This window comes from Natronorubrum halalkaliphilum (genome assembly GCF_009834785.1).
Taxonomy (GTDB): domain Archaea; phylum Halobacteriota; class Halobacteria; order Halobacteriales; family Natrialbaceae; genus Natronorubrum; species Natronorubrum halalkaliphilum.
On record NZ_WUYX01000038.1, the window covers coordinates 2,947 to 225,512 of the forward strand.

General features: G+C 63.5%; 211 protein-coding genes, 2 tRNA genes and 3 pseudogenes. 111 read left to right on the forward strand and 105 right to left on the reverse strand.

Translation table 11 applies throughout. The features are described 5' to 3' along the window. The 5 genes from GS429_RS12140 to GS429_RS12160 form a co-directional block, all read right to left on the reverse strand. Positions 1–270: PD-(D/E)XK family putative nuclease (locus tag GS429_RS12140; protein ID WP_235920798.1), on the reverse strand; the 270-nt coding region annotated here is incomplete at its 3' end. Continuing rightward, a complete protein-coding gene (locus tag GS429_RS12145; protein WP_160065624.1) occupies positions 257–589 on the reverse strand; it encodes a hypothetical protein in 333 nt (110 codons plus the stop codon). The genes GS429_RS12140 and GS429_RS12145, both read right to left, overlap by 14 nt. Continuing rightward, on the reverse strand, positions 586–1,023 hold the full coding sequence (locus GS429_RS22195; protein WP_235920799.1) for a hypothetical protein: 438 nt from the start codon (positions 1,021–1,023) through the stop codon (positions 586–588). The genes GS429_RS12145 and GS429_RS22195 overlap by 4 nt, the downstream gene beginning before the upstream one ends. Further along, a complete protein-coding gene (locus tag GS429_RS12155) occupies positions 1,023–1,583 on the reverse strand; it encodes a hypothetical protein (protein ID WP_160065625.1) in 561 nt (186 codons plus the stop codon). Before GS429_RS12155 ends, GS429_RS22195 begins: the two co-directional genes overlap by 1 nt. Before the next feature lie 18 nt (positions 1,584–1,601). After that, positions 1,602–2,033 carry a DUF8023 family protein gene (locus tag GS429_RS12160; RefSeq protein ID WP_160065626.1) on the reverse strand — a complete coding sequence of 144 codons (432 nt, stop codon included), beginning with the start codon at positions 2,031–2,033 and terminating at the stop codon, positions 1,602–1,604. 89 nt (positions 2,034–2,122) lie between these two features. Here GS429_RS12160 and GS429_RS12165 point away from each other — a divergent pair, with 89 nt between their 5' ends. Further along, positions 2,123–2,308 carry a DUF8053 family protein gene (locus GS429_RS12165; RefSeq protein ID WP_160065627.1) on the forward strand — a complete coding sequence of 62 codons (186 nt, stop codon included), beginning with the start codon at positions 2,123–2,125 and terminating at the stop codon, positions 2,306–2,308. Between the two features lie 107 nt (positions 2,309–2,415). Here the strand turns inward: GS429_RS12165 and GS429_RS12170 are convergent, their stop codons facing one another. After that, positions 2,416–3,060, reverse strand: a complete 645-nt coding sequence (locus GS429_RS12170) for a type IV pilin domain-containing protein (protein WP_160065628.1) — start codon at positions 3,058–3,060, stop codon at positions 2,416–2,418. Between the two features lie 330 nt (positions 3,061–3,390). Here GS429_RS12170 and GS429_RS12175 point away from each other — a divergent pair, with 330 nt between their 5' ends. After that, complete coding sequence (locus GS429_RS12175; RefSeq protein WP_160065629.1) at positions 3,391–4,224, forward strand: hypothetical protein; 834 nt, start codon at positions 3,391–3,393, stop codon at positions 4,222–4,224. 15 nt (positions 4,225–4,239) lie between these two features. Here GS429_RS12175 and GS429_RS12180 read toward each other — a convergent pair whose 3' ends face one another. Beyond that, complete coding sequence (locus GS429_RS12180) at positions 4,240–4,479, reverse strand: helix-turn-helix domain-containing protein (RefSeq protein ID WP_160065630.1); 240 nt, start codon at positions 4,477–4,479, stop codon at positions 4,240–4,242. Positions 4,480–5,056: 577 nt separating this feature from the next. Here GS429_RS12180 and GS429_RS12185 point away from each other — a divergent pair. From GS429_RS12185 to GS429_RS12195, 3 genes are read left to right on the forward strand one after another with little or no spacing between them, the layout of a single operon-like run. Further along, on the forward strand, positions 5,057–5,365 hold the full coding sequence (locus tag GS429_RS12185; protein WP_160065631.1) for a hypothetical protein: 309 nt from the start codon (positions 5,057–5,059) through the stop codon (positions 5,363–5,365). After that, positions 5,362–5,568 (forward strand): hypothetical protein, encoded by a 207-nt coding sequence (locus GS429_RS12190; protein ID WP_160065632.1) that lies wholly within the window; start codon positions 5,362–5,364, stop codon positions 5,566–5,568. The genes GS429_RS12185 and GS429_RS12190 overlap by 4 nt, the downstream gene beginning before the upstream one ends. Beyond that, a complete protein-coding gene (locus tag GS429_RS12195) occupies positions 5,565–6,590 on the forward strand; it encodes a tyrosine-type recombinase/integrase (protein WP_160065633.1) in 1,026 nt (341 codons plus the stop codon). The genes GS429_RS12190 and GS429_RS12195 overlap by 4 nt, the downstream gene beginning before the upstream one ends. A 369-nt stretch (positions 6,591–6,959) precedes the next feature. On the opposite strand, the gene GS429_RS12200 is transcribed toward GS429_RS12195, so the two are convergent. Continuing rightward, entirely contained in the window at positions 6,960–7,142 is a 183-nt protein-coding gene (locus GS429_RS12200) for a hypothetical protein (protein ID WP_160065634.1), read from the reverse strand. A 406-nt stretch (positions 7,143–7,548) separates the two neighbouring features. Between GS429_RS12200 and GS429_RS12205 the strand changes: the two genes are divergently transcribed. The 5 genes from GS429_RS12205 (at position 7,549) to GS429_RS12225 (ending at position 15,241) form a co-directional block, all read left to right on the forward strand. Then, a complete protein-coding gene (locus GS429_RS12205) occupies positions 7,549–8,223 on the forward strand; it encodes a DUF502 domain-containing protein (RefSeq protein ID WP_160065635.1) in 675 nt (224 codons plus the stop codon). Between the two features lie 483 nt (positions 8,224–8,706). Continuing rightward, on the forward strand, positions 8,707–11,613 hold the full coding sequence (locus GS429_RS12210) for a helix-turn-helix domain-containing protein (protein WP_160065636.1): 2,907 nt from the start codon (positions 8,707–8,709) through the stop codon (positions 11,611–11,613). 710 nt (positions 11,614–12,323) lie between these two features. Further along, positions 12,324–13,583 (forward strand): threonine synthase, encoded by a 1,260-nt coding sequence (gene thrC / locus GS429_RS12215; protein ID WP_160065637.1) that lies wholly within the window; start codon positions 12,324–12,326, stop codon positions 13,581–13,583. Positions 13,584–13,680: 97 nt separating this feature from the next. Beyond that, a complete protein-coding gene (locus tag GS429_RS22200; protein ID WP_235920800.1) occupies positions 13,681–14,094 on the forward strand; it encodes a hypothetical protein in 414 nt (137 codons plus the stop codon). Between the two features lie 244 nt (positions 14,095–14,338). Next, the gene (locus GS429_RS12225; RefSeq protein ID WP_160065638.1) at positions 14,339–15,241 is read left to right on the forward strand and encodes a transcription initiation factor IIB; all 903 of its coding nucleotides are present in this window, start codon (positions 14,339–14,341) and stop codon (positions 15,239–15,241) included. 259 nt (positions 15,242–15,500) lie between these two features. On the opposite strand, the gene argF is transcribed toward GS429_RS12225, so the two are convergent. The 10 genes from argF to GS429_RS12275 form a co-directional block, all read right to left on the reverse strand. Then, positions 15,501–16,436: an ornithine carbamoyltransferase gene (gene argF / locus GS429_RS12230; protein WP_160065639.1), complete on the reverse strand. Its 936-nt coding sequence runs from the start codon at positions 16,434–16,436 to the stop codon at positions 15,501–15,503. Further along, positions 16,433–17,593 carry a [LysW]-lysine hydrolase gene (locus GS429_RS12235; RefSeq protein WP_160065640.1) on the reverse strand — a complete coding sequence of 387 codons (1,161 nt, stop codon included), beginning with the start codon at positions 17,591–17,593 and terminating at the stop codon, positions 16,433–16,435. The genes argF and GS429_RS12235 overlap by 4 nt, the downstream gene beginning before the upstream one ends. Continuing rightward, on the reverse strand, positions 17,590–18,744 hold the full coding sequence (locus GS429_RS12240; RefSeq protein WP_160065641.1) for an aspartate aminotransferase family protein: 1,155 nt from the start codon (positions 18,742–18,744) through the stop codon (positions 17,590–17,592). Before GS429_RS12240 ends, GS429_RS12235 begins: the two co-directional genes overlap by 4 nt. After that, complete coding sequence (locus GS429_RS12245) at positions 18,741–19,607, reverse strand: acetylglutamate/acetylaminoadipate kinase (RefSeq protein WP_160065642.1); 867 nt, start codon at positions 19,605–19,607, stop codon at positions 18,741–18,743. Before GS429_RS12245 ends, GS429_RS12240 begins: the two co-directional genes overlap by 4 nt. Continuing rightward, positions 19,608–20,684, reverse strand: a complete 1,077-nt coding sequence (argC, locus tag GS429_RS12250; protein ID WP_160065643.1) for an N-acetyl-gamma-glutamyl-phosphate reductase — start codon at positions 20,682–20,684, stop codon at positions 19,608–19,610. Further along, on the reverse strand, positions 20,684–21,568 hold the full coding sequence (gene lysX / locus GS429_RS12255; RefSeq protein WP_328821372.1) for a lysine biosynthesis protein LysX: 885 nt from the start codon (positions 21,566–21,568) through the stop codon (positions 20,684–20,686). Before lysX ends, argC begins: the two co-directional genes overlap by 1 nt. Further along, positions 21,565–21,729 (reverse strand): lysine biosynthesis protein LysW, encoded by a 165-nt coding sequence (gene lysW, locus GS429_RS12260; protein ID WP_005554620.1) that lies wholly within the window; start codon positions 21,727–21,729, stop codon positions 21,565–21,567. Before lysW ends, lysX begins: the two co-directional genes overlap by 4 nt. A 246-nt stretch (positions 21,730–21,975) precedes the next feature. Beyond that, a complete protein-coding gene (gene argH / locus GS429_RS12265) occupies positions 21,976–23,484 on the reverse strand; it encodes an argininosuccinate lyase (protein ID WP_160065645.1) in 1,509 nt (502 codons plus the stop codon). A 2-nt stretch (positions 23,485–23,486) separates the two neighbouring features. Further along, positions 23,487–24,725 (reverse strand): argininosuccinate synthase, encoded by a 1,239-nt coding sequence (locus GS429_RS12270; protein WP_160065646.1) that lies wholly within the window; start codon positions 24,723–24,725, stop codon positions 23,487–23,489. A gap of 363 nt (positions 24,726–25,088) precedes the next feature. After that, complete coding sequence (locus tag GS429_RS12275) at positions 25,089–26,234, reverse strand: DUF7343 domain-containing protein (RefSeq protein ID WP_160065647.1); 1,146 nt, start codon at positions 26,232–26,234, stop codon at positions 25,089–25,091. A gap of 85 nt (positions 26,235–26,319) precedes the next feature. On the opposite strand from GS429_RS12275, the gene GS429_RS12280 reads away from it, so the two are divergent. Genes GS429_RS12280 through GS429_RS12290 form a run of 3 tightly spaced genes read left to right on the forward strand, consistent with a single transcriptional unit; the run spans position 26,320 to position 27,448 of the window. Next, positions 26,320–26,505: a DUF7554 family protein gene (locus GS429_RS12280; protein WP_160065648.1), complete on the forward strand. Its 186-nt coding sequence runs from the start codon at positions 26,320–26,322 to the stop codon at positions 26,503–26,505. 51 nt (positions 26,506–26,556) lie between these two features. Beyond that, positions 26,557–27,057 carry a 2'-5' RNA ligase family protein gene (locus GS429_RS12285; protein WP_328821373.1) on the forward strand — a complete coding sequence of 167 codons (501 nt, stop codon included), beginning with the start codon at positions 26,557–26,559 and terminating at the stop codon, positions 27,055–27,057. Positions 27,058–27,103: 46 nt separating this feature from the next. Beyond that, positions 27,104–27,448 carry a hypothetical protein gene (locus GS429_RS12290; RefSeq protein ID WP_160065649.1) on the forward strand — a complete coding sequence of 115 codons (345 nt, stop codon included), beginning with the start codon at positions 27,104–27,106 and terminating at the stop codon, positions 27,446–27,448. A 142-nt stretch (positions 27,449–27,590) separates the two neighbouring features. On the opposite strand, the gene GS429_RS12295 is transcribed toward GS429_RS12290, so the two are convergent. Beyond that, positions 27,591–29,741 (reverse strand): ATP-dependent DNA helicase, encoded by a 2,151-nt coding sequence (locus GS429_RS12295; RefSeq protein WP_160065829.1) that lies wholly within the window; start codon positions 29,739–29,741, stop codon positions 27,591–27,593. Positions 29,742–30,016: 275 nt separating this feature from the next. Here GS429_RS12295 and GS429_RS12300 point away from each other — a divergent pair, with 275 nt between their 5' ends. The 3 genes from GS429_RS12300 (at position 30,017) to GS429_RS22400 (ending at position 31,604) form a co-directional block, all read left to right on the forward strand. Next, positions 30,017–30,436, forward strand: coding sequence for a hypothetical protein (locus GS429_RS12300; protein WP_160065650.1), 420 nt, complete (start codon positions 30,017–30,019; stop codon positions 30,434–30,436). A 126-nt stretch (positions 30,437–30,562) separates the two neighbouring features. After that, the gene (locus GS429_RS12305) at positions 30,563–31,132 is read left to right on the forward strand and encodes a metallophosphoesterase (protein ID WP_160065651.1); all 570 of its coding nucleotides are present in this window, start codon (positions 30,563–30,565) and stop codon (positions 31,130–31,132) included. A gap of 346 nt (positions 31,133–31,478) precedes the next feature. Further along, positions 31,479–31,604, forward strand: coding sequence for a DUF7859 family protein (locus GS429_RS22400; RefSeq protein WP_268892287.1), 126 nt, complete (start codon positions 31,479–31,481; stop codon positions 31,602–31,604). A gap of 157 nt (positions 31,605–31,761) precedes the next feature. Here GS429_RS22400 and GS429_RS12310 read toward each other — a convergent pair whose 3' ends face one another. Further along, the gene (locus tag GS429_RS12310) at positions 31,762–32,784 is read right to left on the reverse strand and encodes a threonine aldolase family protein (protein ID WP_160065652.1); all 1,023 of its coding nucleotides are present in this window, start codon (positions 32,782–32,784) and stop codon (positions 31,762–31,764) included. A 166-nt stretch (positions 32,785–32,950) separates the two neighbouring features. Here GS429_RS12310 and GS429_RS12315 point away from each other — a divergent pair, with 166 nt between their 5' ends. The 4 genes from GS429_RS12315 (at position 32,951) to GS429_RS12330 (ending at position 36,145) form a co-directional block, all read left to right on the forward strand. Next, on the forward strand, positions 32,951–33,958 hold the full coding sequence (locus tag GS429_RS12315) for a hypothetical protein (RefSeq protein ID WP_160065653.1): 1,008 nt from the start codon (positions 32,951–32,953) through the stop codon (positions 33,956–33,958). Between the two features lie 139 nt (positions 33,959–34,097). After that, positions 34,098–34,328, forward strand: a complete 231-nt coding sequence (locus tag GS429_RS12320) for a hypothetical protein (RefSeq protein WP_160065654.1) — start codon at positions 34,098–34,100, stop codon at positions 34,326–34,328. Between the two features lie 96 nt (positions 34,329–34,424). Then, the gene (locus GS429_RS12325; protein ID WP_160065655.1) at positions 34,425–35,567 is read left to right on the forward strand and encodes an aminopeptidase; all 1,143 of its coding nucleotides are present in this window, start codon (positions 34,425–34,427) and stop codon (positions 35,565–35,567) included. Between the two features lie 161 nt (positions 35,568–35,728). After that, positions 35,729–36,145 (forward strand): universal stress protein, encoded by a 417-nt coding sequence (locus GS429_RS12330; protein WP_160065656.1) that lies wholly within the window; start codon positions 35,729–35,731, stop codon positions 36,143–36,145. A 99-nt stretch (positions 36,146–36,244) separates the two neighbouring features. Here GS429_RS12330 and GS429_RS12335 read toward each other — a convergent pair whose 3' ends face one another. From GS429_RS12335 to GS429_RS12350, 4 genes are all read right to left on the reverse strand, one after another. Further along, positions 36,245–36,751 carry a hypothetical protein gene (locus GS429_RS12335; RefSeq protein ID WP_160065657.1) on the reverse strand — a complete coding sequence of 169 codons (507 nt, stop codon included), beginning with the start codon at positions 36,749–36,751 and terminating at the stop codon, positions 36,245–36,247. A gap of 108 nt (positions 36,752–36,859) precedes the next feature. Next, complete coding sequence (locus GS429_RS12340) at positions 36,860–37,513, reverse strand: alpha/beta hydrolase (RefSeq protein WP_160065658.1); 654 nt, start codon at positions 37,511–37,513, stop codon at positions 36,860–36,862. A gap of 58 nt (positions 37,514–37,571) precedes the next feature. Continuing rightward, on the reverse strand, positions 37,572–38,195 hold the full coding sequence (locus GS429_RS12345; RefSeq protein WP_160065659.1) for a VOC family protein: 624 nt from the start codon (positions 38,193–38,195) through the stop codon (positions 37,572–37,574). Positions 38,196–38,204: 9 nt separating this feature from the next. Continuing rightward, positions 38,205–38,822, reverse strand: a complete 618-nt coding sequence (locus GS429_RS12350) for an NAD(P)/FAD-dependent oxidoreductase (RefSeq protein ID WP_160065660.1) — start codon at positions 38,820–38,822, stop codon at positions 38,205–38,207. A gap of 389 nt (positions 38,823–39,211) precedes the next feature. Here GS429_RS12350 and GS429_RS12355 point away from each other — a divergent pair, with 389 nt between their 5' ends. Further along, positions 39,212–40,300, forward strand: a complete 1,089-nt coding sequence (locus tag GS429_RS12355; protein WP_160065661.1) for a glutamate-cysteine ligase family protein — start codon at positions 39,212–39,214, stop codon at positions 40,298–40,300. A 105-nt stretch (positions 40,301–40,405) separates the two neighbouring features. Here the strand turns inward: GS429_RS12355 and GS429_RS12360 are convergent, their stop codons facing one another. The 4 genes from GS429_RS12360 to GS429_RS12375 form a co-directional block, all read right to left on the reverse strand. Beyond that, the gene (locus GS429_RS12360; protein ID WP_160065662.1) at positions 40,406–41,617 is read right to left on the reverse strand and encodes a C45 family autoproteolytic acyltransferase/hydrolase; all 1,212 of its coding nucleotides are present in this window, start codon (positions 41,615–41,617) and stop codon (positions 40,406–40,408) included. A gap of 251 nt (positions 41,618–41,868) precedes the next feature. Continuing rightward, positions 41,869–41,943: transfer RNA gene (locus tag GS429_RS12365), tRNA-Arg, on the reverse strand. Positions 41,944–41,996: 53 nt separating this feature from the next. Beyond that, positions 41,997–42,374 carry a YccF domain-containing protein gene (locus GS429_RS12370; RefSeq protein ID WP_160065663.1) on the reverse strand — a complete coding sequence of 126 codons (378 nt, stop codon included), beginning with the start codon at positions 42,372–42,374 and terminating at the stop codon, positions 41,997–41,999. A gap of 137 nt (positions 42,375–42,511) precedes the next feature. After that, positions 42,512–42,832 carry a hypothetical protein gene (locus tag GS429_RS12375; RefSeq protein WP_160065664.1) on the reverse strand — a complete coding sequence of 107 codons (321 nt, stop codon included), beginning with the start codon at positions 42,830–42,832 and terminating at the stop codon, positions 42,512–42,514. A gap of 382 nt (positions 42,833–43,214) precedes the next feature. Here GS429_RS12375 and GS429_RS12380 point away from each other — a divergent pair, with 382 nt between their 5' ends. The 3 genes from GS429_RS12380 to GS429_RS12390 all read left to right on the forward strand — a co-directional run bounded on the left by GS429_RS12380 (position 43,215) and on the right by GS429_RS12390 (position 45,505). Beyond that, positions 43,215–43,826: an AAA family ATPase gene (locus GS429_RS12380; protein ID WP_160065665.1), complete on the forward strand. Its 612-nt coding sequence runs from the start codon at positions 43,215–43,217 to the stop codon at positions 43,824–43,826. After that, positions 43,823–44,236 (forward strand): RNA-binding domain-containing protein, encoded by a 414-nt coding sequence (locus tag GS429_RS12385; RefSeq protein ID WP_160065666.1) that lies wholly within the window; start codon positions 43,823–43,825, stop codon positions 44,234–44,236. Before GS429_RS12380 ends, GS429_RS12385 begins: the two co-directional genes overlap by 4 nt. Positions 44,237–44,560: 324 nt before the next feature. Beyond that, on the forward strand, positions 44,561–45,505 hold the full coding sequence (locus GS429_RS12390) for a CBS domain-containing protein (RefSeq protein WP_160065667.1): 945 nt from the start codon (positions 44,561–44,563) through the stop codon (positions 45,503–45,505). Here the strand turns inward: GS429_RS12390 and GS429_RS12395 are convergent, their stop codons facing one another. The 4 genes from GS429_RS12395 to GS429_RS12410 all read right to left on the reverse strand — a co-directional run bounded on the left by GS429_RS12395 (position 45,506) and on the right by GS429_RS12410 (position 49,052). Beyond that, positions 45,506–46,432, reverse strand: a complete 927-nt coding sequence (locus GS429_RS12395) for a hypothetical protein (RefSeq protein WP_160065668.1) — start codon at positions 46,430–46,432, stop codon at positions 45,506–45,508. A 176-nt stretch (positions 46,433–46,608) separates the two neighbouring features. Further along, positions 46,609–48,003 (reverse strand): signal recognition particle protein Srp54, encoded by a 1,395-nt coding sequence (locus GS429_RS12400; RefSeq protein ID WP_160065669.1) that lies wholly within the window; start codon positions 48,001–48,003, stop codon positions 46,609–46,611. Positions 48,004–48,056: 53 nt separating this feature from the next. Then, entirely contained in the window at positions 48,057–48,509 is a 453-nt protein-coding gene (locus GS429_RS12405) for a toxin-antitoxin system TumE family protein (RefSeq protein ID WP_160065670.1), read from the reverse strand. After that, positions 48,510–49,052 carry an ArsR family transcriptional regulator gene (locus tag GS429_RS12410; protein WP_160065671.1) on the reverse strand — a complete coding sequence of 181 codons (543 nt, stop codon included), beginning with the start codon at positions 49,050–49,052 and terminating at the stop codon, positions 48,510–48,512. Positions 49,053–49,188: 136 nt separating this feature from the next. Between GS429_RS12410 and GS429_RS12415 the strand changes: the two genes are divergently transcribed. From GS429_RS12415 to GS429_RS12425, 3 genes are all read left to right on the forward strand, one after another. Then, complete coding sequence (locus tag GS429_RS12415; protein ID WP_160065672.1) at positions 49,189–49,419, forward strand: type II toxin-antitoxin system HicB family antitoxin; 231 nt, start codon at positions 49,189–49,191, stop codon at positions 49,417–49,419. A 140-nt stretch (positions 49,420–49,559) separates the two neighbouring features. Further along, positions 49,560–51,008, forward strand: a complete 1,449-nt coding sequence (locus tag GS429_RS12420; RefSeq protein ID WP_160065673.1) for a dihydrolipoyl dehydrogenase — start codon at positions 49,560–49,562, stop codon at positions 51,006–51,008. A 31-nt stretch (positions 51,009–51,039) separates the two neighbouring features. Then, positions 51,040–52,623, forward strand: coding sequence for a sensor histidine kinase (locus GS429_RS12425; protein WP_160065674.1), 1,584 nt, complete (start codon positions 51,040–51,042; stop codon positions 52,621–52,623). A gap of 40 nt (positions 52,624–52,663) precedes the next feature. Here the strand turns inward: GS429_RS12425 and GS429_RS12430 are convergent, their stop codons facing one another. Further along, positions 52,664–53,509 (reverse strand): sulfurtransferase, encoded by an 846-nt coding sequence (locus tag GS429_RS12430; protein WP_160065675.1) that lies wholly within the window; start codon positions 53,507–53,509, stop codon positions 52,664–52,666. A 283-nt stretch (positions 53,510–53,792) separates the two neighbouring features. Here GS429_RS12430 and GS429_RS12435 point away from each other — a divergent pair, with 283 nt between their 5' ends. Beyond that, the gene (locus GS429_RS12435; protein ID WP_160065676.1) at positions 53,793–54,656 is read left to right on the forward strand and encodes a sulfurtransferase; all 864 of its coding nucleotides are present in this window, start codon (positions 53,793–53,795) and stop codon (positions 54,654–54,656) included. A gap of 351 nt (positions 54,657–55,007) precedes the next feature. On the opposite strand, the gene GS429_RS12440 is transcribed toward GS429_RS12435, so the two are convergent. Continuing rightward, positions 55,008–56,222, reverse strand: coding sequence for a polysaccharide deacetylase family protein (locus GS429_RS12440; RefSeq protein ID WP_160065677.1), 1,215 nt, complete (start codon positions 56,220–56,222; stop codon positions 55,008–55,010). Positions 56,223–56,456: 234 nt separating this feature from the next. On the opposite strand from GS429_RS12440, the gene GS429_RS12445 reads away from it, so the two are divergent. Further along, positions 56,457–57,116 carry a rubrerythrin family protein gene (locus GS429_RS12445; protein ID WP_160065678.1) on the forward strand — a complete coding sequence of 220 codons (660 nt, stop codon included), beginning with the start codon at positions 56,457–56,459 and terminating at the stop codon, positions 57,114–57,116. Between the two features lie 3 nt (positions 57,117–57,119). Here the strand turns inward: GS429_RS12445 and GS429_RS12450 are convergent, their stop codons facing one another. From GS429_RS12450 to GS429_RS12470, 5 genes and pseudogenes are all read right to left on the reverse strand, one after another. Continuing rightward, a complete protein-coding gene (locus tag GS429_RS12450) occupies positions 57,120–57,389 on the reverse strand; it encodes a DUF7553 family protein (RefSeq protein ID WP_160065679.1) in 270 nt (89 codons plus the stop codon). Positions 57,390–57,478: 89 nt separating this feature from the next. Next, entirely contained in the window at positions 57,479–58,318 is an 840-nt protein-coding gene (gene thiM, locus GS429_RS12455) for a hydroxyethylthiazole kinase (protein ID WP_160065680.1), read from the reverse strand. Further along, positions 58,311–58,979 carry a thiamine phosphate synthase gene (thiE, locus tag GS429_RS12460; protein WP_160065681.1) on the reverse strand — a complete coding sequence of 223 codons (669 nt, stop codon included), beginning with the start codon at positions 58,977–58,979 and terminating at the stop codon, positions 58,311–58,313. Before thiE ends, thiM begins: the two co-directional genes overlap by 8 nt. A gap of 80 nt (positions 58,980–59,059) precedes the next feature. Next, positions 59,060–59,660 (reverse strand): annotated as a pseudogene (locus tag GS429_RS12465) (N-acetyltransferase family protein). 370 nt (positions 59,661–60,030) lie between these two features. Continuing rightward, entirely contained in the window at positions 60,031–61,083 is a 1,053-nt protein-coding gene (locus GS429_RS12470; protein WP_160065682.1) for a phosphatase PAP2 family protein, read from the reverse strand. Between the two features lie 169 nt (positions 61,084–61,252). Between GS429_RS12470 and GS429_RS12475 the strand changes: the two genes are divergently transcribed. Together GS429_RS12475 and GS429_RS12480 are read left to right on the forward strand one after the other, a co-directional pair. Continuing rightward, positions 61,253–62,623, forward strand: coding sequence for a cytochrome P450 (locus tag GS429_RS12475; RefSeq protein WP_160065683.1), 1,371 nt, complete (start codon positions 61,253–61,255; stop codon positions 62,621–62,623). A 275-nt stretch (positions 62,624–62,898) separates the two neighbouring features. Then, positions 62,899–63,342 (forward strand): hypothetical protein, encoded by a 444-nt coding sequence (locus GS429_RS12480; protein WP_160065684.1) that lies wholly within the window; start codon positions 62,899–62,901, stop codon positions 63,340–63,342. 69 nt (positions 63,343–63,411) lie between these two features. On the opposite strand, the gene GS429_RS12485 is transcribed toward GS429_RS12480, so the two are convergent. Next, on the reverse strand, positions 63,412–65,145 hold the full coding sequence (locus tag GS429_RS12485; RefSeq protein ID WP_160065685.1) for a Coenzyme F420 hydrogenase/dehydrogenase, beta subunit C-terminal domain: 1,734 nt from the start codon (positions 65,143–65,145) through the stop codon (positions 63,412–63,414). Further along, complete coding sequence (locus GS429_RS12490; RefSeq protein WP_160065686.1) at positions 65,135–66,862, reverse strand: nitrite/sulfite reductase; 1,728 nt, start codon at positions 66,860–66,862, stop codon at positions 65,135–65,137. The genes GS429_RS12485 and GS429_RS12490 overlap by 11 nt, the downstream gene beginning before the upstream one ends. Positions 66,863–67,475: 613 nt before the next feature. Here GS429_RS12490 and GS429_RS12495 point away from each other — a divergent pair. Continuing rightward, positions 67,476–67,973: an Lrp/AsnC family transcriptional regulator gene (locus tag GS429_RS12495; protein WP_160065687.1), complete on the forward strand. Its 498-nt coding sequence runs from the start codon at positions 67,476–67,478 to the stop codon at positions 67,971–67,973. A 35-nt stretch (positions 67,974–68,008) separates the two neighbouring features. Here the strand turns inward: GS429_RS12495 and GS429_RS12500 are convergent, their stop codons facing one another. The 5 genes from GS429_RS12500 to GS429_RS12520 form a co-directional block, all read right to left on the reverse strand. Then, the gene (locus GS429_RS12500) at positions 68,009–68,638 is read right to left on the reverse strand and encodes a hypothetical protein (RefSeq protein WP_160065688.1); all 630 of its coding nucleotides are present in this window, start codon (positions 68,636–68,638) and stop codon (positions 68,009–68,011) included. A gap of 142 nt (positions 68,639–68,780) precedes the next feature. Next, a complete protein-coding gene (ftsY, locus tag GS429_RS12505; RefSeq protein ID WP_160065689.1) occupies positions 68,781–70,157 on the reverse strand; it encodes a signal recognition particle-docking protein FtsY in 1,377 nt (458 codons plus the stop codon). Positions 70,158–70,178: 21 nt separating this feature from the next. Then, complete coding sequence (gene pfdA, locus GS429_RS12510; protein WP_160065690.1) at positions 70,179–70,634, reverse strand: prefoldin subunit alpha; 456 nt, start codon at positions 70,632–70,634, stop codon at positions 70,179–70,181. Beyond that, positions 70,631–70,807 carry a 50S ribosomal protein L18Ae gene (rpl18a, locus tag GS429_RS12515; RefSeq protein WP_160065691.1) on the reverse strand — a complete coding sequence of 59 codons (177 nt, stop codon included), beginning with the start codon at positions 70,805–70,807 and terminating at the stop codon, positions 70,631–70,633. Before rpl18a ends, pfdA begins: the two co-directional genes overlap by 4 nt. 116 nt (positions 70,808–70,923) lie before the next feature. Then, positions 70,924–71,877, reverse strand: coding sequence for a DUF6159 family protein (locus GS429_RS12520; protein WP_160065692.1), 954 nt, complete (start codon positions 71,875–71,877; stop codon positions 70,924–70,926). A gap of 127 nt (positions 71,878–72,004) precedes the next feature. Here GS429_RS12520 and GS429_RS12525 point away from each other — a divergent pair, with 127 nt between their 5' ends. Next, the gene (locus GS429_RS12525) at positions 72,005–72,322 is read left to right on the forward strand and encodes an ASCH domain-containing protein (RefSeq protein WP_160065693.1); all 318 of its coding nucleotides are present in this window, start codon (positions 72,005–72,007) and stop codon (positions 72,320–72,322) included. 168 nt (positions 72,323–72,490) lie between these two features. Here the strand turns inward: GS429_RS12525 and GS429_RS12530 are convergent, their stop codons facing one another. The 5 genes from GS429_RS12530 to thpR all read right to left on the reverse strand — a co-directional run bounded on the left by GS429_RS12530 (position 72,491) and on the right by thpR (position 75,644). Beyond that, positions 72,491–73,156: a translation initiation factor IF-6 gene (locus GS429_RS12530; RefSeq protein WP_160065694.1), complete on the reverse strand. Its 666-nt coding sequence runs from the start codon at positions 73,154–73,156 to the stop codon at positions 72,491–72,493. A 2-nt stretch (positions 73,157–73,158) separates the two neighbouring features. After that, positions 73,159–73,437 (reverse strand): 50S ribosomal protein L31e, encoded by a 279-nt coding sequence (locus GS429_RS12535; RefSeq protein ID WP_160065695.1) that lies wholly within the window; start codon positions 73,435–73,437, stop codon positions 73,159–73,161. Positions 73,438–73,439: 2 nt separating this feature from the next. Further along, a complete protein-coding gene (locus GS429_RS12540; protein ID WP_006092547.1) occupies positions 73,440–73,592 on the reverse strand; it encodes a 50S ribosomal protein L39e in 153 nt (50 codons plus the stop codon). Positions 73,593–73,912: 320 nt separating this feature from the next. Then, positions 73,913–74,890, reverse strand: a complete 978-nt coding sequence (locus tag GS429_RS12545; protein WP_328821374.1) for a hypothetical protein — start codon at positions 74,888–74,890, stop codon at positions 73,913–73,915. 196 nt (positions 74,891–75,086) lie between these two features. Next, positions 75,087–75,644, reverse strand: coding sequence for an RNA 2',3'-cyclic phosphodiesterase (gene thpR, locus GS429_RS12550; protein ID WP_160065696.1), 558 nt, complete (start codon positions 75,642–75,644; stop codon positions 75,087–75,089). 130 nt (positions 75,645–75,774) lie between these two features. On the opposite strand from thpR, the gene GS429_RS12555 reads away from it, so the two are divergent. The 3 genes from GS429_RS12555 (at position 75,775) to GS429_RS12565 (ending at position 78,785) form a co-directional block, all read left to right on the forward strand. Beyond that, on the forward strand, positions 75,775–77,493 hold the full coding sequence (locus GS429_RS12555; RefSeq protein ID WP_160065697.1) for a hydroxysqualene dehydroxylase: 1,719 nt from the start codon (positions 75,775–75,777) through the stop codon (positions 77,491–77,493). Positions 77,494–77,574: 81 nt separating this feature from the next. Further along, complete coding sequence (locus GS429_RS12560) at positions 77,575–78,474, forward strand: tetratricopeptide repeat protein (RefSeq protein WP_160065698.1); 900 nt, start codon at positions 77,575–77,577, stop codon at positions 78,472–78,474. 17 nt (positions 78,475–78,491) lie between these two features. Then, on the forward strand, positions 78,492–78,785 hold the full coding sequence (locus GS429_RS12565) for a DUF424 domain-containing protein (protein WP_160065831.1): 294 nt from the start codon (positions 78,492–78,494) through the stop codon (positions 78,783–78,785). A 111-nt stretch (positions 78,786–78,896) separates the two neighbouring features. Here GS429_RS12565 and GS429_RS12570 read toward each other — a convergent pair whose 3' ends face one another. Then, positions 78,897–79,772, reverse strand: coding sequence for an ABC transporter permease (locus GS429_RS12570; RefSeq protein WP_160065699.1), 876 nt, complete (start codon positions 79,770–79,772; stop codon positions 78,897–78,899). Then, positions 79,769–80,755 (reverse strand): ABC transporter ATP-binding protein, encoded by a 987-nt coding sequence (locus tag GS429_RS12575; RefSeq protein WP_160065700.1) that lies wholly within the window; start codon positions 80,753–80,755, stop codon positions 79,769–79,771. The genes GS429_RS12570 and GS429_RS12575 overlap by 4 nt, the downstream gene beginning before the upstream one ends. Positions 80,756–81,192: 437 nt before the next feature. Here GS429_RS12575 and GS429_RS12580 point away from each other — a divergent pair, with 437 nt between their 5' ends. Then, positions 81,193–82,437 (forward strand): aminotransferase class V-fold PLP-dependent enzyme, encoded by a 1,245-nt coding sequence (locus GS429_RS12580; RefSeq protein ID WP_160065701.1) that lies wholly within the window; start codon positions 81,193–81,195, stop codon positions 82,435–82,437. Between the two features lie 156 nt (positions 82,438–82,593). Here the strand turns inward: GS429_RS12580 and GS429_RS12585 are convergent, their stop codons facing one another. Beyond that, complete coding sequence (locus GS429_RS12585; RefSeq protein ID WP_160065702.1) at positions 82,594–83,811, reverse strand: metal-dependent hydrolase family protein; 1,218 nt, start codon at positions 83,809–83,811, stop codon at positions 82,594–82,596. Positions 83,812–83,938: 127 nt separating this feature from the next. On the opposite strand from GS429_RS12585, the gene GS429_RS12590 reads away from it, so the two are divergent. The 4 genes from GS429_RS12590 to ddfA all read left to right on the forward strand — a co-directional run bounded on the left by GS429_RS12590 (position 83,939) and on the right by ddfA (position 86,134). After that, positions 83,939–84,607: an HD domain-containing protein gene (locus GS429_RS12590; protein WP_160065703.1), complete on the forward strand. Its 669-nt coding sequence runs from the start codon at positions 83,939–83,941 to the stop codon at positions 84,605–84,607. Positions 84,608–84,722: 115 nt separating this feature from the next. Beyond that, the gene (locus GS429_RS12595) at positions 84,723–84,971 is read left to right on the forward strand and encodes a DUF8015 family protein (RefSeq protein ID WP_160065704.1); all 249 of its coding nucleotides are present in this window, start codon (positions 84,723–84,725) and stop codon (positions 84,969–84,971) included. Between the two features lie 216 nt (positions 84,972–85,187). After that, positions 85,188–85,607 (forward strand): Fe-S cluster assembly sulfur transfer protein SufU, encoded by a 420-nt coding sequence (gene sufU / locus GS429_RS12600; RefSeq protein ID WP_160065706.1) that lies wholly within the window; start codon positions 85,188–85,190, stop codon positions 85,605–85,607. A 260-nt stretch (positions 85,608–85,867) separates the two neighbouring features. After that, positions 85,868–86,134 carry a DdfA family disk-determining factor gene (gene ddfA / locus GS429_RS12605; RefSeq protein WP_160065707.1) on the forward strand — a complete coding sequence of 89 codons (267 nt, stop codon included), beginning with the start codon at positions 85,868–85,870 and terminating at the stop codon, positions 86,132–86,134. Positions 86,135–86,197: 63 nt separating this feature from the next. Here the strand turns inward: ddfA and radA are convergent, their stop codons facing one another. From radA to htpX, 5 genes are all read right to left on the reverse strand, one after another. Continuing rightward, positions 86,198–87,229 carry a DNA repair and recombination protein RadA gene (gene radA, locus GS429_RS12610; protein WP_160065708.1) on the reverse strand — a complete coding sequence of 344 codons (1,032 nt, stop codon included), beginning with the start codon at positions 87,227–87,229 and terminating at the stop codon, positions 86,198–86,200. 255 nt (positions 87,230–87,484) lie between these two features. Beyond that, on the reverse strand, positions 87,485–88,690 hold the full coding sequence (locus tag GS429_RS12615; protein ID WP_328821375.1) for an outer membrane protein assembly factor BamB family protein: 1,206 nt from the start codon (positions 88,688–88,690) through the stop codon (positions 87,485–87,487). Positions 88,691–88,991: 301 nt separating this feature from the next. Next, entirely contained in the window at positions 88,992–89,600 is a 609-nt protein-coding gene (gene pspAB, locus GS429_RS12620) for a PspA-associated protein PspAB (RefSeq protein ID WP_160065709.1), read from the reverse strand. Between the two features lie 113 nt (positions 89,601–89,713). Next, positions 89,714–90,118 (reverse strand): response regulator, encoded by a 405-nt coding sequence (locus GS429_RS12625; RefSeq protein WP_160065710.1) that lies wholly within the window; start codon positions 90,116–90,118, stop codon positions 89,714–89,716. A 253-nt stretch (positions 90,119–90,371) separates the two neighbouring features. After that, entirely contained in the window at positions 90,372–91,256 is an 885-nt protein-coding gene (gene htpX, locus GS429_RS12630; protein WP_160065711.1) for a zinc metalloprotease HtpX, read from the reverse strand. Between the two features lie 384 nt (positions 91,257–91,640). Between htpX and GS429_RS12635 the strand changes: the two genes are divergently transcribed. Both GS429_RS12635 and GS429_RS12640 read left to right on the forward strand, forming a co-directional pair. Beyond that, positions 91,641–92,783: a 60S ribosomal export protein NMD3 gene (locus tag GS429_RS12635; protein ID WP_160065712.1), complete on the forward strand. Its 1,143-nt coding sequence runs from the start codon at positions 91,641–91,643 to the stop codon at positions 92,781–92,783. Next, positions 92,776–94,071 (forward strand): class I SAM-dependent methyltransferase, encoded by a 1,296-nt coding sequence (locus GS429_RS12640; protein WP_160065713.1) that lies wholly within the window; start codon positions 92,776–92,778, stop codon positions 94,069–94,071. Before GS429_RS12635 ends, GS429_RS12640 begins: the two co-directional genes overlap by 8 nt. Before the next feature lie 303 nt (positions 94,072–94,374). Here GS429_RS12640 and GS429_RS12645 read toward each other — a convergent pair whose 3' ends face one another. Next, positions 94,375–96,261 (reverse strand): ATP-dependent DNA helicase, encoded by a 1,887-nt coding sequence (locus tag GS429_RS12645; RefSeq protein ID WP_328821381.1) that lies wholly within the window; start codon positions 96,259–96,261, stop codon positions 94,375–94,377. Between the two features lie 138 nt (positions 96,262–96,399). Here GS429_RS12645 and GS429_RS12650 point away from each other — a divergent pair, with 138 nt between their 5' ends. Further along, the gene (locus GS429_RS12650; RefSeq protein WP_160065715.1) at positions 96,400–97,122 is read left to right on the forward strand and encodes a hypothetical protein; all 723 of its coding nucleotides are present in this window, start codon (positions 96,400–96,402) and stop codon (positions 97,120–97,122) included. Between the two features lie 146 nt (positions 97,123–97,268). Beyond that, positions 97,269–97,356, forward strand: a tRNA-Gly gene (locus tag GS429_RS12655). A gap of 249 nt (positions 97,357–97,605) precedes the next feature. On the opposite strand, the gene GS429_RS12660 is transcribed toward GS429_RS12655, so the two are convergent. After that, positions 97,606–97,845, reverse strand: coding sequence for a DUF7561 family protein (locus GS429_RS12660; RefSeq protein WP_160065716.1), 240 nt, complete (start codon positions 97,843–97,845; stop codon positions 97,606–97,608). Between the two features lie 80 nt (positions 97,846–97,925). Here GS429_RS12660 and GS429_RS12665 point away from each other — a divergent pair, with 80 nt between their 5' ends. Continuing rightward, the gene (locus GS429_RS12665; RefSeq protein ID WP_160065717.1) at positions 97,926–98,942 is read left to right on the forward strand and encodes a YkgJ family cysteine cluster protein; all 1,017 of its coding nucleotides are present in this window, start codon (positions 97,926–97,928) and stop codon (positions 98,940–98,942) included. Between the two features lie 190 nt (positions 98,943–99,132). Here the strand turns inward: GS429_RS12665 and GS429_RS21860 are convergent, their stop codons facing one another. Continuing rightward, positions 99,133–99,306 carry a DUF5786 family protein gene (locus GS429_RS21860; RefSeq protein WP_235920801.1) on the reverse strand — a complete coding sequence of 58 codons (174 nt, stop codon included), beginning with the start codon at positions 99,304–99,306 and terminating at the stop codon, positions 99,133–99,135. Between the two features lie 107 nt (positions 99,307–99,413). On the opposite strand from GS429_RS21860, the gene GS429_RS12670 reads away from it, so the two are divergent. The 3 genes from GS429_RS12670 to GS429_RS12680 all read left to right on the forward strand — a co-directional run bounded on the left by GS429_RS12670 (position 99,414) and on the right by GS429_RS12680 (position 102,793). Continuing rightward, entirely contained in the window at positions 99,414–100,421 is a 1,008-nt protein-coding gene (locus GS429_RS12670) for a DUF5784 family protein (RefSeq protein WP_328821376.1), read from the forward strand. 237 nt (positions 100,422–100,658) lie between these two features. Continuing rightward, the gene (locus tag GS429_RS12675; RefSeq protein ID WP_160065718.1) at positions 100,659–101,720 is read left to right on the forward strand and encodes a zinc-dependent alcohol dehydrogenase family protein; all 1,062 of its coding nucleotides are present in this window, start codon (positions 100,659–100,661) and stop codon (positions 101,718–101,720) included. A 161-nt stretch (positions 101,721–101,881) separates the two neighbouring features. Continuing rightward, positions 101,882–102,793 carry a cupredoxin domain-containing protein gene (locus GS429_RS12680; RefSeq protein ID WP_160065719.1) on the forward strand — a complete coding sequence of 304 codons (912 nt, stop codon included), beginning with the start codon at positions 101,882–101,884 and terminating at the stop codon, positions 102,791–102,793. Positions 102,794–102,973: 180 nt separating this feature from the next. Here the strand turns inward: GS429_RS12680 and GS429_RS12685 are convergent, their stop codons facing one another. Beyond that, positions 102,974–103,261: a DUF5789 family protein gene (locus GS429_RS12685; protein WP_160065721.1), complete on the reverse strand. Its 288-nt coding sequence runs from the start codon at positions 103,259–103,261 to the stop codon at positions 102,974–102,976. Positions 103,262–103,422: 161 nt separating this feature from the next. On the opposite strand from GS429_RS12685, the gene GS429_RS12690 reads away from it, so the two are divergent. Further along, the gene (locus GS429_RS12690; protein ID WP_160065722.1) at positions 103,423–104,211 is read left to right on the forward strand and encodes a PHP domain-containing protein; all 789 of its coding nucleotides are present in this window, start codon (positions 103,423–103,425) and stop codon (positions 104,209–104,211) included. 67 nt (positions 104,212–104,278) lie between these two features. Then, on the forward strand, positions 104,279–104,443 hold the full coding sequence (locus GS429_RS21865; protein WP_006066091.1) for a DUF6757 family protein: 165 nt from the start codon (positions 104,279–104,281) through the stop codon (positions 104,441–104,443). A gap of 64 nt (positions 104,444–104,507) precedes the next feature. On the opposite strand, the gene GS429_RS12695 is transcribed toward GS429_RS21865, so the two are convergent. The 5 genes from GS429_RS12695 to GS429_RS12710 all read right to left on the reverse strand — a co-directional run bounded on the left by GS429_RS12695 (position 104,508) and on the right by GS429_RS12710 (position 108,573). Next, the gene (locus tag GS429_RS12695; RefSeq protein ID WP_160065723.1) at positions 104,508–104,831 is read right to left on the reverse strand and encodes a 4Fe-4S dicluster domain-containing protein; all 324 of its coding nucleotides are present in this window, start codon (positions 104,829–104,831) and stop codon (positions 104,508–104,510) included. A gap of 323 nt (positions 104,832–105,154) precedes the next feature. Next, positions 105,155–105,976 carry an MBL fold metallo-hydrolase gene (locus tag GS429_RS12700; RefSeq protein ID WP_160065724.1) on the reverse strand — a complete coding sequence of 274 codons (822 nt, stop codon included), beginning with the start codon at positions 105,974–105,976 and terminating at the stop codon, positions 105,155–105,157. Between the two features lie 218 nt (positions 105,977–106,194). Continuing rightward, the gene (locus tag GS429_RS12705; RefSeq protein WP_328821377.1) at positions 106,195–106,995 is read right to left on the reverse strand and encodes a TrmB family transcriptional regulator; all 801 of its coding nucleotides are present in this window, start codon (positions 106,993–106,995) and stop codon (positions 106,195–106,197) included. A 56-nt stretch (positions 106,996–107,051) separates the two neighbouring features. Then, positions 107,052–107,201: a hypothetical protein gene (locus tag GS429_RS21870; protein ID WP_201294007.1), complete on the reverse strand. Its 150-nt coding sequence runs from the start codon at positions 107,199–107,201 to the stop codon at positions 107,052–107,054. Between the two features lie 196 nt (positions 107,202–107,397). Next, positions 107,398–108,573 (reverse strand): MFS transporter, encoded by a 1,176-nt coding sequence (locus tag GS429_RS12710; RefSeq protein WP_160065725.1) that lies wholly within the window; start codon positions 108,571–108,573, stop codon positions 107,398–107,400. A 159-nt stretch (positions 108,574–108,732) separates the two neighbouring features. On the opposite strand from GS429_RS12710, the gene GS429_RS12715 reads away from it, so the two are divergent. The 7 genes from GS429_RS12715 (at position 108,733) to GS429_RS12745 (ending at position 118,471) form a co-directional block, all read left to right on the forward strand. Beyond that, positions 108,733–109,791 carry an asparaginase gene (locus tag GS429_RS12715; protein ID WP_160065727.1) on the forward strand — a complete coding sequence of 353 codons (1,059 nt, stop codon included), beginning with the start codon at positions 108,733–108,735 and terminating at the stop codon, positions 109,789–109,791. A 118-nt stretch (positions 109,792–109,909) separates the two neighbouring features. Then, on the forward strand, positions 109,910–111,553 hold the full coding sequence (locus GS429_RS12720; protein WP_160065728.1) for a succinic semialdehyde dehydrogenase: 1,644 nt from the start codon (positions 109,910–109,912) through the stop codon (positions 111,551–111,553). Beyond that, positions 111,550–112,662 carry an SDR family oxidoreductase gene (locus GS429_RS12725; RefSeq protein WP_160065729.1) on the forward strand — a complete coding sequence of 371 codons (1,113 nt, stop codon included), beginning with the start codon at positions 111,550–111,552 and terminating at the stop codon, positions 112,660–112,662. Before GS429_RS12720 ends, GS429_RS12725 begins: the two co-directional genes overlap by 4 nt. 255 nt (positions 112,663–112,917) lie before the next feature. After that, complete coding sequence (gene hemB, locus GS429_RS12730) at positions 112,918–113,952, forward strand: porphobilinogen synthase (protein WP_160065731.1); 1,035 nt, start codon at positions 112,918–112,920, stop codon at positions 113,950–113,952. A 539-nt stretch (positions 113,953–114,491) separates the two neighbouring features. Further along, entirely contained in the window at positions 114,492–116,222 is a 1,731-nt protein-coding gene (locus GS429_RS12735; protein WP_160065732.1) for an ammonium transporter, read from the forward strand. A 99-nt stretch (positions 116,223–116,321) separates the two neighbouring features. After that, entirely contained in the window at positions 116,322–117,668 is a 1,347-nt protein-coding gene (gene hemL, locus GS429_RS12740; protein ID WP_160065733.1) for a glutamate-1-semialdehyde 2,1-aminomutase, read from the forward strand. 131 nt (positions 117,669–117,799) lie between these two features. Next, positions 117,800–118,471, forward strand: a complete 672-nt coding sequence (locus tag GS429_RS12745) for a hypothetical protein (protein WP_160065834.1) — start codon at positions 117,800–117,802, stop codon at positions 118,469–118,471. An 85-nt stretch (positions 118,472–118,556) separates the two neighbouring features. Here GS429_RS12745 and GS429_RS12750 read toward each other — a convergent pair whose 3' ends face one another. Further along, on the reverse strand, positions 118,557–119,741 hold the full coding sequence (locus GS429_RS12750; RefSeq protein WP_160065734.1) for a sensor histidine kinase: 1,185 nt from the start codon (positions 119,739–119,741) through the stop codon (positions 118,557–118,559). A gap of 131 nt (positions 119,742–119,872) precedes the next feature. On the opposite strand from GS429_RS12750, the gene GS429_RS12755 reads away from it, so the two are divergent. The 4 genes from GS429_RS12755 (at position 119,873) to GS429_RS12770 (ending at position 123,211) form a co-directional block, all read left to right on the forward strand. Then, the gene (locus tag GS429_RS12755) at positions 119,873–120,202 is read left to right on the forward strand and encodes a DUF5789 family protein (protein WP_160065735.1); all 330 of its coding nucleotides are present in this window, start codon (positions 119,873–119,875) and stop codon (positions 120,200–120,202) included. Between the two features lie 28 nt (positions 120,203–120,230). After that, positions 120,231–120,833 carry a YciE/YciF ferroxidase family protein gene (locus GS429_RS12760; protein ID WP_160065736.1) on the forward strand — a complete coding sequence of 201 codons (603 nt, stop codon included), beginning with the start codon at positions 120,231–120,233 and terminating at the stop codon, positions 120,831–120,833. Between the two features lie 232 nt (positions 120,834–121,065). Continuing rightward, a complete protein-coding gene (locus GS429_RS12765; RefSeq protein WP_160065737.1) occupies positions 121,066–121,566 on the forward strand; it encodes a YciE/YciF ferroxidase family protein in 501 nt (166 codons plus the stop codon). Positions 121,567–122,113: 547 nt separating this feature from the next. Beyond that, a complete protein-coding gene (locus GS429_RS12770; RefSeq protein WP_160065738.1) occupies positions 122,114–123,211 on the forward strand; it encodes a glutamate-cysteine ligase family protein in 1,098 nt (365 codons plus the stop codon). A gap of 75 nt (positions 123,212–123,286) precedes the next feature. On the opposite strand, the gene GS429_RS12775 is transcribed toward GS429_RS12770, so the two are convergent. Both GS429_RS12775 and GS429_RS12780 read right to left on the reverse strand, forming a co-directional pair. Beyond that, on the reverse strand, positions 123,287–124,150 hold the full coding sequence (locus GS429_RS12775) for an ABC transporter permease (RefSeq protein ID WP_160065739.1): 864 nt from the start codon (positions 124,148–124,150) through the stop codon (positions 123,287–123,289). A gap of 136 nt (positions 124,151–124,286) precedes the next feature. Then, positions 124,287–124,856 (reverse strand): DUF6789 family protein, encoded by a 570-nt coding sequence (locus GS429_RS12780; RefSeq protein WP_160065740.1) that lies wholly within the window; start codon positions 124,854–124,856, stop codon positions 124,287–124,289. Positions 124,857–125,275: 419 nt separating this feature from the next. On the opposite strand from GS429_RS12780, the gene GS429_RS12785 reads away from it, so the two are divergent. The 4 genes from GS429_RS12785 to GS429_RS21875 all read left to right on the forward strand — a co-directional run bounded on the left by GS429_RS12785 (position 125,276) and on the right by GS429_RS21875 (position 128,620). Continuing rightward, on the forward strand, positions 125,276–126,766 hold the full coding sequence (locus tag GS429_RS12785) for an ATP-binding response regulator (protein WP_160065742.1): 1,491 nt from the start codon (positions 125,276–125,278) through the stop codon (positions 126,764–126,766). 73 nt (positions 126,767–126,839) lie between these two features. Then, positions 126,840–127,718 (forward strand): ATP-dependent sacrificial sulfur transferase LarE, encoded by an 879-nt coding sequence (larE, locus tag GS429_RS12790; RefSeq protein WP_160065744.1) that lies wholly within the window; start codon positions 126,840–126,842, stop codon positions 127,716–127,718. Positions 127,719–127,968: 250 nt separating this feature from the next. Continuing rightward, positions 127,969–128,325, forward strand: a complete 357-nt coding sequence (locus tag GS429_RS12795) for a hypothetical protein (protein WP_160065746.1) — start codon at positions 127,969–127,971, stop codon at positions 128,323–128,325. A gap of 157 nt (positions 128,326–128,482) precedes the next feature. Then, positions 128,483–128,620 (forward strand): hypothetical protein, encoded by a 138-nt coding sequence (locus tag GS429_RS21875; protein ID WP_201294008.1) that lies wholly within the window; start codon positions 128,483–128,485, stop codon positions 128,618–128,620. A 222-nt stretch (positions 128,621–128,842) separates the two neighbouring features. Here the strand turns inward: GS429_RS21875 and tatC are convergent, their stop codons facing one another. Then, positions 128,843–129,799, reverse strand: a complete 957-nt coding sequence (gene tatC / locus GS429_RS12800; RefSeq protein ID WP_160065747.1) for a twin-arginine translocase subunit TatC — start codon at positions 129,797–129,799, stop codon at positions 128,843–128,845. A 143-nt stretch (positions 129,800–129,942) separates the two neighbouring features. Here tatC and GS429_RS12805 point away from each other — a divergent pair, with 143 nt between their 5' ends. From GS429_RS12805 to GS429_RS12815, 3 genes are all read left to right on the forward strand, one after another. After that, positions 129,943–132,294, forward strand: coding sequence for a twin-arginine translocase subunit TatC (locus tag GS429_RS12805; RefSeq protein WP_160065749.1), 2,352 nt, complete (start codon positions 129,943–129,945; stop codon positions 132,292–132,294). 340 nt (positions 132,295–132,634) lie between these two features. Next, positions 132,635–132,811 carry a ribbon-helix-helix domain-containing protein gene (locus GS429_RS12810; protein ID WP_160065750.1) on the forward strand — a complete coding sequence of 59 codons (177 nt, stop codon included), beginning with the start codon at positions 132,635–132,637 and terminating at the stop codon, positions 132,809–132,811. 70 nt (positions 132,812–132,881) lie between these two features. Next, positions 132,882–133,148 (forward strand): hypothetical protein, encoded by a 267-nt coding sequence (locus GS429_RS12815; RefSeq protein WP_160065752.1) that lies wholly within the window; start codon positions 132,882–132,884, stop codon positions 133,146–133,148. Positions 133,149–133,192: 44 nt separating this feature from the next. On the opposite strand, the gene GS429_RS12820 is transcribed toward GS429_RS12815, so the two are convergent. Continuing rightward, entirely contained in the window at positions 133,193–133,975 is a 783-nt protein-coding gene (locus GS429_RS12820; RefSeq protein ID WP_160065753.1) for a 23S rRNA (uridine(2552)-2'-O)-methyltransferase, read from the reverse strand. A gap of 522 nt (positions 133,976–134,497) precedes the next feature. Between GS429_RS12820 and GS429_RS12825 the strand changes: the two genes are divergently transcribed. From GS429_RS12825 to GS429_RS12855, 7 genes are all read left to right on the forward strand, one after another. Then, positions 134,498–134,767 (forward strand): hypothetical protein, encoded by a 270-nt coding sequence (locus GS429_RS12825; protein ID WP_160065755.1) that lies wholly within the window; start codon positions 134,498–134,500, stop codon positions 134,765–134,767. Positions 134,768–134,977: 210 nt separating this feature from the next. Then, complete coding sequence (locus GS429_RS12830; protein ID WP_160065756.1) at positions 134,978–135,121, forward strand: hypothetical protein; 144 nt, start codon at positions 134,978–134,980, stop codon at positions 135,119–135,121. A 138-nt stretch (positions 135,122–135,259) separates the two neighbouring features. After that, positions 135,260–136,003, forward strand: coding sequence for a DNA polymerase sliding clamp (locus GS429_RS12835; protein ID WP_160065758.1), 744 nt, complete (start codon positions 135,260–135,262; stop codon positions 136,001–136,003). A gap of 387 nt (positions 136,004–136,390) precedes the next feature. Beyond that, positions 136,391–140,317 carry a S8 family serine peptidase gene (locus GS429_RS12840; RefSeq protein WP_160065759.1) on the forward strand — a complete coding sequence of 1,309 codons (3,927 nt, stop codon included), beginning with the start codon at positions 136,391–136,393 and terminating at the stop codon, positions 140,315–140,317. A 69-nt stretch (positions 140,318–140,386) separates the two neighbouring features. Continuing rightward, positions 140,387–141,769, forward strand: coding sequence for a CARDB domain-containing protein (locus GS429_RS12845; RefSeq protein WP_160065761.1), 1,383 nt, complete (start codon positions 140,387–140,389; stop codon positions 141,767–141,769). A 340-nt stretch (positions 141,770–142,109) separates the two neighbouring features. Continuing rightward, on the forward strand, positions 142,110–142,790 hold the full coding sequence (locus GS429_RS12850) for a helix-turn-helix domain-containing protein (protein WP_160065763.1): 681 nt from the start codon (positions 142,110–142,112) through the stop codon (positions 142,788–142,790). A 330-nt stretch (positions 142,791–143,120) separates the two neighbouring features. Then, positions 143,121–143,444 carry a HalOD1 output domain-containing protein gene (locus GS429_RS12855; protein WP_160065765.1) on the forward strand — a complete coding sequence of 108 codons (324 nt, stop codon included), beginning with the start codon at positions 143,121–143,123 and terminating at the stop codon, positions 143,442–143,444. A 178-nt stretch (positions 143,445–143,622) separates the two neighbouring features. On the opposite strand, the gene GS429_RS12860 is transcribed toward GS429_RS12855, so the two are convergent. Continuing rightward, on the reverse strand, positions 143,623–144,486 hold the full coding sequence (locus tag GS429_RS12860; protein WP_160065767.1) for an alpha/beta fold hydrolase: 864 nt from the start codon (positions 144,484–144,486) through the stop codon (positions 143,623–143,625). Between the two features lie 174 nt (positions 144,487–144,660). Between GS429_RS12860 and priL the strand changes: the two genes are divergently transcribed. Then, the gene (gene priL / locus GS429_RS12865; protein ID WP_160065769.1) at positions 144,661–145,749 is read left to right on the forward strand and encodes a DNA primase regulatory subunit PriL; all 1,089 of its coding nucleotides are present in this window, start codon (positions 144,661–144,663) and stop codon (positions 145,747–145,749) included. A 78-nt stretch (positions 145,750–145,827) separates the two neighbouring features. On the opposite strand, the gene GS429_RS12870 is transcribed toward priL, so the two are convergent. Beyond that, the gene (locus tag GS429_RS12870; protein ID WP_160065771.1) at positions 145,828–146,229 is read right to left on the reverse strand and encodes a hypothetical protein; all 402 of its coding nucleotides are present in this window, start codon (positions 146,227–146,229) and stop codon (positions 145,828–145,830) included. Positions 146,230–146,275: 46 nt separating this feature from the next. Beyond that, complete coding sequence (locus tag GS429_RS12875; RefSeq protein ID WP_160065773.1) at positions 146,276–146,539, reverse strand: DUF7472 family protein; 264 nt, start codon at positions 146,537–146,539, stop codon at positions 146,276–146,278. 405 nt (positions 146,540–146,944) lie between these two features. Between GS429_RS12875 and GS429_RS12880 the strand changes: the two genes are divergently transcribed. Continuing rightward, positions 146,945–147,568, forward strand: a complete 624-nt coding sequence (locus GS429_RS12880) for an SWIM zinc finger family protein (protein ID WP_160065775.1) — start codon at positions 146,945–146,947, stop codon at positions 147,566–147,568. A gap of 44 nt (positions 147,569–147,612) precedes the next feature. Here GS429_RS12880 and GS429_RS12885 read toward each other — a convergent pair whose 3' ends face one another. Next, positions 147,613–148,941 carry an RNA-guided endonuclease InsQ/TnpB family protein gene (locus GS429_RS12885; protein ID WP_328821382.1) on the reverse strand — a complete coding sequence of 443 codons (1,329 nt, stop codon included), beginning with the start codon at positions 148,939–148,941 and terminating at the stop codon, positions 147,613–147,615. A gap of 248 nt (positions 148,942–149,189) precedes the next feature. Between GS429_RS12885 and GS429_RS12890 the strand changes: the two genes are divergently transcribed. Beyond that, the gene (locus tag GS429_RS12890) at positions 149,190–151,064 is read left to right on the forward strand and encodes an acyl-CoA dehydrogenase family protein (RefSeq protein WP_160065776.1); all 1,875 of its coding nucleotides are present in this window, start codon (positions 149,190–149,192) and stop codon (positions 151,062–151,064) included. A 247-nt stretch (positions 151,065–151,311) separates the two neighbouring features. Here the strand turns inward: GS429_RS12890 and hjc are convergent, their stop codons facing one another. From hjc to GS429_RS12905, 3 genes are all read right to left on the reverse strand, one after another. After that, entirely contained in the window at positions 151,312–151,833 is a 522-nt protein-coding gene (gene hjc / locus GS429_RS12895) for a Holliday junction resolvase Hjc (protein WP_160065778.1), read from the reverse strand. A 60-nt stretch (positions 151,834–151,893) separates the two neighbouring features. Then, complete coding sequence (locus tag GS429_RS12900; RefSeq protein ID WP_160065836.1) at positions 151,894–152,733, reverse strand: CPBP family intramembrane glutamic endopeptidase; 840 nt, start codon at positions 152,731–152,733, stop codon at positions 151,894–151,896. 81 nt (positions 152,734–152,814) lie between these two features. Beyond that, on the reverse strand, positions 152,815–158,007 hold the full coding sequence (locus GS429_RS12905) for a PAS domain S-box protein (protein ID WP_160065779.1): 5,193 nt from the start codon (positions 158,005–158,007) through the stop codon (positions 152,815–152,817). A 249-nt stretch (positions 158,008–158,256) separates the two neighbouring features. Between GS429_RS12905 and GS429_RS12910 the strand changes: the two genes are divergently transcribed. Both GS429_RS12910 and GS429_RS12915 read left to right on the forward strand, forming a co-directional pair. Further along, entirely contained in the window at positions 158,257–158,514 is a 258-nt protein-coding gene (locus GS429_RS12910) for a HalOD1 output domain-containing protein (protein WP_160065780.1), read from the forward strand. A 93-nt stretch (positions 158,515–158,607) separates the two neighbouring features. Next, positions 158,608–159,405, forward strand: a complete 798-nt coding sequence (locus GS429_RS12915; RefSeq protein ID WP_160065781.1) for a PAS domain-containing protein — start codon at positions 158,608–158,610, stop codon at positions 159,403–159,405. A 47-nt stretch (positions 159,406–159,452) separates the two neighbouring features. On the opposite strand, the gene GS429_RS12920 is transcribed toward GS429_RS12915, so the two are convergent. From GS429_RS12920 to GS429_RS12930, 3 genes are all read right to left on the reverse strand, one after another. Beyond that, positions 159,453–160,736, reverse strand: a complete 1,284-nt coding sequence (locus GS429_RS12920) for an adenosylhomocysteinase (RefSeq protein ID WP_160065782.1) — start codon at positions 160,734–160,736, stop codon at positions 159,453–159,455. 248 nt (positions 160,737–160,984) lie between these two features. After that, a complete protein-coding gene (locus tag GS429_RS12925) occupies positions 160,985–161,491 on the reverse strand; it encodes a hypothetical protein (RefSeq protein ID WP_160065783.1) in 507 nt (168 codons plus the stop codon). Between the two features lie 54 nt (positions 161,492–161,545). Next, entirely contained in the window at positions 161,546–162,064 is a 519-nt protein-coding gene (locus tag GS429_RS12930; RefSeq protein WP_160065784.1) for a DUF7974 family protein, read from the reverse strand. A gap of 192 nt (positions 162,065–162,256) precedes the next feature. Between GS429_RS12930 and GS429_RS12935 the strand changes: the two genes are divergently transcribed. Continuing rightward, on the forward strand, positions 162,257–162,526 hold the full coding sequence (locus tag GS429_RS12935; RefSeq protein WP_160065785.1) for a hypothetical protein: 270 nt from the start codon (positions 162,257–162,259) through the stop codon (positions 162,524–162,526). Positions 162,527–162,640: 114 nt separating this feature from the next. Here GS429_RS12935 and GS429_RS21880 read toward each other — a convergent pair whose 3' ends face one another. Next, entirely contained in the window at positions 162,641–162,802 is a 162-nt protein-coding gene (locus GS429_RS21880; RefSeq protein WP_201294009.1) for a DUF7556 family protein, read from the reverse strand. Between the two features lie 132 nt (positions 162,803–162,934). Between GS429_RS21880 and GS429_RS12940 the strand changes: the two genes are divergently transcribed. Beyond that, a complete protein-coding gene (locus tag GS429_RS12940; RefSeq protein ID WP_160065786.1) occupies positions 162,935–163,786 on the forward strand; it encodes a CBS domain-containing protein in 852 nt (283 codons plus the stop codon). Beyond that, entirely contained in the window at positions 163,779–165,557 is a 1,779-nt protein-coding gene (glyS, locus tag GS429_RS12945; RefSeq protein ID WP_160065787.1) for a glycine--tRNA ligase, read from the forward strand. The genes GS429_RS12940 and glyS overlap by 8 nt, the downstream gene beginning before the upstream one ends. Positions 165,558–165,878: 321 nt before the next feature. Here the strand turns inward: glyS and GS429_RS12950 are convergent, their stop codons facing one another. Continuing rightward, positions 165,879–166,469 carry a conditioned medium-induced protein 4 gene (locus GS429_RS12950; protein WP_160065788.1) on the reverse strand — a complete coding sequence of 197 codons (591 nt, stop codon included), beginning with the start codon at positions 166,467–166,469 and terminating at the stop codon, positions 165,879–165,881. Positions 166,470–166,672: 203 nt separating this feature from the next. Between GS429_RS12950 and GS429_RS12955 the strand changes: the two genes are divergently transcribed. Next, entirely contained in the window at positions 166,673–168,877 is a 2,205-nt protein-coding gene (locus GS429_RS12955; RefSeq protein ID WP_328821383.1) for a (Fe-S)-binding protein, read from the forward strand. Between the two features lie 334 nt (positions 168,878–169,211). On the opposite strand, the gene GS429_RS12960 is transcribed toward GS429_RS12955, so the two are convergent. From GS429_RS12960 to GS429_RS12980, 5 genes and pseudogenes are all read right to left on the reverse strand, one after another. Beyond that, positions 169,212–169,949, reverse strand: a complete 738-nt coding sequence (locus GS429_RS12960; protein ID WP_160065789.1) for a type 1 glutamine amidotransferase — start codon at positions 169,947–169,949, stop codon at positions 169,212–169,214. Positions 169,950–170,079: 130 nt separating this feature from the next. After that, positions 170,080–171,348 (reverse strand): class I adenylate-forming enzyme family protein, encoded by a 1,269-nt coding sequence (locus GS429_RS12965; protein WP_328821378.1) that lies wholly within the window; start codon positions 171,346–171,348, stop codon positions 170,080–170,082. Positions 171,349–171,470: 122 nt separating this feature from the next. Next, the gene (locus GS429_RS12970; RefSeq protein ID WP_160065790.1) at positions 171,471–172,295 is read right to left on the reverse strand and encodes an alpha/beta fold hydrolase; all 825 of its coding nucleotides are present in this window, start codon (positions 172,293–172,295) and stop codon (positions 171,471–171,473) included. Positions 172,296–172,374: 79 nt separating this feature from the next. Continuing rightward, positions 172,375–173,724 (reverse strand): M20/M25/M40 family metallo-hydrolase, encoded by a 1,350-nt coding sequence (locus GS429_RS12975; RefSeq protein WP_160065791.1) that lies wholly within the window; start codon positions 173,722–173,724, stop codon positions 172,375–172,377. A 142-nt stretch (positions 173,725–173,866) separates the two neighbouring features. Then, positions 173,867–174,358 (reverse strand): annotated as a pseudogene (locus GS429_RS12980) (tripartite tricarboxylate transporter permease); the annotation flags it as partial. A gap of 4 nt (positions 174,359–174,362) precedes the next feature. On the opposite strand from GS429_RS12980, the gene GS429_RS12985 reads away from it, so the two are divergent. Beyond that, positions 174,363–174,848 carry a peptidase dimerization domain-containing protein gene (locus GS429_RS12985; RefSeq protein ID WP_328821379.1) on the forward strand — a complete coding sequence of 162 codons (486 nt, stop codon included), beginning with the start codon at positions 174,363–174,365 and terminating at the stop codon, positions 174,846–174,848. A 146-nt stretch (positions 174,849–174,994) separates the two neighbouring features. Here the strand turns inward: GS429_RS12985 and alaS are convergent, their stop codons facing one another. Next, entirely contained in the window at positions 174,995–177,769 is a 2,775-nt protein-coding gene (gene alaS, locus GS429_RS12990) for an alanine--tRNA ligase (RefSeq protein WP_160065792.1), read from the reverse strand. A 290-nt stretch (positions 177,770–178,059) separates the two neighbouring features. Between alaS and GS429_RS12995 the strand changes: the two genes are divergently transcribed. Beyond that, positions 178,060–178,746 carry a hypothetical protein gene (locus GS429_RS12995; RefSeq protein WP_160065793.1) on the forward strand — a complete coding sequence of 229 codons (687 nt, stop codon included), beginning with the start codon at positions 178,060–178,062 and terminating at the stop codon, positions 178,744–178,746. Beyond that, on the forward strand, positions 178,743–179,432 hold the full coding sequence (locus GS429_RS13000) for a hypothetical protein (RefSeq protein WP_160065794.1): 690 nt from the start codon (positions 178,743–178,745) through the stop codon (positions 179,430–179,432). The genes GS429_RS12995 and GS429_RS13000 overlap by 4 nt, the downstream gene beginning before the upstream one ends. A 163-nt stretch (positions 179,433–179,595) precedes the next feature. Here the strand turns inward: GS429_RS13000 and GS429_RS13005 are convergent, their stop codons facing one another. Next, complete coding sequence (locus GS429_RS13005) at positions 179,596–182,679, reverse strand: replication factor C small subunit (protein ID WP_160065795.1); 3,084 nt, start codon at positions 182,677–182,679, stop codon at positions 179,596–179,598. Between the two features lie 104 nt (positions 182,680–182,783). Continuing rightward, the gene (locus GS429_RS13010; protein ID WP_160065796.1) at positions 182,784–183,206 is read right to left on the reverse strand and encodes a universal stress protein; all 423 of its coding nucleotides are present in this window, start codon (positions 183,204–183,206) and stop codon (positions 182,784–182,786) included. Positions 183,207–183,440: 234 nt separating this feature from the next. Between GS429_RS13010 and GS429_RS13015 the strand changes: the two genes are divergently transcribed. Continuing rightward, positions 183,441–184,529 carry a bactofilin family protein gene (locus tag GS429_RS13015; RefSeq protein ID WP_160065797.1) on the forward strand — a complete coding sequence of 363 codons (1,089 nt, stop codon included), beginning with the start codon at positions 183,441–183,443 and terminating at the stop codon, positions 184,527–184,529. 96 nt (positions 184,530–184,625) lie between these two features. Then, on the forward strand, positions 184,626–184,850 hold the full coding sequence (samp2, locus tag GS429_RS13020) for a ubiquitin-like small modifier protein SAMP2 (protein ID WP_160065798.1): 225 nt from the start codon (positions 184,626–184,628) through the stop codon (positions 184,848–184,850). A 50-nt stretch (positions 184,851–184,900) separates the two neighbouring features. Here the strand turns inward: samp2 and ilvA are convergent, their stop codons facing one another. Beyond that, positions 184,901–186,136 carry a threonine ammonia-lyase gene (ilvA, locus tag GS429_RS13025; RefSeq protein WP_160065799.1) on the reverse strand — a complete coding sequence of 412 codons (1,236 nt, stop codon included), beginning with the start codon at positions 186,134–186,136 and terminating at the stop codon, positions 184,901–184,903. Positions 186,137–186,491: 355 nt separating this feature from the next. On the opposite strand from ilvA, the gene GS429_RS13030 reads away from it, so the two are divergent. From GS429_RS13030 to GS429_RS13040, 3 genes are all read left to right on the forward strand, one after another. After that, complete coding sequence (locus GS429_RS13030; RefSeq protein ID WP_160065800.1) at positions 186,492–187,028, forward strand: peroxiredoxin family protein; 537 nt, start codon at positions 186,492–186,494, stop codon at positions 187,026–187,028. Positions 187,029–187,031: 3 nt separating this feature from the next. Beyond that, the gene (locus tag GS429_RS13035) at positions 187,032–187,457 is read left to right on the forward strand and encodes a GNAT family N-acetyltransferase (RefSeq protein WP_160065801.1); all 426 of its coding nucleotides are present in this window, start codon (positions 187,032–187,034) and stop codon (positions 187,455–187,457) included. A 135-nt stretch (positions 187,458–187,592) separates the two neighbouring features. Further along, a complete protein-coding gene (locus tag GS429_RS13040) occupies positions 187,593–187,961 on the forward strand; it encodes a hypothetical protein (protein WP_160065802.1) in 369 nt (122 codons plus the stop codon). 141 nt (positions 187,962–188,102) lie between these two features. Here GS429_RS13040 and GS429_RS13045 read toward each other — a convergent pair whose 3' ends face one another. The 3 genes from GS429_RS13045 to GS429_RS13055 form a co-directional block, all read right to left on the reverse strand. After that, on the reverse strand, positions 188,103–189,449 hold the full coding sequence (locus GS429_RS13045; protein WP_160065803.1) for a tryptophanase: 1,347 nt from the start codon (positions 189,447–189,449) through the stop codon (positions 188,103–188,105). A gap of 251 nt (positions 189,450–189,700) precedes the next feature. Further along, positions 189,701–190,375 (reverse strand): hypothetical protein, encoded by a 675-nt coding sequence (locus GS429_RS13050; RefSeq protein WP_160065804.1) that lies wholly within the window; start codon positions 190,373–190,375, stop codon positions 189,701–189,703. A 123-nt stretch (positions 190,376–190,498) separates the two neighbouring features. Then, positions 190,499–191,677, reverse strand: a complete 1,179-nt coding sequence (locus GS429_RS13055) for an aspartate kinase (protein ID WP_160065805.1) — start codon at positions 191,675–191,677, stop codon at positions 190,499–190,501. A gap of 321 nt (positions 191,678–191,998) precedes the next feature. Between GS429_RS13055 and GS429_RS13060 the strand changes: the two genes are divergently transcribed. The 8 genes from GS429_RS13060 (at position 191,999) to GS429_RS13095 (ending at position 201,974) form a co-directional block, all read left to right on the forward strand. Then, complete coding sequence (locus GS429_RS13060; protein ID WP_160065806.1) at positions 191,999–192,436, forward strand: hypothetical protein; 438 nt, start codon at positions 191,999–192,001, stop codon at positions 192,434–192,436. 163 nt (positions 192,437–192,599) lie between these two features. Continuing rightward, positions 192,600–193,094 carry a ubiD operon protein gene (locus GS429_RS13065; protein WP_160065807.1) on the forward strand — a complete coding sequence of 165 codons (495 nt, stop codon included), beginning with the start codon at positions 192,600–192,602 and terminating at the stop codon, positions 193,092–193,094. Continuing rightward, on the forward strand, positions 193,095–194,609 hold the full coding sequence (locus tag GS429_RS13070) for a UbiD family decarboxylase (RefSeq protein WP_160065808.1): 1,515 nt from the start codon (positions 193,095–193,097) through the stop codon (positions 194,607–194,609). Then, entirely contained in the window at positions 194,606–196,006 is a 1,401-nt protein-coding gene (locus tag GS429_RS13075; protein ID WP_160065809.1) for a UbiD family decarboxylase, read from the forward strand. Before GS429_RS13070 ends, GS429_RS13075 begins: the two co-directional genes overlap by 4 nt. A 652-nt stretch (positions 196,007–196,658) precedes the next feature. Beyond that, positions 196,659–197,825: an acyl-CoA dehydrogenase family protein gene (locus GS429_RS13080; RefSeq protein WP_160065839.1), complete on the forward strand. Its 1,167-nt coding sequence runs from the start codon at positions 196,659–196,661 to the stop codon at positions 197,823–197,825. Between the two features lie 2 nt (positions 197,826–197,827). Then, complete coding sequence (locus GS429_RS13085) at positions 197,828–199,657, forward strand: acetyl/propionyl/methylcrotonyl-CoA carboxylase subunit alpha (RefSeq protein ID WP_160065810.1); 1,830 nt, start codon at positions 197,828–197,830, stop codon at positions 199,655–199,657. Position 199,658: 1 nt separating this feature from the next. Then, on the forward strand, positions 199,659–201,470 hold the full coding sequence (locus tag GS429_RS13090; protein WP_160065811.1) for an acyl-CoA carboxylase subunit beta: 1,812 nt from the start codon (positions 199,659–199,661) through the stop codon (positions 201,468–201,470). A 36-nt stretch (positions 201,471–201,506) separates the two neighbouring features. After that, a complete protein-coding gene (locus GS429_RS13095) occupies positions 201,507–201,974 on the forward strand; it encodes a MaoC family dehydratase (RefSeq protein ID WP_160065812.1) in 468 nt (155 codons plus the stop codon). A 106-nt stretch (positions 201,975–202,080) separates the two neighbouring features. Here the strand turns inward: GS429_RS13095 and GS429_RS13100 are convergent, their stop codons facing one another. Next, positions 202,081–203,649 (reverse strand): DNA-directed DNA polymerase II small subunit, encoded by a 1,569-nt coding sequence (locus GS429_RS13100; protein WP_328821380.1) that lies wholly within the window; start codon positions 203,647–203,649, stop codon positions 202,081–202,083. A 133-nt stretch (positions 203,650–203,782) separates the two neighbouring features. Here GS429_RS13100 and GS429_RS13105 point away from each other — a divergent pair, with 133 nt between their 5' ends. Then, a complete protein-coding gene (locus GS429_RS13105) occupies positions 203,783–204,778 on the forward strand; it encodes a S24/S26 family peptidase (RefSeq protein WP_160065813.1) in 996 nt (331 codons plus the stop codon). A gap of 171 nt (positions 204,779–204,949) precedes the next feature. On the opposite strand, the gene GS429_RS13110 is transcribed toward GS429_RS13105, so the two are convergent. Together GS429_RS13110 and GS429_RS13115 are read right to left on the reverse strand one after the other, a co-directional pair. Further along, positions 204,950–205,393: a hypothetical protein gene (locus tag GS429_RS13110; protein ID WP_160065814.1), complete on the reverse strand. Its 444-nt coding sequence runs from the start codon at positions 205,391–205,393 to the stop codon at positions 204,950–204,952. 129 nt (positions 205,394–205,522) lie between these two features. After that, entirely contained in the window at positions 205,523–207,358 is a 1,836-nt protein-coding gene (locus tag GS429_RS13115) for a Cdc6/Cdc18 family protein (RefSeq protein ID WP_160065815.1), read from the reverse strand. Positions 207,359–208,718: 1,360 nt separating this feature from the next. On the opposite strand from GS429_RS13115, the gene GS429_RS13120 reads away from it, so the two are divergent. The 4 genes from GS429_RS13120 (at position 208,719) to GS429_RS13135 (ending at position 212,159) form a co-directional block, all read left to right on the forward strand. After that, positions 208,719–209,357 (forward strand): Era-like GTP-binding protein, encoded by a 639-nt coding sequence (locus GS429_RS13120; RefSeq protein WP_160065816.1) that lies wholly within the window; start codon positions 208,719–208,721, stop codon positions 209,355–209,357. 6 nt (positions 209,358–209,363) lie between these two features. Further along, the gene (locus GS429_RS13125) at positions 209,364–209,765 is read left to right on the forward strand and encodes a DUF2073 domain-containing protein (protein WP_160065817.1); all 402 of its coding nucleotides are present in this window, start codon (positions 209,364–209,366) and stop codon (positions 209,763–209,765) included. Beyond that, positions 209,765–210,886: an OapC/ArvC family zinc-ribbon domain-containing protein gene (locus GS429_RS13130; protein WP_160065818.1), complete on the forward strand. Its 1,122-nt coding sequence runs from the start codon at positions 209,765–209,767 to the stop codon at positions 210,884–210,886. The genes GS429_RS13125 and GS429_RS13130 overlap by 1 nt, the downstream gene beginning before the upstream one ends. A gap of 490 nt (positions 210,887–211,376) precedes the next feature. Next, positions 211,377–212,159: a DUF7089 family protein gene (locus GS429_RS13135; protein ID WP_160065819.1), complete on the forward strand. Its 783-nt coding sequence runs from the start codon at positions 211,377–211,379 to the stop codon at positions 212,157–212,159. Between the two features lie 447 nt (positions 212,160–212,606). Here GS429_RS13135 and GS429_RS13140 read toward each other — a convergent pair whose 3' ends face one another. From GS429_RS13140 to GS429_RS13150, 3 genes are all read right to left on the reverse strand, one after another. Continuing rightward, the gene (locus GS429_RS13140; protein ID WP_160065820.1) at positions 212,607–213,185 is read right to left on the reverse strand and encodes a DUF7090 family protein; all 579 of its coding nucleotides are present in this window, start codon (positions 213,183–213,185) and stop codon (positions 212,607–212,609) included. Between the two features lie 280 nt (positions 213,186–213,465). Further along, positions 213,466–215,025 (reverse strand): ABC transporter permease, encoded by a 1,560-nt coding sequence (locus GS429_RS13145; RefSeq protein ID WP_160065821.1) that lies wholly within the window; start codon positions 215,023–215,025, stop codon positions 213,466–213,468. A 270-nt stretch (positions 215,026–215,295) separates the two neighbouring features. Next, complete coding sequence (locus tag GS429_RS13150) at positions 215,296–216,429, reverse strand: ABC transporter substrate-binding protein (protein WP_160065822.1); 1,134 nt, start codon at positions 216,427–216,429, stop codon at positions 215,296–215,298. A gap of 413 nt (positions 216,430–216,842) precedes the next feature. On the opposite strand from GS429_RS13150, the gene GS429_RS13155 reads away from it, so the two are divergent. After that, complete coding sequence (locus tag GS429_RS13155; protein WP_160065823.1) at positions 216,843–217,523, forward strand: class I SAM-dependent methyltransferase; 681 nt, start codon at positions 216,843–216,845, stop codon at positions 217,521–217,523. Positions 217,524–217,713: 190 nt separating this feature from the next. On the opposite strand, the gene GS429_RS13160 is transcribed toward GS429_RS13155, so the two are convergent. Beyond that, positions 217,714–218,322: a DUF1684 domain-containing protein gene (locus GS429_RS13160; RefSeq protein ID WP_160065824.1), complete on the reverse strand. Its 609-nt coding sequence runs from the start codon at positions 218,320–218,322 to the stop codon at positions 217,714–217,716. A gap of 99 nt (positions 218,323–218,421) precedes the next feature. Then, positions 218,422–218,661: a DUF7127 family protein gene (locus GS429_RS13165; protein WP_160065825.1), complete on the reverse strand. Its 240-nt coding sequence runs from the start codon at positions 218,659–218,661 to the stop codon at positions 218,422–218,424. A gap of 222 nt (positions 218,662–218,883) precedes the next feature. On the opposite strand from GS429_RS13165, the gene GS429_RS13170 reads away from it, so the two are divergent. The 4 genes and pseudogenes from GS429_RS13170 (at position 218,884) to GS429_RS13185 (ending at position 222,526) form a co-directional block, all read left to right on the forward strand. Further along, positions 218,884–219,897, forward strand: a complete 1,014-nt coding sequence (locus GS429_RS13170) for a CPBP family intramembrane glutamic endopeptidase (RefSeq protein ID WP_160065826.1) — start codon at positions 218,884–218,886, stop codon at positions 219,895–219,897. A gap of 247 nt (positions 219,898–220,144) precedes the next feature. Then, positions 220,145–220,963 (forward strand): annotated as a pseudogene (locus GS429_RS13175) (ATP-dependent DNA helicase); the annotation flags it as partial. Between the two features lie 45 nt (positions 220,964–221,008). After that, positions 221,009–222,076, forward strand: a complete 1,068-nt coding sequence (locus tag GS429_RS13180; protein WP_160065827.1) for a DUF7961 domain-containing protein — start codon at positions 221,009–221,011, stop codon at positions 222,074–222,076. A gap of 90 nt (positions 222,077–222,166) precedes the next feature. Further along, positions 222,167–222,526: a hypothetical protein gene (locus GS429_RS13185; protein ID WP_160065828.1), complete on the forward strand. Its 360-nt coding sequence runs from the start codon at positions 222,167–222,169 to the stop codon at positions 222,524–222,526. Positions 222,527–222,566: the final 40 nt, after the last annotated feature.

A 222,566-nucleotide genomic window follows, 5' to 3' on the forward strand; every position in this document is an offset into this window, starting at 1 on the left:
AGTACAGCCAGAGCGTCCGTGTGGCCGGTAGACGACGAAACAGTACCAGCCGTCCGCTCGCCGGAGCTTTTCGTGATACTCGCGATAGACCTTGAAATTCCCCGGCTGGCCATCACTGTGCTCGAGCATCGTGCTCTTGATTTCGACCGGCGTTCCGTTCTGAAACCGAGCATCGTGCCAGCTGGCCCGCTCGAGCGTGAACCGGCGTTTCTTGGCCATTCGTTTCTCACACGCCGTGCCGAAGTGGTTCGCTCGCTTACTCCGGTTCATGAGTCTCCGTTTCGATGGGCTGGGCCTGCGTCCCGATCGGGACGGTCGGTCGGTCCCACTCGCGAAGGCGGTTGATCGTTTCGGGAATGTCGGTTCCTGTGTAGTACAGCAGTTGAGACGCCCACATGAGAGAATTTACGTACCACGTCCACAGCGGAAAGTCGAAGACTCCGGCCAGCGCCAGCGGTATCGCGAACACGTTCAGTTTGATCGCGAGCAGGACCGCCGGTAGTTCCCACAGCCCGCCCGCGACGGTCGCGAGCAGGACGGCGATAACAACGTCTGCTGAGTGCCGAGAGAGCCGACGACGGAGCCTCACGGGTCCACCCTCCGTTCGTCTCGCCAGCGCCGATCAGCTTGCGCCGGCTGGTAGATGAACAACGCCGCGGTCAACAGACCGATCACGCCGAACGAGTACGCACCCTTCGCGATCGCGGCGACGGCGACCGTGCTCGAGCCGCCGATGATCGCGAGCATCTGTCGATCGAAGACCCCACGTTCGTAGTCTCGCCGCAGTTCGTGAGCAACACCGGCAACGTAGCCAATTCCGATAGCTCCAGCAGCAACACAGGGAACACACGCAGCTTGTGCACGTCCAACCGGCGAGAACTGAGGCCCGACTTGCGACCCGCCCGCACCGATCACGGCGAGCCCGCCGACCATCGCCCCGCCCCGCTCGAGGAACCCGCGACGAGTCGGCCCCGTATTTTCGTGGGCCGTGGGCTGTGGCCCGCCGTCATCTGCAGCCGACATCATGCACCTCCCGCTCGAGTGCGAGCGACCAGGCCGGCCGTCGCGATCGCCGCCGCGGCGACGGCGACACCGGCACCGAAGCCGGGCACGCTGTCAGCGTCCTCGCCGAACATCACGCCGCCAACGGACTCGTCGTCGGCCGCGATGTACCCGCCCGCGATGTGGTCCTCGTTCTCGACTTCGATGATCGCGCGATACTCGGTTTCCGGTTCAAGGTCGTCCTCGGCTTCCGTGCCGACAGTGTACTCGTTCCTCACCGTCTCGTTCGGCGAGCCGGTTACGCTGTCCTCGAGCACGGCCGTCGCGTTCTCGCCAGACTCGTTGTACTCGGTCTCGTCATAGACCGTCAGCGCGAGGGCTTCCGAATCGGTGTTCGTAAACTCTTCGGCGAACTCGAGATCGAGCTCAACGTAGCTAGTATTCTCGGTGGTTTCGACTGTCGTGTTCTCGAGCTCAGTCAGCTCCGTGTCTTCGGCCGCGCCGACCGCCGCGAAACCGGCGATCGCGATAGTGATGAGTGAAAGTGCGACGACTGCCGTGGTGAAGTTGGAAAATTGCATTGTGACCCTCTGAAGCGATTACTTGTAGGCGATAACGTAGAACGCGCCGGCGTTCAGAATGACCGTGAACCAGCCGATGTACCACATCGATCCCATTGCGACGGAGACGGCCGGCACGAGTCCGGTCAGGATGTTCAGAATCACGGCCAGGAGGACAACGACGGTCTCGATGTCGGTCCACTCTTCCGGCGTGTTCTCGTTCGTAAGCCAGGCCGTGACGAGAATCCCCATCCCGAGGATGAACGCGTACGTGATCTCGGTGCCGTGAGCCGCGTACAGCGCGTCCGTGAGTGAGCGGTTGAACGGAGCGAAGAACTCGAACGTTCCGACCGCCCCCATCGCGAACGACGCCATCACGAACAACGGCGCGAGAATGCTATCTGTGAGGTCGATGCCGTCTTCCCGGCGAACCGAGCCGGGAACCATATTCTGCGGTAGGCTAAGTGCCATACGAACGCCCCGTTTCCCCGCCCCGACGAAAAGGTCAGGAAAACCAAGGTTCAACAAACTTTATACCAAGGCGGGTTGCTGCCAGTCCCATGGCGTTGAATAAACTCAGACAGTTAGACCAGAACTCAGCCGGGATTACGTTACCGAAGGACGATCTTCGTATTGAGGGACTGCTCGACGAGAACGGTGATGTTGATGGGGAGCACCAAATTCACGTTCGGCATATTGGAGACGGTGAATGGATGCTTGAACTTGTTGAGGGAATTCACAGGTGAGCAAAATTGATCAAATAGATCCTATAGGATACATACACGTAGAGTATACATTGGTAAAATAATTATCGTAATTGGATACAGATCCAATTAATGGATGTGTATCGTTGTTAGTAGTCGAAGTCGGTATCGTCCAAATTATCTGGCAATTCGTGAGTATGATCTCCGACAGTAGTATCACTTGAACTGTGGATAATTTGAACGGTTATGTCTTCATGTGCAGGTTCTGGATCGCTATCGTCAGCAAGTTCTGTATCACCTGCATTATCAGCGGATGTACTCATACTGATTTCAACTGTAGAGCCGCCATCAAACTCTTCCTCGTCTATTGCATCCCCGCTTTCTCCGTTCACTAAGATTGAGACAGTATCATCACCTGAAAGGTGTCCATCAGAAACATCAGCCCAGTCACTATCCGAGTCGAATGAAGCTAATTCTTCATTGTTTTCACCTCTAACTACAACCCGCATATTTTCTGCGCTAAAGCTATCCCCTGTTTGGTGGGAAAGATAGAATAGGCTTTCTTCATTTTCGTCTTCATCAGGGTGCCAGTCGGAATTGGCATTCATGTCCGTCCCAACGTTCGCAGGAATTCCATCATCTTGGAGATCATCGCCCATGCCCATCACGAACGCAGCAATAACCGCTGCCAGAATGACGGTGACTGCAACCATCAGCACGACACCGATAACCGGGCTCACTGCCCGTTCTTCTTTACTACCGATCAGCTTCGGTTTGACTTCTTTCAAATCCATGTTTATCACGCACCCGTGAACGGTGAGAAAGCTTATCCCCGGTACTGTGGTAGGCACCCGGTGACGCTCGAGGGGGATTGGAAACCACAACACCTCGGCGTCGCCTTCTCGTTGTTTCCGGTGCTGATAGCATCCAGTGGATTCACCGTATATATAATTAGTTGTTAGTGAGAATGTTTGTGTCAAAAGATATGTAATAGTCACTTTCAATCCTGATAATCAAGTGGGTACAGAAACCCTACAGCGCGGTCTTGAAGCCGCGTCGTCTTGCGATATCACATGTGAGACCGTAGACGATACCGTTTTGCCAGTTCGAGGCAATCGCCAACTATGGAGTGGGATGAACCGTTGATCGACGAACGCGACCTGGCGCGCACCTACGATCCGCGGTCCTACGAGGACCCGTGGACTGCGGTGCTCGATTACGAGGCAGTCATGCGATACGCGAGCGAACATCCGAACAAGGGCTCGCACGCGATCTCGACGGCGCTCGAAATTCCTCGCTCTCGAATCCGCCCGTGGCTCGACGAGGGGAGCAAACCGGACCCAGCCCACGCTATCGAGACGGCCCGCGACTACGGCTGGCTCGATGCGACATATCAGGACCCCGAATTCGTCGCCCTGAACACGCTCGTCGCGAACGTTTTCTCCGGTGGCTCGATCGACAAGGAACGGTTCCAGCCGTCGTTCGCACTGAACCACCGCGACCACCGCTCTCACGTGATCGACGCCCTCGAGGGTGCCGGGCTCGAGTACGAGTTCTTCAACGAGGATGACGACGGCCGGGCAACGGAAGTCCGGCCGACCGACGACGCATCCGTACTCGGCCGAACGCTGGCCGTCCTTGGCGCGCCGATCGGACCGAAAGCTGACCTCGAGGATCTCTCGCTCCCGTGGTATCTCGACGACGCGCCGTTCGAGACTCGCGAAGTATTCGTACTCGCGTATCTGGCGAATCGGGCGATCCATCACCGAGACAAGAATACGGTACACATTCAGGAAGAACGATCGACACGCTATCGCGATGAGCTGGCCGCGCTGGTCGAAGACATCGCGAAGGAACCTGTGACCGCCAGCGATCGAGCGGTGACGATCTCGGCGGCTGCTGCTCAATCGCTTGGACTGCAGCCGCGGTATCGCACCCCGAACGAGCCCACCGAGTGAATCAGTTATCGGAACCTACTCCTCTTTTTCCAGATCCGAAGCCAGGAGGTCACCTTCGAGATACGCGTGACCGTGATCGGTGATCCGGTACAGTCCCTCGTCGACGCGATCGACGAGTCCGGCGTCGGCCAGCTTTCCGAGACGTGTACTCAGGTAGTGTCGTGAGTAATCCGTATTCACCGAGAGAACGCGCGGAGACAGCGTCAGCCCACTATCTGTGAGAGTCTCGAGGATTCTGTCATCCGCCTGTGTCATCCACGACACCCTCGGTCTTCGCATATGGAAACGTTCTGTACCGGCATTTTATCAATACTGATTAGATTCGTCTGGCGAACCATTTGTTACTCTGTAGATTAACGTACGGTCGGTTGATTATAAGTAGACGGGATGTTTCAGTGCGGGTGACGGAGGCCAGACGGACCCGCCGGTACCCGGTCGGGTTCTCGTCAGAAATGCGGACCCGATGCTTGGGACATCGGCCCGCCTGGCTTCCGTAAACCAGCTACGGAAGCATGTATTCGCGCAACCGCACGGGGCAAAAACCCCCCGATAGACCGCAGTACTCGAGCCTTAGCCGACAGCCCACGCTCGAGTCGAACCGCCCGCAGACGCTTTTCGGAAATTACGGAAACGACCCGGATAGGACTAAGAGTGCAGCATACAGTCGTTACAACGCACCGACGGACAGCAGCCGCGCACGCCCCCGTATCCAAAGCAGTGGCGTGCACGGCTCGTCCGCGGTCCCACAGAGTGAGACCATGAGCAAAATTGCACGCAACCACGGTAAGCGTACCGGATACTGTAACCAGAGTAACGCTCTCGAGGTGACTCGATGAGCGACGAGTTTCTCGCCCTGGAGCGCCAGGCCGACGCGATGGAACGCCAGGCGGAGGCCCTCGAGGCGATCGCGACCGAGATCCGCTATCAGAACGCGGCGCTCGTCGAGACGATCGACGCGATCGACCAGCTGGCCGCGCACGTCGACGACCACCACGTTTCCGAAACGGAGCCGCGGAACCGGTCGGGAACCGCGCTGCAGACGGCGATCGCCGATCGACTGTTCGAACGCGACGACTGCGAAGATGGGCCGATGAGCGCGCTGCGGTTCGCCGAGAACTGGCAGGGGCGTGATGACCGATGAGCCTGTACGGCGTCTGCGACGACTGCGGCGACCAGGCAACGCTTCGGTACAAGCCGGATCTGGCACTCGATGACCAGCCGCGGCCGTCAGTCTGTAACTGCTGCCGAATGCGCCGGGAGGAACGAATGGTTGACCAGTTCCGCGAGGAACGTCCCGTCCCGCCACACGTTCCACCCACTCCAGACGAGGGTGAGTGCAAATGATTACGCCTGAAGAGATGACGCCACGCGAAGCGTGGCACCGGTATCTCGATGGCCGGCGAACGGAACTAACGGAGGAAACCGCGTCGACGTACCACTACCGGTTGAAATTGTTCGCTGAATGGTGCGAAGACAATGCGATTGAGACGGTCTCCGAGTTGGATGGCTGGACACTCGATCAGTACGAATCTCATCGCTCTGGTCAGGATGTGGCTTCGACGACGCTCCACAACGAGATGGAGACGATTAAAACGTTCATCGAATATCTCGAGCGGATCGAGGCCGTTGAAGAGGGTCTTACTGAGCGGGTGAACGTTCCGCACGTCCCTCGAGATGAGCGGTCACGTGAGACGAAGTTATCGACAGAGCAAGCGCTCGAGTTGATTCGACACTATCGTTCGGACGACACCTTACGCGGTTGCAGGCGACACGCGTTGTTGGAGACAGCGTGGCACACTGGAGCGAGACTCGGCGGACTCCGAGCGCTTGATCTCCGCGACGACGATCGCGACGAGCAGACGATCGAATTCGTTCATCGGCCAGAATCGGAGACGGGGCTGAAGAACAAGCACGAAGGCGAACGAGTGGTTGCGCTGAACGAACACGTTTGTAAAACGATCTCGACGTACATCCAGAGACACCGGTACGATAAGCACGACGAACATGGTCGGCAGCCACTGCTTTCGTCGATGCAGGGTCGTCCACAACCCGACACGGTTCGGATTTGGATGTATCTCGCGACCTTCCCCTGTGTCAGCGCCGCGTGTCCTCATGGGTACGACCCGGAAGCGTGTGAGTTCAGCAGTTATTCGACGTCGAGTCAGTGTCCGTCGTCACGCGCACCGCACCATGTTCGAACTGGTTCGATCACTTGGCACTGCGACCGGGGCGTTCCTCGAGAGGTAACCTCTGAGAGAGTGAACGCATCACAGGACGTGATAGACGAGTATTATGACAAGTCTCAGAAACGAGAGCGGATGGAAAAGCGGCGGCGAGCACATATCGACAAGCTCGGAATTAATTAAACAATGGAGAGTAAGAATATTGGTTTGTTAGGCCCCAAGAACCACGCGAACAGCAATAGAGCAACGCCGGGCGATCCCACTAATTTTGCGCCGGACAAATCCGTGAGACGCGGATTCGTTATATCAACCGATTCGATCCCGGTGTCTATACTCCGCACAGCGGTGCGTGGCGACGCGAAGACGTTACCAACATACGCTGGTCGGTGCGGGGGTCAGGTCGACGCAGAGCGGTATTCAAATCTGGCGCGTCGGCAGTACGTCGTCTCTACTCGGACGTCGATCGTTTTGAGAACCTCGAGCGCCGTGAGGCGTTCGAGAACACGCAACTCGAACGAACATGCGATACCCCGCAAGCGATAGTGACCGTCGTCACTCGTTCGGGTGGATGATGTAACCGCTCGTTTCGAGTTCCTCGATAACGTCGTCAGGGACGACGGCGTCGGAACCGCTCGAGGCCACAAACTTCAGCACATTATCGCCGACTACTTCGAACGCGTAGTCCGTACCATCGTAGTCGACGACCACTTGCGCCTGCTCGACCGTGATATCCATGAGTGATCCGATCGGCCCTACATCGATGACTGAGGTAAAAGTGAGCCGTGCAGTGGCCACTCGAGGTCACGGAGAGAGCGGAACGGGGATCGATAGCGGGGAACTTCCGCTCCACGTTCACCGAGCACGCCCTCGTGACGTCATCGCGTGACCTCGTGACAGTTTCCGGTATCGACCGCCTCCACAGAAATCGATCTACGTTCCGAATGTGTGGAGTTACCCCGACAGGAGTGTCTTTGCGGCGTGAACCCACCCCAGGGTCAAGCCCCGGGGCAGTCGCCTTGTACCGCCTGTACACTGATCCGGCACGCTGGACAGGCTCGGAACGAAACCCGGATTCATCACCTGAAACGACGGTCCCTGCAAGCCGAACGGTTTCCGGGAATCGTCACATCACTCGAGACTCATGGCGGAGTCTCGAGACCGTGACCGTCGCCGCGGCCGGAGACGTATTCGAGGTCGGTTCAAACGCTGGCTGATTAACGGCGTCGCGATCACGATTCCGTTGGTGATTACGCTGCTCGTGTTCATCATCGTCATCGATTTCGTTCTGGGTGTGCTCTCACCGATCGTCCAGGGAATTATCTACGTCCTGCCGAACGATCCGCCGACCATCGTCGTCGAGTTTGTCACCCTCGTGTCGCTGGTCACATTCTTTCTCGTGGTCGGTATCGCCGCCGACTACACGCCCGGCCGGGCCATCTCCAAGCGCGTCCACGCCGCGATGGAGACGATTCCGGGGATCAGCACGGTTTACGAGAGCGTACGTCGGGCGAGTCGAATGTTGGTCGACGACGACACCGAGCAGTTCCAGGACGTCAAACTCGTCGAGTTCCCCCACCGGGACGCCTACATGCTCGGCTTTCTCACCGCGAAGACGCCACCCGAAGTCGAGGACCGGGTCGATAACGGAGCAATGGTGACGCTCATGGTTCCGCTCGGCCCGAATCCGACGACCAACGGGTTCATCATGCACATGCCCGCCGAGCACGTCTACGACGTCGACATCACCGTCGAAGAGGCGATCCGCTCGATCGCAACACTCGGCGTGGCCTCGAACGAACTCGGCGAAGACGCGTAATCTCGAGGGACAGTCTCGATACCGATTCATTCGTCGCGAAGTACCAAAACAGATTGGCCGCACATACATAACCAAAGAAAACAAATACATAGTGAGGCCACGCATCGAAGGTATACGGGAACGCGGCGTGTGTGTCTCCAGCGTAGGGCCCTGGAGACGGTTTTCGAACGGGCGATTCGACTGTGGCCCAGAATCAATCCGTTCGGGTTCTCGAGTGGAGAGCAGCGATAGCGTTGGGATAAGCGACGGCCGGGCTACTGGCCCGGCGCTGAGACGGGCTGCTGTCAGTCGGTTCCGGCGCGGTCACGGCCGGTGTGCGGTCACGCGGGTACGTGTAACAGTCTTCGAAATACCTGTCCGTCCCCGTTTCGAACCGCCATCGTCCCGACCGGTTTTGGACGGAGCGCACCGCCGACTCGAGCGCGACCAGTTTCGGTCCGCTTTGCCACCATTTATACCCGATGGCATCCCTATCACAGTGCAATGGCGCAAGCGGGAAATACCGAACTCGTCGACTCGTTCGAGCAGTTCTTCCGCAACTACTACGATAACGAGATCAAACAGCTTGCGCAGCAGTATCCCAACGAGCAGCGCTCGCTTCACGTCGAGTGGGAGGATCTCTATCGGTTCGATCCCGACCTCGCAGACGACTATCTCAACCAGCCCGAACAGCTCCAGCGCTACGCCGAAGAGGCGCTGCGACTGTACGATCTTCCGATCGACGTGAGCCTCGGCCAGGCCCACGTCCGAATTCGGAACCTCCCCGAGACCGAATCGCCCGAAATTCGGGACATTCGCGCTCGGGACATGAACTCCCTCGTTCAGGTCCACGGCATCGTCCGGAAAGCGACCGACGTCCGGCCGAAAATCGAGGAAGCCGCCTTCGAATGCCAACTCTGTGGGACCCTCACTCGCATTCCACAGTCCAGCGGCGACTTCCAGGAACCACACGAGTGCCAGGGCTGTGAGCGACAGGGACCGTTCAAGGTGAACTTCGACCAGTCGGAGTTCGTCGACTCCCAGAAGCTCCGCATGCAGGAGAGTCCCGAAGGGCTTCGGGGCGGGGAAACGCCGCAGTCGCTCGACGTCCACATCGAAGACGACATCACCGGCGAAGTCACCCCCGGCGACCACGTCTCCGCAACCGGCGTGCTCCGCCTCGAACAACAGGGCAACGAGCAGGAGAAGTCGCCGGTGTTCGACTTCTACATGGAGGGCATGTCCGTCGACATCGACGAAGAGCAGTTCGAGGACATGGACATCACCGACGAAGACAAAGAAGAGATCGTCCGCCTCTCCTCGAGCGACGACATCTACGAGCAGATGATCGCCTCCATCGCACCCTCCATCTACGGCTACGATCAGGAGAAACTCGCGATGATCCTGCAGCTGTTCTCGGGCGTGACGAAGCAGTTGCCCGACGGTTCGCGGATCCGCGGCGACTTGCACATGCTCCTTATCGGTGATCCGGGTACCGGGAAATGTGTTCGGGGAGAGACGAACGTTACTCTCGCGGATGGGCGCGACATTCCGATTCGTGAACTCGTCGAGTCGAACCTCGAGGATCCAAAACCGATCGACGACGGCTGGTACGACGAGATCGATCTCGAAGTGCCGTCGCTGCAGGACGACGGAACGATCGCTCCACAGCGGGCGACCAAGGTCTGGAAACGAGACGCGCCCGAACAGATGTATCGGGTTCAGACCTCGAGCGGCCGGGAACTCGAGGTGACACCGTCACATCCCCTATTCGTACAGGATAGCGGCCAATGTAAACCGATTGTTGCAGACGAACTCACTGAAGGGCAGTTTGTTGCAGCACCTCGACGTCTCCCGACGGAAGAAGACGACACACTCGATATTGATTACCGCCAATCTAAATCACGAAACGCAGTTCAGCTTGATAGTATCCCTAACATTGGTTCAGAGCTCCGGCAGATTCGAGAGTCACTATCGCTTACACAGGCGGATTGTGGACTCCCTCGGTCGACGTATCAGCAGTACGAACGAGGGTCGAGAAACCCGAGCCGAGAGAGCCTTCGGAAAGTCGTTGCAGCGTTCAACGACGCTCTACCGCCGGAAGGTAGCCAAACCGGGGATACTGCTGTAGCTGACGGTGGATCCATAAAAACGAGTATCTCTGGCCTCGAGCAGTTCGTTGACGGAGCGGTCTGCTGGGACCGCATCGAGAGTATCGATACGGTTGAACCCGACTACGACTGGGTGTATGACCTCGAGATTGAGGGCACTCACAATTACATCTCGAACGGGGTCGTTTCTCACAACTCCCAGATGCTCGGCTATATCAAAAATATCGCCCCTCGAGCCGTCTACACGTCCGGTAAGGGTTCCTCTTCGGCAGGTCTGACCGCCGCCGCTGTGAGAGACGATTTCGGCGACGGACAGCAATGGACGCTGGAAGCTGGTGCGTTGGTTCTCGCTGATCAAGGCATCGCAGCGGTCGACGAACTCGATAAGATGCGCTCGGAAGATCGCAGCGCCATGCACGAGGCCTTAGAGCAACAGAAAATCTCAGTCTCTAAAGCGGGGATCAATGCCACCCTCAAGTCCCGCTGTTCGCTACTGGGCGCGGCAAACCCCAAATACGGCCGCTTCGATCACTACGAACCGATCAGCGAGCAGATCGACCTCGAGCCGGCGTTGATCTCCCGGTTCGATCTGATCTTCACCGTCACGGACGAGCCCGACGAGGAAAAAGACCGGAACCTCGCCGAGCACATCATCACCACCAACTACGCGGGCGAGTTGACGACTCAACAAGAGCAGATGACGTCGATGGACGTCTCGAGCGACGAAATCGCGGAGATGACCGAACAGGTCGACCCCGAGATCGACGCCGAACTCCTGCGGAAGTACATCGCCTACTCGAAGCAAAACTGCCACCCGCGGATGACCGAGGCTGCCCGCGAGGCGATCCGTGATTTCTACGTCGATCTGCGCTCGAAGGGGACCGATGAGGACGCTGCGGTGCCGGTTACCGCACGGAAACTCGAGGCACTGGTTCGGTTGTCGGAAGCCAGCGCTCGCGTTCGCCTCTCCGATACGGTCGAACAATCCGACGCGGAACGGGTGATCGAGATCGTCCACTCCTGTCTGCAGGATATCGGCGTCGATCCCGAGACGGGCGAGTTCGACGCGGACATCGTCGAGGCGGGCACGTCCAAGTCACAGCGCGATCGGATCAAGAACATCAAACAGCTGATCAGCGATATCGAAGAGGAGTACGACGACGGGGCACCCGTCGATATCGTCCTCGAGCGGGCCGACGAGATCGGGATGGATCAGTCCAAGGCCGAACACGAGATCGAGAAGCTCAAACAGAAAGGCGAGGTGTACGAGCCGAGTACGGATAACCTGCGGACGACTTGACATCCTCCTCGCCGTGAACGACGAGGATTCCTTACGCGTGGCCTCGGACCCGCTGGTTCGAGCCACCGAAGGCAACTTCCCAACCGCGGTGGTCGGTCCCGGTTTGTGCGTGATACGTCGGGCCTCGAAGAGGCGTGGTGTACTTGGGTATCCGCTTGCACCGCACAGGCCGTGCCATCGACCCGACTCGAATTCGCGTTCGAGTCTCGCGTCGGGTAGGCTCGCGTTTTTGATGACGGGGGAACGCCAAACCACCCCCACTTTTCCCGAGCGAGTTACTTCAGAAAACGACGCCAGTGGGCCTAACTCTTGCCGTTTGTGTAGTCGAGTGACGCGATTCACGCCCGTCCCCAGAACGCGGCGCGTTCCGGTGTGCGAACGAGCCGCGAAGCGTCTCGTCAACGCCGTGAACGGCGGGCCTCTCTCGCTGATTAAAGGTAGCGCGGGCAGGCCGCTGTCGAGTACGGGTTCCCGTGTGACTACTCTCACGGCTGAACTCCGGGATGTGGCCTCGAATCTCTGTAGCCGGTATCGATTCGAGAGGAGCCGCCGATCGTCAATCCATCCCTACTCGCACGACGGCCGTGCGATCGGCGTGTCAACCGTTTCGGTTAGAACTAGGGCGTCCGATTCGCTGCACCGACCCTGTCATCGGGAGCGTGGCCAGCGAACCCACGCGCTTTTCTCCCTCCCCACCCTCTCGCCTGACAATGAGTCTCAGCCTCTCCGGTGATCAGCCCGAGGCCCCCGCCGACGCCGACGACGGCGTCTGGCTCGAGTGCATCGAGTGTGGCGAAACGTTCGCGCCGTTCGACGACGTCCGCTACACCTGCGACGAATGCGACGGGCTGCTCGAGGCCCGCTACGAAGAGCTACCGACGTTCGACGAGTTCGAGGGCGAGGGCGTCTGGCGCTACAGCGCCGTCCTGCCGTTCGACGAGGGCGTTTCGATCCGGGAAGGAGCGACGCCGCTGTACGAGGTGCCCGGCCTCGAGAACGATATCGGCGTCGAAACGCTGCGAATCAAACACGAGGGGATGAACCCGACCGGGTCGTTCAAGGACCGCGGGATGACCGTCGGCGTCAGAGTCGCGAAGGAACTCGCGGTCGACCGACTCGCCTGCGCCTCCACCGGAAACACCAGCGCCGCGCTGGCCGCCTACGGTTCCCGCGGTGGGATGGAGACGCTCGTTCTCCTGCCCGCGGGAAAGGTCGCCGCTGGCAAGGTCGCCCAGGCCAGCCTCCACGGCGCGCGCATCCTCGAGGTCGACGGCAACTTCGACGCCTGTCTGGACATCGTCCAAGACCTGGCCGAAGGCGGGGAAGCCTACCTCCTGAACTCGCTGAACCCGTTCCGACTCGAGGGCCAGAAGACGATCGGGCTCGAGATTCTCGAGGGCTTCCTCGCGGATTACGACACTGTCCCGGATCGGATCGTGCTGCCGGTCGGCAACGCCGGCAACACGTCGGCGCTGTACAAGGCCTTCCGCGAACTCGTCCAGGCGGGCGAACTCGCGGAAAGCGACGTTCCCAAGCTAACCGGCGTTCAGGCCGAGGGCGCGGCGCCGATGGTCGAGGCGATCGAGAACGGTGCCGACGAAGTGCGACGCTGGGAGGACGTCGAGACGCGCGCGACGGCGATCCGGATCGGTAACCCGGTCAACGCGCCGAAGGCGCTGCCCGGAATCCGCGAGACCGGCGGGACGGCGGTCGCCGTTTCCGACGCGGAAATCACCGATGCCCAGCGCGATCTAGCCGGCGAAGGAATCGGCGTCGAACCCGCCTCCGCGGCCTCCGTCGCCGGACTGCGGAAACTCCGCCGCGAGGGAATCGTCGGCGACGACGAACGCGTCGCCTGCCTGACGACCGGCCACCTGCTCAAGGACCCCGACGCGGCGGCGGCCGCCGGTGCCGATCCGGAGCCGGTGCCGGCGGATACCGACGGCGTGCTCGAGCACCTGCAGAACTGAACCCCTGGCCGGCGTCTTTCGAACGTCGGTCCTCCGTCAGACGCGTCTGACGGCTGACTGACTGCGTTTTTTGGCTTCGGACCCCGAACTCGAATTCATGGCCGCCGAACACCGTTACACCGATGGACGCCCCGCTACTGACGACCGTCCGCGGAGTCACCGACCGTCTCGTTCGGGTTCGCGTTCCCATTCCCGTTCCCGTTCCCGTTCAGATTCCGGTATCGCATTCGAGTTCCACTCACCCACCTCGTCGAGCGACGGCTCCGCTGGTGGCTCGAGCGAGACGAGTCCGCTCGAGCCGGCACTTCACTCCCGGATCGAACGAACGCGGCTGCGGATGCAGGTCGCCGCGCTCGAACGCGCACTCGAGACGAGCGAACGGCAACGGCAGTCCGTCATCGACCGATACGAACGACTGCTCGCCGAACGCGACGATTCTCACCGTGACCTATCGACTGGCGAACGTCGGACGGGAAGCTCGCTCCGACGGCTGCTCACGGGCTGGTACTGAGAACGGAGTCTCGTCGACGGCGCACTCGACCCTGGGCAGTCGATTAGCTGTCGAATCGCCGGTCGGCAGTCGATCCGGCCGCCGAGCCGATTCTCACAGCCCGGGGCTCCAACTTACTGCGAACTATATTCGACCGGTATCTCCGTTACCGATTGTTACTCGCTAACCACGCTTAATTTTCAATAGAATCATGTAGTTTAAATGCAACCAATGGCATCGATCATATGTCAACGGAAGCAATCTAATGGAAGGAATTGACTCAGCGTCAGACTGTCCTGAATGTGGTGGCAGGTTACGATCCGATAGTACCGAAACGGTCTGTGAAGAATGCGGTCTCGTCTCCGCCGAAGACGCGATCGATCGCGGCCCGGAATGGCGATCGTTCGACGACGGTAAAACGGATCAACGCCGAACCGGCGCGCCGCTTACGCGCTCGAGGCACGATCGCGGTCTCTCGACGGAAATCGGCTACGGCACCGGCTCCAACTCGGGGTACAGCACTCGACTAACCGGCCGAAAGCGCCGGCAAATCTCCCGGCTGCGTCGAGAACACAATCGCGCACGGATCTCGACCAAAGCGAAGCGCAATCAGGTCTATGGCTTCACCGAAATCCGGCGGCTCAACACGTCGCTCTCGCTTCCGGACTCGAACAGAGACCAGGCCTGTACGCTGTTCAAGTCGGCCCAGTCCGAAGGGCTCTTTCAGGGCCGATCGCTCGAGGGGTTCGCCGCGGCTGCGGTCTACGCGACCTGCCGGACGTGTTCGAACCCGCGGACGATCGACGAGATCACCGTTGTTGCCCGTGCAGATAGCGACGAGCTCACCGCCGCATACGGTGCGCTCAACCGCGAACTCGGAATCCCGACGGGACCGATCGATCCGACGCAGTACCTGCCGCGATACGCCTCGAAACTCGACCTCGAGACGGAAATCGAGCGTCGGGCCCGGGAACACGCCACCGCCTTGCTCGACGAAGGCCTGGTCAGCGGTCGCAACCCGAGCGGTATCGCAGCGGCCTGTCTCTACAAAGCGACCGGTGAGCGCGCGGGCTGGCCGACGATTACACAGGCCACTGCGGCTGACGTTGCCAACGTCGCACCGGCGACGATCCGCTCGACCGTAACGAACCTCAAGGAACTCTCCTGATACTGTCGGACAGCAGTCAATACGAAGCCGATCGTGAATACGGGGTCGTCGCCGGCGGTGACGACTCCAGCAGAACGATCGGCTTCACGTAGTTCCATCCGTTCGTTGCCGGGACTCGAGCGACAGCGCCGTGTGGATGCTGATTCGATCGCCGGGGGCTACAGTAGCAAATCGTCGCGGCGGATCGACGATCTCGAACGCCGAATCGCTGCACTCGAAACCGAACGGGATCGGCGACTGCCACGCGTCGCGTTCGGTACTACTCGAGTACCCAACTCAACAGCGCCTTCTGCGCGTGAAGGCGATTCTCCGCCTGGTCGAAGACGACCGAGCGGTCGCTCTCGATGACCTCGTCGGTGATCTCCTCGCCGCGGTGGGCGGGCAGACAGTGCATGACCGACGCCTCGGGGGCGTACTCGAGCAGCTCCGAACTGACCTGAAAGCCCTCGAAGGCGTTCATGCGGACGTCGCGTTCGTCCTCCTGACCCATGCTGATCCAGACGTCGGTGTAGATGATGTCGGCCTCGGAAACGGCTTCGATCGGGTCGGTCGTGACGGTCGGGTCGCCGCCGAGGTCTCGAGCGCGTTCGAAGACGGTTTCGTCGATGCCGTACCCCTCGGGCGTGGCGACGGTCAGATCGATCCCGGCGATCGCACAGCCAAGCGCGAACGACTGGGCGACGTTGTTACCATCGCCGACCCAGGCGGCCGACACGCCCTCAAGCCCGCCCTCCTGCTCGCGGATCGTCAGCAGATCGGCGAGCGTCTGGCAGGGGTGGGCGTCGTCGGTCAATCCGTTGACGACCGGTACCGAGGAGTACTCCGCGAGCACCTCGATGTTCTCGTGTTTGAACACGCGGGCCATCACCGCGTCGACGTACCGCGAGAGCGTTCTCGAGGTATCTTTCAGCGGTTCGCCACGCCCCAGTTGGATGTCGTCTTCGCCGAGGAAGACGGCGTGGCCGCCGAGTTGGGTCATCCCCGTTTCGAAGGAGACGCGGGTCCGCGTACTCGGCTTCTGGAAGATCATTCCCAGTGTCTGGTCCTCGAGGTCGGCGTGGTCGTCGCCCTGCTGTTGGGCCCGCTTGTACTCGAGGGCCAGATCGAGGACCTCGTCGAGTTCGCTCGGCGAAACGTCGTCGATGTCGAGGAAGTGACGGGGATCGCTGTCGTCCTCGGTGTCGGCTCCGTTCATTTGCCGTCACCTCCGCGCAACGTCGTCGAAACGCGCTCGAGGATTTCGACGGATCGGTCGAACTCCGCCAGCGAGAGGCGTTCGTCCGGCGCGTGATCGAGTTCCGAGTTCCCGGGTCCGTAGGTGACCATCGGACAGTCCCACGTCCCGGCGTAGAGGTTCATGTCGCTGGTCCCGGTCTTGCGCAGGAGTCGGGGATCGCCACCCTCCTTGCGGATCGCCGCCCGGAACGCGCGCGCGACCTCGGTTCGCGGACTCTCCATCACCGGGGGAATCGGCTCGTCCCAGGAGACGGTCCCGATCTCGAGGCCGGCTTCGGCCGTTTCGCGGACCGAATCGGCGTCCAATCTCGGTGGAACGCGCAACTGAACGTCGAGCGTCGCCTCGACGGAGAGCCCGTCCTCGCTGATCCCGCCGTCGATATCGACGGGTTTGGCGGTCACGCGCTCGAAGACGGGTACTTCGGCGGCTTCGCCGCCTCCGTCTCGTCGGTCCGGTGGACCGACGCCGTACTCGTCGTTCTCGAAGGCGGCTTCGACGCCGTTCCACCAGTTGGTCGCGTGCTGGATCGCGTTGGGTTCCGGTCGCGAGGTGTGGCCGGACTCGCTGGTGGCGACGTAGGTCCCCGCCAGGAAGCCGCGGTAACCGAGCGTGATGCCCGTCGCACCGCTTGGCTCGCCGTTGACGACCGCGTCGGGTTCCTCGCGATCCTCGACGAGGTGCCGTGCGCCTCGGGAACTGGTCTCTTCGCCGACGACGCCGACGAAGGAGACGCCCGTGCGGACGGCTGCGGCGGCCATCGCGGCCAGCGGGCCGGTCGCGTCGACGCTTCCGCGGCCCCAGAGGACGTCCTCGCCTTCCGCGTCGGCGATGTCCGCCTCGACGTCGTCCTCGTCCGCCGGCTGTACCTCCACCGGAATTTCGCCTGGAACGGTGTCGATGTGTGACGTCAACAGGACGGCGTCGTCCGCGGGTGCGCGAACGTTGCCGATCTCGTCGATCCACGCTTCGCGCCCGTAGCCGTCGAAGAAGTCGACGAGTTCCTCGGCGGCCGCCGCCTCCTCGCCCGAGGGCGACGGAATCGAGACGAGGTCGATCAGCAGTTGACGTGCGTCCTCGAGCGACACGTCGTTCGTCTCTTCCATCGTCGCGCTCATGAGTCCGCGCTCACCTCGGGAGCGACGATCTCGGTCAGTGCGTCCACGAGTTGGTCGGCTCCCGATTCGTCGATCACGAGCGGCGGCAGCAGGCGCAACACGGTCCGACCCGCGGGCAGCGCCAGGATCTGGTGGTTCATCGCCAGGTCGCGAGCGACGCGGTTCGCACCGCGTTTCAACTCGATCCCGACGAGCAGGCCGTTGCCGCGAACGTCGCGCACTTCGTCGCCGACTGCGGCCTCGAGTTCGCCGGTGAGATAGTCGCCCATCTCGGCGGCGTGGGCGGGCCACTCTTCTTCGACCAGCGTCGAAACGGTCGCGTGGACCGCCGCGGAGACGACGGGACCGCCGCTGAACGTGGCGTTGTGGGAGGCCGCGCCGTCGGCGATCCAGTCGCGAACTGCGACCGCACCGACGGGCAGGCCGTTGCCGAGCCCCTTCGCCGTCGTGAGTACGTCGGGCGTGACGCCCGCGCGCTGGCAGGCCCACATCTCGCCCGTCCGTCCCATGCCGGTCTGGACCTCGTCGAAGACGAGCGCCGCGCCGGTCTCCTCGGTACGTTCGCGGGCCGTCTCGAGGTAGCCCGCGGGCGGGACGTTGATCCCGCCTTCACCCTGAATCGGCTCGAGAATGACGGCTGCGGTTTCGTCGTCCACGGCGGCTGCGAGCTCCTCGCCGTCGCCGTAGGGGACGAACTCTACGTCCCCAGCGAGGGGTTCGAACGGCTCCTTGTACTTGTCCTTCCAGGTCGCCGCGAGCGAGCCCATCGTTCGGCCGTGGAACGAGCGGGTCGCCGCGATGATCTTCGACTCGCCGGTCGCCGAGCGGGCGAACTTCAAGGCGGCCTCGTTGGCCTCGGTCCCGGAGTTACAGAACCAGGCGGACTCGAGTCCGTCGGGCGTCGCCGCGACGAGCGCGGCGTAGGCGTCCTCCCGGGACTGTACGGGATAGGAGGAGTCGACGAACGTCAGCTTGCCGACCTGCTCCTGGACGGCCTCGACGACCGCGGGGTGGCTGTGACCCAGCGGCGTGCACGCGAAACTCGCGCCGGCGTCGAGATACGCCGTGTCGTCTGCGGTGTAGAGGTACGGGCCCTCGCCGCGTTCGATACCGATCGGCTTGCTGCCGGAGATAAAGTCGTGATCGCTCATTTTGCGGCCTCCTGTGTCGCTTCGTTCTCCGCCTCGAGCACGCCGGGTTCGAGGGTCGTCCCCTCGCCCGCGAGGGCGCTCGTGATCGGCCCCTCGGCGTTGGCAGTCGCGACAATAACGGACGATGCGCCGCCCTCGAGCGCTTCCTCGGCGGCCATCACTTTCTTCGTCATGAAGCCTTCGGCGGCAGCCTTGACGCCCTCGAACTCGGCGGGCGTCGCGGCCGAATCGATCTTGGTCGACTCGTCGTCGGGGTCCTCGTAGATGCCCGAAACGTCCGTGAGGACGACCAGGTCGGCCTCGAGCGCGCCCGCGATCGCAGCCGCCGCGCGGTCGGCATCGGCGTTGACGGCGGTGTACCCGCCAGATTTCTCCGTCCCCAACATGGGAACGGAGACGACGGGCGTGTACCCCCCCGCCAGGACGGTCTCGAGCAGGTCGGCGTTGACCGACTCGATCTTGCCCGAGTGGTCGCCGCGTTTGATCTTCTTCTTGCCGTCTTCCTTGACGCGAACGGCGGACTTGCGCTTGCCGGAGAGCAGTTTTCCGTCGGTACCCGAGAGGCCCACGGCGTCGACGCCCTCGTTCTGTAGGCTCTCCACCAGATCGGTGTTGAGCTTACCCGGCATCACCATCTTGAAGACGTCCATCGCGTCCTCGTCGGTGAACCGGCCGACGACGCCGCCGGGCGTCTCGACGTAGGTCGGTTCCTGGCCGAGTTCCTCGAGCGTTTCGTCGACGGCGGTCGAGCCGCCGTGCGTGAGGACGACGTCCTCGCCGTCTTCGACGAGGCTCGCGACGTCCGCGAGCGCGCCCTCTGGATCGACGGCGCGGGCGCCGCCGATTTTGACGACTACTGTCATCTATGGCGCCCCCACGGGGTGGAGCCCCGTAAACTCGAGCCCGGCCGTCTCCTCTAAGCCCAGCGCGATGTTGGCGGCGTGGACCGCCTGTCCCGCCGACCCCTTCATCATGTTGTCGATGGCCGAGAAGACGACGATGCGCTTGTTCGACGGGTCGAGTTCGAAGCCGACTTCGGCGAGGTTCGTCCCCGCGACCGATTTGGGTTCCGGATACCGATAGACCCCGGAGCCGCCGGCGGCCATCCGGACGAACGGTTCGTCCTCGTAGCACCCTCTGTACGCTTTCCAGAGGTCGCCCTTCGAGACGGGCCCCGACGGGAAGACGTGGTTCGTCGCGCTCGCGCCGCGGATCATATCCACGGCGTGGCAGGTGAACGCGACCGACGTATCGAGGAACTGCTCAATTTCGGCCTCGTGGCGGTGGCCCGTCGGCGCGTACGGGCGGACGACGCCCGAGCGCTCGGGGTGACTTGAGGCCTCGCCGCCGCCCGCTCCCCCTTCGGAGGAGCCGACTTTGACGTCGACGACGATTTGTTCTCCACCGTCGAGAATGCCGTGCTCGAACAGCGGGTAGAGACCCAGAATCGTCGCGGTTGCGTTACAGCCGCCGCCCGCGATGAGTTCGGCACCCGCGAGGTTCTCCCGATTGATCTCGGGCAGTGCGTATTCGGCCTTCTCGAGGTACTCCGGCGCGCTGTGGCCGTCGTACCACTCGTCGTACTGTGCTTCGCTCTCGAGGCGGAAGTCCGCCGAGAGATCGACGACGGTGTCCGCGATGTGGAAGAAGTCGTCGATCCGCCCCATCGAGACGCCGTGTGGCGTCGCCGCGAACAGGACGTCGACGCTCTCGAGGTCCTCGGGTTCGGTAAACCGCAGGTCCGTCCCCCGCAAGGGCGGGTGTACGGAACCGACGCTTTTCCCGGCCTTCGAGCGGCTGGTAACCTCCGCGATTTCGACGTTCGGGTGACTGGCGAGGAGTCTGAGGAGTTCGCCGCCCGTAAACCCGCTCCCGCCGATGACCGTCGCGGTGACGGTCTCGGCGTGTTCGTCCGCACCGGTTTCGGTGCCGACCGCCATCAGGCGCTCACCTCGAGGGGCTCGTCGGCCGCGCTGGCTGCCTTCGTCTCGAGCCAGTCGACGACGGTGCCGGCGATGTCGGTGTCGACGGCGCCGTCGAGCGCCTTGAACTCGACCGTGTGGTTGACCTCGTGGACCGTGTACCCCTCGTCGGTCTCCATGAGGTCGATACCCAGCAGGCCGCCGCCGACGGCGTCGCTGGCCTTCTTGACCAACTCTTTCGCTTCCGCGTCGGGCTCGAAGACGTTCGTCTCTGCGCCCTTGGCGGCGTTGGTGATCCAGTGGTCGGAGGAACGGACCATGCCGGCGATCGGCTCGCCGTCGGTCGCGAGCACGCGGATGTCCCGTCCGGGTTTGTCGACGAACTCCTGGACGTAGAACACCTTGTGCTCGTAGTGGCCGAGCGTGGCCTTGTGCTCCAGAATCGCTTCTGCAGCATCTGGCGAGTCGATCTTGGCCATCAGGCGGCCCCACGAACCCACGACGGGTTTGAGGACGCAGGGGTAGCCAAACTGCTCGATAGCCTCCATGGCAGTCTCCTTGGTGAAGGCGACTTTCGTCGCCGGAGTCGGGACGCCGGCTTTCTCGAGCGCGAGGCTGTTCTTGACCTTATCGGCGCAGATGTCCGCGGTCTCGTGGCTGTTGACCACGGGGATGCCGTAGGCCTCGAAGAACTGCGTGGCGTACAGGCTCCGGCTCGTGGCGAGACAGCGGTCGACGACGATGTCGAGGTCCTGGAACGCTTCGGCGGCCTCGCTGATGTCGAACGTCTGCTTGCGGACGTCAATCTTCTCGATCTCGTGGTCGCGTTCGCGAAGCTCGTTCAGTAGCAGCTTCTCGTCCTTGCGAATCCGGGAATAGAGTATTCCTATTTGCAAGGTCACTCACCCCAGTCCTCTTCGAGCTCCGGGGCTCGCTCGAGGACTGGCGGCTCGGTGTCGACGACTTCTAGCTCTGCTCCACAGGTCGTACAGTCAACGATCTCTCCCACTTCCAGATCGTCGTGCAGGGACACTTCCGCCCCACACTCGACGCATTCGGTCATTGTACTCGCAACTGAGAGCCGATCACCCTTAAACCCTTCGAACATATCAGAAAGCTTATCAAGCCTATACTACGCACTAACGGTGTGAAAAGACTATTTTCCGGCAGTTTTTGTTCGCCATATCATGAATTTGGTAGTTTGTCCCCCGGCGGGGACGGCCGCGGCGGAAGCGGGGTCCGCACTCGCTCACAGGCGAGAGACGGGCCTACAAGCGGGAACCGCCGAACGATCGACCGAACGAGCAACTTACACATACCCGTTCACCTCCTCGCGGAGCGCTCCGTGTGCGTCCTCGAGCGCAGCCTCCATTTCCGAGCGAACCGCGCTGTCGGCCGCGAGCGCCTCGCGAGCGGCCTCGAGTTGCTCGGCGACGGCCTCGGGGGCTGGGCCGCCCCGTGAATCGCGGCTCGCAACGCTTTCGGCGGGGTCGAGTGCGTCCTCGACGGCACCGGGGTCGACGTACGACTCGAGCGGTTCGCCGAGGACGTCCTCGGCGGCCGCCTCGAGGGCGTCGTAGTTCGACCCGTTCTCGGCTGCGATTGCGACGACCTCGTGAGCCGTCCGGAACGGAAGCCCGTTCGCGGCCAGCAGGTCCGCGACGCCGGTTGCCGTCGAAAAGCCCTCCCCCGCTTCGGCGGCGAGGGCCGCCTCGTTCCAGTCGGCGGTCGCCACCGCTCCGGCGGCGACCTCGCCCGCTTCCGTCACGGCGTCGACGGTCTCCCAGGCGTGAGTCGTCGCCCGCTGCAGGTCCCGGTTGTACGCGCGGGGCAATCCTTTGAGCGTCGTCGTCAGTCCCTGGACGCTGCCGGCCGCGTCGCCCGCGACCGCGCGGACGAGTTCGAGCGTGTCCGGATTCTTCTTCTGGGGCATGATCGACGACGTCGAGGCGTAGTCGTCCGCGAGGTCGACGAAGCTGCGGTTGGCGAAGATAATGACGTCCTCCGCCAGCCCCGACAGTGTCGTCGCGTGCGTCGACAGCGCCTGCGTGGTCTCGAGCAGGAAGTCCCGGCTCGAGGAGGCGTCCATCGAGTTCTCGACAACGCCCTCGAATCCCAGTAGTTCGGCCGCGCGCTCGCGGTCGATGTCGAACGTCGTGCCCGCGAAGGCGGCGCCACCCAGCGGCGACTGGTTGATCCGCTGGTAGGCCTCGAGCAGCCGTTCCGTATCGCGGGCCACGGCGCCCTCGTAGGAGCACGCCCAGTGGGCCACGGTGGTCGGCTGGGCGGGCTGGAGGTGGGTGTAGCCGGGCATGATCGTCTCGGTGTGCTCGGCCGCCACGTCGAGCAGCGCCTCGCGCAGTGCGAGGGTCGTCTCGATGGCCTCGAGAACGTCCTCGCGCAGGCGGTAGCGGATGCAGGTCGCGACCTCGTCGTTGCGCGAGCGCGCGGTGTGCATCTTGCCGCCGTCCGCGCCGACCTGCTCGATGACGGCCGTCTCGATGGCCTCGTGGACGTCCTCGCCGTCGGGCAAGGAGTCGTGGCCGTCGACCTCGATAGCGTCGAGGGCGGTCAGCACGTCGCCCGCGACGTCGTCCTCGACGATCCCCTGCTCGGCCAGCATGAGGACGTGTGCGCGGTCGACCTCGAGGTCGGCCTCGAAGATCCGCCGGTCGGCCTCGAGCGAGGAGAGGAAGCTCCGGGCGGGGCCGCCGCTAAATCGGTCCCGCCGGACGACGCCCTCACCGTCGCCGTTTCCGTCGGCTGCGACGGCGGACTCGACCTCGACTGCGTCGTCGTGAGCGCTCTCCTCGGTCATCGTTACTCGTCCTCGTTCTCGCCGCTCCCGTCGGTGGCGAGTTCGACTTCGGTATCTTCGTCTTCGTTCTCGGTCACCGAGTTCGCGAGACGACGCTGGAAGCCGTGGTACTTCGCGACGCCCGTGGCGTCTTCCTGCTCGATCTTCCCGACCGTCTCCGTGTCGAAGGAGGCGTGTTCGGCCGAGTACGCCGCGTACTCGCTGTCGCGTGCGACGGCGCGAGCCTGGCCGCCCTCGAAGCGGATCGTGACGGTGCCGGTGACGCGCTGTTGGGTCTCGTCGACGAAGCCCTCGAGGGCGTCGACGAGCGGCGCATCGATCAGGCCCTCGTAGCCCTTCTTCGACCAGCGCTGGTCGATCAGCTGTTTGAACTCGCGTTCTTCCTGCGTGAGGACGAGCCCCTCGAGCGCTTCGTGGGCGTTAAGCAGCGTCGTCGCAGCCGGGTGCTCGTAGTTCTCACGAACTTTCAGACCGAGCATGCGGTCTTCCATCGAATCGGTGCGACCGACGCCGTAGGCCCCGGCTACGCCGTTTAAGTGCTCGATGAGGTCGACCGGATCGTACTCGACGCCGTCGACGGCGATGGGGTACCCCTTCTCGAAGGCGATCTCGATCTCCTGGGTCTCCGCGGACGGATCGTTCGTCCACTCGTAGATCTCCTTGGGCGGGACGTAGCTGGGGTCCTCGAGTTCGTCGCCCTCGACCGAGCGACTCCAGAGGTTGGTGTCGACCGACCAGTCGCCGCCGCTGCCGCCCTCCACGGGCAGCCCCTTCTCGTCGGCGTACTCCTGTTCCCACTCGCGGGTGAGGCCGAGTTCGCGGACGGGCGCGATGACCTCGAGGTCCGAATCGCGCCAGACGGCTTCGAACCGCAGCTGGTCGTTCCCCTTGCCCGTACAGCCGTGGGCGATGCCGGTACAGCCCTGCTCCTCCGCGACCTCGAGGATCGCGTTCGCGATCACGGGGCGGGCGAGTGCGGTGCCGAGCGGGTAGCCCTGATACGTCGCGTTCGCGCGAACGCTGTCGAGACAGAGTTGTGCAAATTCCTCCTTTGCGTCGACGACGTAGTGGTCCAGACCGAGCGCTTCCGCAGTTTCTTCAGCTTCCTCGAACTCGGAAGCCGGCTGACCGACGTCGACCGTGACGCCGATAACGTCGTCGTATCCGTATTCTTCCTCGAGTAGCGGGACACAGACGGTCGTGTCCAGGCCGCCCGAGAACGCGAGTGCAACGCGTGTCATATCGTACTCGAGGAAAGCAGCAGGACGGACTTAAATTCGTTGGTTTGAATTTTGGAAAATAAAGGTAGAGATGCAGCTACCCAGAAAAATTAGCCATTCTGGAACGATGGAGCGGTCCGGGGACAAGGGGGGAGAGGGATAGGTCGGGCTCAAAGGCCCGGCCGTCGCCGTCGCGGTCGCCGCTGAGAAACAATCCCGTCGGTGCCGAGACCGGCAACCGTGGTACCGACGGAGTGGCGCATTACTGGGTCAATGGCTCTCGTCGGTATTAAATCCTGCTGAAGCGCAAATATTGCGGCGTCTGGGCCACGGGCGTGTCGTCTGCGGGTATCGGACGAACAGCACAGTAACCGATTGTCGACATTACTCTTCGGCTTCGTCACCGTCGGGTAACGCAAGCACGTTTTCCCGACCGATCCGGAACACTTCGATTTCGTCGGCTTCCCGTAAGTCGCCGACCACCTGGCTCGTCTTCGCTTCGGTCCAGTCCAGTTCCGAGACGACCGCCTGCTGTTTGATCCGCCCGCCGCGCTCCTCGAGCAGGCGCAGGACGCGTTCTTCGTTGCTGAGCAATTCGGGTGGCGGTCCCTTCGAGCGATCGGCGGGAGCGGAGCCGTTCGTCACCGGTGGAGCGACGTCGTCCGCGTGGCTCACGGACCCGCCGTTTCGCTCGCGTTTGATCCACCAGCCGGCAGCACCGACGGTCGCGAGCAAGGCGAGGGCCGCCAGAACGATAGCCCACGGCATCGACGGACTCTCGGTGGCCTCGACCGATTGTTCGTCCCCGTTGCTCTCCTCGATCATGACGATCAGCGGCGGATCGGGGGAGAAACTAACCCCGTCGCTATCCCAGAAGACCGACTGATCGTCCGCGTCCTCGGACGACGGCTCGACTTCCACGATCGCGTAGTCTTCCGGGGAGAAAACCTGCAACGAGGTGTCGCGGGAGAGCGTAAAGCCCGCGAGCGCCTCGCCCGCCTCGATCCGGTTCAGTTCGACGTAGGCGAACTTCGACCACTCGAAGGTGACTTCGACGTGCCCGAGGTCCCGCGGCGCGGAACTCGTGTCCGTCGACACGGACACGTTCGAAAGTTCCATGTCCTCTCGCTCCGTCGCGTTCCGCCCCTCGTCGAGAATATCGTTCCAGCTATCCTCCTGGCTGGCCGCGTACGTCTCCGGGTTTTCCTCGACGTCGTTCCGGAGCGTCTCCCACTCTCCCGAGGAGTTGTTCTCGAACCGGTAATCGACGGCGAACGTCGCCGAGCCGTTCTCGTGAACGAAGACGTCGATGTGGATCTCGTCTGCATCTTCGAGTCGGCTCGTTTCGTTCGTTTCGTCCGTTTCGTCCGTTTCGTCGGTCTCATCCGTCTCGTCTTGCTCGTCTTGCAGCGTCGCTCCCGTCGCTCCGACGTCGGCCACTGCGCCGACCGGGGCGACCGTCGCTAACGCGACCGCACAACCGATTCCCACGAGCACCCAGAGCAGGGCCCGGAGCCCCTTCGCTTCCATTACAGTCAAATCCTGTGGCCGTCCAAATAGACTTTCCGACGGCGGGAACAGTGTATTTTTCAAACAGTCAGTCGTACGTGACGGTATGATCGACACCCGCGGCAAGCTCGAGGTCGAAACACTCCTGAAAATCGTCCTCGCACTGGTTGCCGTCTTGCTCGCCCTCCAGATCGTCGGGATCGTCGTGGGCTGGATCGCTCGGCTGCTGACGCCGATCCTCCTGTTGGTCGTCGGCCTCGTCGTCGCCCTCTGGCTGCTCGACCGGCTGTAGAGCCGCCGGGAACGTCACACTGATACGTCGATCGCCCCTACGATCACTCCAGTGTACAGCGTCAACGTTCCGGTCCCCGGCCGCGTCCGCACGCTCGCCAACGAGCTCTACCCCGACCTCGTCGGCTTCGATACCGTCCGCGAGGACCACTCGTGTCTGCTCAAGCGACTCGGCGACGCCGACCACGTCGCCCAGCTTCAGCACCGCGCCCACCGCGCGCTCGAGGGCGCTCCCGCCGTCGAGGCCCGAATCGCGGGCATCGACTACTTCGAGGACCCGCCGCTCGGCTCAGCCCCCGTCGTCTACCTCGCCGTCGAAAGCCCCGGCCTCGAGTCGATCCACGCCGACCTCACCGACGCCTTCGAAACGATCGAGGGGCTCGAGGGTGCCGATTACGTCCCCCACGTCACGCTGGCCCGCGGGGGCGACCTCGAGACGGCGAAACGGGTGGCCGACCGCGAGGTCGAGCCGATTCGGTGGACGGTCAGCGAACTCGAGTTCTGGGACGGCACCTACAAACTGCCGGTAAGCCGCGTCTCCTTGCCCGCCTAACCTGACGGCCGCAAAGTATATTCCGCAGTGATGTTCACCTCAACGTATGCACAGACGGGCATTCGTTTCACTTGCGGCTGTCGTTCCATTTGCTGGATGTACCGGACTACTGTCCGGCGGCGTCGACACCACGATCGAACAGGACGAGCGCGTCGAATTCAGCGCGGACGAAGGGAGCGAACTGACGGTCAGCGTGGAGGTACAGGAGGTGTTCCAGCCGGATATCGACGTCGAGCGCGAGGGCATCAGTCTCCGGATCGATCACAGCGAGAACGGCATCATCGACACGTGGACCGTCGAAGACTCCGCGACGTTCGATCTGACGATCGAGGACGGTGGCACGCACTCCGTGATCGTTACGGGCGGCGTTGCCGACGTTACTATCGACTGATACGGTTTACTGTAGTCAATTATCACTGATCACTGACCCCGTTCCTGGTGATCGGCAGTAGATAGTTACAGCAATCCGTATGACCCCTCTCCGTCTACCTCCGTTCACGAGAGACGCGTGGGGACGAACTGTCGCATCGGGATCACGGCGCGGGCTGCTCGCCGTCGTAGGCGTCGTGACCGCCGTAAAAATTGAGCATCGCGAACTTCAACTTCTCAGGGGCGATATCGATCAGTTCCTCGCGTTCCTCGTGTGGAAACGTGCCGTTGACGCTGTATCTGCCGAGATCGGATTTGGCCGACCGCGAGTAGCGCCGGTCTAGCAGCGCGCGGACGCCGACGTCCTCCGGCGACCGGATGACTCGCCCGAGGGCCTGTCTGGTCTTCCGAACGGTGGGAATCTCGACCGCGTAGCGCCAGCCCGTCTCGGTTCCCTCGAAGGCCGCGTCGTAGGCCTCCTGGACCGCCTCGGCTCGATCGTCGAGATGCGGGTATGGAACGCCGACCACGAGCACCGTCTGCGCGTCGTCCCCGTCGAAGCTCACGCCCTCCGCGAGGGTTCCCCACAGCGAGGTACAGAGGACGGCACCGTCGTCCGCGACGAACCGTTTGCGCAACCCCTCGACGGACTCGCCCGGTTCGTCCCGATACACCGTCTTCTCGGATCGGCGCTCGAGTCGATCCGCGTACCGCTCGGCCTCGCCGTAGTTGGGGAAGAAGGCGAGCGTGTTGCCGGGGGTCATCCGGGCGGCGTCGTGGATCGCGTCGGTCACCGTCTCCTGGACCGCGGGGTCGTCCCGATCCGAGGAGAACAGCGGCGGCGTCTCGACGGCGTATGTGCGCCGCCTGTCCGCCGGGAACTGCAGCCCGTAGGCCATCGTCACGGGGTCCTCGAGCCCCAGCACGTTCGCGGTCACGTCGAACGGCTGGAGCGTCGCGCTCATGAGGACCGTCGCAAACACGTCGTCGAACAGCCGGCCGGTCACCTGCCGGGGCAGACAGGAGTACAGTTCCGCGCGGCCGTAGACTTCGTCGGTACCGGCGTCGCGGGTGACGGCGACGACCGGATAGAGCCCCTCCGTCGCGCCCTCGTTCATCCACGCGCTGACGAACGCCGCGGCCTGAAGGGTCTGACACTCCGTCCGCGTCGCCGTCTCGCCCTCGCGGTAGGCCTCCTCGTACTCCTCGTCTAGCTCCTGGCCGAGTTTCATCGCGGCCTCGAGGTCGTCCTCGATTCCCCGACCCGAATACCGCTGGAGGAACTCGAGCGTGAGGTCGTCCTTGCGATCCTCGTTGGCGATCGAGACGTCCGTCCAGTTCTCGCCGATCCCTTCCCGGTCGCCAAACCCGAACGAGTCCTCGTAAGTTTCGACGAGCGCACGGTGGAACGCGGAGAGAACGTTCGAAGCGTCTTCCGACCGCGGGTCGTCGCTGTCGGCCAACTCGTCGAGGGCCGAGTCGACGGTCCGTTCGGAGCAGGTCCGGGTCGCGTGCTCGCGAGCGGCGTCCTCGACGTTGTGGGCCTCGTCGAAGACGGCGATGACGTCCTCGGGGTCGCGGCCGAGCCACCGGAAGAACTGCTCGCGAATGGTCGAATCGAGCAGGTGGTGGTAGTTACAGACGACCAGATCGACGCCCTCGATCCCCTCTTTCAACAGTTCGTAGCCGCAGAACTGCTGGCTCTCGGCGTACTCGTAGATTTCGTCGGGTGTGCGAACGTCTTCGTAGAGCCAGCCGAAGAACTCGTCCGTATCCTCGGTCAGGTTGTTCCGGTAGTAGTCACAGACGTTCTGCTCTTCGAGGTCCTCGAGTCGCTCCTCGAGCGTTTCGAGTTCGTCCATGACGGCGCTGCGGGCGTCGGCCGCGCCGCCGTCGCCGTCCTGACTCTCCGCGAGGAGTTCGCGCTGGCGGCGCTCGAGTTGCCGTTTGTCGCGCTCGGTATCGACGACGGCGCGGGTGTTGTCCCGCAGCGCCTGACACTCCTCGTAGCCGACGTCGATGTGACACATCGACGATTTACCTTTGAAAACGATCGCGCGGATGTCCTCTTCGCGAGTGATCGCGCGGGCCTCGGCCACGAACTGGCGCATCTGCTGGTGGACGTTGGTCGTGATGACGACCGTCTTGTCCTGTTCGCGGGCAACCTCGAGGGCCGGCACGAGCGCGGAGAGCGTCTTGCCGGTTCCGCAGGCACCCTCGAAAAGGACGTCCTGCCCGCGAGTCAGCGAGTTGTGGATACGGTCCATCGCCTCGCGCTGGTTCTCGTACGGCTGCTCGTACGGGAAAAAGCGCATGTACCCGGCTGTTTCGGACACGGTCTGTGATTGGTTCCCGCTGCGATAAAAGGATTCGTCTCGGTTCGGTCCGTTCAGGACTGCCGCTTCGTTCTTGCAGGTGCACTATCCGTCATCGAAGCGACCTCGGAACGTCGAGTCGGTCGCTGCGGATCGGTCGCTGAACTGCACGGCTCGCGACGGGAGACCACCCGACCGGTCGAACTCCCATCGGACACCATCGGCCGGCTATCGCGCGGTACAGCGACAAACGTTTGGCGTCCCTCGCCTCGAGTATGTCCATCCCCGGGTACGATTCGAGCGATATCGCGGAGTACACACTCGAGCACGCCGGTGCCCGCGTCGACGTCGTCGCGGGCGTCGTCCCCGACGAGTTCGGCCTCGAGAAGAGCGGCCGCGAGCCACCCGTCGACGCGCTCGCGGATCCGGTCGAACTGACCGGCCTCGGCGGGCTAACGGCGGTCGAAGCGATCCGCATCGCGCTCGTTTACGACCCCTCGAAACTCCCGCCCGGGGCGAGTCCGACCGACGTCGCGGTCGCCGTCGACAGCGACGACGAGGGCTGGGAGCCGGTCGAGTCGACCGTCGACTTAGAAGAAACGACGGTAACGACGGTGTTGAACGACAAGCCGGCGAGTTCGACGGTCGTGGCCGGGTACGACGATCGATCCGACGACACTACCGGCGTGGCCTGATACGGTCTGCTGTAGTCAGTGCCGTCCCAACCCCGAACCGTCCTGCGGTTACTCCGGGACATCGGTACGGCAAACCGTCTGAGTTGCATTCGAAAGGAACCTGGTTCCGACGGCCGAACGACCACCATGATCGCGATTTTCTCGGACACGCACAGTAGTGGCGGCCACGAGCTCGAGGGAGAGGCGCTGGCGGCGGCCCGCGAGGCCGACACCGTCGTTCACGCCGGCGATTTCACGAGCGTGGCGGCGCTCGAGGCCTTTCAGGACGAGTGCAACGTGGTGTACGCCGTCCACGGCAACGCCGACAGCGCGGCCGTTCGGGATCGCCTTCCGACGGCCCGCGTCGTCGAGGCCGGCGGCGTTCGGTTCGCGGTGACCCACCGCCGGGACGGCGGTGAAACGGGACTGTCGATGTTCGGCCGCTCGCGAGGAGCCGACGTCGTCGTCTCGGGCCACACCCACCGACCGACGGTGATCGAGACCGAGGACGCCTTGCTGTTGAATCCGGGCAGCCACGCCGATCCGCGCGGGAATCGTCCGGGGTTCGCCGTGCTCGAGGAGCCGGCGGAGAGCGAGACCGGCGAGGACGAGACCGAGCGGACACTCGAGGGAGAGATCCGCGAACCGAACGGGACGGTCCTCGAGACGTTCGAGGTGTCGGTGAGAAGAGCGTCGACGGACGACGAACAGGAGTGATCGCCAACGGGGCACATCACGGCGAGACCGTCGTGTCAGCGGGAACGCGACGGGACGGCGTTTGCCGTCCCGTTGATCGTCCGTAGGCCCTGAACGGACCGTGGGAGCGAGTTGGAGGTGGGTGAACCCAGTGGACGAACGGCCTCGATTACGACGTGGAGGGCCGACATCGAGGCGCATCGAAAGCTACGGTGGCACAGACCATATAGTCAGTGTAAGGTGAAAATACGATTTTAGTTACTGTCCGGTCAACGTCCGTCCGGTTTTCGGGACCCAATTGCGTTTGTCGTCGAATAGGTGGACGAGGTCGAAACGGTTTTGCGCGCTGACACGGTATCGCTCTCATATGCTGAGCTTCATCCCCGACGATCCCGTCATCATTGCGGTCGTGCTGATCTTGCTATCGCTGATCTTTTTCTCGTACCTGCTCATCCGCCGAACGGTCCTCGAGTTCCGAGACGGGATGCGATAGCGATCCCGGACCGACCGGGCCGACGCGAGGCGACAGCACTCTCGCGGTCCAGCCGAAACTGATGCGGCGTCGTCTCATACGGTTTCCTGTAGTCAATTACCGCCGGTCACCGACCCCGTCCCTGGTGATCGGCGGTACATAGTTACAGCAATCCGTCTCAGGCCGTGCCGAACGCCGCGGTGGCAGCGTCCAGTACCGCCTCGATGCCGTCCCGCGAAACGTCCCGATTCGTACAGAACCGAAGCGTCGTCGGACCGAACTGCGTCGCCGCCACGTCTCGCTCGCGAAGCCGTTCGAGGACCGCGTCCGTCTCGAGACCGGTTTCCGTCACGTCCACGAGGACGATGTTCGTCTCGGGTTCTTGCACGTCGAAGCCATCGATACGTGCCAGTCCGTCGGCCAGCAGGCGAGCGTGCTCGTGATCGGTTTCGAGCTCCGAGACGTTCTCGAGCGCCCGCAGGCCGGGCGCCGCGATGATCCCGGCCTGTCGCATCCCGCCGCCGAGCAGCTTTCTGGTGCGGCGGGCCCGCTCGATAAACGCCTCGTTCCCCGCGAGCACCGAACCGACCGGCGCGCCCAGCCCCTTCGAGAGACAGAACATGACCGAATCGACGGGGTCGGTTATCTCGGCTGCCGGCACGTCAAGCGCCGTCGCGGCGTTGAACAGTCGCGCGCCGTCGAGATGCACCGGGACGTCGCGTTCGTGAGCGGCGTCGGCCGCCGCGGCGATTCGCTCCGGCTCGATCGCCAGTCCGCCGCGGGCGTTGTGCGTGTTCTCGAGACAGAGCAGCCCGGTTCCGGGCCGGTGGAGGTCTTCCGCGACGTATTCGCCGGCGATCTGCTCCGGGGACGGAACCCCGCGCTCGGCGTCGACCATCCGCAGCTGAAGGTCGGCGTGCTGTGCGAAGCCGCCGAGTTCGTACTTGACGACGTGGCTCTTGCGGTCCGCGATGGCCTCCTGACCGCGCTCGGTGTGAACGCGGGCCGCGATCTGGTTGCCCATCGTCCCCGACGGAACGTACAGCGCAGCCTCCGTTCCCACTGCCTCGGCCGCTCGAGCCTCGAGTTCGTTCACCGTCGGATCCTCGCCGTAGACGTCGTCGCCGACCGCGGCCGAACCGGCCGCTTCGCGCATCGTTTCGTCGGGTTTCGTTACCGTGTCTGAACGGAGATCGATCATGGCTCGAGGTGTGCACCGCGAGGGGAAATAGTCGACGGCAGCCGATCGGTGACCCGCCTCGGAGTCGAGTCACTCTCGTTCGTGCCGGAGTTCCACTGTCCGCCCCGATGGAGTGACGAGGTATCGAGCGAAGGTTTCAATTGCCTGTTGTTTGTTGGTAGCGGATATGGTCCCTGCACCCGATGCCGACGACAACGAGACGGTCGCGGACGGTTCGGGAGCCCGACGGTCGACCTCCTCAACGTTCGTCCGTCATGTCTCCCGCGTTCTCGACCGGTTCGATGCCCTCCTCCCGTTCGCGCTGGTGCCGTTCGCCCTCTCGATACTCGAGTTCGAGAACGTTCGGCGAGCGCTCGATCCTGCACCGAGCGGGTCCTCGTTCAATATCGAGTTCGCCTTTCCGACGCCGTTGCTCGACCTGTGGTCGTTCGCCGATCCACCGCCGGCGTCCGGCGGCGGCTCCGGGGGCGGGTCTGCCATCGGTCCGGAGAGTGACCCCTTCGAGCAGGGCTCGGCGACGCAGACGCCGGAACCGACCGGCTCCGGTGGGACCGATGTTACGATCGAGACGCCGTTCGAAACCATCATAGTACCACTCGAGGCGGTCGACGGCGCGATGCTGGCGTGGCTCGGCCTCGCGCTGGTAGTGTACGCGGTGATTTCGGCGGTGATCGCCGCGGGCTATCTCGGCGGGATCGACCGCCGTCTTCGCGACGAACCGGCGTCGATACCCGCGTGTATCATCCGGTACGCACCGCGGCTCGTCCTGTATCACCTGGTCGTGTTCGGGGCGTTCGTGGCGCTTGTTCCAGTCCTCGTCGCCGCGCCGGCGCTACTCGTCCTCGCGATTCCCGCCGTGATCGTTCTCGGCTACCTCTTCTATGCCGTGCCGTTCCTGTTCATCGTCGACGACGCGAGATTCCTCGAGGCGTTTCGTCACTCGTACGGCTACGGACTCGAGGGTGGGCCGTACCTTCGGTTCGCGTTCTGGCACGTCGCCGTCGCCGCCGCGACGTCGCTCGCGCTGTCGATCCTGCTCAATTCGGGCGGCGTCGGGTTCGTGGTCGGCCTGTTGGTCGCGACGCCGCTCGCACTCGTGTTGACGGCCGCGACGATTTCGTTCGTCCAGGAACTCGTCGAACCCGACGGGAGGGAGACGGCGACGCTGCGCTGATGGCGTTCGGCCCGTGATCGAACCGGCCGAATCAGCCACCCCATCGAACCCGTCGAACCGCCAACTTTTCTACGTGCCCGGACACTACCGAACTCATGTGCATTCCCGACGAACACACGCGGTCGGTCCGGGGGTCGCTATGACGGCGGACGACTCCGCGGACGCGGCGACGAACGGCCGTGGCGCGCAGGTCATCTCCGTCCTGCGCCTCGCGGCGGTTTCGCTGCTCGTCGTCGGCTTCAGCGGGTGGCTGATCGACGACGGCGGCGAGGTCGCCCTCGAGTCCCCGTTTACGATCGCGTTCGGTGCGGGTGTCGTCTGTGCGCTCGCGTCGATCTATCTCGGCGTTTTTCTGGCGAACAGAGACTGATCAGTCGGCGATGGACGATAGGCGACGGACGATCGATACTCAAAGCGGGGATTTCGATTCGAAAACGGTATCCCGGCGTCGGGACACGTGTCGCACATGGACCCGCGTATCCGCGAACACGCCGAAATCATCGCAAACCATTCGGTCGATCTGCAAGCAGGCGACAACGTCGTCATCGACGCCCACCCCGTCGCCGAGGACCTGGTCGTCGCCCTCCACGAAGTGATCGGGGACGTCGGCGCGAACCCGGTGACGGTGAGCCAGCGAACGGGCGCTCGCCAGCGACGAGCCTTCCTCCGTGCCGGCGGCGACGAGAGCGAGGCGCGCAGCGCCTCGGAAGATGCGAACGGTGAAACCGTGAGCTTCGACACGCCCGAGCACGAACTCGCGCTCATTCAGAACACCGACGTCTACATCGCCATCCGCGCCTCGGACAACGTCACCCAGACCAGCGACGTCGACCCCGAGACCAGCGCGGCCTACCAGCAGGCCCACCGGCCGATTCTCGAGGAACGCCTCTCGACGCGCTGGTGTCTGACCCAGTTCCCCGCGCCGGCAAACGCCCAGCTCGCCGAGATGAGTACGGAGGCCTACGAAGGGTTCGTCTGGGACGCCGTCAACAAGGACTGGGAGGAACAGCGCGAGCACCAGGCCAACATGGTCGAACTCATGGATCCCGCCGAGGAGATCCGCATCAAGAGCGGCGACACGACCGACGTCACGATGTCGATCGACGGCAATCCGACGATCAACGACCACGGCGAGCACAACCTGCCCGGCGGCGAGGTCTTCACCGCGCCCGAACCCGACAGCGTCGAGGGCGAAGTGCTGTTCGACATGCCGCTGTACCACCAGGGTCGGGAAATTACGGACGTCTACCTCGAGTTCGAGGGTGGCGAAGTCGTCTCCCACTCGGCGGAGAAAAACGAAGACCTGCTGACCGAGGTCCTGAACACGGACGACGGCGCGCGTCGACTCGGCGAACTCGGAATCGGCATGAACCGCGACATCGACCGGTTCACCTACAACATGCTGTTCGACGAGAAGATGGGCGATACGGTCCACATGGCCGTCGGCCGCGCCTACGACGAAACCGTCGGCGAGGACAACGAAGCCAACGACTCCGCGGTGCACGTGGACATGATCGTCGACATGGGCGAGGATTCCGTCATTGAGATCGACGGTGAAGTCGTCCAGCGCGACGGCACCTTCAAATTCGAGGACGGGTTCGAAGAGTAAAACGGGGCGACGAACGAGGACGCCGCGTTCTTATCGACGGGATCGATGGTCGTGTGAACGAACCGTTTCGCAGCGATCGCCCCGCTCGCAATCCGTCGAGAACGACGGGCGATCGAGAACCATCGTTCGGATTTATGACGACGGGACACGGTATCGAACGTATGACAGTACTCGTCGCGTACGACGGTTCGGCACCCGCACAGAAAGCAGTAAAGCGAGCGTTCGACACCTATCCGGACGAGGAAATCGTTTTGCTGCGCGTCGTCGAGGTCGGCGACAGTCTGACGAAAGCGAGCCTCAACGCGGTCCAGGAGATGCTGGGGGACCGCCGAGAGCGGACTGCCGAGGACCTTCGTACAGAAATTGCGGACCTCGTCACGGCCGACACCGTCGATTTTCAGGCGGAAACCGCGACCGGAAACCCGGCCAAGGAAGTCGTCGAATACGCCGAAGAACACGATATCGATCACATCATCGTCGGCAGCCACGGTCGCAAAGGGGTTTCCCGCGTCTTGCTCGGAAGCGTCGCTGAACAGATCGTCCGTCGAGCCCCCGTGACGGTGACCGTCGTCCGGTGATCGGTGATCGGCGGACGGCGGTCGGTAACGCCCGGGAGATGGGAACGCAGAACCGAGAATCGAGAACCGAAAACCGGAAACGAGGACTGACACCGGTCGCTACGCCGCATCGTGGATAAACTCGATATCGCCTTTCTGCCCCGCCTGCTGGTACTCGCAGCGATACGTTTCCATCTCGGCGGACGCTTCGAACACGAGCGTTTCGCGCTCGCCGACGATATCGTTCCCGTCGGTCGAATAGCCGTCGACGACCTCTTCGTCGTCGTCCCAGAGCGCGAAATTGTGATGGACGCCGTCCTGATTCTCCCAGGTAAACTCGTACTCTCGGCCCTCGACGAGAACGAGCGTCGGGTTCTCGACGCGGTCGATCGCTGCAGGCTCAAGGCCGAGCCAGCCCCCGACGTAGCCGTCGAACCGGATTTCCTCGACGTCCCGCCACGCGTCGGGGTCGGTGTCGCCGTCGACGGCCTCCGCCGCGTCGACGACCGGTTCGGGGCTCGAGTCGCTCTCGCTTTCGTTTCCCAGACAGCCGGCAACGCACGCGGCCGTCAGCGTCCCAGCTACGCCCGACAGGAACGCCCGTCTGTCCGCGCTGTACGGAGCCATTACTGAGTATAGGGGATTGGACGGCATAAGCACCAGCCCGCTCGAGCGCGCCATGTGCTCGTCGGGACGAACGCTCGTCGCGAAACGCTGTGTAACCCTACGACAGCGTCAGTCGACGAGATCCGCAACCATCTCCGAGACGAATTCGAGTTCGTCGTCGTTGACGCCGTGGCCCATCCCTTCATAGAGCCGCGTGGTCACCTCGGCGTTCATCGACTCGAGCGCGTCGGCCGTCTCGTGGACGCGTTCTTCGGGAATGTGCGGATCGACGTCGCTACAGCCGAGAAAGGCCGGCGTTCCCTCGAGGTCGCCGGGGTACTCCTCGTCGAGTTCCTCTCCGATAAGGCCGCCGCTCAGGGCGGCGAGCCCGCCGTAGCGTCGCGGGTTACGGGCGACGAACTCGCTGGCGAGACAGGCACCTTGAGAGAAGCCGACCAGCATGACCCGATCGGTCGGAATCCCGGCGTCGGCGGCCGCCTCGATCGCATCGCCGACCGCCCGTAAGCCGGAGGTTCGTCCGGGCTCGTTCCGCTCGACGGGGGCGAGAAACGAGTTCGGATACCACGTCTTTCCGGCCGCCTGGGGCGCGAGGAACGCGACGCCCTCGCGGTGGACTTCGGTCGCCAACTGGAGCATCCCCCGCGCGGTCGCGCCGCGTCCGTGGGTCAGTACGAGCGCGGCGCTCGCGTCCTCGAGGTCCGTCCCACCGGTGACGAGGGGCTGGTCCTGGTGCGGACCGGCCGTATCGTCACCCGCGCTCATTCGTGGTCACCGGTGTTCGCGTTCGTGCTCGTGCTCATATTCGTGTTCGTTTTCGAACTCATTCGACACCACCGGTGCCGGCGCTTGCCTCGGGCAGGTCGTGTTCGACGACCTCGAGGCCGAGCGCTTCGATCGCCCCGCGGAGGTGTTCGTCCTTGGCGTAGTCGGCGCCGTCGGCCTCGCGGAGCTCCTGGGCCTTCGCCAGGATCTCGGCCCGCCGGTCGTTCGGGAACTCGTACTTGTCTGTCGAGAGTTCGATGACGAGGCCGTTGTTGTCCGTGGTGTAGATCGAGTGGAAGATCCCCCGATCGAAGACGTTGTACTGGTGACCGGCGTCTTCGAGGGCGTCCATCGTATCCTCGTACTCGTCCGGATCGATGCTGAAACAGAGGTGGTGGACGGCGCCGACCCCGCCGCGCTGGCCGCGCTGGTTCGACGGGCGGTCATCGCTCACAAAGAAGGTGAGGATGCGCCCGTCACCCGTATCGAAGAACAGGTGGGTCTGGGACGGGTCGTCGAGGTTCGGCTGTCGCAAGACGAGCGGCATCCCGAGGATATCCTGGTAGAACGCGATCGTGTCTTCCTCGTTGCTCCCCCAGATGGTGATGTGGTCGGTTCCCGTGGTGTGGACGGGGCTGTCGGGCAGTTCGGGCGTGACCGGAGTCTGAGATTCGTTTGACATGGTAGTGGATTATTCCGCGATCTGTTCGCCGAAGACGCGCGCCGCGTCGGCGGGAACGTCGAAATCGTGGTAGTGCTCACCCTTTACGTCCGAGAGGATGTTGAGTGCTGCGGCGGCGCCGTCGCCGACCGCGATGGCCGCCTGCCACTCCTCCGGTCGAACCATCGCACCCGTCGCGTAGGCACCCGGGACGTTCGTCTCCATCTCGACGCCGACGTCGACGACGTCACCGGCGAACGCACAGCCGAGATCCTCGGCGAGATCGCGGTTCGCGCCCGTCGCGAGGACGACGTAATCCGCGTCGTACTGGCCGTCTTCGGTTTCGACCGCGAAGCCGTCGCCGCTCTCGCTGATTTCGGTCACCGGTTCGCCCTGCCGTCGGTCGGCCCCGAAGTCGTCGACCTGTTGGCGCGCCGTCGCCATGAACTCGCTGCCGCCGACGGAGCCGATGCCGAGGTAGTTGAACAGGTGGGCTTTGTGCATCCACGTCTCGTCGGTGTCGAACACCGTCGTCTCGAGGCCGTTCTTCGCCGTGAAGAGCGCCGCACTCAGTCCGGCGGGGCCGCCGCCGACGACGATCACCGAAGCGTCTGTTCCGTTGTCGTCTGCAGTCGTCTCGTCGCTCATGTGTAGTTACACAATGTTACTGCAGGGGTATGAATGCGGTAGCAACCCCGAACCAACCACGTAACACTCGTGTTAGTGGGTCGGAATCGGAGCCGCTCCGCGATCGGTCACGATGGAGGCCCCTCGGGCGAAAAATCGATTCACAGGACGGGCATTTCGCTCCAGTAACCGGAACCTACTGCCGGTTTTATTCCCTGCGTACGCAGGCTCAATGGCTTCACGTCGAAGCGGCTTACCCTGAAATCCACAACACAGGAGAGGGTCACGGACGCCGACCGCGAACTCGCCCGCCGGTGAGTTCGCGTCGGTATCCATACTCACCCCCACAGTACGGCCCGGTGACGGCTTGCTCGAGGGCCAGACAACAGCGATCCAACGGAGACATCCATATGAAAACTAGCCTCGAGGTAGAGTACTGGGTCATCGACGATGACGGCGACCTGGTACCGCCTGGAACACTGCTCGATCTCTCGGAACAGATTGATCCCGAGTTCGTCGAGCCGATGCTCGAGATCAAAACAACCCCGTGTACGTCCATGGCCGAACTTCGCGAGGAGTTCGTCTCGCTTATCGGCCACGTCGTCGATGCGGCACGCGAACAAGACAAGCGGCTCGTCCCGCTTGCGACGCCGCTGAACGCCTCGCCGGCCGAAATACCCTACCGGGAGAAAGACGGAACGGATCTCCAGCGCCGGACCGTCGGCCCGGCGTTCGACGACGCCCGCGTCTGTGCCGGCACGCACATTCACTTCGAGCAATCGAACGTCGTCGACCAACTGAACACGCTGACCGCGCTCGATCCCGCCTTCGCGCTCGTCAACAGTTCATCGCACTACCGCGGCGAGAACATCCTCGAGTGTGCCCGTCCGTTCCTCTACCGGCGCTCGTGCTACGAGGACTGTCCGGAGCAGGGCCAGCTTTGGCCCTACGTCGACAGCGTCGACGAGTGGGAACAGCGACTCGAGAACGCCTACGACGGCTTCCGCGAACGCGCACTCGAGCGCGGCGTCGATCCCGACGCCTTCGACGCGGAGTTCGCCCCCTACGACGCGGTCTGGAACCCGGTCCGGCTGCGGAAAGCGATGCCGACCGTCGAGTGGCGCTCGCCCGACGCGGCCCTGCCGAGTCAGGTGCTCCATCTCACGGAAGCGGTTCGATCGATCGTGACCCACGCCGACGCCCGCGGTACCGTCGTCGAGGGATCCGAGTCCGCCGCCGAGCGCGAAGCCAACGGAGCGGTCACCCTCCCCGACTTCGACACCGTCGAGTCGATCACGGACGCCGCGATTCACAACGGCATCGAGGACTCGAGCGTTCGAGCCTACCTGCAGAAGCTCGGATTCACGCCGGCGGACTACGACCCGCTCGCGAGTCGCCTTGCCGATACTCGACTCACGAAACGGCAGGCGAAACGGCTCCGACTCGAGGCTGCACGCGGGCTCGAGGAAGATCTCGCGAAGCGCCGCGTTCGGGCCTGATTCGGCACTTGATTCGGTTCGCTCGACCTCGTGTTCTTATCGCGCGTTCGGACGGAAGACGAAAATACGACTGGAGACGCAAAAGGAATTCACGGTGAGCGAGGCTCAGCGAAGCCGATCGAGCCACCGCCGTCCCGTTCGGAGATCGGTCGGCACCTCGTCGCCGAACCGACAGCGCGTCCGGCCGGTCTCGCAGGGGTTGCCCACCGCGATTTCGATTACCGGCGACCCGCCCTCGAAAATGGCCGTACTCGCCGTCGTTAACTGGCCGAACGCGTGCGGTTCGTCCGTCCCGGGCTCCGGGTGGCGACAGATCGAGTCGTCGCCGGGGCCGTTCGCGTGGTCCTGCGCGAAGGTCCACAGATCCTCCCGGTCGAGTTGCTCGTCCCCCTCGAGCAACTCGAGAGCTCGTCGCCGCCGCTTCGTCGAACTCTCCGTCTCGGTCGACTCGGACCGCGCGAAGTGATTCGTTCGCGTCACGATCCGATCGTCGTCGACGGCAATCCGCTCGGACACGGGATCGATCTCGAGTAAGATCGCGTCAATCTCGTCGGCCAGAAACAGCGTCTGTCCCATCAGGTGGCGAGTCGGGTGTGACTCGAGCAGTTCCCGAGCCTCGTCTACGGTGGCACACTCCTCCAGAATCATGCGGATGACGGTGCCGTTGCGAAGCTGGTCCTCCGGATCGACGTCGTCGCGCTTGCTGTCGATGAAGGTGTTCGCCGCGACCAGGCCCTGATCGTTGACTCCCTTGTACGTCGAAATCGTTCCGCAGGTGTCGACCGTCAGGAAGCCGTACAGATCGTCGATCGGCGGCTGTTCGACGACCGATTTCGGCCGCGTCCCGCGGCCAGCGATATCCCGGTTTTTGAGGACGAGCGGCCCGGTACCCTCGGTGTCGTCAACTCCGGTATCGAACCCGCCATCCGACTCGACCTTCGACGGGGCTACGAGCGCGTTCGTACACCCCTTCGGGTTCTTTTCGGATCGCCCCTCCCCGTCGGCCAACTCTTCACAGAGTTCGGCGTACGCGAAGACGTACGCCTCGTAGACGTCCGGATCGACGTCGAACGTCTCGGCCATCGCCTCGTAGGCTCGCAGATGTCGATCCGGCAGGCTCTCTTTGCTCCGCCGGGCGTACTCGAGCAAGGGTTCGAGATTGACGTTCTGGGACGCGATGAGCGACTCGAGTTCCTCGATCGCCCACTCGACGGCCTCGCATTCCGTTTCGGCTCGCCGACGCGCCTGTTCGGCGAACGAGTCCGCTCCGACGATTGCGTCGCTGTACGCGGTGGTGTCGACGGCCGTGTCGTCCATATCGTGGCCAGGGACTCGGGAAGGTTGGGTCGCGGGCCTGAATTATACTGTTCGACAGAACGTGTGAGCCGGTTTCACAGGCTCTGTCCACCCCTGTGATTGGCGATGGAGTACTGTGCCACTCGGCTGTCTCTCCTCGCAGAACGATAGCCGCAAAGTCGCTGGCACGATGGGATTTGAACCACGGTCGCAGCACGCTGCTCCCTGATTCAAATCCTGCTGCCGTTGCTGGCCACGTTGGTCGCAGATAACGGGCACGATGGGATTTGAACCCACGACCGTCGGATTAGAAGTCCGACGCTCTTTCCGGACTGAGCTACGTGCCCTCGAGTACGAATCAACGACGGATCGGCATAAGCAATGGGGATTTCGGTCTCCGCTAGCCGTTGAATCGATACAGCGATGTCACGAACGGCAACCGATTGGCCAGCCAGATGGCGATCGGGAGCCCGATGATGGTCACCGCCAGCAGGGCAGCGAGGTTGGCCCAGAAGAAACTCAGCCACCAGCCGACGAAGACGAAGTACAGCGCGCGAACTGCCAGCGAGTGCTGGCCGCGAGCCAGTTCCGGGTTCGTGAACGATCGCGGTTCCTGCAGCGTCAGCACCGTCGGAACGAGGTTGATCAGCTTGATCCCGATCGGAGCGAGGATGACGGTGACGTTCAGGAACCACGCGACGTTGACCACGATCGGCGTCGCCCACCAGCCGATGAGCAGAAACCAGATCGCACGCACGAGGAGAGATCGCTGCGTCATACTCACCGAACGGTCGGTGCGGACATAATCACAGCGATCCCCCGCTGCAGGGCATCTGATCGCGGCCGGCGAGCCGAGTGCTGGCCGGGGCACGTCATCGGAAAAAAGAGGTGCAGAGCCCTCGTCAGTACTCGCGATCAGGTTTCGGTGTCGGCGTCGTCATCCGAGTCGTCGTCTTCGAAGTCGTCATCGTGTTCCTCGTCGTCATCCCCGGGCGCATCGTCTTCGTCGCCGTTTTCATCGTCATCGACACCGTTCTCTTCGTCGTCGTCGCCGAATCCATCGTCTCCGTTCTCCTCGCCGTCCTGACCGTCCTCACCATCCTCGCCGAAATCGTCAGTGCCGTTCTCGAGGCCTTCGTCTTCCTCGCCATCGTCTGTGCAACCGGCGACCGCCGCGATCGTACCGACGCCGAGTAGCTTCGTGAATCGGCGTCTGTCGAGGTTCGGTGCTGTCATAGCGTGCATCCGTCGCCGATGCCCGCTCGATAAATAAGAGAGATCGTCCGTTGTGATCGATAGTCTTCGATTCAGACGGATTGTCCGTTTTTAAGCCGATGGAAGGGGTCAGTTGCGAAAATACCAGCTGTTTCGCGTCGTGCAATCGAGCATCGGTCGAGTCCCGCACCGACCCGAATCGATCCTCGAACGGATCGCGGCGAAGGGGCGACGGACTGTCTGTACCCGCTCGAGAGCGAGTGTCTACGGGTACCGCAGACACGACCGATGTTTCGACAGCTGCAACCGACCGCCATCGGGGCGAACGCGATCACACTCGCGCGGACACTCGCCGCGGCGACGAACACAGCGCTTATGCACGTCTCGCCGGTACGCTTTCTCGATGCACGTCATCGGAACGGTGGGACTCCCCGGCAGCGGAAAGGGCGAAGCCGCCACCGTCGCACGCGAGAACGGAATCCCGGTAGTGACGATGGGCGACGTCGTCCGCCAGGAGACGGCCGATCGCGGCCTCGATCCGGCGAAAGACCACGGGAAAGTCGCCCAGGCGCTGCGCGACGAGAACGGGCCGGCGGCGATCGCCGAGCGCTCGCTCCCGATGATCGAAGACCGCCTCGCGGACCACGAGACGGTGCTGGTCGACGGGATCCGCTCGGACACCGAGGTCGACGTCTTCGAGGCGGAGTTCGGGGAGACGTTCACGCTCGTCAGTATCGAGGCGCCGTTCGAGGTCCGGGCGGAGCGAATCGACGCCCGCGGCCGGGACGCGAGCGAGGCCGACGGCGGCGAAGGGTTGGCCGCTCGTGACGACCGCGAACGCGGGTTCGGAATGGACGACGCGATGGCACAAGCCGACCTCGTCATCGAGAACACCGACTCGCTGGAGGCGTTTCACGAGCGGATCCGAACGATCATTCAAGAGGGCGAAGAGGCGGACGGGGCGGAATCGGAACCAAAATCGGAATCCGAATCGAACACCGAGCTACACCAATGACCGACATATACCGCGTCGACGTCGAAATCACGGCCCCGGTCTACGACACCGAGGTTACCAGCCGCGTCGCCGATGCCGTCGCGAACATCTTTCCTAACGCCGACCTCGAGGAGGAGTTCGGCGAGATCCGGGCCGAGGCACACGCGATGGATCACTTCTCGGAACTCCTCCACCGCCAGGAGATTCTCGACACGGCCCGCGGCGAGTTCTTCGCGAACCGCGAGGGCAACGGGTTCTCCTTTGCGCTCAAGAAACAGGCGGCCTTCGAAGACCGGGTGAACTTCTCGGTCGGCGAACCCGACGAACTCGGCGAGATCAGCGTTCGCGTACGCGTCGAAGAACCGACCCTCGAGGAGTACGTCGACCACATCGCCCCACCGACGGAAGACGGACGGCCGGTCGAAGGCTGATAGAGCACAAACGTCGATCTCACCTACGCAACGCATGGTCGTGTGAAAGACTTTGCCGAAGAACGAGATATTACGCTCACTGAGGCATACGAACAACTCTTGAACGCTGGACTTGACGCCATGGAGACTCTGGGTGAGGAGTAACCGGTGGTTCGTGTAGTCGAGTGACGCGATTCACGCCCGTCCCCAGAACGCGGCGCGTTCTGGTGTGCAAACGAGCCGCGAAGCGTCTCGTCAACGCCGTGAACGGCGGGACTCTCTCGCTGTATTAGGTAGCGACCGACGGGCGAGCAGTGAAAAGGCAGCGACGCGTAGACGTGTACTATGCACGACACGATCGCCGTTGCCGAGATCATGGTCACCGACGTCGTCACCGCCCCGCCGGACGCGAGCGCGAGCCACGCTGCGGCCCTGATGCGCGACGAACACGTCAGTTCGGTCGTCGTCGTTCGCGATGGTAACCCGATCGGCATCGTGACGGAAGGTGACTTCGCGACTCACCTCTGTGAACGAGCCAACCTCAGCGGCGTCGACCTCGAGGCCGTGATGGCGTCCCCGCTCGAGACGATCGCACCCGACACCGCCATCGTCAACGCTGTAGACCGCCTGCGCGGGAACGGACTCGAGCACCTGCCGGTCGTCGAACATGGTGACGGGGAAGACGCGGACGACGACCTCGTCGGTATCCTTACGACGACGGAACTGTCCTACTACGTTCCCCACCTCGCGCACCGAACCGGCGGCCTCGAGCGCCAGCACCCGCCGCGACGGGTCCGAACCGACACCCTGTACGAGCGCGACGACTGGGAGTTCGAGTACCGTGGCGAGGACGAATCGACGATCGCCGTCGGTGACGTCGCCCGGTTTTCGAAGACGATTTCGGAGGACGACGTCGAGGCGTTCGCCGAAATCACCGGCGATACGAATCGCGTTCACGTCGACGACGCCTACGCCGCCGAAACCCGGTTCGGCGAGCGGATCGTCCACGGCATTTTCGCCAACGGCATCGTGAGTGCCGCACTCGCTCGACTCCCCGGGCTGACGATCTATCTCTCCCAGGAGAGCAGCTTCCTCGCTCCGATCTCGCTCGGCGATCGAGTGACCGCCGTCTGCGAGATCGTCGACGACCTCGGCGGCGCGAAATACCGGATCGAGACGACCGTCTACGACGGCGAGGAAACGGCCGTACTCGAGGGCGATGCCGTCGTCCTCATCGACGAGTTGCCGCCGACGGCGGCGCTCGAGGGAACCACAGCGACGACGGACTGACTACTGCGCGCAATCGTTCGCGGCCGCGAGCGCCCGTTCACCTTCGTTTTGCTGCCCGTCGTCGAAGGCCGTCACCGCGTCGATCAGCTGGTCGCTCTGACAGATCGCCGTCTCGAAGTAGTCGGTGAGTCCGGCCGGGGTGTCCTCGTCTCCCTCGAGCGTCGCGGCCGCCGTCTCGAAGGCCGACTCGGCGTCGGCGTACGCCTCGCTTGCCTGTTTGTCCGCTCCGTCCTCGGCGTGCGCTCGGCCGCGTTCGAGGTCGTCGTAGCCGGCGAGCAGCGACTCGAACCCGCTTCCGAGCGTTTCGAGCGAGTCGAGGACGGTACTCAGCGTCGAGATGCCGGACTCGAGGTCCGTGCGGTCGATTCCCGCCAGCTCCTCGAACCGGTCCTCGAGCGTCCGAAAGTCGTCGGCCGCCTCGTCGTACTCGGTCCGCGCCTCATCGAGTTTGCTCGTTCGCTCGCCGACGGTATCAGTTGCCGTCGCGATATCGCCGTCGCCGCCGATCGTCGCGAAAACGGTCTCAGCCTCCGACTCGAGGCCTTCGTCGGCGACCGTATCGGTCACTGCGACCAGTCCCTCGAGGACGTCGGCGTACGTTCGAAGCGTTTCGACGTCGGGCCGTCGGCCCTCGTCCAGTTCGTCCATCGCGGTCTCGAGATGCGCCCGGGCATCGGCGATCAGGCCGGCGGGTTCGTCGGGATCAAACTCGAGGGTCTCCGGGTCCTCGATAGCGCCGCCGCCCACGTCCAATGCGAGCGCGGCGTCGTTCAGAGCGCCGGCCGCGCGATCGAGTTCGCGCTCGCCGGTTCGATCGCCGACCTCGGCGCTCGAGTCGCTGCCAGTGAAATCATCGAGACATCCCGCGAGAAGAGCCAGCGCGCCGACACCGGTGCCAGCGCGAGTGAGATACTGCCGACGGTTCATTAGTACTCGAGGATAGGTCTAGAGGATTATGAACGTGCTGGCAGGTCCACACACCTGTCAACTCGGCGTAATTCGGGTGTTGGGACGCCGGGTGCCTGCCTCGAGCGAAGCGGACGAGGGCGGAAACAGGGATGAGAGGTGTAGGGAAACGAAAACCGAACCGAAAACGAGTCCGATCAGCCGAACGGCCCCATACCGCCCATTCCGCCGCCACCGCCGCCGCCCTGCTGTTGCATCTGCTTCATCATCCGCTGCATCTCTTGCTCGGAGCCCATGCCCTGGAACTGCTTGATCGTCTTTTCCATCATCTTGTACTGCTGGAGCAGTTCCCGGACCTTCTCCTCGCTGGTGCCCGACCCGCGTGCGATGCGCTCGATCTGGTTTGCGCCGATGGCTTTCGGATACTCCTTTTCGGCGTCGGTCATCGAGTCCATGATGACGCTGAAGGTGCGCATTCGTTCCTGGGTGACGTCCATCGCGTCGTCGGGCAGTTGGTCCTTGATCCCGCCGCCGAATCCGGGGATCATGTCCATTACCTGATCGAGCGGCCCCATGTTGTTCATCGCTTCCATCTGCTTTTGCATGTCGTTGAGGGTGAACTGGCCCTGTAACATGTCCTCAGGGTCCCAGTCGTCTTCCTCCATCTCGGTCTGCTCCATCGCGCGCTCGACGCGCTCGGTGAGCTGGCCGAGATCGCCCATCCCGAGCAGCCGCGAGATGAAGCCGTCGGGCTCGAAGCGCTCGATGTCCTGTACCTCCTCGCCGGTCCCGAGGAAGGCGATCGAGGAGTCGGTCTGGTCGACGGCGGTGAGGGCGCCACCACCCTTCGCGGTACCATCGAGCTTCGTGATGACGACGCCGTCGATGCCGATCGACTCGTCGAACTGCTGGGCCTGCTCCTTCGCGCCCTGTCCGATCGCGGCGTCGAGGACGAGCAGCGAGGTGTCGGGGTCGACGACGCCCTCGATCTGCTCGATCTCGTCGATCAGGTCCTCCTCGAGCGCGTGGCGACCCGCCGTGTCCACGATGTGGACGTCGGCCTCGCTGGTCTCCTCGAGACCCTTGCGCGCGATTTCGACGGGATCCTCGCTGTCGGGGTTTCCGTAGTAGTCGACCTCCGCGCGGCCGGCCATCTCCTGGGCCTGCTCGTAGGCGCCGGGTCGGAAGGTGTCGGTCTGGATGACCGCCGGACGCAGGCCCTTCGTCGAGAACCACCAGGCCATTTTCGCGGCGGAGGTCGTTTTACCGGATCCCTGTAGGCCCGCGAGGAGGATGGTTTGTTCCTCGAGGGGGAGTTCGGTCGAGTCGCCGATCAGGTCGACCAGTTCTTCATAGACGATGCGGAGGACGAAGTCCCGCGCCGGCGTGCCGGCCGGCGGTTCCTCCTCTAAGGATCGCTCTTTGATGTTGTCCGACAGCTCCATCACGAGCGAGACGTCGACGTCGGCCGAAAGCAAGGAGCGTTGAATCTCCTTGACGATCTCCTCGATGTCCTCCTCGCTGAGTCGTGACTTTCCGCGGAGTTTGTCCAAGGTGCCCCGCAGAGAACTGCCGAGATCGTCGAGTACCATTTGCTCGGTCTACGGGACGACGGCGTTAAAGGTTTTTTCTACGGCGGGAGAACTCACGTGATCTCGTCGTCCCACGCCTGATCGATTCGGTCTTCGACGGCAGCCACCACCGTCGAGAGGACGTCGATCGGGTGTCGTGACGGCAACTCGAGATCGACGGTATCGGCTCCGTCCGGTGGCCGATGGAAGTGGAGTCGCGCGTTGTGTCCGTTCGGGTGACGGTCCCAGCGACACTCCCAGTGGTCGTCAGTGACCGTCGTCTCGACGTAATGAACGGTGAAATCCCCGGTCGTGAACCATCGAACGTCGAGCCGAGCGGTATCGATCGAGGGCGGGTATGGTTCGGTATCGACGTGTCCCTCGAGGACGCGCGGTTCATCGCTCCCAGGACGGAACTCCGTTTGCGAAACGAGCGGATCGTCCGCGAGTCGACGTTCGAGCACCCGGAGCGTCTGGCGATCGGGTGGCCCCGTCGCCCGCGGGCCGTCGTCGGACGAGCCACCCATCTATGGTGAGGTCGGGACGAGATGGCCGTCGTTCTGTACGATCTGGCGTGCGAGTTCGTAAAGTCGGATATCCCGCTCGAGGGCGTGCCAGTCGCTCAGCCGAACCATTACGGTGTGAATGTCGTCGTGATCGTTGTGGTCGAAGGCCGAGATCGAGGACGGATCAGTCGTCTCGAATTCGTCGACGTACGCCTCACGACGGTCCTCCAACGTGGCGACGCGGTCGATAATCTCCTCGACCGTGTGCTCCTCAGCGAGTCGACTCGCTTCCTGCCACTCAAGATAGCCATCGTTGCGCTCGTAACGGGCCGGTTGGGCGTCCTGATCGGCCCGTACGATCCCCATTTCGGCGAGGCGATCGAGGTGTTTTTTCGCCGCGTTTGGTGAACAGCCCGCAACTGATGCGATCTCGGTGTACGGGGTGAGTTCCGTCACGCCGAGTGCGCTGTCGTAGACACGATCGAACGTATCGCTGGTCTCGCGCCACCGCTGTCGCACGTCGTCGACGGCCTCCTGATCCGGGACTGGATCAAACTCGGTCATGGTCGTCGTTACGTGTTGAGCAATAATATATGTGGGGTCTCACAAATATCTGACCCGATCCGGCGTTCGCCGAACGCGAGGTTCCCACTCACTCGTCGTCGATGCGTATTTCAGCCGACCCGGACAACGAACGCCTATGAGCTCCGATGCAGACGTCGACCCCTCCGACTACGAGGAGTACGAGGCTCTCGAGGACGCCGACGTGACCATGCGAGTGAACGATCACGGCCTCCACATCGCCGACGACGAGGTAACCGGCGTCTCGAGTCAGGGACAGACGCCGGAGGCGGCACTCGAGAATCTCGCGGCGGCGGTCGAATCCTACAGGGACGCGACCGACGACGATCCGGGCGACGACTGGCTCTGAGCGGCCGGGGGCCGGGGTCGGGTAGCAAACAATTTGCCATCGGGAAACGGCTGGCTTTGAGCGAGACAGGTGGCCGACTGCACCCGAGACCGGCCACAGCACGCTCCCGTTTTACGGTCTCGGTCGTGCTCGAGCAATACATGGACGAGTACGATATCGTCGTGATCGGCGGCGGATCGGGAAGCCAGGTCGCGACCGCAGCGGCCGAGGCTGGACTCGAGGCGGCCGTCATCGAACGCGGGCCGCTGGGCGGCGCCTGCATCACGCGGGGCTGTATCCCCTCGAAGGCGCTGATCCATCGAGCCGACGTCGTCGAAGAGATACGCCGCGCCGAACAGTTCGGCGTCGCGGCCGAGTTGACGGACGTCGACTACGGCGAGATCACGTCGTCGATCCGCGAGACGGTCTACGAGAAGGCCGAGGGACAGGAGTCGTCCCTCGAGGACGCCGACAACGTCAGCCTCTACGACGGCGAGGCCCGGTTCGTCGACGAACGCACGCTCGAGGTCGACCCGGGCGACGGCGACGACGGCGGCGAACGGCTCCGCGGCGAGACCGTCGTCCTCGCGGCCGGCAGCCGACCGATGGTGCCGCCGATCGACGGCCTCGAGGACGTCGACTTTCTCACGAGCGACGATGCGCTCTTTCTGGACGATCGGCCCGACGAACTCGTGGTTATCGGGGGCGGCTACATCGGCGTCGAACTGGGCTACTTCTTCGGTGCGATCGGCGCCGACGTGACGCTCGTCGGACGCAGCGAGACGCTCGTGCCGAAAGAGGACGACGCCGTGAGCGAGGTCGTCACCGACTCCCTCGAGTCGTACTGCGAGCTGTACACCGGCTACGAGGCCGCCGCGGTCGAACGGGACGGCGACCGGGTCGTCGTCACCGCAGCGCCGAGCGACGACACCGACAACACCGACGACGAAACGATCGACCTCGAGGCCGACCAACTGCTAGTTGCGACCGGTCGACGCCCGAACACGGATACGCTGAACCTCGAGGCCACGAACGTCGAAACCGACGACAACGACCACGTCGAGGTCGATGCGACGCTCGAGACGACCGCCGACGGGATCTGGGCGATGGGCGACATCGTCGGCGACCAACCGTTCAAGCACGCGGCCGACTACGAGGCGCAAATCGTTTCGGCGAACGCGCTCGACGACGCGGGCCGCGAAGTCGACTACGACGCGATGCCCCACGCCATCTTCACCTCGCCGCAGGTCGCGAGCGTGGGACGGACGGAGCACGAACTCGAGGACGCCGGCCGGGAGCACGAGTCCGCGACGATCCCGTTCGACGCCGCGCCGCTGGGCATGATCCTCGAGGCCGGCGACGGGCTGGTGAAGGTCCTCGCCGCGCCGGACGGCGAGATTCTGGGCTGTCACATCGTCGGGCCGCAGGCCTCGACGCTGATCCAGGAGGTCGTCGTCGCGATGGACGGCGGAGCGGGGACCGTCGACGACGTCGCCGAGCCGGTACACGTCCATCCGGCGCTCTCGGAGGTGGTGTACGCGGCATTCGACGAACTCTCTTCACAGCCGTACTCGACGGCCCCGGACTGGCGGGACGTAAGTAGTGAGTGATTCGCGTGTCAAACGAGACTATCAATAGCTAATGTCCGACGGATCAGATCCCCCCGAACCGACCGAATCCGACGCGGCAGCGGCCGTCTACGAACGCATTACCGACGCCGTCTTCGCGCTCGACGAGGAGTGGCGGTTCACGTTCTGTAACGAACGAGCCGAACAGATGCTCGAGCGATCCGAATCGGAGTTACTCGGAACGGTCATCTGGGAGGCGTTTCCCGACGCGCTCGGGTCGACGTTCGAACGCGAGTACGAGCGGGCGATGGAAACCCAGGAACCGGTCACGTTCGAAGCGTTCTACGAGCCGCTCGACGCCTGGCTCGAGGTGCGTGCGTACCCATCAGAAACCGGGCTCACGGTCCACTTTCGTGACGCCACCGAGCGCGTGAGGCGAAAAGAGACACTGCAAAAGCGCGAGCAAGCGCTGCGGGACGCCTACGAAGTCATCGCGGATCCCGAGCGATCGTTCGACGAGCAACTCGACGCGCTCCTCGGAGTCGTTCGGGACACGATCGGCACGGACTACGCGACGCTGTCGTGCGTGCACGAAGACGCCGACGAGTACATCTTCGACGCCGTCGACGCGCCGGCCGATGCCGACCTCGAGGCGGGGGATACGACCTCGCTGCGGGCGACGAACTGCGAGCGCGTCGTCAGCACCGAGCAGACGCTGGTTCTCGAGGACGTCGAGGCGGATGCTCCGGAACTCGCCGACCGGGCCGGTAACGCCGAGTGGGGAATCTCCTGTTATCTCGGAACCCCGATCACCGTCCGCGACGAGGTGTACGGCACCTTCTGTTTCTACGATATGGAGGCCCGAAGCGAGGAGTTTACCGACTGGGAGATCACGTTCGTCGAGCTACTGGGCAACTGGGTGAGCGCCGAACTCGAGCGCCAGCGGTCCGAACGGGACCTCGAGGAATCAAACAAACGACTCGAGCAGTTCGCCTACACCGCTTCCCACGACCTTCAGGAGCCGTTACGGATGATCTCGAGTTACCTCTCGCTCATCGAGCAACGCTACGGCGATGACCTCGACGAAGACGGGGAGGAGTTCATCGAGTTCGCCGTCGACGGGGCCGAGCGGATGCAGGCGATGATCGACGGCCTCCTCGCCTACTCGCGGGTCGAAACGCGGGGCGATCCGTTCGAACCGGTCGACCTGAACGGCGTGCTCGAGGACGCCCGAACCGATCTGGCGCTCAGACTCGAGGAGGCCGACGGGGAGCTCACAAGCGAATCGTTGCCTCGCGTCGAGGGCGATGACGACCAGCTACGACAGGTGTTCCAGAACCTGCTGTCGAACGCGATCCAATACGCGGGCGACGAGCCGCCGCGGATCCACGTGGGGGCCGAACGGGCGGGCGGCGACTGGCGTATCTCGGTCAGCGACGAGGGGATCGGGATCGATCCGGACGACGTCGAGCGGATCTTCGACGTCTTCGAACGGCTCCACAGCCACGAGGAACACGACGGGACGGGGATCGGACTCGCGCTCTGCGAGCGGATCGTCGAACGCCACGGCGGCGAAATCTGGGTTGATACCGACGTCGAACCGGACGACGGGGCGACGTTCCTCTTTACGTTGCCGGCGGCCGATCCGCCGGAGTGAGTCGCTCGAGGGATCGGACGATCGGACGAGTTCGCGTCGGTTACCTACTCTCGCCGGTCTCGATATCGCCGTCGGTAGCCAGCCACTCCGTGAGACTGCCCTCGTAGAAGGCGACGTGCTCGTACCCCAGCGCCCGGAGGACCACGTAGGTGTGGCTGATCCGTCTGGCGGTGTTACAGTAGAGGACGATCTCGCGATCGGGCGTAATCCCGTACTCGCTTAGCAACGCCTCGAGTTCGGACTCGGGTTTGAGCCGCCGCGTCTCGTCGTCGACGACCTCGCGCCAGTCGAACCGCACCGCACCCGGCAACCTGGCCTCCTCGAACTCGTGCCGTTCGCGCGTGTCGACGAAGACGGCGTCGCGCTCGAGGGCGTCCTCGACGGTCTCGAGGTCGACCAGCGGGCTTTCCTCGCGGGCGAGCGGATCGGGGGCGTACGTCGTCGGTTCGGTTTCGGGCTCGGCGCTCGTCGTCTCGTGGTCGCGGTTCCAGGCGCTGAAATCGCCGTCGAGCAGTCGCACGTCGTCGTGGCCGTACTCGAGGGCGGTGAGCACGAACCGGGCGGCGAACACGCCGTGGGTGTCGTCGTAGGCGACGATCGTGTCGTCGGGGGAGATCCCGGCGTCGCCGAGGAGCGTCGCGAACGCGTCGACGCCGGGCAAGGTCCCGCGGTCGACGTCGGTTTCGTCGCGGTAGCTGTCGAAGGGGATACTGACGGCCCCCGGAACGTGTCCGATTCCGTCGTACTCCCAGGCGTCGCGAACGTCGACGATGCGTACCTGCGGATCCTCGTGTCCGTGTTCATCTGCGTTTTCGTGTTCGTCTTCGTCTTCGTCCTCGAGGTGTGCTGCGAGCCAGTTCGGCGTGACGACGACGGTCTCGTCCATCGCTGTCCGTTTCGGATCCGGCCCTCGAGAACGCACCGGTCCCGGCACCACTCCCCTGGGTACCGAGGTCCCGGCAATTACCACCGACTCGGGCGAACCTGTCGGGTCGGCGAAAGCCGTCACATGTCGGCCGCGGTTCTATTTAGCCTGGAGGCGAGACGGTCGCCGAATCGCACCGATTCCCCACGTTCGAGGTAGCGGCAACAGTCACCGACACGATAGACCATCGTCCGAATTGTCCGGTTAGGGTGCCACTATGACCCTGCCAGCCCACGTGTCGCGTATGGCAACAGACTACGCCAACGACGTACTCGTCACGGCTGACTGGGTCAAAGCGCGCCTCGAAGAGTTCGAGGACGACGACTCCGACCACCGGCTGGTCGAGGTCGACGTCGACACGGAAGCCTACGAGGAAGCACACGCTCCCGGCGCGATCGGATTCAACTGGGAGACCCAACTACAGGATCAGACTACCCGCGACATCCTCTCGAAGGACGACTTCGAGGGCCTGCTCGGCTCCCACGGCATCAGCGAGAACTCCACCGTCGTCCTCTACGGCGACAACTCCAACTGGTTCGCCGCCTACACTTACTGGCAGTTTAAGTACTACGGCCACAAGGACGTCTACCTGCTCGACGGCGGCCGCGAGTACTGGCTCGAGAACGACTACCCGACGACCGACGAAGAGCCGGACTTCTCGGCGGTCGAGTACGACGCCGCGGGCCCGCGCGAGAGCATCCGCGCCTACCGCGAGGACGTCGAGAACGCGATCGACCGCGGCGTTCCGCTGGTCGACGTTCGCTCGCCCGAGGAGTTCAGCGGCGAGATTCTCGCCCCGCCGGGCCTGCAGGAGACCGCCCAGCGCGGCGGCCACATTCCGGGGGCGAAGAACATCTCGTGGGCCGCCGTCACGAACGACGACGGCACGTTCAAGGACCGCGAGGAACTCGAGGAACTCTACGCCGACGAAGACATCGACGGCGACGAGACGACCGTCGCCTACTGCCGCATCGGCGAGCGATCGTCCGTCGCGTGGTTCGCCCTGCACGAACTGCTTGGTTACGAGGACACCGTCAACTACGACGGGTCCTGGACCGAATGGGGTAATTTGGTTAACGCGCCGATAGAGAAAGGCGAAGCTGAGTGAGTGGAGCGAACGAAGCTTCGTAGTGGAGCGGGGAACACAGTGACCCGCGAAACAGGCGAGGCCGAGTGAAACGAGGCCTCGAGGCGAAGCGAGGAACGATGTGACTCGCGGAGCAGGGCGAAGCGGAGAACGGGAAGTGTAAGCGATACGTCTGCTGTTTCGTTTTCGCCGACTGCTCGAGAGCAGGGACTCGAGCCGTTCGAATCGATTCTTCGCGTATCGGCTTAATGAGTGACGATGCGTCCGATACGAGCCGACTCGACAGCGAACCGCACTCCGAAAACTCGAGCTACCGGCTATCGGATCGATAGGCGAAAAAACGGTCCACGCAGCGGCGGTGAACGGACGCGATCAGTGGAGGTTATCCGACGCGATGTCGTCCGGCGTGACGACCTCGACGTCGACGTCGTTGATCGTCGACAGCGCCGCCTCGAGCGAGTCGAGCGAGTCGCCGACGTTTCGGTAGGACAGCGTCGTGATCAGACGCTGTTCGGCGGTCCACTCGAGGAGTTGCGCGGCTTCCTCGGGGTCGGGATTGGTCTCACGGGGGGCGAGGTGTGGGTTGCTGAGGAAACCGTGGCCCGCGTAGCCGCCCACGAACGCGACGTCGTGGTACTCCTCGACGAGTTCGAGGGCCGACTCGTCGTAGCGGTTGAGCCCGTACGAGTAGTAGGCGTCCTCGAAGCCGTTGTCGTCGAGCCACTCGGCGGCGCTGCTGAGTTCCGCCTCCTGTCGGTCCGCGTCGTGTTGGGTGAGGTTGGTGCCGGTCGCACCGCCGCTGGCGATGGTCCAGCCGTCGTCTTGGAGGGACTCGAGGTCGCTCTGTGCGAGGTATCCGTCGCTATCCACGTAGTCGGTCGTGACGAAGACCGTCCCGGGAACGTCGTGCTCGGCGAGGAGTGGAGCCGCCTGGCTGGCGACGTCGGGAGTGCTTTCGGGGAACTGGAGGAGGACTTTCCCGGTGTCGGGTCGTTCGACGAAGTGATAATCGTCACACCACAGGGAGAGCTCGCGCTCGCCGGCCCAGACGGAGATTTTGGTGTGATCGATCGAACTCAGATCCGGATCGCCGTCGGTGTCGACGACGCCCAGATCGCGGCGGACGAACGGCCCGTCGGCGCGAACCGAACACTGAAGTAGCAGTCGGTCGCCGTCGGTGTCCGTGAGCTGGACGACCGGGTTGACATCGTGGTCGCTCGTAAACGCCAGCGCGGGGAATTCGTCCGAAAGGTCGCGCGCGGTGTCGAATTCCCGCTTGATCATGATACGTTCGGATGAGCCGTCGGACTCCATCCGTGCGGATTGGGATCCAACGTACGTGCGCTCTTCGTCAGCTGTGAGCGATCCCTCCATCACCGTCCACTTCGAGAGATCCTCGAACTCGTCGAACGATCCGGGCTTCTCGTCGACCGGGTCGGACGATCCGTTCTCGTCTCCGTTCCCGTTCCCGGTTTCGTTGTCGTCATCGTCAGCGCCGTTTTCCTCCGCTGTTTCCGAATCACTCAGGGCGGAACAGCCAGCGAGCGTCGCCGCCGCGGCCGTCGCGAGGTATACTCGTCGTTTCATTCCGATCGATGAAAGTCGGTTCGGGATGATTGTTATGCTCTCGTTGTAGTCAAGATCCGGAGGGTAAGCGGTGCCTATCGGTCGGAATGGACCGACTACCGACTTCTCGAGGCGAACCGCTCCGCCCTAGACTGCACCGAATCATTCCGGACCGTTCCGATCCGCTCTAGACCGCTCGAATCCACGAGCGCCTGTCGCAACAGACCTAACTCGAGTCCGGTCGAACGAATGGGCATGACCGATTCCGAATCCGATTCGGGTTCCGAGGCGTTCGCCCGAGCCGTCCGCGAGGACAATCAAACCGCGCTCTCGCGACTCGGCTCCTCGAAGTCGCTCTACGCCGACACCGGCGGCGACATCGACACCGAGCCCGTCCTTGAAGCGACCGCCGACGCCGAATACGCGGCCTGGCAGACCTTCCTCGAGTGGGCCGACAGCGAGGCCGACGACGAGGTTCGCGAAGCGTTCGAGGCAACCGCTGCGGAGGAAAAGGACCACTACGAGACGGTCATCAACCATCTCAGTGCCGACGAGTACGAACCGTCCGAGATCCCCGCCCTGCACGAGTACCTGCGCGGCCTCGAGGCGACGATCGAACGCGTCGGCGCGTTCGTCGGTCGGATCCTCGCGAGCAAGCGCTCGAAAGAGCAGGTCGTCGGCTACTTCGTCGGCGACGCCGACCCCCAGGCAGCCGGCGTCTTCCGGGAGTTCGGCGACGACCTGGACGCTCAACTCGAGCGCGCCGAGGACCTGCTCGAGAACGTCTGTGAGGACGAGGACGAGGACGATCGCGACCGCGCTCTCGAGGCCGCGAACGGCGCAATTGAGGCCGCCTACGGCGAGTACGTCGAGAACCTCGAGGCGATGGGTGCGAACCCGAAGCCGGTCTGTTGACGGCTATACGCCGTCGACCGTCTCCCGAAACGCCCGGATGGACTCGAGGGCGTCCTCGACGCGATCGGCGACCTCACCCTCGTTCTCGTCTGCGATTTCAGTCAGGATGTGTTCGTGGCGCGCGAGTTTGCCGTGGTCCGGCCCGCGGTCGGCCTCGGCGAGGGCCGCGAACTGGTTCGACTGCGTTTCGAGGCGCTCGCGGGTTTCGTCGTCGGCCGCGGCGGCGGCGTCCTGAAGCGTCGCGGCGGCGTCTGCCAGGTTTTCTCGAGTCATGTGTTATCGTTCATCAGAGGCCAGTAAAACAGTTTCAGAAGTGACCGATCGGTGGGAGAATCGATGAATCGGGACGGCGGACGCCACCGTCAGGCGACGCGTTCGATCCGATCCGCGAGATCGAGAGCCGCGAGATCGTCCGGCGTTAGTCCGGCGACGGTATCGTGGAAGTTCGTCCGGTAGCTCGCCGGGCCGTCGTGATCCAGTTCGGCGGCGCGCTCGCCGGCGATGCCGAATGCGAGGGCTCCGTGGAGGGCGGCCGCGGTCGACTCCTCGAGTGCGCCGCGGAAGGCCGCGATGGTCGCGCCGAGCATGCAGCCGGTGCCAACGACTTCGGACAGCCGCTCGTGGCCGGCGGAAAGCCGCACGGCTTCGTCGCCGGTCGCGACGACGTCTTCGACGCCGCTCGCGACGACCGTCGCACCGGTTGAGTCCGCGAGCGACCGGGCGGCGTCTTCGATCTCTTCGTACTCGCCGATCGATTCGACGCCTTTCACTTCGGCCTCGACGCCGGCGAGGGCGCTGATCTCGCCGTAGTTGCCTTTGATAACCGAGAACTCGACGTCCTCGAGCAGCGCCTCGGCAACTGCTTCTCGGGTCGGCGTCGCGCCGACGCCGACGGGATCGAGCACGACGGGGATGTCGCGCTCGGCCGCGGTCGCAGCGGCCTCGTGCATGGCCTCGACTTTCCCCTCCGGGACCTGCCCCGTGTTGAGCAGGATCGCGGACGCGCCATTGGCCATCTCGCCGGCGTCGCCCGGCGAGTCGGCCATCACCGGGAGCGCGTCCCAGTGGAGCGTGAGGTTGGCGACGTCGTTCATCGTCACTTCGTTGGTCAGGTGCTGGACGAGCGGCGATCCGTCGGCGATCGCCTGCAGGGAGTTCGCGAGGTCGTCGCCGGTGGTATCAGTGGGTAGTGACTCACTCATCGGGTGTCGATCCGTTCGCCACCCCCTTCGCAGTTTCGACGGTTTCCGCGAGCGCAGCAGTCGCAGCCTGCGGATCGTCGGCCGCGGTGATCTCGGAGATGACGGCCACGCCGACCGCGCCGGCCTCGACGACCGGACCGGCGTTTTTAGCTGTGATGCCGCCGATTCCGACGACCGGGATCGAGACCGCCTCGGCGATGGCGGCGATTCGCTCGGGGCCGACGCCGTCCTCCTCGGCCGCGACGTCCTTCGAGGACGTGCCGTAGACGGCGCCGATACCGAGGTAGTCCGCGCCCGCGGCTTCCGCCTCGAGCGCCTCCTCGACCGTCGAGGTCGAACAGCCGACGACCGCGTCGGGTCCGAGCAGTTCGCGCGCGACGGTCACCGGGAGGTCAGACTGGCCCACGTGGACCCCGTCGGCGTCGATCGCCTGCGCGATATCGACGCGGTCGTTGACGATCAAATCAACGCCAGCCTCGGCGGTCTGTTCGCGAAGCTCAAGCCCGAGATCGTACCGAAACCGGGCCTCGGTCTCCTTCTCGCGAAGCTGGACGACGTCGACGCCGCCGTCGATCGCCGCGCGGACGACGTCGATCGTCGACCGACCCTCAGAGATCGACTGCTGGGTGACGAGGTAGGTGCCGTAGTTCGAGGGCTCCATGGACGAACTGCGGGTGCTGAACCACTAAGCGACTTCGGTCGAACGGACTGGCTAAAACGGGTGGTTGCACTCGGGAAGCCCTACCTGAGCTGGGTCTCACCGCGCCGAACCAGCGACTCCCAGTTCGGATCGTCGCGGACGTCCGGCAGCGGAGCAATCGGTTCCGGATCAGCCGGCTTCTCGGCGATCGAGTACCGCCACCAGGCAACGTCCTGCCAGTCGCCCTCGGTGTACCCCATCGCGGGGAAGTCGACGCAGCGCTCGAAGCCGAGCCGGTCGTGAAACCGTTCCGTTTCGGGGTTCGGCACCGTCGTCACGGCGTAGGCGTCGCGGACGCCCTGGCGCTCGAGGATCGCGAACAGGGACTCGTAGAGCGCGCGACCGACGCCCGCCCCGCGGGCATCGTCGGCGACGTAGACCGAGAGTTCGACGGTCCACTGGTAGGCTCGGTGCTTGCGAAGCGTCCCCGCGTAGGCGTAGCCGGCGACCCTCCCCCTCGAGTTCGCAGACGAGCCAGGGGTAGGTCTCGAGGGTCGACTCGATACGGTCGGCCATCTCGGATTCGGTCGGCGGACTCTCTTCGAACGTGACTGCCGACGATTCACAGAAGGGGGCGTAGATATCGCGGACCGCCGCTGCGTCCGCCGGGCGCGCGAGTCGGATACGAGAGTCGGATTCCATGGCAGAGGATTTCGGCGATTACTGATAAACGCGCCGAAGGACTCGAGGTTCATCGAAGGTCGAATCGTGTAGTTTGGTCTCGAGAGCCGTCAGACGTGACGTTACCGCTTTAGTCCGACCGAACCACTGCAGTGGTGCGCGCTGAACCGTAGTGAACGAACAGTGAGCTACGGTTCGAAGCCGCGCGAGGGATGAGCGAGCAAAGCGAGCGAATCGGCTGGGGAGGACGTGGCATTCATCGTCGCCAGCAGTAGCAAAACGCTCGTCTTCGCAGAGTGTGGTACAACGCAGAGAGCGACGACGAGATAACGTCCTCGAGAAACGATGAGTCGGTGAAAACGCGAGCGAATCTAGTCGGAGTCGACTTACCTCACTTCGACGTTTGCGTCCGAATCCACCGACACACCCGACCCGCAACCCGCTGACCGCCGGCATAGCCCCGTTGCCAGGTCGAAGGTCGAAGCAAGTAGCGAATCCCCAGCGCCGCCATCGTGAGCCAGAATACCAGCGCCGTCCAGACCCTGCTGGCGCGTTCGGAGTGAGTCAACACGGGAATCGTAATGAACACGGCCAGCGCGAGGCCGAGCGCGCCGCCCGCGACCGGCAGCGAGAAGAGGTGGAAGTACTCGAGGGCGGCCACCAGCGGCGCAAAGGCCGCACTTGCGAGCGCGACTCTGAACGCGACCGGCCGGACCGCTTCCGAGGGACGGTCGACCGCGAAGACGTCCTGGCCGAGCCTGATGAGTTGCCAGCCGCCGAACGTGCCGAGCGAGGCGCCGAGCAGGAGGACGGCGTCCGGCTCGAGACCGGTTGCGACGAGCGCGAACGTACTCGAGACGACCGCGAGCGCGAACGCGACCGTTCCCTGTTCGGTCCGGTAGCGAGCCAGCAGTCGCTCCGCGACGAACAGGAACGTCAGCCCGACGGCGACGCCGGCGACGATGTCGACGAGGTAGTGGAGACCCAGCGCGACTCGGGAGAGGCCGACGAGCGCGACGACGGTCGCGGCGCTGGCGAACCGTCGCCGGGGCGTACCGATCGAGAGCCGGTTGGCGAGACTGAAGTAGACGATGGTCGTCATGAGCGCGTGGCCGCTCGGGAAGCCGTAGCCGCTGGCCATCGCCGTGGCTTCGTACAGCGGCTGAAGCAAACCGGGCAGCGACTCGATCGCGACCAGTGGCTGGCCCGGACGGGGCAAGCTAAAGACGTGTTTCAGTCCGGTGATCAACGAGAGGCCGGCTATCGTCAGTCCGATGATGACGGCCGCGTCCTCGCGTTTCTGCCGGTGGAACCAGTAGAGACCACCGACGAGCAAGGCGAGAAACCAGACGTCACCCAACTGGGTGACGAGGGCGACCAGGATCGCCGCCCACTCGGGAATGACCTCCTGTATCGGTTCGAACTCGCCGATTCCTCTGGACATACAGGATCCTATGATGACGGGTCACTAATGGATATCGTCTCGAGACGACGAAACGCGCAGCTCGAGCACGAGTTCCGGCCCTCTCGGCCGATTTCCGGACTACGAACACAACCGCGGCACCGGACGTTCGACTGAAACCATTTTCCTCGTGACAGTTGTATGTCACCGCATGGCGAGTACGGACACCAGTTCGAACCGAGAGCGGGACGTAACACCGCTTCCACCGGGACCCGGCGGACTCCCTCTCCTCGGGAGCACGCTCGACGTGATGCGGCGACCGATCGCGTTCCTGGACGACCTCGCCGCCTACGGCGACGTCGTCTCCTACCGCGTGGCCGGCCAGCGGTTCGTCGCGCTCTTCGATCCGGCGGCTATAGAGTGGGTCCTCGTCGACCGCCACGATCGGTTCCGCCGGTGGTCCGGCGAGGAGTGGGGCGACACGTTCGCCGGCTACGCGTCCGAGGGATTGCTGCTCACCGAGGGCGAGCAGTGGCGGCGCCAACGGCTTCTCCTGCAGGAAGTCTTCACGCCCGTCCGGATCGAGACCTACACCGACGCGATGATCGCCGAAACCGAGCGGACGATCGGGGCGTGGGACGAGGGGGAAACAATCGACCTCGCCGCGGCGATGTCGCGACTGACCCTCCGCATCCTCGCGCGGTCGCTGTTCGATATCGATCTCGAAGAGCAGGGTGATACCGTGCGGCGGGCCGCCGAGGCGCTGAACGGCCGAGCGAACGCCCGGAACCCGTCGGCGTTTCTCCCGGGGTGGATCCCAACACCGACGAACCGCCGACTGCATCGTTCGATGGACGACCTCGAGTCGCTCGTCGACGAGCTGATCGAGAACCGGCGGGACGAGGCGGCCGACCGCGACGACATGCTCTCGCTGTTGCTGACCGCCGAGACCGACGACGGGACCACGCTCTCCGAACGGGAGGTCCGGGATCAACTGATTACGTTCCTGTTCGCCGGCCACGAGACGACCGCGCTGGCGCTCACCTACGCGCTCCACGCGCTCGGCCGGAACCCGGAGACGCGTCGCCGGCTCCGTGAGGAGGGTCACACCGTGACCGGGGGTGAGCGCCCGACGCTCGCGGCGCTGCCGGAGTTGAGCTACACCGATCAGGTCGTCTCGGAGACGCTCCGACTCTACCCGCCGGCGTACACGCTCTTCCGCGAGGCGACCGCGGACCTCGAGATCGGCGGCTATCGCGTGCCCGAAGGGACGAAGATCACGATTCCGCAGATCCGCGTCCACCGCGACGGGCGCTTCTACGACGATCCCGAGCGCTTCCGGCCGGCACGCTGGACCGACGAGTTCGAGGAGCACCTCCCCGAGTACGCCTACTTCCCCTTCGGTGGCGGGCCGCGCCACTGCATCGGGATGCGGTTCGCTCGGCTGGAACTCAAGCTCGTCCTGTCGACGACCGTCGCGGCCGCCGACGTCAATCCGATCGATCGCTCGGAGCCGACGTTCGCACCGAGCGTCACGCTCCAGCCGGCCGATCCGATCGAGGCCGTCGTCCGGAAGCGATAGCGTGCGGGCGGCGACCGGACGCCCGGGCCGAATCGGAGACCGATAGCTGGCGGTGCGAGAAGAGAACGGCGCGAAGAACATCCCGAATCGCTGGCCGTCCGAGACGGACGACCTCCCGTCATAGCTCTATCTTGTGACCAGAAGCACTTAAAGAACGACGCGTGGGCGAACGCCGACTCGGACCGTCCGAGGAACACGCCAATCCGCGCAGCCGGCCCTCGCAGGAAGCGATACTGACGCCAACCCTTTTCGGTCCGGTCGGTCTGGCGACGGATATGGACGATCACCAGCGACTGACCGAACTGGACGAGGCCGAGACGGCCACACTCGCAAGCGAGGCACGACAGTCGGAGTACTACGACCGACTCGAGTCCTATCTCGCCGACGAGTACGACGAGACGGTTCCGTCGGAGAACTCGCGGGCGTTCGAGCGGGGCGACGGCGCGCGAGCCGTCTCGTTCGAGTCGACCGCCGGTGCCGGTGCCAGACCGGCTGTCGCGGTCACGTTCCACTTCGAGGGCGACTCGAACGCGGTCGCACAGGCGACTGCCGAACGTCACGGGGCCGACGTCGACGGCGACGTCGAACTGCTCTTCCCGACCGAGATCGCGCCGAAACCCGAGGTTGCGGTACGGGACATCCTCCGCCCCGAGGTCGAGGAAGCCGAGGTCACCGTCGACGAGTCCGGAGAGATCACGAGTTACACGGTCGAGACGTGAGGGAACGGCTCACCGCTCGAGGTGACCGAAATCGGAATCGAGAAGAAAAGCCGGGTACTCCGAATCCGTTCAGTGCCCCTGATCGTGGGGGTTCAGCGCCGTGCCGTAGTTCTCGGCGTGATCCGTGTAGTCGATAAAGCGGGGCGCGTCGGGGTCGAACGGCCGCTCTAAGCTCTCGAAGGCCTTCTTCTTGTCCCAGCCCTGGAGCTTACCGACCGCCGACTTGTCCTCTAAGTCGTGGTAGTCGAGTTTCGGCTCGGTGAGATCCCACGCCTTCATCCCCTGTTCGGTCCGGATGATGACGCTCGAGTACTCGTCGGAAGAGCCGACGGAGCCGACGGTGATGTCCGAACAGAAGCCGGTGAAGTCCGCACACTCGTCACAGCCCTTGAGCGCGGCGTCGTGGAAGTTCTCGACGTCTTCCTCGACGATCATCTCGCCGTCGTGGTCGTAGACCATCATCTTGCCGTTGAGGACGTCCATCTTGCCGATCCCCTCGGGCGAGATGTCCCGCTTTTCCTCCAACTGCTCGCCCATGAGGCTGTAGTAGTTGAAGTTCTTCGTACACATCAGCGAGACGGTGTAGTCCACTGCGCGAATGCCCTCGTTCTGAGCCTGATAGTCCCAGTCGAAGTCCTGCAGCGCGCGGATACCCTCGATTTCGCAGGGCGTTCCCACGAGTGCGAGCGAGAGGTCGTCCCAGTCCTTGTCGGGAAGTTTGTGCTCCCACTGTTTCAGGTCGAGGTTACCCAGCGCGAGCGTCTGGTTGTACACCGTCCCTGCGTTTGCGATGAGTTCTTCTTCCGTCGTGGCGAGGAAGCTCTCCGCCTTCCAGGCCTCCTCCTCGCTCTCGCTCGCGATGAGCGCGCCGTCGATCTCGCCTTCCTCGAGCAGCGTCGCGAGGACGCCGGTGACGACGCCGCCGTCCTGTGCGCCGTCGGTCCAGTCGTCCTCGACCTTCGCGGAGAACTCCGTAATCGGATCGCCGGCGCCCTTGACGTTGTCGTCGCCGCCGGTGATCTTCCACTGGCGCTCGTAGCGCATCCCGCCGCGGGGACAGAAGTCCCAGCAGAGCGAACAGCCGGTGCACATCTTGACCAGTTTCGGCAGGTCGTCCTCGCCGACGCCGATCGAGTCGGACGGACAGGCCGCGACGCAGGTCCCACACTGGATACAGCGACCCTCGTCGATGACGGCCTCGTCCAGTTCCATGAACCAGGTCTTCTCGTCCGGCGTCTCGATATCGTTCATCTGCGAGCGAATCGAGTACTCCGGCGTGTCGAGGTCCGCACCCTCCGGAACGCCGACGCGAACGTCCGGCGCGCCGTTGTCCACGTCCTGACTGACGCCTTCGGCGGGTTCGGTGAACTCGAGGTCGCCGAGTTCGCCCATCTCGTCGACGTTAGCCGCTCCGGCTCCGTCCGTGGCGACGCGCTTGTCCTGAGCCTGCGCTTCCGGCGACGCGTCCGCAGTCTTCTCGCCGCAGGAGCAGGTGTTCGGCGAGCAACTGTCGCCGTCGGAGCTTCCCCCATCCGTCTGCATCGCGCCCTCTCGAGCGTGATCCGTTCCTTCGCGGGATCGCGGCGCAGCGTTGCCAGTTTCGGGGAACATGACAGCCTCGTCGTCGTCCGTCTGAGATTCGGGAACACCGGGGAATGTCCGTCCGCCCTCGCGGCTCGCGTGTCGCTCCTCGCTCGCGGTTTCACCGCTCGCATCATCGGGGCCCTCGCTCCGCTCGGTCCCCGCAGCTCCCGCTCGCTTCTTCGAGGACTCACTACGTTCGTCCTCGCCGTTAGTCCCCATGGGCGACACCTCCGGCAACCGGGGCCTCGGCCCCTTGCATGATCGTCCGAAGCTCTCCGTTGTCGACGCGGCGACACCACTCGTAGAACTGCTCGCCGTCGTGGCGGTCGTCGTTGTAGGCGTCGAACAATTGCTCTAAGGCCGGAATCACCGAATCGGCGGGCACGGCGTTCTCGATCCAGTCTAAGAACTCGTTGTCGGCGCCGAGCGAGCCGCCGAGCCCGAAGTCCATCCCCTCGACGATGTCGGACTCGCCGTCCTCATCGATCTTGACGGTCTCCCCGCGGAAGCCGATGTCCGCGATCTGGGGCTGGGCGCACGACGCGGAACAGCCGGACATGTGCATCCGAATCGCTTCGATGTCGTCGGGGACATCGATTCGCTCGTCGAGTTCGCGGGCCCAGCGTTTGGTCCGCTTTTTGGTCTCGATGATCGCGTAGTTACAGAACTCGCTGCCGGTACAGCCGACGGCGCCGCGGGAGAACGCGCCGGGGTCGGGCTGGTAGTCCGCGGCGAACGGCTCCGCGAGGAGGTCGTCGACGTTCTCCTCAGGGATGTGCGTGATGAGGAAGTTCTGGTCGGTCGCGAGGCGCACGGAGGCGTCCTCGGTGCCGTACTTCTCAGCTGCGCGAGCGGCCTCGGCGAACTCGTCGCCACCCATGCGGCCGGCGACGACGTTGAAGCCGACGTACTGCAGGCCGTCCTGTTTCTGGTCGTGGACGCCGACGTGGTCGCCCTGATAGCCGACGGTCAGGTTCTGGCCGGCCCGTGGAAGGTCGACGGTACAGCGGTCGCGGATGGCCTCCTCGAATTTCTCGGGGCCCAGTTGCTCGACGAGATAGCGCATGCGGCAGACGCCGCGGTTGTTGCGGTCGCCGATCTCCTTGAACGTCTGGGCGACGGCGCGGCAGAACTCCACGGCGTCCTCCGGCGGGACGAAGACGTCCAGTTCCGAGCCCATTCGCGGGCCGTCGGAGAGGCCGCCGCCGACGCGGGCGTGGAAGCCGTAAAGGTACTCGCCAACGTCGGACGAGTCCGACGAGCCTCCGACTTCGCCGGAGACGTCGATCTCCTTCTTCGCGGGAACCAGCCCGATATCGTTGATCTGGGACTGCGCGCAGTCGTGGGCACAGCCCGTGATGGTCATCTTGAACTTCCGCGGGAGGTTGGCGTACTCGCGGTTGTTCGTAAAGAAGTCGGAGACGGCCTCGATAACCGGTTGGGCGTTGAAACACTCGTGGTCGTCGAGTCCGGCGGCCGGGCAGCCCAGCACGTTCCGGGCCGAGTCGCCACAGCCCTGGACCGTCGTCAAGCCGACCTCGTCGTAGCGATCCCACATCTCCGGGACGTCCTCGACGCGAATCCAGTGTTTCTGGATATCCTGCCGGGTCGTGATGTCGAGGTAGGCGTCGCCCCAGAGTTCGTTCTGCTCCTCGCCGCCGTATTCCTCGGGTGCGACGGCGAGGTCGTCGGTCACTTCGCCGATGACCTCGGCCTGCTCGGGGGTGAGCTTCCCGCCGGGGACCTTCGTCCGGATCATGAAGTAGCCCTCCTGCTTCTGGGCGTACATCCCGGCCCACTTCAGGCGCTCCCACTCGCCGTCGCCTGCGCGCTCTTCGATCTCTTCGAAGGTGAGTTCGTCCGCAGCGTAGTCGTAGACGTCGTCGATCACGTCGAGCGGATGCTTGTTTTGCTTGTACTGCTCGGTCGTGTTCATACGACCCACCCCGCAGGTCGCCCGGCAGTCAGCAGACCGGTCATCAGATCTTGAAGAACCATTGTTTGGCAGGTAATACGACCCCGTCCGTATACTCCTCCGTAAATAGGCGAACCATGACGGGGCTAGCATACGCCGGCAACCGTTGCCAGCACCGGACCAAACCGGCCGGGAGAAATCCGCCACAGCAAAGCAAACGGCCGCTCCTTGAGACGCGCCCGACGGTGTTCCAAGCCAGTGCCGGTAAGTATCTCCGCCACAGCAGACGCCGCGTTCGACGGACGTGCTGCTCGAGAATCACGACCGGGTGAGGGAGCGACGCGACGTCTCGAGCGATCGATGCGAGACAGAGCGTAGTGCTCGGAAACGGCATCGCCACCGTCAGCGTCACACCGCGATCCGTCGCCGAAAATCGACGGCGAACCCACGTGCTGACCGAAGTCGGGACTCAGCCCTCGAAGTAGCGGCAGTGCTGAACGTGATTGAGAGCAGTGACGACGCGGTCGCGAGAATAAATCTCGCGAGATCCGACGCATCCGTTCGACTGCCCGCGGCGAACAGCATTATTTAGGGCGTTCGACAACACTGCACCAATCAACGACCACCGATCACCATGGCCGAAATCACACTCGACGAGACCGACTTCCGACTGTTGCGGGAGCTAGACGAGAACGGAGATATCGACGCCGACGAGATCGCCGAGGAACTCGACGTGAGCCAGTCGACGGTCTACTATCGCCTCGAGAAATACCGAGACCAGGGCATTCTGACCGGCACCGTCGCTCACCTCGACCGGCACGAACTCGGGCTCAGCATGACGGCCATCTCGGAGATCAAGACCGTCTACGGGCCCGAAGCGAAGGAGGTTGGCGAACGCCTCGCTCAGCTGTCGGGCGTCCAGCGCGTGTACTCGATGATCGGCGAGATGTCCTTCTACGTCATCTCTCACGTCCGCGATCACGACCACCTCCAGTCGCTGATCGAGGAGATCATCGAAACCGACGGCGTCGAGAACTCCGCGACGCACATCGTCCTCCGGACGTTCAAGGAGGAGCCGCGGCTGCTGGTCAACTACGACGACGAGGACCTCGAGCAGCTGTTCAACGACTGAACGTCGTTTTACAGGTGGGGAAACGATCTACTCGCTCACTCGAAGCAGGCGACGGGGTCGCCGGCGGTTCGCGGATCCGGATCGAACGACGGCTCGTCCGCGAGTCCGTGGTACCGCGCTCGGAGCACGACGGTCTCGTCGAGATAGTAGGTCACGCGAGTGTCTCGCTCGGTCGATTTCGGGAGCTGTTGGGTCTCGGTCGTCAGATCGTACAACATCGAGACCAGCACGGCGTTTGCCTCGGATTCGGAGTCCCGTGTTGATTCTTCCTCCGCCTCCGAGTCGGCTGCCGACAACTCCGACTCGACCACATCGATCCGACTCGCCTCGAGTTGGAAATCGAACGCTCGCGTTTCCGAACCGTACCGCTCGAGCAACGCGTTTTGCCGATAGGCTCGTTCGAACTCGAGGGCGTACTCGTCGCCCGTTTCGACGACTGCGTCCGGCCGGTCGGGGTACGATGCCCGCTCGAGGCCGCGGTCGCGGGTCGGCATATCGGGCTCAGGACGGTCGACATCATCGCAGTCGTAGTGCTCTCCGGAGACCGCGTTCGGTTCCGAGGGGGTGTCTGCGCCCGTGAACTGAGCGTCGAAACAGCCCGAAATCGCCATCGTAAACGGCAGCGCTGCGGTGAGGAGGGTGCGGCGGGAACGGGGGTTGGACATACGTAGGTGTCAATTAGTTATTGTAAATGTGTTACGCATCTCTCGGCACCGGAACAAATCCCGATCGCAGACTCCGGGACGGATGCGCAGACGGCACTCGAGAATCGGAACAAGGGCCCTCGAAACGGCAAGACTCGGAGCGCTACGATTCGTCTTCGAGCAACCGATCGACCATCTCCTCGGGGTCGAACGGCTCGAGGTCGTCGTAGCCCTGACCGACGCCGAGGAACAGAATCGGCTTACCGGTGACGTGGGCGACCGAAATCGCCGCGCCTCCGTTTGAGTCCGCGTCGGCTTTCGTCAGGATCGCCCCGTCGATTTCGGCGGCCTCGTTGAACTCGCGGCCGCGGTTGACCGCGTCCTGACCCGCCACCGCTTCGTCGACGAACAGCGTCATATCGGGACCGACGACCCGATCGATCTTCTCGAGTTGGTCCATCAGTCCCTCGTCGGTGTGAAGCCGACCCGCGGTGTCGCCGAGCACGATATCGACGTCGTTGGCCTCAGCGTACTCGACGGCGTCGTACAGTACCGCGGCGGGATCGCCGCCTTGCTGGTGGGTGATGAGTTTCGTATCCAGTGCGTCCGCGTGCTCCTGGATCTGCTCGTTGGCTCCGGCACGGTAGGTGTCGCCGTTGGCCATGACCGTCGAGTACCCTCGTTCCTCGAAGTAGCGGCTCAGTTTGGCGATCGAGGTCGTCTTCCCAACGCCGTTGACGCCGGTGAAAACGATCGTCAGCGGCTTGTCCTCGACGGCGATACGCTCGTCGAAGTCGAACTGACCGACGCTGATTACGTCGTAGATCGCATCGCGAAGCGCCTCCTCGACGACCTCGCCCGTCGACGTCGTAAACGTCCGCGTCTCGCCGATCAGGTCGTCGCGAATGTTGTCGAGAATCTCCTCGGCGACGCCCATCTCCACGTCGCTCGAGAGCAACGCCATCTCGAGTTCGTGGAGCGGGCCCTCGAGGTCCTCCTCCTCGATGACGAACTTCCCCTTGACGAGCGAGCGAGCCTTGGCACCGAAGCCGGTGGAGCCGCCGTTGTCGGCATCGTCGCTGTCGTCTTCGTCGTCTTCGAGAGCCTCATCGGGTTCGGCTTCGGCCTCGAGGTCGGCCGCATCCCCGACCTCAGACGCTGCAGTTTCGGATGCCGACGGCGACTCGGCCGTCGCTGGGCCGTCGGGCGCTGTCGACGCCTCTTCAGCATCCGTCTCGTCGACGGGCGAAACCGCCTTCGATCCGGCGCTTGCATCCGCCGTCTCCGCGGGCGGTGCAGCCTCGGCCTCGAGTTCGCTCTCGGATTCGGCCACGTCGTCGCTGTCAGCCGTTTTACCGGTGGTATCCGGGGCTTCCGATGCAGCGTCTTCGGCGTCGGTTTCGGGGCGGTCGTCCTCGAGGGGTTCCTCCTCGGCATCGAGTTCGAGTTCGTCTTCGTCAACCTCCTCGACGTTCTCTTCGGCGGCTTCTTCGGCGTCTTCGCGGAAGCTCCCGAGTTTCTTCTTCAGGTTATCAAACATAGTACGGATGGTGTCCCGACGTTACTGGTCGGGGCCCTGACCTTCGCCCTGGCCCATCTGTTGCATCTGCTGTTGCATCGCCTGCTGCTGGAGTTGCTGAGCCTGCTGTTCGAGTTCCGCGCTCTCGGACTCGAGTTCGGCGATCTCGCTGTTGACCTCGTCGATACGGTCGTCGAGGTTCTCCTGTTTGTTCTCGAGTGCCTCGACGGCACCGTCCTGTTCGAACTCCGCGGCGTAGTCGGCACCGAGCTCGACGATCACTTCGTCGATGTCCTCGACGGTTGCACGAAGGTACGCGCCGCCGCCGACGGGGACCTGCACGGTCGAGTCGGTATCGAGGGTCTGGAGCGCCTCGATGGCCTCGTCGGTCTCGGTCTTTTGCTGCTGGATGGCCTCGACGTTCTCTTCGAGGGCCTCGATCTGTTCTTCGATCTCCTGAAGCTCCTGGGAAAGCTGCTGCAGTTGTTGCTGACTCATTGTTCGCTAACCTCCTCGAGGTCGATCTGCGTTCGTTTCAGTCCGTGCTGGCTCCCGAGCTGGGAGAGGACGTGTTCACGGGCGACGTTTTCGTTCTCCGCATCGATCGTTGTTTCGAACGGCGCGTAGCCGTCTCGTTTCTGGAACTGACCAGTGATCGTAAATTGACTCATGGCTATCACTCCGGCAGGCAGTCGGAAGAATCTTCCCTTCCGTCGGAGTCAACTGCCAGCCGGCAGACGAGAGGAAACGGCGGCGAAACCATCGACGGATCCGCAGACGACACGCACTATATCTGTCCGGGCTGTCGTCCCGACGGGCCGCCCGACAGCGAACTCGAGCCGCGTTTGGGCCTGACGATCGCGTCGGGGTCGATCCCCTCGAACTCGGGCGGCAACTCGCCGTCGGTCGCGTACTGGTACAGCGCGGTCTTCGCGACCGCCGTCGCGGCGATGTGGACGACGGCGATCGCACCGAGGAGCAACACGGTCGGGCCGGCCGTGTAGACGAGCACCGAACCCGGGTTCTCGACTAGCACCAGCGGTGCGCCGATTCCGGCAGCGGCGACGAGCGCGCCCAGCAAGACAGTCACCAGTCCGACCCCGAGACTGACGCCGCCGGCCTCGCCCCAGGTATCGCGAAACAGGGAGACGCTCTCCCGCAGCGACTCCCGAACGCCGCCATCCCGGAAGACGATGACGGGAACGATGAAGAACGTCATCATGAACCAGGCGGCACCGGCGATCGCTCGGACGAGTTGGGCACCCCAGCCGTCCTGGCTCTCGAGCGCCTGAAAGATCAGGCCGACGACCGCCCCGACGACGCCCCAGGCGAGGATCGTTCGCCGGGACTCCCATGCGCCGTCGAGACCGGCGCGGATGCTCGTCGGTTTCCCCTGAAACAGGTTCCCGACCGAGTGGACGAGTGCGGCACTAAAGAAGGTCGCAATCGACGTCGCCGCGAACATGACGAGAAAGGAGACGACGACGCCGAGTATCGTCATCGCGGTCTCGCCCGTCCCCTCGGAGACCGACGCGACCTGCTCGAAGAGGGCTAACCCGTAGGTCGCACCGAACAGCGCTGCAACGAGGCCGGCGACGAGCACGACGAGTCCGGTAACCCAGACGAGACCGTACAGCAGCGGGAAAACGATCAACCACTTTTCGCGCCGAAGGACGCCGAACGACGCCTTCGCGATCGCGAATCCGGTTCGAAACCGGGCGAAAATCGATTGGAGGGACATGATCGATTCATGTTCATAAGGTAATATAAACCTTGAGAATACGTTCGTTCGATGACAGCCCGGCGGGCCGAGTTCCCCGCCGAATCAGGTGCCAACCGATTTGACCCGGGCCCACGTACGATTACCCATGAGCGAACTCGACCCCGCAGACCTGTTGCCCAACGACCGAATGCAAACCCAGGCACTCGAAGCCGAGGTGACCCAGATTCACCGCGGCCATCAGTACGCAGACGAGGGCGATACCTTCATGATCGAGGATACGACGTTCGAGGTGACCGGCGTGACCGAACGCACCCTCGGCGATCTCACCGACGAGGATGCCCGGGCCGAAGGGATGGACGACCTCGAGGGGTATCGAAACCTGCTCGAGCGCGCCCACGACAACTTCGAATGGGACGACGACAGCGAAGTCGTGCGTCACCGGTTCGAGCCGCAGTCGCAGTAAATCGGCGATAGGCGTCGCTCGAGCGGGCGGTTAGATTCTCGAGCGCGTCAATGAACACGTCGGAAAACGGTCTATTCGAAGTCGATTTCGAGAACGGGAGAGAGCTCGGAGAGCAGGAACCGACCTGCGAACCAGTACAGAGGTGTGCAGTAGGACGTTTCGTCGCGGCTAGTCCAGATACCCCAGCGCGTCTTCGATCCGGCCCAGTTCCGGGCCGGTCGTGTCCGTTCCGATGACGTAGCCGGCCTCGTTCGCGATCAGTCCGGAGCCGACAAGCGGTGCACCGTAGTTGACGGTACCGACGTCGGCTCGGACGTCGAGAACGTCCTCGAGCACGTCCAGTTCGTCGTCGGTCGCTTTGGGGTGACAGAGCACGCCCGAGTTCGTCGCGACCGCGGCGGTGCCGACGGTTCGGACGCCGGCGAGATCGCCGCGCTGGACAGGGACGTCGAGGGTGTCCTTGATGATCTGAATCGTCTCACGGGGGAGATCCGGGTGAACGTACGCGCCGTAGTCGTTCGCCAGCACGACGTTTCCGGCGGCGTTGATGTTCCCCGGCAGTTCTGCGATAGGGAGGTCGACCTCGTCTTCGAGGCGCCCGCGCTCGTACTCGAGGACGCGAGCGCTGACGAGTAGCCCGTTCTCGTTACCCGTTGCTAACGCACCGACCGTCGACGAACCACCGACGGTCGTCTGAACTGCCGGCACCTCGAGTTCGTCGGTCAGGTCGGCGATGACGTCGTCGTCGACGTCCGGGCGAACGAGCACGCACGAGTCGGTCGCACGGGCGAAGACGCCGACGTAGGCCGACCCGGCGAAGGCGAGACGTTGCAAATTTACTCGGCGACCTCGGCCTCGACGACGGCCTCACCCTCTTCCTCGAAGCGAGCCGCGCGGACGCGGATCTTTCGTGGCGGGTTGGCTCGGCCCTGCGACCAGATCTCCTCGTTGATCGAGGGATCCAGTCGGATGGCGTCTTCGTCGACCGCGAAGTGTTTCGCGAGGTGTTCGCGGACGATTCGCATCGCGTAGTCTGCGGCCTCGTGGTTCGGCCCCTTCTTTACGTCGCGCAGCGGAACGGTGACGACACGTTCCTCGAAATCACTTGCACTCATCGTTACTCGTCAGTGTCGTTGCGCCGCCAGTTGCGTCGCTTCGGGTTTCGCTGCACTTCCATGTCGGTCTTCATCATGACCCAGGCCGGAACGCGACTGTTCTGGTTCTCGAGTTTGGCAAGACGCTTTTTCTTGCCCTTCGTTTTCTTACCCATAGTAGCCGGACGTAGCCCGCGGTGGCTTAAAATCTTGTCCATCTTGAAGACGCGGCCGCGACGGACGCTACCTATGTGTTGGCGCGACCGCGGCGTCGCGTCCGAGGCAAACATTCGGCGGCGGGCCATCGGCGGATTTCATCCGCCTTATCGGCGGTACCCTCCGCCGACGCCGATTACAGACGAACGCGAAGAGCGAGCGGGGAGCCGCTCTCGACCTCGCTTTCGCCTCGATCCGTTTCATACGGTCTGCTGTACGTCAGTACCGGCCCAACCGCAGCCTTCGACACCGGGACCGAAAACTCCGACAGCAGTTCGCGTCAGCCCCCCTCTCGAGAGCCGGCTTCCCGTTCGAAATAACGCGTCACGGCCTCGAGCGTCGCGTCGCTGAGTTCGGTGGTGTAGGTCCACTCCTCGACGCCCTCGTAGCCGTCGTGGCGGTGAAACCGATCGTGGTCGGCGCAGCCGCGGCCGTGCCAGCGAGTGCCGCCGCCGATTTCGTCCGGGCCGGCGTAGGCGGTCGCCATTGGGGAGACCGCCATCGTCTCGTCGTCGACACGGATCGCCGTACCGAGGTCGTGGTCGCAGGTGGAGCCGCCAACCGCCTCGACGATGTCCGGTGAGAGGAAGGTGTGTACCGCCTCGTGGATCGCCATGTTCCGGCTCACCGCTCGCGAGTCCCAGACCTCGGTCGCGCCGAGGTTTGCGACCGTCTGTGCGTCGCCGGTGCTCCCGTCCGTTTCGTCGCCGACCTGCGCGTTCGGGGGGAGCGTCCCGCCGTATCCGACCCGATAATTAAACGGCGACCAGCACAGCAGCAGGTTACAGGTCCGGCCGGTGAGGGCGTTCCGTTCCCGGAGTCGATCGCCGAAGACCTCGAGGACCGTCTCGAGTTCCGGAACGACCGCTTCGGACGACAGCGGTGCCGCCGAAAGCGGGAAGCGAACTGGCTCGCCGCGTTCGACGCGCACCTCGACGGACTCGAGTCTCGAGCGCTCGCGGGCGTAGGCGAGCACCTGTTCCAGCGCACCCTCCACGGCCGCCAGCCCGTCCCGAAACGGAGGCGGCCAGTCGCGGCGCACGCCGTCGAATCCGTACCTGACCCAGGCCCGCAACGGAACCGGCCCGGGATAGACGCGGACGGAGAGCGGCGCGTCGGCGACGGCCCGCTCCCGGACGTCGAACCGCGTACTCGAGACGGCGGCGGCGCCGCCGATCGACGCCAACAGCTCTCGTCGCGAGACGAACTGTCCGCTCGCGGTCGCGGACGACAGCCGGTCGGAGAGCGATGGAGACACGAGTTATCGACGGCAGTCGAACGCCATCGTCTCTCCCGCTACACCGATCTTCGGTATCGTTCCTGCCCCTGCATGTTCCGCCCGCGTGCTTCGGGCCCGTGTGCTGGGGCATTCGTCTCGAACGGCCGCGTCCGTTCGTCCCCTCGAAACGAATCGAACGGGCGGCGACCCGAACAAAAACGGAGGCCGAAGGCGGCTACTCGAGCGAGAACGACTCGACCGTCGAGTAGAGCGGCCCCGCATCGGTGCGGACGCTCTCGGTGAGGTGAATCTCCTCGACGGTCATCTCGCCGAGCGTCGGATCGCGCTCGCGGACGACCTCCTGTACGTGCTCTTTGCCGCCTGCGTGTTCCATTCGGGCGAGCGTGACGTGGGGCGTAAACTCGTGCTCCGCTTCCTCGAATCCCATCGCCGTCGTTCGCTCCTCGACGGCCTCGTGCAATCGCGTGAGACCGTCGCCGCCCGTTTCGGTTCCGAACCAGATCACGCTGATGTACTCGAGGCTCGGAAAGACGCCCAGCCCGCCGTAGCGGACGGGAAACGGATCGACGGACGCATCCTCGACGGCGGCAGCGAGTTCGCGCTCGAGGTCGGGGACGCGATCCTCGGGTACCTCGCCGAGGAACTTCAGCGTGACGTGGGCTTGTCTTGGATCGGTGAAGTTGAGCCCGCCCGCGTCCCTGAACTCGTCTTGGAGGTCGGCGACCGGTTCCGCGAGGTCGTCGGGCAGATCGACGCTAACGAACAGTCGCATACTCGAGTTCTCGACGGGGACCTACTCAATAGTGGCGGGAGATCTGCGAGGATCGAAGCGTCGAACCGAGCGCCGCCCACTCACTCGTTAGGGACGGGGGTTATTTCCGTCGACACCCCAGGGTACAGCGATGACCGACGTTGTCGTACTCGGCGGTGGAATCGGCGGCCTCACCGCGGCCCACGAACTCGGAGAGCGCGGGGTCGACGTGACCGTCTTCGAGGCCAACGACCGCGTCGGCGGCAAGGCCCGCTCGATGCCGATCGCGGACGGACCGACGGCGCTACACGGCGAGCACGGCTTTCGATTCTTCCCGGCGTTCTACCGGCACGTGATCGACACGATGGAACGGATCCCCGACGGGAGCGGAACCGTCGCGGACAATCTCGTCGAGACCGAAGCGACGCTGATCGCGGGGATCGACGACCCGGACAAGATCGCCTCGACGGAGTCGCCCGACTCGCTGCGCGACTGGCTCGAGGCACTTCGCCCGGCGTTCGCCGAGGACCTGCCCGCCGCGGACGTCCGATTCCTGCTCGAGCGACTACTGTACCTGCTGACGGCGTGCGAGGATCGACGCGAGAACGAACTCGACAACGTCTCCTGGTGGGAGTTCATCGACGCCGAGAACCGCTCGCAGGAGTTTCGGGACCGACTCGCCTACGCCACGCAGGCGCTGGTCGCGCTTCGTCCGCAGGTCGGGAGCGCCCGGACGATCGGCACCGTCTACCTGCAGTTGTTGTTCGGCCAACTCGATCCGACCCGGCCGACCGAGCGCATCCTGAACGCGCCGACGAGCGAGGCCTGGTTCGACCCGTGGGTTCGGTACCTCGAGTCCCTCGGCGTCGACATTCGGCTGAACACCCCGGTCGAGCGACTCGAGTTCGACGGCCGCTCCGTCGCGGGCGTCGTGCTGGCCGACGGAACGACCGTAACGGCCGACGAGTACGTGTTGGCCGTTCCGGTGGATATCGCCCCCGAATTCGTCACGAGGGAGATGAGCCGGGCCGCACCGGAGCTGGGTCGAATCGAGCGACTCGACACGGCCTGGATGAACGGCATCCAGTTCTACCTGACCGAGGACGTCGATCTGACCCGCGGCCACCAGGTCTACGCCGACGCCCCCTGGGCGCTGACGTCGATCTCCCAGCGGCAGTTCTGGGCGGATTCGGAGTACGACCTCGGGCGCCGCGGCCCCGACGCGGTCGAAGGCGTCCTCTCGGTGATCGCCTCCGACTGGGACACGCCGGGGATCGTCTACGACAGGCCCGCCAGAGCGTGTACGCGCGAGGAAATCGCAACCGAGGTCTGGGCGCAGCTGAAAGCGCACCTGAACGGACCGACGACGACGCTGACGGACGACATGCTCGTCGACTGGTTCCTCGATCCGGCGATCGTCGAAATCGACGGTAACGGTGCCTCTGAGACGGCCCGAGCAGACGACGATAGCGGGGCGCGGCGGGGCGCGGTGCGCTCGAGCGAACCGCATCCACAGGTCGTCGAGAACCGATCGCCGCTGTTAATCAACACCGTCGGCTCGCTCCGGAACCGCCCGCCAGCAGACGTCTCCATTAGCAACCTCACGCTCGCGGGCGACTACGTGCGAACGAACAGCGATCTGGCGTCGATGGAGTCGGCAACCGAGGCCGGCCGTCGCGCGGCGAACGCGATCCTCGAGCGCCGCGGGATTCGCGGCTCGCGCGTCCCGGTCTGGGAGCTCGAGGAACCGGCTCTGTTCGAGCCGTTCAAACGACAGGATCGGCTCCGTTACCGGCTCGGACTCCCCCATCCGGCGGAAGCGACGCAGTCGATCCGAACGGTCGCCAGACGCCTCGGCGGGCGGAGCTAAGCGCCGCGTTCGATCGGCGGCTCGAGACCGCAGACAGTCGGGTCGCAGCCCTTAACAGTCGTCGCCGCTACTATTCCACTAATGACTGACCGAGAGGGCGATAGCGACCACACCTTCTCCGAAGGCGAGGGCTTCAGCGGCGACTACGACGAGTTCGATCTGGATCCGCCGGAACTGGGCGTCGACCCCTCGAAGGTCGACCCCGTCGACTCCCGCGTCGTCACCGACACCCTCGACAGGCACAACATCGACAGCGAGGAGGTCGACGCGAACGAACTGCTCGACGTCGGGTTGAACTACATGCAGATCAACCGCTACGAGCAGGCCACCGAGGCCTTCGAACGGGCCGCCCAGTTCGCCGAGGACGACCGCATCGAACAGGAGTCGTGGGTGAACAAGGGGGTCGCCCACGCTGAACTCGAGGAGTACGACGAGGCCATCGGTGCCTACCGCGAGGCGCTCCGAATCGACGACTCGAGCGAGCACGCCGCGACCGCGGAAACGAACCTCGCGTACGCGCTCTGGGAGTTCGGCGAAACGTCCGAGGCCTTAGAACACGCCGAGCGCGCCATCGAGATCGACGAGCGCTTCGGCGAGGGCTGGTACAATCGCGCCTTCTTCCTCTCGGAGCGCGGGTTAGCCGAGGAGGCGCTTCACTGCATCGACAACGCCATTCGACTGGGTATGCGTAACTCGAGAGTGCTCGAGGAGAAAGCCGAGATCCTCGAGGAACTGGGCGAGTACGACGAGGCCGAGGAGATCGCCGAAGAGGCAAACGAGATGCGCGAGCGGGCCGAACAGCGAGTGATGGAGGAGCGAAAGGAGATGCAAGGCCAAGGCCAAGGGCAGGGACAGGCGGGTCCCGGTGGACAGCCCCAACAACAGGGACGAAGACAGAGACAGGGCCGACAACAGGGCGGAATCGACGCGATGGACGGCGGCCGTGAACCCGACCGCGACGACGAATGGAAACTCGAGTGACCGAGACCGAACACGGAATGATCGTCAACGAACGAGAAACTCCGGAGGGGCTGTTAGTCGCCGTCTGTGACGAGGACGTCCTCGGCGAGACCTTCGAGAGCGACGACATCTCGCTGACCGTCACCGAAGACTTCTACGGCGGCGACGAGGCCGACGAGAACGCCGTCATCGAGAGCCTGTCGCGGGCGACCGTCGCCAACCTCGTCGGTCGGCGAGCCGTGGAACTCGCCGTCGACGAGGGGTTCATCGACGAAGGGAACGTGCTCGAGGTCGGCTCGACGCTGCACGCGCAGTTGTTGCGGATGCAGTAACGACGGCGTCGATGGCGTTCAAAGGCGCTAATACGGCGAAGGCGCTGAATCGTCAAAGACCGCTGATACAGCGAAAACGCGAACAGCGTTCTAAACGCAGTCGAGAACCGACTACAGGTCCGTTTTTTCGAACCGGTAGTAGCCGATCGCGACGGGGACGACCACCCAGAACAGCAAGACGACGACGCCGAACCAGTCCTGTAAGTAGAACGGCGCGTCACCCGCGAACCGTTCGGCCGGCGTCATCTGCGACGCTTCGAAGTCCTCGAGACCGTACTGGAACGTAAACGGATAGACGCTGCCCTCGATCGCGTTGCTCGCGAGCGTCGTGTAGGCGGACATCGGGTTAAGCTGCTCGAGCGCGAGGTACCAGGTCTCGGCTTCGACCGGCGGCCCCTCGTCGTAGAGGAGGTAGTACGGGCCGGCGGTGACGAGTTCCCAGAGCGCGACGAACAGCATGTAGATGCCGACGACGAGCGCCATCGACTTCCCCCGCGTGGAGACGCCGGCGGAGACGCCGACGGCCAGTCCGGCGAAGGCGACGCCGAACAGCAGCGTAATGAGGGCGAACCCGACCCAGTCGACGAAGGGGACCGAGCCGAAGAAGACGGCACCCAACACGAGCGCGACGAGGAAGGCGAGGCCGACGGCCGTTCCGACGACGGCCATCCGACCGAGCAGTTTCCCGAAGACGACGTCGGTCCGGTTCGGCGGTAAGCCGAGCAGGAGTTTGATGCTGCCCGACCGCCGCTCGCCGACGACGGCCATGTAGCCAGCGATGAGCGCCGCGATCGGGACGATCGTCTGGAGCGGGAAGCCGAGAAAGCCGAGCACCTCGGCCGCGCTGGCGTCGCCGTCGACGTACCAGATTGCCGTGTAGCCGACGGCGACGATACCGACGAGCAGCCCGATCAACGCCCAGAGCAGTTTCGAACGGCCGGCGTCCTCGAACTCCTTGCGGGCGACGGTGGGGATGTGCGACGTCATTCTGCGACCTCCGACTCCATCGCTGACGCTGTCGCCGTCTCACGGGCCGACCCCGTCTCCGTCTCCGTCTGACCCTCTCCGTTCGTCAGCGTCGTGAACAGCGACTCGAGCGAAACGTCTTCGATCCGCATATCCCGAATCGTCACGCCCGCGTCGTCGAGCGCGGTCACGACGCCCGCCTTCGCCGCTGGGTCGGTGATCGTACACTCGAGGGTGCGTCCGGACGCGGTGACGCCGGAGACGCCGGCGATCGAGTCGACGACGTCGGCCCCAGGGTCCGCGGAGTCGGCGAGCGTGAGCTCCATCGTCGCACCGCCACCGATGGACTCGCGGAGCCCCTCGATGGTGTCGACGGCGACGAGCGCCCCCTCGTTGAGCACGCCGACGCGATCGCAGACGGCCTCGACGTGTTCGAGGATGTGACTCGAAAAGAAGACGGTCGTCCCGCGTTCGGCTTCCGTTCGGACGAGTTCCTGCATCTCGCGGATGCCGTGGGGGTCGAGTCCGGACGACGGTTCGTCCATGATCAGGAGGTCGGGGTCGCCGACCAGGGCCATCCCGGTCGCGAGTCGCTGTCGCATCCCCTTGGAGTAGTCGCCGGCCGGGCGAGCGGCGTCTTCGGCCGAGAGCCCGACGCGGTCGAGAAGCACGGCGGGATCGTCGTCGGCGGCTTTTGTCTCGATCGCGAACTCGATATGTCGGCGTCCGGAGAGACGAGGGTAGATGTCGAACCCTTCCGGGAGAACGCCGACGCGAGGACTGATCGCGTCGGCCTCGTCCCGAATGTCGTAGCCGAGGACGGTCGCCGAGCCCGCGGTCGGACGGGCGAAATCGAGGAGCATGTTGATTGTCGTCGACTTTCCGGCTCCGTTCGGACCCAAAAAACCGAAGACCTCCCCTTCCTCGACCGTGAGATCGAGGTCGTCGACGGCGGTCAGTTGACCGTACCTTTTCGTCAACCCGGTCGTATCTATCGCGGCCATCGTATCAGAGGCTACACACGAGGGGTACATAATCGGTTGGCCGGAATTTCACGTTCAGCAAGGGCTCTCGCCTCGGCGGTAACGGCCGTTGAGACGTCGGGAGCGCGACTGACCGTTCGGATGTCGACGGACGGAGATCCGTCGCTCGCGGGGACGGTCCGGGCCTCGCGCCGTTGTCCATGTGCGACCGGGACACCACCAACCACCAAACTTGTTTGGGGATATCGATTTGTCGGATGCGCGTAAAGAGACACATGGCAGGGCGCGACACCGGATCCCGATCCCACCCTGTCGAGGCACCCACCCACCAACCCTTTCCACCGACCGCCGTGCTGCGCGCTCCCGCAGTTCGGTTTTTCGTACGTAGAAAGTAATTCCACCGTCAGACCGGCATCGGACCGAAGGAGTGTTTTGTTTGGGGACCCTGTGAGTCACCAATGAGTCAACAGAACCTCGAGCCACTCGATATCGGGGCGATCAGGGAGGAGTTCCCCATCCTCGAGCGCGAGTTCGACGGCCAGCAGGTTGTCTACCTCGACAACGCGGCGACGACCCAGACGCCGGACCCGGTCGTCGACGCGATGAGCGACTACTACCGGCGGTACAACTCGAACGTCCACCGCGGCATCCATCACCTGAGCCAGGAAGCATCGATCGCCTACGAGGAGGCTCACGACCGCGTCGCCGAGTTCATCGGAGCCGAGGGCCGCGAGGAAGTCATCTTCACCAAGAACACGACCGAAGCCGAGAATCTGGTCGCCTACTCGTGGGGCCTCGCCGAACTCGAACCCGGCGACAGGGTCGTCCTCACCGAGATGGAACACCACGCCTCGCTGGTGACGTGGCAACAGATCGCCCACCAGACGGGTGCCGACGTCGAGTACATTCGCGTCGACGAGAGGGGACGTCTCGACATGGACCACGCCCGCGAACTGATCGACGACGACGCGGCCGTCGTCTCGGCGGTCCACGTCTCGAACACGCTCGGCACGGTCAACCCCGTCGCGGAACTGACGGCGCTCGCCGACGAACACGACGCGCTCTCCGTCATCGACGGCGCGCAGGCCGTCCCCAACCGCCCGGTCGACGTCGGCGAGATCGACGCCGACTTTTATGCGTTCTCGGGGCACAAAATGGCCGGCCCCACCGGTATCGGCGTCCTTTACGGCAAGCAAGAGCTACTCGAAGAGATGGACCCCTACCTCTACGGCGGCGGCATGATCCGCAAGGTCACCTTCGACGATTCCACGTGGGGCGAGCTCCCCTGGAAGTTCGAACCCGGCACCCCGCCCATCGCGGAGGCCGTCGGCTTGGCGGCGGCCGTCGACTGGCTCGAGGAGATCGGAATGGAGCGCATCCAGGCCCACGAGGAAGAACTCGCCCGCTACGCCTACGAGCAACTCGACGCCGAAGGCGACGTGGAGATCTACGGTCCCGAACCGGGTCCCGACCGCGGCGGACTGGTGAGTTTCAACGTCGAGGGCGTCCACGCCCACGACCTCGCCTCGATCATGAACGACCACACGGTCGCGGTTCGGGCCGGCGATCACTGTACCCAGCCGTTACACGACAAACTCGGCGTCCCGGCGTCGACTCGAGCCTCGTTCTACGTCTACAACACGCGCGAGGAGATCGACAAGCTGGTCGCGGCGCTGGACGACGCGCGGCAGTTGTTCGCCTGAGACGGATTGCTGTAACTATTTATCGCCGATCACCGACCCTATCCCTGGTGATCGGCGGTAATTGACTACAGTAAACCGTATGAGACGGTCCGCTGGAAGACGATCGTTTTCGTCCGATTTTTCACTCGATACGTCGTTCGATCACGGCGAGAGACGTTACGAGTGGACGAGGTCGCCGTCCCGATAAACCGCTTCGACGTCACGGACCACGCTGATGTCCGCGATCGGGTCGCTCCCGAGCGCGAGCAGATCGCCGCGGGCACCCGCCTCGAGAACCCCGATATCGTCTGCGGGGATCGTGCGGGCTGCGAGACGCGTCGCCGACCGGAGCGCGTCGCGTTCGTCCATCCCGATCTCGTCGACGAGCAGTTCGAGCTCGAGGGCGTTCTCGCCGTGGGGAACCAACTCGGGGCCGAGGAAGTCCGTCCCCGTCGCGATCGGGATTCCGGCTTCGTACGCGCGTCGGACGGACTCGAAGTGTGCCTCGCGGGCGTTCCGTGCCTTCTCGAGACCGTAGTCGGGAACGCCGTGCTCGTCACCGTGCTCGACGAGTCGGTGCATGATCGACAGCGTCGGGACGAACGTGGCATCCGTCTCGTCGAAGAGATCGAGACACTCCTCGTCGAGGTAGAACCCGTGTTCGATGGTGTCGACGCCGTTTCGGAGCGCCGTTTTGATGCCGGGTGCACCCTGTGCGTGGGACGCGACCGGAATCCCGACGCGGTGGGCTTCCTCGACTAACGCCTGCACCTCGGCGTCGATGAACTGGCTCTGATCGGGGGCGTCCTTCTCGCTGAGCACCCCGCCGGTGGTCATAATCTTGAGGACGTCGACGCCGTTCCGGATGTGCTTGCGGGCTTCCTTTCGACACTCGTCGGCGCCGTCGGCCAGCGTCGACAGCCCGCCGCCGTCCTCGGCGATCCACTCGTACGGGAGGAAGTGTGCGTCTCCGTGGCCGGCGGTCTGGCTGATGGTGCGCCCGCTGGTGAAGATCCGCGGCCCCGGAATCGTCCCCTCCCGAACCGCTTGCCGAAGGCCCAGACCGGTCGTCGAACCGACGTCTCGAACCGTCGTGAACCCGGCCTCCAGCAGCGCCCGAAGATCCGCAGTCGCCCGCGCGGTCCCCAGTTCCGAGGACTCCGTGATCCACGTCATCGGGTCCATCTCTCGCATCCCCTGGAGGTGTACGTGTGCGTCGATCAGCCCCGGCACGACCGCGGGGTACGACTCGAGGTCGGCATCCGCCGGCGCGTCGATATCCTCCTGCGTCCCGACGGCGTCGATCGCACCCTCGTCGCCGAGGACGATTCGTCCGTCCTCGATCGATCGTTCGTCCCGGCCAGTAACGAGTCGATCCGCGTCGATAACTCGCATACGGGCGCTTTTCCGCAGGAAGACCATAGGCGTTCGTGAACCGGAGAGGCGGGTCTCCGCCGGCCGATCGGTCGTCGTACGTCACCGATCGAGTCGTTTTTCACCTCGTCTCGAGAACGACGATCCCATGCTCCACGCCGTTCGCCGGCGCGCCCGCCCGTACTTCGAGGACGCCCCACCGGCCCACGACTGGCACCACGTCGAGCGCGTCGGGGCGCTCGCGGAAGCGCTGATCGATCGGTGTGCACAGCCACAGTCACAGACGCAGACGCCGTCACAATCGGACGTCATCGACCCCCAGATCGTTTATCTCGCCGTTTTTCTCCACGACATCGGCCGGGAGCGGGAAGACCGCGGTGAGATCGACGATCACGCGATCTGGGGGGCGGGGGAAGCAGCGAGGATCCTCGAGGCCGTCGGCGCAACCGGCGAAACGATCGAGTGCGTACAACACTGTGTTCGCGCCCACCGGTACTCGAACGCCATCGAACCCGAAACCCTCGAGGCAAAACTCGTCTCCGACGCGGACAACCTCGACGCGCTGGGTGCGGTCGGAATCGCCCGCGTGTTCGCCCACGGCGGCGCGCTCGGCCAGCCGATGTTCGATCCCGGCGTGCCAGTAGCCGACGACGAGAGCACGGCCGGACAGACGCAGTACAACCACCTCCACAAGAAGATCCTCGACCTGCCCGAGCGCATGTACACCGACGTCGGCAGAGAACTCGCGACCGCGCGTGCGCAGTTCGTTCGCGACTACCTCGAGCAGTTCGACGCAGAAGTCGGCGGCGACCGGTGACCGAGACGCCGAGAAGCCCAGCGACTCGAGGGGGACGAATCGTATCGATAAACAACAAACCCACACAGGATTTTTCTACCAGTCGAGCGTACTAGCCGGTGCCGAGGTGAGAACTATGCACGAGAAAACCATCGGCCGTCCCGAACGGGATCCGTTCGAGACCCTGGTCGACGTTCTCGCCGCGGCGAACCGGTACGACTTCCTGTTGGGGATCGTTCCGGTCGCGTTTGCGGTTGCACTGGTCGCGGCACACGTACTGGGCGTGTCGATGGCCCAGGCGATGCTCGTCGCAGCGATCATCGGCGTGTTCGTTGTCGTCGATGCCTGCTACAGAAACCCGCCGACCGACCAGGGGTCACGGTAGCAGTATCGGCCAGCAACCGTTTTCGTACCACGGAATACACATCAGATAACCAACCCACCATCTTTGAATCGACAGTAGATGCCGATACTGATTAGCTCACGCTCTCACGTCCGACCCAGTTTGAGAGTAACGTTCAGTACGGTAACCAGTCTTCGTTACGGCTCGAGAGCAGCCCCGGAACCCTTTTACAACTCTCTCGACTATTCAGACGTACCAATGGGACTTGGCTCGGATATGTACAGACAGCAGATCCTCGACCACTACAAGAACCCCCGTAACTACGGGCAACTCGAGGATCCGACGTTCACCCACATCGGCGAGAATCCGATGTGTGGGGACGAGATTCGTATGGATGTCGTCCTCGAGGAGGACGAGGAGACGATCGAACGCGTGGCGTTCTCCGGCGACGGCTGTGCGATCAGTCAGGCCTCCGCGAGCATGCTCTCGACAGAGCTCCAGGGGAAGACGGTCGACGAACTCCTCGAGATGGACCGTGACGACGTAATCGATATGCTCGGCGTCGATATCTCGCCGATGCGGGTCAAGTGTGCCGTCCTCGCGGAGAAAGTCGCACAGGACGGCGCGGAGATCTATCAGGGCGACCTCGACGTCGAGAAAACGACGACCGAAGACTGATACGGTCTCCCGTCCGTCGGTACCGGCCCAACCACAGCCGCCGCGGTTGCACCGGAACCCCGGTTCAGCAGTCCGGCCGGCGGCCGAGCCGTCCCGACCCGTTTTCCGCGGTGTTTGCGGCCTTTCTCAGTAGCGTCGGCGGAAACGACGACCACCATACCCCGCTCCAGCAGCAGGTCCGGCGAATCGAAACCCGACACCGATGGGGCGGGAACCCGTTCGCAGATATGTTTTTGATAGGTGGTCGCATACATCGTTCGATGGTTCTTACCGCCGAACTGGCACAGAACGACCCCCGCGAACCGATTACAGAGACGATCATCACCACGATCGCCGACGCGGAAGGCGTCGACGTACTCGAGTTGCCGCCGCTGTGGAACGTCGTCGATCCCGAAGCGCTCGAGGAGCTGTTCGCGCCGTCGAAACGCGGCCAGCCCAGATGTCAAACCGGCTGCGTTACCGTTCAGTACTACGGGTACGAGATCACGATCGAGTACGGCGAGCCGGTCACGGTTTCGATCGAGTAAGCGGAAACGGCGGCCGTCTAAAGAAGAAAGGTTCGGAACGCGTTCTCGAGGCCTTCTCGAGCGTTATTCGGGCTTCAGTCCTTCGTCCTGGACCCGCATAACGGCCTCGCCGTCGGCGAGGTTCGGTGCGTCGACGAGGCGAACGATCCGCTTGTCGCCTTTGGACTTGCGGAGGTAGATCCGGAACGTCGACTTGTGGCCGAGGATGTTGCCACCGATCGGCTGGGTCGGATCGCCGAAGAACGAGTCGGGGTTCGAAGCGACCTGATTCGTGACGATGACGGCCGCGTTGTAGAGGTTCCCAACCTTGTCGATGTCGTGGAGGTGTTTGTTGAGTTTCTGCTGTCGATCCGCGAGCTGGCCACGACCGACGTACTCGGCGCGGAAGTGGGCGGTCAGCGAGTCGACTGCTAGCAGGCGAACCGGATACTCCGAGTCTTCGTGTTCGCTGGCCAGTTCCTTGGCCTTCTCGGCCAGGAGCATCTGGTGGTTGGAGTTGAACGCCTTCGCGACGTGGATCTTGTCGAGGATGTCCTCGATGAGTTCGTCGACGGCAGCCTCGTCGTCGGCCGAGCCCTCGATCTCGCGGTCCTCGAGCGTCGCATTGATGGCGTCGTCGGGAAGCCCGCGAACCATGTCGTCGATTCGCTCCGGACGGAACGTGTCCTCGCTGTCGACGAAGATACAGGAGCCGTGGAGGCCGCCGACTTCCTTGGGAAGCTGGACGTTGACGGCCATCTGGTGTGTGACCTGCGATTTACCGGAGCCGAACTCGCCGTACACTTCGGTGATCGACTGGGTTTCGATACCGCCGCCGAGCAGGTCGTCGACTTCGTCGATGTGCCAGCTCAGCTTGCCGATTTCGTTCCGTCGCTCGAGCACGGTCGAACCGGTCTCGAAGCCGCCGATATCGGCGGCGTCACGGGCGGCGGTGACGATGTCCGCGGCCGTGGACTCGCCGACGTCGGCCGTGTTCGAGAGTTCAGACGGGGAAGCGACGGCGAGACTCTGGAAGGAGTCGAAGCCGGCTTCGTGAAGTTTGTCTGCGGTCGCTGGTCCAACACCGGGGAGGGTCTCGAGGTCTACATCTGCCATAATCACTCCTTGCGCCGGACCCCCCATAAACCCTCGTTAACAGGAGAGTGAAAGTGAAAGTGCAAGACTGCACCGGGGTGTTTGAGATCTTATCAGCAAGTTTATCCCAAAAGGATCGCACGAGAGGGGCTGTCGAGTGCGTCGAGTGACGAAACGACGCGCGAAAATTCTACAGCGGTTAGAAATACGTACTCGAGGGACGTGGTCGGCACCGACACCGACACCATCGCCACCATCCGAACCGCGATCGATCTGTTACAGCTTCGGCTCGCCGAGTTCCCACTCGAGACAGGTCAATTGTTCTGCGTCGCTGCCGACGTACAGCTGCTGATCGCCGAGCGCGGGAGTGCCGGTGATCGCGCCCTCAAGGCCGAAGTGCCAGCGGAGATCACAGTCGTCGGTGACGTCGATACCGTACAGCGAGCCGGTCGAATCACCGACGCAGACGATATCGCCGGCGATGACGGGACTCGAGCGGACCGGGCCGTCGAGGGCGACACCCTTCTTCGAGAACAGCCAGCCCCGCAGTTTTCGCCGGCCGAAGGTCGTGTCGGTGACGTGGAGGTAGCCGTCGGACGCACCGACGAACGTCGACCCGATGTCGGGGAGCACCGTCGCGGACGACGTAAACGAGTCCTGGATCTGGTACGTGAACCACGATTGGCCGGAGTCGGCGTGCAACGCGAGGAGGGTCCCGGTGTCGTCGGCGACGTACACCCGGCCGTCGACGACCGTCGGTCCGTCGACGATCGTTCCGTCGGTGGGTGCATCCCAGAGTTCCTCGCCGGTTTCGGCCTCGAAGGCGAGTACCGTCTCGTCGTCGGTGCCGACGTAGACGCGGTCCTGATCGTGTGAGCCGTCCTGCTCGTCGGACATCTGTGCGTCCTCGAGCGAGAGTAGATCGACCGCCTGTTCGTCGTCCCCGTCCCGTCCCTGACCCCACCCCTGGTTCCGACTTCGATCCCGTGCGGTATCGACCGCCGGCGATCCGACGACCGCCGCCTCAGTCTCGGCGGTCCAGAGGATTTCGCCGGTATCGGGCTCGAGCGCCGAGAGGCCCCCCGTATGGCCGGCGTAGAGCAGACCCGTCGACAGTGCGAGTGCGGACTCGATCGACCCCGGTAAGTCGGCCGTCCAGCGCTGATCGCCGGTTGCCGGGTCGAGCGCGTGGACGGTTCCGTCGCCCGTGGCGAGATAGAGATGATCGTGCGTGACGACCGGGGCCGTATCGGTCGCGGTCATCGTCTCGAACACCCAGCGCCTGCGGCCGGTATCGCGCTCGTAGGCGTAACAATTCCCGTGGCTCGTCCCGACGAAGACGGTGTCGCGGTCGAGAACTGGCGAGCCGACCGGGCCGGTGAGGTCGGCCGTCCACGCGGCCGTGACGCGATACGGTCCGTCGAGGTCACGTCGGAGTCCCGAGTGGCGGGGGTCTCCCTTGAACTGGTTCCAGTCAGTCACTGGCTGTGGATAGCGAGCGGACCGGTATAATGGATGCGACAGCGGACTCGAGGAGAGCGGCGGGTTCGACGGGACAACGGAGGCGCTGGCGGTGTGGGAGGCGAGTCAGCGACTGGGCGATGTGTGAAAGGGGCGGCAGGAAAAGGTGGCAACTGGTGTATGGCGCAGTTGGTGATGATGTGGCGTGGTGGCTTCCTGCCGTGTTTTTGGCTACGGGTGCACCGATCATAGAAGTACTGCCAACAATGTTTGGTATCGGTCGATCGACGACTCGTTTCGGGCCGCTCGAACGCGCCAACGGTCACTCCCAGGGGTGGGTTCCGCGCTTGCTCGGCCACAGCGGATACCAGTACTCCTTCTCGCGTTCGATCTCGAGTTCGCCGTCCAGCGCCGCCTCGAGTTTGAACTCCGTGCTCGAGTCGCGCTCCCGTCCGGGGAGAGGGGCGAAGGGGTAGAACGCACCGCGGCGGAACGAGTAGATCCAGTACGCAGGATCGCCGCCGCGTCCCTCGTAGGCGAAGAGCGCTGCCAGCAGCCGCGATCCGTAGCCGTGCTCGATGAAGGTGTCCGCCGCGAAGTGCATGCTCGTGATCAGATCCTCCGGATTGGAGTCCTCGAGGACGACCCAGTGATAGCCGTGATCGTCGCTGGTGACCGCGAACTCGGTCCCGGTGTCCTCGCGCCCGGCCTCGAGAATCGCCTCGACCTCGTCGACCGCGTCGCGGAAGCTACTCGAATCCACGCCGGAGAAACAGAGCGCGCCGACGTCGAGCGAATTGTAGCCGAGATCGGCCTCCATCGTGAGATAGGCGGTGCTCATCCCGAAGAGGTCGTCGGGATCGGCGTCGCGTCTGGCGTCCGTTTCGGCGCGGAGGCCGAGGACAGCGCGGAGTCCGTCGAAGAGTCCCATGGGTGGGGACACGACGGCACCCCCCTCAAAACGTTTCATTTTCGACAGCCTCGAGTCGAGGCACGTTGCCGGCTCGAATCGAAGTCTCGGTTGATCGAGTACGGCGGTCCGTATCAGGCCGAGGCCTCTCGGTGGGCCGCGATAACGAGTTGGATTCGGTTCGCGAAGACGTCCATCGATCCCGTCGCGTGATTGTCCTTGCTGACGAACGCGGTGATTCCCGACTCGAGTGCGTCCGCCGCGAGGGACTCGAGCGGGTTGCCGGTAAAGAGGACGAACGGCGTGTCGGCGACGGCCGAATCGTCGGACACGGACGCCGCGAGTTCGATACCGGTTCCGTCGGGGAGTTCGTGGCTCGTGACCACGCAGTCGTAGGCCTGCGATCGAAGCATCGATCGGGCTTTCGTCGCGGTCGAAACGCTCGCGATATCGAACCCGTGTTCGGTCCGTAACGTGTCACCGACGTGTTTAGTGATGAATTCGCTGTCTTCGACGAAAAGGACGAGCGGTGAAGTCATGGCCATACCACTGCACCGAGTTCATATAGGTGCCACGGCAGAATGTTCTGCATACTGTCTCGAGCGGCGAAAATTCACCGCTCGGGGCAAACGAATGTAGATACTGACGGTATCGAGCACGACCACAGGCACGAGTCCGGCACCGACGGATCGGTTCGGACGAACGGATCTCATACGGTTTACTGTACGTTATTTCCGGCGCAATCGCCGCCCGGGTCGCGGTTACGCCGGCAAATCGGTACAGCAATCCGTATCAGAACGCTTCGAGTTCGCGCTCGAGTTCCCGAAGCTGTTCGACGCGTCGGTCGGTCGGGGGATGCGTACTGAAGAGGCGACCGACGATACCGGACTTGATCGGGATGATGAAGAACGCGTTCATCTCGGCCTCCTCGCGCAGGTCGTCTTTGGGGACCTTGTCCATCTCGCCGGAGATTTTCAGGAGTGCGGACGCGAGCGCCGACGGGTTGCCGGTGATCGCGGCCGCGCCGCGGTCGGCGGAGTATTCGCGGTATCGGGAGAGCGCGCGGATGAGCAGGTAGCTGATGATCCAGACGACGAGCGAGACGACGATGGCGACGACGATCCCGCCGCCGCCCTTGCCCCCGCGATTTCCGCCGCCGCCGAAGAACGCTCCCCAGCGAACGATCATGAACGCGATCGTCGAGAGGAACGAGGCGATGGTCATCACCATCATGTCTCGGTTCTTGACGTGGGCGAGTTCGTGTGCAAGGACGCCGTCGAGTTCGTCCTGATCGAGCGTTCGCATGAGCCCCGTCGTCACCGCGACGGCGGCGTTTTTCTGATTCCGGCCGGTCGCGAAGGCGTTCGGTACGTCCGAGTCGATGACCGCGACCTTCGGTTTCGGGAGGTCCGCCTGCTGGGAGAGGCGTTCGATCGAGCCGTGCAGTTGTGGGTAGTCGTCCGCCGAAACCGTCTTCGCACCCATGCTCTTGAGCGTGAGCGTGTCGCTGAAGTAGTACTGCACCAGCGACATTCCGCCGAACATCATCGCGAAGAACACGATGCCGCCACCCATATAGAGCGAGATCGCCCCCGCGAAGACGACGTACAGTACGAGCAACAGGAACATCGTCACGAACATCCGAAACCGAAGCCCCCAGTCCGCCTGCCAGTTCATACCTGGAGTCAGGGGTTCCGGAGGAATAAGTATCACCAAAGCAACCGGCCCGTGACAGATAACTACTATTACACGTTTCGGAGCCGCTCGCCGAACCCCTTCGTTTCGCATGGAGACCTCGGGACGCGACCACGTCTGACACGCGTTCACTGGCCGTTGTATGACGCTCGTCTGACGATTTTTCGAACCCGCGAAATCGGAACTGCCGACTCGAGACGACCGACCCGTCGCGCGGAGACCCCCTCGCTTCGCGTGGAGAATCCTGAACGTCTCGCGTCGGAGTGAATCACGGCGAAGCGAGTGGGGCGAGTGGCCGACGAAACGTCCGTCCGAAGGCGACCAGAGCACGTTGTTTAACTCCCTCAACCACCAAGCGGGGACAATATGAGTGAATCGCGTGCGTTCTGTCCTCGCTGCGGGGACCCGGTCCCCGAGCGGTCGGCCAGCGAGGCCGACGAGTCCGCCCCGGATCCGCTTCGACCCGGAGCCGAGGTCGAACTCTGTGACGCCTGTTATTTCGAGAATTTCGACTTCGTCGACGCGCCGGATCGGATCGACGTCCGCGTCTGTGCGACCTGCGGCGGCGTCTACCGCGGGAACCGATGGGTCGACGTCGGCGCGGAGGACTACACCGATATCGCCATCGAGGAGGTGAGCGAGGCCCTCGCCGTCCACGTCGACGTCGAGGACGTCGCCTGGCAAATCGAACCCGAGCAGGTCGATCCGAACACGATCCGGATGCACTGTTACTTCACGGGCGTCGTTCGCGGAACGCCGGTCGAAGAACAGGTAATGGTGCCGGTCAAGATGGCTCGACAGACCTGTACTCGCTGCGGGCGAATCGCCGGCGACTACTACGCCAGCATCGTCCAGATCCGGGCCGAGGACCGAACCCCGACGACCGAGGAAATCAAGCGAGCGAAAGAGATCGCCAACACGATCGTCGCCGACATGGAGGCGACGGGCGACCGCAACGCGTTCGTCACGGAAACCACGGAGACCGACGACGGCCTCAACATCAAGGTCTCGACCAACAAGATCGGCAAGAACATCTCGAACAAGATGGTCGAGGAGTTCGGCGGCACGGTAAACGACGCCGAGACGCTCGTCACCGAAGACTCCGACGGGAACGAGGTCTACCGAGTGACCTTCGCCGTTCGACTCCCGCCGTACACGTCCGGCGATATCATCGACCTCGCGGACGACGACGATGACGACGGCCCGGTGCTCGTTCGGAGCGCCCGCGGCAACCTCAAGGGGATCCGCGTGACGACCGGCGAGCGCTACGAGGCGAGCTACGAGGAGGGCAACTCGCCCGACGCGCGCAAACTCGGCGACCGCGAGGACGCCGTCGAAACGACGGTCGTCACCGTCGAGGACGAGAACGCCGTCCAGGTGCTCGACCCCGAGACCTACCAGGCCAAGACCGTCTCCCGACCGGACTACTTCGATCCCGACGCCGAAACGGTCCCCGTCCTGAAGAGTCGCGCCGGCCTGCACATCCTGCCCGATCCCGACGATGAGTGAAGACGAGAACCCGGCGGGATCGCCGCTCCCTGACACGCCTGCGGAGGATGTCGACGACGCCCTCGAGCAAGCGGGCGCAGCGCCCGACGCCCCGCTGGCCGCCGTCGTCGAGAAACCCCGCGCGGAGACGGCCATCGAGTCGCTGCGCGCCGAAGGCGTCTACGACGACTCGAGACGCGTTCGTGAGACGCGAGTGCAAAGCGAGGCGAAACCCTGGGGCGGTGCGAGCGACTCGAAGACCCGTGAGCAGACGGAGACCGACGCGACCCCTGCGGGCGGCCCCGAACGACTCGCGCTTCCCGTGCTCGAGCCGCCGACGGAGACCCGCGTCCTCGAGGTCGTCCGACAGCTCGATCCCGAGCCGCGGAATCCGGATCTCGAGGCGTTGCTCGCCGATCGCGGCTGGAGCGACGAAGCGCTCGAGTCGGTCCCGGGCTCGTGGGCCGTGGTCGGGTCGGTGATCCTCGTGACGGTCCCGACGGACTGCCCCGACGAGACCGCGCTGGCCGAGGCCTTGCTCGAGTTACACGGCGAAGCGGACAGCGTGCTGGCCGACGAGGGGATCGCGAACGACGGCGACGCGGGGACCTATCGCGAGCCACGGACTCGCCTGCTGGCCGGCCAGCGCGACACCGAGACGATCCACACCGAACACGGCACGCAGTACGGACTCGATCCCGCGAGGGTGATGTTCTCGCCGGGCAATCAGGCCGAACGCGCGCGGATGGGCGAACTCGGCGATTCGGACGAACGGGTCTTCGACATGTTCGCCGGCATCGGCTACTTCACCCTCCCGATGGCGCGGGCCGGCGCGCAAGTGACGGCGACCGAAATCAACCCGACGGCGTTTCGCTACCTGCTCGAGAACGTCATGCTCAACGACGTCGGCGATCGGGTCGACGCCTACATGACCGACTGCCGAGAGCTCGCGAGCGAAGTCGACGCCGATCGGGTCGTGATGGGCTACTACGGGAGTGCGGACGAGGCCGACAGCGCAGGTGACGAAGGTGGTCCAGAGGGAGACGGAAACGGAAACACAAACGAACACGGCACGCGGACCGACGAAGCACACGACTTCCTCGCAGACGCCCTCGAGGCACTCGTTCCCGGCGGGGTCGTCCACTACCACGAGGCGACGCCCGAACCGCGGCTCTGGGAGCGGCCCCTCGAGCGCCTCGAAGCGGCGGGCGACGCGGCCGACCGCGAACTCGAGGTACTCGAAAAACGTCGCGTCAAGAGCCACAGTGCAGGCGTCGAGCACGTCGTCATCGACGCTCGGTTCGAGTGATCTCGAGGGCAGGAGTTCGTCGGTCCACAGATTCGGGAGTTCGCAGGTTCAGGGGTTCGGGAGTTTGCATGATCGCAGGTCAGGAAACTCGGAACCGAGCGCGAGAACGTCACTCCCATCGGTCGTGAGATTCATAGTACCGGACCCACAAGCGGTATGTATGAATAAACGGAACAAGTTCATCGCGCTGACGTTTGCCGTGCTCATGGCGACGTCGATGATCGCCATGCCTGCGATGCATCTCTTCTGAGCGGCGGGTATCGAGACCGATCGCGGGTCTCGTCTCGACGCGATACGCTTGCCTTACCCGTCCGTATCCCAGACGTCGGCGAGCGGGCTCGAGGAGGAGGACCGAGAGCGTGAGCGCGATCGGTTTTGGTTTCGGTTTCGATTCTGGTTCCGGTTCTGATTTTGCTTTTGCGTTCGTTCGCTCCGGGACGACGACTCGTTCGTACTCGTGTCCGCGGTCGTGCTCGTAGTCCCGGCGTAGTCGCCCGCCCTCGATCCGTCGGAAAGCGCCGCACGCGGTTCGAAAGCCGGTAACTCCGGCTGTTCCATCCGGTCGACCTGAACCTCGAACCAGTCGGGCATGTCGGTCCGCGCGCGTTCGAACAGATCTAGCAGGCTCGAGTCCGCGAGGTACGTCGCGCCGTAGTCGTCGGGCGCGCGGACGACGCGGCCGCAGCCCTGGATGATGGTCCGCAACGCGGTGCGGTAGTACCACGCCCACTGGCCCTCCTCGAGCCGGTGGGCGACGCGCGAATCGCCCGTGTTGAGGAACGGAGCCTTACAGAGGACCTGCCAGCGACAGAGGTCGCCCTTGAGGTCCAGCGCCTCCTCCATCTTCACCGAGAGGAAGACGTCGGGGTCGTCGCTGGCCTTCCATTCCTCGAGGGTGACATCGCGGCCGTCCCGATCGTGCGTGCGGATGCGCTCGCCGACGCCGAAGTCGACCAGCAGGTCGGCGAGTCGCTCCTGAATGTCGTAGGAGTGCGCGTGAACCAGCCCCTTCTCGTCGGGGTGGCGCTGCATGAGCCGGACGATCGTGCGGGCGATCTTCGGCGTCGTCTCGTCGCGCCGTTCGTAGGTCATCTTCCCCTGCGTAACGTCGTACAGCGGACGGTTTTCGACGGGGAAGGTGTGTTCGACGTCGACCAGCGCGACGTCCGTCGGATCGAGCCCGACCTGTCGGCAGAAGGCTTCCTTATTGAGAATCGTCGCCGACAGCAGCGCGAACTTGTTTCCCCGGTCCCAGACGGTGTGCTGGAGGTACTTCTCCGGGTTCATCGGCTTGATCGTCAACGGCCCGCCCGCGGGCTCGTCGTCATCGTCGCGGCGCTGTGCGCGATCGCTCGAGGGGGCGGACTGGTCGACGAGCCACGTCGTCGGGCTCTGGGGATCGCGGTAGTCCGAGACGAACCAGTCGAGTTCGCCGATGAGTTCCTGCAGTCGGTCGCGTTCACGGACCTCGCCGGGCGAGAGCGAGTCCTGGGCGAGCAGGTCGTCCTTTCGGCGTTCACAGGTCTGGGAGACGTTCTCCGCGTACCGGACGGCCCGATCGAGATCGTCGATTTCGGGAACACGAAGGTCGTCCCAGAACGGCACCGTACGGGGGCCCAACTGGATCGTCGCGTACATTTCGGCCCACTCGGCGAGGCCGTGAGCCTCGTCGACGACGACGACGTCGCGCTTGCGAAACACCTCGCTGCCCGCGGTCTGCATGAAATAGGCGAGCGTCATCGCCGCGATCGACCGATTCGAGGCGATCGCTCGATCCGAGAAGTACGGACAGCGGTGTTTTACGGAGCAGTCGTAGCCCCGTTCGCGAACGCAGGGTGCCTGATTGACCGGCGTGTTGCGCTCGTCGGGGAGAATGCAGCTGTAGTTCGACTTCCCGCGGATGACGTTCAGATCCGCCAACAGATCGTCGGCCGCGACGTCGTCTAGCTGGGAGACCTGCGGCGTCGTGTAGTACGCGCCGGTCGCGTCGCTGGGATCCGCCTCGTCGATTTCGCGAGCGCAGCCGGCGACGGCGCGGGCCAGCAGGGACTTGCCGCTGCCCGTGGGCGCACGCACCAGTACGACGTCGTTGCCGGCCGCGAAGGCGTCGCGAATGTCGCGGAGGGCCTGCTCCTGGGTCCCGCGGTAGCTCGGCGCGGGAAACTGCTCGAAGATCCGCTCGGGATTCACCGTTCGACTCACGGGGCGGCCGCGTCCTAAAGGCTACGAACCGTTGCTCGAGATGAGAGTTCGAGGCCGGCTCCGGGACGCTGAAACCGTTCTTTGACCTTCCTCAAGGCATATAGGCCGTCTAACCGATGTCCGACCGTGAAGCGACGTACGCTCCTCGCCGCAGTCGGTGCGGGAACGGTCGCAACAGCCGGCTGTCTCGACGACTCGCGCGGCGATTCTGACGGTCAAAACACAAACACGAACGTGACCGCGAACGCGGGCGCGACCTGCGACACCGACCGCACCTACGAAACGTGTAGTCGGTTGCTCATCTCGGCCGATTCGTTCCCCGAGCCCGTACGGTGTGAGATCGACGCGGCGCTCGAGGAGTCGGGCTACACGACCGCTGGCGGGTTCCTGCTCGAGGGCGCGATGGACGTCGAGCACGCCTACGTTCGCAAGAACGACACCGCGTACGAACCGAAGATCACTGAATCCGCGTCGGCGTCCGACGACGACGATGAGCGGACCCTCACCCTGATCGAACAGGACCGACCGACTCGACGACGCGTCCACGAGATGCGGATCGAGAACGCGACCGACGACAAGCGGACGGTCGAGCTCGCCGTCGTCCGCGAAGACGACGACGAGACCGCGGTCGACGAGACGCTCTCGCTCGAGGCCGGCGAGCGCGAGACGGTTCCCGTCTCGGACGTGCTTGGCCGGTACGAGTTCGAGGTGTCGGACGACCGCGGACTCGAGGCGACGCTCGAGTCCAGGCTGGGCGAGTACTTCCAGTTCGATGCGCTCGTCGTGGACGACGACGCCAGAGTGCTCGAGTCGACGGCGGACGTGGCCCCCTGTCCGTGGGAGCGCTAACGCGGCCGTAGGCTCCGCGTATCGAGCGATAGCACGCGTTGAAATCCGCGGTTGGCAGTCAGACGCCCGCTGTAAGTGATAGGTCGCGATTAGTATCCAGTAGTCAGTCGATTACAAATACGAAGATCGCCTTCGAATACGGGTACGGAAGGGTCGCTCAGCGGCAGAGCACCGCGGTGCCACTTGGCCCGCGGCGGCATTTCGCCTCGTGGCGTTCAAATCCCACCCCTTCCGCTCGCGGTTGCGGTTGCAGTTGCAGTTACGGTAGCGGTTGCGGGTATGATCGGTCCGTGATTGCGGTCGCGGTTGGGGTCGTCTTCGTAGGGTATGCTCGTACTCAGGGCCACTCGAACTTGCGCTCCGACTCGCGGCCGATCCCGATCACGCCGCCGTCCATTTTTATACCGTCGGTCAGAACTACTGTGAAGATTCGCCGTTTTCGTCCGGCGAACTTTCTTCATCGACTTCTGTCCGACGGTATTATCACCGAACGCCGAGCTGTGACGTCTCCGAATCGACCTGCTCGAGTCGCTCGACGTCCTCGTCGGTCGGCTCGTCGGGGAGCGCCTCGATACAGGGGTAACACAGCAGATGTTCCGTTCCGTCCGTGAACTCCAGTGTCATCGCGGTCCCGTCGCTACCGTCGCCGAACGTCCAGAGGTTGGCGATGCCGCCGGTAACGGTAACCCTTCGGCCGCAGCCGTCACAGGAGTCCTTTGCCATAGCCGCGTATGGGTTCCGAACGCTGAAAGTCGTTCCCCCGCGACCGATCCGTTATACGCTACGCCGTGGTACGGCCCCGCATGGAGGTGCACTGCGAAGGCTGTGCGGGCTGTTGTATGGACTGGCGGTCGTTGCTCGAGACGGAGTCCGACGGGACGGCGCACCGACGACGACACACGTCCGTCGACACCGCCGCGGGCACCGCGCGAGCGCCGCTCGACGACGACGCGAATTTCGTCCCGCTGACCCGCGACGAAGTCCGCGCGTTTCTCGAGTCGGGGATGGCCCCGGCGTTGACCCCGCGATTCTGGCACGCTCGCGACGCGGACGAGGGCGTGGCGGTCGACGGCTACACCGTCGCCGCCGTCGCGGGCCGACCGGTTTTCTTCGTGGGCCTCCGGAAACCGCCGAAGCCCGTCGCTCCCTTCGGCCGTGCGGAGCCGACGTGGCTCCCGACCTGCGTTTTTCTCGATCCCGCGACGCTGCAGTGTCGCATCCACGGCGACGACCGCTTTCCCGACGAGTGCGGCGTCTATCCGGAACACAATCTCAGACTCGAGCAGGAGACCGAGTGCGAGCGCGTCGAATCGGCGTTCGGCGGCGAACGCCTGCTCGAGAGCGGTACCGACGACGATCTCGACGGCCTCCTTCTGGGCTTGCAGGCTCTCGGCGCGAAGCTCTTCGCCCATCCCCGACCGAAGGCTCTCGAGGGGATCGTCGACCGGGCCGCTTCGGGGAGGCTGACGGCCGAGGATCGCGCCGAGTGTCTCGCGGTCGCCGCGGCCTCGAGCCCCGGCACGCTGGCGACCTCCGACCATCACTACGAGCAGGGGAAAGCACGGGCGCTCGAGGCGGCGGTCGGGGAGTACGAGACGGTCGAGGGGGGAGGTGACGACGGCCGTGGCGGAGACGGCGAACCTGACGACGGCCGTGACGCGGACGACGCCGACAGCGAAGGGTCGTGGGTCGGGCCGGCGATCCGCGAGTGGTATCGCCGGCGCGATGCAGCCGAAACGGTGCCCCCGACGACCATCGCCAGCAACGTCGAAGCGGACCGCGGAGCACCCGAAACGCCGGGCTGGGACGTCCTCGAGTGAGCGAGTAACGAAAACGGGTTCTGGTCCTCAGGTTCCACCTCGAAAGGGTTCGCCACGACGCCCGAGGGTACCGACTGCGAATCGGCAGCGTGGGCCGAACGACGCCCCACCGGTCGCTACTGCGACCCGACGGACTCGAACTCGAGACGGCGTCGACTCACGGATTCGGAAACAACCGAAATGGAGACCGCTAGTTCGACTTGATCTGCTCGAACTGATCTAACAGGTCCTCGGCCGACTCCCCGGAGTCGTACTCGACTTCCCCGTGATAGATCGTCCGCTCGTCGTCAAAATCGGCATCGACCCTCGACGCTTGCTGCTCGCGGCGCTCGTGTTCATCTTCGTCATAGGCACCCATTGACATGGTAAGTGTACACATGTAGGTGGCTATCGCACATCAATGTAACGGTCAGTGAGATCGTCGGAGTCGGAGTACGTAACACGTATGCACCCTCGCGCCGTAGCGAGACCGTGGCACGGCCGCTTCGCTTTCGGTATTCGCCCTCGTCGTGGAGCGAACAGAAAGTCCGACACGAGATTCTCCAGCCGCTCCGGTCCAACATCGGCGCTCGAGCGGTGACGCCGCAGTGCGAGATCGGCGCGAACTGGAAGACCCACCGCTTCGAGATGCAAAACGGCGACGTCGCACTCTTTGCACGAAACGACGAGGAGGCCTACTGGATGGGCAACACCGAAACGCCCTCGTCGCTCTGGCGAACCGACAAATTCGGCTGGCGCGAGGTCCCCTATCACGTCGCCCGGTGGGCCCAGCGCGAACTGCTCGCGACCCTCTACGAGGAAGACCCCTGGCTCGCCGACTACCCGCACATTTCGTGGTTCTTCCTGCCGGTTTTCATGTCCAAAGACGGCCGCGAGTCGACGCGGGCGTTCTTCCGCGAACACGCCAGCGGATTCCCCGACGCCGGACGTCGGGAGACGACCCGCTTTTTCGAGGACTTCTTCAAAACCGGCGTCCTCGACGAGTACCGACACGTCATGTCCGGCAAACTCGGCACGAGCGACCACGTCGACCGCGTTCGCATGAGCGCCGCGATGGGTGAGTTCATCGCCGCGAAGATCCTCACCGACGCCGGCTACGACGTGGTCCCCGAAATCGAGGTCACGACCGGGCACTCGCTGGATTTCCGGGCCAAAGACGCGCAGACGAACGTGCTCGTCGAGGTCACTCGTCCGCAACCGCCCACAAACCGGGCGGCAGCAGGGCCCGTCGCCGCCGTTCGCGACACTGCCGAGACCAAGACCAACGGCCAACTCGCCGAACACGGCGGCGGTGCCGTCCTCTTCGTCGACTGCTCGAGTTTCCGCGACGACAACTGGAACGCCGTCCGCGCCGAACAGCCAGACGTGCGCCACCGGCCCGCCGTCGTCTACCGGGCCCGGCCGAGCGGCCACGTCGAAGGCTACCGGAAGGGGTCGGTGCCCCTCGAGTTAGGCGACGCGATCGATCTACTGAACTGATACTGCCGGACAGGACTATTCGAAGATCAGTCGCGCTACTGTGACCGTCATCCCCGAGGACGGCCGCGACTTCGCGACCGACTCCGCAGTGACTGCTGTCTGACAGTATAACCGCGGTCGATCCCGTCGCTTTCCGGCGCCGTATGTTGCCTCCAACGAACCCGTTCTCGAGCGCGATTACTCAGTTTCTGTGAACGTAGAGACACGTATATGATGCATGATAGCATCGAACAAGTTATGCGAGCAGCAGTCCTCGAAGACCACGGCGAACCGCTCTCGATTGAAGACGTCGACGCGCCGGACCCGGACCCCGCCGGCGCGGTGGTCGACGTCGAAGCCTGCGGCGTCTGCCGGAGCGACTGGCACGGCTGGCAGGGCGACTGGGGATGGCTCGGCCTCGAGACCCAGCCGGGACAGATCCTCGGCCACGAGCCCGCAGGAACGGTCGTCGCCGTCGGTGACGACGTCGAGAACGTCTCCGAGGGCGACCACGTCGCCGTGCCGTTCAACCTGGGCGACGGGACCTGCCACGAGTGTCGTCGCGGGCACTCCAACACCTGCGAGAACGTGATGCCCCTCGGCTTTATCGAGCCCGTTCAGGGGGCGTTCGCCGAACAGCTACACGTTCCCGCCGCCGACCACAACCTCGTCGAGCTCCCCGACGGCGTCTCGTCGGTCGACATGGCCGGACTGGGCTGTCGGTTCATGACGTCGTTCCACGCGCTGGCCCACCGGGCCGACGTGAGCGCGGGCGACTGGGTGTCGGTCCACGGCGTCGGCGGCGTCGGTCTCTCGGCGGTCCATATCGCCGACGCACTGGGCGCAAACGTGATCGCCGTCGACCTCACGGACGAGAAACTCGAGAAGGCGCGGGAACTGGGTGCCGTCGAAACGGTCAACGCCGACGACGTCGATAACGTCGCCGCCGAAGTCAAGGCGATCGCCGACGGTGGTGCCAACGTCTCGATGGACGCCCTCGGGATCGAGACGACCTCCCAGAACTCCGTACAGAGCCTCGGGAACCGCGGCCAGCACCTTCAGATCGGCCTCACTACGCAGGACGAACAGGGGATGATCACGGTCCCCTCCGACGCGATGGTAATGCAGGAGATCGAGTTCATCGGCTCGCTCGGCATGCCACCAACGCGATACGACGAAATCTTCCGGATGGTCGCGACCGGCAAGCTCCGACCCGCGGACGTCGTCTCCGAAACCATCGATCTCGAGGACGTCAACGACAAACTCGAGGCGATGACCGACTACGAGACGGAGGGAATTCCGGTCATCGACACGTTCTAGCGGCCGGAATTCGGCTGCAGTCGGGCGGGCGACGCGACAACCGACATTGTTCCGCCGCCGGTTTTGCGCTGTTAGACGTTATTACGGACAGTCGGTAAGCTGGACAGTCATAGTATCGGGTATGGAACAGTTATCTCGGTAGCCGTGGGAGGAACTGCCTCATGTCGGATACCAACGACCCGACTGACGGCGATTCAGCACAGATTCCGAGCGTACTCGATCGACGACGACTGATGCAAGCCCTCGGCGCGGGCGCAGCCGTAACGGCACTGGGAGCGAACGCGGTCGCTGCCGGTGGCACATCGGCCCAGGACGATCTCCCCGCCGATCGCTCGAGCGAGGAAATACACCCCGCATTCGGGTTCGCAGCGCTGTCGATGGACGTCGAGCCGCCGGTTGAGCCGGATCACGTCGTCGAAGCCGAGACCCGACCCCGAGAGGATCGCGAGATTCCGGAGTTCTTCTTCGAACCGACGGGGCTGTACATCGAGCCGGGCGATACCGTCCAGTTCAGTCTCGTTTCGCCACATCACTCAGTAACGGCGTATCACCCCGCACAGGGGATTCAGCAACGCGTGCCCGACGACGTGCCGCCGTTTTCGTCGCCGGTGCTTCCCGTGAACGCCTACTGGCTCTACACGTTCGACCGGCCGGGCGTGTACGACCTTCACTGTGGCCCACACGAAATCTTCGGGCACGTGATCCGGATCGTCGCGGGCGAGGCTACAGGGCCGGGTGCGGAGCCGGTTCCGGAACCCGAACCGATGGCCGAGCCCGAGACCGATTCGGACCCCGAAGAAATGCCGGACGAGGGGACCGAACAGCCAGAACACGAGAACGGGCCGAACGGGAACGGAGACGAAAACGGAACCGGAGAGTACGACGATCCGGACGAAACCGACCCGGACCCCGAAGACGAAGCGCCACCGGAGGAGGGACCCGAACCCCGACCACCAGTCGGCGCCGCACTGACCGTCTTCGGCGATCCCGCGCTCGAGCCCGAACGGATCGTCGAACGGGAACGGGTATCGTGGGAAGAGATCGACGACGCGAACAAGCAGATCATGCTCTGATACGGTCTACTGTAACCGTCTACCGGCGCGATCGTGAGCGGTCTTGCGGTCGCGCCGGTACTGGCGTACAGTAGACCGCATGAGAAGCCATGAGAAGCGGAGCCGGCCGAGGTACCGCTCACGGAGCAAACGGTTTCGCCGAGCGCAAGCGTAACGAGGATTCGAGCGAAAAAGTTCGATTTAGAAGGAAACCGCGTCTGGCGCGTACGGGCTTCCGAGCGGTGCCGGGTCGCGGTCGCTGTAGCCGATGCGACCGATGGCCTTGTCGCTGACACCACAGGAGAGCGCGAGCCGGACGTCGTCCGCCGTCTCGAACGTCTCGGACTCGAGGCGGGCGAGTACGTCGCCGACGGTTTCGGTCCCGTTCGGGAGCTCGATGGTCTGGTCACCGTACTCCGAGATCAGTTCCTCGGTCGTCGCGGGGTAGTCGTGGTCGGCAGCGAATTCGCCGGTGCGATTAGGCAGCATTACACCCGATCTTCCGTGATCGATAATTATAAACATTATCCATATACGTTCTCTAGGGGTCGTGTACACCTAGTACTCCTAGGTCGTCCCTAGAGATTCCGGAAACCCGAAGACGACGTGGAGAAACGTCTTTACGAGCGGCAGCCCTCGCCTCGAGTACCATGCCATACGCCGACCTGCACGTCCACACCACGCGTTCGGACGGGAGTCTCGACCTCGAGATGGTCCCCGACGCTGCTCGCCGCGCCGGCGTGGAGGTTGTCGCCGTGACGGATCACGACCGGGCGCAGCCGTTCGACGCGCCGGTGGTCGAGCAGGACGGCGTAACGATCGTCAGCGGCATCGAACTCCGCGTCGAAACCCCGGGCGGTGAACGCGTCGATCTGTTGGGGTACGGGGTCGATCCAACCCCAGACCTCGAGGGCGTCCTCGAGTACATTCAGACCGATCGTATCGAACGCGGGCAGGCGATCGTCGACTGCGTCGAGGCGCGTCTCGACGTCGACCTGGGCGTAACCGTCACCGACGGGTTCGGTCGACCACACGTCGCCCGCGCGATCGACGCCCATCCGGACCTCGAGTACGATTACGAGGACGCGTTCGACCGGTTAATCGGCTCCGGAGATCCCTGTTTCGTGGCGCGGGACGTCCCGTCGTTCGAGCGGGGGCTGGCGGCGCTCACCGCCTCCTGTCGCCTCGTTTCGCTGGCCCATCCCCTGCGCTACCGCGACCCGGAGCAGGCGCTCGCACTGACCGCCGAACCGACCCTCGAGGGCGTCGAGTTACAGTACCCCTACAATCGAAACGACGACCTCGACCGGAGTGTCGTCGAACGGGCGATCGAGGAACACAATCTGGTAGCGACCGGCGGGAGCGACGCCCACGGCGAGGAACTCGGTGGTGCCGGACTGTCCCGGCGCGAGTACGAACAGTTAGCGCTGACGACATAACGGAAATCGTTCATACATCTTGGCCGATAGCGGAGGGTTCAATGCACCGTGGTCCCAATGTGGCCCTATGAACTGTCACTACTGTGACCGCGAGGCCGCCTTCGCCGCCGAATCGGAGGGCCTCAAAGTCGGTCTCTGTGAGGAACACTTCCGCGAGCGCTTGCAGGAACTCGCCGAAGCTGACGGTCTCGAGACGTTAAAGGAGAAAGTCGACGTCGATCGAGCCGAGTAAGGAGTCGCCTTTTCACCTCGCCGGCTGTTTCGAACCGCTCTCTGTCCGCTGGAGAACGGGTGGTTCAGGCCGTTCGACCGGCGTCGACGTCGATCGCATCGACCGGACAGACGTCGACACAGAGCATACAATCGATACACTGGGCTTCCTTTGCGGGATCCGCCTTCTCCTCGCTTTCGGGGTGGCCCGGCGTCTCGACCCACTCGAAGACGTCGACGGGGCAGTCCTCGAGGCAGGCACCGTCGGCGATACAGAGGTCGAAGTCGACCGCGACGTGGGTTCCGTGGATGCCCAGTTCCTCGGGTTCGTCGACGGGACCCCAGACGGCGTGGCCGTTGTGTTCGTCGACTTTGTCACGATTCTCGGTGAACTGCGGATCTATGGCCATTGCTAACAGACCAAAATGGGCGGCGCGCACTTAAAAGTATACACTCATTGCTGGTGATCGGTCGCGCTCGGACGGCGTTGAACGGGTGTGAGCGCTTTCGACCGCCGGGGTAGATCCGCAGACAAACCGACCGCAGACGTCACGCCGACCGAACTCATACTGTCGGACAGCAGTCAATACGAAACCGATCGTGAATTCGGGGTCGTCGCCCACGGTAACCACCCCAGCAAACCGATCGGATTCACGTCGTTCTGTCCAACAGTATCATACGGTGTGCGTCAGAGGGATTAGTAGCGGATGGGGTCAACAGCCACTCACTTCGTTCATAAATGGAACTCTGTGAAATCCGACCCGAGTTCGTAGCCGTCCCGTTCGGCCGCGCGTCGTAACTCGTCGGTCGTCATTCGCTGGAGGTGTTCGCTCAGGTTAACGAGAATCGTCCGTTCGGCAGCAGCATCCGCGAGTGCTGCGCGGAGATCCGCTTCGTCCCCGTGTCCAAACGCCCGAAAGAGCGCGGCTCCCTCGACGAACAGTAGATCGGCGTTCTCGTACTCCGTATCGTCCATGAAATCCCACATGTCGGGTGCGTATACAGCCTTGACCCCATCATGGTACACGGCGAATCCGAGCGTATCAAAGGGCGGCCGTGCATGCTGCACTGGAAACGGCACGATGCGGAGATCCCCGATTTCGATCGGTTCACCGTGTTCCATCGTTCGCAATGTGAGCGCGTCCATGAGATGCGCGAACGAGTCTTCAAAAAAGTCCAAACCAGTCTCCGTAAAGTAGACCGTGAAGTCGGGATCGTTCGGCTTCTCCGACTCGGCAAACGTCTCTGGATCGAGGTATCCGCCCTCAATACCGACGTGTTCGTCGAACCCCATCGCTGCGTGGTGGAGTTCGTTCATGCCACCCATATGGTCATAGTGGTGATGGGTAATGAAGAAGGCGTCCACGTCAGTCGTATCAGTGGCAGAGAGCTGTTCGTTGATATCCGGTGAGACATCTAAGACGACTGTTGCGTGTTCGGTTTCGATCAGCAGTCCGGGCCGCCGTCGTTTAGTACTCTCCTCGCAGTATCGACAACCACACAGTGGGGCGGGAACACCAACCGCTTCACCGGTTCCAAGCAGTGTAATGTCCATAACGGTGAATCAGACGCAGTAGTAATCATTGTATTGACGACAGAGGATCGGTAAGTGCATTCTCTCCCTCCGAGATCGCCGCCGTGTATCTCGCACAACTTTTCAGACAGCTACTCGAGAGTACGGAATCAAATCTATGACTGGCGTCGCGAATCCCTCTCGGACCGGCACAATCATAGCTCAGTGGTGACACCGGTAACTCGGTACAGCAGTCCGTATCACTCCTCGAGAGATCGGTCGTCGTCGCGTCTTTCGAGTCGATTGTCGAGTAGTTCCCGCATCCAGACGGCGAAGCCGTGGTCGCGACCGTAGGTCCAGACGGCCATCTCGTTTATCACGTCGGGGAGGTCGCTCTCCTTGAGGCCGCTGGCGACGACCGCCTGTTGATCGCTCATGAGGAGCTGTCCGGGCCACTCGGAGTAGACCTCGCTGGTCGTCGCGATGTCCGACGAAACGACGACGTTCGCACCCGAAACCGCTTCGGTAAACTCGTCCTGATCGTCTTCGGTCGGAACCTCGATATAGACGGCGACGCCGCGATCGACGGCCGATTGCAATCCGTCGAAGATCCGTTGGTCGACCACTTCTGTCGCCGGAACGAGATAATGAATCGCTTCCTCGGCATCGTCGAGAAAGGTTGACACTCGCTGACTGACGTGTTCTTTCTGAGATATCGCCCACATCCCCTCGTCGTCCTGCGTATCGGGCTCCTCGAGTTGGCCGAGCGCGTTCTCGGCGGCGTTGATCCGGGAGTCGTAGTCCTCCCGGATTCGCCGACACGCCGTCTCGACTGACACGGCCTTGTACTCACGAGGGTCAGTTTGCTGCACGTGGACCAACCCCTTTCGCTCGAGACGTTCGATCGTGTCGTACACTCGCGAGCGAGGAATATCCGCAACTTGACTTATCTCCTTGGCGGTCCCCCTCGAAATGCGGGTGAGGGCGACGAAACAGCGGGCCTCGTACTCCGTCAGCCCGAGTTTGTCGAGAGATTTGACTGCTTCCTCAGCATCGGACACGGTAGAGACACGAGGAGACGTAACGAAAAAGCGCGGCTTTCTGTCGCCATGTCGTTTTACTCGAACACGCGAAACGACGTATTCCCACACGGACAGCCGTCGGTGCTCCCGATCGGTCGAACCGTTTCCGACCCGACCCAGACCGCTAACGACCTCCCGCAGTCCGTACACCGTGCCGCCCCCTTCCGTCGTGATTGTGCTGCCATTGAGCGAGGTACGCCGCCGGATCATATAAGCCAGTTGTGAGTTCGCGAAGAGTGGTCCGCCGTGTGTTGCAGCCGTAACAACAGCCGCTCCGTCCTCGAGAACTCGAACGCGTCATACGGATTGCTGTAACTATGTACCGCCGATCACCAGGGGGCGTGGTCGGTGATCGGCGGTCATTGACTATAGAAAACCGTATCAGTAGCCGAGCGAGAGCGCCCAGTTGACGACGAGTGCCGCGAACACCAGCACGAGCAACGCGGTGAGGACGGCAAACGAAACCCCCCATCCGAAGAGGTCCGCGAGGAGTCCGGTCATCACGGAGCCGAGCGCGCCGATAAAGCCGTAGACACTCCGGACGAGGCCGAACCCGGCGCCGCGTTCGGCCTCGGAAAGGGCGTCCATGAATCGCGGCAACAGCGCCGCACCCCAGCCGAGACCGGTTCCGACCAGCACGACGGCCGCCGCGAGAGCGAAGGTGCCGGGGACGGCGATCAAGAGCCCGAAGCCGATCGCCGCGAGGACCATACAGCCGGCCGTCGCGAAATCGCGTCCGTACCGGTCGGAGACCGCGCCGACGCCGACCTGGGTGATCGCCTGAACGACGAAATAGCCCGCGAAGACCGTTCCGGCGAGCTCCGTCGACTGGTCGCGATGCTCGATGAGGAAGGTCGGCAAGAAGGAAGCGGTCGCCTGCCAGACGAACGCTCCCGCGATCGCGAGACAGATCGGGAACGCGATCTGCGGCCGAACGAGGAGTTCGAGAAGCGGCCCGAGTTCGAACCGTTCGGTCATCGGTTGCTCGGGGCGGCGCGGTTCCGTCGGCCGGATCCGCCAAGCGAAGAGGACGAAAACGGGAATCGCCATCGCCGTCCCGATGGCGACGGCGGGCCGCCACCCGTACTGAACGCCGATCCAGGCCGCGATCGGCGGCGCGATCAGCCCGGCGGCGGGGCCGCCGCTGTTGTGGACGCCGATTGCCGCGCCGATTTCGTCGTACGTTCGCGTCAACAGCGTCGTCGCGACGCTGTAGTGGAGCCCGGCTACGCCGCCGAGCACGATGGTCCCGATGACGAAGAGCGCGAACAGCGGTGCCAGCGCGAGGAACGCACTCGAGATAGCGGTGCCACCGACGGCGATGAGGATGATCGGCCGTTCGCCGAATCGGTCGGCGAGAACCCCGCTCGGGAACTGGGAGGCGAAGTAGGCCATCCACATGCCCGTCAGTCCGATGCCGATCACCGAATTCGAGACGCCGAACTCGTCGGTGATCAGCGGGACGACGGGACTGATCGCCAGTCGCCCGACCATCGTCGCGAAGAACGCGAGCGTACACAACGTCAGGACGGTCTCGCTGTATCGCCACCGCCTCATTCGTGCTCGAGTGTCATCGGCCCGTCGTCACCTGCCAGTCGATTCGTTGCATCGGTTCGTTCATCACTCGCGGCGGCCAATGAGAGCATTGATTCGAACGTCCCCACAGCGCGTCGCTCGACCGGACAGCACTTCACACACCGCGTTCACGATCACCGTATGCAACACGTCCGAATCGTCAGCACCGGCGGAACGATCGCGAGCACCTCGAACGAGGGCGACAGTGGCGGAACTGGTGACCCGGACGGTGAGACCGGTGACGCCGCCGGAAAGACGCCCTCGGTGACTGGCGATGATCTCGTCGACGCCGTTCCGGGACTCGCCGACGAGGCGTCGATCGACGTCGACGACGTCTGTCAGGTATCCGGGTTTCAGGTGACCTTCGAACACGCCGCGCGGATCGTGAACGCGGTCGAACGCGCCGCGGCCGAAGGGGCCGCCGGCGTCGTCGTCACGCACGGGACCGACACCATGGCGGAATCGGCCTACTACGCCGACCTCGTCGTCGACGCCGAGATTCCGGTCGTCTTTACGGGGGCACAGCGACCGTTCGACCAGTTGGGAACCGACGGCCCGACGAACCTCCTCACGGCCGTTCGGGCCGCGGCTCACGAGCGGTTCCGAGCGGCCGGCGGAAGCTATCTGGCGTTCAACGATCGCGTACACGCCGCACGCTGGGTCGTCAAAGGCCACACGAGCAAACTCGAGACCTTCACCTCCCCGACCGCGGGACCGATCGCGGAACGCACGCCGGACGGGTTCAGGTTCCTGCGCGAGCCGGGCCGGTATTCGAACGCCGTTCCGGGTGCGCGCATCGATCCCGACGTCCGCGTCGAACTCGTTATGAACGCGATGGGCGTCGACGGACGACAGGTCAAACGGGCGCTCGAGGACGCCGACGCCGACGCCATCGTCGTCGCGGGAACCGGCCTCGGGAACACGACCGGCGAACTCGGCGCGGCGCTCGAGGATGCCATCGAACGGGGCGTGCCCGTCGTGCTCGCCTCGCGCTGTCATGCCGGGACGACGGCGGGGCTGTACGGCGGCCCTGGCGGCGGGAAGACGCTGCGCTCGGCGGGCGCGATTTCGGGCGGCGACCTCCCGGCGTGGAAGGCTCGCATCAGGACCGCGCTCGCGGTGTCCGCAGCCGACGACGCACCAGCGGACGTCACCGATCGGGTGCGGGCGGCGTTCGCGGACGTCGAATCGATCGCGTAACCGGAACCGATTCGGGGACGAGGTCGGGATCGAAAACGGAATCAAAATCGGCGCTCGCGGGGCTTCTCTCCGTGAGCCAAAGAGGTATCGGCCCGCGTGCCCTCGTGTGTGGTATCGAATGGCAATCGAAACGGATTCGCGATCGGATAGTTTCGCCGGAACGGCCCTTTCGTCGGAGCGGCTCTCGGCGTTAGCAGCACGGGTCGGTGCTGACGGTACCGATATCGACACCGACACAGACGCAGATACCGACGCGGACACCATCGCCGTCCGTGCGCCCGCGACGGACACCGTAATCGGATCGATTCCCGCCTGCACCGTCGCCGACGTCGACGGGGCCGTCGATCGCGCCCGCGACGCCCAGTCCTCGTGGGCCGATAGGTCGGTCGAAGAACGCGGCGAGATTCTCGAGCGATTCGGCGACCTCGTCCTCGAGCACCGCGCGGAACTGCTCGATCTCCTGCAACTCGAGACGGGCAAGTCCCGCCGTCACGCCCTCGAAGAGGTCCTCGACGTTCCGCTGACCTGTTCGTACTACGCCGACAGCGGACCGGCAGCGCTGGCCGACCGAAAGCGACGCGGCGCGTTTCCACCGGCGACAACCGCTCGCGTAACCGCCGAGCCGGTCGGCGTCGTCGGTGTCATCTCGCCGTGGAACTACCCCCTGACGCTCTCGGTGACCGACGTGATCCCCGCGCTGATCGCCGGCAACGCGGTCGTACTCAAGCCCGACGAAAAGACGCCGTTTACCGCCCTCGCGCTCGCCGAACTGCTCGAGCGGGCCGGACTCCCCGACGACGTCTTCGGAATCGTCACCGGGGACGGCCCCACCGTCGGGCCGGCGCTGATCGACCGCGTCGACTACCTGTCCTTTACCGGGAGTACCGAGACCGGCCGGGTCGTCGCCGAGCGAGCCGGTCGAAACCTGATCGATTGCTCCCTCGAACTCGGCGGCAAGAACCCGCTGGTGGTCCTCGAAGACGCCGATATCGACGAGGCCGCCCGCGGCGCGGTTCAGGCCTGTTTTACGAACGCCGGCCAACTCTGTCTCTCGGCCGAACGGCTCTTCGTCCACGAGTCGGTCTTCGACGAGTTCCTCGACGCCTTCGTCGGCGAAACGCGGCGACTCGCGCTCGGCACCGACTTCGACTTCGCGGCCGACGTCGGCTCGTTGATCGACGGCGACCAGCTCGAGCGCGTCGAACGCCACGTCGAGGAGGCGCTCGAGACGGGTGCGTCCGTGCTTACGGGCGGTCGTCACCGACCTGACGTGGGGCCGTTCTGTTACGAGCCGACGATCCTGACCGACGTCGATCCCGACGCAACGGTCGCCCGCGAGGAGACGTTCGGACCCGTCGTCTCCGTCCGGCCGGTTTCCAGCACGGAGGCGGCGATTCGGGCGGCTAACGACACCGAGTACGGACTGAACGCGAGCGTCTGGGCCGGGGACCGCGACCGCGGCGTCGCCGTCGCCCGCGAGATCGACTGCGGCACCGTCTGCGTCAACGACGCCTACGTGTCCGGCTGGGCGGCCGTCGACGCGCCGATGGGTGGCTTCGGGGACTCCGGACTCGGTCGCCGCCACGGCCGCGAAGGAATCGAACGCTATCTCGAGTCCCGAACGATCGCCACCTCCCGAATCGGGCCGCTAGACGCACCGCCGGGCATCCCGACTTCGTGGTACGCACGTGGGATGATGGGGTTGACGCGGCTACAGCGCCGCTTGCCGACCGTCTCGAGCGTCAGGCGGTGGTTCCGATGAGCGAAGCCGACGGAACCGACGGCGACAGGAGCCAAGAGCCGCCGACCATACTGCTCACCGGTTTCCCGGGGTTTCTGGGCTCGGCGCTCATCGAACGACTGCTCGATCGCGGCGACGGTCCGATCGCCTGTCTGATCCAGCCGAAATACCGCGCCCTCGCGGAGCGGCGCGCGGCGTCGCTCGCCGGCTCCGGCAGCGACCGAATCCAACTCTTCGAGGGCGACATCACTCGGCCCGGACTCGGTCTCGACGACGGTCTGTCGGCCCTCGAGTCCGTCACGGAGCTGTACCACCTCGCGGCGATATACGATCTCGCGGTCGACCTCGAGCCCGCCGAGGCGGTGAACGTCCGCGGAACCGAACACGTTCTCGACGCGGCCGACGACCTCGACATCGATCGGTTCCAGTACGTCAGCACGTGTTACGTCAGCGGCCGCTACGACGGCGTCTTCACCGAGGACCACCTGCGTGAAGGACAGACGTTCAACAACCACTACGAGGAGACGAAGTACCGGGCGGAGGTCGCCGTCCAGGAGCGGATGGCCGATGGCCTCCCGGCGACGATTTACCGGCCCGCGATCGTCGTCGGCGACAGCGAGACCGGCGAGACGGGCAAGTACGACGGCCCGTACTACCTGATCCGGAACATCCTGTCGCAGTCGTCGGCCTGCTCGATCACGACCGGCCTACCGGGCGGAGCCGACAGCGAGCTCAACGTCGTTCCGCGAGATTTCGTCGTCGACGCCATCGCTCATCTCAGCGCCCGCGAGGACGCCGTCGGCGAAGTCTATCAGCTGTGCGATCCGGCACCGCTTTCGATCCCCGATTTCGTCGACGCGATCGGCGAAGCGACCGGCCATCGCGTCGTCTCACTCCCGAGTACGAAACCCATCGCGAAACGGCTGATGGGGGCTCTCGCAGCGCGCGGCGACCCCGCCGAACCCGCGACGCTCGACTATCTCGATCATCCGACGCGGTACGCCTGTCCGAACGCCCGACGAGCGCTCGCCGGGACGGGAATCGAGTGTCCGCCGTTCGAATCCTACGTCGACGAACTCGTCGCGTTCGTTCGCGAACATCCGGACATCGGCGACGAGGCGATGACGTAGCGCGGTTCAGTCGCCGTTCGATCGGTCACGGCGGAGTCGCTGATCCGTGCGGTCCTCCTCGAGTTTGGTACTGATTCCACCGGGGCGCGACCCCGAGGGACACGAGTATCGCTCATCACGGCCGTCCGAGCCGACTCGTTGTAGAGCGCGAGTCGTGGTCCGCGGCCGGGCGGCCCGTCGCCCGCGATGGGTGAGACAGCTACGGCCCCGGCGTTCGAACGGACGGTTTTTGGCCGTTCCATTTGTACCTCCTGTATGGATCTCACACACCGTCCCCGGCGGCTTCGACAGGATCGGGTTCGCGGGCTCGTCAGCGAGACGAGCCTCGAGCCCAGCGATCTCATCGCACCGGTCTTCGTCGATGCGACGACCGACGAACGCGTGCCGATCGAGTCGATGCCCGGCCACGAGCGCGTGCCGATCGACGAGAGCGTCGCCCGCGTCGAGGAAGTTCTCGAGACGGGGGTCGAAGCCGTCATGCTCTTTGGCATCCCGGAATCGAAGGATCCCGAGGGGACCCGCGCCTGGGCCGAGGACGGCGTCGTTCAGGAAGCGACCCGACGGATCGCCGCGGAAACCGATGCGTACGTCATCACGGACGTCTGTCTCTGTGAGTACACCGACCACGGCCACTGCGGGCCGCTCGAGGAGGAACTTCGGAGCGAAGACGGCGAGGTTGGGGTCGACGACGGCGGCCCGGCGTGCGACCCGACCACGACCGTCGACAACGACGCGACCCTCGAGGCCCTCGATCGGATCGCGGTCTCCCACGCTGCGGCGGGGGCGGACATGATCGCCCCCAGCGGAATGATGGACGGGATGGTCGCCGCCATCCGCGAGGGGTTAGACCGCGAGGGGTACGAGCACGTCCCGATCATGAGCTACGCCGCGAAGTACGAGAGCGCCTTCTACGGGCCGTTCCGGGACGCCGCCGACGGCGCACCCGCCTTCGGAAACCGACGACACTACCAGATGGATCCCGCGAACGCGCGCGAGGCGATGCGCGAAGTTCGACTCGACGCCGAGCAGGGCGCGGACGTACTGATGGTCAAACCCGCGCTCCCGTACCTCGATATCGTCTCGGAGATCCGGCGGGAGTTCGACCACCCCGTCGCCGCCTACAACGTCTCCGGCGAGTACGCCATGCTCCACGCCGCCGCCGAAAAGGGCTGGCTCGATCTCGAGGCCGTGGCGCTCGAGTCGCTGCTCTCGATCAAACGTGCGGGAGCGGATCTGATTCTGACGTACTTCGCGGAAGACGTCGCCGAGGAACTGTCGGCGAGCCGGTAGCGACGGTCGGGTGAAACGGGCGTAATCGAGCGCGGGACGCGCGTCTTCGAAGCTCTCTCGAAGTTCTAACGGCGGTCCGGTCGAAAATTAGAGCCGCCGTTGGTCGACTGTGGCTGTGATCACGGCTGGTATCGCCCGGCATTCTGACGAACGTCCAACCCGTCGTTAATCGGCCCGTCGCGTGGCAACATCTGCCGCGCGCGAGCCGTATTCCCCCCGCGGAGAGCCGTACCGGGCCGGCGTCGACGGACCGGCGGCTCTTCCGGGTTTTTCACGGTTTACAAAGATCGAATATATAACCGCGGCTCGAACAAGCCGCCAAATCGTATTGCCTTATACACACTAGACTACCTTTAGATTTGCTCGCCTGTCCCTATTACGCACAGATAATTAGACGTTCATCAACGCTAATCCTTATATGTAGCTAGTCCATCCGTATCAGACGTGATTCAGAAGACAACCATGAACCTGAACAGCAGACGCGTGGACATACGTCTACAAAGAATCGGTAGTAAGGTGGGATCGATGGGGGTGCAGTCATGATCGAGGCGGTACCGCTCCAGGAGACGGCCGACCTCGAGTCGCTCGCGACGGGGATGAACCTGATGTGGGCGCTGACGGTCACGTTCCTGATCTTCTTCATGCACGCGGGCTTTGCGATGCTCGAGGCGGGCCAGGTCCGCTCGAAGAACGTCGCGAACCAGTTAACGAAGAACATGCTGACCTGGGCGGTCGGGATCTTCGTGTTCTTCGTCATCGGGATGGGGATCTCGAACAACGTCGGTGCGGCCCTCGGCGGCGGCGACTCGAGTCCGCTGACGATGTTCGGCGAAGGATCGTTCGACTGGGTGATGTGGCTGTTCAGCGCGGTGTTCGCGATGACCGCGGCGACGATCGTTTCCGGTGCAGTCGCGGGCCGCGCGAAACTCCGCGCGTACGTCACGTACACCTTCTTGCTCGCGGCGGTCATCTACCCCGTCGTCGCCGGCATGGTCTGGTACGCCCCCGAGGGCACGCCGATCCTCGCTGACTTCGGCTTTGCAGACTTCGCGGGCGGGATGGTCGTCCACGGCGTCGGCGGCGTCGCCGGACTGACCGCCGCCTGGATTCTCGGCTCGCGGATGGACAAGTACAACGAGGACGGCAGCGTCAACATCATCCCCGGCCACTCGATGACCTTCGCCGTGCTGGGGACGCTGATCCTCTGCTTCGGCTGGTTCGGCTTCAACGTCGGCACGGCCGCGACGGTCATCGACCCCGAGACCTTCGCGCTCGCTGACTTCGACTACGTCGGGAGCATCGCGATGGTCACCGCACTCGGGATGGGACTCGGCGCGCTCGGTGCGTCCACCGTTTCGCTCGCGATGAACGGGAAGGTCGATACGCTGTACGTCGCAAACGGCATGCTCGCCGGACTCGTCGGCGTCACCGGCCCGACGGACCTCATCACCCCGATGGGGGCGATCGCGATCGGATTTTTAGCCGGCGCACAGCTGCCGATCGTCTTCAAGTTCGTCGACGAGAAACTCAAGATCGACGACGTCTGTGCGGTCTTCCCGGTCCACGGGACCGCGGGGATGCTCGGCCTGATCATCTACCCGCTCTGGTCGCTCGAGGGCTCCGCCATTGGCGGCGGCATCATCGCCGGCGGCATCCTCTCGATCGAAGCGAGCGCGTTCGTGCCACAGATCGTCGGCGTCGCGGTCATCACCGTCTGGACGGTCGTCGCGACCGCAGCCGTCTGGGGCGGCTTCAAGGCCATCGGCCAGGCTCGAGTCACGCCCGACCACGAACGCGACGGACTCGATCTCGCCGAGCACGGCGTCGATACGTACCCCGAGTTCGGTGGCCCCGATGTCGCGACCGACGGTGGCGGATCCCGATCCGCCTCCGAGATTCGCACTGACGGCGGTTACCCGAACGACGGCGAACTCAAGATGGTCACCGCGGTCGTCCGCCCCGACCGTCTCGGCGACGTCAAGACGGCCCTCGCCGAAGTGGGCGCGCCGTCGCTGACCGTGACGAACGTTTCCGGTCGCGGCTCCCAGCCCGCGAAGAAGGGCCAGTGGCGCGGCGAGGAGTACACGGTCGATCTCCACCAGAAGGTCAAGATCGAGTGCGTCGTCGCCGACATTCCCGCCGAAGAGGTCGTCGAGGCCATTGGCGACGCCGCGAGCACCGGCGAACCCGGCGACGGGAAGATCTTCGTGATTCCCGTCGAAGACGCGTACCAGGTCCGGACCGGCAACACCGGACAGGACGCCGTCTGAATCCGAGACCCGCGCGCCGACCGAACCGGTGAGTACGGCTCGAGGCGCGATCGATCGAACCTCGGTACTACTTTCCCCTCCCGTTTCGAAGCTTCGTCTATGTCCGATGAGAACTCGCGTGCGCTGTACGATCGAGCGCTCTCAGTGATGCCCGGCGGCGTCAACTCCGCAGTTCGGGCGGCGATCGAGCCCTACCCATTCTTCGTCCAGAAGGGCGACGCCGGCCACGTCATCGACGCGGACGGCACCCGCTACATCGACTGGGTGATGGGACTCGGACCGCTCCTGCTGGGCCACGATCTGCCCGAGCCGGTACAGGCGGGCATCCAGCAGAAAGCGAGCGAAGGGCCGATGTACGGAACCCCGACCGAAGTCGAGGTCGACCTCGCGGAGTTCGTCGTCCGCCACGTCCCCAGCGTCGAGAAGATCCGCTTCGTCAACTCGGGGACCGAGGCGACCACCTCGGCCGTGCGACTCGCCCGCGGCTACACCGGCCGGAACAAGATCGTCGTCATGCAGGGCGGCTACCACGGCGCCCAGGAGTCGACGCTGGTCGAGGGCGACGCCGAGAACCCGAAACCCTCCTCCGCGGGCATTCCACAGTCGTTCGCCGAACACACGCTTCCAGTGCCGTTCAACGACGAGGACGCCGTCCGCGAGGTCTTCGAGGAGCACGGCGACGACATCGCGGCCGTCCTCACCGAACCCATTCTGGGCAACTACGGCATCGTCCACCCCGAGGAGGGCTACCACGAGTTCCTCCGCGAAATCACGGACGACCACGGCTCGCTGCTGATCTTCGACGAAGTCATTACGGGCTTCCGCGTGGGCGGCCTGGGCTGTGCACAGAGCGAGTTCGGTGTCACGCCCGACCTGACGACGTTCGGGAAGATCATCGGCGGCGGCTTCCCCGTCGGGGCGATCGGCGGCCGCGCCGAGATCATCGAACAGTTCGCCCCCTCCGGCCCCGTCTTCCAGGCCGGCACCTTCTCCGGCCATCCCGTCACGATGGCCGCCGGCCTCGAGACGCTGCAGTTCGCCGCCGAAAACGACGTCTACGACCACGTCAACGGACTCGGCGACCAACTCCGCAGCGGCCTGTCCGATATCCTCGCCGACCAGGCCCCGAACTACACCGTCACCGGCACCGACAGCATGTTCAAGGTGATCTTCACCCGCGAAGGGCCGGGCCCGGACTCGCTCGAGGAGCAGTGCGAGGCGGGTTGTCGGCAGAATCCGACCTGCCCGCGCTACGATTACTGTCCGAAGAACGCCGCCGACGTGAAAAACGCCGAAACCGAGCGCTGGCGGCGAATCTTCTGGGGCCAGATGAAAGACGAGGGCGTCTTCCTCTCCCAGAACCAGTTCGAGGGCCAGTTCGTCAGCTACGGCCACACCGAGGACGACGTCGAGGAGACCCTCGAGGCGTACAAGAAAGCACTGTGATCGGTCGTCAGAGCCAGAGACGGATGCAGATTGAGCCGACCGCTGCGGCGATCCAGTCCAAAACTGGTATGCGTACCGGTCACTCGACGGAAGCCGGTCAACGGCTCCCGCTGTAGCTGATGGCACACCAGATGGCGACACACGTCGACGAAATCGACTGGGCGCGGGTCATCGAGCGACTCCTCTACCTGTTTCCGCCGGTGATCGGCGTCGGGATCGTCGGTATTCTCCGAGAGGCAGAACCCGGCGTTCCCGGCCTCCAGTTGGGGTTGCTCCTGATCGGTAGCTTCGGGTACACGTTCCTGACGCTGGGGCTCCTCGTCGCGATCTTCTTCGACGCGCGGCGGATCCGCCGTCGGCCGGGCGTGAGCGGGAACTGGAACCCGAACCCGTGGCTCAACGCCATCGTCACGCTCGTGTCGGCACCGCTCGCGGGCGTCGTCTACCTCGCACGCCGTCACCGACGGTTCGGAACGCGGCCGGGGTGGTCGGGCTGGTGGCTCGTCGTGGCTATTTCGCTCGCGACGACGCTGTTCGGGTTCGCCGCCGCCATCGTCGCGATCGTGTTCACGCTCCCGGTACTCCTCAGAGCCGCCGTCGGCCTCGCAGGGGCGATCGCGTTCGGTTCGTTTCCGATCGCGATCCACCAGGACGCCGCCTACGTCTGTACGAACGGGGACTCGTGGCGACCGAACCCGGGACTCTATCTCGGCATCGCGTTCCTGAGTCTATCCATCCCGCCGTTACAGCCGATCGTCGCGGGCTACTATCTCGTTCGACGACGCAGGACGATGGACGACTGATACGGTTTCCTGTAGTCAATTACCGCCGATAACCGACCCCGTCCCTGGTGATCGGCGGTACATAGTTACAGCAATCCGTATGAGCTCACTCCATGACGAGCGCCGACCCCGCTGCTGCGTCGTATTTTTCTCCCTCCTGATCTGCCGAGGTGGCCAGTAGTTCGACCGTGAACACGGTCCCGTCGGGACCCGTCTCGGTCAACTCGATCGCGCCGTCGTACCGGGCCACCAGCTGGTCGATCAGGTAGAGGCCCAGCCCGTGTGTACTCCCTCGACGTTTGACTCGCTCGAAAAGGGTGTCGAGTTCCCCGTCGGGGATACCGGGGCCGTCGTCCGCGATTTCGATCCGGACGGTCTCGGGACCCGGATCGACCGTGACGGCCACCTGCGGCGTCGCCGAATCGTTGTGTTCGACCGCGTTCGAGAGGAGGTTGCCGAAAACCCGAGCGAGCAGTGCGTCGGCCTGAACGTAGACGTCCGGCGGAATCGACGTCTCCACGTCGACGGGGCCCCACTTGTGGTCTACCTTTCGAATTTCGTCGTGCAACACGTCAGAGACGTTCGTGGGCTCGAGTCGGTACTCCCCTTCGGTCGTCTCTAACAGCACGCGGACGTCGTCGACGACCGTCGACATCTCCTCGGACTCCTCGATCACGATCTCCGCCCAGCGGCGGCTCTGGTCGTTCAGCTCCGGGGCCTCGTTGGCGAGCAGTGACGCGTACCCGTTGATGATCGTCGCCGTGTTCAACACCTCGTGGCGAAGAATGCTGTTGAGATAATCCAGCGAATCCCGTTGCTCCTCGACGTACTCCGCCTCGATAACGGCGCGTTCGGCGGTCAACGCGCGCTCGATGGCGCGACCTTCGATGCAGCCGACGAGCAAACCAACACCAACGCCGAGGGCCACTGCCCACCGCGTCCAGAAAAAGACGACGGCCCACGAGTCGGTCGGGACGACGACAATCAAAACGAGCGCGATGAGCAATACGTTGCTCGAGATGACGAGACACCACCAGACGATACGCGGATACCGGGCCGGCGAAAGATCGGAGGACCGCAGCCAGATTCCCCCGTAGATAATGCCGGCGAGAAACGGAATTGTCGTGGCCGCCCCGACCAGAAACGTGCCGTCGGGAACGCGGGTCGGCCCGAACGCGACGAACAGGACGAGTTCCGCGAGCAGAACGACCGTCAGCACCGCTCCGACACCGATAACCGACAGCGGGATCCCGTCCTTAGAGGCGATACTGCCGCCAACGGGCCAGTGCATACGTTGCTAATTACGGTCGGTTTTGTTAGCCGTTCCGGCCGTTCCGGGTTGCCGGATACTCGCCCGCGTCCGGTCGACACAGTCATCTGCAGGCTGTAGCTCTTTCCCGTCCATCCGGGTAGGAGTCTCCGATGAGCCGCATTGACGACACCACCGACGAGGTCAGATCGCTCGAGGTCGGGGCAGTCAGCCAACTGTTCGAAGAGACGACGTTCCCGATGACGACCGAGGAAATCCTGGCGGAGTTCGCCGATGTTGAGATCAGCTATCCCAGCCAATCGGACACGCTGGAAACGATCCTCGAGACCTCCGGCCACGAAACCTACGAAACGCAGGACGAACTCGAGTTGGCGATCCTGAACGGGGTCAGACGCGACGCCGTCGGACGACCGCGTTACAGCGACCGCGGCGACAGTCCCCACGACACCGACGAACAGATGCGAATGCAACAGTCGTTCTGAACCCCCGATTCCCGCGATCCCTTCAGCTATGAGTTCCGCAACGACCACATCGGACGACGCGCTCACGGCCCAGCTAGAACGACTGTACTACATCGAGCGGACGCTGCAGTCCGAACTCGAAACGCTTGCGACCGACGTCTCCATCGAGACGCTGGACGACCTGCGTGCCATGGAGTGTCGCGAACAGCTCCAGTACGTGATCGACGAGCACCGCGAGGAGACCGAGACGCACCTCGACCGAATCGAACGCGCCTTCGACGCGCTGGGCGAGGAGCCGGAGGGCCGTCGCGTGCCGGAACTCGACGGTCTGTTCGCCGACAAGGAAGCGTTCAACAACGTCATCCTGAACGACAGCCTCCGGCCGCTGTACTACATCCAGACGACGCTGCAACTCGAGGCGATCGAGTGTTCGGTCTACGAGACGACGATGGCCCTCGCCAGCGCGCTCGAGGACGACGCGGCCGACGAGGTGGTTGACGCGCTCGAACACAACTACGACGACGAGCGACGGACCCGGACGGAACTCGAGTCGCTGGCGGACAGCGACGCCGTCGAGACGCTGCTCGAGTCGAACCCGGTCGACGACGCCGCGCGGGAATCGCTCGGCCGATCGTGGCGGAAAAAGCCGTGAGAGACCCACTCGACGGGGCGGGTTGTGGCCTGCCTTGCGACGGATTGCAGTCCGCCGTGGCCGCAGTGGCTGCAAGGCCCGTGCGTGCGAGCGGGATCGCGGCCGCGGACGACCGATCGGTACGTGACCGATGTGTGCCATTGATCACGGTCACGGCTACAGCACTAACCGCGACCACGACCGCAACCACCGCCCACAACCGAACCCAGAAACACACACCGGAGACCTACACATGAACGTCGAAACCTTCGAGGATCTGTTCGGATACCAGCTCCAGCACGCCTACTACGTCGAACGCACCCACGTCGAACTGCTCAGCGAGATGGCAGCGGACGCCCCGAACGAGGCGCTCGGCGACTGCTTCGACGAGCACCGCGAACAGACCGACCGGCAGATCGACCGCCTCGCGAGCGTCTTCGAGGCGCTCGGCCGACAGCCTCGAGCGAGTCGAACGCGAACGATCGACGGCGTGGTCGAATCGTGGCACCAACACGGCGAGTCCGCGGACGAACCGGCCGTCCCGACCCCCCTCGAGATCGCGCTCATGACGGAGCGCCTCGAGATCAGAGCCTACGAATCGCTGGTCATGCTCGCCGGTCGCCTCGCCTACGCGGACGACGTCGTCGAACCGCTCGAGTCGAACCTTGCGGAGGAGCGTGAGACCCTGCAGGCCCTCGAAGAACTCGAGACGGAGCTGTCGGTGCTGGAAACCACGGCAGTCGAAGGGACGTGATTGCACTCGTCGAGACGAGCCCAGGGCGAGGAAATCGCACTCGATCCCGCTCACGGGTCGTCTCGTTGCGAGTCGGCTTTGCTGACGACATATCGGACGGACACCGTCGGTAGCGACCCCCTCCGAGCGCTCGATACCCCTCGAGGTGGGCTGCCCGCGCGGTCCCTCCGAGCGTGCCGGAGCGAGAACGGCACGGACGATCGTTCAGGCACCGCATTCTGTCGGCGGAGCGAGCGGTGGCAGGCGGCTGCAGGCATCGGCGCTTCAACGAAACGCGTTCAATGGAACATATCGAGCCGCGACGACGATCCACGAACGCTGCCGTGCCGCCTCGAGGGATACGTCGTCGTCGAACCGCCGCAACGTCGTCACTGTCGATGGCCGGCACCGGAACCACCTCCGAATGTCGACCGCCGCGCCGGATAGCCCCGCCGATACGGACTGCTGTACCGAATTCCCGGCGCAGCCACGCCGGCTGTGTGCGGGCCGGTATGACGTTCAGAAGACCGTACGACACCGCGACTGACGAGCAACTTCCATCTCGAGTATGAACACGAGCATCGAAGTCGAGTACTGGGTGATCGATACCGACGGCGAGCTCACGTCGCCGGGCGAACTCGCGGAGGTTTCCGAACAGACCGAGCGGGAGTTCGTCGAGCCGCTGTTCGAGCTGAAAACGCCGCCGTGCGAGACGATCGGCGAACTCCGAACGACGTTCGTCGAGCAGCTCGACGGCGTGCTCTCGAAAGCCGCATCGGTAGACAAGCGACTCGTTCCGCTGGGGACGCCGATCAACTCCGAGGAGATCGACCGCCACCCCGGCGAGCGGGGCCGTATCCAGAAGGAGGTGATCGGCGAGAACTTCGACTACGCGAAGTACTGCGCCGGCACGCACATCCACGTCGAGAAGCGAAACGTCACCGATCAGCTCAACGCGCTGATCGCGCTGGACGCAGCGCTCGCGCTGGTCAACTCCTCGCCGTACTACCAGGGTGAACGGCTCGCCAACGGCGCCCGCGCCTACTGCTACCGGAAGAAGAGCTACGAGGAGTACCCCAAACACGGTCAGCTCTGGCACTACGTCGACAACGTCGGCGAGTGGCACCGCCGGCTTGAGGACCGCTACGAGGAGTTCAAGCGAGCGGCACTCGAGGAGGGGATCGACGAACGGGCGGTCGAGGAGCACTTCTCGACCGACGACGTGGTCTGGACGCCGATCAGGTTGCGCGACGAGATGCCGACCGTCGAGTGGCGCTCGCCGGACGCCGCACTGCCGAGCCAGTTGCTCCGGTTGACCGACGAACTCGAGACGGTGATGGAGCAGCTACACCACACGAACGTCGAAATCGAGTCCGACAGCGATCCCAGAAACACTGGCCGCGTCACGGACGACGGCGTCACCCTTCCGGAGTTCGACGTCGCCTGCGACCTCGCCGAAGGAGCGATCCACGACGGCCTCGAGTCGACCAACGTCTCCCGCTATCTCGATCGGATGGGCTTCTCGGTGGACGACTACCACCCGATCTCGACGCGGATCGACGGCCGCCAGTACGTGACGAACAGCGACGCCCGGGACCTGCGTCTGGAGTACGCGAGTCGGCTCGAGGAGGACGTCGAGACGCTGGTACAGTCGATGAAAGTGTAAGCGTGATTGTGAGTGGAAGTGGAAGTGTGACTGGAGTCTATGGCGGATCCGAAACGGAGCCCGACGATCGGACGGTCAGACGATCCCGACGATGAACGCCAGCCCCATCCCGACCAACACGACGGCCGTGATCGTCGGCAGATAGGGCGTGTACCGTTCGATTCGTTCGCGGTGGTGCTCGTAACCCGCGATCAACAGCAGCGTCGGCAGGATGATCGCGACGATTACCGCGAGCGAGTAGACCAGCATCAGTTCGAGACAGAGCTCCGTGCCGGCACCGCTACAGATCGCCAGGATCTGCACGGGTTCCTCGTGGGCGAATCCGAGCAGTAGCGCCGTCGTTCCGAGGGCCATCAGTCCGCGTTCGGCGTGTTCTTCGGTCAAGTGTTGGTGACCGCCACCGCCCGGCAGCGCGCCACGAATGCGCGCTAAGAGGCCGCGGTCGTCCCCGTGTTCGTGGGTGTGGCTGTGCCCGTGGCCGTGCTCGTGCTCGTGGCCATCGGTGTGTTCGTCCTCGTGCTCGTCGTGCTGTCCCTGTACGTGAGGGCCGTCCCTCCCGCCATCCGTGTGGCGGGTGTGCTCGTTGTCTCCGTGGCCGTGTCCGTCTTCGTGGTCATCCTCGTGGCCGTCGATACCGTGTCCGTGCCCCCCAGTTCGGTACTCGTGGATTCCAAGCAGGATCAACAGCGTCCCGGCGACGTAGCCGAGCCACGGCCCGTCCGCGAAGTCGGCGAACGTGCTGAACCAGAAGTACGCCAGGACGAGCACGACACTACTGACCAGATGGCCGACCCCGAGGATCAGCGCCGCGAGGAAGCCGTACAGCCAGCGGCGCTGGCGGTTGAGCGCGTACGTCGCCGCGATCGGCCAACCGTGATCCGGCAGGACCCCGTGGATGAACCCGATTGCGATGACCGCGAGTACGACGCCGAGTTCCATACCGAAATACCCGCCCTTCGAGGGTTTACAGGTTGTTATGACCTGGTTCGGCGAGTCGTAATACGTCTACTAAGTATTGCTAAGACGGCGGCTACTGATGCTAACGATAAGCGAGAAAGGAGATTAAATTGTGAACTTAGTTCCCGTCATCGTACTCGTACTCCTCCTCCGGATCTTCGACACCCTCAGTCCGGGAACCGACCCACGCACCGAGCGAGAGTCCGTAGACGAGATGACCGGCGTGGAACAGCGCGAGTTCGTCGGTGTCGAGTTTGATTCCGAGCAGTTCTTTCAGCATGATCTGCGATCCGAACGCCGACAGCGCCATACCGTAGATCGACCCCCAGACGAGGCCGCGCTGCTCGGGTTCGATCGACCGTTCCGCATCCTGCAGCGCGAACAACGCGCCGAAAATCGCACCCGCCTGAACGCCGTAGGCGAAGTGCAAGACGAGTCCGGCGACCGGATGCTCCTCGGGATCGTCGCCGGTAACGTACTGCGACCAGAAGTTCGCCGACGGGGGCAGCGAGCGCAGGATCGGCAGCCGGAACGCGGTCATGATGATCGTGGCGACGAACCCCGCCTGGAGTCCACGGATCGCCGCGTACGTCGCGTGTTCGGCACGCGACTGCTCATCCATCGCATCGGGACCCTCCCGAGACTCGCTCGTCGCGCGCAACTGTCGTAATCGATCGGAGACGGACATGATACTCTCGACGATCCTACCACGAACAGTGACTTAACAGCCCGGCGTGCAGTGGACGGGTCGCTCGCGTTTCAAGCCATCTTGGACGAGGCCGGCGTCGTCGACGTGCGGGACTCGGGCCTGCTCGGCCGGGTCCACGAACAGGACGTCTGATACGGATTGCTGTAACTATAGGGATCAGCAGACTAGTTCATAGTTTCTCTCGTCGTGCGATTTTCCCAGTAGGTTGCTTTTCTCGTGAAGACCTCCGAAGATTCACGCTGATCCCTATATGTACCGCCGATCACCGACCACGTCCCTGGTGATCGGCGGTAACTGACTACAGTAAACCGTATGAGGGGCCTACCGCAGGGAAGCGATAACGATACGATTCACTCGGCAAATAGTTATTATATGGTCGCTTACGTATGGCGAGACGAATGGCAGCCCAGATTCGGGTGCTGATCGTCGCCGACGAGTTCGATGCCCTCGACCTGACGGAGTCGATCGGCAGCGACGATCAGTTCGAAGCGTCCACGACGTCCACCGCTCGCGATGCACTCGACCGACTGGCTGAGGACCGCATCGACTGTCTCGTTTCGGCGTACCGACTCCCCGAAGGGGACGGCCTCGAGTTACTTTCGACGGTCCGCGAGCAGTATCCCGACCTCCCGTTCCTGCTCGTTACCGACGACGGCTCGGAGGCCGTCGCGAGCGAAGCGATCTCACTCGGCGTGACGGACTATCTGCGAGCGACCGAGGGGTCGGCGCTGGCGAGTCGGATAACGGACGCCGTCTCCGAACATCGGGCCCGGGAGCAACGCCGGGACGATAGCAATCTGCTGGACGAACTCTTCGACCAGATCCCGATTCACCTGTTCGTCAAAGATACGGCGGGCCGACACGCTCGCGTGAGCACGCATCTTATCGACGAGATCGAACACGACACGAACAGACTCACCGTCGACGCGTTCACTCGATCGGAGATCATCGGCAACACCGACGTCGATATCGCCGACGGTGTGCACGAGCGAGAGGCCTACGCCGACGATATGCGCGTGATCGAAACCGGCGAGCCGATCCGCAACAAGGAGGAATACAGCCCCCTGGCCGACGAATGGAACCTGACATCGAAGGTGCCGTGGTACGACGAGGACGGCGACATCCAGGGCCTCATCGGTGTCAGTCACCGAATTACGGAACGGAAGCGGTACCAGCAGGAACTCGAGCGGCAGAACGAGCGGCTCGACGAGTTCACTCGCCTCGTCTCACATGACCTTCGCAACCCGCTGAACGTCGCGCAGGGCCACCTCGAGCTGGCGCGGGCTGACTCCGAGAACGAGGCGCTCGACATCGTCGCCGAATCCCACGACCGGATGGAGGCGCTGGTGGAGAACCTGCTGACGATCGCTCGAGAGGGAGAGGCGGTGACCGAACTCGAGTCCGTGCCGATCGCCGAGTTGGTCCAACGGTGCTGGCAGACCGTCGCGACGGGGACTGCAGGGCTGGCCGTCGAGACGGACGCCGTCGTTCGCGCCGATCGGCAACGGCTGGCCCAGTTGGTCGAGAACCTGCTCTGTAATGCGGTCGAACACGGCGCATCGGCCGCCCGCTCGTCGAACGCCGAGAACGCGGTGCCGAACGGCGGGACCGACGTGACGATCACGGTCGGCATCCTCGATACCGACAACGGGTTCTACGTCGCAGACGACGGTAACGGAATCCCGGCCGCCGAGCGGGAACGCGTCCTCAAGCGCGGCTACTCGACGAACGCCGACGGAACCGGCTTCGGGCTGTCGATCGTTGCACAGATCGCTTCGGCCCACGGCTGGACGGTCAGCGTGACCGAGAGCGACGACGGCGGCGCGCGGTTCGAGTTCACGGACGTCGAGTTCGTCGACGACCGCGGCGGTACAGCGCTACCGAACTGAGACCGCCGGTTACCTCTTGTACGGTCGAGTCGACGACAACGCGCTTTTGCCCGTTCGGTGTGAACAACGGGGCATGACTACGGTCGAGGCGAAACTCGAGGCCGCCCGGGCCGACCTCGCGGACCGCGACGGCGTGTTGATCGCCTTCTCCGGCGGGGTCGACTCGAGCGTCGTCGCCGCACTCGCCCACGACGCCCTCGGTGAGCACGCGGTCGCCTGTACCGCAAAGAGCGAGACCCTGCCCGAGGCCGAACTCGAGGACGCTCGAGCGGTCGCCGACGAGATCGGGATCCGTCACGAGATCGTCGCCTTCTCCGAACTGGAAAGCGAGGAGTTCGTCGAAAACGACGACGATCGCTGCTATCACTGCCGGACGATGCGGCTCGGCGAGATGCTCGAGACGGCCCGCGAGTTCGACATCGAGACGGTCTGTGACGGCACCAACGCCGACGATCCGGGTGCAGGCCACCGGCCCGGCCTGCAGGCAGTCGAGGAACTCGAGGTCCACTCGCCGCTGCTGGCCCACGATATCTCGAAGGGAGAGGTCCGCGAAATCGCCGACCGCTACGGCCTCTCGGTCGCGGACAAACCCTCGATGGCCTGTCTCTCCTCGCGCATCCCGACCGGGTTGGACGTCACCGAAGAGCGCCTCACGAGGGTCGAGCAGGCCGAAGCGCTGCTCCGACAGTGGGGATTCGAGCAGTTCCGCGTTCGCGATCACGACGGGCTCGCGCGCATCGAGGTCGCCCCCGACGAACTCGAGCGCGCGCTGTCCCTCGAGTTCGCCGAGACGGTGCGCGAAGAGCTCTCGCAACTTGGGTTCGATCACGTCACGCTGGATCTGCACGGCTACAGAACCGGGAGCGTGAGTCCCGAAAGCAACCAAACGGACGGGGCGGACGACGAACCGCTCATCGATGACGTCTTCGCCGCGGAGTCACGGACCGACTGATCGAACAGGTCCGTCGGCCGGCCGTCGCCGTGATGAACCAGCAGGAAATCGAGTTGGCGGCACGTCCGTCACCTCGATCCCGCCGCCGATTTCGACATTGTATCGATAGTACACGACCAGATGTACAAACGCCCACAATATAAACGAATATCGAGCGGTAAACCTACCATTGATCCAGGATATGAATCAGCGTCCGGTAATATTGCACATTTCGATACGAACGTAGCGCCAGGGTTAGTATCAGTTGCTGATGGACGCCGACGTGCCGCCCGAGTGGAGTACGGAAGAGTGTCGGACCTACACCCCGGCCGACACCGAGCGAGAAATGCAGTATCGGACGTACCGTCACGAGTCAGGAGATCTACGGCTCAAAGTCGCTCCGGCGTCGCTCGACGGTGAAGACCACCCCGGGTACGCCCTGTCCGCGACGAGTTATCCCGGCCTCGATCTATCCGAAACGATCCGTATCAGGACCCTCCTCACCTTCGAACGCTGCGATCGGATCGCCCGCCAGTTCATGGCCCTCTTTTCCGCCAGCTACGACGGCCCCGGCTCGCTCGAGGACGCCCTCGAGTACGCCCATCACCGAACGCGAGAGCACCGATAACGGCGGCCGGTCGGAAATGTGTCGTCCTCGTTCGACCGGGTTACACTGTTCCAGCGTACCACATACCGCGCGAGAGTTACACAATAACGATTTTTGATTGTTGTTCCTGTAACTTTCGTTGCGAAAACGTAAATAGCGCGAGTTCCAAGTGGTGTGTATGAGTACGATCGAACCCTCCGAATCGACAGTTGCTGAGACGACCGACCAGACCGACGTACCGATCTACCTGCCCGGAACCCCGACGCTTTCGTTTACGAGTCGCCTCGAGCGCGTCGTCGACGCACTGCGCCGATAACTCGACCGAGACAGGTTCGACGATAGCGGGACGGACGAATTTTTTGAGAGTCGATATCGAGACCGACGGTTTCGCTGCGTCTGCGCTGACGGGCGAGTGCGTTGTGACTGATGAGTGACAGCACCGCGAACACTACCGTCAGTATCTGTCGGATAATTCGGAAAACACACTCCCGCAGCGCCCGCGAATACCCGGTGACCGGTTGCGGACTGCTCGCGTCGACTACTCCCGACCGACCCACTTCAGGATCAACAACGTCCCTTCGAACAGTAGGATCATCGTGATCGCGACGAGGATGGGGGCCATCATCGTCGGATCGATCGTGAACATGAACGACAGGCCGAAAAAGCCCGCCCAGAAGTACAGTCGCTTCTGGGCCAGCCAGCGCCGCGTCGTCACGCCCATCATGATGGCGAGCATCATAAACAGCGGAATCTGGAAGACGATCGCGAGGAAGCCGGTCAGCGTGATGATCAGGTCGAAGGTCTCACCGAGCGCGTACGCGATATCCGCGCTCCCCTCGGCGTAGAACGTGAAGTACTCGAACAACACCGGCAACACGAGCACGTACGAAAACAGCATGCCCAGTCCCGCGAGCACGACGCTCATCGGAACGGCCGCGAGGTAGTACTTGCGTTCGTGGGGGTACAGCCCCGGTTTCATGAACTGGTAACACTGATAGACGAACATCGGCAGCGCGACCATGATCCCCAGCAGCGCCGAGAGCTTGATCCGTGTCAGCCACAGTTCGAGCGGGTGATAGACGTGCGGCGGCGGCACTTCTTCAGCGCCGTAGGGGAAGACGTTAAGCCAGATGTACTCGAGTGCGTCCGAGGCGAACAACAGGCCAAACGCCGTTCCGGCAGCGCCAAACAGCAACACCATCGCCAGCCGGAGGATCATCTCCTCGATGTGATCGGCCAACGGCATCTCCTCGTCGTCCGGCGGCGTCGAGATGCCGCCGACGTCGTCATCGGGATCGGGGTATGCGGGCTCGCCGCCTCCGTGTTCGGGGTGCTCACCGACGATACCCTCCCCGTCGGTTTCGACGGGCGGATTCGAATCGATATCACTCTCGGCGTCGTCGGTCGGCAGCCGCTCGTCGGCCGTCTCCTGCGGCTCCTCGGATTCTTCGACGGGGTCTTCGGCGTCCCCACCGTCCGCCGGCTCGTCCGACATCTATCGGGATATCAAAAGGCCACCGGTTATAGGCCTTTTTCTTACGAACACTGATCGAGAGTGACAAGGCCCCCGAAATCGCTGCATTCTATGCTGCCACTCGAAAGGTTGATAACCGGATGTCAGTTAGCCACAGGCAGTAAATGAGTTCTGCCGTCGGTGAGGATACGGCCAAAGCGATCACCACTGGCCGAGAGACGATCGGCGCGATGCTCTCGAGTGCGCAGACACATCTGCAGAAGGTGTTTATCGTCTTCGTTATCGGCTTCATCGGCTCCTTCTACGCCCTGCGGATCTGGATCTGGGACTTCCTTGAGGCGACGGCGAAAGCCGAGATGGCGCAGTTCGTGGCGGACCAGACCGACATCATCACGCGGACGCCGTTCGAGGTCATCCTCTTACAGGCCAAGATCGGGATGTTCGTCGGCGTCATGGTGGCCATTCCCGCCTTGCTGTATTTCTCGCGAGATGCGCTTCGAGAGCGCGGCTACGATAGCGTCGTTCCCATTTCTCGGGGGTACATAGCCGCCCTCGTGACGAGTTCGATCGTCCTGTTCGTGGGCGGCGTGATTTATGCGTACACGATCTTCTTCCCCTACGCCTTCGACTTCCTCGCACACAACGCCGTCAACGCCGGCGTCAAACCCAGCTTCGGTATCACCGAGTTCACCGAGTTCATCGCGTTGCTCACGCTTTCGTTCGGGCTCGCCGCCCAACTGCCGCTGTTTATGGGCGTGCTCTCGTATACTGAAATCGTCCCCTACGAAACGTTCCGGGACAAGTGGCGCCACGCAATCGTCGGCGTCGTCGTCTTCGGTGCGCTGTTCTCCCCGCCGGACCCCTTTACCCTGATCATGTGGGCGATGCCGATGGTCGCACTCTACATCTTCAGTCTCGGACTGGCGAAAGTCGTCACGAACATTCGCCGTCGCGGTGCCGCCGAAACGAACACCAGCGGCACGGCCCATTTCAAGCGCCGCATTCTCCAGTTTACCGGTACTCTGGGGATCGTCGCCCTGCTGACTGGCGCGTTCGTCAATCAGGGCGGGTTCGACTACCTCGAGGAATCGTTCTATCCGCTCCTGCCGTCGGGGCTTCAGCCCGGTCCGAGCGGCCCGGGCGGTCTCGAGGCCCTCGCGGCCGAACACGGCCTGCTCGGTGACGCCGCGGTCGGCCTGCTCGTGGCCGGCGGCGTCGGCTTCTTCGTCCTGCTTGGCTACACGATCAAGGTCTTGCAGGCACCGGTCTACCCACGCGAAGACGATATCCGGACCGCCGACGACCCCGACGAAATCGACTTCGAGACCCTCGCGGCCGAGGATATCGAGGACGTCCCCGCGCAGGTCTTCCTCGCGATGGACGAGGAGGAGGCCCTGGACTACTCCCGCCAGGCGATGTATGATGATAACCGGGAGAAGGCACAGGCGATCCTCAATCGATTCGATACCCTGGAAGCGGAACAGGACGGCGACGGCAGCGGCGACGGTGCATCGGCCGGAGCGAGCGCAAGTGGCGGGGACGCGGCCGCCGAAGACGCCGAAGAGGGCGGATTCTTCTCGAGTACCGCCGCGGGAATGCTCGATCCGTTCACCGAGGAGGAGACGACCGAGGACGACATCGGCGGCTACGCCTACGACCTCGCCTTCATCTTCCAGAGTCTGACGTCGAAGATGTTCCGCATCGTGGGCGTCTTCATGATCGTCATGGGCGGGACGTTCTTCTGGCTCTACAGCGGCGGTCTCCGGACGATTTACGAGCAGTTCCTCTCGGGCGTTCCGGACTACGTGTTGGTCGAGGTCGCCGAACAAAACGACGTCTCGGGTGACCCCGCCACGATGTCGACGGGCGAACTCATCGAGCAGATGGATCTCGTGATCGCGCTCCATCCGGTCGAAGTGCTGATCTTCGAGGTGAAGGTGAGCGTCCTGGCGGCGATCGTCACCATCTTGCCGATGGTGCTCTACTACGCCTGGCCCGCGATGAAAGAGCGCGGACTGGTCTACGGCGATCGGCGGACGTTCATCGTCTGGGGTGGCTCGATGTTCGGCGGATTCGCGCTCGGAACCTATCTCGGGTTCTACTGGGTCGCACCGGCGATCATCTCCTATCTCGTCACCGACGCGATCACCAACGGGATGGTCGTCTCCTACCGGATCAGCAGCTTCTTCTGGCTGGTGATCTTCACGACGATCGGTATCGGCTTCCTCATGAACATCATCGTCACGATGGCGCTGTTCCACGTCGGCGGGATCATCAGTTACCGGACGATGCTCCGTCGTTGGCGGCCCGTCGTCGTCGGTATCTTCGCCATCGCCGCGATCGCCAGCCCCAAAGGCATCCTGACGATGTTGCTGTTTTCCATTCCGATCGCGTTGACCTACATGCTGGGGCTGGCCGTCCTCTATCTCCTCACCGGCGGCGGCCGACTGTTCGGCGGTGGCGGCGGCGAAACTGCGTCGGAACCGGAGCCCGATTCCGGTGCCGTCCCCGAGTAATCCACCTGTTTTCTGTCTCTCGGTCTCCCGCGTTCATGCGCTCACGGTCGTCGTGCGATCACTCGCCCTCGAAGCCACAGCAACGACAGCGACCGAACTGCTCACGACGATTGCGGAAGCGGTCCAGACACGGACTGGTGAACTACTCCACGCTCTTCGTTCGCTCGCTGAGACTGTTGGACAGAACGACGTGAATCCGATCGTTTTGCTGGGGTCATCACCGTGGGCGACGATCCCGAATTCACGATCGGCTTCGTATGGGCTGCTCTCCGACAGTATGAGGATGGAGACACAGCCTGGAACAGTTAAGGGACCCCCTTCCCAACGATCACGCAGACTGATGCCAAAGATCAGCGTCGAAATTCCACAGGAACTACTCGAGGATCTGGACGAACACGTCGGCGACGACGGCAAGTTCGTCAACCGAAGCGACGCGGTCCGCGCCTCGATTCGGAAGACACTCGACATCTTAGACGAGATCGACGAGCGACACGACCGTCTCGAGGACGAGCGCTAGTCTAGGTAATAGGAATAGCCATCGGAAACTATGGAAGCTATTATGTACTGGTAGTACTCTCTCATAGCCCATGGCTCCACCGAACGCAGAACAATGGGACGCCGATGCGTGCACAATCGACCTTCCCGCAACAGCGGCGACCCAGCGCGTCCTCCACGAATCGGTCGGCCACCTCTACGACGAGCTCGCGACCGTGCGCGAGGAAAGCGACGGCGATACCGGCCTCTCCGATGAACTGTTCGAGCAGATCGAGGAGCTCTACGTCGCGACGGCGGAGGAGTCGGTCGCGAGCGTCGAACTCGCCTACGAACTCGAGGAGCGGTACACCTCGGAGTAAGTGGTCAACATCTGGTTACCGAACCGACGGACCTCCCAGCGGGCTCACTCGTCGTCGATCGGCTGTGCGAAGCCGAAGTTCGGCTTGACGTCCTCGACGCGAACGGTGACGACATCCCCGGTCTCCGTCGACGGGACGAACAGCCGGTAGCCCTCGACGGACGCGATTCCGTCACCTTCCGAGCCGACGTCGACGATTTCGACCTCGAGTTCGTCGCCCGATTCGACCGGTGCGGTGAGCCGTCCCTTCCCGATGAAGTAGATCTCGGACGATTCGTCGCGGCTCGCTTTGGGACTCGTCGCTCGGACGTACTGGAACTCGTCTTCGATGTCCGCTCGCAGGTCGTCGACGTCCGGCCCCTCGAAGACCTTCACGACGAAGTTGCCGCCGGTGTCGAGTAGCTCGAGTGCGGTCTCGAAGGCCTGACGGGCGAGATACAGGGAACGAGCCTGGTCGAGCGAGTACTCGCCGGACATGTTGGGCGCCATGTCGGAGACGACGACGTCGACGGGTCCGCCTGCAGCGTCGACCACTCGCTCGCGGGTCTTGTCCTCGGTCATGTCGCCGCGAAGCGTCTCGACCTGATCGGTCAGCGCCGGGTCCTCGAGGTCCATGATTCGCTGGAGGTCGACGCCGATGACGGTTCCCTGCGGGCCGACCCTCTCGGCGGCGACCTGCAGCCAACCGCCGGGTGCAGCACCGAGGTCGACGACGGTGTCGCGCCCGGAGATAACGTTCTCGAGATCGTCGAGCTGTTTGAGTTTGTACGCTGCTCGACTTCGATACCCCTGCTGTTTCGCTTTGTTGTAGTATTGATCTTTTGCCATGGTTCGTCTCACGTGGGTGTCTCGTGCCGACGGGGCAACGAGCGTTGACAGATCCGATCCGGACGACAGCGGCGAGTCGATAGCGGATCGGTCGTGTTCGTACCGTGGGTACGGGCCAGACGCGGAAAGACCTGCTGAAAACGGTCCTTGAAAACGGACCTCGAGTCGGACCGGGTCATCCGTACGCACCCACGACATCGTCCGGAACCGGGACAGCCTCGTCGGACCGCATTCTCGCTCGAGAGGAGGCCGCGTTGGATCCGTCATCTTCGGCGCGGGTTCGACGTTTGGATCTCTGGATCCACGTGGCGATCGGTTCGATCCATCACCGTCCGCGGTGTCGACGGGCGTTCCGATACCATCGTCGGTAACTGTCGGACACAGACTCGAGTGAATACCGGACGCAGACTCGAAGTGGCGGCCGAACTGCGGTCGCTGAAACCGATTCGAGATCCGAGGTGAGCATAGGCACATTCAGATTCAGGGCCTACCGTTAGGCACGCAGGCAGAGTCGGAGTACGCATGGCCGACAGTCCAGACGTCGAGATGGTGACAACGGAAGACGACTACATTCACGTCCGGTTTCGCGACCCCGATCGATACGACGAGATTCGAACGCCCGACTGGGCCGAAAACCCGGCTGAATCGGTCTCCGAGGGCAGCGAGGTACGAACCGGGAACGTCGACGGCGACGACGACTGGGAGGTAACCAGCGTGCTGATCGAGACGCACGTCGGCGAAGACAAAGCCGAGGAACAGGCCCGTGAAATCGTCGAGAAAATCGAATCCTAACGGCGTCATCGTTGCCCTCGAGCGGCCAGTTCGCGGCTAGTTGCGAACTCCGGGCCAGCAGTTATCCCCCCGAGGCGTGGACGCTCGATCGCGGGCACAGAGATCACGACGGAGGACGCCGGAAAGCGCGTCATCGACAGTAGCGGCAACGAAATCGGCGTCGTTACCGATGTCGACGCCGACGACGACCACGGGACGGGGACGGCCTACGTGGAACCGAACCAGGAGGGGCTCGGCGGCGAACTTAAAACCAGACTCGGCCGGGGAGCCGACGCCCAGAGCGAGTATCCGCTCCGAAACGACGCGATCGGCGAGGTTACCGACGGCGAGATTCGCTTACGGGACGAGTACTGACGACCTGCCGACGGCGATCACTGCGCCACAGCGCCGGCGCCGACCCCGCTACGGCATCCGCAAAATCGAAACGCCAACCGCAAATTTCTCAACCGTAAAGGGTGGCTTTTTATGCCGACCGTCCGTACCCCGACCTATATGTTCAAGGCCATCGTGAGCGCAGAAACGCTCACCAGCGCACTCGACTCGGTGAGTGTGCTGGTCGACGAGTGCAAAATCCACCTCGAGGAAGACGGTCTCGAAATTCGAGCCGTCGACCCCGCCAACGTCGGGATGGTCGACCTCTCGCTCGATGCGGCTGCGTTCGAATCCTACGAAGCCGACGGCGGGCTGATCGGTGTCGACCTCTCACGACTCGAGGACATCGCAGGCATGGCCGAATCCGGCCAGCTCGTCCAGCTCGAACTCGACGAAGAGACGCGCAAACTCCACATCCAGATCGACGGGCTCGAGTACACGCTCGCGCTCATCGACCCCGACTCCATCCGCCAGGAGCCGGACATTCCGGATCTCGACCTGCCCGCGGAGGTCGTCCTCGAGGGCAAAGACGTCAACCGATCGGTCAAAGCGGCCGACATGGTCTCCGACCACATCGCACTCGGCGTCGACGAAACTGACGAGTACTTCTACGTCAACGCGGAAGGCGACACCGACGACGTCCACCTCGAGTTGACCCAGGACGATCTGATCGACCTGCAGGTCGGCCCGGCTCACTCGCTGTTCTCGCTGGACTACCTGAAAGACATGAACAAGGCGATCCCGAGCGATACCGAAGTCACGCTCGACCTCGGCGAGGAGTTCCCGGTCAAGATCTACTTCGGCTTCGGAGAGGGACAGGGACAGGTCACCTACATGCTCGCACCGCGCATCCAGAGCGACTAATACTGTCGACTCGAGCACCGTTTTTCTCGCGTACTGATTACCGTAGAACACCGCTGGTTATCGTCGCGCGATACTACTCGCAGGTTACGCAGTTCCTGAATGAAGTCATCGGCCTCTCTGTTCTGTCACGTGACTATAGCCTTGATGAGATATATTACTGTTACACGCGTGTGCGCTGAGTGATGGTCACAGCACATGGGTTCCGTCGATTATCAGTGATCGAGCAGTATCGTCAAAAGTAGACATTCGTCTCCTAACCTAGCGTAGTCTCTGACACTCAGATACGCATCAGCTGTAGCAGTGGAATTCCAGTTTCAAGTTTCGTGTATATTTCCGTCGGCAATAACTTTATTACCTATTAATATCTGTATGTGACTGTCACGTTCAATGATACGTAAGCTCAGTTTATCAGCCGCATTCGTCGTGCTCATGGCAGTGATGATGGTAACGTCACCGATTGCCATGGCCGCGGGCGGCACGGCGGGCGCAGACGACGCAGACAGAACACAGGATTTCACAGTCGACGACGTCCAGACCCAATCCGGTGAGGACGTCTACATCGAATCGGAACTCGAGCAAGCAGCAGCCGAGGAGGACACCGTTGAGGTGTTCGTCCGCATGGATGCTGCTGAGTCGGAGACGTACGCTCAGGTGACTGGTGACGCTCAGTCAATGGGCGATTCACAAACGGCACTGAAACAGGAAGCCGAAATCACGCAGTCGCAACTCGAGCTCCATGCTGAGGAACTTGGCGATGATCTCGAGATCGTCAACGAGTTCTGGATTACCAACGCTGCGTTGGTCGAAGTCGACGCCGACCGCGTCGACGAACTCACTCGTATCGACGGTGTGAGCGAACTGCACCCGAACTACGAGGTCGAGATGGCACAGCCGGTTGCAACCGACGAACAAGCGTCTGACGACGTCGGACCAGCCGACCACGGCGAGACGACATACGGTCTGGACCAGGTCAACGCGCCGCACGTCTGGGACGAATTCGACACGACGGGTGAAGGCGTCACGGCCGCCGTCATCGACACAGGCGTCGATGCGGATCACCCCGAGTTCGAGGACTACGACGAGAATAACTGGGCCGAGTTCGACTTCGACGGCTCAGAAATCGACAGCGAGCCGTACGACGTGAACGGTCACGGTACTCACGTGGCCGGAACGGTTCTGGGCGGTAACGCGAGCGGACCGCACATCGGTGTCGCACCTGACGCCGAACTGTTGGCAATCAACGTCTTCCCGGGAATGCCCGAGGAGGGTAGTACCACGCTCTCGGCGATCGTCGCCGGTATGGAACACGCCGTCGAAGAGGGTGCTGACGTCGCCAACCTCAGCCTCGGCGGTGGCGGCTACGCCGGAATCTACATCGACGTAATCAAGAACGCAAAGGAGTCCGGCACCCACATCGTATCTTCCTCCGGAAACGACGGCCCTGGTAGCGAAGGCACACCCGCAAACGTCTACAACGGAACCGCCGTCGGAGCCAGCGATGTCGATCGCGATATCGCTGACTTCTCGACCGGTACCGAGATCGACACCCACGAGGAGTGGGGCTTCATCGCTCCGGAATCGTGGCCTGACGAGTACGCGACGCCCGACGTCTCCGCACCTGGTGTCGATGTCTACAGCGCCGTGCCGGGCGGTGGCTACAGTGATACGTACAGCGGAACCAGCATGGCAGCACCCCACGTCGCTGGGACAGTTGCCCTGTTGATGGCTCAAGACGATGAGCTCTCGCCGAGCGAAGCTAAGCCCGTCCTCGAAGAGACGGCTACGAAGCCGTACCACGAGGACATCAGCGGCAATGTAATCGCTGACGCTGGCGAGAACAATGAAAGTCTGTACGACGACGACGTCCGCGACATTCGCTACGGATACGGTATCATCGACGCCTACGCAGCGTCCGCAGCGATCGACGCTCAGTCGAGCGAGATTACGGGTAATGTCGTCGACGACGAGGGAGAAACTGTCTCGGAGCCGACTCGAGTAACCCTCGAGGAAGTCGACCGGGAGGTGACCTCTCAATACGACGGTTACGCGTTCGATGTCACATCGGGCGAGTACGAACTCACCGCGGCCGATGCGTTCGGATACAGCGACGGAAATGCTACCGTCTCCGTCGGCGAAGACGAGTCCGTTGAAGAAAATATCAGCGTCGAGCGCGAGCTTGACGTGGAACAACTTGGCTTCCAGCCCGATGAAGTCGAAGCCGAGGAACCCTTCGCTCTCGGGGTTCACGTCGCTCACCTCGAGAACCTGACCGTCGATCTCACTGACGAGTCGACGGTTGCCGAAGAAAACGTCGACATCTTCCTACTGGACGAAATGGATGACGCGGACCCCACAGAACTCGATCTCGGCGAAGTGAACGAGTTCGAGGAGCCGGTGTCCGGTCTCGTTAGCATCCACGTCGACGGTGAAGCGGGCGACATGTTCGCGTTTGAACACACCTTTGACGGCGTCAACAACGAACCGATCGACATCGAAACTGGCCCAATCACCGTCGTCGACGAGATGGAAGACCCCGAATCACTCGTGATTGGCGAACACGACCAGCTCGAGGAAGATCTCATCAGCAACCAGATGCGGACCGGTAACGTCACGATCGAGAATCCGGCCAACGAAACTCGGAACGGGACGTTGATGTGGGACCTCGAAGGTGTTGGCGTATTCGGAGACGAATTTGAGGTTGAACCGAACGGCGAACACGTTACTGAGATCGATCTGCATCTCGGTGACGACCCTGCACCATGGTCGTTCGCCTTCGGAGCAGGAGACACCGCCGAACAAGAGCTAACGCTAGTAGATGACACCGGTGAAGCCGATCACAAGGAATTCGAAACTGAACTCGTCACTGGATCCCTGAACGGGACCGTGACCGACGCCGAGACTGGCGATCCAGTCAGCGGCGTCACCGTCATGGCCTCTGACGGCTTCAACCTGATCGAAACTACTACTGACAGTGCCGGGGAGTACCACCTGCAACCAGACGCCCCCGGTGAGTGGCAAGTGATGGCCGAATCCGGAAGCTACGGTCCGATCCAAGACACTGTGACGATCAGCGAGGATCTCGATCCGGTCGAGCAGAACCTCGAGATCGGCACTACGCCTGAGTTTACCTTCACTGTTGACGAAGGTGAAGCGGCCTCGATTGGCCTCCCGGCCGACGTCGAGGGAGGTACGGTCGATGACGTCGTCCCGGCTGAAGCGAATGTCATCGTCTGGGCGTACGATACCGAATCGAACGAATGGGCATCCGTTAACGGAACCCACGAAGTCAGTGCGCTCGACGCACTGGTCGTGAGTGCCGCCGAAGAGACCGAACTGACGGTCGAGTTCGCCGGAACGCCGACTGCGGACGACACCGCGACACCAGTCGAACGGACCGTCGATGAAGGCTGGAACTTCGTCGCCCCGTCGACGTTCGACGATCCCGAAGCGGCCTTCACTAGCACGGAGGAAGTCCTCCGCGTTCAGCAGGTCCAAGACGAACCGCAGTCGGAAATGGTTCCTGACGGAAGCTTCAGCGGCGTAGAAACGTTCGACTCGAGTGGAGAGGTCAATCCGTTCGCCGGCTACTTCGTGTTCGTTGAGGATGACGGGACGATGGCCGGAGCGACCAACGACGGCATGACGCTCCGACAGGCGTACGACAACCTCAACTACAGCGACGACTCCTTCGACTCGATCGAAGGTACCGTGACTAGTACGGTGACCAATGAACCGATCGAAGGTGCCGAAGTGTCTGTCGAGGGAACGTCGCTCAGCGCGACGACCGACGAGGACGGACACTACACGATCCCGGCAGTGTTCGAAAGCGATGACCGACACGTGACGATCGACGCCGAAGGCTACGAAGCGAAGACGCTCGAGCCGTCCGCTGGCGAACTCGACGCCGAACTGCAGGACAAGGTCCACTTCACTGTCAATGACTTCAGCGTGGACGAGACCGATCTCGAGATCGGTGACGAGTTCGAAGTCACGTACACGATCGAAAACGAGGGTAGTCAGGACGCCTGGCAGATCGTCTCGACCGAGTTCGGTGACGCCGTCTCGGATGCCCGAATGAACGAAAGTACGTGGCAGGTCGACTCCTCAGGTATCGAACTCGAGGCAGGCAACTCGACCGAGGTCACCGTAACCGGTGAGGTCGGCGAGTTCATCGTGACCGAACCTCAGGAACCTCAGGAGATCGGCGTGTTCACCGACGATGACTCTGCAACGGTAGACATCACCGTCAGCGAATCGAGCGAATCGACGAGTGGAGAGACAGCCGCTGTAAGCGCAGCGCCGGTTGGAGCCTAAGCACCGACGGGATACTCTCCACGATCTCAACTAATCAATGATACAACAGACAACTGCGAGGTGTTCGGAATGAGCGGCACGCGGGGACGAGTGAGTGCCATCGCACTCGCGATAGTGATGGTACTCTCCGTCGTCGCCGTCGGTGCCGCTGCTCCGGCACTCGCGGACGAAGAGGTACCCGCCGCGTACTACGGTGAGGTGACAATTGACGGCGACCCGGCCCCCGAAGGCACGACCGTGACCGCCATCGTTGACGGTGAACAGCGCGGTTCCGTCGTTGTCGATGAAGCGGGACAGTACGGCGACACGACCCGCGATGCCGAGCGCCTCGAGGTGCCCGGCTCATCGGGCGATGGCGAGGTCACCTTCCTCGTTAACGGCGAGGAAGTCGAGACCGATCCGTCCACCGTCGAGTGGAGCTCCGGCGATCTTCAACAAGTCGATCTCGAGGCCGAAGACATCGGAACACCATCGTTCACCGTCGAAATCGACGAGGACGCATCGAACACGTCCGTCGAACCGAACGCGACCGCAACCGTCGTCGCCGACGTCGAGAACACCGGCGACGGACTCGGGAAACAGCCGGTCGAGTTCGCGGTCAACGACACCCTCGAGGACACCGTCGACGGCGTCCAACTCGAGCCGGGCGAAACCGAAACCGTCGCGTTCGACACCGAACTCGAGGGCGAGACGACGGTCGAGGCGACCGTGTCGACGCTCGACGACGAGGCGGCGGTAACGCTCAGTTCGGAGGACGATCCGGGAACGGGGCCGGGACTTCCGGTACCCGATCCGGATCCCGAGCCTGACCGACCCGACTTCGAGGTTATCGATGGCGAACTGAGCCAGAACGAAGTCGGAGTCGGTGAAACTGTCGAGGTAACCGCGACGGTCGAGAACGTCGGCGAAAGCGGAACCGACACCGTCGAACTGCTCGTCGATGGCGAGGTAGAGACACAGCAAAAGGCCACGATCGACGCGTCCGGTACCGCGGACGTGACGTTCGAGCTCACCCTCGAACAGGCGGGAACGTACGACGTCGCAGTCGGTGAACACACCGTCGGCACGCTCACCGTGCTCGAGGACGACCCCGACGCGTTCGACGTGTCCGATGTCCAGGTCGACGACACTGACCTCGAGGTCGGCGAGTCGACCGACGTCTCCGCGACGGTCGAGAACGTCGGCGACGAGGCGGGGACGTTCACCGCCGAACTGCTCGTCGACGGCGAGGTCACCGACGAGACGGACATCGCCCTCGAGGCCGGCGAAACCGAAACCGTGACGTTCACCGCGTCGTTCGACGACCCCGGTGAGTACGAGGTTACCGTCAGCGATGCCGACGGCGTGACGGTTTCGGTCGAAGACGACGATACTGACACCGTCCCCGGCTTCGGCGTCACTGCGGCGATCGTCGCCCTGCTGTCGGCTGCGATCATCGCGCGTCGACGGTAGCGCTACCGTCGCCGACGCACTTCGAAGACGGCTTTTCTTTCGAGAACTCGCGCCATCCGAGCAGTCTCGCCGATCTTCGGTGGGGACTCGGCAGCGACCGCGTCGTCAGATTGCGATCGGCTGATTCGCGATTCGTGATCCGTTATTCGTGATTCGACTGCAGAAGTCCCCGTCAGTGATTACCGTCGGCTCCGAGGACAAAACGTATCGATGCGGCGAATCCCGGCACTAGAGTGGCGCTGCACTCGAGGCTCGGGTAAACCGTCGTTACGCCGAGAGGGTTAATATTCCCAACCTGTGCCCTCGTATTTATTTGGGATGGTCTCGTCAGCCTGTGCAGATGGCAACACTGATCGAGTTTTCGGTGTCGGCCGAGGAGTTTCCGCTCGGTCAACTGTTCACGGCGATTCCGGAGGCCACTGTCGAACTCGAGCGCATCGTTCCGACGGACGGATCGGTGTTTCCGTACCTCTGGATCGGCGGCGCAACCCGGAGCGAGGTTGCGACGGCACTCGAGACGTCGACGGCGGCGGAGACGTTCACGCTAATCGACGAGGTCGCGGGCAGAGGGCACCTCGTTCGAGCGACGTGGGATCCGACGGTAAACGGGATCATCGGAGCGATCATCGAATCGGCCGTGACAGTGCTGTCGGCGACCGGGAAACGCCGACGGTGGCGGTTCACCCTTCGAGCAGATGATCACGCCGCAATCGGACGGTTTCAGGATTCCTGTCGGGAGCACGGCGTTCGAATCGACGTCTTGCGACTCCAGCCTCTCGAGTATTGTGACGGGGACGCCGAACTCACGGCGGCACAACTCGAGGCGCTCGAGTTGGCGTTCGAACAGGGGTACTTCGATGATCCTCGCCGGGCGACGTTAGACGAGTTAGCGACCGAACTCGAGATTACACGTCAGTCGCTGGCGGGCCGACTTCGGCGCGGGCACCGAAACCTGCTCGCTCGACAGTTCGGATTCAGCGAGCGGTCGATCGACGGGATTTCGTCGTCGGTCGCCAGATGATCGTGGCTGTAACTGGAGGTGATACTGTCGGACAGCAGTCAATACGATGTCGGTCGCGGATTCGCGGCCGTCACCGTCTGAGACGGCCGCAGTAGCGCGACCGATCTTCACGTCGTTCTGTTCGACAGTATGAGGACAATAGCCGTCGGCCACGTTATCCGGTAACTATCCACGATCATGACTCAGCGGACGGCTACTCGTCCGGCGAACGCTCTACCAGCTGGTGTGTGGCGGACGATCTATCAGCTGGCGTGTAGTATATGCACCATTATTTAAGAATATTACATAGTAAGGACACGACCTACCGGTCTCTCCACAGTAACACAGAGTATGCCCTCCGCGAACGACCCTGCAGACGCGGCAGAGACGCACGAGCCGAGTTACGTCGCGACGTTCGATCCGGACGCCGGCGAACGGGCGAGCGAAGCCGTCGTGACGGCAGTCGCAGCGCTCGTCGGCGCGAAACCGATCGAACTCGAACCGCTGTACGACGCGGTGGATCCGGACGCGCTCGATTCGTTGGTCGATCACGCACGACGTGTCGACGACGCCGGAACCCACGAACTCCGGTTTACCTACGAAGGGTTCGATATCGGCGTCCAGAGCGACGGCCAGGTCCGAATCCAGGACGCTTCTCTCGCGTCGAATTCGTAACTCGAGTAAGCGCTCGGTTCTCGGCTCGAGTCTCGTACTGTCGTCGAGGTGCTCCGTTTTAGACGGGGCGGAGTCGGGCGTTTTCAGTTTCAGTTTCAGTTTCAGTTTCAATCCCCCCGCGCCCGCTCTTCCTACCGCCCGCTCGCGTCCCCTTCCGATCGCCCTCGGACCGCGACCGTCAATCGTGTTCCTCGAGAAAGCCGAGCAGTTCGTCGTTCACCGTGTCCGCGTTCTCGATGAAAAAGCAGTGAGAGCCTCCTTCGAAGCGTTCGAGTCTGGCGTTCGGGATCGCTTCCTCGAGCAGCCGTGCGTTTCCGGCGGGGACGACTCGATCCTCGGTTCCGTGCATGATCAGCGTCGGGACCCGAATCCCGTCGAGTCGATCGCTGACGTCGAAGTTCAGGACGGCGGCGGCCTGGGCCTCCCGGGCCGGGTCGCCGGCGTCCTGCTCGAGTCGCCACTCGATGATCCGGTCCATCAAGTGTGGGTTCCGGTTCGTAAAGCGTTCGGTGAACGCGGGTCGCATCCGGTGGCGAATCGTCTCCCGTTCGCTCGCTCTCTTCGGGACGTCGAAGATGAACTCCTGGGTTTCCTCCGGGACGGGCATCGAGTCGGGGCCGCCGTGGCTGGTACAACAGAGGGTGAGCGTCTTCGCCCGGGTGTACTCAATCGCGTAGCGCTGGGCGATCATCCCGCCCATGCTCGCACCGACGATGTGGGCCTCGCGGATCCCGGCGTCCTCGAGGACGGCCTCGAGGTCGGCCGCCAGCCCGCCGATGGAGTAGCCGGCCAACTTGAAGATCAGCGGGGCGCGGAGCTTTCGCGGGAGTCGCGGAAGCAGCGGTGGCAGTCCGGCGTCGGACCGGCCCGTCCCGCGGTTGTCGGGTGCGACCACGCGATAGTGGTCCCTGACGGCCTCGCGCTGCCAGCGCCACATCCATCGGCCGTAGCCCAGTCCCTGCACGAAGACGACCGGCGTTCCGTCGCCACCGTCGTCGGTCTCGTAATAAATCGACACGCCGTCTCGTATCGCCCGTGGCATACTCGGACTGACGTATCGGACTCCCTTGAAATCGACCCTCGCTTCTCGATCGGCGATTCCCGAGAACGGGCGCTGGCAACCCGACGACGGAACGATCCAATCCCGGCTTACCCCCGACCCCGACCCGACGAACAATCAGCGGGTTTAACCCGGCGCAGTAATATCCAATTACCGATGCAGCGACTGCACGCCCGGTACCCGTTTCTCGAGACAGCCCGCGACGCCGTGGCGACGGAGGCCGTCGATCTGGCCACCGTCGTCGAGCAAGATCGGGCGGTCGTCGACCGCGCCCGCGAGCGCGTGGTGGCGGCACTCGAGGACGGCGAAACCGGCGAGCCACGACGCGAGCCTCGGACCGAGTTGCTCTCCTATCCCGTCGCGCGCGTCCTCGTTTCGATGGTCGACGAACGCGTCCTCGTGCGCAAGTACGCCCGCGCCGAATCCACGACCGCCTACGACCGATTTACCGCGGACTTCGAGGAAACGACCGAACTCAAGAGCGTCGACTCGACGGGACTGGATCTCGAGACGCTCCTCGCGGAGTTCGACCTCGAGGAGGTAGTCCGGGAGACGGCCGCCGGCTATCGGATCGACGTGGGCACCTACGTCCCACTGGCCGAGGACCTCTGGGACGACGAGTGGCGACTCGTCAATCGCGCGCTGGCCGACGGCGAGGTCCCCGTCACGGAGGCCGAACTCCTCACCCTGCTACAGGAGGCGATCCGAACCCGGATCGAGGACGGCCTCCCGTTCGACGTTCCTCAGGTCATCGAGACGGCGCTCGAAGACGACGCCGCCGAGATTCGGGAGGTGCTCGCGGATCTCGAGTTGACCCGCGAGATCGACACCGTCGTTCCGGATCTCTTCCCGCCGTGTATGAAGGCCCTGCTGGACCAGATTCAGAAGGGCGAACACCTGCCACACCACTCCCGGTTTGCGATCACGGCCTTCCTGACGAGCATCGGGATGTCGACCGACGAGATCGTCGACCTCTACCGAGTCAACTCCGCTTTCGGCGAAGAGATGACGCGCTATCAGACCGACCACATCCGCGGTGACTCCTCGCCGACGGAGTACTCGCCACCCTCGTGTGCGACGATGCAGTCCTACGGCGACTGCGTCAACAAAGACGACCTCTGTGAGCGCATCCCGCATCCGATGGCGTACTACGAGAACCGGATCGACGACGCCGACGACGAGGAGATCGAAGACTGGCGCGAGAACGAGAGCGACGGCGAAAGCGAGTCGGCCAGCGGCGATTGAGCGCGAGATTGAAACACTCGAGTGATCGTCGAGACCACGGCCGATATTATCGAGGCCGAAGCTTCGACGTCTCGCCGATTACTTTCGCGACGGATCGTCCGCGAGTTCGTCGGCCTGCCGTTGGATATCCTGAAGCGCTTGCTCTTGCTCGCCGCGGCTCAGCCCGCCCGACTCGACGTGTCGGCCGGAGTACTGTCGGGACGGGATCGCGTTCCAGACGTTCGACTCATCCGACTCGCTCGAGTCAGCGTCGGAGTCCCCGTCGGCCGCCCCCGCGGATCGAGACCGTCGGCGTCGAACCAACAGGAACCCACCGCCCGCGAGGAACGCGAGGACACCGATAGCAACGCCGGGACTCACGCCGACCGTTCGGACGAGAACCGACGAACCGAGCAAGATCGCCGCGGCCATGATCGCGGTCCGTTGGGTGCCGGAAAACCGTTTCTCGTCCGAACAGGATCGAGCGTTGGGACTACCCATACGAACCGGTCATTTCGCCACCCACGAAAAGTCACCGACGAAACAATTAGGCCGCGTTCTTTGCGTCCGCGTCGTCGTCCGCCTCGAGTCCGTCGCCGGGTTCGTTCATGACGTACGCGAGGCCGATGCCGACGACAGTCAACAGCAAGATAAAGCCGACGATAGCGCCGACGAGCAACTCGGCACCGTCGGGCGTAAGACCGCCGTTGGCGCTGCCGTATTCGGCCCCGATATTCATCATGACGCCGAGCATCAGCAAGACCGAAGAGACGGCGACGACGATTTCGATGATCTGGTCGCGATCGAGCATTGGTACATCGGTTTCGGCGGCCCGGCCAAAAGCGCTTCGAAGGGCGTGTACCGAGCGATCGGTGTGTCGGTTCAGATGTCGGTGTGGAGTGTCTGCGTCTCGGCTGCACGAGTATCGACGATCCGATTCCGGGATGGCCCGGCCGAGTCGCAAGGGGATCAAACGGTACGCGAACCGCCCGACAGGCGAGCAGTTCGGTATAAAACCCACACCGGCGGTTGCAGGCGCACCCGTTATTTTACTCGAGCGACTACCGTATACGAATAGCCAGTCGACCACCACTCGTACGGACTGCTGTACCGAGTTACCGGTGCGACCACGGCGGCTGTGGTTGGGCCGGCATCGACGTACAGGAGACCGTCTCAGTCGATCAGCCAGTCGCTGATCGCATCACTTGACGCACCTATGAACACAACAGCGTCACCGAAAACACCGCTTCCAGTACCGTCACAGAGCCGCCTCGGAAAGCGCTCGCGCCGCGCCCGCACCGAACCGATGTCGGTGCTAGCACTCGGCGACGGGCTCTACGAGATCGAATCGGCCAGCGAACACACCTACCTCGTCGACCTCGAGGCCGGCCGCTGTACGTGTCCGGATCACGTCTTTCGAACGGCCCGCTGTAAGCACATTCGCCGGGTCGCCATCGAGATCACGGAGGGACGAACCCCGCCGCCGGGCGAAATCGCCGTCGAGTGCCACGACTGTGGCGAGACGGAGTTCGTCGGCGAAGACGAGAGTTCGCCCTTCTACTGCGAGAACGACGCGATCTGGCCGGGCGATGTGGTCATCGACCGCGAAACGGGCGATCGGCTCACCGTCGTCAATGTCTCCGATCTGCGAGCCGACGCCGTCGATATCGGCGCGGCCGACAGCACGGTCGCCGAGTACGCGACGAACGAGAACTACGAACCCGACGTCCCCGTCGTCGGCGCGGTCTACCCGCACGCTACCGTCGCCACGAACGGCGTCGTTCCCGGCTCGCTGAAGGTCTACGTCTTCCCGCGAACGCGACTCGAAAAGGCGTCTTGACGTCCTCCCCGCGCTGAAGCGCGAGGATTCCTCTCGCTGGAGTCTCAGTCGGTCTGAGTCTCCACGGAGGCAACTTTCCCCGTGCAGGTACTCTGGTTTGTACGTTCCTCGTTGGCCGTTGTCCCTCGATTAGGGAGCGAGCTATGATGTTCCCGCCATTCATGTTTGGTCCACTTGAGGCGTACAGGCCGCGCCATCGGCCTTACTTCTCTCCTGACTTGCCTCTCCAAGAACGTCCGCGAAGCTGTGAGATCAGCGTGCCCTTCGAATCCACACGAACACGTGAGCGTGTCTTCGTGGCGAATAGTCTTATCACGTGAACCGCAATCGGGGCATTCTTGACTCGTCCATGCTTCCGACGTCTCAGCCACATCAATCCCGTATTCTTCACAAACGGATTCCAGCCGTCCAATGAATCGGCGATATGCCCAGAAGTTGTGAGTCTTCTCATTCACACGGCACGACCAATGCGTTGAAAGCACATCAGCGAGGTCACCGACATATACTGTACTGATCCCTTCATCAGCTAATTGTTCGACGAGATCTCGCACAAGCGCATCTTGTGCGTGATTTCGTTGCCGTGTTCGTTTCCGGTACAGTCGATCGATGCGCTTACTGGTTCGACGCTGATCGTCTAGTTTCGACTGGTAGTGCGCGATCTTCTCGGTTGCTTCACGGAATTCGGCGAACAAGTCTCGGCCTTCGTAGAGGTACTGTTGACCGGTTGTGGTTGTGCAGGCGATGAGGTTGTTTGCGCCGATGTCCAGAGCGGCCGCCTCGTCCGAGGAGGCCAATGGTGTATCCAGTCGAGAATCATCGATCGTGACTGGTTGGAAAGCTCTGAACGTGCCGTCAACCTCATCGTACACGATTTCCAGCCGGCCGTGTTCACCGCTCCACTTCGGCTCACCGCTCACTTCGAGACGGAGTCGCTCTCGATACCCGAGTCCGAACTCGTCTTTCAACTTTGTTCCAACTGGGATTTCGAGTCTGGATCGTTCACCCCATTTGAGTGTGTACTGATCGCCTCGAATGTACGTGCGGAGTTCCCGACCATCGTCTTCGTTCCCCCAGTATCCTGGTGGCCGTGCATCTTGATCAGGATCTTCAAGGCATTTGAAGAACGATCGCCACGCTTCGGTGTTCTTCCGGATGATCTGTTGTGCAGTCGCTGATCCAACGACATCCTTGTACTGACCTTCGAGTGTGCCGGTATCAGCATCCCACACGTTGCCGTCATCACCGAAGAAGCGTTCACGGCGAGCGTACGTGGTTTCGTTCCATAGAGAGGCAGAAGCGTCCAACAAACGTCGAAGTAGCTGCTCATCCTCTTCGGAACGAGGGCGGACTTCGAACGTGTTGGAACGCCTCACCACCCCACGGAACTTCACTGAATCACTTTAAAACTGGGAAAGTTGCGTGTGAGACTCGGGTAGGGCTTGGGAGTGCAGCGGGCTCATTCCGTGACGGCGCGTATCCCCGCCGTGAACGGCGAGGCTTTGCGCCTGTTCATCGGTAACCCCTTGCGGACCGTATCGGACTCGAGTCCGTAAACGAACGAAAACGCAAGCGCCGTTGACTCTCGCCCATTTTATTGGTACTCGTCAACAACCACCAGCACATGAGTTCGAGCATCGACTACGGCCAGTTCGAGGAGGGACGAGCGGTCAACTACTGGGCCCTCGATCGCACCATCAGGCGCGAACTGCGCCGAATCTACACCGACGAGGAGTTCGAGTGGGCCGAGCCCCGCCTCGCCGAGTTCGGCGAGTGCGTCGGTCACACCATCGCGGACAACGCGGACTTCGTCGACGACCACGGGCCGGAACTCGAACCCTACGACAAACACGGCGACATCCAGAACTGCGTCCGGTATCCGGCCGAACAGCTCGAGAACGAGCGGTTGGCCTACGAACAGGGGATCGTCGCGGACGCGTTCGAAGCGCCGCCGGGTCGCGACGAGCCGATGCCGCTGTCGCACAACCTCGCGATGCAGTACCTGCTGTGTTACGCCGACGCGGGCTTTGACTGTCCGGTCGCGATGACCGCGGGCGTCGCACTCGTCCTCGAGAAGTTCGACGACGGCGCGCTCGAGGAGTACTACGACGGCCTCACGGCCCGAAACTACGAGGACGTGATCGAGGGGGCAATGTTCCTCACGGAAAAGCAGGGCGGCAGCGACGTCGGCGCGAACGAGACCCGCGCCGAGTACGATCAGGACGCGGGATACTGGCGGCTGTACGGCGAGAAGTGGTTCTGTTCGAACATCGACGCCGAGGGGACGCTCGCGCTCGCCCGGACCGAGGACGCACCGTCGGGTACCGACGGGCTCTCGATGTTCCTCGTTCCCCACGCGGACCCCGACGGGAGCGAGGGCCCGCTCACCAAGGGCGACCGACTCGAGGACGGCCCGCTCTCCCCCGACGCGGTGAACGACCAACTGTACCGTCGGCTGAAGGACAAACTCGGCACTATCGCGGTCCCGACGGGCGAGGTCGAGTTCACCGGCGCGAAGGCCGTCCTCGTCGGCGAAGAAGAGAACGGCTTCAAGCAGATGACGGAGATGCTCAACCTCGAGCGGCTCTCGAACGCCGCCGCCTCCTGTGGCATCATCGGCCGGGTGTTGCTCGAGAGCAAGATCTACGCCGCGAATCGGGAAGCCTTCGGCGAGACGATCGATCAGTACCCCCTGATGCGTGCGGACCTGGTCGACATGGCCGTCGACCACGAGGCCGCGACCGCGTTTACCTTCGAAGCGGCGCGGCTGTTCGCCGAGCGCGAGCGGGCGGGGCGTCGCTCCGCGGACTCCACGAGCGCGGCTGACGACGGCGATGGCGACACCTACCGCCTGATGCGACTGCTGATCCCGATCGCCAAGGCTCGAACGGCACGGATGGCCGTCGACACCGCCTCCTACGGGATGGAGGTCCACGGCGGCAACGGCTACGTGAACGACTTCGTCACCAACCGGCTGCTCCGGGACGCACAGGTCCTGCCGATCTGGGAGGGGACAGAGAACATCCTCTCGCTGGACGTGTTGCGAGCCCTCGAGCGCGAGGACGCCCACGAACCGTTGCTCGAGACTATCGAAGAGCGACTCGAGGAGGTCTCGCATCCGGCACTCGAGGACGCCGCGGAGACGGTCGAGGACGAGTATCACGACCTCGCGGCTGCCCTCGCGGCGCTTGCCGCCGAAGACGCCGAGTACGCACAACTGTCGGCCAAGCGGCTCGCCCACTATATCTTCGACGTCTTCACCGCGGCGCTGTTGCTCGAGGAAGCTCAGACCGAACTCGAGGGCGAGGGAGAAAGTGGCGACGAAAACGGCCGACTGGCGCTGGTCGCCAAACGGTTCGTCGCGAACGAACTCGAGACCGACGACGCGCGGGGCATCGCGAGCGGCGACCGGTTCGCGCTCGAGGCGTTCGAGTCGATCGTCAGAAACGAGTCGGTCAATCCGGACGCGCTCTCGGAAACGGTGGTCGCGGACGATTGACCGCCTGTGCCGAGCGCGCTCACGAGAGTTGGCGGAAGTCGGTCGCCCCGCAGGGACAGTTTTTCGGCGAACCGATTGGCCGGATCCGTCCGTCCGGCCAGATTCGAACCGCGAATATCGACCCGCAGTGTTCACACGCCGCCGTTCCGCGTGAGATCGCCGTCGAGTCGCTCATGGACAGGGAACGTACGCCGTCGAATGGATACGAATTATCCCCAACTAGTTGGGTTCGCCACAGCCGAATCGCTCACTCGAGAATTTGGGCCGCCTCCTCAACGTCCATCACGCCCTGTTCGACGGCGTTCAAGACCCGGAGGATCTCCTCGTCCGGCCCGTCGTCGGCGTCGTTACCGACTTCGTCGAGGGTGACTTTCTCGGACGTTCCGACGAACTCGGCGAAATCGGTGCCGTCGGCGATGGCGGTCTCCTTCTTGACGCGGTAGTTGCCGCCGTCGGTCACGTAGAGATCGCCGGGGTGGAAAAAGTACCAGTCCTCGCGGTCGAATCGGACGCCGATGCGGGGTTTCGCCCCGAAGTTCTGCGAGAAGTAGATCAGGGCTTCGACCTCCTCGCCGGTGAGATAGATCGGGTCTCCGGAACTCGATTTGGCTTCGATCGCGTAGAACTGCTCGCCGTCGCCGGCGAGGACGTCGGGGAGTTCGCGTTCTGTCGCGGAGCCGCTTGCGGGTGCACGCATCACCGCGAAGCCGGACTCGTCGAGTTCGTTGACGAGTTCGCGTTCGCGGCGGTCACCCTTCGCCTGAGACATACACCCTCTCACCCGCGGGCGATAATAAAAGGACGGACAGCGGGGTGAAACTGGTCTCGGTTACAGCGGAATCATAGCGACGGCGTCGAGCAGCATCGACGGTGCGGGTTCACCCTGTTCGATGTCGTACTCGATGGCGATGTACAGCATGGCAAACTGGAAGGCGTTGAGCACGGCGTGGGCAATCGTCGGCACAAGGAGGTTGTCCGTCTTCGCGTAGACGTAGCCGAAGATGACCGAGCCGCCAAACATGATGCTCAGCGAGGCGAGGGTCGCGATCGTCGTTTCGGCGATGAGGTACATCGGCAGATGGACGGCAGCGAAGATAACACTCGTAACCAGAATCGCCTGTACTCGCGTAAAGGCCGCGTAGAGGCGCTTCTGGATGACGTTCCGAAAGAGGAACTCCTCGGCCGGCGCGTTGAAGAAGAAGACGATAAAGATCATGATCAGAATCATCGTCTGGTTCTCGCCGACGATTTCGATGACCTGGCTCTCCGCGGCGGGCACGTCGAGGAGCATGAAGAGAATGCTGACGAGGTACAGGAAGACGATACTCCCGATACTGCCGGCGATCAGGTACTTCCAGTCCGTTTTCGTCGGTACCCGAAGGTCGATCCACGACAGCCCCCGCCCGGTCGCGAGGAGATAGATCAGGCCGGCAGACGCCATCCCGACGAAGTTCAGAATCAACAGCAGCGTCCGACCCTCCATCGAGGCCTCGCCCAGCGACCCGCCTTCCATCGCCACCTCGAGCAACACGGGATCGAAGAGAAAGGCGGGCAGCGTCGCGAATTCGGCCGCAATAAGTCCAAAGACCGTCAAGCCGATAGCGACGAGCGTCGATCGAAGCGGCGCACCGTCACGGTCGGTGTCGGTAGAACGCGAGGGCGTTTCCATGCGGCGGTCTACGAGTGCCCGGTCCTTGGGTGTTCCTTCTTCCATCACGCAGTGGCCACGACGGGGTCGGGGACCGAACGATCACGAGGCGTCGGCGATCGACAGCGTCTCACCGCCGAACAGTTGAGCGAGCAGCCGTTGCTGGCCGATTCGGAGGTGACGATTGACCGTCGGCTGGGTCACCGCGAGCATCTCGGCGATCTCCTCGCCGGTGCTCTCGCGCGGCCACTCGAAGAAGCCGGCCAGATACGCCGTTCGAAGGACCTCGAGTTGACGGTCGGTCAGGTCGTCGAACAGCGACGTGACCAGTTCCTGTCTCGTGTGCATCGCCCGCTGGACGTGCTGTCGAGCGCTGAGATCGACGCGTTCGTACTGATCCGCCAGCATCTCGACGAACTCGCGGACGTCGGTCGTCGTCGGGACGTCGACGGTGACGTCGATCCCCGTTCCGTCCGCACGGATCGACCGCGGACTGCCGCCGTGACGGACCAGCCGCGAGGCGACGATCTCACCGGTAACGGTCGCTTCGAAGAGACAGCCGTCGTCCGACTCGGTGATGAGCCGGGAGTCCGTGACGGAAACGAGGTCCGCGAGCGTCTCCCGAACCTCCTCCGGCGACACGTCCCTGGTCTCGAAGAACAGCACGGTCTCCGATCCCGACTGGGTTCCGAGCCCCTCGTAGGTTACCGTCGCCCCGGTCATCGTCGCGATCCGCGAGAGGATATCATCGTCCGCCTCGAGTCGAAGCGTGAGTTCGACGAGCGTTTCGGCGTGTAACGCCTCCCTGGTCTCCGTCGCGTTGATCGCGTTCGCGATCCCTTCGCCCAGTTCCGCGAACACCGACCGCTCGAGATCGGTAAACGCGTCCGGTTCGTCGGCGTAGACCGACAGAACGCCGTAGCCGTACTCCTCGAAGGAGAGGGGAACGGACACCACCGACTGGAACCCGGCATCGAGCGCGTTCGTTCGCCACGGCTCGGCTTTGAGCCCCTCGACGGGGTTTTCGACGACCGTCGCCGTCTCTGCCCGGGCGGTACGGACCGACGGCTCCGGCCGGTCGACATCGAGATCGAGCGACACCGCGTCGAGGTACTCCGGATCGGAGCCGGCCCAGGTTCGGGGCTCGAGTACCGTCCCGCTCGCGTCGACGTCGCCGATCCAGGCGAACGCGACGTTGTCGGCCTCGACCAGCCGGTCGAGGACCGTCCGCTCGATCTCCTCGCGGCTGTCGGCACCGATGAGCGAGCGATCGATCCCCCGAATGATCTCGGTGACCTGAATCTGTCGGCGGAGTCGTCGGTTCTGTGCTTCCAGTTCCGCGTCGCGTTCTCGCAGGCTCGCCTCGCTCTCGAGGCGGTCGAACGCGGCTTCGGTCGTCGCGACGAGCGTCTCGAGCAGTTGTCGGGTCCCCTCGCCGATCGTCTCCGGTTGGGCAACCAGCGCGAAAACGCCGTGGTCGCCGATCGGCACCAGGAGTCCGCCCGGAACGTCGCCGCCGAACAGCGGCGATCGGGAGCCGATTTCGGCGTCGTCGACGACCGTCTGCGTCCCCGTCACGTAGGTGTTCCAGAGCACGGAGTCCGCGTCGCCGACGGCGATCGACGGCGGACCGCCGGTCCGATCGACGAACGTGGGCGTCGCCGCCGTCGGTTCGAATCGGTTCGCCTCGGTGTCGAGCAGGTAAACGCTGGCTCCGGTCGACTCGAGTAAGTCTTCGGCCGTCTCGACGACCAGTTCGGCGATGGCCGACTCCGTTTCGGCGTTGAGCAGGTCCCGAGCCGTCTCGTGGAGCGACTCGAGGCGCAGTTCCCGACGCTTCCGGTCGGAGATATCCTCGACAGCGCCACGGTACTTGATCACCGAGCCGTCGTCGAAAATCGGTTCGCCGATCGCGCGCACCCATCGGTGATCGCCGTCGTCGACCTCCAGTCTCGCCTCGAGGTCGTACCCCGTCTCGGTCTCGACCGCGCGCTCGAGGCGCTCGCGAACGAACGGCCGATCCTCGGGGAGATAACAGTTGACCGTGGTTTCGAGGGTCGGGGTCACGCGCTCCGACAGATCGTGCAATCGGTACATCTCCTCGGTCCAGGTCGCTTCCGGCGGTTCGGTCCGGACGTCCAGTTCCCAGCCGCCGACCGCCGCCAGCCGCTGGACGCGCTCTAGGAGGTCCGTCGTTCGCTCGAGATCGCGTTCCCGCTCCTTGCGCTCGGTGATGTCGCGGACGACGCCCGCGACGCCCGCGAACCCGCCCTCCTCGGCCGGCAACAGCGCCATGTGGTTTTCCGCCTCGAGAACGTCGCCGTCCGCGGTCTCGAGTTCCATCTCGAAGGTCCCGTCGGTCTCCTCGTCCCGCCGGAGCGCTCGGACCAGCTCTCGAGCCGTCTCGAGATCATCCGGCCGCAATACCTCGCTGATATTGGTCCCGATCAGCGTCTCCGGATCGTAGCCGGCGAGCGATTCGATGGCGTCGTTCACGAAGTGAAAGTCGCCCGACGCGTCGAGCGTGTAGACCGGATCGCCGATCGCCTGGATGATCGTCTCGTAGCGCTCGAGATCGCGTTCGCGCCGCTTGCGCTCGGTGATGTCCTGTAACGAGCCGTAGATCTTGACGACCTCGCCGTTCTCCTGGACGGGGTTGCCGATCGTTCGCACCCAGCGCGTATCGCCGCCGTCGGCCGGAACCAGCCGCAGTTCGAGGTCGTACGCCTCGCCCGCGTTGACGGCTCGATCGACCGCTCGCCGGACTCTCGCTCGATTCTCGGGATGGTAGTACTCGAGCGCCGTCTCCAGATCGATCTCGGCGTCGGGCGAGAGGCCGTGGATTCGCGCGACTTCGTCCGTCCACTGGAGTTCGCTCGGCTCCGTCCGGACGTCGATCACCCAAGCACCGACGTTCGCGAGTTGCTCGGCCTGCTCGAGCAGCCGAGTCGTCTGTTCGAGTTCCCGCTCGTTGTCGACGCGATCGGTGACGTCGGTAATGACTCCCTCGAGCGCCTCGACGGAGCCGTCAGCGCCGTAGACGCCGCGACCGCGTTCGCTGAGCCAGCGTCGCTCGCCGTCGGCGGTTTCGATCGGATAGGTGACCTGGAACGAGTCCCGCTCGGTCAGGGCCTCCTGTACCGTCTCCCAGAGTTCGTCGTGGTCCTCGAGCAGTACGTCGTCGGCCCAGTTCACGTCGCCGTCGACCAGCGCCTCGGGATCGTAGCCGGTCACCTCGGCGCTGCCCTCGCTGACGAACTCGAACGGCCAGTCCGGCTCGTTCTGAGACCGATACACCATGCCGGGGACGTTGCTCATCAGCGTCGAGAGCTGTCGTTCCCGTTCGCGAAGTTCGGTCTCCCGCTCCTTGCGGTCGGAGATATCCCGCCCGATGCCGACTTCGACCAGCGTTCCGTCGGGGTCCTCGAGGACCGTGGCCACGAACTCGTAGGGGATCCGCTCGCCCGCTTTGGTGAGATACTCCGCCTCGACCTGCGTGGTTCCGGTCTCGAACGCCTCCTCGATCGACCGGCGGATCGCCGGCTGTTCGTCCTCGGGGAAGAAGTCCGCGGCGTTCATCGACGCGATTTCCTCGTCGGTGTAGCCCGACACCGCGGGAACGGTCTCGTTCCACCTGATCATCTCGCCGTCCGCTCCGAGCACGTAGAACATGTCGTCGATCGCGTCGAGCACGTCGTCGGTGAACTCCCGGTATCGCTCGAGTTCGCGCTCTCTCGCTCTGCGTTCGGAGATATCCCGTCCGATACCGGCGACCACCGAGTTCCCCTCGAGGTCCTCGAGCCGAGTCGCGACGAACTCGTAGGGGATTCGGTCGCCGTCCGACGTCGCCATCTGCGCTTCGACGCGCGACTCCCCTCCCTCGAAAACCTCCTGTATCGCGGCCTCGACCACCGCCTGATCCCCGCCTTCGAAGAACTCGAGGGCGTTCATCGACGCGATCTCCGCGTCAGTGTAGCCGGTTACCGCGCTGAGCGTCTCGTTCCATCGCTGAAGGCCGCCGTCCCGGTCGAAGACGTAGAACACGTCGTCGATGGCGTCTAACACGTCGTCGGTGTACGCCCTGTACCGCTGTAGCTCCCGCTCGCGCTCTCGAAGCTCCCGTTCGCGCTCGTCCTGCTCGGTGATATCGCGACTGATCGCCACGTAGCGGTTCTCGCCGTCGATATCGAGTCGGATCAGGTGGATCTCGACGGGAAACGTCGAGTCGTCGGCACGCCGATACTCTCCTTCGAACCGGCGTCGTTCGCCGACCGCCATTCCCTCGAGCAGCGTCGCGACGGCCGCCGCGTCGACCCGCTGATCGTAGATCCAGATTTTCGTCCCGATCAGTTCCTCCTTTTCGTGACCCAGTTTCTCACACAACCGGCTGTTCGCGTCCAGAATCGTTCCGTTCTCGTCGAGCACGTCGATCATGTCCGGCGAGTGCTCGTACAGCGCCTCGAGTCGGGCGGCCGTCGTTTCCAGCCGCCGTTCGCGTTCCTTGCGGTCGGTGATATCGCGGCCGGAGACGACGATCGAGTCGACTTCGCCGTCCTCGGTCCTGACCGGACGGAAGGTGCCGGTAACCCACGCTCGAGTCCCGTCCGGATCGTCGAGGGAGGCTTCGTACTCGACGTACTCGCCGTCGGCCGCGCGCGCGATCCACTCCCGAACGGCCGCGGTCGACGTATTCACCCACCAGGGCGTTTCCTCGAACCGCTCGCCGATTACCGACTCGCGGTCGGCATCGACGTAGTCGAACGCAGCCTCGTTAACCCGTCGAACCGTACCGTCCGGCTCGAGCAGGGCACCCAGCATTTTCGGATCGTCGAAGACCGCCGCGAACCGACGCTCGCTCCGGCGTAGCTCCCGTTCGCGCTCGGCGAGGCGATCCTCGCGCGCCTCGCACGTTCGCGCCAGTTCGTCTACCGCCGTCGCGAGTCGACCCACGTCGTCGTCTCGCTCGAGGTCGAACCGACTCGTTCGCTCGGACCCGTCTCCGTCCGACTCCGTAGGGCAGTGATCCGAGACGAACGCCTCGAGGTCGGCCGCGAGGCGCTCGAGGTCGGCGTCCCGGTCGTGGCCGCCGGAAGCGGCGAGGCCGAGGAGTAGGGGGAGCGGTCCGATCTCTGCCGGAAGGCTCGCGCCCGCTACAGGTAGAGCCACCGTCGAGGATACTGCGTCGGGCCAGCGGATCACTGCCAACACCAGCACCACCATCGCGAACGCGATCAGCGGGAGTCGTCGGTCGGCGACTCGCCCCACTGATGGTCCGCGAACCGAAGGAGCAGCCATACGACCGATACGTGACGATGACCAATGATAGACGCGGTTTATGACCGCTGTGTTTCATTAAATGCATGATAGGTGTGGAGTCACAGAATGCAGTATCGTCCCGACAGCCACGCTCGCTCGCCGGCAAGAATGCAGCCGCGCAGTCGTGCGATTCGAACGCCCCTTCTATACACGTAGTGTCCCATCCGGAGTCGGATTATGCATATAACGAACAGGGAAATACCCATCGTTCGCCTGTAGTCAGATGAAATGTCCGGAACGACGCTCGACTATCACAACGATTCGCTCAGTCTCTCTGTTATCGAAGCTCTCGCCGACGAACTCGAGGCCGACCCCGTCGACCTCGAACCGCTGTATCACGCCGTCGATCCCGAAGCGCTCGACCAACTCTTCCAGCGGGGTTCGACGGGCGAGGCGCGAGTCACGTTCACCTACGAAGCCCACGAAGTCGAGGTCCGAAGCGATGGCACCGTCCTGATCGACGGAGCGGTCCATGACCGATCGTAAGTGCTGGGATCGAGCAGCGACGGCGATGAACCCTCCCGAGCCAACCGATCATCCCGCGCACCCGGATCCATCAGGACGGGTAGTCGAAACGCGATGACCGAACCCCGAACCGCGATCGAACCCGAGTCGGCCCGACCGTGTTCCGACACCCTCTCCGTCCTCGTGATCACGGCCGACGAGCAGTACGCCGACAAACTCGAGACGGCCGTCGATACCGGATTCACGGTCCGAACGACGTCGTCGATAACGGCCGGGGGAACCGCTCTCGACGATGTCGACTGCCTCGTCGTCGACTACGGGCTGGCGGGCCAACGCGACGCCGACCTCCTCGACCTCCTCGAGCGGGTCAGACGGCGGGCACCCGATCTGCCGGTACTCCTCGTTACGGCTCGTCCCGCAGCGTCGACGGCCATCGATGCCGCCCACGCACACCGGCGGGTCGACTGGCTGGAACTCGACGATCCGGACGCAGGCCTCGAGCGTGCCGAGTCCCGGATTACCGCCCTCGTCGAGCGACAGCGCCTCGAGGCGCTGTCGCGGCGGTCGCTCGCCAGCGTCGAACTCGCTAGCGACGCGATCGCGATCGTCGCGCCGGACGGCGAGATCGAGTTTGCAAACCGGTCGTTCGCGATGCAGTTCGGCTACGATCCCGACGACCTTCCCGGAACGTCGTGGCAAACCCTGTTCACCGACGACAGTGTCGAGCGACTCGAGACAACGGCGATCCCGACCGTCGACGACGGCTGGCGTTGGACCGGCAGCTGTACCGGACGGCGACAGTCGGGCGCGACGTTTACCGTCAAACTCCGACTCGGGGGTCCCGACGACGGCGGGTTAGTGTTCGTCGTGGAGACGCCGGTCGACGGCGACGACCCCGAAAAATCACAGTAGGCTCTGCCCGGGGACTGGCAGGGAACGGCCTCGGACTACTCCGCGGATTACGTTCCGTGATCCCAGCTCCCCATATAGTCGCGCTGGGTATCCGTCAGCGAGTCGAAGTCGACGCCCTCGGCCTCGAGTTTGATCTCGGCGATCTCCGTGTCGAGTTCGTCGGGGACGTCGTGGACGCCGGCCTCGTACTGATCGCCGTTTTCGAGCATCTCTCGCACACAGACGGCCTGGATGCCGAAGCTCTGGTCCATCACTTCGACGGGGTGGCCGAGCGAGACGGGCGCGGCGAGGTTGACGAGTCGGCCCTCGGCGATGACGTTGAGTCGGCGGCCGTCCTCGAGTTCGTACGCTTCGACGCCGTCGCGGGCTTCGTAGCGGTCGACCGCCAGGTCATCGAGCGCCTCGAGGTCGATCTCGATGTCGAAGTGGCCCGCGTTGGCGAGCAGGACGCCGTCCTGCATCACTTCGAAGTGCTCCTCGACGACGACGTCCCGGTTGCCCGTCGTCGTCAGGAAGACGTCGCCGACCTCGGCGGCCTCGGCCATCGGCATGACCTCGTAGCCCTCCATGTGAGCCTCGAGCGCGCGTCGAGGCTCGACTTCGGTGACGATGACGTTCGCGTTCTGGCCCGCGGCCTTTCGGGCGACGCCCTTGCCGCAGTAGCCGAAGCCGGCGACGACGACGTTCTTGCCGGCCCACGAGAGGTTTGTGGTCATGGCGATGGAGGCCAGCGAGGACTCGCCGGTGCCGTGGACGTTGTCGAAGAGGCGCTTCATGGGCGTGTCGTTGACCGCGAAGACGGGATAGTCGAGCGCCCCGTCCGCGTCCATCGCGCGCAGGCGGTGGACGCCGGTGGTGGTCTCCTCGGCCCCGCCGACGATGCCGTCGATCAGTTCGGGGTAGTCCTCGTGGATCGCCGCGACGAGGTCCATCCCGTCGTCGACGGTGACCGTCGGTTCGTGGGCGATGACAGCCTCGATGGCGTCGTAGTACTCCTCGTCGTCGACGCCGCGTTTGGCGTAGCTCGTGATGTTCTCGTGGGTGTCGAGCGCCGCGCTTACGTCGTCGTGGGTCGACAGCGGGTTGCAGCCCGTTACCGCGACCTCCGCGCCGCCGTCGGCGAGCGTCTCGACGAGAATCGCCGTCTTCGCTTCGACGTGCATCGCCATTCCGATGCGTTCGCCCTCGAAGGGCTGCTCGTCTACGAACTCCTCGCGGACGTGCTCGAGAATCGGCATGTGCTGGGTCGCCCAGTCCATCTTCCGACGACCCTCCTCCCGTGCGGACTCGAGGTCGTCCAGCTGTTCGCTGATCGGCGGATACGCAGTCATACCTCACTCGAGGGGGAGGCCGGGGAAAACGCTACCGAAGTCGGCGGAATGCTGGCAGGAGTCAACGCGCACTGTTTCGATCATCCCGATTAGCGTTCGGCGGGGAAACGAACCCTGATACACCCGGCGATTTGCGAATCCGTGGGCGAGTGGGTTCCGTCTCCGCAGATGTCCATCACCGGCTCCGAGAACCCACCGAGCCTCTCGAGTCAGTACCGAACAGCCGCGAGAGAGACGCCGACCCGCCCTCACTCGAGCACCGATGACGGGTGCTTGAGGTAGACGTCCTGCTCGGTCACTCGCTGATAGAGGTCGTACAGCGTCTCCACGGCCGCCTCGTCGGGATCGAAGCGAACGTGGGGCGTGGCGTGATAGCCGCGGCAACTGACCAGGAAGAAGTACAGCGTCCGGTGGTGGGCCGGCGTCGCGTCGACGACGCCCAGCGAGTCGCTCCCGAGGTCGTCCGAGAAGTCGTTGAGCAGCGCCGAGATATCGTCCTGTAACTGCTCGTCCGGTCGGTACTGCGGAATGCCGAAGCTCTGTTGCATGAACGTCGTCGCCGCCTCGAGAAACGGGTTCGAGTCCAGCCCGGTCGGATCGACGGTCTGAAACGTCTCGTACAGGTCGAGAACCGTCGCGAGTTCCTCGCGGGTGATCGCGATCGGCAACACGGGCTCGCCGCGGGGCAGCGAGTAGTCGGGAAACGTGTGCGAACGGGGGTCCGGAAGCCGGGCGAACACCTGTTCGAGAGACATGTGTGGTAACACGGTACAGAAGACCAAACGGTTACCGGTGACCCGAACCCGGAACTACCTGATTCGGATCGTCGTCGCGTCGCTGGGTTGGTACCGGTCGCCGTCGGTCGCGATGAAGACGCGGAGTTCGTACTCGCCGGGGCTGGGGACGACGGACTCGTCCATACCTCTCTCGGCGGTGCGCTCGAAGCGGCCGTTCCAGGTGAACGAGACCTGTTTGCGCTCGCCGCCGCTGAAGCGAAACGCCGAGGGTCGCGAGCGGGTGTACCGGCGTTCGTCGCTGGCCTCGAGTTCGCCGTCGATCGTCCACCCCCAGCGGCGCTGTCGGGGGGTCGGAATCGAGACGGGCAACGGGAACCGGTTCTTGAAATCGACGGTGACCTCGACGGGTTCGTCGCGCTCGTAGACGTCCCGATCGGTCTCGAGCGAGACGCTGACGACTCGTCGGGCGAGCGCCGTCGGCACGAGCGCTGCCAGGAACGTGGCGACGCTGTAGCGCGAGTCGTCCGCTTCGGTCTCGAAGTCGTCGTAACCGTTGGTCTCGGTATCGTGTGGCGGCTGTGGGCCGACCATCGACTGACGACTCAACGTTTGGCTACTAAACTGTAGGGCCGCTCGAGCGGTGCCGTCACGACCCTCGATATCGCTGAGAAGACGAGTCGATCGACCCGATTGTCCACGTTAGCGGCGATAACACGACCCTTACCAGGGGAATTCGATGTCCAAGAACGGCCGTAACAGTTCGGTTTCTCACCAGGTTACACAATGTTACTAGCGATCGAAACGCTGCCGTTCCAGACCTTCGACGGGCTCCTCGCGGACGTACTGTTCCTCGCCGCATGCGTCCTCTTCGGCGGCATTCTCGCATTCATGGGCCTGAATCACTTCCACGACCTCGAGAACATGGCGGGCTACGCCGAGCTGAAGGGCGTTCCGGTGCCGACGGTTTCGGTGGCCCTCTTCGCCGCGACGCTCGCCCTGCTCGCCGTCAGCACGCTCGGGTGGCCGTACGCGATCGGGATGAGCGTCTTCTGAGCGGTTTCACGGACGAGTCACACCGATAGCTCACACTGGATCTAGTCCATCAGGTTCGAATCGAAAACCAGCAGAAACCGCGTCGAAACCGTTTCCGCTCCAATCCCACCCCACTTATCGCCAGGCCGGAAGTGTCGGCGCGTCCGCTGCTTCCATCGAAAGCCAGGCGCCATCGGCCGAGATATCGGCGATGACGTATTCCTCGTTGGAGTTACTCGAGTCGATCGAACCGACGATCGTCTCGTCGGACGTCATGGCGTGGGGGTTCGTCGCCATGTATGTGAGTGACACCCACTCACATATAAACTCGTCGAATCGGACTATCTTCCAAGAGTACATGTCAGCGTACCATCATCGCGAGCGCACGAAACATGGGGTTTATACTTATTTTAGCCGTACGCTGCGGACATGAACGTAGCCGACGCTATGACGCCTCGCGAGGACGTGGTCACCGTCGAACTCCCGGGCACCCGCTCGGACGTACTCGAGTACCTGCAGGAACGGGCCTTTTCGTCCGTGCCGGTCGTCAAACCGACCGATAACGGGCCCGAGTACCGAGGTCTTGTCTCGCGGGACGTCCTGATCGAACAGCCCGACGAGGACCAGCTCGTCATGCTGATGGACGACGTGCCGACGACGACCGCGGACACCACGCTCGAGGACGTCGCGCGGACGATGGTCGACGAAGGTGCGCGCCGCGTTCCCGTAGTCGACGGCGAGTTCGAGGGAATCATCACGGTGACTGACGTCATCCACGCGATCGCGACCGGCGACCAGGAGACCGACGGGGCCGTCGAGTCCCACGCGAGCGAGAACGTGAACACGACCTACGAGGGAGCGCCGTTGCCGGTCGCCGAGCGCGAACTCTCCTACGCGAACGTGCCCTACACCGTTGCCCTGGACGACAGCGGCGAGATGAGCGGCGTCCTCACGGAGGTCGACATCATCGACGTCGCCCGCATCGTCGAGGGCGAAGAGGAGACCGGGGACAACTTCCCCGATCAGGACTCGGACTGGTCCTGGGAAGGCGTCAAAGGCGTCGGAAGCCGCTATCTCCCGACTCGAGACATCGAGATTCCCAACGGCCCGGTCAGCGAGTTCATGAGCGGCGACGTGGTGACGGTCTCGGCCCAGACGTCGATCCAGGACGCCGCACAGCAGATGATCAGCAACGATATCGAGCAGATTCCGATGGTCACGGGCGAGCAGCTCGTCGGCATCGTCTGTGACGTCGATATTCTGGAGGCACTCTATGAGTGAACAAGCACAGACAGCGACGAACGACGCGGAATCGACGAGCGAGAAACTGGTCGAACTGGCAAAGCGCCGGGGCTACTTCTTCCAGTCGTCGGGCGCGTACGGCGGCGTCGGCGGCTTCTACACGTTCGGTCCGCAGGGGGCATCGCTGAAGGGCAACGTCGAGGACGCCTGGCGCGACCGCTTTGCCGTCGCGGAGGGCAACATGGAGATCGACGCGCCGACGATCATGCCCGAACCCGTCTTCGAAGCCTCGGGTCACCTCGACGGCTTCGACGACATGCTGGTCGAGTGCGACGAGTGCGGCGAGAGCCACCGCGCGGATCACGTCGTCGAGGACAACACCGAGTACGAGGACGCCGAGAGTCTCCCGATTCCCGAAGTGGAAGAGGTCATCGCCGAACACCAGCTCGTCTGTCCCTCCTGTGGCGCGGGACTCGCGGGCCAGGCCGTCGAGACGTTCAACCTGATGTTCGCGACGAACATCGGCCCCGGCGACTCCGATCCGGGCTACCTTCGTCCCGAGACGGCCCAGGGAATCTTTGTCGAGTTCCCCCGCCTGAAGGAGTACGCGCGCAACCAGCTTCCGTTCGGCGTCACCCAGATTGGCCGCGCCTACCGCAACGAGATCAGCCCGCGCCGCTCGATCATCCGGACCCGCGAGTTTACCCAGGCCGAACTCGAGTACTTCGTCGATCCCGAGACGGACGAACCGGACCTCGAGTCGGTCGCAGACGTCGACGTGACGCTCTATCCCGCCAGCGAGCAGAACAAAGACGACGGCGACGAAATTCGGACGACGATTGGCGACGCCGTCGAGGAGGGCGTCATCTCGAGTCCGTGGGTCGCCTACTTCCTCGGCGTCGCCAAGCCGTGGTACGACGCCGTTGGCGTCGATATGGACCGGTTCCGATTCCGCCAGCATCTTTCGGGCGAGCGAGCCCACTACGCGGCGGACTGCTGGGATGCAGAAAGCGAGATCGACGGTAACTGGATCGAGATGGCCGGCTTCGCCTACCGCAGCGATTACGACCTCTCGAAACACGCCGAACACTCCGGCGACCGCTTTACCGTCTTCAAGCAGTACGACGAACCCAAGACCGTCGAGCGTGCGACGGTTGACCCCGACATGAGCTATCTTGGGCCGGAGTTCGGCGGCGACGCGCAAGCGGTGGTCGAGGAACTCGAGGATCTAGCCGCTCGAGACCGCGCCGCGTTCGACGGGGATGTCGTGGAGATCGAACTCGAGGACGATACCCACGATATCCCCGTCGAGAAAACCGGGTTCGCGGTCGAAGAACAGACCGAAGCCGGCGAGCACATCACGCCCCACGTCGTCGAACCCTCGTTCGGGGTGGACCGGTTGGTCTACACCGTCCTCCACCACGCCTACCGCGAGGACGAGGTTGACGGCGAGGAGCGGACGTATCTGGAGCTCGATCCCGAGGTAGCCCCCACGTTCGTCGGCGTCTTCCCGCTACAGAACGACGACGAACTCGAGGCCGAGGCGCAGGAAATCGTCGCTGACCTGCGCGCGGAAGGCCTCTCGGTCACCTACGACGATTCGGGCAACATCGGCCGGCGCTACCGCCGCCAGGACGAGGTCGGCACGCCGTTTTGCGTGACGGTGGACTACGAGACGATCGAGGACAAGGAGACGACCGTCACGGTCCGCGAACGGGATACGACTGACCAGACGCGACTGCCCGTCGATGATCTGGTGGAAGCCCTGGCCGAGATTCGGGAGGGCGACCTTGAGTTCGAGGAGTTGTAGCGGTTCGGATTCAGTTTCTGCGTTCGATTCGATTTTCGAGATGAGTTCGGACGGAATGCTGTCTAGCCGTACCGACACAATCCTAAACGGAACTCATACGGATTGCTGTGACTATGTACCGCCGATCACCAGGGACGGGGTCGGTGATCGGCGGTAATTGACTACAGTAAACCGTATCAGTCGTATCGGCAACGACGCACGACAGTCCGCCTCATACTGTCAGAAAGCAGTCAATACGAAGCCGATCGTGAATTCGAGGTCGTCGCCGACCGTGACGGCTCCAGCAGAACGATCGGTTTCACGTCGTTCTGTCCAACAGTATTAGAACTCCACGTCCGTTTCCATCCCTTCGGTCGCGTCCTCGAGACCGTCTTCGCGAACGTCGGTCGTCATTTGCTCGGAGAGTTCCGAGTCCGCGAGGATGCTGTCGAACTCGTCCCGGTACCGGTCGTTCGCCGCTCGAGACTCGTCCTCGGCCGCGGCGACGCGCCGGTAGCGGCGGATCCGTTCCTCGCTGACGTCGTACTCGTCGGCCAGCGTCGCGTCGTCTTCCTCGCGGTTACGGATCGCTGCGAGGTCGACTTCGTCGGCGTCGTCGTCACCGACGAGGTGCAACGACATTCGAGCCTCGAAGACGTCGTCCGGTTCGACGCCGAGTTCGTCGGCGATTTCGGCGTCGCTCTCGCCGTCGTAGAAGGCCTCGGCGACCGCGATGAGTTCGTCGTCCGATAACGACGTCTCGAACTCGTACCGTTCGCGCATCTGCGTGACGACGCTCTCGAGGCGCTCTGCAGTCGTTCGTTCGTCTCGCTCGAGGGAGCCGCGGGTGTCCTGCTGGGATTCGGTGACGGTTCCCTCGCCGTCGGTGACGTCGGTGAAGATATCTCGGAGCTCCTCAGTTTTTTCGTTCATGGGTGCACACTCCCGATGGGCGGCTATTTAAGCCTGTTGCCAGCTAGGATTGGGGACGGCGGGTCGGACATGAACGAACATTATAAACTCGGAATGAGGGGAAAATTTTCGCAAGACGGCACTGCGATGGTCTCCGGGGCGGTGTGACAAGAATTAAGTCACAGCCCTGCACGTGGTTGAACATGAACGTGAACGGCCAGATGGTGAACGCCATAGCCCAAACTGAGGTTAGCAGAGAGACCTATCTGGGGATCGGCGAGGTCGGGTATGCGATCTTCTATCTTCTCGTCGTTATCACTCTCGCCGTCTTCGCTTACGGCGTCTACCAACGGTTCAGCCGGTATGCGAGGGGAGACGACGATCCGTTCGCTCGGCTCGACGATCTGCCGAGTCGGATCACCGGCGCAGCGAAGACCGTCATCACCAACGAGAAAAACTTCAACAGGGACCTCTACGGCGGTCTGATGCACTCGTTTATTCTCTGGGGATTCCTGACGCTGCTCATTGCGACCACGATCATCGGCTTCGAACAGTACACGACGGAACTGCTGTTCGGCATCGTGTTCTGGGAGGGCGACTTCTATCTCTCCTACCAGTTCATGGTCGACGCGATGGGGCTGCTGTTCGTCGTCGGGATCGGAATGGCCCTCTACCGACGCTACTGGGTTCAGAACCACCGGCTCTGGGGCCGCCACACCTCTAACGAGGACGATATCTTCATCTGGACGCTGTTCGGCCTCGGCGTGGGCGGCTTCCTCCTCGAGGGGGCTCGGATCTACATCACCGGCATGCCCGAACACGAAATCGTCAGCTTCGTCGGCTACGGGCTGGCGATGGCGTTCGACGCGATCAACCTGCCGACGACCGGCGCGGCGATGGCGGGCGGCGCCGACTATTCCGCGTTCGCCCACCTCGGCTTCAACGCCGAGACGCTCCACTGGCTGGTCTGGTGGAAACACTCGCTGCTCGCGCTCTTTTTCATCGCCTGGATCCCCTACGCCAAGCCGTTCCACATGATCTCCTCGTTCGCGAACGTCGTCACGGCCGACGAGAAGGCCGGAGCACGGCTGCCGAACGTTCCGTCCGATCTGGACGCGACGAACGCCGAATCCATCGACGACTTCACCTGGAAGGAGATCCTCGACCAGGACGCCTGTACCAAGTGCGGTCGCTGTTCCTCCGTCTGTCCGGCGAAAGCCTCCGATCGGCCGCTCGACCCGCGGAACGTTATCCTCGACCTCAAGAAGTACCGTGAGGAACTCGACGCCGGCGGCGAGGAGAAGCCGATCATCGCCGACGGCGGCACGAGCGTCATCAACACGGAGACGATGGAGTCCTGTATGGCCTGTATGGCCTGTATGGACGCCTGTCCGGTCGAGATCGAGCACCTCCAGTCGTTCACCCGGCTCCAGCGCCAGATGACCGATCAGGGCGACATCTCCTCGTCCATGCAGGACGTCTTCCAGAACGTCATGCAGAACGGCAACACGTTCGGTGACAGTCCCAGAAACCGCGGCGACTGGGCCGACGAACTCGACTACGAGATCGCCGACGCCCGTGAGGAGGAAGTCGACTACCTCTGGTACGTCGGCGACTTCCCGAGCTACGACGAGCGGAACAAGAAGGTCGCTCGCTCGCTGGCGACGATCCTCAAAGCGGCCGACGTGAGCTTCGGCATCCTCTTCGACGACGAAAAGTACGACGGCAACGACATCCGTCGCGTCGGCGAGGAGTTCCTCTACGTCGAACTCGCCGGCCACCACGTCGAGACGTGGGAGGACTGCGAGTTCGACAAAATCGTCTGTACGGACCCACACTCCTACAACACGTTCGAAAACGAGTATCCGGAGGTCGACTTCGAGGAGTTCGCGGACGACCCGATGATGCCCTTCGACTACGAAGACCAGTGGAACGCAGACGGCGAGATCGACGTGCTTCACTGGACCCAGGCTGTCGAGGAGTTAGTCAACGACGGCAAACTCGACCTCTCGGGAACCGAACTCGATTACACGGTCACCTACCACGATCCGTGTCACCTCGGCCGGTACAACGACGAGTACGAGGCCCCGCGTGAACTCATCCGCGCCACCGGCTGTACGCTCGACGAAATGCCGCGCAACCGCGACAACTCCTTCTGTTGTGGCGGCGGCGGTGGCGGCCTCTGGATGGACTTCGAAGAGGAACCGAAGCCGAGCGAGGAGCGGATTCGAGAGGCGCTCGAGGACACCGACGCCGGCGCTGGCGTCGAGAAGTTCGTCGTCGCCTGTCCGATGTGCATGACGATGTACGAGGACGGCCGCAAGACCGGCGGCTACGAGGACGAGATCGAAATCGTCGACGTCGCCGAACTGATCGTCGAGGCAATCGGCGCGGAAGAAGAGGCCAAGATCGAAGCCGCGGCCGACTGACGAAACGCGTCTTCGGCGGGTCTGTCTTCGAGTTGCGTGAGAGAACGCGACGCTACGACAACTCAGGTTCGGGAGTGTGAGACAGCGAAACCGAACTCAAGCGACGCAAGATCGATTCGTTCAACGAATCCGTCACAGTCGTCGTCGAACACTCGTACCGGAGAACGCCGTCGATGTCTTTGGACGTTGGACTCGTACGGTTCAGTGACCATCCGCTCGAGTAGTTTCTGTTCTATCACCTTCTTGCCAGTCTCGAGTCGGGTTTCGACCCGTAATTCCTCGAGACGGGACTTCGTTTGATCGGTGACGAAGAAAAAGAAAACGGGCGGAGCAATCAGTCCGAACAGCCCAGCGAGGCCGATACGTCGCCGCTTGTCTCGGCGGTGACCTCGACCGCCTGCAGTTCTTCGACGAACTCGAGGAAGTTATCGAAGACCAACTTCGCCTCGCAGGCTCGCCGGTAGTTCGCGTCGGTGATCTCGCCGAGGATCGAGTCGAGGCGCTCGTCGGAGAGTTCCTTCCGATGGACGAGTTCGCGGGCAGTCTTCATATCGTACTCGGGATGGAACTGCACGCCGAAGACCCGGTCCTTGCGGAAGCCGTGGTTGGAGTAGCGGTTCTCGGCGAGGGGATCGGCCCCGGGCGGGAGTTCCGAGACCTCGTCGGAGTGGCTGGTAAAGGCGGTGAACTGTTCGCCGATACCGTCGAACAGTCGCGAGTCGCCGTGGTGTTCGATATCGCTGTAGCCGACCTCGTAGGCACCCATATCCTCGACGGTGCCGCCGAGGACGTCCGCGAGCAGTTGGTGGCCCCAACAGACGCCCAGGAACGGCATCCCGTGATCGATCGCGTCTGCGACCCACGCTTTCGTGGGCACCATCCAGTCTTCGTCCCAGTAGACCGACGATCGTGACCCAGTGACGACCGCGCCGTCGTAGTCGAAGTCGTCGGGCACCTCGCCCGCGGTGGCGTCGAATTCGGAGAGGGAGGCGTCGAGTTCGCGTCGGAAGTTTCGTGTCGTGTTCTCGTCCCGGTGAGCCGCGTTCAGGACGGCAATACGGACCTGACTCATTGTCCCGTATTGGCTACTCCGAAGACATAGGCTTTCCGCCCGGCACCGGCGTTGCCGCAACCGCTCACGGCTAGATATTTGCCGGTCTCGAGTGCTGTGACGGAAATTCGGTTACGTCGATAATGGTGGATTACCGGGGCAGATACACGCCGTTAGCGGTTCGGGTAAATCGGTCACCGGTATCGAACCAGCCCTCCTCGAACCGGCCGCGATCGTCCGTATCGGAACACTCCTCGCGCTGAATGTCCGCGGACTCGTCCCAATTTTCGTCGTCGGTTCCGGCAGCGTTTACGTAGCCGTCGGCGACAACCGGTCCCGACAGTTCGAGTCGGCCTTCGCTCTCGCCCTCGAGGACGGCCCCCTCCTCGTCGATCAGCCGAGCGCGACAGTCGGGAATCGGCCGCCCGACGCCGGGTTCGTCGGCGGTCCTCTCGCTTGCGTCGACGTCCGTCGCGAACGGCTGACTGAACGCGGTCGGACACTCGAGGCGGCCGGCGGCGCGAGCGACCGGGACGTCGGCCTCGCGGTACTGCTCGCGAACGTCGTCGCTCATCGGCCCCTCGACGACGGCCCGCTCGAGCGAGTCGACGGTGTCCGAAAACGCCGCTTCGGCGGTCAGATCCGACAGCGCCTGATTTCGACCCGCGAGAAACGTCGCGTCCGCCGTATCGATGGCGGCCAGCGTATCGCCGGGGTCGAACGCCCTGTCGAGGAGGAGGGTCGCGCCGACGTACAACGCCGACAGCGCGGTTCGAACGAGCCCGTCGGCCGCGGAAAGCGGCGTCACCAGGGGAACCGTGTCCCGTCCCGACAGCCCCCACGCGACGGCGCTCGAGATGCAGTTCCACTCGATCGTTCGCGTCGAGTAGCCGACGACCGGACGGCCGTCGTCGCCGTGTACGCAGAGAAGCGGCGCATCGGAATCGCGGTCGTGGCCGGAGCCGTCGGGAACCGACTCGCGGTCGGACTCGGCCAGTTCCTCGAGCGTCACCGACCGATCGAACGGAATCGAGCGTACGAGGTCGCGCTGGGCGGCTTCCGAAACTACGAGGTCGGGCTCGAGAAGGTCGAACGGGCGTTCGACGGAAACCGGCGTCAGCCAGTGAGAGATCGGCGCGAGCGTCGCGCCCAGTCGACGGCAGGCGAACAGGACCGCGAGCGAGGCGACCCGGTTTCGGGTGACGAGACAGACGGTGTCGCCGGATTCGACGCCGAGTGCGGCGAGGTGTTCAGCGGTTCGGTCCGCCATCCCCGCGAGTTCCGCGTAGGAGACGCGGTTCTCGTGGATCGTCTCCGCGGGGGCGTACAACCGCTCTTCGGAGACGTCGACAACCGCCGTCCGATCCGGGAAACGGTCGGCCCGACGAGCCAGCGAGAGAGTCACGACTCCGAGTTCCACGCTGAAACCCGTAGTAGATAGGGGCTCAAGCGCAAGCAGCCGCTTCGGAGAGAACGGAGCAACCCTCGATATCGAAGATCAGTTTCCGAATTTCGTCGGCGTACGCCCTCGGGACGGGTGCATCAGTCGTCCGCAGCCCAGGACTCGAGAAAGCCCAGAATCCGGTCGTTGACCGTCCGCGAGCGCTCGATCTGGCACAGATGGCCTGCACCCTCGAGGCCGACGAACTTCCCGCGAGGCAGCCCTCGAGCGAGGGTCTCACCGGCCGAGACCGGGACCAGTTCGTCCGCGCCGCCGTGGAACACCCGCGTAGGTTGAGTGACGTCGACGAGCCAGTCGTCCGCGTCGAATCCCTCGAGCGCAGCGACCTGCGCCTCCCAACCCTCGCGGGTGGCGTCGCCGTCGGCCCGCCAGTCGGCGATCCCCTCGCAGACCTCGGGCTGGGCCTCGCGGAACTCGTCGGAAAGGCCCGCAGCGAGCGACTCCCGAAGCGCGTCTCGATCGCCCGGCGGCGCGAACAGTGGTTCGATATCGAACGCCTCGCCCCGAGCGGCCGTCCCGAACAGCGTCAGCGTCTCGACTCGGGTGGAGTCTCGCGCGGCCTGCAAAGCGATCGCGCCGCCGAGGCCGCAGCCGACGAGGTGTGCCTTGCGGATCGAACAGGCTTCGAGGACGGCCTCGAGATCGTCAGCGAGGGTCTCGAGGGCGTACGGTCCTGCCGGCGCGTCCGAGCGGCCGGTGCCGCGGAGGTCCCAGACGACGACCTCGCGGGGGCCGGCCAGCGCGGCGTGTTGCCAGCCCCACGACCAGCCACCGAGACCGGCTTCGGAGACGAAGACGACGGGGGCGCGATCGTCCCCGATTTCGGTTTCAGCTTTGGTTTCGGTCTCGCCCTCACCCTCGCGGTCGTAGTACAGCGAGACGTCCCCGTTCGACGCAGTTGGCATACGGGAACTGACCGGCCGAGCAAGGCGATAGTTTCGGTTCGGAACGACCGGGCGACCGCAGCGCGCGGTGGCTCGAGCGTTAGCCCGACAGAAATACGCCTGCTGCCGTCGCGAGCGTCTCACTCGCCGTCAGCACCTCGTCCCACTCGATCGACTCCTCGGGGAAGTGCGCCTGCTGGATATCCCCCGGACCGAACAGCACCGTCGGAATGCCCGCGCGTACGTAGTGTCGGCTGTCCGCGCCGTAGGTCGCGCCGCGAGGCTCGGTCGCCGTCAGCCCGTTCGAGAGCATCGCCTCCTGTACCGCCCGAACCACCGGTTCGTCCGCGTCGATCTCGGCGGGTTCGAACTGGATCGAGAACCGTTCGAATTCGGGTGGGTTCGAGTCGAAGAAGGGGTCGTCGGCGACGACGTCCGAGAGTTGCCGCTCGAACTCCCGCTCGACCGCCTCGACCGTTTCGCCCGGCGCGACCCCGATCCGAAGCTCCGCGGTGAGTTCGTCGGGAACCGACGACGCCCAGTTCCCTGCCTCCACCCGGCCGACGCAGACGGGCCACGGGATCGGAAACTCCTCGTAGAGCGGATGGCTTACCCGCTCGCCGCGTTCGGTCTCGAGGTCCTCGAACGCCCGACGGATCCGCTCGAACGCGGGCAGGACCGACTCGCCGTGCCAGCGCGTCGCCGCGTGGGCGGACCGGCCCTCGAGACGGAGCCGTTTCATCAGACTCCCCTCCGTCGCGACCACTGGTCGACACTGGGTGGGTTCGGCGATGATCGCCACGTCTCGCGAGAACGGATACGGGTTCTCGAGGGCCGCGGCCGCCGCCCCGATGCCGCCTTCCTCCTCGCCGACGACGCTCTCGACGACGAGTCGGCCGTCGAGGTCGAGGTCGAGGTCGATGGCGGTGTCGGTATCGATGTCAGTATCGCTATCCGTACCGCTGTCCTCGTGGTCGTCGACCATCGATTCGAGATGGCGTGCCGCGAACACGCAAGCCGCCACTCCGCACTTCATATCCGTCGCGCCGCGAGCCGTAAGCGTCGTCCCCGGCGCGCTATCGCCATCGCCATCGGACCACCGCGGTTCGAACGGCTCACCCTCCCAGCCGTTCCCCGCCGGAACGACATCGATGTGTCCGTTCAACACCAGCGTCTTTCCCGCGTCGGGATCGCCGAACTCGAGGACGCCGCCCACGCTCGGTCGGGTTGCGGTCTCGATGTCGTCCGGGTTGTCGGGAAACGACGGGTGCTCGGCGAGCGCCTCGGGATCGGCCTCCCACCGATAGGTCTCGAAGCCCCACTCCTCGAGCGCGTCGGCGACCCATCGCTGGGCCGCCGCCTCGTCGTCGTTTCCGGCGGTCGTCTCGAATTGACACAGTTCGTCGGCGAACGACCGGAGTTCGTCGTCCCACGCCGTCGCGAAGTCCATAGCGAAGGCAGAACTGGAACTATCAAAGCTACACGGGTTTGACCGACGAGAGACCGCGGCATCGATTCGGTCTCGACCGACGGAGAAAACGGAGTGGAAACCCACAGCACGGCAGTTCGGCCGGAAAAGAGTCGGATGCAGATCAGGCCGATGATGTCGACGATCCTCTGTTCGCCCACCATCGTTTCACGAACGGTCCGAAGATGAGGGCGATGATGATGATCGACAGCACGAACGAGAGCCAGCGACCGTATTCGAGCGGGTTAATGAAGATCATGTACGACCCGTCGGAAAGCTGGAGTGACGTGTAGAGATTCTCTTCGGCGATATCTCCGAGCACGACGCCGAGAACGAAGGCGATCACCGAGTAGTTGTACCGGACCATGTAGAACCCGATCACACCGAAGACGATGACCGTCAGAATGTCGATCGGATTGATCCGGAGCGCGTACGTCCCGAGGAACGAGAGGACGACGACCATTGGAATGATGTAATCCGTATCGATCTTCGACAAGTAGCCAAGCTGAGTCACCATCGTCAGCCCGAAGACGAGAATAATAACGTTTCCGACCAGCAATGCCAGCAACATCGTGTACGTTAACTGGAGTTCGCCCGAAGACCCCTCGCTCGAGGGCCACGTGACCAACATCAACATCGGCGTCGTCGAGGGCGGCGATTGGCCCGCCTCGGTTCCGGCGGAGATGACGATGAAGGGACGCGTCGGCTGGCCACCGGGCGAGAGCCGTGCCGACGTGCGCGAGGCGATCGAAGGCGCGATCGAAGCGGCCGCAAGCGAAGACGAATGGCTCGCCGAGAACCCGCCGACTGTCGAGTGGACCGGCTGGAACGCGGCGCCCCACGAGGTGGCCCGCAACGCCGACATCGTCGAGATCGTCAAAGGCAACGCCGAGTCGATCATCGGCGAAGAGGGGACGTTCGTCGGCGGCAACGCCGCGCTCGACGAGCGATTCTACCAGCGCTACTACGACGTTCCCGTCGTTACGGCCGGTCCCTACGGCCCGAACCTCCACGGCGTCGACGAGTATACGACCGTCACGTCGCTGCTCGAGACCGCACGGACGATCGCAACCTCGGCGATCGATTACTGCGGCATCGCCGAGTAAGGACTGTCGGGTTGGCGTCTGTCGGCCGGCAAAAAGCGGTCGACCTCGGCTCATACGGATTACTGTAACTATGTACCGCCGATCACCAGGAACGGGGTCGGTGATCGGCGGTAATTGACTACAGTAAACCGTATCAGTGCCGCCGTTCAGGCGTCCTGAATCTGGCGCAACACGTTCGGCGCGTCCTCGAGCGCCTCGTCCAGGTCCTCGACGTTGGGACCGCCGCCCTGTGCGAAGTCCGGCGGACCGCCGCCGCCGCCGCCGACTCTCGAGGCGAGTTCGCCGACGACGTCGCCGGCGTTGACGCCCGACTCGTCCGGGACGGCCACGACGAACTGGGCGCCGCTTTCGCCGCTGCCCAGGACGGCGATTTTGCCCTCCTCGACGAGTGCGTTCGCGGTCGCGCGCAGTTCGCCCATATCGGCGTCGATCCGATCGACAACGGCCGTCGTCTCGCCGACCGCGACCTCCTCGCCGCCGCCTCCGCCGCCGGCGCGGGCCGCAGCGAGCTGTTCTTTCAGATCCTCGATCTCCTTGCCGCGGCCCTTCCACTCCTCGAAGAAGCGTTCGGCCGTCTCCGGCACGTCTTCGGGCGAGACGTCGAGAATCTCGGCGGCCTCGTAGAGGGCGTCCTCTTTCCGCTGGGTCGACTCGAGTGCGGCCTCGCCGGCGGCGAACGTGATCCGCTCGACGCCGTCCTGGACCCGCTCCGTGTTCAGGACCTTGATCGAGCCGATGTCGCCGGTGCGGGCAACGTGGGTCCCGCCGCAGGCCTGAACGTCGTCGTCGACGTGGATCAGGCGGATCTGTTCGCCCGGCGGGATGCCGCCCTGGTAGAGATCGAAGCCGTGTTCGGTCTCCGCGTCGTGACGGTCGGGCCACTCCTGAGTGACCGCGGTGTTTTCCATCACGATTTCGTTGGCCAGCGACTCGATCCGCTTGACGTCGTCGCGGCTGATGCGGTCGTAATGGCGCATGTCGATCCGGGAGGAATCGACGCCCTTCTGCGCGCCGGCCTGCCGGATGTGCTCGCCGAGGATCTGCCGGGCCGCGTGGATGACGATGTGCGTCGCCGTGTGGTGGCGCATAAGCTGCCGGCGGCGGGTCGCATCGACCTGTCCGTTGACGAACTCGCCTTTGCCGGGCGTCTCGTCGGTTCGGTGGAGGATGACGCCGTCTTCGATCTGGACGTCGTCGACCTCGACCGTCGCGTCGTCGGTCGAGAGCGTCCCCGTATCCGCCGGCTGTCCGCCGCCTTCGGGGTAGAACATCGTCTGATCCAAGACGACGTCGTAGCCGTCCTCGCGTTCGAAGACGTCGAGCACGACGGCCTCGAACTGGGTTCGCTGCTGGTCGTCGTAGTACAGCTTCTCCGTCTCCGGGAGGTCCTCGAAGCGCTCGTCCTCCTCGTCGTCGACCGCCTCGGCGGTCTCGGGGGTGTCGTGGCGCTTCGCGACGAGACTGTAGAAGTCGTCCGGCACGGCGACTTCGGCACCCGCGTCCGCCGCGATCTCGGCGACCATATCGGGCTGGATACCGTGGGAATCGTAGAGTTCGATCAGTTCGTCGGTCGGGATCGGCTCGCCCTTCTCGGCGTACTCCTCGGCGAGCGTCTCGACGCGGCGACCGCCGCGCTCGAGGGTCTCCCGGTACTTCTCGACCTCGGTGCGGACGATGTCGCGAATCGTGTCGCGGTTTTCGTAGCCGAGCCGTTCGGCCTGCATGTCGACGAGTTCGTCCAGCGGCGCGTCGACGCCGACGGTGTCACACAGGCGCTTGGTGCGTCGAAGCACCATCCGGGCGAGATAGCCCGTGCCGACGTTCGAGGGGACGATGCCGTCGCCGAGCATGTAGGCGAGCGTTCGGCAGTGGTCCGCGATGGCGTAGATATCCTCGAGGGGCTCCATCAGCTCGGTGAGCTCGTCGACATCGACGCCGAGTTCGGCCGCGATTTCGCCGCGAGCGGTCTCCATGTCCTCGGCCTCGTCGATGTCCATATGGCCCGCGAGCTTGGCGGCGCGGTGGACGAGTTCCTCCTGTTCGTCGGTGTGCTCGAGCCCCGCGTTGTCCTTCAGGAAAGCGATCATATCGGGGTAGACCGCCTCGTAGACCGTCGGCGTGCCCTGGGAGACCCAGGTCCAGCGCTCGAGGCCGTACCCCGTATCGACGATGTAGGTGTCCATCGGGGTGTAGCGGTTCCCGTCTTTCATCTCGTACTCGCCGTCGGAGTCCTGTTCCATCGACATGAAGACGAGCGTGGCGAGTTCGACGCCGCGGAAGATGACCTCGATGGCGGGCCCGGCGTTGCCGCCGCCGACCCACGGGTCCTCGATGTAGATGACCTCGTCAAGATCGACGCCCATCGACTCAAAGAAGCCGTCACAGAGTTCGACGGTCTGATCCTTCCAGTAGACCTCGCCCTCGTAGGCGTACTCGTCCGGGGCGTCCTCCCGCGTGTTGAACGCGTGGTGGGCCATCATCTCGAAGGCCATCGTGTGTCGGCCCGTCTTGCCGACGTTGTCGATGTCCTGCATCCGGATACAGGGCTGGGAGATGGTCAACGGGTTGGCCGGCGGCGGCGTTTCCCCGCTCGTCACGAGCGGCTGGAAGTCGTAAATCGACGCCTGGGTCAGCAAAACGTCGTCGCGCCAGCGGTTGGCCGCGACCGGATAGGGCTCGATCCGTTCGTGGTCGTTGTCTTCGAAGTACGAGAGGAACGTCTCTCGCATCTCCTCGAGACTGTACTCCTCGTCGAAGCCGGCGTTCTCGATGAAGCCGTACTCCTCGCAGGGCGGCTCACCGCATGTCACCCGGTCGTGATCGCGGGTCCAGAAGTGAGCGCCACACTCCGGGCACTCCTTGCGCTCGAATCCTTCCTCCTCGAAGTACTCGAGGCGGTATGCGTCCGCCAATTCGCTCATTACACGTGTGTTGGCGAGCCAGCGCCTAAAACTGTTCCGCAACGTTCATTCCGAAAATATCGCAAGACGTGATCCGGCGCGCTCGCTCGAGCGACGACCACGTTGCGTTCGTGTGAGTAACTTCAGCGAAAAGATATATAGGGGCCAGGAATAGTTGTATTTCCAAGTAGTTACAGCATGGCGAGTATCGGACGCAATCCACGAAGTACGCGGCTGGGGCCACCTCGAGTACGGACGGCAGGGCCGACAGTACCGCTGGCTCGGTCACCGAACCCGCGCGGAGGCGACTGATGCCGACGAGACGATCGCTGCTCCGAACGGGCGGGCTGGCCGGCATCGGCACACTGGCCGCCATCGCCGCGTTGCCGTCGCCACCCGACGCAACGCCGATCGATCGGACTGTCGAGGGCGCGGAACCGCCCGATCGAGTCACGCGGTGGAGCGACGAACCGATCACGACCGAAGCCGAGACCTCGATCGCCCGCTATCAGTACCGGCCGATGAGCGCTCGCGTCGATAGAACCGACGCCGACGCGTTCGTCGCGACGGCCCCGATCAACGTCGTCGTCCTCCCCGATCCGGCGACCGGAACTGACGGCGAGGCCCTCGAGCACGTCATGAGCGTCCTCGAGGACGAGGGGTGGCTGCGCCAACCCGAGGAATACACCCGATACGCGTGGGATCGCACCGAAGGCGCATTCGTCCGCCAGCAGGCGACGGCCGCCGAGACGTACTACGGCACCAGCGGCCGCCTCCACGTCCGCTGTTGGTCGTTCGACGGCGTCGTTTCCGTCCAGGCCCACGAGGATACGGGCGCCCGACCGAAACACGGAATCGCCTCCTACAAACGCGGCCGGAAGGCAATGGCGGCCATCTACGCCGAGGCCGGCTGGGACGTTTCACCGACCGCGATCGACCTCGACAACGCCCGACGCGACTACGACGGGATGGCGACGGTTATCACGGAGGCATCATGAGCACCGACAGCCACCGCGTGTTCGGCCGCCGACCCGCCGTCCGAGACGTGCTCGAACATCCGCTCCTCGGTCTCGACCCCCGGCGAACGGCGATCGCCGTCGGCTATCTCGCCGTCCTCGGCGGACTGTTCGCCGTCAGCTACGCGGGCACGGCGATCACGATCGACGGCGCGGCGCTGGAGACCCTGACGCCGCGATTCGACACGGTCAGTACGGTGCTGATCGCGCTCGCGACGGCGACGATCGCGATCGTCCCGTTCCTGTACGCGGCCTGGAACGGCGGCCCGGTGCTGTCGTTCGCCATGCCGCTGGTCCCGGTGGCCTTCGGCACCCTCGCGACGGGGCAGTACGTGCTCGGGCTCGACGCGGCAATCGCCCTGACCGTCGGCGGAGCGGCGAGTACGCTCGCTCTCTTCGCGACCGGCGTCCGCCGAACGGGGTCGCTCCGCCCCTGGCGAACCGCCGATCTCGACGGGACCCACCTGCTGGTGGTGACGATGCTCGCGGTCGTCGCCGCCGTCAGCGTCGGCCGGTTCGTCGCCGGATCCCCGCCGCGCAATCTCGAGTGGTACGCGCCGTTTGCCGCGCTCTGGCTCGTCCCGGTCGCGGTGGTCGGCGTCTACTGGCAGGCCGCGATGCGAACCGCGATCGCGACGCGAACCGAACGCCCGGATTCGGAGCCCTGATCCTGTCGTGTTCAGTTCTGACCTAGGCCAGTCACTTCCGGGCAATTCCGGGTCGGCGACGGATCGTTGCTGCGGTTCCGGCAGTCAATAGTCGTAGCCAGCAATCACAGCCAACACCCAGCAACCGAACCGAAACCGCTCCACAAAACAAACCTGACAGGAACTACTCGTTCTCGAGGGCCAGCGACGCCAGCATCGCCTCGAGTTGCAGCCGTTCGTTCGCCCCCTCGGTGATCCGGTAGTCGACCTCGCCGAGTCGCTCGAGCAAGCGAACCGTGGCCTGCTCCGGAATGTCGAACTGCCAGGCGGAGCGATGAAGCTGGTCGATGACGTCGCCGCCGGCGAGGCCGCGGTCCATGAGCAGGTCCTCGAGTGCGGCGCGGGCGGCGGTGAAGTCGCCGTCGATGGCGTGTTCGACCATCTCCTCGACCTCCTCGGGGCGGGCGGTCGAGGTAATCGCGAAGACCGTCTCCTCGTCGACGGTTTCGCCCATGACGGCGGCCGCCTGCAGCCCGTTGATCGCCTTTCGCATGTCGCCGTCGGCAGCGTAGACTAAGGCGTCGACGCCGTCGTCCGTGACCTCGATGCCCTCGTTGGCCGCGATTTCGCGGATCTGTGCCTCGATAGCGTTCTCGGTGAGTTCGGTGAAGCGGAAGACGGCACAGCGAGACTGGATCGGATCGATGATCTGACTCGAGTAGTTACACGAGAGGATAAACCGCGTGTTGTTGGAGAACTGCTCCATCGTCCGACGCAGGGCGGACTGGGCGTCGGAGGTCAGCGCGTCTGCCTCGTCCAGGAAGATGATGCGGTGGTCGTAGCCGCCGAAGGAAGACCGCGCGAAGTCCTTGATCCGGTCGCGGACGACGTCGATCCCGCGCTGGTCGGAAGCGTTGAGTTCGAGGAAGTTCTCGCGCCAGTCGCCGTCGTAGACTTCACGGGCGATGGCCTGTGCAGCCGTGGTGTTGTGCATGACCGTTGGAACGTCACCGGCGACGTAGTTTCGTGTTCCAGGGACCGTGAGGTCGTAGACTCGACGATCCTCTTCTACGCGCTCGACGTTCGACACGCGGTCGAAGTAAAGTGTCCCTCGAGAGAGTCGATCGAGTGCGACCAACTGTTCGACGACTTCCATCGAACACATTTCGTCGGCGACATCGAGAATACGGCCGGCGACGGTTTCGAACCGCGGCAGCGACGCAAGGTCGTGGTCGTCGTTTTCGAGAAGGTTTCGAACGTCAGTCCCGAGTAGCTCAGTCCCTTTCGCGATCCGATTGTCCGAGACGCCGAGTACGTCGATTGCGTTTCGAAGGGATTCCTGCAGGGCAGCGGTGTCAGGTGTTTCGGTTCGCGACCCGAGTGTGACGAGCAGTTCACTGGCGCGGCTCGCAACCGGTGTTCGTCGACCGTCGGCGTACTCGAGTAGCCGGTCCGTTCGGATCCCGGTCGTCGCTTCGACTTCTTTCCGCGTCTCGATCGGTTCCAGGACGTCTCGCTGGCCGATCCACGTCGTCGGAACGGAACTCATCGAACGGATATCGGACTGAACCTGCTCGATTTCGCGTTCGACCTGCTGTGCGGCCTCGATCCGATCCGATGCAGCCTCGATAACGCGGTCGATATCTTCGAGATACGATTCCCGACCGGGGTTTTCGGGATTCAGTGTCTCGGTCACCAGTGGTTCTTTTTTCAACGAGAGCGTCTGACACAGATCGTCGACGGCAGTCTGGGCGGGCATCGTGTCGTAATTCGGATTTCCGGTTCCTGCCGTCGAATCGGAGAGTCGGTCTTGTTTGTAGTCGATGGTAAACCCGATAGCGTCTTCGAAACGAGAGAGTGCTGACACACCTGAGAGATACAACGTATGGTACTCGGAGTCCGATCCTGTACCGTTCGTCGCCGCCTTCTTGACTCGCTTTCGTCGAGTTGGAATACCGAACGAGGCAAGGAGATACGAACAGAGCGTTATCACTGATTCGTCCTTCTGTGTCAACTCGATCGTTCCCTGATCCGCAACGGACGCTTCCGAATCGAAGACTGCCTGCAGAAACACCGAACGGACGTCCTCGGGAGCGTGGACGAGCGTCGAACCGATAGTCGAGGACGAACTGCCGAACACCCCGAAGCAAGACTCGAGGAAGTGATGGAGGGACTTCGTTCGGAGTTCAACGTACGGAACGTCCTTCTGGGTGCCGCGAGTCGTTTCTACGTCGAACAGTTGTTGGGCGATCTGGTCGAACGACTCACGGAGCGCATCGTCGGTGTTAAAGAACTTGATACGGCCGTTCGAAATTTGTGCCTCACTGATTGCGAGACCGACGAACCGTGCCAGATCGGACGTGAGTTCCCACGGCGGAGTAATCGGGCTGGACCGCCTGTTGTACGCGGTCACGTACTGAATCGATTCGACGTGGGATCGAAGTTCAGATTCGCTGACGTCGAGCGATCGGAGATAGCCGAGCGAGCACGTCGTCGACGGTTCATCGAGGTCGATCGAGATGTTCCGGGCGTAATTCGCAGCCGTTTTACGAGTGATATCGTGTTCGGAGACGATCTCGTCGAGGGAGTAGCCGCGGCGAAGACAGCCGAGGATGGTCTTCTTCTGACCAACGTAGTTCTCTTCTGCCGGAATTTCGTATCGGCGGGCGAACGACTCCGAAACGTTCACGAAGGTCCTGTCGCCGTCCATCGACGAAATCCAGTCGAGTGAGGCGGACGAGTCGTCAGCGATAGGCGTCTCCAGTGGTCGAACGATCCGCTCCCCGCCCGAAAGCGTCCCGGCCTGTCGCCACTCCAGACCCGATTCGTCCGCAACGAGGAGTTTGTGTTCTGGTGTAACCGTGAACTCGTTTCCGTCTCGAGTCTCGATCGAGACAAGATCGGACGCTTCCGTGGAAAAGACGTGAGACGGGGCGACGTATTCGAAAGAGCCATCGCTATCGTACGTCAGTATCTCGAGCTCATCGCCCGGAGTGTCAAACCCGTCAACGTCGCCGACGACGCTCGAGATGGGGACGACGCCCTCGTTGGTCAGAACCGGCGTCTCACCAGTAACGCACTTTCCAGTACCCGCCGGCCCCGCAAACATGAGATGGGGCAGGTCGTCCTGGTCGACGTAGTTCTGCAGTCTCGGAACGATGTTCTCGTGGCCCTTGATCTCGTCGAGCCGTTCCGGCCGATACTTCTCGATCCAGACTTCGGTCTTGCCGGGTGTCGGCTCCGCCGCCTCGGCGTCGGCCTCGCTCATACCACTCGGAAGGGAGGGGCGAAAGATAAAACGACCGAACGCGCTGTCGGTCTCGAGGCCGATCCTCGAGCCAGCCGAGACGGTGAGAACGCCGCTCCGAAGCCCTACTCCCTCCGGAGAACCGTCACCGGCCGTTCCGACTCGAGGATCACGCCCTGAATGACGCTGCCGAACAGGACTTTTCCCGTCGCCGAACGGTCCCGGCCAGCCATCGCGATCGTATCGGCGTCGATTTCCGCGGCGACGCGGTGGATTTCTTCGACCGGATCGCCGTGTTCGCGCCGGACCGTGACGTCGATGCCGTGCTCCTCGAGCGTCCGCGCGACCTCGAGGACGTCGGCGGGCAGATCGGTTTCCTCGTAGAGGTCGTCCGAGCGCACCACGCTCGCTTCGTCGGCCGCTTCGAACTCCTCGAAGACGCTGACGAGAACGACCTCGACCGTCGACTCGCTTTCGGGAAGTGCCGCGGCGTACTCGGCCGCCGCGAGGCTTCGTTCGGTCTTGACCGGCACGAGAACCGTATACATATTTTCATCGTCGAACCGGACGCCCATAGTAGCTGCTGAAAGTCACTGCACACCCGATCACACGACGGCTCTGCGATCAGTGTGTCAGTTTTTCAGCAGTTTCTTTGGGGTTCTAAAGGGGTATCCCCGTCAGAGCGAGCCGTAACCGGCGACTGACGGTCATACGGGACGGACAGTCCGCAGTACTGACGGCACAGTACCACGTTTTTCTCGGCGGTCGGCGTACGATCGGCCATGAACGTCAACGGTCGAACACGAACGACTATCGTCGTCGCCCTGCTCGTCGTCCTCGTCGTCGGAACCGTGCCGGCGACGGTCGCCGCCCAGGCGGAGACGAGAACCGGCGGTACGGTCGTCGTCGAAGAAGGCGAAACGATCGACAGCCTCGAGGCGTTCGCGGGAACCGTCATCGTCGAGGGAACCGTCACTGGCGACGTCAGCGCCGTCGCGGGAGATATCCGAATCGCGGGCGACGTCGGCGGCGACCTCGAGGCCGCCGGCGGGAGTCTCACAATCGACGGCACCGTCGACGGCGACGTCGAGGCCGCGGCGGGCAGCGTGACGATCACCGACGGCGCGACCATCAGCGGCGACGTCGCGGCGGGTGCCGGAACGGTCACCGTCGACGGCACGCTCGAAGGCGATGCGACGATCGGTGCCGAAACGATCCAGCTCGGCGACGACGCCGCGGTCGCGGGCGACCTGCGCTACGGCGGGACCCTCGAGGGCAACACCGGTGCCGTCGCGGGCGAGATCCAGCAGGACTCCTCGATCGGATTCGATCTCACGCCGACGGTGCAGCCGATCGCCTCGTGGCTGTTTTCGGCGTACGTGCTCGCGTTGAATTTGGTTCTGGGAGCCGCGCTACTCGCCCTGTTTCCGCGGTTTTCCGACGGCGTCGCGAATCGAGTCGCGACCGACCCCGTTCGTTCCGGGCTGGCCGGACTCGGCGTACTCGTGGGAATCCCGATACTGCTGGTCGCGACGGCGATTACGGTCGTCGGCATTCCGTTCTCGGTCATCGGCGCGTTCGCATTCGCGCTCGTCGTCTGGATCGGGATCGTTTACGGCCGGTTCGCCGTCGCGGCGTGGCTGCTCTCCGCTGTCGACGTGGAGAATCGGTGGCTCGCGCTCGTAGTCGGGCTGGTCGGCGGTGCACTCCTCGCACAGGTACCCTACCTCGGGGGGCTGCTCAACCTGCTCGTCTTCCTGCTGGGTCTTGGCGCGCTCGCGGTCGGCCTGTACAGCCACCGGCGATCCCTCCGGGACCGAGAGCGGGAGCCGCGAGGGGGTATCGGCCCCGACGAGCCGGCGAGCGACTAACGATCGGCGACGACCCGCCGCCACGGACGCGACGACTCCCCGGCTTCGCGCCGCGGAGAGCGACGCGCTCAAGTCCGCGCCCTCGTAACGACAACTATGCACGTCACCGTCGACGTCAAGGGCGAGGACACCCACGAGATCGATCTCGAGGCCGCGTCGGGGGCGACCGCCGACACGGCACCGACCTACCGGGACCTGCTTCGTGAGATCGATCTCAGCCCCCACGAGGTGAGCGTCCTCGTCGACGGTCGTCCCGTGCCCGAGGATCAGCCGGTCGAAAGCGACCACGTGACGGTCCTGCGGCTGATCAAGGGCGGGTAGCGTCTGCGGCGGATCCGGCTCGAGTGGCGAAATTCCCGGCCGCCCACACGTCACGCGTTGACGTGTCGGACCTCGTGGCCGTGATCGCGTATCGAACGGATGATCGCGCGAGACTGGCCCGCACCGCTGGTTTCGATCCGGAAGACGAGGTGGGCCTCGCCGACGTCGAGTTCCGGAGCCGATCGATCGTGGCGGACATTCTGGATGTTCGCACCGTGATCGGCGATGAGTCCCGAAATCGTCTCCATCTTCCCGGGTTGGTCATCGATCCTCACGCGCAGTCGCAGGAGTTGCTCGCGGTCGCTCAGCGCGTGGACGAGCACCGTCTGGAGCATCGTCATGTCGAGATTACCGCCACACAGCAACGGCATAACCGTCTCGCCCGAGACGTCCAGTTCGTCGCTGATGACGGCCGCAACCGAGGCCGCACCGGCCCCTTCGACGACCTGTTTCGCCCGCTCGAGCAACAGCAAGATTGCGCGGGCGATTTCGCCGTCGGTCACCGTCACCACCTCGTCGACGTGGGCTTCGATGTGCGAGAGCGTCAAGTCGGAGATGCCGCCCGTCGCGATCCCGTCGGCGATGGTTTTGACCGACTCGAGGGAGACGGGATCACCCTTCTGGAGGCTATCGGCGACGGTCGCCGCTCCCGTGGCCTGCACGCCGACGACGCGCGTCTCCGGCGAGAGTTCGTCGAAGGCGGTCGCGATTCCGGAGATGAGCCCCCCGCCGCCGATCGGGACGACGACCGTGTCAACCGACGGCAGATCCTCGTACATCTCGAGGCCGAGCGTTCCCTGTCCGGCGACGATGGCGGGATCGTCGTAGGCGTGGACGAACGTCGTGGCCTCGTCGTCGACCAGCCCTCGTGCGTGTCCCATCGCCTCCTGGAAGTCTTCCCCGACGAGTTCGACGTCGGCACCGTAGCTTCGGGTCGCGTCGACTTTCGCCTGGGGTGCTCCCTTCGGCATCACGATCGTCGAGTCGATACCCAGTTTCGTCGCCGCGAGGGCGACGCCCTGTGCGTGATTGCCGGCGCTGGCCGCGACGATCCGTTCCGTCCCGCCGTCGGCGCTACACTGTGCGATCTTGTTGTACGCGCCGCGGGTCTTGAACGAGCCAGTCCACTGCAGGTGCTCCATCTTGAGGTGGATCTCGCCGCCGGTCAGTTCGTCGAGCGAGGTGCTCCGCTCGATCGGCGTATGTTTGACGACGGATTCGTCGTCGAGCCGATCGCGGGCAGCCTCGATATCTGCAAAATCAACAGTCGCGGAACCATGAGCCATTGTCGGTCAGTACGAAATCTCCTTTTCGACGGGGGTGAATAATTGTTCCTCTCAGCCGATCACGGCCGCCCGGATCGGAAACGGACGCCCGCGGACCCCAAAGCGGCGTCGAAACCCCCACAGCACGCGATTGCGGGCGATTTACTCGATATGTTCGGGCGCCTGGGGAGCCGAGTCCGCGCGGTTCTCGAGTCCCCGGGTACCGGAGACCGCGAGAACGGGGTGGGTGCTGATACGGTTTTCTGTAGTCAATTACCGCCGATTACCGACCACGTCCCTGGTAATGGCGGTATATAGTTACAGCAATCCGTATGAAAGCCCGACCGTTTTCAGGGCACCCGTCGTAGCCGCGCACATGAACAGCAACCCCGCCGAGGTCACGCTCCCCAACGTCGGCCCGGGTCCGGATCCGCTCACGCTCGCCGAACTGGCCGCGCCGGTCGCGCCGGCGGATCCGACGACGACCGACGACGTCGAGCCGGCTCACGACGCCATCCTCCTGTTGCTCCACCGCGATCATCACGCGGGGCAGTGTCGCCGGCAGGTCCGGGCCGTCGCCGACCGCTACGAGGAGTTTCGCGAACGGGGCTGTCAGGTCGTCTCCGTCGTTCCCGAACCCCGCGAACGGGTCCGGCGATGGCAGGAGCGATACGACCTCCCGTATCCGCTCTGTGCGGACCCGGAGACCGACGCGGGCGAGGCGTTCGACCAGCCGGTTCGACTCGGCACGCTCGGCGAGCACTTCGACGTTATCGGCCGAATGCCCGCCGCCATCGTCTTAGACATCGACGACGACGGCGATATCAGCGTCGTCGCGACCTATCGCGGCCAGACCAATCTCGACCGACCCGAGATCGACGAGTTGTTAGCCGCCGTCGACCGACGAACCTGACGCATGCAGGGCCACGTTCGCACCGCCGTTCCCGACGACGCCCTCGACGTCCGGCGCATCCTCGATGCGGCCATGCTCGAGCCGGGCGACGTCGAAGCGCGGATCGAACAGGGGAACGTACTCGTCGCCGGCGACCACCGCGGCGGGACGGACGCGTCGGGAGGCTCCGAACGCATCCTCGGCACGGCCGTCCTCGAGGCCGACGAGAGCGGATCGGGTGCCCACATCTCGGCGATCGGCGTCCGCCGTCGTCACCGGGACCAGGGCATCGGCCGCGCGCTGGTCGAACACGCACTCGAACGCGAGGGGCGGCTGACGGCGCGGTTCGACGACGGCGTTCGCCCGTTCTACGAGACGCTCGGCTTTTCGATCGAGCCGATCGACGAGCGGCGACATCGCGGCGTCGCGGTGGCGATCGAGCGCACGTGACTCCTCGGCACGCGGCACGACGGAATCTCGGTCGCCGTTTCTCGAGCGATCAAACCGTCCGAACCGATGAATATTCGGCCATGCCGGCGTGTTCCGGCGGAACTTTATCCCGAAGAACGTGGTACGTCGCGTCGCATGGCGCTCAAAGGGATACTCAGCGGCGACCCATCGAAGAGCTCGAAACTCTACCTCGCGATCGGCGGCATCTCGCTCGTCAAGGCGATCGCGGTACGCAACGATCAGGAACGGTTCCGTCGGGAACTGATCGACGCCGGCCTGTTCCTCGGCGTCGGTCTCGCGCTCCGGAAGTACAGCCAACTCAAGGCCGAGAAGCGCTCGGAGATCGAATCGCAGATCCCCGACTGGGCGATCGGCATGGCGACCTCCGAACCCGCAAAACAGGGCGTTCGAAACCTCGCAAAACAGCGACTGGGAGGTCGATCCGAGCCGGAACCCGAGGAGAGCCTGCGAGATCGAGCGATGAATACGTTCTCGAGCCGGTAACTCCCCGGTTCACCCGGTTCTCCCGGTTCTCCCGGTTCTCGACGGCGTGATTGAGCGGCCTCAAGGCCTGGCCGTGACGAGGGCGTTCGGGCCGTGGCAGGGCCCTGATGAAACTTGGCGAGGGCCGCCGGGCCGTGGCGGTTACGACGAAATCGGCTCGAGCTCCGCGGTGAAGTGACGGAGTTCGGGCACCTCGGGTTCGCTCGTGATCTCGAGACCCGACACCGTCTCGCGTTTCTCGAGGACGGTCGCGGCGGTCTCGACGACGTGCTCGAAGTGCTCCTTGTGATAGGTTCGCCGCGGCACCGCGAGGCGGACCAGTTCCGGCCGATCGGTCTCGGGGAAGGCAAAGCTCCCGAGTTCGACCCCGCGGACGCCGCCCTCCCGGTAGAGTTCACAGACCAGAACCTGTCCCGGGAACTCGTTCGGTGAGAGGTGTGGAAACATGGCTCCCGCGTCGAGGTAGACCGCGTGACCGCCTGGTGGCGTGTAGACCGGCACGCCGACCTCTTCGAGCATCTCGGCAAGGGCCTGGATCTGATCGACGCGATCGGCGACGTACGCCTCCTCAACGGCCTCGCGAAGGCCGACGGCCATCGCGGCGACGTCCCGACCGGCCATCCCGCCGTACGTGGGGAACCCCTCGTAGAGGATGGTTCGCTGCTTACACCGTTCGAAGAGCGTCTCGTCGTCCGTCGCGACGAAGCCGCCGGCGTTGACCAGCCCGTCTTTCTTGCCGCTCATCACGAGGGCGTCGGCGTAGCCGAGTTGCTCGCGGGCGACCTCGGCGACCGTCGCGTCGGCGAACTCGTCTTCGCGTTCGGTGACGAAGTAGGCGTTCTCCGCGAACCGGCAGGCGTCGATCACGAACGTCGCGTCGATCTCGTCGGCGAACTCGCGGACCCGACGCGTGTTCTCGACGCTGACCGGCTGACCCGCCGTCGAGTTGTTCGTGATCGTCGAGATGATCATCGGCACGTTCTCCGCCCCGACGTCGTCGACGACCGCGCGGGCCCCCTCGAGCGAGAAGTTACCCTTGAACGGCGCGTCCATCTCCGGGTCGTGAGCACCGTCGACCGGACAGTCGACCGGATCCGCGTCCTGATTGGCGATGTGCGCTCGTGTCGTATCGAAGTGCGTGTTGTTGATCACGACGTCGCCCGCCGAGAGCAGCGTGCCGTAGAGGACGTTCTCCGCGCCCCGGCCCTGATGGGTCGGCACGACGTGTGAAAACCCCATCACGTCCCGGACGGCCGACTCGAGTTCCTCGAAGCTCCGGGATCCGGCGTAGGCTTCGTCGCCCCGGATCAGGGCGGCCCACTGGGAATCGCTCATTGCGCCGGTGCCGCTGTCGGTCAGCAGATCGACGAAGACCTCCTCGGAATCGAGATTGAACGCGTTGTAGCCGGCCCGCTCGAGGTTGCGTTCCCGCTGTGCTCGCGAGGGCAGGCGGATCCGTTCGACCATCTTCGACTTGTAGGCGACCATACCGGCATAACGGCCGTGCGCGTGATTATCCTAGCTGACGCCTCGTGTCTGCTGGTGGCTCGAGGCGTCCGATTCCGGACAGATCGGCACATCGATGGGCGGAATCGACAGCAGGGGGACGGGGACGGATCGGGATCGAGTTCGGGTTCGAATTGCTTCTCGGCAACGAGTCCGTCGGTCCGCTGTCCCGCTGTTTCAGTGTCCCTACAGGGCGGTCACAGGCCACCGAAACTGACTGCCAGCGGTCCGTCTCAGGGTGCGTCAAATTCGGGGTTGGCGAAGGTGTCGTTGGCGATCCGCGTCCGCTTCGGTTCGCCGACGATTTGCAGGTCGTCCGCCGCCTCGGCGTGGACAGTGAGCGATACAGACGACGCGGCGGCGGTGTCGCCGACGCTACCGTCGGCGGCAGTCTCACCGATAGCCGCCTCACCGTCGCCACCGAACTCGTCTACAGCGTCGTTTCCATTGGCACCTGAGTCGTTCACGGCGTCGTTTTCGTCGCCACCGAACTCGTCTGCGGCCCCATCAGCGTCCTCGGAACCAGCCGCCTCGAGCGCGGCCGATTCCGTAGTATCGAGTGCGCTGAGTTCGGCCGCCGAGGCTTCGATCACGTCACCGTCGTCCCGGACGGTGATGTCCGAATCGCCGACGAACTCGAACTCGAGGTCGGCGGCGGCGGGGAGATCGCCGACACCGTCGCCGCCGTCGTCGGCCGCCGCCGGCTCCGTGTCGACGTCCTGAAGATCGTCGAACAGTTCGGCCGCGGTCGTATCGTCGACGTCGAGTTCGTCGTCGGGAACCGTGTCGTGGTCACCGCCGGCGTCGAGGAGGTCGTCGGGCGTTTCGACGCCGAATTCGTCGAGGACCGCGTCGGGATCGGGGTCGATGTCCTCGAGCGCGTCGTTTTCAGTCGCGTCCGTACTCATGACATGACCTGTGACAGTCATCCCTTTCGTTACGACCACGTTACCGCGGTTTATGGACCCGTTTCGGGTGACACGTGCGAAACAGAAAAGTCAATTATCTCTGGTAAATCCGGCCTCAGCGGGTTAGAACAGATCCTGGGTCAACTCGAGCGTCTCCTCGCGGTCCTCCCAATCGACGAAGATAGCGACGCTGGTCGCGCTGGTGATGATGTCGTGGACGTTGATCCGGGCCTCGGCGAGGGGGTTGACGATCTCGCTGATGACGCCCGGCTGATTCGGCAGTTCGCCGCCGGTCACCCGGATGACCGCGGACGACGAGTCGACGGTCACACTCGAGAGTTCGTCGCGGGCGATGACCTCGCGGTGGAGGATGTTCTCGGCGCGTTCGGCCTCGTCCTCGTCGATGTAGAACGTGACGGTGTCGAGGCCGCTGGCGACGGCGTCGATGTTAACGTCGCTCTCGCTGAGCGCCTCCGAGAGGTGGTGGAAAACGCCGGGCTGGTTGCGGATCGCGCGGCCGGCGACGGTCAGGCAGGCGAGCGGGCGTTCGCGCAGGTCGACGAGGTTCTGGAACTGGCCTTCGATGCTCGTCCCGCCCGAGAGGAGGTCGCCGTGCTGGTAGTGAACGACGCGGACGTCAAGCGAGCCGTCCTTGTACGACAGCGCCGAGGGGGCGACGACTTCGGCCCCGCGGAACGAGAGGTTGCGCAGTTCGTCGACGGAGATCTCGCCGACGTTCCGAGCGCCCTCGACGACGTGTGGGTCGCCGGTCATGACGCCCTCGACGTCGGTGACGATGACGACCTCGTCGGCGTCCATGTACTTGCCCATCATGACGGCCGTGGTGTCGCTGCCACCGCGACCCAGCGTCGTGATCGAGCCGTCGGGTCCTTCCGCGAGGAAGCCGGTGATGACCGGCACCGTGTCCTCGAGTTCGTCCGCGACTGCGAGGGCGCGTTCGTGGGTCTGCTCGACGTTGACTTCGCCGTACTCGTCGGTGACGACGGGCCAGTCGTCGCTGCCGGGTTCTAAGAACGTCGCGTCGATACCGCGGGCAGACAATGCGGCCTTGAGCATCCGAACGGACGTTCGCTCGCCCATGCTGACGATCTGGGCCCGATCGGCGTCGTCGGTCTCGAAGGTGATTTCGTCCAGCAGATCGTCGGTGGACGACCCCATCGCACTGGCGACGACGGCGATTTCGTGGCCGTCCTCGACGGCCGCGGCGATCGAGTCCGCGGCGCGGTTGATTCGGTCGCCGCTTCCGAGGCTCGTTCCGCCGAATTTGGCTACGACACGCATACTGACACCTCGTCCGTGGATCCCGTACCGATGGCTTGACTCATATGCCAGACCGTTACCAGAGCGCGCAGATAACTGTGTCCATCGATCGGATTTTTACCACTGTTTTCGGACCGGTCAAAGACCCGACATCGGCCGAATCCGTCGTCTGGCGACGGGGCGAACAGTAGGTCCTGCAGCGACGACTGGACCGAGTCCGCGTTCCGCCGCAACCGATCGAGACGCGAAAACGGTCTCGAGTCGAGACGGTCTCTCGAGGGTGAACGCCGCCGCGCTATCGCAGGCGGGATTTATGTTTGTGCGTAGCATTACCACACGCTAATGAACGTACGGGACGCTCTCGAGGCGGACGCGGACGCGCTGGCGTCGATCGCCGACTCACCGACCGACGTGATGCGAAACCTGGTCCACGACCGGACGGTACGCGTCGCCGAGGACGGTAGTCACGATCCGAACGCGGACGTCTCGGGTTCACAGTACAACGGCTCCGATCCGGAGGATCTGCTGGGGTTCATCAGCTTCGACGCCAAATCGGACACCGTTCACGTGACCCAACTCGACGGCACGGGCGAGGCGTGCAAACGGCTGCTCGCCGAGCCGGTTCGGTTCGCCGAACGCGAGTCGATGGCCGTCGAAGTGCTGGTCTCGCCGGAGACGGAGACCGTCGAAAACGCGGCCGAAGAACTCGGCTTCGAACGGCGCGGCCGCGGCCCGCGGTTCGACGGCTCCCCGACGGTTCGGTTTCGGCTGGAACCGTAGGAGCGACGCCGCGGGTGCCGACCGAGGCGCTGCTGTGGCGTCGGCTGAGCCGCGGGCTGTCCGGCGAACAAAGATATTATACGCCCCGCCTCGAGACGGGAGATACTAGCACGCGACCGCCTCGGGCGGTCGCCGGTCGACCAGCGATCACGAACTCGATGGTATGTCGAACCAGTACATTACTGCCGAAGAACAGCTTCCGGACGTCGAGGGGACGGAGACGGAAACGGAAATAGAACTGCAGGTACGCGACGCCGAGACGAAGGAAATCTTCCACTCGCGAGCGCGTATCGCGAGGGATCCGGCGAAACTCGACCGGCCCGAGCCGCTCTCGGTCGTCAAGGGACCCCACGAGAACACCGAAGAGCAGTGGTATATCGAATTCGTCGACGGGACGAACGTCGACGGCGACCGACTCGAGCGCCTCGTCCGCGAGCAACGGGAGCGATCGAACGTCATCAACACGCGATCGGACGATCTGAACGTCTTGCTCCGATACCTCGTCGAGGACGGCCAGTACGAATCGACCGCGGCGGCCGCTCGAGAGCTCCTGTTCGACCGCCTCGCAGCGGAGTATCCGTCGCTGCTCGAGCGCTACGCCGACGCGAGAGCCGAGTACGAGAACGACCCGCTACGGGACGCGCTCGAGGGCGAGTGAATGTCTGCAGTGCCAGTGCCATTTCGGGCCTTTCTGGACGTGCTCGAGGAACGGAACGCGACCGCGCGGATCACCGACGAGGTTTCGTGGGATCTCGAAGCCAGCGCCGTCACGATGCTGGCGAACGAGACTGACGATCGAATCCCGATCTTCGAGGCGGTTCAGTCCCGGAACGGCGACGTCGACGCTCGCCTCGTCGGCGATCCCTACCGGGGCCCACAGCGGCGACCGTGGGAGTTCCTCGGTCGGGCGTTCGACTTGCCAGTCGACGCCGGGCCGGCCTACTACGAGGGCGTTATCGACCGACTCCGCGAACCGGTCGATCCCACGGTCGGAGACCCCGCGGACGCACCCTGCAAGGAGGTCGTCCGGACCGGGGCGGACGCGAGCCTGCTCGAGTTCCCCTGGCCGTACATCCACCACGGCGACGGCGGCCGGTACGCGACGCTCGCGACACTCGTCGCGCCGGCCCCCGACAGCGAGTGGGGAAGCTGGTCGCGCCACCGGGCGATGATCCACGACGCGTCGCAGGCGAGTCTGCTCTTGCTGGCCGGCGAACAGGTGCCGAACCTCTACTACTTCGAGTACGAGCGCGAGGACGAACCGATGCCGGTCGCGCTGACGATCGGTGCTGGCCCCGCCGTCGAGTGCACCGCCGAGATGTGGATCCCCGTCGGACGCAGCGAGGTCGCCTACGCGGGCGCCCTGCAGGAGAGGCCGGTCGAACTCGTCCCGTGCGAGACGAACGACCTCCGCGTTCCCGCGTCGGCCGAAGTCGTTATCGAAGGGCGGGTGATGCCGAACGAACGGCTGGACGAGGGGCCCTTCGGCGACTACTTCGGCTACATGAACGGCCCCCGACGCTCGATGCCGGTCCTCGAGGTCGACGCGATCACCCACCGCGAGGAGCCGTACCTGCCGTTCTGCGTCGAAGGAACCGGCGTCGGCTACGGGCAGAACTCCTCGAGTACGTTTCAGGCCGCGGCGGGCGGGCCGGACGCCACGCTGGGGCTGCGAGCGGCGGGTTTCGACGTCGAACTGGCCGTTCCGTGGCCGTTTACCTCCCGAACCGCGTGGGTGATCGCGACCGATCGATCGTACCCCGGGTCGCTCCACGAACTCGCCAACTTCATCTTTACCACCTGGGGCATGCTCCACATCGATTTCTTCGTCTTCGTCGACGGCGACGTGAATCCGCTGAACCCCCGGGCCGTCCTGGAGGCCATCGCCCTCCACGCGGACCCCGCCGAGGACTTCCACCAGTTCGGCGTCGAGCGGATGCCCAAGGTCCCGCTCAACATTTATCAGACGCCCGATGAGAAGGGGAGCGCGACGGTCGGAACGTCGAAGACGAAAACGGCGAAGGCGTACATCGACGCGCTGTCCGATGGGAATCGACCGAAACAAGCGATCGGCGACGAGGGCGAACGCGACCGGGCCCGCGAGCTGCTCGCCGAAGCCGGCGTCTCCGAATCGGCGTTCGAACCGGCACACACGATGGAGTTGAACCGATGACGGCGTTTCGAACCCACCTCGAGTTCCTGCGAAAGACCGACGAGTTGTGCTCGCTCGAGCGGCCCGAATCGCCGTCCCCGCAGGTCGTCGCCGCCGAAGCGCTTCGCGCCGACGGGCCGGCGGTACGGTTTCGGGCAGCCGAGAAGTCCCACGTAGGACTCGCCAGCGGCGTCTACGGCGGCGTCGACCAACTGACGCGGCAGGACCGGTCGCCGTGGACTCGGCTCGGCATCGGTCTGGGGGTCGACCGCGACCCCGAGTACGTCGACGTGCTCGAGGCGATCACCGACCTCGGCGACCGGATCGACGAGCGCGACGTCACCTACGTCGAACGAGCGGCGACCGCGACCGACCGGACCGTGCGGGAACTCGGACTCCCGACGCCGCCGGACGAGGCCTGGCCCCACTTCACCCTCGGCCTCCTCTCGGTCGGGAGCGACGACGGAACCTACTGGGCACCGATCCACGGAACGGTCCTCGACGGGGACACGATTCGAGCCCGCGTCCCCGCGGCGATACGCGAACGGTTCGAGCGGGGCGAGTCGGTGACCGTGGCGCTGGGAGTCCCCGCCGAAGCGCTGGCGGCGACGACGCTGCTGACGATCACCGACCGACTCTCGACACCGATCGAAGACCGACGGGTCGGGTCGACCGTTCCGGTGATCCCGACCGCCGGCGGACTCGTTCCGAGTTCCGCGGAGGTCGTCCTCGAGACGGAACTCGCGACCCAGCAACCCGACACGCGCTCGGAAAAGCCGGAGTTCTGGGAACGGCTCGTCGACGGCGCGACGGTCACGCTGGACGTGACTGGCGTGTTCGCTCGCGACGACGCAGTCGTCCCGTTCACGCCGCTTGACGTACCCCTCGCCGACGACCTGCAACTCGTCGCGCTCGCGCTGGCGGCCCGGCTCTACGACCGGGTCAACGGTTACTGGGGCGTCTCCCCGGTGGACTGGCTGCTCCTTCCCGCGGCGGGACGGCTCGGGATCTGCATCGTCTCGACGGAGGTCCTCTACGCCGGCTTCGAGTGGCAGTTAGCGAACTTCCTGTTCTCTCGGTCCGACTGCTTCGATACCGTCGTCCTCGTCGACGAGGAGACCGATCCCCACGACCTCGGACGGGTGCTCGGCGACCTCTGGGTCAAGGCCCACCCCTCCCGAGACTGGCTGTTCAGCGAACCCGACGCGCCGGTCGCTCGGCTGCCGACCTACGAGCGCGACGGCACCGGCGCGCGCCTCTACGTCGACGCGACCTGGGACCCGCGCTGGGACGAGGAGTACATCGCGCCGCGAGTCTCGTTTCTCGAGTCGTATCCGCCCGACATTCGGACGGCCGTCCGTGAGTCGTGGACCGCGTTCGGGTTCGACTCGGAGCCGGACGACGTCGGCGGAGCGTAGTTCGAGCGGGGAAGGCCGAACCGAGACAGTCACACTCGAGAACGGAACCTACCGTACGTCCAAACGCGAGGCACTGGTCGGAAAGTAACGCCGTCGGTGTTTTCGATACTGTTTACGCAGGAGGGCGTCGGGGTGAACTCCGGCTCGAGCCGGCAGGCGTATTTTTATCATACCCACAGTGATAGAAACCATCCGAAGCAATTATTGCCGAGAGCGAAGCCAGCCGGGTGTATGCCATCGAGCCATAGCATGCTCGACTCCGAGCGAGCGCGCGAGGGGTTCTCGTGGGAGGGTCTCTACGGGGAGAGCGCGGGAACACCGTGACGGCCCACATCGTTCCGAGTGAGGTCGAGTTCCGCGACGAACTCCGGAGACGGTCATCGGGACGATTCGTCGGACGGAACGACGGGACGAGGTCGAGATCGAAGCCGAATCTGACCGACGGGGTCCGACTTCGAGCGCGCCTCGAAGACGAACAGCGCACGATGGCGAGAATCGACGAACGGTGGTCGACGACCGGCGACGAACGGTCGGCGAAAAGCGACGGTCGACGACGGCCGACAACCGACCAAAAGCGGCGGGCGACCACTGCAACCAACCACCGACGCGACGACTCCGGGACATCCCGGACCACGCGAATCCGAATCAAACTATGCACTTCGAAGACACACAGGAACGATCGATGATCCGTCAGACGGCGACGGAGATCGCAACTCAGTACGGCCCGGAACACTGGCGCGAAAAGGAAGAGAACGGAGAGTTCTCCGAGGCGTTCTGGAACGAACTCGGCGAGGCCGGCTTCCACGGCCTGCTCATTCCCGAGGAGTACGACGGCGCGGGGATGGGAATGCAGGATATGGGACTGGCCATGGAGACCCTCTGTGCCGAAGGCTGCGGGATGGCCGGCACCTGGTATCTGGTGCTGACGGCCGGCATGGCCGCGGTCGGCATCCGCGAGCACGGCACCGACGAACAGAAAGAGCGGTACCTGCCCGACATCGCCGCGGGGAAGCGAAACTTCTCCATCGGCATCACCGAACCCGAGGCGGGAACGAACACCCTGAACGTCGCCACTCGAGCCGAAAAGGACGGCGACGAGTACGTCCTGAACGGGAAAAAGGCCTGGATCACGTTCTCGGATCGGGCCGAGAACATGATCATCGTCACGCGGACGACGCCCCGCGACGAGGTCGACCGCGGCACCGACGGGATCAGCCTGTTTGTCCTCGATATGGACGATCCGAACATCGACGTCTCGCCGATCGACAAACACGCGATCAACTACTCGAAGTCCTGTGAGGTCTTCCTCGAGGACGTTCGCGTCCCCGAAGCGAACCTGCTGGGGGACGAAGGCGACGGCTGGTGGGTCCTCGTCGACATGCTCAACCCCGAGCGAATCGGCTTCGCAGCCGCGGGCACCGGGATCGGGAAGCTCGCGGCGAACGCCGCCATCGAGTACGCCAACGACCGCGAGATCTTCGACGCGCCGATCGGCACGCACCAGGCGGTCTCGTTCCCGATCACGGAAGCCTACGCGAGGATGGAGACGGCCGCGCTCATGCGCGAGAAGGCCGCCTGGCTCTACGATCAGGGCGAGGAGTGTGGCTACGAGACCAACGTCGCGAAAGCGACGGCCGTCGAGGCCGGCATCGAGACCGTCAAACAGTCGATGCAGGCCTTCGGCGGGTGGGGGTACGCCACGGAGTACGACGTCGAGCGCTGGTGGCGCGAGATCAACCTCACCAGACTCGCGCCCGTCTCCCAGCAGATGGCCTACAACCACATCGGCCAGGAACTCGGCTTCCCGCGCTCGTACTGACCATGTTCGGGAAACTACTGGTCGCAAACCGCGGCGAAATCGCCGTTCGGGTCATGCAGGCCTGTGAGGAACTCGGAATCGAGACCGTCGCCGTCTACAGCGACGCCGACCGCTCGGCCGGCCACGTCGCCTACGCCGACGAGGCGTACAACATCGGCCCCGCGCCGGCGAGCCAGTCCTACCTCGACGGCGACGCGATCATCGAGGTCGCCGACCGGGCGGGAGCCGACGCGATCCACCCCGGCTACGGCTTCCTCGCGGAGAACGCCGAATTCGCTGGGAAGGTCGAAGCCGCCGAGGGGATCACCTGGGTCGGCCCCTCGAGCGACGCGATGACGACGCTCGGCGAAAAGACGAACGCCCGCCGAGTCATGCAGGAGGCCGACGTGCCGGTCGTTCCCGGAACGACCGAACCCGTCGAATCGGCGGACGAAGTGCGCGAACTCGGCGACGAGTTCGGCTACCCGATCGCCATCAAGGCCGAAGGCGGCGGCGGCGGTCGCGGGATGAAGATCGTCCGCGGCGACGAGGAGGTCGACGACGCCTTAGAGAGCGCCAAGCGCGAAGGCGAGGCCTACTTCGGCAACGACTCGGTCTACGTCGAGAAGTACCTCGAGGAGCCGAAACACGTCGAAGTGCAGATTCTCGCGGACCACCACAACACCGTGCTCCACCTCGGCGAGCGGGACTGTTCGCTCCAGCGGCGCCACCAGAAGGTGATCGAGGAAGCGCCGAGCACCGCCCTCGATGCGGAACTCCGCGATTCGATCGGCGACGCGGCCCGCCGGGGCGTTCGCGAGGCAGGCTACACGAACGCGGGAACGGTCGAGTTCCTGGTCGAAGACGGGGAGTTCTACTTCATGGAAGTGAACACCCGGATTCAGGTCGAACACACCGTCACCGAGGAGGTGACGGGGATCGACATCGTTCGCGAGCAGATTCGCGTCGCGGCCGACGAGGAACTCCCCTACGCACAGGACGATATCGGAATCGACGGTCACGCCATCGAGTTCCGGATCAACGCCGAGAACCCCGCCAACGGGTTCGCGCCGACGCCGGGAACGCTTTCGACCTACGACCCGCCGAGCGGTCTCGGCGTTCGCATCGACGACGCGATCTCGCGGGGCGACGAGGTTTCCGGCGACTACGACTCGATGATCGCCAAGCTGATCGTTCGCGCGCCGACGCGAGAGCGCTGTCTCGAGCGCTCGAAACGCGCGCTTCGACATTTCGACGTCGGCGTCGAGACGACGATCCCGTTCCACCGATTGATGCTCGCCGACGAGACGTTTCGCGCGGGCGAACACACGACGAGTTACCTCGACGAGTCGGTCGGTGACGACGACCTGACGGCCGCCGTCGAGCGCTGGAGTACGGCCGTCGAAGCCGAAGCCGAGACCGAGGCCGGAACGGCCGGCGGCGACGGAACGAACGACCTCGTCGTCGAGGTCGACGGCCGGCGGTTCGACGTGGCCGTGACGGGCGGCTTCTCGCGAGCAGCGAACGGCGGTGGGAGTACTGGAACCGGAACCGGGAGCTCCGAAACGAACTCGGGTTCCCCGTCCTCGAGCACCAGAAGCACCAGCAACACCAGAAGCGCCGGCACCGAACAGGTCGCCAGCGACGCGATCACCGCCGAGATGCAGGGAACGGTTCTCTCGGTCGACGTCGCACCCGGCGACGAGGTCGCACAGGGTGACGTGGTCTGCGTGCTCGAGGCGATGAAAATGGAAAACGACGTCGTGGCACCGGCGGCCGGCACCGTCGCGGACGTTCCCGTGACGGACGGCGACACGGTCGATATGGGTGACCCGCTCGTCGTACTCGACTAAGATGGAACTCAGGATCAACACGACAGCGACGGAACAGGAAGCACAGGCGATCGCGAAGGCACTCGCGTCCCACTTCGGGGACGAGGTGGAACTCTACGCCGAAACGGGCGACGAACTCCTCGCGAGCGCGTCGCCGGAGCCGGGGACGGGCGCGGGCGGGAGCGAAACCGGCACTTCCAGCGAGGGGACCGCCGCCGGAAACGGCGGAACCGACGCCGCGGCGGACGACACGCTCGGCCCGACCGAACGGGAGGAGACGCTGCAAGCCGAAATCGATGATATCCTCGAAGGCGGTCCCGAGAAGTACCGGGACCGACTCTCCGAACAGGGGAAGCTGTTCGTCCGAGACCGACTCGATCTCTGGTTCGGCGAAGACGGCCTCTCGTTCGAGGACGGCAAGTTCGCCAACTTCGACGCGTGGCATCCGAGCGGTCAGGACAGCGACCCCGACTCCGACGACCGACTCCCCGCGGACGGGCTCATCACCGGCGCGGCCGAGTTCGAAGGGCGGGACCTGCACTTCATGGCCAACGACTTCACCGTCAAGGCCGGCTCGATGGCCGAGAAGGGCGTCGAGAAGTTCCTCCGAATGCAACAGCGCGCGCTGAAAACCGGCCGTCCGGTGTTGTACCTGATGGACTCCTCGGGCGGGCGGATCGACCAGCAGACGGGCTTCTTCGCGAACCGCGAAGGCATCGGGAAGTACTACTACAATCACTCGATGCTCTCGGGGCGGGTCCCGCAAATCTGCGTGCTCTACGGCCCCTGTATCGCCGGCGCCGCGTACACGCCCATGTTCGCCGACTTCACGATCATGGTCCGGGACGTGTCGGCGATGGCGATCGCCTCCCCGCGAATGGTCGAGATGGTCACCGGCGAGGAGATCGATCTACAGGACCTCGGCGGCCCGGACGTCCACGCGCGCCACTCCGGCAGCGCGGACCTGATCGCCGAAGACGAAGAGCACGCCCGCGAACTCGTCGCCAAACTCATCGGCTACCTGCCGGACAACAGCGACGAGGACCCGCCCCGAACGGACGGAACGGCTCCGAAGCTCTCGCCGGAGGGGATCGACGCCGTCGTTCCCGACCAACCCAATCGCGGGTACGACATGTTCGACGTTATCGATCGAATCGTCGACGAGGGCTCGACGCTCGAGCTTCGACCGGAGTACGGTCCCGAAATCATCACGTCCTTCGCCCGGATCGACGGCCGGCCGATCGGGATCGTCGCCAACCAGCCGAACCACCGAGCCGGCGCGATCTTCCCCGACGCCGCCGAGAAAGCCGCGGAGTTCATCTGGACCTGCGACGCCTACGACATCCCCCTGTTGTATCTCTGTGACACGCCCGGTTTCATGGCCGGGTCGCAGGTCGAGAAAGACGGCATTCTCGAGCAGGGCAAGAAGATGATCTACGCGACGTCCTCGGCGACGGTGCCCAAACAGTCGGTAGTCGTCCGCAAGGCCTACGGCGCGGGAATCTACGCCATGTCCGGCCCGGCCTACGACCCCGAGAGCGTTCTCGGACTTCCAAGCGGCGAGATCGCCATCATGGGGCCCGAAGCAGCCATCAACGCCGTCTACGCGAACAAGCTCGCCGAGATCGACGATCCGGAGGAACGCAAGCAAAAAGAGCAGGAACTCCGCGAGGAGTACCGCGAGGACATCAACGTCCACCGGATGGCCAGCGAGGTCGTCATCGACGAAATCGTCCCGCCGAGTTCGCTTCGGGAGGAACTCGAGGCGCGGTTCGAGTTCTACGAGACCGTCGAGAAGGACCTGCCGGACAAGAAACACGGGACGATCCTCTGAACAGCAGCGAGAACGCACACGTTTCACTACCAACTCATGTCAGGACGCTACTACGAGGAGTTCGAGGTCGGCGAGACCATCGAACACGAGCGACGGCGAACGATCAGCGAGAGCGACAACCAGCGCTTTTGTGATATGACGATGAACCAGCAGCCGCTGCATCTCGACGCCGACTTCGCGGCGGACACCGACTTCGGCGAGCGGCTGGTCAACGGGCTCTACACGATGAGCCTCGCGGTCGGGATTTCGATTCCCGAGACCACAGACGGGACCATCGTCGCCAACCTCTCCTACGACAACGTCGAACATCCCGAACCGGTGTTTCACGGCGACACGATTCGGGTCCAGTCGACGGTGACGGACAAGGGAGAGACCAGCGACGGCGAGCGCGGCATCGTCACGATGCGCGTCGAGGTCTTCAAAGTGAATGACCCCGAGGAGCCGCTGGTCTGTAAGTTCGAGCGAACCGTGCTCTCGCTGAAGCGGGAGCGCGCTGAGGAATAGCAACTGTACCGAGCGTGAGCGAAGCGAACGCTCGGCATTTTTCATCAACGTTTTTTGGCGGGGTTCGAGCCCGCAACGCGGTCGAATCCCCCGTGAAAAACGTTGGTCAGCTGAATTTCTGGACCGTCACGTCGAGCGTATCGAGGTCGACGATCGGTGCGTAGCCCGCGTCCGGGTCGATGTTGACGCTCTTCTGGAAGTCCGTCTGGGCCTGCCAGCAGCCGGAATTGATCGCGAGCACGTCGTGGTACTTCCCGAAGCCGAGTTTGTGGACGTGGCCGGTGTGGAAGATGTCGGGAACCTCCTCCATGATGAGGTGGTCCTTTTCTTCGGGTGCAAGACGGGTGTGGCCGCCGAACTGCGGGGCGACGTGGCGTTTTTTGAGCAGTTGGAACATCGCCTTGTGCGGATCGTCGTAGCTCGCCTTCTCCTCGGGGAGTTCCGCGATGACCTCGTCCAGCGAGACGCCGTGGTACATCAACACGGAAACGCCCTCGAGCGTCACCGTCGACGGGTTGCTCACGATCTGTGGATCGTGGGCCGACATGATCTCCCGGAGATCCTCGTCGAACCCGGGTTGGGGTTCGGCGAGGCGAACGGCGTCGTGATTACCCGGAATCATGACGATCTCGATGTCGCCGGGGACCTGCTTGAGGTACTCGTTGAAGACCTCGTACTGGTCGTAGATGTCGACGATGTCGAGTTCCTCGTCCTGATCGGGGTAGATCCCGACGCCTTCAACCATGTCGCCGGCGATCAGCAGATACTCGACGTGTTGGGCCTGCTCCGTGTGGAGCCAGTCGGCAAATCGGTTCCAGGCGTCGTGCATGAACTCCTGGCTGCCCACGTGGACGTCGCTGATCAGCGCCGCCTGCACGTGACGATCCGCCGTCGACGGCTCGTGGGTTCGCGGCACGTCCGGGAAGTACATCGAGTCGACGAAGGCGATCCCCGAATCGTCGGCGAGGGTCCCCTCCATCGCCAGCACCTCGTCACAGAGCAGTTCCGCGACCAGATCCGCGTACTCCCGATCTTTCATCACCAGCCACGGGAACGTCCCGGTCGCGTCCTCGAGTTCGATCAACCAGTGGCCGCTGGCCGTCGATCGGATATCGTTGACCAGCCCGACCATTCCGGCCTCGCTGCCGCCCGGCATGTTCTGAATCGCCGTCGCCGGCCGGTGATTGACCCGCCCCCGAAGTTTCGATCCCAGTCGCTCGAGGCGATCCCGAAAGACGGAGACGAAGTCACTGTACTCGCCCGTCCCCGTACTCTCGCCGGTCATATCGCCCGTAATCTCGAGCGATCGCAGTTCGGGATCGACCGAACGGTCGGCGGTCGTCTCCCCCTTCGTTTCAACTGGATCGCCCCCCTCCACGGCTGACGAATGAGTCGCGGATTCTCCAGTTGAAACAGAGGGGTCTTCCGAATCGGGTTGAGACGGCGGCTCCTGCCCGCCCGCTGGCGGTTTCGCGCTGGAATCGGCGGCCGAAAGGGCCGCTTCCACGTGGTCGGTTCGCACGACCAGCGCAGTTTCCGGGAGGTCGTCGACGAGGCGCTCGAGGGTCGCCTCCGGGTTGTCGGCCGACGCGAGTTTGGTTACGGCTTCGCGTTCGGCGTTGTAACCGCGGCTGGTGAGTTCGCTGACGATCCGGGCTGGTCCCTCGAGTGGCACACACCTCGCATTCGCGACCGGGGAGAAAAGGGTAACGTAAATCGGCAGCCGAGCGGTGGTGCCGCGGAGTCCCCGACTCGATTCGATTGCCGGAGCAGAAGGTTGATTGTTGGCCCCGGCAAAACGGGTGACGATGAGCGGTTCCAGCCCCGGTGACCCCCCTGACGATCCCGATGACAGCGACGACCGCGTCCGGGATCGACGGGACAGAGACGGACGCGACGACCGAACTCCACCCGGGGATCCCTCGACGGCGCCCGAAGCGACGACTGAGTCCGAATCCGAAGCCGGGTTCGAATCCGGATCCGAGCCTCAGCCCCGGGCCCGGTCTCGGGCCGACGACGTCACGATCGAGGACGACGGCGTCGTTCGCTGGTTCCTAAAGACCGAAGACGGCACCGTCGTTATGGCTCGCGACGTTCTGAGTAGCGTCGCTATCGTCGCAGTCATCGGTCTCGTTCTCTTCGGACTCAGCGGGGTTTGGCCGCCGCTGGTCGCCGTCGAGAGCGGGAGCATGGAGCCGAATATGGAACGGGGCGATCTGATCTTCGTCGTCGACGACGACCGCTACGCCGGCGACAACCCCGTCGAGGGAACCGGCGTAGTCACGTTCGAGAACGGCCACGAAAGCGGTCACGAGAAGTTCGGCGAGGCCGGAGACGTCATCGTCTTCAAACCGAACGGTGACGATCATCAGACGCCGGTGATACACCGAGCCCAGTTCTGGGTCGAAGAGGGAGAAAACTGGGTCGACACCAAGGCCGACGACGCGGTTATCGGCGAAGCTACCTGTGGCGACGTCCAGACCTGTCCCGCAAACCACGACGGGTTCATTACGAAGGGCGACGCCAACAACGGCTACGATCAGTACGGAAACGGGATCAGCGACGTCGTCAGGCCGGAGTGGGTCACCGGCAAAGCGATGATTCGAGTTCCGTGGCTGGGCCACGTCCGGCTCACTTTCGACGAAATTCTCGGCGAGACGGGCGTCCAGTCCCCGATACTCGAAGACAATCCGGTACCTGTCGGTCCGGACTCACCAGCTCTGCAGGCCGGACTCGCCGGCGCGACCGGACTCGCCGGAACCAGTGCGGGCGTCGCCGTTGCTATCGGTCGGTATCGGAGCTGAATGCTATCGTGTGGGTACCTGTTCTGCGTTCCGAACGACGGCCGAGTGCGGATAATCGGTCGACAACAGTCCGGCGAGGGAACGACTCGAGTTCTCACGATGGGCTCTCGAGCCCGCTCGAGCAAACTCGATCGTTCGATGGTCGGAACCGAGTTCGAGCGCGGCTCGCGATCACTCGCCGGTCGTGATTTCGAGTCGTAGATCCTCCCCGTCGCTGAGTTCGTAGCTCGTCGGATCGACCGTCTCGCTGTCGACGAAAAAGGTGAGTTCGGTATCGGGGTCGCTCCCGTCGTAGCTGGTGCCGTCGATCGTGACGACGTGATCGGTTCCCCGCTGGTCGTACCCGAAGTGAGGGAGAAGATCGATCCCCTCGGCGAACGTGACCGGCTCCTCGCCCTCCATGTACCAGTATTCGTCTCCCTCGTGGAAGTGGAAGTCGATCGACTCGTTGGCGGCGTGTTCGGACTGGTACCGATCCGCGGTGAGATCGACCGGCTCGCCGTCGACGACGATGGCGATGGTTCCGCGCGCGTCGAGCCGTTCGTCGAAAATCATCGAACAGCCGGCCAACGGCAAGAGACTCGAGCACGCGAGGAGGACCGTCCGTCGGTTCATACGTGCCCGAAGCCGGTCAGGATATATTGGTCCTTCGTTGTGCCCAGTCGCGTCGGCCACTCGGTTCTCGGTCAGCAGACGGGTCGAATTCGACGGGGGCTCGAGACGAACCAGAAGAGGGAGAAACGGTCAGTTCTCGAACCGGGCCTGTACGAACGGTTGGACGTCGTCGATATCGGAGAGTCGGGAGTCCGACAGGAGCACGGCCTCAGTCTCTTCGAGTGGCACGGAGAGGCTGATCTCCTTGGTCCGGCCGTAACGGCCCTTCGAGACGACGACGGCGTTGACGATCCCAAGCATGTCGAGTTCGCTGATGAGGTCGGTTACCCGGCGCTGGGTCAGGACATCGGCGTCGATTTCCTCGCAGAGCCGTTTGTAGATGTTGAACACCTCGCCCGTGTTGATGCTGTGGACGCCGTTTTTCTCGAGTAAGATGATCGAAAACAGGACGAGTTTGCTCTGGGTCGGCAGGGTCCGGACGACTTCGACGACGCGGTCGAGTTCGATCTTGTCCTGGGCCTGTCGGACGTGGTCCTCGACGATCGTCTCCGTCTGGGACCGTTCGGCCAGTTCACCCGCAGTCCGAAGAAGGTCAAGCGCCCGCCGCGCGTCACCGTGTTCCTGCGCTGCAAAGGCCGCACAGAGCGGGATCACGTCGTCCGAAAGGGCGTTCGCCTTGAACGCGACCTCCGAGCGGTGCTCTAAGATGTCCCGCAGCTGGTTTGCGTCGTAGGGCGGGAAGACGATCTCTTCTTCGCCCAGCGAGGACTTGACGCGCGGATCGAGGAAATCGGTGAACTTGAGGTCGTTCGAAATGCCGATGATCGACACTCGCGAGTTCTCGAGTTCGGAGTTCATCCGCGAGAGGTTATAGAGCGTGTCGTCACCGCTCTTTTCGACGAGTTTGTCGATCTCGTCGAGCATGATGACGACGACGCGTTCGTCGTAATCGACGGCATCGAAGAAGACGCTGTAGACCCGATCGGTCGGCCAGCCGGTCATCGGCACTTCTTCGAACGACTCCTTGTCGTCCTCGAGTTCCTCGATACGCGTTTCGACCGCACTACGGGAGTCGAACGGGGTCGACTCGAGCGGATGATCCGGCGGTAGGTCGCCGTCCGACGTGGCGGCCGTTTCGTCCGTGTGGCTCCCACTCGAGTCTCGTCGACTCGCCGAATCGACGAGGTCGATCGGCTCAGTGTCGTCGACTGAAGACCCCTCCGTTTCGCCTGGAGAATCGTGAGACGGAGTCGGGGTATCGGTTCCAGACGAAACGGAATCATGTGTGTCATTGGCGTCCGCAGCGTCGCTCGACTGCCCAGTTTCGGGACCGCCGTTATCCTCGACTGCCGTCGGGTCGACCGACTCGGCCGACGAGTCGTCGGCAATGTCGAACAGGTCGGACCCGGACCCCGAATCGGACTCCGGAATCGACCGGGCGGCGTCGTACTCCTCGAGGCCTTCCAGAAGCGTCTTCAACGATTCGACCCGGTCGTCGATTCGTTCCTTGTTCTTCTCGATGAACTTGTTAGCCAGCTGCGCGAGCACGCGATACTGGGTGTCGGTAACCTCACAGTTGATGTACTCGACGTCACACGGGACGCTGTACTTCTGGGAGGTGCTCTCGAGTTCCTTACTGACGAACTTCGCACTGGCAGTTTTTCCCGTCCCGGTCTTTCCGTAGATGAGGATATTCGACGGCGTCTCACCGCGGAGCGCGGCGACGAGAATCGTCGCCATCTTATTGATCTGATCGCTTCGGTGTGGCAACTCGTGAGGGGTGTACGACGGTCGAAGAACTTCCTTGTTCTCGAAGATCGGTTCGCCGCTGAGAAGGTCGTCGAACAGTCCCTGATTCGATTCCTCGTCAGCGAGATCGGTCCCCTCGAAATTCGTCGAGAACCCGTTGGTATTGTCTATCTCGACCTCGTCTGAGCCTGTCGGTTCTGAATCGTCGTCTGACATCCGTCGTATACGTACCCCCTGGTTTCGAGTGGAACGCCGAACCGAAAACAGGAATTATCGGCCGTAGGTCGGCTCCCAGAGCCAATCTACTATTCCAGGGATCCGGTTCGGGTCCAGTTGATGCAAACGAAACAGAGGAAAAGCACGGTATTAAATTCTTCCCTTCAGTTCACGGCAAGCGTAGTGATGGTAGTCGGTTGTAACCAGAAACGATCTGTACCGAACGGTTGTCCCAGCGAAATAGTGTTTCACTGGCGCGTACGGGAAACGAGGGGTCCGTTTCGGGTCGATACTCGAAAGCGCGATCGGGAACGCCGACTCGACGAATTCCGTTGGCCCCGTATCAGTTCGGTCAATCTCGGTTGTGCCTTTCAGCGCGACAAGATACGTGATCGTCCATTGATTCGTTTGCTGGTGGTGTTTCCGGATCGGGTAAGTAGAGAACGGAACTGAAGAGGCGAATCGACCGACTCGCGTCTCGAGTTGAATGATAACGCGAGCGATCTGAATAGACGCACTGCGAAAGACCGAACTTCGGGAGTGGAGCGGCGAGTTCGGCGGAAGCTGTTCCGATGAGGAATACATATTTCTGAGTTGTTTCATCGCCATCGATGGACTGGGTTGAGGAGTGTGCTGACTGAGTCTGTGGTGTGTGATAGAGAGGAACATGATCCGTGGCACGACGATCTCTAGCCCCCCACCCCTTCGTTTCGAGTGGAACGCTCCGAGAGAGGGGGTGGGGGAGGAGGGGGTCTTTAGAAGGGGAAGTTTAAAGATAGTAGGTGAGAAACATGGTCCGTAGCATTAGCAAACCAAGGATTTTACTAGGTGGAGTGGTTGTTGTTACTAGTCCCTACTAGAACCCTCTCGATAAGCCCATCGAGTTACTAGATCCAGCTCTTTTCCCGAATTCCTTCGGATGACTACTCGAGTCGTCGGTTCAAGTCGAAATAGGGGTGTTTTTCGATCCACTCTCGGCCGTTTTCCGTCTCTCAACCCCCCACGGCCTCGACGGTTTCCACTCGAAACGAAGGGGTGGGGGTGTTTCAGTCCCGGCCTAGAATGGGATAGATACACAATCAACTCGAGCAATAAAACTAGAACACCTAACCTTTAGTCGGCGGTCGATGAGACATGTTCACACGAGCCCTCAATTCTTTTTGGCTCTACTGCGGGAGGGGACTCCGACTTTCTCCGTCCGCTGATAATAGTCTGTTACCTGCGTCCTATTACAACCGCTCAAATATTCTGAAGCTAACACGCCATCTATGACGAATCATCTACACGTTTAACGTAGGCTTAAGTGAATCCAGTTTGTAGTACGCGCAACTGCACCCCGCGGTGCTGGAGGCCCCCAACGATGGGATTATTCACAGAACTCAAAGATAGTATCTCTCGGGTTACGGACCGCCTGTTTTCGGAACAGGAACCCAAACGAATCGGCATTTACGGTCCGCCGAACGCTGGAAAGACAACGCTTGCCAATCGAATCGCTCGTGACTGGACTGGTGACGCCATCGGTGCGGAAAGTCACATTCCACACGAAACGCGTCGCGCACGACGAAAAGAAGACGTCGAGATCGAACGGAACGGCAAGTCGGTAACCATCGATATCGTCGACACGCCCGGTGTGACGACGAAAGTCGACTACGAGGAATTCACCGACGAGATGGAAGAAGACGACGCGATCCGTCGGTCTCGCGAAGCCACCGAGGGTGTCGCAGAAGCGATGCACTGGCTTCGCGAGGACGTCGACGGCGTCATTTACGTCCTCGACAGCGCCGAAGATCCAATTACCCAGGTCAACACCATGTTGATCGGGATCATCGAATCTCGAGATCTCCCGGTTCTTATCTTCGCGAACAAGATCGACCTCGACGAATCGAGCGTCAAGCGGATCGAGGATGCGTTCCCACAGCACAAGACCGTCCCGCTGTCGGCCAAGGAAGGCGAGAACATGGACGAAGTCTACGAGAACATCGCGGAGTACTTCGGGTGAGACTCGATGCCAAAAGCAACTAACACGGACGATCCGGACGCTCCCGACGGCGTCCAGATCGATCTGATCAGCGGCGAACGCATGGATGGTATGGCGACCATGGAGAAGATTCGGATGATCCTCGATGGCGTCCACGACGGGAACATCGTCATTCTGGAAGAAGGGCTGACTCCCGACGAGGAGAGTCGACTCATCGAAGTGACGATGGCCGAAATCAGTCCCGACGAGTTCAACGGCATCGAAATCGAGACGTATCCTAAATCCGACACGCGAGATTCCTCGTTGCTCGGCCGCATCATGGGCGGCGACGAGTCGGAAGCAAAGCTCACGGTCATCGGACCGGCAAACCAGATCGAAACGCTTCACAAGGACGAAACGCTCATCAGTGCGCTCGTGTCTCGAGACTAATGCCACACGAATGTACGAACTGCGGCCGGACGTTTCCCGACGGCTCCAAGGAGATGTTGTCGGGTTGCCCCGACTGCGGCGGGAACAAGTTCCAGTTTGCCCCCTCGGGAAGAGTGTCAACCGACTCGAATGCAGACGACACGTCGTCAAGATCGACCGAGTCACCCGCTGACACCGCATCCGATCCGGTTGATGAACCCGGGTCGGAACCCGAACTCAATCGAGATCCAGCCTCCGCTGGACCCGAACCCGGAGACCCCGACTCCAGCGGAACCGTCGAGCGCGCCGCAGAGACCGTTCGTGGATGGGTTTCCTCGAAGTCTGACCAGACCGAGACGTCTCCGCAGATCGATGGGGCCGGAACTGAGAGGGAGACGTCAACGACGCCGTCCGATCTCGACCCCGACGATCCGACCGAATCGGATCGTCCGGCCGGCGGAAGTGACGGCTCGACCGACGCGAACCCGACAGCGGAATCGGATCGATCGTGGCCCTCGAGCGACGATCGCTCCGAGTCGGCGGAACCGATTGAAACTGAAGCGTTTACGGAATGGCCGGACACGGCTCGCCGACCGGAAGATCGGTCGACGGCCCCGGACTCCGATACTAGGCCCGATACTGCAGGAAGGGAGCAGGCTACAGTCGGTACTGGATCCGAGTCTCAGTCCGAATCCGAGTCGAAGTCGGAGTCGGAGTCGGAGTCGATCGTCGGTCACTCGACGCTCGAGGACAGCGAAGATACGGCCCAGGCCGACGCACGAAGCGAGGTCATCTCTACTGACGATCTTCCCGGAACGGAACCCGGTTCCAGTCGAAACGGCGACCGGGCTCACGCAGGCGACACGACCGGGACGGACAGCCCGGCTCCGGCCGATGGCGACGACGAACGACCGCCGGATCACGACGGTCGTGTCGTCAGCGAACCGTCGGGCGAGAACCCGTCCATCGAAGAGCTCAGAGCGGAACTCAACGAGCAGTTCGAGAGCATTAAAATCGTCAATCCGGGACAGTACGAACTCAATCTGATGGAGCTCTACAATCGCGAGGAGTACATTATTTCCCTGCAGGAGGACGGTCGGTACGTCATCGACGTGCCGGATTCCTGGCGTGACGACGAGTAATCCCGCTTCGACCACCGCGACGAGTCCCGCGGGCTGCCGGATTTCTCGCACGGGATGACATCGTCGTTTGGACACACCGTTAGTATCCCGTCGCTCGCACACCCCACTATTTCATGTGAAACACTCACGATACACGCTTCTCTCGGACCGCTACCTTCGAAATGTGTTGCAGGTGAAATTATGGTTTCAGTCGAACAGTTCGACCGTTCTATTCGCGGCTCTCTCATCGAATCGCTCGGTTCGAGCATCACTCTCGAGCCTCGGAACGGAAGACAATTATCTTACACATATCGGTCTCGGTGCAGAACCAAGTACGGGATCGCTCGAGCCGACCGTCGGTCCGAGGCGCAATTTCGGGTAAGAAAGATGGATTTAAGCGATACGGCTGATTGCGTTCTCGTATGAGCACTCCAACCAAGGTCGTCCTCACCACGATCGCCGTGTCGGCACTGCTGTCGCTGCTGGTCGTCTTCCAGACCGTTCTCGTCTGATGTTCGACGCTCGCGAGCTCTCGAGTCCGGTCGAGGCGATCCGCGACGAGCACGCCCCCGACGTACAGATACTCGACTGTGAGCGCGATTTCGAGACGCTCGACCCTGCACGGGCCGAAGACCTCGGACTGGTCGTCGACGCGCTCGAGCCGGCGAGCTATCCGTCAGCGTGGCTGCCCGCGGACGCGCCGACCTTGCTCGAACGGTACGCGAGCCCGGATCTAACCATCGGGATGCCGGGCGACGGGAGTATCGTCTGGACGCGCCAGACCGAGCCACCGATCGTGCTGGTAAAGCCTCGCGTCGAGGGCTCGCCCGAGGAATTCGTCGACTTTTTGCTCGCCGAGGCACTCGTCGAACTCGATCTCGACGTTCCGGAACACTTCATCGGCTTCTTCGAGGACGAGTATCCCGAACTCGATCGGGCGGTCGATCTCGACCCTACCGGCACCTATCAGGTGGCTGCTGCGCTGTACGACGGCTGGATCGGGCTTCAGACTCGAGCTGTTTTCGCGGACTGGCACGACGACCATCCCGAACTCGCCGACGCGTGGCAGGACGCGGGCACCCGACTCGAGGACCGCGTATCGGGACTTCCGCGAGCGGTCGCCCGCGGGGAGACGGAGTTCGCGGATGCGACGGAGCTTGCGTGTGCGTCGATCAAGCACGCGATCGAGTTACCGGCACCGTTTGCGGCGCTCGATACCGAGGCGTATCGGGACCACGGTCCCGAGTACGCGATCAGGTGGGCCGAGAAAACGTTCGACTCACTCGCGAAGTAGTTCACGGACACGCCAGTAACCCGAGCGATCGCCGCCCCTTGCCGAGACGTCTTCGTCTGTCTTCGATAGCAACAACTGGAACTGTTTCCATATCGATCGCACTCGCTCACGGGTCGGTCACTCCCTGTCTGCTCACGGCGGCGTGGCGCCGTTCGCACGGTTCGCGGGATCGGTGATCCCGCGCTATTCGCGTCTCCGCGGTTCTCGCGTCCTCGAACCCGCTCTCGTCGTGCGATCTGGTGTGCACTGATTTCCAGTGGCTACTATAGCTTTCGTCGCCGAAGCTGTGTCCTCGAATGCGACGATGGCGAACGTATCGATATCGTCTGGCCAACGGTGGGAACTGCAGTTCGGTGGTCGGAAGTCAGCAGTGGATAGTTGCAGGTGAGCAGTGAATAATTGAGGATTAGCAGTCGATAGCCGAGGGTCAGCAGTCGACAGTCGCCGTCAAAAATCAGCGTCGATGCTGCCGTCTTCGTCCAGGTCGATCGTCCCGCTGAACAGGTCGCGGAAGTCCTCGACAAGGGACTCGTCGTGGGGTTCTTCCGAGACGTGGAAGAGACCGACTGCGTCGTGTTCGTCGAGCAGTTCCAGAATGCGTTCGACGGTCTCGAGTGCTTCGTCGTCGCCCGCGTAGTAGGCGAGTTCGGTCACGGAGTCGAAACTGATTCGGAGCTTTCCGTCGTGGGCCTCGAGGAAGCCGTCGATGTGGTCGATGATGCCGTCGACGTCATCGGGGGCGGCGACGTAGTGAACGGTGTCGCTCGTGCGTCGAGAGTAGCCCCGTTCGATGCTCAGCGTATCGAGGATTTCGGCTCGTTTCTCGTCGACGTCGTAGTACTCGAGTTTCTGCTTTACTTCGCGGGCGGTGGTTCGCGTGGAGATGACGAGGAAGTTGTCGGTGTCGGTCTTGAGAAAGTCGGTGTCGATACGGTCGGTTTCGCCGGTGCTCGGATGGAGCAACAGGACGCCTGTGCCGCCTGGTATCGTCTCTGGGGCGCCATCGATTTCGAGCGAGTACTCCATATTGACGTGAACAACTTCCGGCACCGACTTAATAGTGCGGATGTTTCCGACAGTCCCTCGAATTGTAATTCCGGTGGAGGGTGCTGTGGAGTGACATCGTCGCGTTGGTCTAACGTACCGCGCGGGAGGTTCTGGAGCGGAGAGATACCGGTAGCGGAACGGGAAACGGTGTACTGTCGAGTGAGGTCGGAATATGAATGTCACGGTCGAAGAGACGGAGCGCGAACGGGTGTCGGGTCGGAGGGACGAACGTGAACCAGCGTCGCGTCGCGGAGACGAATCAGGCGTTGAAATCTTCCTGTCGAAGCAAGACCAGCATCGAAAGCCCGGAGATAACGACGAGGATCAACGCGGGTAGTGCCGCGTAGCGATAGTAAGCGGTGCCGTGAGCGCTCCAGATAAGGGTCACGAGGGTGTCCATGCCGATCGGCTGGAGCATCAGCGTCGCCGGGAGTTCTTTCATCGTGGTCAGGAAGACGAGGACACCGCCGGCAACGACCCCCGGTGCGATCAGGGGTAGCGTAACGCGCCGGAATGTCTCCACGCGGCCCGCGTTGAGGGTTCGCGCGGCCTCGGGAAGCCGGTCGTCGACCTGGAGCACGGACGTCCGCGTTGTACTGACCGCCTGTGGAAGAAAGCGGACGACATAGGCAAACACTAGCAGCGGAACGGTTCGATAGATCCAACCCGCGTAGTTCGCGCCGAAAAACACCAGTGCGAGACCGATGACGACACCGGGGACCGCAAAGCCGACGTAGGTCACTCGCTCGAACAGTCTGGCGAGCAGCGAGTCCGAACGCGCCGCCAGATAGCCGACGGGGAGTGCGAACGCGCTGGCGACGATCGCCGCCAGCGCGGCGAGATACACCGAGTTGAGCGCGTACGCCCACTCGAAGGCGTACGTCGGTGCGCTGCCGCCGGTTCCACGGACGAGCCAGATCCCGAAGATCGCGATCGGGACGACGAGCGTAACGATACCGATCCCCGCAATACCCCCCATCGCCGGCCACTTCCAGCGACCGAGGCGAATCTGTGCCCCGGTCGCGCTGCCGCCGCTCGCGTCCTCGTCCTTGCCGACTTTCGCTTCGATCAGGAGGATAATGCCCGTCACTGCAAGCAACTGCAGTGACAGGAGGGCCGCATACTCTACGTTGATAGCTCCGAACTCCCAGTAAATCGCACTCGTGAACACTTCGACGTGTAAGAACGCAGGCGTCCCGAAGTCGGAAATGGCGTACAGGCCCGCCAGCAGTGCTCCGGCGGCGATTGCCGGTCTGATCTGTGGGAGTGTCACGCGACGGAACGCCTCGAGTCGATCCGCGTTCAGCGTTCGAGCGGCGTCGACGAGCGAGGAGTCCATCGAAAGTAACGCTGCTCGAGTGGTCAGGAACACGTAGGGGTAGGTGTAGAGCGTGATGATCAGGGTGGCTCCAGCGAGTCCCTGGATGCGGGGCATCGGAACCCCGAGAAACTCGCTGACCTCGCCGTGACGACCGAACGCAGAGACGAACGCGAACGCTCCGATATAGCTCGGAATCACGAGCGGGAGGGCGGCGACGATCGTCCAGAATCGTCGGTGTGGCAGGTCCGATCGCGTCGTCAAAACGGCGAGTGGCACGCCGATCAGGATCGAGAACACAGTCACGCCGAGCGTGAGGCCGAGGCTGGTCAGCAGAATATCGCCGGTTCGGACGGAGATCAGCAACTCGAGCGCTCGGTCCGGATCGACCTGTGTCGCTCGCAGCGCGATCCACAGTAGTGGCGAGGCGACCAGCAGCGCAATTACACCGCTCAGCGCCGTGAGTCCGAGCTTCGACGTATCGTTGGTGACCTCTGTCAACCGTTCGAGTCGCTCTGATGCCACGGTAATCGTTCGGAGGATCCTTTCGTCGGAAGGGATTTAGGGCTTCCTAAATTTCCGGTGGGATGGGAGCGATCCGGTCGGGGAAATAGCGGCCCTCGAGTAGGTCCGGAGGAGTGGACGGGCCACAGAACGCAAGAGATGACTCTGTCAGGTGGGGAGGGACGACTGCCAGCGGTGAGGGTGAGGATCCGACGGGGAGTAGAGACGGAGGTGAGGGTGAGGATCGATCTGCGTGTCGGGTGCGATCTAGACGGTCATTCCCTCTTGTCGGAGGAGGTCCTGTGCCTGTTCAACGTTGCTGAGCTTGTTCAGATCGAACTCGAGCGGGTTGATCTCGTCGAGTGCCGGGAGGTCGCCGACGTAGTCAACGCCGTCGAGGACGGGGTATTCGCCGTTGGTTTCGACGAAGAAGTCCTGTCCTTCTACGGCGAGGATGTGTCGCGTGAACTCCGCGGCGAGGTTGGGTTTGTCTGCGCCTTCGAGGATAGCGACGCCGGAAACGTTGAACAGGCAGCCGGGATCGTTGGTAGTAAACGCGACGTCGAGCGGCGCATCCGGGTCGTTTCCGAGGATCCGGCCGGCGTAGTACTGGTTCCCGAGTGCGATCGCTTGTTCGCCGTCTGCGACGGCCTCCGCCTGTGACGAGCCGCTGCTGTACAGCGTCGCGTTCTGATCGTCGACCATGCTACTGACCCACTCACGCGTTGCGTCTTCGCCTTCCTCTTCGATCATCGCGACGATGAACGAGCGGAACGTCCCGGAGTTCGGACGGGTCGAGATCACGTCCTCGAAGCGGTCGTCGGTTGCGTACTCGAAGATATCGTCCGTGAGGTCGTCGCCGTCGAATTCGTTCGTATTGTACTGGATCGCACGTACGCGACCGGATGCGCCGGTCCAGTATCCGTCGGAGTCGCTGTAGTTGTCGTCGACCGCGTCGATCACGTCGTCGGGAAGCTCTCGAGCGAGCGCTTCCTCCTTCAGCCGAGCGAGTTCGCCCGAGGACTGCGTGTAGAAGAGGTCAGCGGGACTGTTCTCGCCTTCCTCGAGGAGACTCGCCAGTTGATCACCTTCGTCGTCGTAGTCGACGCTGACGGAGAAGTCGTCGTACTCGGCTTCGATCTCCTCGAAGAGCGGATCGATCTGGTCTGCCGTTCGCGCGGAGTAAATCGTCAACTCGCCCTCGAGATCGCCGAGGTCGTCCCAGGAGACGGCCGACGCTTCGACTGCGGACGACTGTGGATCGTATCCCTCGAGATCTTCACCCGACCCACCCAGACAGCCGGCGAGGGTGAGTGCACCGACGGAGGCTGCCGTCGCGCCGAGGAACTGTCGTCGATTGGTCGCTGTCCGTCGCGTCTGATTGCTGTCGCGCTGTTGCATATCTAATTTAGGCCGACCTAAAAAACATATACCTTCCGATTATTCCCGATTCGCCGCACGAAAAAACGGTTCAGCAGGAGCTGTCCGTCCGGCTTCGGTCCGATGCCCACGGATTTCGGCCGGCCTAAACCTCTCCGAACTATTCTTTTTAGGCAATCCTAAAAAGATTGTCGGTCACTCGAACGAGTCGGGAACGTGCTGAGGTTCCAGCCGCGACGGAGTACTGGGTCCACTCGAACGGCTCCCGACTGATGCGGATCGCCGTACCAGTTTCGCTGGGCCCGCGACCCTCCGTGTGGGTGCACCGGTACCGAGATATCGGTACAGCGCACCGTTCGAACCGGCTGGACTCTTCTCCCTGTCCGCCGTTTCGAGTCGAACCGGTTTTGAGCATCAACCGTGATTGCTCGAGTATGAGCGTCCGCGAGGAGTTCGACGACTGGGCGACGAGTGGCAAAGACAGGGGAATGGAGGAACGCCACTGGCACACCGCGAAACACGCGCTCGCGCGCATGCCGGTCGAACCCGGCGATACCGTCCTCGATCTCGGCTGTGGCAGCGGCTACGCCGGCCGTGCGCTCCGCGACACCAACGACGCCGGTCGGGTCTACGGACTCGACGGCTCGCCGGAGATGGCCCACAACGCCGCGGCGTACACGGACGATCCGCAGGTCGGCTTCCTCGTCGGGGACTTCGATTCGCTTCCCTTCGAAAACGACTCGATCGACCACATCTGGTCGATGGAGGCGTTTTACTACGCCGCCGATCCCCACAACACTCTCGAGGAGGTCGCCCGAATTCTCCGTCCCGGCGGAACCTTCTACTGTGCGGTCAACTACTACGAAGAGAACGTCCACTCCCACGAGTGGCAAGACAAAATTTCGATCGAGATGACCCGCTGGGATCGCGAGCAGTATCGCGAGGCGTTCCGTATTGCCGGCCTTCACGTCGCCGAACAGGACAATATTCCCGATCGCGAGACCGCCATCCCCAGTGCGGACGAGTTCCCGACTGATAACTGGGATAGCCGCGAGGAGATGGTCGAACGTTACCGCGAGTTCGGCACCCTGCTGACCGTCGGCGTAGCCCCCTGATTTCCACTCGAGTTACCCGCCAGCTGACAACCCCCTCGCTTCGACTCGAGCCCGCGTTCCCTCGGCGACTTTTTGACCGATATCTCGAGACGAAACCGTCCGTTCTTTCATTTCAGTTGGAATTACTCACACAGAGGTTGACAGATAATAGTAATTGCGTGTATACGATCGTTCCGTTGGTCGAGACCGACTACTCGAACCGTTCGCCCGCCGGAATCGTTACTTCGAGCCAGTTTTCTTCGGGGGGAAGCGGACAGTCGAACGTCTCGCTGTAGGCACAGAAGGGGGTGTAGGCGAGGTTGAAGTCGACGACGAGTTCGTCGCCGTCCTCGAGGTCCCGATCCGCGGCGAGTTCCATGTACCGGCCGCCGTCGTAGGTCTGCTGGCCGGTCGTCTTATCCCGGAACGGGACGAACAGCGGCTCCTCGTTCGGGCTTTCGAGTTGGTAGGCAGCCAGTTCAAAGGTTCCGTCCTCGAGTTCGTCGTCGTCGCGGTCGAGTGCGAACGAAAGCGTTGCGACGCGAAGATAACGCATCTCGCGGCCAGCGGTGGTGTCCATCAGGAGGACCTCGGGGTCGTCGTGAACCGTCGCAGTCGCCGTCACGCGATAGGTCGGATTCGGTTCAAAATAGTCGAGACCGTCGAAGCCGTCGCGGTCCTCGGGCGGAACCGGCGACTGAGGGTGGTCCCCGAAGAACTCGTCTTTCTCCGCGCGTTTCGTCTCGAGTTCCTCGCGCCAGCGGTCGGGGTCGAAGGTTGCGTCGGTGTCGGGATCGGTGGAGTCGACGGAATCGTTCATACCGCACCTACCGGCGCGGGACGGGAATGGGTTGCGTTTCGTCTGTGGTTCGCGTTTTGCGTTCCGCTTGCGGCGGAGCGCTCGAGAGGCGGTTCTCGGTTACTCCTTGATCGTCAACACGCCGTTGTGAACGGAGACGTCGCTGGCCTCCGGCGGCAGTTCGAACTCGAACTGGTCGTCGCCGGTGACGATGATCGCCGTCGCATCGACGACGTCGATCTCCGTGTCCGACGCACCCGTACCGAAATCGACCGCGATGACGCTCCCGTCGTCGTAGCGGAACGTGCGAACGACTATATCGTCACGATCGACGTTTTTGAGGGATTTTGGGACTTTCATAGATGACTGTTCGGCGGCGCGCAATTAAAGGAGCACGCTGGCAGCGTCCGGCCCGGTCGGCTCGTACCGATCTCGTTTGATCTCGTTCCTCGAGCCGAAGCATCGATCCCGTTCGCCTCGCCGTGTTCCTTCGCCTCTCCCGGTTTTCTCGTGGGCGATCTCGGCCAGTCGACGGGCGCGACAAACCCAATCGCTATTATTCAACCAACCGAACGGTCACGTATGACACGGGATGAGGGTGCATCGCCTCAAGAGCGGGAATCCATCGAGACCGGACGACGTCCACTGATCGTCTTTTTCGGCTCGCTCGTGGCGCTCTCGAGCGGGTTCGTCGTCGTCGCACAGCTGACGGCGGTGAGCATGATCGCGCTCGCGCCCGCGTACATGTTCACGCCGATGATCGCCGGGATCGTCACGTGTATCGTCGGTTCGCCGTCGTTCGAGGCGGCCGGACTTCGGTTTCCGCACGGACGACTGCGGTGGCTCGGGATCGCTGCCGCCGCCCCGATCGTTCTCGTACTGATCGGCACCGGCGTCGCCCTCCTGGTGCCGGGTGTCGAGTTCGTTCCCGACGCGAATCCGCTGACCGGCGAGGGAACTGAGTTCGCACAGACCGACGAGCCGGCCGGTCCGTCGCTTCCCGGCTGGCCGTTCAATCTCCTCGTCACGATCGGCGTCGCGCTCGGGATCGGTGCAACGATCAACGCAGTCTTCGCGTTCGGCGAGGAGTTCGGCTGGCGCGGCGTCCTCCTGACGATACTCGCCCCGCTCGGCTTCTGGAAGGCGTCGGCCGTTATCGGCCTGTTCTGGGGCGTGTGGCACGCCCCGATCATTCTCGAGGGGTATAACTTCCCGAACAACCCGGTGCTCGGCGTCGGGGTCATGACCGTCGCCTGCATTGCGATGTCGCCGGTCTACACGTACGTTACCGTCGCCGCGAAATCGGTTCTGGCACCGGCGATCTTCCACGGGACGTTCAATGCCTTCGCGGCCGTCACGATCGTGTTCGCACAGGGCGGCTCCGAACTCGTCGTTAACGCCGTCGGCGGGATCGGAATTCTGGTCTTCGGCCTCGCCTCGATCCTGATCGCGGTGGGCGGACCGCCGCGGCTCGCGACTGATTGGGCGCTCCAAGAGGGGATCGACGGCGACGGCGATGGTGACACTCGCACTGACACTAACACCGACACCGACAGTAGCCCGGAAGGTCTCGAGGACTCATCGACGAACGACTGAGACGGATTGCTGTAACTACGTACCGCCAATCACCATGGACGGGGTCGGTGATCGGCGGTAATTGACTACAGTAAACCGTACGAGACGGTCCGCTGTACCCGTATCCCGGACTGATCGCAAGACTGCTCGCGGTCGCTCCGGGACTGACCGACGGCAGTCCGATGAATCCGTCCGAGGGTTTATATCGGAAGCCGCGGCGAGTTCGGTCCGTCAACGATATGGATGACCGCCGCCGAGTACGGAGAGAATGACGGACTGGCGCTCGATCTTCGGCCACATCCAGCCCTACGACGAGCAGGTCGACGGCATCGAAACCGCGATCGACACGGCTCGAGACGATGGCTACACCGTTATCGAGGGGGCCTGTGGCACCGGAAAGACGATGATCGCGCTCACCGCGGGGATCGACCTCGTACGCGATCCGGACACCAACTACGAGCGCGTGGTCGTGCTCACGAGCGTCAAGCAGCAACTGCGCCAGTTCGAGGCGGACCTCGAGACGATCAACGAGAACCTGCCGACCGACTGGAACCCGGTTTCCGGACTCACCCTCGTCGGTAAGGCCGATGTCTGTCCGTACAACCGCGAAGGTGCGGGCGGAATCGACGACGGGAACGTCTACGACCGCTGTGAGACCCTGCGGGATCGCACTCGGGATCTCACGGGCGAGGGCGGCGAGACAACCGCTCAGAACCTCGCCGCGCGCGCCCGCAGCCAGCAGATCGGGCTGGCCGACAGCGGGAGTCGGGGGAGTCACGACAGCCGCTTTCTCGAGACCGCGGACGAACCGACGCCGTACCCGCCGGAGCTTCCGGAGTACAGCGACGGCGGTCCGGTCGGCGCCGAGACCGAGTACTGCCCGTTCTACGCGCAGTATCTCGAGGATCTCCCAGACGAGGGCAGCGACGGCGACGCGGTCGAAGCCGTTCCCTACGACTTTACCGACGCCGGGATGGTCACGCCCGAGGACCTCGTTGCGCGCTCGGTAAAACACGGAACGTGCCCGCACTCGGTGATGGGTGCCGTCCTGGGACACGTCGAGGTCGTTCTCGGAAACTACTACCACTGTGACTCGGATCTACTAATACGAGCGAGCTGAGATTCCCTCCTTATGATACGATACCAATTTGCACCGGATCGCGGACATCATGCCCTAGCGTGGGGTCAGGCGGAGGCGTATCCGGGCGATGATAACATTCAGAAAATCAAGGGGAATTTGGCTGAAATTGCGTTCTATGAGTTTTGTCGTCACACCCTTCCAATAGAGCAGTGGCATTGGCACAACGGCGAGTTCCTAAGAAGAGCTGAACAGGAATACTGTGAACACGATTTCACAATCGGGCAGAATACTGTAGACGTCAAAGGTCGGAGTCGGGTCAAGGATCTCTTTGACTTGGAGTCAATCGATAGTGATCTAGTTGTGCTTGTCGGTATCCCATCTGATCTGGCAGACGACGTTGCCGAAGCAGAGAACCTGCTTGATTTTGCACGGAGAGGGCCTGCAGACTATGACCCAGTAGTGATATTGGGGCTCGTTGACCAGGCAGACATTTCACCGGAGTCGCATGAATTAGACCACCCAGCACCAGGCGGTCCACGAATAGAACGACTTCCCCTAAAACCAGCAGGTCAACTCCCGACTGGGATCGCTATTGAGGACTGGCTTCAACATCATATTGAGTTCACCTCATCTGGCGATGAGGTCGGACAAAAACGATATGAGGGCATTCGACAGTTCCACACAAGTTCAAATGGGGAAATGCTACTTCCGGGGTCCTTCGTAACCCCAACAGACAGAGTCGGGTTGTACACTGATGGCGAAGATTTCCCTGCTCGTGGGATGGTCGTTGAATGCCCCGACCAACCAGCAGGCGCGACCTTCAACGAGGATGTGAAGAGGTATGAAACAACCGGTGGCATTACCCACGGACGGACACCCGCTATTGGTGTCATAGCAATAGAACACCTCTCTGAAGAAGTCTGCGAGGAAATCGGCCAACTTTGTGAAGAACATGTCTATCCAGCTGTATCCCAACTGATTTACAGCCACTATGACGATTCACTTGTCAAATTCACTGGATCATCCGCAGTAAGAAAGGAAGGCCATATACGGAGTACTCGATTTAACAGCGAAAGTCCCTTATCCAATAGTTGGTGGCCTTCTACCGAGGATCAGTAGTGTTCTGTTCGATCCAGTCCTTCTGAACCGTTCTGTAGCTACGCTACGAAGGGCATTTATCGGTGCCTATCGCCGTAATAGTCAGAACCAATGTCGGAAGAACGTACTGAACCAACACCTGTTGAGCGGCGAATCTATCAAACCCTTCTTCATCTCTACCAAGAGCCAGTTACTGATGAAGACCTAGATGCAGCGACCCGTATTAATGGTCCAGATGACTTCGATGCCATCGAATACGAAAATATGATCCCGTCTGTGAAAGCGATGAATTTAGACCACGGCCGGTACATGGCATTAAAGTTCCTCTGGTGGCGGTTCAAGGAGGAAAACGGGTATTACAACTCCTGGCATTTCCAGTTCCTTGTCGAGTCTCTAGAACATAACATATTGGAGAACGTTGGGATTAGCGTATGTGTTTACCCCGAGGTCTCGACAGCCGGCACAGCGTGAGCCCGTGAGATCATCTCATTGCTGCTGACGACTCGGCGAA

Excerpts from the sequence above, each read along its gene's own strand:
- GS429_RS22195 (WP_235920799.1), bottom strand. The coding sequence starts at position 1,023 with ATGTCGGCTGCAGATGACGGCGGGCCACAGCCCACGGCCCACGAAAAT.
- GS429_RS12155 (WP_160065625.1), bottom strand. The coding sequence starts at position 1,583 with ATGCAATTTTCCAACTTCACCACGGCAGTCGTCGCACTTTCACTCATC.
- GS429_RS12160 (WP_160065626.1), bottom strand. The coding sequence starts at position 2,033 with ATGGCACTTAGCCTACCGCAGAATATGGTTCCCGGCTCGGTTCGCCGG.
- GS429_RS12165 (WP_160065627.1), top strand. The coding sequence starts at position 2,123 with ATGGCGTTGAATAAACTCAGACAGTTAGACCAGAACTCAGCCGGGATT.
- GS429_RS12170 (WP_160065628.1), bottom strand. The coding sequence starts at position 3,060 with ATGGATTTGAAAGAAGTCAAACCGAAGCTGATCGGTAGTAAAGAAGAA.
- GS429_RS12175 (WP_160065629.1), top strand. The coding sequence starts at position 3,391 with ATGGAGTGGGATGAACCGTTGATCGACGAACGCGACCTGGCGCGCACC.
- GS429_RS12180 (WP_160065630.1), bottom strand. The coding sequence starts at position 4,479 with ATGACACAGGCGGATGACAGAATCCTCGAGACTCTCACAGATAGTGGG.
- GS429_RS12185 (WP_160065631.1), top strand. The coding sequence starts at position 5,057 with ATGAGCGACGAGTTTCTCGCCCTGGAGCGCCAGGCCGACGCGATGGAA.
- GS429_RS12190 (WP_160065632.1), top strand. The coding sequence starts at position 5,362 with ATGAGCCTGTACGGCGTCTGCGACGACTGCGGCGACCAGGCAACGCTT.
- GS429_RS12195 (WP_160065633.1), top strand. The coding sequence starts at position 5,565 with ATGATTACGCCTGAAGAGATGACGCCACGCGAAGCGTGGCACCGGTAT.
- GS429_RS12200 (WP_160065634.1), bottom strand. The coding sequence starts at position 7,142 with ATGGATATCACGGTCGAGCAGGCGCAAGTGGTCGTCGACTACGATGGT.
- GS429_RS12205 (WP_160065635.1), top strand. The coding sequence starts at position 7,549 with ATGGCGGAGTCTCGAGACCGTGACCGTCGCCGCGGCCGGAGACGTATT.
- GS429_RS12210 (WP_160065636.1), top strand. The coding sequence starts at position 8,707 with ATGGCGCAAGCGGGAAATACCGAACTCGTCGACTCGTTCGAGCAGTTC.
- thrC (WP_160065637.1), top strand. The coding sequence starts at position 12,324 with ATGAGTCTCAGCCTCTCCGGTGATCAGCCCGAGGCCCCCGCCGACGCC.
- GS429_RS22200 (WP_235920800.1), top strand. The coding sequence starts at position 13,681 with ATGGCCGCCGAACACCGTTACACCGATGGACGCCCCGCTACTGACGAC.
- GS429_RS12225 (WP_160065638.1), top strand. The coding sequence starts at position 14,339 with ATGGAAGGAATTGACTCAGCGTCAGACTGTCCTGAATGTGGTGGCAGG.
- argF (WP_160065639.1), bottom strand. The coding sequence starts at position 16,436 with ATGAACGGAGCCGACACCGAGGACGACAGCGATCCCCGTCACTTCCTC.
- GS429_RS12235 (WP_160065640.1), bottom strand. The coding sequence starts at position 17,593 with ATGAGCGCGACGATGGAAGAGACGAACGACGTGTCGCTCGAGGACGCA.
- GS429_RS12240 (WP_160065641.1), bottom strand. The coding sequence starts at position 18,744 with ATGAGCGATCACGACTTTATCTCCGGCAGCAAGCCGATCGGTATCGAA.
- GS429_RS12245 (WP_160065642.1), bottom strand. The coding sequence starts at position 19,607 with ATGACAGTAGTCGTCAAAATCGGCGGCGCCCGCGCCGTCGATCCAGAG.
- argC (WP_160065643.1), bottom strand. The coding sequence starts at position 20,684 with ATGGCGGTCGGCACCGAAACCGGTGCGGACGAACACGCCGAGACCGTC.
- lysW (WP_005554620.1), bottom strand. The coding sequence starts at position 21,729 with ATGACCGAATGCGTCGAGTGTGGGGCGGAAGTGTCCCTGCACGACGAT.
- argH (WP_160065645.1), bottom strand. The coding sequence starts at position 23,484 with ATGACCGAGGAGAGCGCTCACGACGACGCAGTCGAGGTCGAGTCCGCC.
- GS429_RS12270 (WP_160065646.1), bottom strand. The coding sequence starts at position 24,725 with ATGACACGCGTTGCACTCGCGTTCTCGGGCGGCCTGGACACGACCGTC.
- GS429_RS12275 (WP_160065647.1), bottom strand. The coding sequence starts at position 26,234 with ATGGAAGCGAAGGGGCTCCGGGCCCTGCTCTGGGTGCTCGTGGGAATC.
- GS429_RS12280 (WP_160065648.1), top strand. The coding sequence starts at position 26,320 with ATGATCGACACCCGCGGCAAGCTCGAGGTCGAAACACTCCTGAAAATC.
- GS429_RS12290 (WP_160065649.1), top strand. The coding sequence starts at position 27,104 with ATGCACAGACGGGCATTCGTTTCACTTGCGGCTGTCGTTCCATTTGCT.
- GS429_RS12295 (WP_160065829.1), bottom strand. The coding sequence starts at position 29,741 with ATGCGCTTTTTCCCGTACGAGCAGCCGTACGAGAACCAGCGCGAGGCG.
- GS429_RS12300 (WP_160065650.1), top strand. The coding sequence starts at position 30,017 with ATGTCCATCCCCGGGTACGATTCGAGCGATATCGCGGAGTACACACTC.
- GS429_RS12305 (WP_160065651.1), top strand. The coding sequence starts at position 30,563 with ATGATCGCGATTTTCTCGGACACGCACAGTAGTGGCGGCCACGAGCTC.
- GS429_RS22400 (WP_268892287.1), top strand. The coding sequence starts at position 31,479 with ATGCTGAGCTTCATCCCCGACGATCCCGTCATCATTGCGGTCGTGCTG.
- GS429_RS12310 (WP_160065652.1), bottom strand. The coding sequence starts at position 32,784 with ATGATCGATCTCCGTTCAGACACGGTAACGAAACCCGACGAAACGATG.
- GS429_RS12315 (WP_160065653.1), top strand. The coding sequence starts at position 32,951 with ATGGTCCCTGCACCCGATGCCGACGACAACGAGACGGTCGCGGACGGT.
- GS429_RS12320 (WP_160065654.1), top strand. The coding sequence starts at position 34,098 with ATGACGGCGGACGACTCCGCGGACGCGGCGACGAACGGCCGTGGCGCG.
- GS429_RS12325 (WP_160065655.1), top strand. The coding sequence starts at position 34,425 with ATGGACCCGCGTATCCGCGAACACGCCGAAATCATCGCAAACCATTCG.
- GS429_RS12330 (WP_160065656.1), top strand. The coding sequence starts at position 35,729 with ATGACAGTACTCGTCGCGTACGACGGTTCGGCACCCGCACAGAAAGCA.
- GS429_RS12335 (WP_160065657.1), bottom strand. The coding sequence starts at position 36,751 with ATGGCTCCGTACAGCGCGGACAGACGGGCGTTCCTGTCGGGCGTAGCT.
- GS429_RS12340 (WP_160065658.1), bottom strand. The coding sequence starts at position 37,513 with ATGAGCGCGGGTGACGATACGGCCGGTCCGCACCAGGACCAGCCCCTC.
- GS429_RS12345 (WP_160065659.1), bottom strand. The coding sequence starts at position 38,195 with ATGTCAAACGAATCTCAGACTCCGGTCACGCCCGAACTGCCCGACAGC.
- GS429_RS12350 (WP_160065660.1), bottom strand. The coding sequence starts at position 38,822 with ATGAGCGACGAGACGACTGCAGACGACAACGGAACAGACGCTTCGGTG.
- GS429_RS12355 (WP_160065661.1), top strand. The coding sequence starts at position 39,212 with ATGAAAACTAGCCTCGAGGTAGAGTACTGGGTCATCGACGATGACGGC.
- GS429_RS12360 (WP_160065662.1), bottom strand. The coding sequence starts at position 41,617 with ATGGACGACACGGCCGTCGACACCACCGCGTACAGCGACGCAATCGTC.
- GS429_RS12370 (WP_160065663.1), bottom strand. The coding sequence starts at position 42,374 with ATGACGCAGCGATCTCTCCTCGTGCGTGCGATCTGGTTTCTGCTCATC.
- GS429_RS12375 (WP_160065664.1), bottom strand. The coding sequence starts at position 42,832 with ATGACAGCACCGAACCTCGACAGACGCCGATTCACGAAGCTACTCGGC.
- GS429_RS12380 (WP_160065665.1), top strand. The coding sequence starts at position 43,215 with ATGCACGTCATCGGAACGGTGGGACTCCCCGGCAGCGGAAAGGGCGAA.
- GS429_RS12385 (WP_160065666.1), top strand. The coding sequence starts at position 43,823 with ATGACCGACATATACCGCGTCGACGTCGAAATCACGGCCCCGGTCTAC.
- GS429_RS12390 (WP_160065667.1), top strand. The coding sequence starts at position 44,561 with ATGCACGACACGATCGCCGTTGCCGAGATCATGGTCACCGACGTCGTC.
- GS429_RS12395 (WP_160065668.1), bottom strand. The coding sequence starts at position 46,432 with ATGAACCGTCGGCAGTATCTCACTCGCGCTGGCACCGGTGTCGGCGCG.
- GS429_RS12400 (WP_160065669.1), bottom strand. The coding sequence starts at position 48,003 with ATGGTACTCGACGATCTCGGCAGTTCTCTGCGGGGCACCTTGGACAAA.
- GS429_RS12405 (WP_160065670.1), bottom strand. The coding sequence starts at position 48,509 with ATGGGTGGCTCGTCCGACGACGGCCCGCGGGCGACGGGGCCACCCGAT.
- GS429_RS12410 (WP_160065671.1), bottom strand. The coding sequence starts at position 49,052 with ATGACCGAGTTTGATCCAGTCCCGGATCAGGAGGCCGTCGACGACGTG.
- GS429_RS12415 (WP_160065672.1), top strand. The coding sequence starts at position 49,189 with ATGAGCTCCGATGCAGACGTCGACCCCTCCGACTACGAGGAGTACGAG.
- GS429_RS12420 (WP_160065673.1), top strand. The coding sequence starts at position 49,560 with ATGGACGAGTACGATATCGTCGTGATCGGCGGCGGATCGGGAAGCCAG.
- GS429_RS12425 (WP_160065674.1), top strand. The coding sequence starts at position 51,040 with ATGTCCGACGGATCAGATCCCCCCGAACCGACCGAATCCGACGCGGCA.
- GS429_RS12430 (WP_160065675.1), bottom strand. The coding sequence starts at position 53,509 with ATGGACGAGACCGTCGTCGTCACGCCGAACTGGCTCGCAGCACACCTC.
- GS429_RS12435 (WP_160065676.1), top strand. The coding sequence starts at position 53,793 with ATGGCAACAGACTACGCCAACGACGTACTCGTCACGGCTGACTGGGTC.
- GS429_RS12440 (WP_160065677.1), bottom strand. The coding sequence starts at position 56,222 with ATGAAACGACGAGTATACCTCGCGACGGCCGCGGCGGCGACGCTCGCT.
- GS429_RS12445 (WP_160065678.1), top strand. The coding sequence starts at position 56,457 with ATGACCGATTCCGAATCCGATTCGGGTTCCGAGGCGTTCGCCCGAGCC.
- GS429_RS12450 (WP_160065679.1), bottom strand. The coding sequence starts at position 57,389 with ATGACTCGAGAAAACCTGGCAGACGCCGCCGCGACGCTTCAGGACGCC.
- thiM (WP_160065680.1), bottom strand. The coding sequence starts at position 58,318 with ATGAGTGAGTCACTACCCACTGATACCACCGGCGACGACCTCGCGAAC.
- thiE (WP_160065681.1), bottom strand. The coding sequence starts at position 58,979 with ATGGAGCCCTCGAACTACGGCACCTACCTCGTCACCCAGCAGTCGATC.
- GS429_RS12470 (WP_160065682.1), bottom strand. The coding sequence starts at position 61,083 with ATGTCCAGAGGAATCGGCGAGTTCGAACCGATACAGGAGGTCATTCCC.
- GS429_RS12475 (WP_160065683.1), top strand. The coding sequence starts at position 61,253 with ATGGCGAGTACGGACACCAGTTCGAACCGAGAGCGGGACGTAACACCG.
- GS429_RS12480 (WP_160065684.1), top strand. The coding sequence starts at position 62,899 with ATGGACGATCACCAGCGACTGACCGAACTGGACGAGGCCGAGACGGCC.
- GS429_RS12485 (WP_160065685.1), bottom strand. The coding sequence starts at position 65,145 with ATGGGGACTAACGGCGAGGACGAACGTAGTGAGTCCTCGAAGAAGCGA.
- GS429_RS12490 (WP_160065686.1), bottom strand. The coding sequence starts at position 66,862 with ATGAACACGACCGAGCAGTACAAGCAAAACAAGCATCCGCTCGACGTG.
- GS429_RS12495 (WP_160065687.1), top strand. The coding sequence starts at position 67,476 with ATGGCCGAAATCACACTCGACGAGACCGACTTCCGACTGTTGCGGGAG.
- GS429_RS12500 (WP_160065688.1), bottom strand. The coding sequence starts at position 68,638 with ATGTCCAACCCCCGTTCCCGCCGCACCCTCCTCACCGCAGCGCTGCCG.
- ftsY (WP_160065689.1), bottom strand. The coding sequence starts at position 70,157 with ATGTTTGATAACCTGAAGAAGAAACTCGGGAGCTTCCGCGAAGACGCC.
- pfdA (WP_160065690.1), bottom strand. The coding sequence starts at position 70,634 with ATGAGTCAGCAACAACTGCAGCAGCTTTCCCAGGAGCTTCAGGAGATC.
- rpl18a (WP_160065691.1), bottom strand. The coding sequence starts at position 70,807 with ATGAGTCAATTTACGATCACTGGTCAGTTCCAGAAACGAGACGGCTAC.
- GS429_RS12520 (WP_160065692.1), bottom strand. The coding sequence starts at position 71,877 with ATGTCCCTCCAATCGATTTTCGCCCGGTTTCGAACCGGATTCGCGATC.
- GS429_RS12525 (WP_160065693.1), top strand. The coding sequence starts at position 72,005 with ATGAGCGAACTCGACCCCGCAGACCTGTTGCCCAACGACCGAATGCAA.
- GS429_RS12535 (WP_160065695.1), bottom strand. The coding sequence starts at position 73,437 with ATGAGTGCAAGTGATTTCGAGGAACGTGTCGTCACCGTTCCGCTGCGC.
- GS429_RS12540 (WP_006092547.1), bottom strand. The coding sequence starts at position 73,592 with ATGGGTAAGAAAACGAAGGGCAAGAAAAAGCGTCTTGCCAAACTCGAG.
- thpR (WP_160065696.1), bottom strand. The coding sequence starts at position 75,644 with ATGCGACTGTTCGTTAGCGTCGATCTGCCCGACGACCTCGCGGAACCG.
- GS429_RS12555 (WP_160065697.1), top strand. The coding sequence starts at position 75,775 with ATGACCGACGTTGTCGTACTCGGCGGTGGAATCGGCGGCCTCACCGCG.
- GS429_RS12560 (WP_160065698.1), top strand. The coding sequence starts at position 77,575 with ATGACTGACCGAGAGGGCGATAGCGACCACACCTTCTCCGAAGGCGAG.
- GS429_RS12565 (WP_160065831.1), top strand. The coding sequence starts at position 78,492 with ATGATCGTCAACGAACGAGAAACTCCGGAGGGGCTGTTAGTCGCCGTC.
- GS429_RS12570 (WP_160065699.1), bottom strand. The coding sequence starts at position 79,772 with ATGACGTCGCACATCCCCACCGTCGCCCGCAAGGAGTTCGAGGACGCC.
- GS429_RS12575 (WP_160065700.1), bottom strand. The coding sequence starts at position 80,755 with ATGGCCGCGATAGATACGACCGGGTTGACGAAAAGGTACGGTCAACTG.
- GS429_RS12580 (WP_160065701.1), top strand. The coding sequence starts at position 81,193 with ATGAGTCAACAGAACCTCGAGCCACTCGATATCGGGGCGATCAGGGAG.
- GS429_RS12585 (WP_160065702.1), bottom strand. The coding sequence starts at position 83,811 with ATGCGAGTTATCGACGCGGATCGACTCGTTACTGGCCGGGACGAACGA.
- GS429_RS12590 (WP_160065703.1), top strand. The coding sequence starts at position 83,939 with ATGCTCCACGCCGTTCGCCGGCGCGCCCGCCCGTACTTCGAGGACGCC.
- GS429_RS12595 (WP_160065704.1), top strand. The coding sequence starts at position 84,723 with ATGCACGAGAAAACCATCGGCCGTCCCGAACGGGATCCGTTCGAGACC.
- sufU (WP_160065706.1), top strand. The coding sequence starts at position 85,188 with ATGGGACTTGGCTCGGATATGTACAGACAGCAGATCCTCGACCACTAC.
- ddfA (WP_160065707.1), top strand. The coding sequence starts at position 85,868 with ATGGTTCTTACCGCCGAACTGGCACAGAACGACCCCCGCGAACCGATT.
- radA (WP_160065708.1), bottom strand. The coding sequence starts at position 87,229 with ATGGCAGATGTAGACCTCGAGACCCTCCCCGGTGTTGGACCAGCGACC.
- pspAB (WP_160065709.1), bottom strand. The coding sequence starts at position 89,600 with ATGGGACTCTTCGACGGACTCCGCGCTGTCCTCGGCCTCCGCGCCGAA.
- GS429_RS12625 (WP_160065710.1), bottom strand. The coding sequence starts at position 90,118 with ATGACTTCACCGCTCGTCCTTTTCGTCGAAGACAGCGAATTCATCACT.
- htpX (WP_160065711.1), bottom strand. The coding sequence starts at position 91,256 with ATGAACTGGCAGGCGGACTGGGGGCTTCGGTTTCGGATGTTCGTGACG.
- GS429_RS12635 (WP_160065712.1), top strand. The coding sequence starts at position 91,641 with ATGAGTGAATCGCGTGCGTTCTGTCCTCGCTGCGGGGACCCGGTCCCC.
- GS429_RS12640 (WP_160065713.1), top strand. The coding sequence starts at position 92,776 with ATGAGTGAAGACGAGAACCCGGCGGGATCGCCGCTCCCTGACACGCCT.
- GS429_RS12660 (WP_160065716.1), bottom strand. The coding sequence starts at position 97,845 with ATGGCAAAGGACTCCTGTGACGGCTGCGGCCGAAGGGTTACCGTTACC.
- GS429_RS12665 (WP_160065717.1), top strand. The coding sequence starts at position 97,926 with ATGGAGGTGCACTGCGAAGGCTGTGCGGGCTGTTGTATGGACTGGCGG.
- GS429_RS21860 (WP_235920801.1), bottom strand. The coding sequence starts at position 99,306 with ATGTCAATGGGTGCCTATGACGAAGATGAACACGAGCGCCGCGAGCAG.
- GS429_RS12675 (WP_160065718.1), top strand. The coding sequence starts at position 100,659 with ATGCGAGCAGCAGTCCTCGAAGACCACGGCGAACCGCTCTCGATTGAA.
- GS429_RS12680 (WP_160065719.1), top strand. The coding sequence starts at position 101,882 with ATGTCGGATACCAACGACCCGACTGACGGCGATTCAGCACAGATTCCG.
- GS429_RS12685 (WP_160065721.1), bottom strand. The coding sequence starts at position 103,261 with ATGCTGCCTAATCGCACCGGCGAATTCGCTGCCGACCACGACTACCCC.
- GS429_RS12690 (WP_160065722.1), top strand. The coding sequence starts at position 103,423 with ATGCCATACGCCGACCTGCACGTCCACACCACGCGTTCGGACGGGAGT.
- GS429_RS21865 (WP_006066091.1), top strand. The coding sequence starts at position 104,279 with ATGAACTGTCACTACTGTGACCGCGAGGCCGCCTTCGCCGCCGAATCG.
- GS429_RS12695 (WP_160065723.1), bottom strand. The coding sequence starts at position 104,831 with ATGGCCATAGATCCGCAGTTCACCGAGAATCGTGACAAAGTCGACGAA.
- GS429_RS12700 (WP_160065724.1), bottom strand. The coding sequence starts at position 105,976 with ATGGACATTACACTGCTTGGAACCGGTGAAGCGGTTGGTGTTCCCGCC.
- GS429_RS21870 (WP_201294007.1), bottom strand. The coding sequence starts at position 107,201 with ATGGCAGCACAATCACGACGGAAGGGGGCGGCACGGTGTACGGACTGC.
- GS429_RS12710 (WP_160065725.1), bottom strand. The coding sequence starts at position 108,573 with ATGAGGCGGTGGCGATACAGCGAGACCGTCCTGACGTTGTGTACGCTC.
- GS429_RS12715 (WP_160065727.1), top strand. The coding sequence starts at position 108,733 with ATGCAACACGTCCGAATCGTCAGCACCGGCGGAACGATCGCGAGCACC.
- GS429_RS12720 (WP_160065728.1), top strand. The coding sequence starts at position 109,910 with ATGGCAATCGAAACGGATTCGCGATCGGATAGTTTCGCCGGAACGGCC.
- GS429_RS12725 (WP_160065729.1), top strand. The coding sequence starts at position 111,550 with ATGAGCGAAGCCGACGGAACCGACGGCGACAGGAGCCAAGAGCCGCCG.
- hemB (WP_160065731.1), top strand. The coding sequence starts at position 112,918 with ATGGATCTCACACACCGTCCCCGGCGGCTTCGACAGGATCGGGTTCGC.
- GS429_RS12735 (WP_160065732.1), top strand. The coding sequence starts at position 114,492 with ATGATCGAGGCGGTACCGCTCCAGGAGACGGCCGACCTCGAGTCGCTC.
- hemL (WP_160065733.1), top strand. The coding sequence starts at position 116,322 with ATGTCCGATGAGAACTCGCGTGCGCTGTACGATCGAGCGCTCTCAGTG.
- GS429_RS12745 (WP_160065834.1), top strand. The coding sequence starts at position 117,800 with ATGGCGACACACGTCGACGAAATCGACTGGGCGCGGGTCATCGAGCGA.
- GS429_RS12750 (WP_160065734.1), bottom strand. The coding sequence starts at position 119,741 with ATGCACTGGCCCGTTGGCGGCAGTATCGCCTCTAAGGACGGGATCCCG.
- GS429_RS12755 (WP_160065735.1), top strand. The coding sequence starts at position 119,873 with ATGAGCCGCATTGACGACACCACCGACGAGGTCAGATCGCTCGAGGTC.
- GS429_RS12760 (WP_160065736.1), top strand. The coding sequence starts at position 120,231 with ATGAGTTCCGCAACGACCACATCGGACGACGCGCTCACGGCCCAGCTA.
- GS429_RS12765 (WP_160065737.1), top strand. The coding sequence starts at position 121,066 with ATGAACGTCGAAACCTTCGAGGATCTGTTCGGATACCAGCTCCAGCAC.
- GS429_RS12770 (WP_160065738.1), top strand. The coding sequence starts at position 122,114 with ATGAACACGAGCATCGAAGTCGAGTACTGGGTGATCGATACCGACGGC.
- GS429_RS12775 (WP_160065739.1), bottom strand. The coding sequence starts at position 124,150 with ATGGAACTCGGCGTCGTACTCGCGGTCATCGCAATCGGGTTCATCCAC.
- GS429_RS12780 (WP_160065740.1), bottom strand. The coding sequence starts at position 124,856 with ATGTCCGTCTCCGATCGATTACGACAGTTGCGCGCGACGAGCGAGTCT.
- GS429_RS12785 (WP_160065742.1), top strand. The coding sequence starts at position 125,276 with ATGGCAGCCCAGATTCGGGTGCTGATCGTCGCCGACGAGTTCGATGCC.
- larE (WP_160065744.1), top strand. The coding sequence starts at position 126,840 with ATGACTACGGTCGAGGCGAAACTCGAGGCCGCCCGGGCCGACCTCGCG.
- GS429_RS12795 (WP_160065746.1), top strand. The coding sequence starts at position 127,969 with ATGGACGCCGACGTGCCGCCCGAGTGGAGTACGGAAGAGTGTCGGACC.
- GS429_RS21875 (WP_201294008.1), top strand. The coding sequence starts at position 128,483 with ATGAGTACGATCGAACCCTCCGAATCGACAGTTGCTGAGACGACCGAC.
- tatC (WP_160065747.1), bottom strand. The coding sequence starts at position 129,799 with ATGTCGGACGAGCCGGCGGACGGTGGGGACGCCGAAGACCCCGTCGAA.
- GS429_RS12805 (WP_160065749.1), top strand. The coding sequence starts at position 129,943 with ATGAGTTCTGCCGTCGGTGAGGATACGGCCAAAGCGATCACCACTGGC.
- GS429_RS12810 (WP_160065750.1), top strand. The coding sequence starts at position 132,635 with ATGCCAAAGATCAGCGTCGAAATTCCACAGGAACTACTCGAGGATCTG.
- GS429_RS12815 (WP_160065752.1), top strand. The coding sequence starts at position 132,882 with ATGGCTCCACCGAACGCAGAACAATGGGACGCCGATGCGTGCACAATC.
- GS429_RS12820 (WP_160065753.1), bottom strand. The coding sequence starts at position 133,975 with ATGGCAAAAGATCAATACTACAACAAAGCGAAACAGCAGGGGTATCGA.
- GS429_RS12825 (WP_160065755.1), top strand. The coding sequence starts at position 134,498 with ATGGCCGACAGTCCAGACGTCGAGATGGTGACAACGGAAGACGACTAC.
- GS429_RS12835 (WP_160065758.1), top strand. The coding sequence starts at position 135,260 with ATGTTCAAGGCCATCGTGAGCGCAGAAACGCTCACCAGCGCACTCGAC.
- GS429_RS12840 (WP_160065759.1), top strand. The coding sequence starts at position 136,391 with ATGATACGTAAGCTCAGTTTATCAGCCGCATTCGTCGTGCTCATGGCA.
- GS429_RS12845 (WP_160065761.1), top strand. The coding sequence starts at position 140,387 with ATGAGCGGCACGCGGGGACGAGTGAGTGCCATCGCACTCGCGATAGTG.
- GS429_RS12850 (WP_160065763.1), top strand. The coding sequence starts at position 142,110 with ATGGCAACACTGATCGAGTTTTCGGTGTCGGCCGAGGAGTTTCCGCTC.
- GS429_RS12855 (WP_160065765.1), top strand. The coding sequence starts at position 143,121 with ATGCCCTCCGCGAACGACCCTGCAGACGCGGCAGAGACGCACGAGCCG.
- GS429_RS12860 (WP_160065767.1), bottom strand. The coding sequence starts at position 144,486 with ATGCCACGGGCGATACGAGACGGCGTGTCGATTTATTACGAGACCGAC.
- priL (WP_160065769.1), top strand. The coding sequence starts at position 144,661 with ATGCAGCGACTGCACGCCCGGTACCCGTTTCTCGAGACAGCCCGCGAC.
- GS429_RS12870 (WP_160065771.1), bottom strand. The coding sequence starts at position 146,229 with ATGGGTAGTCCCAACGCTCGATCCTGTTCGGACGAGAAACGGTTTTCC.
- GS429_RS12875 (WP_160065773.1), bottom strand. The coding sequence starts at position 146,539 with ATGCTCGATCGCGACCAGATCATCGAAATCGTCGTCGCCGTCTCTTCG.
- GS429_RS12880 (WP_160065775.1), top strand. The coding sequence starts at position 146,945 with ATGAACACAACAGCGTCACCGAAAACACCGCTTCCAGTACCGTCACAG.
- GS429_RS12890 (WP_160065776.1), top strand. The coding sequence starts at position 149,190 with ATGAGTTCGAGCATCGACTACGGCCAGTTCGAGGAGGGACGAGCGGTC.
- hjc (WP_160065778.1), bottom strand. The coding sequence starts at position 151,833 with ATGTCTCAGGCGAAGGGTGACCGCCGCGAACGCGAACTCGTCAACGAA.
- GS429_RS12900 (WP_160065836.1), bottom strand. The coding sequence starts at position 152,733 with ATGGAAACGCCCTCGCGTTCTACCGACACCGACCGTGACGGTGCGCCG.
- GS429_RS12905 (WP_160065779.1), bottom strand. The coding sequence starts at position 158,007 with ATGGCTGCTCCTTCGGTTCGCGGACCATCAGTGGGGCGAGTCGCCGAC.
- GS429_RS12910 (WP_160065780.1), top strand. The coding sequence starts at position 158,257 with ATGTCCGGAACGACGCTCGACTATCACAACGATTCGCTCAGTCTCTCT.
- GS429_RS12915 (WP_160065781.1), top strand. The coding sequence starts at position 158,608 with ATGACCGAACCCCGAACCGCGATCGAACCCGAGTCGGCCCGACCGTGT.
- GS429_RS12920 (WP_160065782.1), bottom strand. The coding sequence starts at position 160,736 with ATGACTGCGTATCCGCCGATCAGCGAACAGCTGGACGACCTCGAGTCC.
- GS429_RS12925 (WP_160065783.1), bottom strand. The coding sequence starts at position 161,491 with ATGTCTCTCGAACAGGTGTTCGCCCGGCTTCCGGACCCCCGTTCGCAC.
- GS429_RS12930 (WP_160065784.1), bottom strand. The coding sequence starts at position 162,064 with ATGGTCGGCCCACAGCCGCCACACGATACCGAGACCAACGGTTACGAC.
- GS429_RS12935 (WP_160065785.1), top strand. The coding sequence starts at position 162,257 with ATGTTACTAGCGATCGAAACGCTGCCGTTCCAGACCTTCGACGGGCTC.
- GS429_RS21880 (WP_201294009.1), bottom strand. The coding sequence starts at position 162,802 with ATGGCGACGAACCCCCACGCCATGACGTCCGACGAGACGATCGTCGGT.
- GS429_RS12940 (WP_160065786.1), top strand. The coding sequence starts at position 162,935 with ATGAACGTAGCCGACGCTATGACGCCTCGCGAGGACGTGGTCACCGTC.
- glyS (WP_160065787.1), top strand. The coding sequence starts at position 163,779 with ATGAGTGAACAAGCACAGACAGCGACGAACGACGCGGAATCGACGAGC.
- GS429_RS12950 (WP_160065788.1), bottom strand. The coding sequence starts at position 166,469 with ATGAACGAAAAAACTGAGGAGCTCCGAGATATCTTCACCGACGTCACC.
- GS429_RS12960 (WP_160065789.1), bottom strand. The coding sequence starts at position 169,949 with ATGAGTCAGGTCCGTATTGCCGTCCTGAACGCGGCTCACCGGGACGAG.
- GS429_RS12970 (WP_160065790.1), bottom strand. The coding sequence starts at position 172,295 with ATGCCAACTGCGTCGAACGGGGACGTCTCGCTGTACTACGACCGCGAG.
- GS429_RS12975 (WP_160065791.1), bottom strand. The coding sequence starts at position 173,724 with ATGGACTTCGCGACGGCGTGGGACGACGAACTCCGGTCGTTCGCCGAC.
- alaS (WP_160065792.1), bottom strand. The coding sequence starts at position 177,769 with ATGAGCGAATTGGCGGACGCATACCGCCTCGAGTACTTCGAGGAGGAA.
- GS429_RS12995 (WP_160065793.1), top strand. The coding sequence starts at position 178,060 with ATGCCGACGAGACGATCGCTGCTCCGAACGGGCGGGCTGGCCGGCATC.
- GS429_RS13000 (WP_160065794.1), top strand. The coding sequence starts at position 178,743 with ATGAGCACCGACAGCCACCGCGTGTTCGGCCGCCGACCCGCCGTCCGA.
- GS429_RS13005 (WP_160065795.1), bottom strand. The coding sequence starts at position 182,679 with ATGAGCGAGGCCGACGCCGAGGCGGCGGAGCCGACACCCGGCAAGACC.
- GS429_RS13010 (WP_160065796.1), bottom strand. The coding sequence starts at position 183,206 with ATGTATACGGTTCTCGTGCCGGTCAAGACCGAACGAAGCCTCGCGGCG.
- GS429_RS13015 (WP_160065797.1), top strand. The coding sequence starts at position 183,441 with ATGAACGTCAACGGTCGAACACGAACGACTATCGTCGTCGCCCTGCTC.
- samp2 (WP_160065798.1), top strand. The coding sequence starts at position 184,626 with ATGCACGTCACCGTCGACGTCAAGGGCGAGGACACCCACGAGATCGAT.
- ilvA (WP_160065799.1), bottom strand. The coding sequence starts at position 186,136 with ATGGCTCATGGTTCCGCGACTGTTGATTTTGCAGATATCGAGGCTGCC.
- GS429_RS13030 (WP_160065800.1), top strand. The coding sequence starts at position 186,492 with ATGAACAGCAACCCCGCCGAGGTCACGCTCCCCAACGTCGGCCCGGGT.
- GS429_RS13035 (WP_160065801.1), top strand. The coding sequence starts at position 187,032 with ATGCAGGGCCACGTTCGCACCGCCGTTCCCGACGACGCCCTCGACGTC.
- GS429_RS13040 (WP_160065802.1), top strand. The coding sequence starts at position 187,593 with ATGGCGCTCAAAGGGATACTCAGCGGCGACCCATCGAAGAGCTCGAAA.
- GS429_RS13045 (WP_160065803.1), bottom strand. The coding sequence starts at position 189,449 with ATGGTCGCCTACAAGTCGAAGATGGTCGAACGGATCCGCCTGCCCTCG.
- GS429_RS13050 (WP_160065804.1), bottom strand. The coding sequence starts at position 190,375 with ATGAGTACGGACGCGACTGAAAACGACGCGCTCGAGGACATCGACCCC.
- GS429_RS13055 (WP_160065805.1), bottom strand. The coding sequence starts at position 191,677 with ATGCGTGTCGTAGCCAAATTCGGCGGAACGAGCCTCGGAAGCGGCGAC.
- GS429_RS13060 (WP_160065806.1), top strand. The coding sequence starts at position 191,999 with ATGAACGTACGGGACGCTCTCGAGGCGGACGCGGACGCGCTGGCGTCG.
- GS429_RS13065 (WP_160065807.1), top strand. The coding sequence starts at position 192,600 with ATGTCGAACCAGTACATTACTGCCGAAGAACAGCTTCCGGACGTCGAG.
- GS429_RS13070 (WP_160065808.1), top strand. The coding sequence starts at position 193,095 with ATGTCTGCAGTGCCAGTGCCATTTCGGGCCTTTCTGGACGTGCTCGAG.
- GS429_RS13075 (WP_160065809.1), top strand. The coding sequence starts at position 194,606 with ATGACGGCGTTTCGAACCCACCTCGAGTTCCTGCGAAAGACCGACGAG.
- GS429_RS13080 (WP_160065839.1), top strand. The coding sequence starts at position 196,659 with ATGCACTTCGAAGACACACAGGAACGATCGATGATCCGTCAGACGGCG.
- GS429_RS13085 (WP_160065810.1), top strand. The coding sequence starts at position 197,828 with ATGTTCGGGAAACTACTGGTCGCAAACCGCGGCGAAATCGCCGTTCGG.
- GS429_RS13090 (WP_160065811.1), top strand. The coding sequence starts at position 199,659 with ATGGAACTCAGGATCAACACGACAGCGACGGAACAGGAAGCACAGGCG.
- GS429_RS13095 (WP_160065812.1), top strand. The coding sequence starts at position 201,507 with ATGTCAGGACGCTACTACGAGGAGTTCGAGGTCGGCGAGACCATCGAA.
- GS429_RS13105 (WP_160065813.1), top strand. The coding sequence starts at position 203,783 with ATGAGCGGTTCCAGCCCCGGTGACCCCCCTGACGATCCCGATGACAGC.
- GS429_RS13110 (WP_160065814.1), bottom strand. The coding sequence starts at position 205,393 with ATGAACCGACGGACGGTCCTCCTCGCGTGCTCGAGTCTCTTGCCGTTG.
- GS429_RS13115 (WP_160065815.1), bottom strand. The coding sequence starts at position 207,358 with ATGTCAGACGACGATTCAGAACCGACAGGCTCAGACGAGGTCGAGATA.
- GS429_RS13120 (WP_160065816.1), top strand. The coding sequence starts at position 208,719 with ATGGGATTATTCACAGAACTCAAAGATAGTATCTCTCGGGTTACGGAC.
- GS429_RS13125 (WP_160065817.1), top strand. The coding sequence starts at position 209,364 with ATGCCAAAAGCAACTAACACGGACGATCCGGACGCTCCCGACGGCGTC.
- GS429_RS13130 (WP_160065818.1), top strand. The coding sequence starts at position 209,765 with ATGCCACACGAATGTACGAACTGCGGCCGGACGTTTCCCGACGGCTCC.
- GS429_RS13135 (WP_160065819.1), top strand. The coding sequence starts at position 211,377 with ATGTTCGACGCTCGCGAGCTCTCGAGTCCGGTCGAGGCGATCCGCGAC.
- GS429_RS13140 (WP_160065820.1), bottom strand. The coding sequence starts at position 213,185 with ATGGAGTACTCGCTCGAAATCGATGGCGCCCCAGAGACGATACCAGGC.
- GS429_RS13150 (WP_160065822.1), bottom strand. The coding sequence starts at position 216,429 with ATGCAACAGCGCGACAGCAATCAGACGCGACGGACAGCGACCAATCGA.
- GS429_RS13155 (WP_160065823.1), top strand. The coding sequence starts at position 216,843 with ATGAGCGTCCGCGAGGAGTTCGACGACTGGGCGACGAGTGGCAAAGAC.
- GS429_RS13160 (WP_160065824.1), bottom strand. The coding sequence starts at position 218,322 with ATGAACGATTCCGTCGACTCCACCGATCCCGACACCGACGCAACCTTC.
- GS429_RS13165 (WP_160065825.1), bottom strand. The coding sequence starts at position 218,661 with ATGAAAGTCCCAAAATCCCTCAAAAACGTCGATCGTGACGATATAGTC.
- GS429_RS13170 (WP_160065826.1), top strand. The coding sequence starts at position 218,884 with ATGACACGGGATGAGGGTGCATCGCCTCAAGAGCGGGAATCCATCGAG.
- GS429_RS13180 (WP_160065827.1), top strand. The coding sequence starts at position 221,009 with ATGATACGATACCAATTTGCACCGGATCGCGGACATCATGCCCTAGCG.
- GS429_RS13185 (WP_160065828.1), top strand. The coding sequence starts at position 222,167 with ATGTCGGAAGAACGTACTGAACCAACACCTGTTGAGCGGCGAATCTAT.